The sequence below is a fragment of the Hyunsoonleella sp. 2307UL5-6 genome, from assembly GCF_047345485.1.
In the GTDB taxonomy this organism is placed as follows: domain Bacteria; phylum Bacteroidota; class Bacteroidia; order Flavobacteriales; family Flavobacteriaceae; genus Jejuia.
This window is the reverse complement of the sequence record NZ_JBLFEN010000002.1, coordinates 133,973-364,658: the sequence shown is the minus strand read 5'-3', so window position 1 is coordinate 364,658 and position 230,686 is coordinate 133,973. Positions and strand designations below refer to the sequence as shown.

The following is a 230,686-nucleotide window of genomic DNA, read 5'->3' as shown; positions in this document are numbered from 1 at the left end:
AAAAGTGACACCATTTTTGTTTAGAGGCTGCTTTATTACAAATCTCTGAAACTGTTGCTGTATCGTTTATACCAAAGATTTCGTAATTTATGATACTGTCATTATTAATAAGTGTATCTCTGTAAGCTTCACACCTTTTAAAAGCGGTAATATCTTCTTTACTAAAAGAGTTGTTTTTAGCCAATTTAAATGCTTTTAATACTAATTGAAGTGTATTGTTTTCTATTTTAGAAATAGATTGTAATGTATTTTTTTGCTGTAATCGCTTTTGAAAAATTAGTTTATGCTTCGCTACTTTTTTTATTATCATCAGTACGTATGTTCTTTTGTTACTTCATTATAATTTACTAAAAACATCCCAAATTACAATACCACAACTTACCGAAATATTTAAAGAATGTTTGGTGCCAAATTGCGGAATTTCAATTATCATATCACTCGCCGAAACTACGTTTTGCGAAACGCCTTTAACTTCATTACCAAAAATAAAAGCATATGTGGTTTCTGGTTCTGTAGAGAAATTGTTTAGCATTGTAGCATTTTCGGCTTGTTCAACAGCACAAATTTTTACACCATTAATTCTTAATTTTTGAATGATATTAATTGTATTTTCAGCATATTCCCAAGCTACTGTATCTGTACTACCTAAAGCAGTTTTATGAATATCTTTATGTGGCGGTGTTGCTGTAATACCGCAGAGGTATATTTTTTCAACTAAAAACGCATCACTCGTTCTAAATATTGAGCCAATGTTGTTTAAACTTCTAATGTTATCAAGAATAATGATGATAGGTGTTTTTTTAGCTTCTTTAAACCCATCAACACTTAATCTATTTAATTCGCTATTTTTAAGTTTACGCATTAAAAAATCTTTTTTTTATTTACACCAATGTGGAAATCTTATTAGCATTTATTTTTTCTTTTTCCGCGAAAGCGAACATCTTTATTGTTGAAATCTCGTTCTAATTGTAGATAACTTCTAAAAAATCAGCTTCATAACACATGAAATTAATGGTACATTGCATGCTACAACTTTGGTAAAAATAACACTAAAAAACGATTTTACGTTGAGATTTTCATCTTCATGGAAATGAAAAAAGATTAAATGAAAAAAGCAAAAAAAGTAACCCCATTAATGAAACAATACAATGCTATTAAAGTAAAGTATCCTGATGCTTTATTATTGTTTCGTGTGGGCGACTTTTATGAAACCTTTGGAAGCGATGCTGTAAAAGCCGCAGGCATTTTAGGTATTATTTTAACTAAACGCGGTGCAGGTAGTGAGAGTGAAACCGAATTGGCAGGCTTTCCTCATCATTCTTTAAACACTTATTTACCAAAACTGGTAAAAGCTGGTGAGCGTGTAGCTATTTGCGATCAGTTAGAAGACCCTAAACAAACCAAAACCATTGTAAAACGAGGCGTTACAGAATTGGTAACTCCTGGTGTAGCTTTAAATGATGAGGTGTTAGTATCTAAATCTAATAACTTCTTGTGCTCAGTATATTTTGATAAAAAATACATAGGCATTTCGTTTTTAGATATTTCAACTGGAGAGTTTTTAACGTCTCAAGGAAATGCTGAGTATATAGATAAATTACTTCAAAATTTTAGTCCTAGTGAAGTGCTAATCTCTAAACAAAAGCGAACAGCCTTTAAGGACGCATTTGGAGACGATTTTCATACCTATTATTTAGAAGATTGGGTGTATCAAACCGATTATGCTTATGAAACTTTAATAAAGCATTTTGATACTAAAACCTTAAAAGGTTTTGGTATTGAAGATTTATATGAAGGTATTATCGCTTCTGGATCTATTTTACATTATTTAAGTGAAACACAGCATCATAAATTAAAGCATATAACGTCTATATCCAGAATAGCTGAAGACGATTATGTGTGGATGGATAAATTTACTATCAGGAATTTAGAACTTTATAATTCTACCAATAATAATGCGGTTACACTTTTAAATGTGATTGATAAAACAATCTCACCTATGGGTGGAAGATTGTTAAAACGTTGGTTGGCATTGCCTCTTAAAAATGTTAAAAAAATTAAGCAACGTCATGAGGTGGTTAACTTTTTAGTTAAACAAGATGAGATACTTCAAAATACTCAAAATCACATAAAACATATTGGCGATTTAGAGCGGTTAATTTCAAAAACAGCTACAGGAAAAGTAAATCCGCGAGAGGTTATTCAACTTAAAAACTCGTTAGAGGCTATTGTGCCTATTAAGGCTTTAGCATCAAACTCTAAAAATGAATCTTTACGAATTATTGGTGATAACTTACAAAGTTGCGAAGTGCTTCGTGAAAAAATAAAAGAAACCTTAAATGAAGAAGCGCCAGTAAATGTTTTAAAAGGGCATACAATTGCTACGGGTTTTTCTTCAGAATTAGATGAACTTCGCGGGCTATCAAAATCTGGAAAAGACTATTTGGATAACATGTTGGAGCGTGAAAGTGAGCGTACGGGTATAACATCACTAAAAATAGCATCAAATAACGTATTTGGATACTATATTGAAGTACGAAATACTCATAAAGATAAGGTGCCTGAGGAATGGATAAGAAAGCAAACCTTAGTAAATGCCGAACGTTATATTACCGAAGAACTCAAAGAATACGAAGCTAAAATTTTAGGTGCCGAAGAACGTATTTTAAATATAGAGCAGCAGCTATTTTCTGAATTAGTTGGCTGGATGAATCAATACATTAAATCGGTACAACAAAATGCATATTTAATTGGGCAGTTAGATTGTTTATGCGGGTTTTCTCAATTGGCAAAAGATAACAATTATGTATACCCTAAAATTGATGATTCTTTTGATTTAGAGATTAAAGATGGGCGTCATCCGGTTATAGAGAAACAATTACCTCTTGGAGAAGCTTATATTGCAAATGATGTGTTTTTAGATAGAACAGAGCAACAAATTATCATGATTACTGGACCAAACATGTCTGGTAAATCTGCTATTTTACGTCAAACAGCATTAATTGTTTTGTTAGCTCAAATAGGAAGTTTTGTGCCTGCCAAAGCAGCAAAAATAGGTTTGGTTGATAAGATTTTTACTAGAGTAGGTGCTAGTGATAATATATCGATGGGAGAATCCACATTTATGGTAGAGATGAATGAGACAGCATCTATTTTAAATAATATATCAGATAGAAGTTTAGTGTTATTGGATGAAATTGGGCGTGGTACGAGTACATACGATGGTATCTCGATTGCGTGGGCTATTAGTGAATATTTGCACGAACATCCCTCAAAACCTAAAACTTTATTTGCCACACATTATCATGAGTTAAATGAAATGAGTGAAACCTTTGGGCGCATCAAAAACTTTAATGTTTCAGTTAAGGAATTAAAAAATAATGTACTATTCTTAAGAAAATTAGTTGAAGGTGGTAGTGCCCATAGTTTTGGTATTCACGTAGCTAAAATGGCGGGTATGCCGCAACAAGTATTGAGACGTGCTAATAAAATTTTAGAGAAATTAGAAAAATCACATTCTAGCGAAGAACTTACAGATAAAGTAAAAACCTTGAATGATGATTTGCAATTAAGTTTTTTTAATCTTGACGACCCTTTATTAGAAAACATTAAAGACGAAATACTACATATTGATATTGATACACTTACGCCTGTAGAAGCACTCATGAAACTAAATGAGATTAAGCGTATGTTAGTTAAGAAAAAACAAGCCTAAAATTATTTTTATTTATTTTAAGAAAAGGCTTTGCAATTCCTAGAAATATTTTAAATTTGCATCCGCAATCGAAAGGTTGTACGTTCATTAAAACTGCGAAAGTAGCTCAGGGGTAGAGCATCACCTTGCCAAGGTGGGGGTCGCGGGTTCAAATCCCGTCTTTCGCTCTGAAACTTTCTTAAAATATACCAATTAAGTTGCTGAAGTGGTGGAATTGGTAGACACGTTGGACTTAAAATCCAATGGACATTAGTCCGTACGGGTTCAAGTCCCGTCTTCAGTACAAATTTAAAGCCGAAATGAAAATTTCGGCTTTTTTGTTTTTAAAAAGTTTGTTCGTTCTCGTAGTAATGTTGTCTTTATTTAAATATGTTAGAACTATTACTGTAACTGTATATTTTTTTTGGGTATGAGAAAACTCTAATTTATTGAATATTTTTTAGAAAAAGTAAATGCTAAGTTTTAAGCACAAAAAAACCACCTTAGTTAAGGTGGTTTTAAATTATAAAAAAGTGGACTTTAATTAGTGTGCACCTTTTAATTTGTTTGCTTGTGCTTTTGCAGCTTCTGCAGCATCATTAGCTGCTTTTTTTGTTGCATCCACAGCTTTGTCAACTGTTTCGCCTGCTTTTTTAGCGGCACCATCTACAGCCTCACCAGCGCTATTTACAGCTTCACCAGCAGCATTAACAGCACCATCTACAGCATCTCCTGCTTTTTTAGCTGCGTTATCTACTGCATTACCGGCAGCGTCAACAGCATTATCTACAGCGTCACCTGCTTTTTCGGCAGCATTTCCAGCCGCATCAACTGCATCATTCGCAGCATCTTTAGTTGCTTCAGCAGCATTTTCAACAGCATCCTCAATTGAAGAGCCTGCTTTTTTTGCATCTCTACATGATGTAAAAGATACACTTAAGGCTAATAATAAAGCTGAACTTAAAATTAATTTTTTCATTGTTGTTGTTTTTAGTGTTAATTATTTAGAAGTGCAATATAATCTTATAAATTGTATCTGCACAAGTTTTTGTTTTTTCTTAAAAACATTTTATATACGTAGGTAATCTAGTATTTGGATGACGGCACCACTATGTTTCTTTACAAACTCTAAGTTTTTAGACCCAGAATCAAAGCGAAAGTCACTATTTTCTAGTACTTTTATAAGTATATCATTAAATTGTTTTTGATTTTGTATCGAAAACATTCCTCCATTATTAATTAATGCTTGTGCTTCTGGAAATTTTTTGTGGTAAGGCCCAATAATTATAGGCACTCCAAAAACTGCTGGTTCTAAAGTATTATGTAACCCCGTATGTCCCATAGCACCACCCACATATGCAACATCTGCATAATTATAGATTTTTGATAAAAGCCCGATGCTATCAATGACTAAAACATTATAATCTTTAATTTTCTTATTTTGTCTTTCAGAATATAGAATGGCTGAAGTATTTATTTTTGAAACAAAACTTTTAATTTGAGTAGGTTTTATATTATGAGGTGCTACGATGAATTTTACATTAGTAATATCTAGTTTATTAATAAAATTAATAAATAGCGATTCATCTTCTGGCCATGAGCTGCCTACTACTACACATAGATTATCTCCTTTAAAGCGTTCAATAAAATCTAGGGTATTGTTAGTCTTAAGTTGATTACTCACACGATCAAATCTTGTGTCTCCTGATATTGTAGTATTTTTATACCCTATAGATTCTAAAAGATCTTTAGATTTTTTATTTTGAGTAAAAATATGTGCAAAAGTAAATAGTGCATTCTTGAAAATGCTGCCATACGTTTTGAAGTATATTTGATTTTGTCTAAAAGCAGCAGAGATTAAAATAGATTTTAGTTTGTTAGTTTTAAGCGTATTTAGATAATTAGGCCAAATATCATACTTTACAAAAACAGAGAGTTCTGGGTTCACAAGTTTTATAAATTTAACTGCATTCTTTTTGGTATCTAGCGGGAGGTAAACAACAACATCAGCAATTGGAGAATTTTTGCGTATTTGAAACCCAGAAGGAGAAAAAAAAGTCAACACTATTTTATGTGTATTGTAATGCGCTCTCAATTTCTCGAAAACTGGTAAACCTTGTTCATATTCACCAAGGGATGCACAGTGAAACCATAACGTTTGGTCTTTAGGTTTTAAATTTTTTTCTAAAATTATAAAACTTTTTTTACGTCCTTCAACCCCAAATTTAATTTTTGTATTAAATAACGCAATGATTTTTAAAATAAAACCAGTAAATCTAATGCCTATATTGTATAATGCCTGCAAGGGTAAAATCTTTAATGCTAAAATACATTTCTTTAAAAGAATTCTAAGGATAGCTTTAATGATTTTTGTAGTTTTGTAAGTGGAGGTCTTAATTTAATCACGAATAAAATAGGGTATTATTCACTCTTAATAAACTGACTTTCAAATTTTAAACATGAAGAAAATTCAAATGGTTGACTTAAAAGGTCAATACAGTGAGATAAAAGAAGTGGTAAACGCTTCAATTGAAAACGTAATAGAAAATACTGCATTTATAAATGGACCGAAGGTTCATGAATTTCAAAAGAATTTAGAGGATTATTTAGGAGTAAAGCATGTTATTCCCTGCGCAAATGGTACAGATGCCTTACAAATAGCCATGATGGGATTAGGGTTAAAGCCAGGTGATGAGGTTATTACTGCAGATTTTACATTTGCTGCAACTGTAGAGGTTATTGCGCTTTTAAATTTAACACCAGTTTTAGTAGATGTTAATGAAGATGATTTTAATATAGATGTAGAAGCGGTAAAAAAAGCTATTACACCAAAAACTAAAGCTATTGTTCCTGTACATTTGTTTGGTCAATGTGCCAATATGGAGGCTATACTTAAGATAGCTAAACAACATAATCTATTTGTGATAGAAGATAATGCGCAAGCTATTGGCGCAAACTACAAATTTGGCGATGGTACAAAAGCTAAAGCAGGAACCATTGGTGATGTTGGTGCAACCTCATTTTTTCCATCTAAAAATTTAGGAGCTTACGGAGACGGAGGCGCAATTTTTACTAATAATGACGATCTAGCACATACTATTAGAGGTATAGTTAATCATGGTATGTACAAGCGCTATCATCACGATGTAGTGGGTGTAAATTCTAGGTTGGATAGTATACAAGCTGCTGTTTTAGATGCTAAATTACCTAAATTAGATGCTTATAATACATCACGTCAAAGTGCTGCGCGAAAGTATAATGAAGCATTTAAAAATTTTAAAAATATTATTACACCAAAGTTAACTAACGGATGTGGAGATACTATTTGTGACACATGCGACTGCCATGTATTTCATCAATATACACTTAGAATTAAAGATGCGAATAGAGACGCATTGGTAAAACATTTAAATGAAAATGGCATTCCATGTGGTGTTTACTATCCCATACCGCTTCATAAACAAAAAGCTTATTTGGATGAAAGGTATAATGAAACTGATTTTAAAGTAACAAATCAATTGGTGAAAGACGTTATTTCATTACCTATGCATACAGAATTAGAAGACGAACAAATAGAATGTATTACATCAACAATTATAAAATTTATAAATGGATAAAGTATTAGTTACAGGAGGCTTAGGTTTCATTGGGTCTCACACAGTAGTTGAGTTACAAAATGAAGGATATGAAGTTGTTATTATTGATGATTTATCAAATTCTTCTGCTGAAGTTTTAGAAGGTATTGAAGCTATTACAGGAATAAGGCCTTTGTTTGAACAGATAGATTTAAAAGAAAAGTTAGATGTAGAGAATTTTTTTGTAAGACACAGCGATATAAAAGGTGTTATACATTTTGCAGCAAGTAAAGCAGTTGGAGAGAGTGTAAAAGAGCCATTATTGTATTATGAAAATAATATATCAACTTTAGTTTATGTTCTAAAAGAATTAAAAAAATTACCATCAGCAGCATTTATTTTTAGTTCATCTTGTACAGTTTATGGACAAGCAGATGAATTACCAATTACAGAAAATGCACCAGTTAAAGCAGCTGAGTCTCCTTATGGTAATACCAAACAAATAGGAGAAGAAATTATTAAAGATACTTGTAAAATTGCCCCAAACTTAAAAGCTATTGCATTACGCTATTTTAACCCTATTGGGGCGCATAAATCTGTTAAAATTGGTGAGTTGCCAATAGGTGTTCCTCAAAACTTAGTTCCATTTATCACTCAAACTGCTATAGGATTGCGTGATGAGTTATCTATTTTTGGAGATGATTATCCTACACCTGATGGAACTTGCATTCGCGATTACATACATGTGGTAGATTTGGCAAAAGCACATGTTATTGCTTTAGGCAGATTATTACAAGGAAAAAATAAGTCAAACTATGAAACATTTAACTTAGGTACAGGCAAAGGAAGTTCTGTACTAGAAGTAGTGAAATCTTTTGAGAAGGTTTCTGGAAAAAAATTAAACTATAAAATTGTAGGGAGAAGAGAAGGCGATATTATTTCTGCTTATGCAGATACAAACAAAGCCAATGATGATCTTGGTTGGAAAACAGAGTTATCGCTTGATGAAGCAATGCGTTCTGCATGGGAATGGGAGCAGAAAGTGAGAGGTTAAAAATTTTAAATTTATTTATAACTAAAAAGGTGCTGATTTTTTCAGCACCTTTTTTGTTAGTGATGTAAGCAGAATTATTAAGCTTTCTTCTTGTTTTTAAAGATCATAGCTACTAAAATAATCATTCCAGTAGTTACAGATAAATCTGCTAAATTAAATATACCTGTTCTTAATACATCGGTTATACGTATGTATAAAAAGTCAGTTACGCTGCCATAAGCAAAACGATCATAAACATTAGCAATACCTCCACCAATGATACTTGCAAATGCAAATAACGACCAGTTGTCTAAACTTTTATCTTTGATCACATGGCGCAATACAAACCCCAAAACTACTACTGGAAGTATAAGTAATAATATAAGTTTTAGAGTATCATTAAGCTCGCTACCCATACCTAAAAAAGCACCTTCGTTTTCAACATTCATCAATTGAAAAAAATCGCCAATAATTGGTGATGATGAGCCTTTTTCAACATACAGTCTTACCAATACTTTCGAAATCTGGTCAGCAGCAATAGTTAAAATAATAGTAATAAAAATAAAAACGGTTCTTCGAGTAATTTTCATTTATACGTTAGCTTCAAAAGTTGCAGATTCAGTTTTGGCATCTCTATTAATTTTCTTTACTAAACCTTGCAATACTTTGCCAGGTCCCACTTCAGTAAATAGGGTAGCACCATCAGTAAGCATTTGTTGTACAGATTGTGTCCAGCGCACAGGAGCGGTTAATTGAGATATTAAATTCTTTTTAATTTCAGTCTCATTATTTACAGCATTTGCCGTTACGTTTTGATAAATTGAACAGTTAGGTTTCGTAAACGTTGTGCTTTCGATAGCAGCAGCCAATTCTTCGCGAGCAGGCTCCATCAATGGCGAGTGGAATGCACCACCAACAGGTAATACTAAAGCTCTACGTGCACCTTCAGCTTTTAAAGTTTCACATGCCTTATTTATTGCTTCTATCTCACCAGAAATTACTAATTGTCCAGGGCAATTATAATTAGCTGCAACTACAATACCTTCGGTTGTTGTACATATTTTTTCAACAATATTATCTTCTAAACCTAAAACAGCTGCCATAGTACTAGGCTGTAATTCACAAGCTTTTTGCATGGCGATGGCACGTTGAGATACTAACTTTAAACCATCTTCAAAACTTAGAGCGCCATTTGCTACTAATGCAGAAAATTCTCCAAGAGAGTGGCCTGCAACCATATCTGGCTTAAAACTATCGCCTAAGGTTTTAGCTAAAATAACAGAATGCAAAAATATAGCTGGTTGCGTTACTTTAGTTTCCTTTAAATCTTCGGCAGTACCTTCAAACATAGTATTAGTAATAGAAAATTCGAGGATTTCATTGGCTTGCTCAAATAGCTCTTGCGCTAAAGGCGATGCTTCGTAAAGGTCTAAACCCATTCCTGAGAATTGAGCACCTTGACCTGGAAATATGTATGCTTTCATTTTAGATTAAATTTTAGTGCTGCAAAAATAGGAATAAATTTTTGGAAGCAACCTGCTTGTTTTTTAAAGTTAAGGAGTAGGACTGAGGCTTGCAGCTTAAAGCCTAACCATTGTGATAAACTGATTTTGATACCATAAGCAAGTATATGCGAAAATAGAAAAAATTACAAATTCCCAGTTGCCGCCTCAGCACAACGTTCCCCGTCCATAGCGGCCGACACAATACCTCCTGCATAACCACCGCCTTCGCCGCAGGGATATAAATTTGATATTTGAGTGTGTTGTAATTGATTATTTCTAGGTATACTAACTGGCGATGAGGTTCTGGATTCTACACCAACAATATTAGCTTCTTTGGTGTAATAGCCTTTCATTTTTGTACCAAAAGACTCAAAACCTTTTCGGAGCCTACCACCAATAAATTTTGGTAATAGTGAGTGTAGAGGTGCAGATTTTAATCCAGGTTGATAAGATGTGGTATTTAGGGTTGGCGATAATTTACCTTCAACAAAATCTGTTAATCTTTGTGCTGGTGCTACTTGACTTCTTCCTCCAGATGTGAAAGCTAATCGTTCTAAATTTTTCTGATATTCTAACCCCTTTAATGCGCCAAATTTCTCGTATTTGGGTATATCTGTGTTCACATCAATTTCAACTACAATACCAGAATTGGCATATAAATTATTGCGTTTAGAAGGAGACATCCCGTTAACTACGACTTCTCCATTTGCAGTGGCTGCAGGAACAATAAAACCGCCAGGACACATACAAAAAGAGTAAACGCCTCTGTTTTTAACCTGTTGCACCAAACCATAAGATGCCGCAGGAAGTAGCTGGTGTCGATTGCCTGAGCAATGATATTGAATACTATCAATAATATGCTGCGGATGCTCTACACGAACACCCATAGCAAACGATTTTGCTTCTAAAGCTATATTTTTTTTATAAAGAAGAGAATAGATGTCTCTGGCTGAATGCCCTGTTGCTAGAATAACTTTTTTAACAAAGATTTCATTATCATTATTTAGCTGGATAGCTTTAATTTTTTCATCTCTTATAATGAAATCTGTAACTCTAGTTTCAAAATGAATTTCACCTCCAAATTCCAAAATAGTTTCTCGAATATTTTGTACTACTTTTGGGAGTTTGTTAGTGCCAATATGCGGGTGGGCATCAATTAAAATCTGATCTGTAGCACCATGATATACTAGGTTTTCAAAAATTTTACGAACATCACCACGTTTTAAGCTTCTTGTGTATAATTTACCATCACTGTATGTGCCAGCTCCACCTTCTCCAAAACAATAATTGGAATCCTCGTTTACAATATGGTTTTGGTTTATGGCTTTTAAATCACGACGCCTCTCTTTTACATTTTTACCACGCTCTAGCACAATGGGTTTAAAACCTAACTCTATACAACGAAGTGCAGCATACATTCCAGCTGGTCCGAAACCAATAATATGGATGGGTTTTGCTTCTGAAACATCTTTATAATCAAACTGATATCCGGACGTTTTTGGTAAGGCTTGTTTTATGTAAACCGCAACTTTATAATTGAAAATTATTTTGGGTTTTCTGGCGTCAATAGACTTTCGTAATACTTTTACTCCTATAATGGTTGCTTTATTTATATCTAGTTTTATTGCAGATTTTAAGACTAAAATATCATCAAGCTCTTCCTCCTTAAGTGTAATACGAAGTTGTATTTCTTTTACCATATGACAAAATTACTGAAATTTGAAATAGTAATTTTAAAAAATGAGTTTGTACTGTGTTGATTAATTTTTAACCCATGTAGCGTCATCCCAAGTATCTGTTCTGAAGGATGACACAGGTAATAAACTAGTACTGAATAATGTGCCTTGTATCCAATTTTTCCAAGCATAACGCACCGCTACAGGGTTTTGTACGTTACTATTTTTTACGAAGATATATTTGCGATTTGTAATAACAGCTTCAGCTGGATAAAATATTTTGTCTTCTCCTGCAATTTCAAATCCTTTTAAGGTATCATAGGTAAATAGCCCTTGTTTAGCATGCTTAAATTTTAAAAGTAATCCACCATCTTTTGCTTCTTGAGTGTCAAATATAGGTGTGGTGTACTCAATACTTTTATAGCCATAAGTTTGGTTTAAAGCATTAAAAAGCAATCGGTTTGCAACTTCTTTTTTATGTGGCGGATGGATAAAATGCTCTGATCCAACATCCATAGTAATAGCAATACCAGAATTGGGTATTAAATTAACACAGTTAAGTTGAGATTCTCTCATAAATGCTGTGTTTTTATAAGTGTTAAAGCTTGTGTTTCCAGTATAGATATAAGGTGCAATTTGTACAAAGTAAAATGGAAAATCGCCAATATTCCATTGGTTACGCCAATCTTCTACCATAGCAGGAAACACCTTTTCGTAGTGCTTAGGTTCATTTCTATTAGATTCACCTTGATACCACAACGCGCCTTTTATGGTGTAATTGGTAATTGGGTTAATCATGGCGTTATACAATACTGTAGAAATACCTTGTGCGCCTTTAGATATATCTCGGTTATTAATGTCCACAGTTTCGTATTTAGAAAGCATATCATTACTTATCCAAGCTTGTACTTTACTACCACCCCACGAGGTGTGAATTAAACCAACTGGTACATCTAAAATTTCTTGTAATTGTTGTCCAAAAAAATAGGCTACGGCACTAAAATCTAAAACGCATTTTGGAGTTGCTTGTTGCCAACCTTTATAGTCTTTAACATCGTTTAATGGTAGTTTTGATGCTGTTTTTTCAACAGTAAATAATCTTAAATTAGGATTATTAGCTTTTGCAGCAGCCATAGGGCCATCAAAGGTTGGCTGCCCGTTATAACCCTTCATAGGTTGATACATATTGGATTGCCCAGAACATAGCCAAACTTCTCCAAAAATAATATTGTGAAGTTTAATATTAGAATTCTTGCTTTTTATTGTTATAGTTTGTGTCGTTTTGCTGCCAGTAGTTTGTGCGTTTACAGACCAATCGCCGTTAGCATTTGCTACTACTTTTAAATCATCACTAAGCCAACTTGTAGTAATGGTAATATGTTCGTTAGCATCTGCCCATCCCCAAAGTTTTATGGTTGTATTTCTTTGCAGTACCATATTTGAGGATACAATGGCGGGAAGTTTAACTTCAGCATGAATAAAAACAGTGAAAATACAACATACAAGAGTTGCTAATCTTGAAACCCTTAAGGTTTTATAATACATTATTTAAGGTGTTAAATTAGAGTCTTTCATAAGTTATGAAAGAAAACTCATGATCGTGGTCAGTATTTTTTTTATTAAATACATTTTTAGTTTCATTCCATAATGCGGTATTTAACTCTGGAAAAAAGGCATCGGCCTCAAAATCTTCATGAACCCGAGTCAGTTCAATTTTATCCACCAAATTAGCAGATAAAGCCTGTTTGTAAATTTGTCCGCCACCAATAATAAAAGGTTGTTTATCACTTTTTGCAGCATCAATAGCGTCATCTAATGAATGTACAATGATAACGCCATTAGGTGCTTTGTAATCTTTTTGTCTCGTAATTACTATGTGGGTTCTATTTGGTAAGGGCTTGGGGAAACTTTCAAATGTTTTACGTCCCATAATAATATGGTGTCCACTGGTTAGAGACTTAAAGCGTTTTAAGTCATCACTTAAATGCCAAATTAGTTTATTACCTAATCCAATTGCATTGTTTTCAGCAGCAGCTACAATAATAGTAATTTCATTACTTTTTGAAGTTTTATTTTCTTCAGGAGTATTCAGTTCTTTAAACACTTCGCTTTTTGCTTTAATTTCTTCTTCTTTTCTAAACCCATCTTTTAATTCGTCAATTCGCATTTGTTGTTTAGCTACCAATTTTTGAAGTTGTTTTTGCTCCCAAGCTTTACCCATAAATTTGTGAGTAACAAACACATTAAATAGATGATATAAGAATAGAAATAGCCAGATTAAAATAGCATAAACAAACCAATCAATACCAGCTACAGTAAAGTTTTTACCTATACCCAATACAGTATTAGCAGCAATAATAAGTATACATCCAAGTAAAAATATTACAAAATGCACATACAAACGCTTCTTTTGTTTAATGCGGTTTTGAGCATTTTCAATAAGTTCTAGTTGCTCTTTATCTATTTGTGGTTGTTGTTTTTTCTTTCCGAACATATGATAATTTAAAAAAGTAAAGTTAAAGTTTTTTAATCACATTCAAATGTATAATTCAAATTGAAAGATGAAAACATATAAGTATGGAAATGACTGAAAATCAATGTTAAACCTAAAAATTATATTGTTAATACTTTAATTATGCTCTTAATTTTTTTTCATACTATAAATTAACTAGAATACAAATTAGCAAATTGATAATTCTTATAAGATAAGTTTCTTAAAGATATGCATTAACATATTGTTTTATAAATTTGTATCATAATTAAACACTAATGTTATGGCAATTAAGAAACAATATTTAAAGAGTAAACCTATATGTAAAGTTACATTTTCAATTGAAGCACCAGATGCTAAAAAAGTTGTAGTAGTTGGTAGCTTTAACGATTGGAACGCTAAAAAAGCGCCATTAAAAAAATTAAAAAACGGTACGTTTAAAGCTACTGTTGATTTAGACAAAGACAGTTCTTACGAGTTTAAATATGTTGTAGATGGCGAGTTTGTTAACGATACTGCAGCTGATGCTTATGCATGGAATGATTTTGCAGGTGCAGAAAATAGTATAGTAACAGTTTAAATCTTACATTAAAATTATTACTTACACCTTCCTTTTAGAAGGTGTTTTTTTTGATTTGTATTTAGCTACACAAGTACTTTTTCTTATTATAATTAATAACGTTTTTGAAGCGGCAGAGTAATATTGTAAGTCTTTTAATTAGTTAACTGTTGGTTCGTATAGTATTTCAAAACCATCTTTTTTATTACATTTGATATTATGCAATAATAACATATGGAAGTATTAGGAATAGATATTGGAGGCTCGGGTATGAAAGGCGCATTAGTTAATTTAGAAACTGGCGAACTCACAACAGAACGTTACAGAATCTCCACACCAGCATCGCGAAAGCCAGAAGATATGGCAAACGTGTTTAAACAAATTGTAGAACACTTTAATTACAGTGGGCCAATAGGTTGTGGATTTCCTACCATCATCAAACATGGTGTGTGCAAATCTGTAAGTAATCTCAATAAAGCATGGATTAATGTAAATGCAGAACAACTCTTTTCAAAAGCATCTGGAAACCCTGTAACTGTAATTAATGATGCTGATGCTGCTGGATATGCGGTAATGCATTACGGTATTGGTAAAGATGAGCAAGGTTTAGTTATCATGATAACCGTTGGTACAGGTATTGGTAGTGGTGCGTTTTTTAACGGTAAACTCATTCCTAATTTTGAGTTAGGACAAATTCCCTATAAAAAATATAAAAAGATAGAACATTATACCGCCGATTCTATTCGTAAAAAAGAAGATTTAAGCTTTAAAGTATGGGGTAAACGCTTAAATACTTTTTTAGAATTAGTAGATACTATTGTTTGTCCTGATTTAATAATTCTTGGTGGTGGTGTATCAAAATATTACGACCAATACGAAAAACACATAAATATTGAGACTTCTGTAAAACCTGCCAAATTGGGTAATCATGCAGGTATTATAGGTGCTGCTGCGGCTGTTTTAGATAAAAATTCTACTAAAAATTAGGTTTTTTTATAGGAAACTTTTCCTTGATTTTATCTAAACTTAAATTATGAATACTGCCTACATGCGTGTGTTGTTTTGAGGTATCAGGAACGTAAGTGCCATCTTGTACTTGTCCGCCAATTTTTTGGTAGGCCTCTCTAAAACTTTGCCCTTCAACCACGAGTGTATTGATATTATCTACAGTGAATAAATATTTATACTTATCATCATGAATATCCACATTCTTCACTATAATTTGCTGAATAGAATAATTAAATATATCTAAGATGTCTTTTAATTCTTCAAAAGCAGCAATCATATTTTCTTTTAACAATTGAAAATCTCTATGATACCCGCTTGGTAAGTTGTTGGTGATTAAAACCATTTCAGTTTGTAATGCTTGAATCTTATTACACTTCCCGCGAATCAATTCGAATACATCAGGGTTTTTTTTGTGTGGCATAATACTACTGCCTGTTGTTAATTCATCTGGGAATGAAATAAATCCAAAATTCTGACTCATATACAAACATACATCCATAGCAAAACGCGATAACGTGTTGCATAAACTGCCTAAAGCTGCTGCTATGGTACGTTCGTTTTTTCCGCGTCCCATTTGTGCTGCCACTACGTTGTATTTTAAGGTTGTAAAATCCATTTCTTTGGTAGTCAATTCTCTATCAATTGGGAATGAACTTCCATAACCAGCCGCAGAACCCAACGGGTTTTGGTCTACCGTTTTAATGGCTGCATCTAATAAAAACACATCATCAATCATTAACTCTGCATACGCTGAAAACCATAAACCGAATGAGGATGGCATCGCCACTTGTAAGTGTGTATATCCTGGTAAAACTTTATTTTTATAGGTGTCGGCTAAACTTAAAAGCGTATCAAAAAGAGTTCTAGTTTTAGCTCTAATTATTCCTAAATTTTCTTTGTAGTATAAATGGCAAGCCACTAAAACCTGATCGTTTCTAGAACGTGCAGTATGTATTTTTTTTCCAACTTCACCTAAAGACTTCGTCAATTCAAACTCAATTTTAGAATGTACATCTTCAAACTGTGCGTCTATTACAAATGTACCAGCATCTATTTGAGATTCTAAATTTTTTAGTCCTCCCAATAAATCTACCAATTCTTCAACTGTAATAATACCAATTTTTTGCAGCATTTTTGCATGTGCTTTTGATGCTATTACATCATATTTCGCTATATGAATATCAATTTCTCTATCGTTTCCAACGGTGAAATTTTCTATTTTTTTATCTATTGATATACCTTTATCCCAAAGTTTCATTGTTAAAAATTGTTTATTTGTTTAATGGTTGATTTGTTTAAACGATTACTCGATTCAACAATTCAACATAAATCTTAATACCTTCTTCAATTTCATTCACATAAATAAACTCATTTGCTGAATGTGAACGCGTGCTATCTCCTGGTCCTAATTTTAAACTAGGGCAAGATAATGCGGCTTGGTCAGATAATGTTGGCGACCCGTAAGTATTTCTACCCATCGCTATACCTGCTTTTACCAAATCGTGTTCCACAGGAATGGATGAAGAGTTTAATCGTAAACTACGTGGTGTAATTTTAGTTACTGGTGCTTCTTCTTGTAAAATTTCTGCAATTTCTGCGTTGTTGTAAGCATCATTCACTCGCACATCAATCACTAAATCTACATGTCCTGGTACTACATTATGTTGCGAACCTGCATTTATTTGTGTTACCGATAACTTTACATCGCCTAAGGCTTCAGAGCCTTTTTCAAAAGTAAAATCTTTAAACCATTGTAATGCTTTAATACTATTATAAATGGCATTATTATTATTTGGATGAGCCGCATGACTTGGTGTGCCATCAATAACAGCATCAAAAACAACTAAGCCCTTTTCGGCTACCGCAAGATGCATTAATGTTGGTTCGCCTACGATAGCTACATCTATTTTAGGAATTATAGAAAGCATACTATTAAGTCCGTTTGGACCACTGTTTTCTTCTTCTGCTGAAGCGACAATAACTAAATTATATTTTAAATTTTCGTGATTATAATAATACGTAAACGTTGCTATTAAAGACACCAAACAACCGCCTGCATCATTACTTCCTAAACCAAATAACTTTCCGTCTTCAACAAAAGCCTTAAACGGATCGTTGGTATATGCTGAATTTGGCTTCACTGTATCATGATGAGAATTTAATAAAAGAGTTGGTTTCCCTTCTACAAAATATTTATTTACTGCCCAAACATTGTTTTTAGTACGTTTAAAATCAATATTATAACGTTTAAACCACGCTTCAATAAGTGCTGCTGTTTGCTCTTCTTCTGATGAAAAAGACTGTGTTTCAATTAGCGATTTTAATAATGCAATAGCCTCTTGTGTAAGTTGCTCTATCATAAATACAAGGTAGTAAACTTTTGATTTTTATTACTAATTACTGTGGGATTTCCAATATATACTCTTGATACCCCAGCCTCAATGGCGTTAAAACTGTTTTCTAATTTAGGTAACATACCATCGTGGAATATGCCTTGATGTTTTAATTGTTCGTAAGTGCCATAATCCATATATTCAATCACAGAATTTTCGTCTTCTACAGATTTTAAAACGCCATTTTTTTCAAAACAATAATACAATTCTACATGATATAATTTAGATAATCCGACAGCCAATTCTGAAGCAATCGTATCTGCGTTTGTATTAAATAATTGTCCGCTACCATCATGTGTAATCGCACAAAATACGGGTGTAAAATTAGCTTCAATTAGTTTATTTATCGATTTTTGATTCACTTTTTTTACATCACCTACAAATCCATAGTCAATTTCTTTTACAGGTCGTTTTATAGAACGAATACTATTTATATCTGCACCTGTTAAGCCAATAGCATCAACATGTAATCCTTGAAGTTTTGCCACAATATTTTTGTTGACCAAACCGCCGTATACCATAGTAATAACCTCTAAAGTTTCTGCATCTGTGATACGACGACCGTTAATCATATTAGATGTGATACCTAATTTTGAAGCTACATGTGTTGCACGTTTACCACCACCATGCACTAAAATTTTTTTGCCCTCTAGTTTTGAGAAATGGGTTAAAAAAGAGTTGAGAGCCTCTGTGTCTTCAATAACATTTCCACCTATTTTTACTATGGATAATTTTTCCATTTTTTAGCTATTAGACGTTAACTTTTAATTATTAGCAAATGGCCAATAGTAAAAGCTAAACACCAATTATAAATCTTCTAATATTTTCTTTAGTACCAATTGTGCTGCGTAGGTTCTATTATTTGCTTGTTGTATCACGATGGAATTGTCACTATCCAAAACAGCATCTTCCACCACTACATTGCGTCTAACAGGTAAACAGTGCATAAATTTTGCGTCGCCAATTTTGTTTTTGGTAATCATCCATTTAGAATCTGTATTTATCACTTTACCATAATCGTTATAAGAACTCCAATTTTTGGTGTAGATAAAATCTGCATCTTTAAACGCTTCTTCTTGATTGTGGTAAATTTTTGTGTTTCCTGTAATTTTTGGATTTAAATCATAGCCTTCTGGGTTTGCAATTACAAACTCCACATCCATGTTTTGCATGGCTTGTGTAAAGCTATTTGCTACAGCATGAGGTAAGACTTTTATATGTGGAGCCCAACTTAAAACCACTTTTGGTCTAGGTTTGATTTTAAATTCTGAAATTGTCAACGCATCGGTTAATCCTTGCAATGGATGCCCTGTAGCACTCTCCATATTGACTATTGGTACCGAAGCATAATTTTTAAACGCTTGTAATACCTGCTCGCTTTCATCTTTGGCTTTGTCCGTTAAGGTAGGAAACGCTCGAACTGCAATAATATCACAATACTGAGATACTACAGCCGCAGCTTCTTTAATGTGTTCTGCAGTCGATCCGTTCATTACCGTGCCATCTTCAAACTCTAAACCCCAAGCATCACCAGATACGTTCATCACAATAGGATTCATTCCTAAGTTCAATGCCGCTTTTTGTGTGCTTAAGCGGGTACGCAAACTAGAATTGAAAAAAAGTAATCCCAAGGTTTTATTTTGTCCTAAGTGATTGTAATTTAAAGGGTTTCTCTTTAAAGACTGTGCTTCTTTAATCCAAATATCAATATTATCTATATCGTTTATGGAAGTGTAATGTTTCATATTTAATTACTTTTTAAACACCAACAAGGTTAAAACACCTGTGCAGGAGATCAATCTATTTTTAATTCCATCTGCTGATGAATAATACCTGTTTTCTTTGATGGGTATTTCTGCCCTATAACTATAAAACCAAATTTTTCGTAAAACGAAATAGCCGTTTCTCTAGCTCCAAGTTTTATTGCAGTTACTTTATGTTTATTACTCTTTTCAATTAAAGCCTTTAAAATTTCTCTCCCAATTCCTTTATTTTGAAAATTCTCTTTTATTGCCATTTGGGAAATAGTGCCGACTTTATTTTCAATATTTAATCGTCCCGTGCCAACAACTTCATCTAAATTCAAACATACTAGATGTATCCCTTTTGCTTCAAACTCATCATGTATTAGAGCTGAACTATTCTTTATTTTATCAAAAAAAAGTTTCGTTCTAATGGCTACTGCTTCTCGGTAAAACGAACTTTCAATATTGATAAATTCTAATTTCAAAATTATTAATTTAAGCTTACAAGATTAAAAAAACCTTTTATTTTATTTTATTTTAGTAAACGGCACCGTGTCTTCCATAGCATTTACTATAAAATTATCTTCTAAACCATTTACAATCCATGTTTCTACATCAGCATTTTTAGCTACTGAAGCAGCTTCAATCTTACTTTGCATGCCACCACTACCATGTGATGATTTGGAGTTTACTACTTCTTGTTTTAATTCCTGAAAATCACTAACCGTTTTAATGGTTTCTGGTGTGCCATTTTCTATTGAGGATTTGGTGTAAATGCCATTGGTATTTGTCGCTATTATAAACAAATCAACATCTAACAACGATGCCGTTAACGCACCTAATTTGTCATTATCACCAAATTTAATCTCATCGGTAGCCACCGTATCATTTTCATTAATAATCGGGATGTAATTGTTATTTACCAATACATTAATGGTATTTGTAATATTGACTCTACTTTCCTTTTTTTCAAAATCGGAATACGACAATAAGCATTGCGAACTCAACAAACCATATTCTCTAAAAATCTCTTGATAAATACGAATTAAATGCGGCTGACCGATAGACGCTAAGGCTTGTTTTACAAAAACCTCTCCTTGTTTGCTTTCTAATTTTACAAATTGCTTAGCCACTGCAATTGCACCCGAACTCACGATAATAAATTCGCAGGTATCTTGAAGTTTAGCAATTTGATTCGCTATATCTTCAATCTTTCCTCTGGAAATATTATCGGTTTCCTTAGTTAAGGTGTTCGATCCAACTTTTAATAATATGCGCTTTTTCTTCTGCATGCTTATCGTATTTGTCCATTGCCATGAACATACCATTTATTGGTTACTAAATGCTGCAAGCCAATTGGCCCGCGTTGGTGCAATTTATCTGTACTAATGGCTAATTCTCCACCTAAGCCTAATTGTCCACCATCTGTAAATCTAGTTGATGCATTATGGTATACTGCTGCGGTGTCTACATTTTCCATAAAGGTTTTGGCTTCGGCTTCGTTACATGTTATAATAGAAGAGGAATGTCCACCAGAAAATTTATTAATCATAGCAATCGTTTCTTGATTTGATGCTATTTCGCCAATTAAAATTTTGTAATCTAGAAACTCTTCATACCAAATATCATCAGAAGTAATACCATCAAGATGATGTGCTTTTGAAATAGTTTCATCCCCTAAAACTTCAATTTTTGAATCTTTTAATTTTGAAATCAAACGTTCTACAAATTCCGTTTTATTTGGAAGATTTTCATCAATCAAAACTTTGTCCACCGCATTACACGCCGAAATTTTAGACTTCCCATTCATAATCACATCTAACGCAATATCAACATCAGCCTCATTATGTACATACACAAAATTATTACCACGACCACTTATAATAACAGGGCACGTAGCATGTTGCTTTACAAAAGCGATTAAACGCTCACCTCCACGAGGCACAATTAAATCCACGCGCTGTGTGGGTTGTTCTAAAAAGGTTTGTGTTTCGGTTCTATTGAATTGCAAGTATTCCACCCAATCGGTTGATGCATCATCTTCTTGTAAAGCCTGATGCCATAATTCCACAATTTTTAAATTAGAACGCAACGACTCTTTTCCACCTTTCAATAAGATTTTATTTCCTGATTTAAATGCAATTCCAGCAGCTTCCACGGTTACATCTGGTCTAGATTCATAAATAATCAATACCGTTCCAAACGATGCTGTTTTGTTATACACTTGCATCCCATTATCGTGCTTAAAACTAAAACGCTCTACACCAACAGGATCCTCTTGAGATGCCAAGTGTGTTACCGATTTAATCATTTCATCAACTTTAGCATCGTCAACCTTCAAACGGTCAAACATCGAAATATCATCGCCAGTATAGCTGTCTAAATCTACTTTATTAATGTCGATTATCGCTTGTCGTTCCTGCTCTAAAAGCACTGCCATTTTTAGTAAAACAGCGTTTCTTTTTTTTATAGATAGTAATGTGTTCATTCTTTTCAGTATTCAAACTCAGTATTGGTTTACATTAAAAACTAATACTTATTTTTTTAATTTAAGCTGATACGTTCATTTCTTTCAAAGCCTTTTCCAAAGCTTCAAAAAACGTATCAATATGTTGTTTTTCAATATTTAACGGTGGCAAAATTCGTAATACTTTTTTATTAGCTGCGCCACCTGTAAATATGTGATGTTTATAGATTAAATCTTTGCGAAGATCACCCACTTCAAAATCGAATTCTAAACCAAGCATTAACCCTCGTCCTTTAATATGTTTTACAGCAGTAATAGTTTTCGCTTTAGCTATAAAATACTCTGATATAACATTTGCATTTTCGATTAAATTTTCTTCCTCAATCGTATTTAAAACTGCTAAACCAGCAGCACATGCTAGATGATTACCACCAAATGTTGTTCCCAACATTCCATATTTAGACTCAATATCTGGGTGAATTAAAACACCACCAATAGGAAAGCCATTACCCATACCTTTAGCTATTGAAATAATGTCTGGCGTGACATTATAATGTTGGAACGCAAAGAATTTACCAGAACGTCCGTAGCCAGATTGTACCTCATCTGCAATAAACATCGTGTTATTTAATTTACACAAGGCAAACACTTGCTCAAAGAAATCTTTAGACCCTTGATCTAATCCGCCAACCCCTTGTATAAACTCTACAATTACAGCACAGACATCACCTTTTTCTAATTCTGCTTTTACGCCAACAACATCATTTAATTCTAAAAATGTTACTTTTTGCTGTGCATTTATGGGTGCTATAACATTAGGATTATCGGTCGCAGCAACTGCTGCCGATGTACGTCCATGAAAGCCATTTTTAAAAGCCACCACACGAGATTTTCCTGTTTTAAAAGAGGCTAATTTTAAAGCATTTTCATTAGCTTCAGCACCAGAATTACATAAAAATAATTCGTAACCGTTACAGCTCGATAAGGCTTCAATTTTATCAGCTAATTGTTTTTGTAATGGGTTCTGTATCGCGTTGGAATAAAACCCAAGTTCTGCAACCTGCTTAGTTACCGCGTCCACATAATTAGGATGCGCGTGCCCAATAGAAATCACAGCATGCCCACCGTAAAGGTCTAAATATTCAGTACCTTTATCATCGTAAACATGAATGCCTTTTCCCGAAACTGGGGTTACATTGTATAATGGATAAACGTCAAATAATGGCATTGTTAACTCTTTTTAATTTGATTAATTTTTTCAAACGAAGCTGTAATTCCTTGAATTAATGCAGAACTCAATCCTTGATGCTCCATTTCATTTAAACCTTCAATAGTACAACCACTTGGTGTGGTTACCCTATCAATTTCTGCCTCTGGGTGTCTTCCAGATTCTTTTAATAAACTTGCCGCACCATAACAGGTTTGTAATGCTAGTTGATGCGCTTCTTCCGCCTCAAAGCCTAATTGAATCGCACCTTGGGTGGTAGCACGCACCAAGCGCATCCAAAACGCAATACCACTAGCACAAATTACCGTTGCCGCCTGTATTTGCTCCTCTGGAATCACCATGGTAGTTCCTAGCTGGTTAAAAATGCTTTTCGCCAATTCTAGCTTTAATTGCCCCACGGCATTTGCCGACAAACAAGTCATCGATTTACCAATCGAAATCGCGGTATTAGGCATTACACGAATAATATGCTTATCATCACCAATAATACTTTCAATTTTAGAAATTGAAAACCCAGCAGCGACAGACATGATGACGTGATCTTCTCTAATTAAAGATTTCACATCTTGCAAAACACCCTCTATATGACGTGGCTGTAACGCAAAAATTACAACATCACTTTGTTCTACAGCCGTTGTGTTGCTATTGGTAATCGTTACGTAAGCTTCATCCACAAATTCATTGACTTGCGATGTGTTTTTATCGCTCAAGTATAACGATGTAAACGACTTATTTTTGATTAGTCCCTTCGCAATCGAACTCCCTAAATTACCTGTTCCAATTATTGCTATTTTCATGTCTAAATACTTTTTTTATTCTTTATTATGGCGCCTGCCTACCTGCGGTATCGCAGGCAGGTTACCCACAAGGGGTCGGGCTTTACGTTCCAAGTCCTCGCACCTCCTGCGTCGGGCTGTGGGCTTTCCTCTGCAATCCCTAACGCGCCACTCAAACGAGGCCTCCTCTAACTCCTCCGAAGGAGGAGAACACCACTCTTACTTATATTTTATTCTCCAGACCTCACAGGTTTTTAAAACCTGTGAGGTCTTAAAATTCAAACAACTCTCCGCAATCCATTCCTCACCTTTGGGGAGGCTAGGTGGGGCTTCGGGAAGGTGGGGATTAAAAATACGTCCCCTTCAATCCTAATCCAGTCGTCTCTTCTAATCCAAACATTAAATTCATGTTCTGTACTGCTTGTCCAGAAGCCCCTTTTAGCAAATTATCAATCGTACTTGTAATTAATAATTTGCCATTATGCTTATGTAAATGTACCAAACACTTGTTGGTGTTTACCACTTGTTTCATGTGTAAAAAATCGTCTGATACAAACGTAAATTTTGCGTCTTTATAAAATGATTTATAAATGGCTTTAGCATCCTCAACAGAGCCTTCAAAATCGGTATAAATCGTCGCAAAAATACCTCTTGAAAAATTACCTCTATTTGGCATAAAAATAATTTCAGAAGAAAAATCATTTTGCAATTGATTCACCGACTGATTTATCTCTCCCAAATGCTGATGTGTAAACGGTTTATAATACGAAAAGTTATTATCGCGCCACGTATAATGTGTTGTTGCAGATAATGATGTTCCTGCGCCTGTGGCACCAGTAACCGCATTAACATGCACATCTTTATTAATCAAACCAGCATCCGCCAAAGGCAATAATCCCAATTGAATAGCCGTGGCAAAACAACCTGGATTAGCAATATATTTAGCATTTACAATAGCATTTTTATTCAATTCTGGCAGACCATAAACAAAAGTTTTACCTTCAAAAACCTTATCAGCCTCTAGTCTAAAATCATTTCCTAAATCAATAATTTTCGTGTTTTCAGAAAACGTGTTAGCTGACAAGAATTTTACAGAATTACCATGCCCTAAACATAAAAATAACACATCAATATTAGGATTCACTGTATCTGTAAACTTCAAATCTAAAGACCCAACTAAATCTTGGTGTACTTTACTAATTTTATTCCCAGCATTACTTGTACTAAACACAAAATCAATATCAACTTCAGGATGATTAATTAATAACCTAATTAATTCTCCTGCGGTATAGCCTGCACCTCCTATGATTCCTACTTTTAAACTCTTCATTTTTTTACGTTTAATTGTTGAATCGTTTAAACAACTCAACGAACTAGCAAATCAACCTTATTTATTAACTTGCTGATATATTTTATTCTGATTTCCTAAAATCTTAATAAAACCTTTAGCATCATCTGCTGTCCAAGCTTTATTTTCTTCACCATACGTACTAAACTCACTCGACATCAAATCGTGTTTAGATACAATTCCATCTAAAGAAAAATGATACGGCTTTAAAGTGACAGTAACATCACCCGATACCATCTTTTGCGAACTTTGTAAAAACGCTTCTATATCTCGCATTACAGGATCTAAATATTGCCCTTCATGTAAATGCATACCGTAAAAACTAGATAAATATTCTTTATGTTGTAATTGCCATTTTGTAAGCGTATGCTTTTCTAATAAATGATGTGCTTTTACGGTAATTAAAGCAGCCGCAGCCTCAAAACCAACGCGCCCTTTTGTGCCAACTATAGTATCACCTACGTGAATATCTCTACCAATGGCGTAAGCCGAAGCGATATCATTTAATGTCTCAATATTAATTTCAGGCGTATTTTTTGCGCCATTTAGTGCTACAAATTCACCATTTTCAAACGTCAACGTTACTTTTTTTTCATCGTCTTTTTCTAATTGAGACGGATACGCTTCACTTGGTAATGGTTTTTCAGATTTTAAAGTTTCAACACCGCCAACACTAGTACCCCAAAGGCCTTTGTTTACAGAGTATTTAGATTTTTCCCAAGGCATATCAATACCTTCAGATTTTAAATAATCAATTTCCTCCTGTCGTGTTAATTTTTGGTCTCTAATTGGTGTAATAATTTTGATACCAGGTGCTAAGGTTTGAAAAATCATATCAAAACGTACTTGGTCGTTACCAGCACCCGTGCTGCCATGTGCAATATATTCCGCATCAATACTTTTAGCATATTCTATAATTTCAATAGCTTGTATAATACGTTCTGCACTAACAGAAAGTGGGTATGTAGCATTTTTTAATACATTTCCAAAAATTAAATACTTCACTACTTTTTGGTAAAATGTAGCTACAGCATCAATATTTTTATAGGTAGTAACACCCATTTTATAGGCATTACTTTCAATATATTTAATCTCTTCAGCAGTAAAACCTCCTGTATTTACGCTTACAGCATGTACATCATATTCTTTAGATAAACTTACCGCACAATACGAAGTATCTAATCCGCCACTATATGCTATGACTAACTTTTTCATGAATCTATTTAAATTTTATTTTTAAGAATCTTATTAAATTGATTAATTTTTGACTCGAAATAAGGATTAACGTAATATTTATATTTGTATTCGTCTCTTAATTTTCCTAGTTTTTCTAGGGTTTCAATTAAAACGGGAGATAAATCTTTTAGCGTAATAAATCGCATACCTAATAATTCATTATTATGATGTACTGTAGCATCTTGGGCTATTGAAATTAAAAACTCTTTAGAGAATTTTTTGGTTAAGCAATCCATCAAAAGCAGGCCCAAATTATTATTTCTGTATTGCTTGTGCACCCATAAAGAAGAACGTTCATAAACCGAATGTTTTTCTATAGTATGCCTATGCGCAAAAATATGTCCGTAAATGACACCATCTTTAATAATGAGAAAACATCCGTTTTTAAGACGGTCCAGTAACATACCAACACTTGCATGATACATAGCTGGTAAGTTTTTGGTGCGTTCTGAGATCATCTGCAACTCTGTTTTAGGAATCTCATTGGTAAACACAACCTCTAATCCTTTAGTTTTACAAAAGGCCTTAGCGTTATCTACTACCGTATTTTTTTCAATGTCCAATATTGAATTCATTTTTCAATTATTGCTAAATCAAATTATAGCAAATAGGTTTAGAAAGCTTTTTAGCTTTTAAAATTTATACTCTAAAAAAAAACGAAACTTAGAAAGCGAACTGCTTTCATAAAAAGATACACCCCACTAGGGGCGATTTTGAGGAAAACGTACAACAACTGCATCAGTATTTACTACTAAAGCATAAGAGATAAAAGATATGTTGTTTCCTGTTTCCACTGAATAACCACCTTAACTATTAACTCTAAATCGTCGGCGTGAGCCCCTTTCGTTAATATAAGTGGCAAAATTACAACTTATTATGAATTACACAACTATAAAAACAAATATCTTATGCTTTATAGTTGTGATATTATCAACTATATGCCTAAGATACCTTTCAAAAAATCGGTGTCAATATCACCTCCAGCAAAATCATCAAAACTTCGTGTTGCCGCTTCAATAACATGTTTTTGAATAAATGGAGCGCCTTCTCTAGCGCCTTGTTCAGAAGATTTTATACAACATTCCCATTCCATCACAGCCCATAAATCTAATCCATATTTAGTGAGTTTTGAAAATATGCCGCTAAAATCTACCTGTCCGTCACCTAAACTTCTAAAACGTCCTGCGCGATCTTTCCAATCGGCATACCCGCCATAAACACCTTGTTTTCCCGTTGGATTAAACTCCGCATCCTTCACATGAAATGCCTTAATACGCTCATGATAAATATCTATAAATGACAAATAATCTAATTGCTGCAACACAAAATGACTAGGATCGTATAACAAATTAGCACGCGAATGATTTCCTGAAGCCTCTAAAAAACGCTCATAAGAAATGCCGTCGTGCAAATCCTCTCCTGGATGAATTTCATAACACACATCCACACCCTGCTCATCAAAATGATTTAAAATTGGCAACCAGCGTTTAGCCAATTCTTTAAAGCCCATTTCCACCAATCCAGCAGGACGTTGCGGCCAAGGATACACCGTATGCCACATCAAAGCTCCCGAAAATGTGGCGTGCGATTTTAAACCTAATCGTTTACTTACTGTTCCCGCTTTTTTTACAAAATCTATTGCCCATTCTGTTCTAGCTTTCGGGTTGTCTCTTACCGCTTCTGGTGCAAAACCGTCAAACATAGTATCATACGCTGGATTTACAGCTACTAATTGTCCTTGTAAATGCGTAGACAATTCAGTGATTTCTAAGCCATACGAGTTCACTTTTCCTTTAAGCTCATCACAATAGGTCTCGCTGTTAGCAGCGGTTTCAATATCAATTAACCCCGTTTCCCATGTGGGTATTTGTATCCCTTTATAGCCCAAGTCTGCTGCCCATTTACACATACCATCTAAACTATTAAATGGTGCTTCACTTCCTGCAAATTGTGCTAAAAACACTGCTGGTCCTTTTATTGTTTTCATAATCCCCTTCCGACCTCCCCAAAGGGAAGGCGTTTTTTAAATTAACATTTATGTTTTAGTAACCTTTTAGATTCTATTTTTCTATGACCTCACAGGTTTTTAAAACCTGTGAGGTCTACATCTAGATTTCAATTATATCTTTTTCCAAGCAGCATTGTTCTTATCACTCTCCACAGCTGCGTAAATAAATTTCATACCTCTAATACCATCATCAATTGTTGGGTAATCTGGTTTTTCAATAGATTTCCCTTCATTAACCGAATTTAAATGCGTTGCAAAATTCTTGTAAATCGTTGCAAAGGCCTCCAAATACCCTTCTGGGTGTCCTGCAGGAATTCTGGAAACTTCCAAAGCCTCATCATGCAAACCATTGCCGTTTGGTGTGTATACTTTTTTAGTTTCTTCCAACCAACGTGTAATCAGTTCATTCGGGTTTTCTTGATGCCACTCTAAACTTCCTTTGGTACCATAAACTTTAATTCCTAAATTATTTTCTTCACCTAAAGCAATTTGCGAAATAGAAATTGTGCCTTTCGCTCCGTTTTCCATTCTAATCAGCATATTACCATCATCATCCAAAATTCGTCCTTCGCCAAATCGTCCTAAATCCGCAGCAATCTCTTCAATCTTTAAACCAGTAATAAATTCAATTAAATTCTCTGCATGCGTTCCAATATCACCTAAAGCACCGCCAATTCCAGAACGTTTAGGATCAACTCTCCATGCGGCTTGTTTTTGTTCCGTCTTTTCTAAAGAGGTTGATAACCAACCTTGTAAATATTGCGCTTGAATTTTTCTAATCGTTCCTAATTCGCCTTTAGCCACCATCGCTTTGGCTTGCTTCACCATGGAATTTCCAGTGTAATTATGAGTAAGAGCAAATAACTTTCCACTCTTTTCAACAACATCTTGCAATGCCTCAGCTTCCTCTAAAGTTAAGGTTACAGGTTTATCACATACCACATGAAACCCATGCTCTAAAGCCATTTTAGCTGGTGGAAAATGCATGTGATTTGGCGTAACTATTGCCACAAAATCCATTCTCTCGTTTTCTGGCAATGTTGCTTCAGTCTTTATCATGTCTTCAAAAGTACCGTAACATCTGCTTTTATCTAAATGCAATGCCAATCCTGAGGCAATCGATTTTTCAGCAGTACTACTAAACGCACCACAAACCAATTCTATCATCCCATCAATAGCTGCGGCTTTCCTGTGTACATCTCCAATAAAAGAGCCAGCACCTCCGCCAACCATTCCCATTCTTAATTTTCTGCTCATATTCTATTTAAGCTTCTATTTTAGTATTTCGTTTTTTCATGTAAAGGTGCAATCCTAAAAATGCGACAATCAATATTGCTGGTAATATAGACATCGTTCTTAGTGCTTCTGAGGCACTAGCATTATCCATAAGATTTCCCATTATTGGCAGTACAAGAGATACCGAAAACATACCTGCACCTCCCATTATAGACAAGCCTAACGCACCAGTTTCTGGTAAATATTCGGCCACAAAACCAAGCATTGTTGGCCAAAAGAACGTAACACCTATGGCAAAAACTGCCGCTGCCACAAAGGTCATTCCTCCACTGGTAATGGTTAATAACCATAAGCCAATAAAGGTAAAAATTGCAGAATACAACAACATTCCCGACGGACTTAATTTATGCACCACTTGTCCTGCAAACAAACGTCCTAATGCCATAATACCGTTTATAAATGCCAATACCAACAATGGTGCAGCAACCGATTCTTTTAATAAAGACTCTATACGCTGCGTTGTTCCTAATTCCGAGGCGGCAGTTAAAAACATACACGCCACCATAAATAAAAACAAGGGTTTTAATACGCTAGAGAACATTTTTTTGTTACTGATACCCATTTGCACGCGTTCGGTTACTGGCATGTTTTGTCCTAAAAACAAAATGCCATAGATTACTAATGGAATAAATAATGTACCCACCATAACTTGCCAACTTAAATCCATAACATCCATAACTAACCAGCCTACAAGAGCGCCAATTACAATACCACCTGGAAACCACACGTGAAATCTATTCAGCATTTTTGTTTTTTCTTCTGGATACATAGATGCTACCATAGGGTTTAATGCCGCCTCTACAAAACCGTTACCAATACCAATAAATAAGGTTGCAATAAATAGAGAGGTCATGGAATCTGCCAAAAGCGTTAAAACTATACCAATGGCGTGCGTGATAAACGCCATCCACGTTATTTTTTTTATTCCTAATAAATCAACCAATGGACCACCAATAATCATAGCAATAGTAAAACCAAAAAAGGCAGGTGCAAAAGCGTAGCCTATTTGTTCTAATGTAAGCCCAACGCCTTCTGGCCCGAAAACAGTTTCTAAACGCGCACGAATAGCGAAGGTCATCGCTGTTGTTATTAAAGCTAAACAACTGGCGAGAAAAAGTCTATTTTTATTAATAGTTTCCATTTAAAATTATTTAGTTTGTTTAGTTGAAATGTTTTAACAATAACTCTTTTGCAGCTAAAATACCTTTTCTTTCAGCTAACACTTTACCTTCGTATTCAACACTGATATAACCTTTATAACCAGAGGCTTTTATAAGCGACATCATATGGGCAAAATCAATAGTGGTTTCATTTCCTGCATCATCAAAATCGTAACATTTAGCACTTATAGCTTTTGCAAGCGGTAACATGATTTTTATGCCTTCATATTTATCTGGGTATTCCTCTAAACAATCTCCCCAATTCTCTCCTTTTGCTCGTTTAATACACCAATTTCCAAAATCTGGCAACGTGCCACAATTGTCCATATTTACAGTTTTAATGGCGTCTACAAGTTTTGGTGCATCAGACGATAACCATCCGTGATTTTCGCATAATACATTGATATTTTTTGTAGCTGCATACGTTGCTAATTTTTTTAAGCCATCCACGACTGCTTCTTTCCAAAGTTCAGGATCATTAGTACCAAACGTATTTACACGTATGGCATGTGCTCCTAATTTTTGCGCTGCATCAACCCATTTTTTATGGTTTTCAACAGCTAAATTTCTTTTTTCTAAATCTGGATCTGCTAAATCACCTTCATGATCTACCATAATTAATACATTTTCAACGCCAACGGATTCACTCAAAATTTTCAATGAATCTATAACCCTATCAAAACCTAATTTTTCAACTTCTTTTGTGTATAATTGACTAACGTATTCTACACCTTCAAAACCCATGTCTTTAGCAGATTGCGCAAAAAGAAATGGACTTATTCCTTGTTCTCTTACTTCTCTATTTAATGACCATTGCGCTAATGACAACTTAAAGGCAGAGGTTTCTTTTTTTATCTCTACTACGCTATCCTGTTGTTCATCTAACTGCCGTTTTTTGTTTCCGCATGAAAACAGTATTAAAATAAAACTAACCGATAGTATACACTTTGGAAAACTATTTTTTGATATTTTTAAATCCATTTGTTGTTTTTTGTGAATGAAAGATATAAAATCTTAATCTTAAAACGAGTTAAACCTTCAAACTATGTAAATTAATTAATTTTTAAATAAACAAGAATTAAATTATTAATTTCTCTTATTTTAGTAAATTAGATTGTCAAATTACCACAAAATAATCAACTTTATCAATTTTAAATTTGTAAAAATATAAATGATTAAAGAAGAAATAACCGAATACCCAACTGTTTATGATGCCATTGTTATTGGTACTGGAATTAGTGGTGGTTGGGCCGCGAAAGAATTATGTGAAAACGGACTTAAAACACTTGTTTTAGATCGTGGACGAATGGTAAAACATATTGAAGATTACCCGACTATGTATGATGACCCATGGGATCAAAAACATCGCGGAGTTAAAAATCCTGAAGAGGTGAAAAAACAGCCCAAACAAAATAAATCTTATATACTCAGTCCTTTTAGTCAACATTGGTTTGTTGATGATTTTAAGCATCCTTACAATGAACCCAAACCGTTTGATTGGATTAGAGGGTATCATGTAGGTGGACGTTCACTTATGTGGGCGAGACAATCGTATCGTTTAAGTGATTTAGATTTTGAAGCCAATAAAAAAGACGGACACGGTGTAGATTGGCCTATTCGCTATAAAGATATTTCACCTTGGTATGATAAGGTAGAAGAATTCATCGGTGTATCTGGTCAAAATTTAGGACTATCGCAATTACCAGACGGTAAATTATCAAAACCTATGGAACTCAATTGTGTAGAACTGGAGCTTCAACAAAAAATAAAAGAAAATTTTGATGATCGGTTGTTAACGATAGGACGAACAGCACATAAAACAGGAAATGCTATGCATGAAGGGCGTTCTAATTGTCAATTTAGAAATAGATGCGTGCGTGGGTGTCCGTTTGGAGGTTATTTTAGTAGTAACTCTTCTACCTTACCAGCAGCAGAACGCACAGGTAACATGCACCTGAGACACAACTCTATTGCTTATGAGATTGTGTATGATGATGAAAAAGGCGTCGCTTCTGGTGTGCGCATTATTGATGCTGAAACCCGCGAAAAAATATTTTTTAAAGCTTCTATAATTTTTAGTTGTGCTTCTACGATTGGGAGCGCTAGTATTTTAATGCAATCTAAATCGAAGCGTTTCCCTAACGGATTAGGAAATGATAGCGGCGAACTAGGGCATAATATTATGGATCATACCTCTAAATCTGGTGCTTCGGCAAAAGTTGAAGGTTTTGAAGACATGTATTACAAAGGGCGAAGACCTAATGGTTTTTATATTCCGCGTTTTAGAAATATTGATAAAAAAACAAAACAAAAAGGATTTTTGCGAGGCTATGGCTATCAAGGTAGAGCAAGTAGAACAAATTGGAGAAGTGGCATGGGAGAACTTAGTTTTGGCGCAAACTTAAAAGATGAACTTATGAAACCTGGACACTGGCGTATAGGTATGACTGGTTTTGGTGAATGTTTGCCTTACCACGACAATAGAATAGAATTAAATTACGACAAACTTGACGATTGGGGTTTGCCAACTGTAGATTTTCATGTAACGTTTAGAGAAAACGAATTTAGAATAAAAGAAGATATAGAACAACAAGCCGTAGCAATGCTAAAAGCTGCTGGTTTTAAAGATGTTAAAGGGCATAACCACGAAAGTACTCCAGGAATCGCAATTCATGAAATGGGAGCTGCAAGAATGGGGCACGATCCAAAAACATCTGTACTTAACAAATACAATCAAATACATACTGTACCCAATGTATATGTTACAGATGGTGCTTGTATGACATCTTCTGCATGCCAAAACCCGTCTTTAACCTATATGGCTATAACCGCTAGAGCTGCAAATTATGCGGCATCAGAATTTAAAAAGCATAAAAAAGCGTAGTACTATGGATAGAAGAACAGCATTAAAAAATTTAAGTATTGGCTTAGGATATACGGTTGCAACACCAACTATTTTAAACATATTATCGTCTTGTACTGCGGAAGATAGTGGCTGGAAACCACTTTTTTTATCTTCTGAAGAAAAACATATAGTGACGCATTTAGTTGATATTATTTTACCAACTACAGATACACCTGGCGCTTTAGATGTGAATGTTCCGCAGTTTATCGATATGATGTATCATGATATTGAACAAAAAGGAAATCAAGATTTATTTAAAAAAGGTGCTTTAGTATTTTCTAAACTATTTAAAACTGAGTTTAATACAGAAGCTAAACATGGAGAAAAAACGCAGTTCGATACTCTTTTAACGTCTTTGTTTAACCTTTCTAAAAATGCTACTAAGAAGATTTTAAACCAACAAAAACTTTATTTAGAAGCTTTACCTAATACAGAAAAAGACAATTATATACTTTACAAATTTTTAATATCAGTTAGAAGATATACATTATTTGGGTATTTTACCTCTGAAAAGGTAGGTGAGGAGGTTTTGAATTATGATCCAATACCTGGACAGCAATTAGGCTGTATTCCTTTAGAAGATGTCCCAAATGGTAATGCTTGGTCTTTGTAATGATGAGAAGAAATTTAATCTTATTATTCGTTTTTAGCTTCATTTTAGCTAGTACAGTGTATTCTTGTAAGCAAAACGAACAATGGATCCCCTTATTTAATGGCAAAAATTTGGAGGGCTGGACGCCTAAAATAAAAGGCTATCCGTTTGGAGAGAATTACAATAACACGTTTATAGTGGAAGATGAGGTGTTAAAAGTATCTTACAAAGCGTATGATTCTTTTCATAATGCTTTCGGACATTTATTTTATAAAACACCGTATAGCAACTATAAATTTAGAATGGATTATCGTTTTACAGGCGAACAGATTGCAGGCGGAAGACCTTGGGCATTACGAAATAGCGGTATTATGATTCATTGTGAAAATCCAAAATATATGGATCTAGAACAGAACTTTCCCGTCTCCATTGAAGTTCAACTTTTAGGTGGTAATGGCGTTGATGAGCGATCTACTGGAAATCTTTGTACTCCTGGAACACATGTTTTTTACAAAGATTCTCTGGTTACAGAACACATTATAAAATCAAGCTCAAAAACATATCATGGCGAGCAATGGGTACATGTAGACATTGAAGTAAGAAACGATTCTGTAATCAAGCATTTTATAAATGGAGAAAAGGTATTAGAATATACTAAACCTCATATTGGTGGTGGCGCCGTTAATACAGGCGATAAATGGAAATCTAAAGAAAATCAACCTTTAATAGGTGGCTATATTTCATTGCAAAGTGAAAGCCATCCTGTAGAATTCAAGACTATAGAGCTTTTGATTTTAGAAGATTAAAAGTGACCTATTTTACTCCATATATCCACTTATTTTTTGATGAATAGCCTTGGCAGCTAACTCTCCTGAAAGCATTGCAGCATTTAAAGAACCATTGAGTAAAGTGTCTCCAGCAAGATAAATGGAATTGGTTAATTGTGTTTCCGAAGGAAAAACGCTGTAGCAAACATTTTCAATAGCTGGCAATGCATTTTTTATATGGTAAGTTTTTAAATGCTTTAGTGTTGTAATATTAAAATGAGTATTTAGCTCTTGTTTAATTTGTGCTAAAAGTGCTGTTTCATCTAAATTATGTTGTTTTACTACGCTAACGGATAGTAACCTATTGGCATTAGCTTCACTGTATGGAAATGAGATGGAATTAATAAGACTGTTTTCATTACCCGCAAGTAAACCAATCATATACTTTGGAAATACCATAGATGCATCTACTTCAAAATATAAAGTTTGTGTGCTTTTCCATGTAAGTGTGGTACTGCTTAAGTTTGAAATAATGTTTGAAGCTTCTGTAGCAACTATGCAATAATCGAGGGTGACTTCAGTATTATCCTCTAAAATAATTGTATTGTCTCTTACGCTTTTAACTTTATGCTTATATTTAATTTCGCTGTTTTTTAGTTGATTAAGTAATTGATTAGGTATCTCTTGAATACCTTTTTGTGGAATTACAGCATTACCTTCTCCAAACATTTTAAAAATAAACTCAAACATTCTAGAGGATGTGCTTAATTCTGTTTCCAGAAAAATCCCTGTAAAAAATGGTTTAAAAAAATCGTTTATAATTGCGTTTGAAAAACCAAAGCGTTGTAAGTATTGTAAGGTTGTTATAGATTCAGCTTCAAAAATAGCATCAATTGATTTTTTGTGAAGCATTCGTTTTAATTTGAAGACTTTAATCTTATCTGAAAATGATCCTACAGAAGAGAATAACGTAGTTCCTAATAAGGATACATCACGTAAAGGATCGCCAATACAAAGGCGTTTACCATCTTTAAATATATACGACCCTGATACAAACGATTTAAGACTGAGTTTTTCATAATCTAAATACTTTTGCGCCATCGGATACGCGCTTAGTAACACTTGAAAGCCTCTATCTAAAACATAACCATTTACTGTATCAGATTGCACGCGCCCGCCAACACGCGTATCGGCTTCATAAATTGTTGGTTTATAACCATACGCTTCTAATTGCAATGCTGCTATTAAACCACTAACTCCTGCACCTATAATTACGATGTTTTTATCCATTAACTTTGTTTTTAATCAAACTTCATTAAGTCTTAAACTAAAAAGTGCTTTATTAAAACAATAAAGCACTTTAGGTATAATTATTATTCTTTATTCACTTTGTGTTTATTCTACGATGAATTTACCTTTCATTAAGGCATAATGCCCTGGGAAACTACATAGAAAATCGTAAGTGCCAGCTGCCGGCGCATCAAACTCTATAGACGTTGTTTGTCCGCCACCAATTAGTTTTGTGTTTGCAATTATATCTCCTTCAGCACCTGCAGGAATATAGCCGTTATCTCTTGCAGTAGCTGCTTTATTTCCAAAAGCAGTAAGATTAACTCCTTGCTTTAAAATAACTAAATTATGCCCCATAACATTTACGTCCATTTTACCTGTATGGCGTAATGTTAGTATTACTTTTTGTCCTGCTTTAACGCGAAGCTCTTTTTTGTCAAATTGCATCGCATCATTTCCTGCAATTACTAAATTAGCTACATTGTCATCAACTTTTTTCTCCTCTTTTTTTGTGCCTAATTTAATTTTTTCTTTTGGCGCTTCTTTCTTTTTATCACCACCACAACTAAATAAAAATGTTGCCGCTAAAACTCCTGTAAATAGATATTTAATCGTTTTCATAACTTTATAAGTTTTGTTTTTGCAAAGATAATTATAAGCGTTTAATTGTGTTTTTTGTTTTGATGCATTATGAAAAAATTAACTAAATAAAACTTATAGTTTATACTATTATTATATTAAAGTATATAATCTGTACTAATAAAATTAGATGTTTTCTGATCTAATAGTTCATTTAAAATAGCATTGTTGTATGCGTTATCCTTAGAAGCGACAAATGTTCTAATAGAAAAAGAGCGTAGCGCATCAGTAACACTAAGGGTTGCTACTGCAGAATCTTTTCTACCAGTAAACGGGTAAACATCTGGCCCACGCTGGCATGAACTATTTAAATTTACACGGCACACTAAATTTACCAAAGTATCAATTAAAGGCGATAACGTGTTTACATTTTTACCAAACAAACTCACTTGTTGTCCGTAATCAGACTCTGCCATATCATCTAAAGGTTCGTCTATATCAGAAAATGGTACAATAGGTATTACAGGTCCAAATTGTTCTTCCTTAAATACATCCATTTCTTTATTTACAGGGAACAATACCGCTGGAAAAATAAAATTATCTGTAGTATCGCCTCCTTTTTTATTTAAAATTTTAGCGCCTTTTTTAGTGGCGTCATCAATTAGTCCTTGAATATATGCTGGTTTATCAGCTTCAGGAAGTGGTGTTAGTTTTGCACCATCTTCCCAAGGATTTGCAAATTTTAATTGATCTACTTTATAGGCAAATCGTCTGTTAAATTCTTCAACAATCGACTCATGAACGTATAGTACTTTTAGTGCTGTACAACGTTGCCCATTAAAGGATAGTGTTCCAGCAATACATTCTTCAACCGCTAAATCTAAATCAGCATCAGGTAATACTATAGCTGGGTTTTTGGCTTCTAAACCTAATACCATTCTCAACCTATTTCCCTTAGGGTGTTCTGCTTGTAAGGCATTTGCAGATTTAGAATTGCCAATTAAAGCCAATACATCTACTTTTCCCGATTGCATAATTGGTGTTGCTAATACACGACCACGCCCATAAACGATATTAACCACGCCTTTTGGGAAACTATTTTGAAACGCCTCTAACAGTGGAGAAATTAATAATACGCCTATTTTAGCAGGTTTAAAAATGGTGGTATTCCCCATAATTAAAGCAGGAATGAGTAAGCAAAACGTTTCGTTTAATGGATAATTATAAGGTCCTAAACACAAAACAACACCAATTGGCCCTCTACGTATATGTGCATGTACTCCTGCATGTTTTTCAAATCGAGCAGAATCTCTATCTAAATCTTTATAAGCTTCAATAGTATCGTATATATATTCAATAGTTCTATCAAATTCTTTTTCAGAGTCTGGTAGATTTTTACCAATTTCCCACATTAATAATTTTACAACCTCGTCCCGCTTTGTTTTCATTTGTGCTACAAACTTTTCCATGCAGGCAATTCTATCTTCAACCTTCATTGTTGGCCAAAGTCCTTTACCATTGTCGTATGCTGAGGTTGCTGAGTTAAGAGCTTCTAAAGCTTCACTTTCTCCTAATTGGGGAATGGTTCCTAGTAACGTAGGTTTATAGGTTTTAGTTGAAGAAATTGTAGAATAAATTTCTGCAGTGTCTCCATGCCACTGTTTTAAATCGCCATCAACTAAATATGTGGTTTGATGTAATATATCGTCTATTTGAAATTTCTTAGGAATTTTAGTTTCTGTAGTATTCATAAGTTTTTGTTTAGTTTAAGTATTGCTAAGGTATTCATTATTTAAATTTCAAATGCTGCAATACAAGTAATTTCAAAAGTAAAAATTAAACAAAAACCTCACATGTGTATACATGCGAGGTTTTGCAACATTTAGAATGTCTAGTTTAGTTTAGTTGGATTATTTTAAATGTTATACTATTGGCTTCATAGCCGTCATAGATGCTCTTAAAAATGTTCCTATTTTCTCAACAGGATGATTTCTTAAGGTAGCATTGATTTCAATTAACTTAGCATTATCAATACCTTCTCCATTATCAGTTGCAAATGGTTTACCAATAACATCTGTGTTTACAGTTTTCATAAAATCGGCTAGTAATGGTTTACAGGCGTGATCGAATAAATAACAACCATACTCAGCTGTATCAGAAATAACACGGTTCATTTCAAACAACTTTTTTCTTGCAATGGTGTTTGCAATTAGTGGTGTTTCGTGTAACGATTCGTAGTAAGCAGACTCATCAATAATTCCAGATTCTGTCATAGCTTCAAACGCTAATTCTACACCAGCTCTAACTAAAGCTACCATTAAAACACCGTTATCATAGTATTCTTGTTCGCTAATTTCCATGTCACCAGCAGGTGTTTTTTCAAAATTAGTTTCGCCAGTTGCAGCTCTCCATCCTAATAATTTTGCATCACCATCTGCCCAGTCTGCCATCATTCCGCTAGAAAAATGACCTTCCATAATATCATCCATATGTTTTTGGAATAACGGACGCATAATATCTTTTAATTCTTCTGACAACTCAAAAGCTTTAATTTTTGCAGGGTTAGATAAACGATCCATCATGTGTGTAATACCACCATATTTTAAACCTTCAGTAACAGTTTCCCAACCGTATTGAATTAATTTTGATGCATATCCTGGTTCTATACCATTCTCAACCATTTTATCAAAACAAAGGATAGAACCCGTTTGTAATAAACCACAAAGTATGGTTTGCTCTCCCATTAAATCACTTTTTACCTCTGCTACGAAAGATGATTCTAAAACACCAGCTCTATCGCCACCAGTTGCTGCAGCATAAGCTTTTGCTTGTGCCCAACCTTTCCCTTCTGGATCATTATTTGGGTGAACAGCTATTAAAGTTGGCACACCAAAACCTCTTTTATATTCTTCGCGAACCTCAGAGCCTGGGCATTTAGGTGCACACATAATTACAGTAATATCTTCACGCACTTGCATCCCTTCTTCTACGATATTAAAACCGTGAGAATACGATAAAGTTGCTCCTTTTTTCATTAAAGGCATTACAGCATTAACAACATTAGTGTGTTGTTTATCTGGAGTAAGATTTAACACTAAATCAGCTGTTGGTATTAGCTCTTCGTAAGTGCCTACTGTAAATCCGTTTTCGGTAGCATTTACAAAAGATGCACGCTTTTCTTTTATTGCTGCTTCGCGCAACGTATAAGAAATATCTAAACCAGAATCTCTCATATTTAAACCTTGGTTTAAGCCTTGAGCACCGCAACCTACAATTACAATTTTCTTGCCTTTTAATGCATTTACACCATCAGCAAATTCTGAAGGATCCATAAATCTACATTTAGACAATTGGTCTAGTTTACCAGCTAATGTAAGTGTGTTAAAATAATTTTCCATTTTTATGTATTGATTTAATAGTCTGTTTGCATCATTAAAAAAATGATGATTTATTTAATTTTAATTTATTATTGATTTTTAAATGCTTCTAGTAATTCTGAAACCTTCATTTCATCTTTAGTTACAGCAATACGGCCAGATCGTACAAATTGCATGATACCAAAAACCTCAAATTTTTCTCTTAATTCTTCTATTTCAAAGCGTCTTCCAGATTTTTCTAAAACAAAAAATTCTTTGTTTACAGTTACTATTCTAGAATCACTTTCCTTAATAATATTTTGAATTTGTGGTTCATCGAATAGCAATTCAGATTTAATTTTGAACATACAAGACTCTGTAAAAATTGTCTCCTCATTGGTGTGATAATAGGCACGAATAGCTTCTACTTGTTTTTCTATTTGCCCAACTAATTTAATTGCCTGCGCCTCTGTAATTTTTACCACTATCACAAAACGATTTACGTTTTTAATTTCTGATTGCGAAGTAGTTAAGCTTTCTATATTGATGTGTCTACGTTGAAAAATAGCTGAAATACGGTTAAGCAATCCGATATTATTTTCAGTATAAACTGATATGGTGAATGTTTTTATGTCTTCGTTCATTTTTAAAATGAATTAAATAGTAATCTTAATTTTTAATTGATGGCAAATTTAGCTTAATCTAACGTCTGAAACTGATGCTCCAGAAGGAATCATAGGAAATACATTACCCTCTTTTTCAACACATACTTCTAGAAAATAGGATGATTTTGATGCCATCATTTCTTTAACAGCATCTGCTAATTCTCCTCGTTTAGTCACACGCTTAGCTTCAATGTAATAGCCTTTAGCAATGGTTACAAAATCTGGGTTTGTCATTTCGGTAGAGGCATATCTTTTATCAAAAAATAATTGCTGCCATTGGCGTACCATACCTAAAAACTCATTATTTAGCACCACGATTTTAACAGCTGTTTTTTGCTGAAAAATAGTCCCTAATTCTTGAATATTCATTTGGTAACCGCCATCGCCAATAATAGCAACCACCTCTCTATGTGGTTCTGCCATTTTAGCACCGATTGCAGCAGGTAGTGCAAACCCCATTGTACCTAAACCACCCGAGGTAATATTACTTTTAGAATGATTAAATTCTGCGTAACGACAGGCAATCATTTGATGTTGACCAACATCTGAAACTATAGCAGCATCACCATTACTATGTGTGTTTATTTCTTTTAAAACCTCACCCATAGTTAAGCCTTCCTTTTCAGGTAAAATATCGCCTTTAATTACCGTATCATATTCTATAGCATATAAATCCTTAAATTCTTGATGCCAAGACTCATGAGAATTATCTTTTAATTCCTCTAATAATAATGCTAAACTTTCTTTAGAGTCTCCCAAAACAGCAACATCTGCGGTTACATTTTTGTTAATCTCGGCGGGGTCTATATCAAAATGAATAACTTTTGCTTGTTTAGCATAGGTATCTAAACTTCCGGTAACACGATCGTCAAAACGCATACCTATAGCAATGAGCACATCACATTCGTTAGTTAATTTATTAGGCCCGTAATTACCATGCATACCAACCATACCAACATTTAGTGGGTGAGAGGTAGGTAAGGCAGAGGCACCTAAAATAGTCCAAGCTGCTGGTACTCCAGATTTTTCTACAACAGCTTTTAATTCAGCTTCTGCTTTTCCTAAAATAACCCCTTGCCCCCAAACAATCATTGGTTTTTTTGCATTATTAATTAGGTTAGCAGCAGTTTTTACTTGTGCTATATCAGTTTTTGGAGCTGGTTTATAGCTACGTACTGCCGTACATTTTTCATATTTAAAATCAAATTCAGCAAATTGTGCGTCTTTTGTAATATCTATAAGCACAGGACCGGGTCTTCCGCTTTTAGCAATATAAAATGCTTTCGCTATAGCTTCTGGTATTTCTTCAGCTTTGGTAACTTGTACATTCCATTTTGTTACAGGCGTAGAAATACCAACAATATCTGTTTCTTGAAAAGCATCTGTACCTAATAAATGAGAAGGAACTTGTCCTGTGATACATACAATAGGTGTAGAGTCTATTTGTGCATCTGCAATACCGGTAATTAGGTTTGTAGCACCTGGGCCAGATGTTGCCATGGCAACACCTACACGACCTGAGATTCTTGCATAACCTTGGGCTGCGTGTGCAGCACCTTGTTCGTGTCGCGTTAATACATGATGTATCTTACCTTGATATTTATATAATTCGTCATATACTGGCATTATAGCACCTCCTGGGTATCCATAAAGTATATCAACACCTTCTGCAATTAAACAGCGAATTATTGCTTCAGCACCTGTTATACGCTCAGTTTTTGCTGTTTTATTTTCTTCTTTTTTTATCGTTTCTGTATTCATAATCTCAATCTTAAATTTATGAGATTTTCGCTTTACTCTATGATTCTTATTTTGGAATCTTAAATTTTGCGAAAACTAGAATGCATCTGTTACACAACCCTTAGAGGCTGAAGCTACAGATTTTGCAAACTTGTAAAGTATTCCTTTTTTATGTTTTAAAGGTGGAGCTACCCACGCTTCTTTTCGTTTTGCTATATCTTCATCAGATAATAGTACATTTATAGAGTTATCTTCTGCACTAATTCTAATTTTATCACCAGTTTTTATAATAGCGATGGTACCACCAGATTGCGCCTCAGGTGTAATATGCCCTACAACAAAACCGTGAGTTCCCCCAGAAAAACGACCGTCTGTTATTAACGCTACGGATTTTCCTAAGCCAGCACCCATAATCATAGATGTTGGTTTTAACATTTCTGGCATTCCAGGACCTCCTTTTGGACCCACGTAACGGATGACGACTACATCACCACGTTCTACCTCACCATTACTTATCCCTTCATTAGCTTCTTGCTCACTATTGTATACAACTGCTTTTCCTTCAAAAAACAAGCCTTCATTTCCTGATATTTTGGCAACGCCACCTTCAGTAGCTAAGTTTCCATAAAGTATTTGTATGTTTCCTGAAGATTTTAATGCTTTATCTTTTGGATAAATTACTGCTTGGTCGTCTTCTTCAAACTCAAGTGGTGCTACATCTGCTAAATTTTCAGCTAATGTTTTACCTGTTACGGTTAAACAATCACCATGCAAATAGCCGTTATCTAACAAATATTTCATTACTGCTGGCGTACCTCCAATACCATGAATATCTTCCATTAAGTATTTACCAGATGGTTTTAAATCACCAATTAAAGGTGTTTTGTCACTTATACGTTGAAAATCTTCAAGTGTAAAATCTATATCAGCTGCAAATGCAATAGCTAAAAAGTGCAATACAGCATTTGTAGAACCTCCTAATGCATTTACCATTGTAACTGCATTTTCTAGAGATTTTTTAGTAATAATATCTAATGGTTTTAAATCTAATTCTAGTAGGTTTTTTATTGCTCTCGCATGGCGTTCAGCTTCCGATAATTTATTAGGGTTTTCAGCAGGAATAGACGAGTTGTAAGGTAAAGCAAACCCCATAGCCTCAATAGAAGACGCCATTGTATTTGCGGTATACATACCACCACAAGCACCAGCACCTGGGATAGAACGTTTTATAATTTCTTTATACTCAGTTTCATCAATTTCACCAGCTACTTTTTGTCCTAATGCTTCAAAAGCCGAAACAATATTAAGCTTCTTTCCTTTATACATTCCAGATGCTGTAGCACCACCATACATCATTATAGATGGGCGATTTAAACGGCACATGGCAATAACTGCTCCTGGCATATTTTTATCACAACCTACAACAGCAACTAAGCCGTCATAACTTTGCGCTTGCATAACAGTTTCAATAGAATCTGCGATAATATCTCTTGAAGCCAAAGAATAGTTCATACCTGAGGTACCCATAGAAATACCATCACTTACACCTATAGTATTAAACCCTAAACCAACTAAACCGGCAATATTACATTCTAACTTAACTTCATCTTTCAATCTGTTTAAGTGCATATTACACGGGTTGCCATCAAAACCTGTACTCGCAATGCCTATTTGGGCTTTACTCATATCATCATCAGTAAACCCTGCTGCATACAACATAGCTTGAGACGCTGGTTGCGATTCGTCTTGTGTTAACCTTTTACTGTGTTTGTTGATTTCTTTCATTTTTATTGAAAATAATTTTATATTTTATTGGTTTAGTTGTAAAGTTCTCAATTACTTCAAGAGTTTTGGCAAAAATTCTTAATTTTAGAAAACGAAAATAATTCATTATCATTTTATCGTTTTTTCTATAAGAATTAAGGGGTTAAATCCATAGCAATAGAAATCATATTAAAACACTGTTTTTCAGTTGTTTAACTTTAAAATTTTATGATGTTCAAATTAAAAAAATTCTACAATTTGTTTTAGAGTACTGTTTATAAAAACTTCATGTGAGACAAAAGCTGCATTTTTGTAACAACATCTTAATGTATAAAAAAGGACAAAAATAAAACATATAACTGAAACAGCAATCTGTCTTTTTTAAAACTTAAGTATGCTGGTTGATGGTATTAAATACTATGCTGTAGTTGCTTTAAATTTATCTCGAATAATAGCGCCAATAGGACGATTTTCGATTTTAGATTCTAGCCAAGATATAATATCTAAATATAGGAATGCGCGACTTTGATAAGGATCATTTTCAAATTCTTTCAGCTTTTTATGCAGCTTAATAAATTCATTTTTAACTTCGTGTGGATAGATGTCTCCTAAGCCTCTCAAAAATTTGATAAATTCTCGTTGAACTTCGTACAAATCTTCCATTTTAATTAAAAACTTATAGGTGCTTCTAATGAGAACATCTAAATTGTAATCTAGTCCAGCTTCATAATGTGCCACTAAATTCAGAATTCTTGAAAAACACAATAAATCTTCACGCATTTGTAGTGATTTGTTACTTATTATTTTATCCAAATAATAGATGCATTTTCGGCTTTCTCCTGCACCAAAATACATACTTGCAATTTTATAATAAAACACCATAATATGATGTTCGTCTATTCTGTTATTATAATTTTTAAGCTCATTTAAAACATCGTCAATTAGTGGTAAGCCTTCAACAAAACTACCTTCAATAAAGTGTAGATTAAATTTATTATTGTAGAGATACAAAAATGCTAATGCTTCTATATTATCATCTAACGGAAATCGTTTTTCTTGCACAATGCCTTCAAACTTAGATAATGTGGCCTTAAATTTATCGTGTTTGCGTAAATAAAATAAAGATTCTAATAGATAGTGGTTACCACGCAAGAAAAATACAGGGTTTAACGCTATCATATCCTTGTTATCGTAAAATAGGTTAACCCATCTTGAGGCATATTTATAACACGCTAAAAAATCTACGGTTAAAAAGCTATACCATAATTTCGCCTTGTATAACCAGAGTTTTTCTCGAAAACCAAGGTTGTTAATATCGTATTTAGGTAACCTGTCGTGATAATATTTGTCTATAATTTGGTATTCTTCGTCATTTTTAACATAACCCGTTTTTAAAAATAAGCCATATAATTGTAGTGATAGATTAGATAGTTTACTGGCAATAACGTTTTGCAGGCTTAATTCTTTAGCTTGTATGGTTAATTCGTCTGCACGGTTACTTATACTTCGCGTTATGTATTGAGATTCTATTACTTTTTCAAGATCAACAATTTCATACGCTACATTTTTTTCTTCGTTTGTAATTGCTAAGGATTTTGCTTTATCTAAAATTTTTAGACTTTGTTTATAAAGTCCCTTGTGGTATAAAATAGTTGCGAAATCTAGCTGTTCGCGTATTTGTATTCTAATATCTTGATGCGACGGGTTTAAACGTAAGCTTATTAAAATTTGTTTGTATAAATGCGCTTTTAAGTTGGATAACTGTTGCTTTGTTACAATACCTTTTTTTAAAATAACGGCTTCGTCATAGGCTTTAAGTTTGTCAAGAACATTAAATAGCATTAAGAATTTCGAATCCTCATTTACTCCTAATCTTCCTACGTATAATTTGAATTGGCGCTTTTCTGATTTAGAAAGCGATTTTACCAATACAAATAAGTTATCTTTTTGTGCTCTTGTCATAGTCATAAAATCAGATTTATAAATCTGATTTTCAGTAATTTAAATCAATCATAAATAAGTTAAACATCGTAAAAAAAATGAGATGAATAGTAGCTTTTACGAAACCAAAATATAAATTCGTGTAACAATAAGAAAATATATTCTAATAAATGTCTGATAATCACGTTCAAATTTTTGATACTACCCTAAGAGATGGGGAGCAAGTTCCTGGTTGTAAGTTAAATACAGATCAGAAGTTAATTATTGCTGAACAGCTTGATAAATTAGGAGTAGATATTATTGAGGCTGGCTTCCCTGTTTCAAGTCCTGGAGATTTCAAATCAGTCGAGGAAATATCTAAAATAGTAAAAAATGCAACAGTTTGTGGTCTTACAAGATCTGTTGAAAACGATATTAAAGTTGCTGCTGAAGCATTAAAGTATGCAAAAACTCCAAGAATACATACGGGAATAGGTACTTCAGAGTCTCATATAAAACATAAATTTAAGTCTACCCAAGATGCTATAATTGAGCGTGCAGTTAAAGCAGTTAGTTATGCCAAGTCTTTTGTAGAAGACGTTGAGTTTTATGCTGAAGATGCTGGTAGAACGGATAATGAATATCTAGCTAGAGTTTGTGAAGCGGTTATTAAAGCGGGAGCTACTGTTTTAAATATTCCTGACACTACAGGCTATTGTTTACCTCATGAATACGGAGCAAAAATTAAATATTTAAAAGAAAATGTGAAGGGTATAGATAAAGCTATTTTATCGTGCCACTGCCATAATGATTTAGGTTTAGCCACTGCCAATTCTATAGAAGGTGTTATTAATGGTGCACGCCAAATAGAATGTACCATAAACGGGATAGGTGAACGAGCAGGAAACACAGCGCTTGAAGAAGTTGTAATGATATTAAAGCAACATCCTTATTTAAATTTAGATACAAATATTCAAACTGAAATGCTGTATGGTGTTAGCCAGTTAGTATCAGACAGTATGGGTATTTATACACAACCAAATAAGGCTATTGTTGGAGCTAATGCATTTGCACACAGTTCTGGAATTCATCAAGATGGTGTCATCAAAAACCGTGAAACTTACGAGATAATAGACCCTAAAGATGTTGGTGTTACAGAGTCTGCTATTGTATTAACCGCTAGAAGCGGACGAGCAGCCTTAGCTTATAGAGCAAAAAATATTGGTTACGAACTCACAAAATTACAATTAGACGAAATTTACAGTAGTTTTTTAGATTTTGCTGATAAGAAAAAGGAAGTTGATGATAGTGATATCCATCAAATTATAGAAGGAAGTAAGGTTTATAAAGAAATTGTATCTTCATAATCGCATAAATTTAGTGTAAAACCGCGCTATATTTAATAGATTATATATTAAAGTATTAAAATGGAATTAAACATAGCTATTTTACCAGGAGACGGTATAGGCCCAGAAGTAACTGCCGAAGCAGTGAAGGTGCTAAAAGCTATTGGGTTGGCTTTCGAGCATACTTTTAATTTTAAATACGGGTTAGTTGGTGCGGCTGCAATTGATAAAAAAAACGATCCGCTTCCGCAGGAAACCATAGCATTATGTAAAGATACCGATGCCGTATTATTTGGAGCCATTGGTGATACAGCCTATGATAGGGATCCGGATGCTAAAGTGCGCCCAGAACAAGGGCTTTTAGGTATTCGTAAAGCTTTAGAACTACACACTAATATAAGGCCTGTTATAGCATATGACGATTTGTTAACCAAATCTTCATTAAAAGTAAAGCAGATAAAAGACACCAATATTTTAATTTACAGAGAACTTACTGGTGGTATCTATTTTGGAGATCGTAACTTAAGTGAAGATGGTACTATTGCATCTGATGTGTGTGAATACCATCGTTACGAAATAGAGCGTATTGCCCATGCCGCATTTAAAGCAGCACAATCTAGGAAGCATAAAATTACTTTAGTAGATAAAGCCAATGTTTTAGAAACCTCGCGTTTGTGGCGTCGTGTTGTAAAAGATTTGGCAAAACAATATCCAGATGTAGATTTAAATTTCTTGTATATAGATAATGCCGCTGTAGAACTTATCATGAATCCAAAACAATTTGATGTTATACTTACTGAAAATATGTTTGGCGATATTCTATCAGAAGAAGCTAGTGTTATTGTTGGATCAATAGGCTTATTAGCCTCAGCATCTATAGGTGATACGTTTGCTATGTTCGAGCCTATCCACGGTGCTTGCTCTAATGTTAAAAATAAAGGAGTAGCTAATCCTATAGCTTCCATTTTGTCAGCAGCCATGTTACTCGATCATTTTAACTTATCAGATGAAGCGGCTTTAATACGAGAAGCAGTAGATAAATCCCTTAAGTTGCATATTACAACACCAGATTTAAATACAAAATACGACAATATCACTACAAGTAAAGTAGGTGATTTTATTGAAGATTTTATAAATAATCCAGAAGAAACAAATCTAAACTTTACTAATATTCACTTAGGACAATCCACAATTATTTAATTATTTGAATTAGTCACCAATACAATTAAATACCAAACTAAACATTAGGAGACGTCCTAGAATAAGAGCCCAGTTTTAGGGCTCTTATTTTATTTTGGGCGCAACCACAAGGGTCGGGCTTTCCGTTAATAGTTTTGGCTCGATGCGCGCCTCGCCAAAAGCTGCCACTGCAATCCCTTGCGCACTCATATACTAACTTCGGTTTATACCAAAAGTACATATATACTAGCAAGATTTATTTCTTAGAAAAACGATCAAACAAAATTTTGTCTTAAAAAATTTGCAGATTAACTTTTCTACACGATATTTGCAATCGCAACGTTCAAACACATAATTGAAAGGAAAAGTTTTAAATGTAAAATTTTGAAGTAACGCAAAAATTTATTTTAAAAAATTTCCGTAAATGTTATCAAGAAAGGTGGAGGGATAGACCCAATGAAACCTTAGCAACCCTTTAAACTTATTAAAGAAGGTGCTAAATTCTACTTGAATTATCGATTCATTTATCGATGTTTAGATAGATAACTCACAAATTACTTACCAAGTAATTTTAATACTTCTTTATAACATTTTTCTATTAAGTTGAAAAGTACGCTTTAAATGCTTTAGCGTTAAAGTTACTATTGAATTTGTTATTCTCGCAGATACGGGAATCTTTAAGTTTAACTAAGACTAAAATATTTAGAAAAATGAGCGATCAAAAATTAGCAACAAACGCATTACACGCAGGACACGATGTAGCATCAAACGGAGGAGCAAGAGCTGTACCTATTTACCAAACAACATCTTACGTTTTTAACGATTCAGACCATGCTGCAAATCTGTTTTCATTACAAGAATTAGGATTTATTTACACACGTTTAAACAACCCAACCAATCAAATTTTACAAGAGCGTTTAGCAGCTGTAGAAGGCGGTATTGGAGCAGTAGTTTTTGCATCAGGAACTGCTGCAATTGCTACAGGTTTGTTAACGCTTTTAAAAGCTGGAGACCATGTTGTAGCATCAAGTAGTTTATATGGTGGAACGTATAACTTATTAAGCGTTACACTTCCAAGATTAGGTATTACAACTACGTTTGTTGATGCTTCAAATCCTGATAATTTTAAAAACGCTGTACAAGATAATACAAGAGCATTTTTTGTAGAATCTTTAGGAAATCCAAAACTAGATGTATTGGATTTGGAAGCGATTTCAGAACATTCTAAAGCAGCAGGTGTGCCATTTATTGTAGATAATACTGTAGCAACTCCAGCTTTATTAAACCCAATTAAACATGGGGCAAACATAGTAATCCATTCATTAACAAAATATATTGGCGGACAAGGAACATCTTTAGGTGGTGCTATTATAGACGCAGGAACTTTTAATTGGGCCAACGGAAAATTTCCAGAATTTACTGAGCCTTCCGCTGGATACCACGGTTTAAAATATTACGAAACTTTAGGTGCTGCATCGTACACGTTTAAATTAATACTAGAAGGATTAAGAGATTTTGGTGGGGCTATGAGTCCAACTAATGCATTCAACATCATTCAAGGTTTAGAAACCTTGCCTGTTAGAATTAAACAACACAGTGAAAATGCTTTAGAATTAGCAACTTGGTTAGAAGCGCAAGATGAAGTGGCTTGGGTAAACTATCCTGGTTTAGAAAGTAGTACATACAATACTTTGGCTAAAAAGTACTTGCCAAAAGGGCAAAGTGGTATTGTAACGTTTGGCCATAAAGGAGGCTTTGATGCAGCAAAAACCATAGCTGATGAAACCCAACTATTTTCGTTATTAGCCAATATTGGTGATACAAAATCTTTAATTATTCACCCATCAAGTACTACGCATCAGCAATTAGACGAGGCGGAACAAGCATCGGCAGGTGTGTCTCCTGATTTAATTAGATTATCTGTAGGTATTGAGGATATTGAAGATTTAAAAGCGGATTTAAAACAGGCGTTTGCTAAGATATAACTTGAATTAACTAGCAAGAATAACACCTCACAGGTTTTTGAAATCTGTGAGGTTTATAAATAAAATAATTTGCAAGTGTATAAAAGCCTTGCGGTTTAAAAACGAATTTGGCAGATACGCCCGCGTTAGGGATAGTAGCGGCATCCTTTTTTTAGTGTTAGTTCGAGTGAATTTGTGAAGTATGAGCAAATTTGTATCGAGAACAAACTAAAAAAAGATATAGCGAATAGCCCGACCCGACTGGGTAACGCCCAAAGAATAAATAGACTTTGATAAACGAATTACAACATATTACAATTTCAAATTATACCACCGAAAGTGGCGTGATTAACCCTACAATTAAGCTGAGTTACCAAGTGTTTGGTAAGCCTTTAGGTGATGCGCCAATTGTATTGGTAAACCATGCGTTGACTGGGAATAGTGACGTAGCAGGTGAAAATGGTTGGTGGAAAGATTTAGTGGGTGATGGTAAAGTAATTGATACGAAACTATACTCGGTTTTGGCATTTAACATTCCAGGAAATAGCTTTGATGGTTTTGTGATTGATAACTATAAGGATTTTGTGGCGCGTGATGTAGCGAAATTATTTTTACAGGGATTGGATATTCTTAAAACAGGACAATTATTTGCTGTAATAGGCGGTTCTTTAGGTGGTGGTATTGCATGGGAAATGGCAGTTATAAAGCCTGATGTTACTGAGCATTTGATAGTAGTGGCTACCGATTGGAAATCTACAGATTGGTTGATTGCCAATTGCCAAATACAAGAGCAGTTTTTACTAAATTCTAAACACCCAGTGCATGATGCTAGAATGCATGCCATGTTGTGTTATCGTACACCAGAGTCGTTTAAAGAACGTTTTAAGCGTTCAAAAAACGACGATTTAGAGATTTTTAATGTGGAGAGTTGGTTGCTGCATCATGGTAAAAAATTACAGGAGCGGTTTCAATTATCGGCGTATAAATTAATGAATCAGTTGCTGAAAAGCATAGATGTTACTAAAGGTAGAGCCAGTAATTTTAATGTGTTAGAAAATATTGAAGCTAAAATTCATATTGTTGGTGTAGACTCTGATTTGTTTTTTACTGCCGAAGAAAACCGTGAAACACATCGTCAATTAGCATTAACACACCCAAATGTTACGTATAACGAAATTCATTCGGTACATGGGCACGATGCTTTTCTTATGGAGTACGATCAGCTTGAAAAAATTATAGAAGGCATTTTTGTGCCACATTCTAAAAGAAAACCAATGAAAATATTAAAGTTTGGCGGCAAATCCTTAGCCAATGGAAAAGGTTTGGAAACCGTACTTTCAATTATAAAAGCTAAAATTGAAGCTGGCGATCGTATTGCGATTGTGGTTTCGGCTCGTGGTTCTGCTACAGATGATTTAGAGGCTATTTTAAATAAAGCTCAGAAAGGCGAATCGTATCAAGAAGATTTAAAAGTGTTTAAGGCGTATCAATCTGAGCCCTCAAAAACTATTGATTTTTCTGAAGAATTTTTAGTTTTAGAAAAGTTGTTTGAAGGTGTTAGTTTATTACGCGATTGCAGTAAAAAAACTAAGGATACTATTTTAGCACAAGGTGAATTGTTATCAGTAAAGCTGATTTCAAATTTATTGAATAAAAACAGTATCTCTGCAAAAGCTACCGATGCTCGTGAGTTGATAAAAACCGATGATATTTTTGGTAATGCACAACCGTTATCTAAATTATCTAAGGAAAATACACAAGCATATTTTAGCACGCATAAAAATGTAGTACACGTGGTGACTGGTTTTATTGCTTCTAATTTAAAAGATGAAACTACTACGTTAGGGAGAAATGGTAGTAATTATACCGCGGCACTTTTAGCTAATTATCTAGATGCTGAAGAGTTGCAAAATTATACGCATGTTAGTGGTATTTATACTGCAAACCCTGATTTAGTGCCAGATGCAAAACAAATTAGAGAACTCTCGTTTAGTGAAGCTAATGAGTTGGCAAACTTCGGCACATCGGTATTACATGCCAAAACGATTATTCCATTAGTTGAAAAAAACATCAACCTTCGCATTTTAAATACTTTTAATGCAGATGATGAAGGCACGCTAATTACGGCAAAACCAAGCACTAAAGAGGTAACGAGTTTATCTGTTTTAGATAATGTAGCATTATTAAATTTTGAAGGTCGCGGATTGCTAGGAAAAATTGGCGTAGATGCTCGTATTTTTGGAGCGTTAAGTAATTATGGTATTAGCGTGAGCATTGTATCTCAAGGCTCTTCAGAGCGTGGTATCGGATTAATTATTGATGCAGACCAAGCCACACAAGCGGTAATTGCCTTGGAACGCGAGTTTGAAAGTGATTTTTATTCGCAAGATGTTAATAAAATTGATGTTGTGGATGATGTGGCGGTAATTTCTATTGTGGGGATTGCTTTGAGTTCTTTTAGCAAGCCATTTAATGCACTCATTAAAAATCAGATTACACCCTTGTTGTTCAATAACACGGTTACTGGAAAAAACGTTAGCTTGGTAGTTAAGAAATCACAACTGAATAAAGCAGTAAATGTAATTCATGGAGAGATTTTTGGTATATCGAAAAAGATAAATATTGCTATTTTTGGACATGGTGGCGTTGGTGGCGCATTAATCGATCAGATTTTAAAATCGAAAGACGAGATAGAAAAACGTAAAGGCATTAACTTAAACGTATTTGCTATTGCGAATTCGCGTAAGTTATTGCTCGATAAAAATGGTGCAAATGGCGATTGGAGAAAAGCTATTGCATCTAGTAATTTTGAAAGTTCGATTGAAGATATTATCACATTTGCTAAAAATCATCATTTAGAAAATTTAATCGCCGTAGATAATACAGCAAGCGAGGTGTTTTATAAAAACTATATGCCACTAGTTGAAGCTGGTTTTGATTTGGTGTCGTCCAACAAAATAGCCAACACCGTTTCTCATGAGTTCTATACCGAATTAAGAGAACACTTAGATGAAAATAATAAGGAATATTTGTATGAAACTACGGTTGGCGCAGGTTTGCCTTTAATTGATACCATTAAGTTATTACACGAATCTGGTGAAAATATCACAAGAATTCGCGGTGTGTTTTCGGGTACATTAAGTTATTTATTCAATAATTTTTCGGTTGAAGACAAGCCATTTAGTGAAATTATACAAGAAACGGTGGATAAAGGTTATACCGAACCAGATCCTCGTGAAGATTTCTCTGGAAATGATGTAGCGAGAAAGCTATTAATTTTAGCAAGAGAATTAGATTTGCAAAATGAGTTTGAAGATGTTGAAGTACTGAATTTAATTCCTGAGGCATACCGTGATATTTCGGTTGAAGAATTTTTAGGTCAATTAGATGTTTTAGATGCGCAATATCAAAAAATAAAAGACGGCCAAGAGGAAGGCCATGTATTGCGCTATGTTGGCGATTTGTCTGGAGATTTATCTCAAGACAAAGGGAATTTAGAAGTGAAATTGGTGTCTATTCCTGAGGATAGCACTTTAGGACATGTAAAAGGTAGCGATGCTATTTTTGAGATTTTTACAGAAAGTTATGGTGAACAGCCTATTGTGATACAAGGTGCTGGTGCTGGTGCGGAAGTTACGGCGCGTGGAGTTTTTGGGGATATTTTAAGGTTGAGTAAGCATATTAATTAGTTGGATAACTGAAGTGAAACCATTAAAACCCAATACCCATAACCAAATTTGATAATTTAGTATCTTTGATTAAAAAGGTGATAGTATGGATTTACAAACAAGAAAATTAGAACTTATTCAGGCATTTTTAAAAATTAAAAGTGAAGATGTTATTACTAGACTTGAAAAAATTCTGAAAAAAGAAAATTCAAATTCAGAAAAAGAAGAATTTAAACCAATGACGATTAAGGCGTTTAATTTAAGAATAGACCAATCTATGGAAGATTCAGCTAATGGAAAGTTAACAAGTGCTGAGGAATTAAAATCCAAAATGGATACATGGGATTAAAATTGTTTTGGACTTCTTTTTCGCAAACAGAACTTTTTAAAATTTATGAATACCATAAAGAAAAAGCTGGAATTAGGATAGCTAAAAAATTGGTTAATGGCATACACAGCGAAACATTAAAGTTAGAAAGTCAACCAGAAATTGGACAAATTGAAGAGCTCTTAAAAAGCAGACCACAAGAATTTAGGTACCTAGTTTACAAAAATTACAAAGTTATTTATTGGGTTAATAAAAAAGAAAGTAGAATTGAAGTGAATGATGTTTTTGATACCCGACAAAACCCCATAAAAATAGAACGAAAAAAATAGAAAAGCTCTTATTAATAATGGCTATATGAAATCATTAGTTTTCGCTTATTTCATCAGACTTGTATTGAATGTAGATGTTGTTTGTCAAGTTGCTAAATCTGGTGTAGTAGTTAGGGAGTGTGCAGTTTTTGAAGATGTTTTACGGTTGAGTGAGCATATTAATTGAAAACTTTATTATTTATGAAAATCCTAAATCAAGTAGTAATATCAATTATTCTAATAACCTTATATTGGGTTCTTATTGATATTTGTTTAAGCTATTTTTTCAAATGGTTAATCAATGATTTATTCTTTTCGTTGACTCATTTTTTCAAAAATCTGAATTTATTTTTTCTTTTAGTTTTGTTCGTTTTCTCAGTAGGAATAATGTACTTAATCTATAGGGTAACAATTATCCCATTTCGTTTATTAAAGACAACTTACGACAAATACTTGCAAATAAATTTTGCAACATCTTTTATTGTTTTCTTAATTGCCTTGTACAACTTGTTTAGATTAATTAAAGCTTTATTTGTTTCAATGGAAGGGAAGTGGAATCTTGTGTATTTCTTATTTGTACCTCTTTTACTGTTTTATGTGATTTTAGTCCATATTGCAATAGTGCCAACAAGAAGTAAAACAAAAGTAATGAATGATCTAAATAAATTAACTGAGAATTGAAGAGCTGACATAATAACATTTGAGCTTTTTATTTATATTTTGAGTTGAGTGTTTATATAAATTAGTTGTGACAATTTGAACGAAAGAAATGGATAATTATTTAATTGGGGTTTTAGGAGGATTAATAGGTTCAATCTTAACCGTAGTAATTGGTAAAAGTTTGGAAATATTTCAGAAAAGTAAGGAACATAAATACGAATTAGAAAAACAATTTTTTTTGAAAAAATTATCAGCAGCGGAAGCTGCTGTAATGCAATACAGTTTGTTTTCAGACGCTTTGTCCCAATTGATACTTCTGTACAGTAGATATGAGCAATATGAAAGTGATGTTGCAAAACAATTGAATGAAGACTTAATCAAACAAATTGATGAAAAGATTGCTATGGCAAATAATGCTTCGTTAAGTATAGCAAATGCAATAAGTCTATATTTTGATTTACAATCAGACTTTTCTAAGAATCAAATTATTTCAAATTTTTATGATACATTAAATTCATTAGGGCCTTATTCGGAAAATGTTGAAAAAACCTTTCAGCAATACTTAAATTATAAAGGAACTGAACAAGAAAAAGAAGCTCACAATATTTATTTAAATGCAGAAAAATTTATGGGCGCAGCAATGAAAAATATAGCAAATGGGTATCAAGTTTTTGATAATGAGTTACAAAAACAAATTATTCAAATTCGAACGGAAATGAAGAAATTTGAATATTAAAACCACTTGTAGCAAAAATTAAGATAATAAAAAGGTCTAAAAGTTTAGATTTGAAAGACGACTTTAGCAAACAAGTTCATTAGGGATTGAGCGGTATGTTTGAAATCCCCGACGCAGGAGGGATTGAGTAGTGAAAGCCCGACCCCTTGTGGGTAATGCCCAAATAATAAAAATTAAAAAGAATAAAAGTGAGCCATAAAAAATTTGAAACCGACGCGATACGAACGCAGAGTGTACGCACTCAATTTTCGGAGCATTCTGTACCCTTATATGTAACTTCGGGGTTTGTGTTTGATGATGCTGAGGATATGCGTGCATCGTTCGCAGAGGAGAAGCAGCGCGATTTATACAGCCGTTACAGCAACCCGAATACCAACGAATTTGTAAATAAGGTGTGCCAGATGGAAGGTGCGGAAGCGGGTTTTGCGTTTGCGAGCGGGATGGCTGCCGTATTTTCTACATTTGCAACCTTGTTGAATGCTGGTGACCATGTGGTGTCGTGTAGTTCGGTATTTGGGGCAACGCATGGATTGTTTACCAAATATTTCCCGAAATGGAATATTGAGTGCTCGTATTTTAGCATTAACGACGTTGAAACGGTTGAGAATTTAATACAGCCAAACACGAAATTTATTTATGCGGAAACACCTACCAACCCTGGTGTGGATGTGTTGGATATGGAAGCCTTGAGTGTCATTTGTAAAAAGCACAATTTACTGTTAGTGATTGATAACTGCTTTGCGACACCGTATTTGCAAAACCCGATAAAATTTGGTGCAGATTTGGTAATACATTCTGCAACAAAATTGATGGATGGTCAAGGGCGTGTGCTAGGTGGCGTTACCGTTGGGAAAGCTGAATTGATTAGAGAAATCTATTTATTTTCTAGATTAACGGGGCCTGCTATGAGTCCGTTTAACGCTTGGGTGTTATCTAAATCTCTAGAGACTTTAGCGGTAAGAGTAGATAAGCATTGCGATAATGCATTAAAATTAGCAACCTTTTTAGAGGCGCACCCGAAAGTAACATGGGTAAAATATCCGTTTTTAAAATCGCACCCTAAATATGACATTGCCAAAAAGCAAATGCGTTTAGGTGGCAATATTGTAGCGTTTGAGGTTGAAGGTGGTTTAGATGGTGGTCGTGGATTTTTAGATGCGATTAAAATGTGTTCGTTGTCTGCTAATTTAGGAGATACAAGAACTATTGTAACACATCCTGCGAGTACAACGCACGCTAAGGTGGAAGCTGAAGTTAAGATAGCTGCTGGAATTACAGATGGTATGGTACGGGTTTCGGTTGGATTAGAACATGTAGATGATATTATTTCAGATTTAGAGCAAGCTTTAGGATAATTTATGAAGATGAATAATAAAACGATATATCAAGTTGACGCATTCACAGATACTGCCTTTAAAGGGAATCCTGCGGGCGTGATGATTTTAGATAGCTTGCCTTCTGACATATGGATGCAACAGATGGCTATGGAAATGAATTTATCTGAAACTGCTTTTGTAGCACCTAATGCCAAGTCTAGTTTTGATATTCGATATTTTACACCTACAGTTGAAATACCGTTATGTGGGCATGCTACTTTGGCTTCGGCGCATGTAATGTATCAATTGGGTATAATAGCTTCTGATGAATTAATTCAGTTTAAAGCAAAAGGAGGAGATTTAACGATTTCTAAAGATGGTGATGATATTGTTATGACGTTTCCGCAGTATAGCTTATCAAAAATTAATATTCCAAATAATTTTAAAAATGTAGTTGGTTTTGAACCGATTGCTTTTTATAAAAGTGACGATAATTGGGTTGTTGCCATTGCTGAAAGTCAAAACGAGATTGAAAAATGCACTCCTGATTTTAATGCCTTAAAATCGAGTGGACTAGGACATCTTATGGTTACTTCCGAAGGAAAATATAAGGATGTTGATTTTGTAGTGCGTTGTTTTGTGCCAGAAGCTGGTATTAATGAAGATCCTGTTACGGGTTCTGCACATTGTGCGTTAACACCATTATGGGCCAATAGACTTGGAAAAACTGAAATGGTATCACATCAAATTTCTAAACGAGGTGGTATATTACATGTAGCTTTAAAGGATTATAATGTGGAAATTAAGGGGAAAGCTGTTACTATTTTTGAAGCCAGATTAGCAATTTAGATTTTTGTTTAAAACGAAATGGACATACATTGCTGTATGCCCACTTACATCTAATTATAAATCCCTCATTATTAGATTTTGTTATTTATTTAGTTCCAGAATGTAGATCCGAAGTTATCTGCGTCTCCGTTAAAAATATAAGGAGAAACTCCAGAAGCTGTATTGGTAGCATTGTCCCATCGTCCAGCAGTAACCGCTTGGTCTACTCTAGGTTGATTTCCTGAACCCCATTGTACATAATCAATTAATACATCAGGATTTGTTGAGCCAAATGTGTTTACAGAAAATATACTTAAGCCATCAGCAGCAGGGTCTACATCATAATTTAATATTACAGTTTGTTCTGGACCTAAGTTTGTAGACGCGCTAGTAGCATTAGATACACGCACATAAGTGCCAGGGCCTAAGCATAACCAGTAATCTGCAATGTCTAAGGTTGTGCCACCTAAATTAACTAAAGTAACTTCATCTGTAGTCGTATCTACTCTAGCTATTCTTATCACAGCATTAGCAGTTGCAACTTGTGTGCCATTCCAAAATGTAGAGCCAAATTCAGTAGCATTTCCAGTAAAGGTGTAAGGTGAGGTCATAGTTACAAAGTTAGCTGCGTTATCCCATCGTCCTGCAGTAATTGCTTGGTTAACTCTGGCTTGATTGCCTGCGCCCCATTGTACATAATCAATTAACACATCAGGATCTGTTGAGCCGAAAGTGTTTACAGAAAATAAGCTTAAACCGTCAGCAGTAGCGTCTACATCATAACTTAGTGTTACACTTTGGTTTGGATCTAAGTTTGTAGATTCACTTGCAGCATTAGATACCTGTACATAAGTCCCAGGCCCTAAGCATAACCAGTAGTTTCCAACCTCTGTTGCAGCGTCACCTAAATTTGTTAGGGTTACTTCATCAGTATCCGTATCTACTTCTGTAATACGTATTATACTGTTTTGAGTTTCTTCTCTTTCTTCAATAGTAATTGTATCGTCGTCATTACTACAACTTGCAATTAAAACCATTACTAGTATTGTAAAAATTCCTTTTTTCATTTTATATTTTTTTTAAATTTATTTACTCTGCAAATAGACGAATGAAAAGGAAATAACATACAGTCAATGTTGGTGAATAGGAAAAATAAGTTCTAAAAAGGAATAAAGGAGATTTTTAATATGATAAACAATATGGTAAAGCATATTACTAGTGCATAAATTTTGTTTTTGTTTGATGTGTTTAATTTTGAATGAGGCGTTTTAGATAAATAAGATAACCCTATGTAAACCTATAGTGTTATTTTAAATTATAATTATAGATTGATTCATTATCTGATAGGTGTTATATTTCTAGAGAAATACAAAACTAAACTTTGTGGATAACTAGGAATATTATGTGATACTACAGAGTGTTATCTATAATAGGTTTATAAAGGATTACGAAGTTGAAGTAACTAATGCGCCTTGTATAGCACAGAATGATACATATATGCGCTTTACGGTTTAGTGCCAATAATATTTTATTAAGGCTTATAATTGGTTGTTCTTTTAATAAAAAAAAGGACATACAGTATACCGTATGTCCTCAGCTATTAATCACTACTTAAGTGTTTGTGTTACTAATGTTTTACTTAAAACAAAGGAGTAGCTAAATTAATTTTTACTACCCCTTTTGCGAATTTGGGACAAAACATTATCTAACAACTTCTACACTTAATTCAACTAAATTATAACCACCTCTTGGGTCAAGATTTTGTGTTACACCAGCTGGAGAGCTAATTAAACCTTTACCAAATTGTACATCGTTAAGTTCTCTTACTCGTCTTACCTTAGTATCTGCATCATCAGCTACTGACGCGTTACCTCTCATTGGTTGACCGTTACCAAAACCTACTTCTTGGTCTAATTCTGTACCAGAATCGTATAAGTAATTTTTGTTTACATCAAAGTCAGTTTTCACACTACCATCTTCGTTAAATAATGTAATACCAGCTTGATTGTTTGAAATAAACCAGTCGTTTGATGATATTAACATAGTAGCAAAGTTTAAGCGTTGTCCTGGGGCAGCTTCAATTTCAAAAACAAGAGATTCGCCAGGTGAAGCAGGAGTTTCATTTCTTACCGCTGTTACATTTTCCATAGCATTTAAGTATTCAAAAGCTATACTAGGGTCTCCATCTTCTGCCAATTCCTCTAAACCACTAACTGTAGTTATAGGCGATCCGTTTGTAAAGAAAGGGGATTGCTCACCTTCATGCACATAAGCAACACCAGGAGATAATACAGACCATGATGATGATAATCTTAATGGTGCACCAGTAGTTCCTGTTTCAGTAAACCACTCATAAATTGCAGCAGGCGATCCGTCTTCAGCTAAGCCTTCAAAACCATTGGCTTTTAGTGGAGCTCCAACTTCATACAATGCATTGTCTTGTGTGTGTACTACTAATATTCCAGGTGTAACAAAACCAGGGTTATGTAAAGCTTCTCTGTTAGCTTTCACAATTTTTAATTTAAAGTACTTTGTAGCAGCATCGTAAGATAAATATGCAGACATATAGTTTAATATATTTCTACCTGTGTTTCTTACTAAGTTATTACTATCTGCAGGTCCAGAATTAGGTGCAGCTTGTCTTGGTGCTGTGTAAATTGTACCAGGAAAATTTGTTAAAAAAGCCTCGTCTTGTTCGCTACCAGCATCGTACACACCTATATAGCTAGAAATGTCTCCTGTTTTAGGTGTGTCACCATCCCATAGTTTTATACCTTCGCTATCAGTACCGAAAAACCAATCGTTACTTTGTGCAAACATATTTGCAAAACTTAAGTATGTACCTTTAGTGGCTTTAAAGTTAACCTCGTAAGATTGTCCGGTTTGCGTTAGAGGTGCATCTCCAATTTTTTTAACGGCTAAATAGTTCATTGCATTTTTAACGGTTATTCTAAATGTTGTTTTTTGAACTTCTGGAGCCATTTCTTCAATTACTTCACCTGAATCTGGTGTACAAGATGTAAGTCCTAATGTTGCAGCTAATACTGCTGATAAAATTGTCTTTTTCATTTTAAATGTATTTTTATTTTAATAATTATTTGTTGGTGCAAATAGACGTAATAACTTGTGTTTGTTAATAATGAACCTTCACGAAGAGGAAAAATGAGGTTTAAAAATGAATAAAAAAGCTTATATAAATATTGAATTTTGAGCGGGCATTAATTTAAGATTAAATACATCTCAATACAGAATGAAGGCGCATCAATAAGCAGTAGAACGCCCTAACATTTATAGAAAACTAAGTGTATATTATATTAAATAATGTGTTAATGATATTGTATAATGTAAAACATATTTAATTCTATATGCATAGTGCAATTACACATATTATATCTATAACAATACCGTTATTAATTTGGTAGTATAGTAATGGTATAAAAAAAGGCTACTTTATTTAGGTAGCCTATTTTCTTCTATATTTAAATATTTTTTAACTACAATTGTATGTGATAAGTGGCATGAAAACCGAAAAAGAAATTACCGTCCTTAGTATTAAAATTTCTTATGGTTTGTGTAATAAAACCATCTTCATTAAAAATTTGATTATTAGTCATTTTAAATTGTAGCAGTAAATCGCTTACTTCCCAATTTACACCAAGAACAAATGCGCCAAAAGTTGTTACTGATTTTAAAGGATTAGCTACATAATAGTATTCTGAAACTATAGATACATGGTTGCTTACTTTGTATCGCGGACTAAAGCCAACTGCAAAATGGTTGTGGTCGTCAATACTAGAGTTAGAAGATGTTCTATGTACAAATGATGGCGATATTTGAAACGAAAAATTTCTAGAAAACTTTCTGGCAATTAATAGCTGAGTTGTAAATGCTAGTTTATTAAAAAAATTATCTCTATTCTCAATACCAACGATACTTCTGGTTCTATATGTACCAGTTTGTAATAGGGTAATTCCAAAAGGTAATCCAGAATTATCAGTGCGCTGTTGTACTAGCCTATGTTTAAAATAGCCATCAAAAATACCATTTGGCGCACCTGCACCTATACCTATGGTTAAATTATCTGATATTCCATAATCTAAACCAAAACGTGAGCACATTAAATCTGCAACAAATGCATTACTTGTTTCTTCTGGTGTATTCCAATATCGGCTCATAAATGAAACCTCTAAAGTATTTTTTTTACGTGTCTCAATAGAATGTCCAATAGAAATACGTGTGCCTTTAAATGTAGACATAACGTATCGCACACTATCTAAAGGTTCTTTTTCAAGTTTATCAAGAAGGCCCTGACTAAAAGAACAAAAAGGAATTGAGGTTACAACTAAAAGTCCTAAGAGTTTATTTTTCATAGGTGTCATATTTAAAATTGAAAGCAATTTTTATTTTTTTTGAAATGTTTGGAGATAATAAAGCGGGTACTTTAATATCATAATCATCAATTAAAACTTCTAAATCTCCTTCTATATTATAACCAATATTAGTTTTAGATATATTTGCTTTAAACTCAAGTGGTTTTTCAATACCACGTAACTTAAAAGTACCTTTTATAATTTTGGTTTGGGTTGTAAGCGCTGTGTCAAAATCATCAATTAAACCCTCAAAAGTAGCCTCAGGGTATAAGTCTGATTCTATGTAGCTTTCATTAAAATGCTCATGCATTAAAGTTTTTTCAAACACAAAGGCTCGCATCAATATGCGAACTGCAATATTACCACTTTGTGGATTAAATATACTTAACGTTTTTGTGTTTTTAGCATTTATGTTTTCAACAGATGTATAAGAAAAAAACGTAACATCTCCTTCTCGTTCAATGTATTCCTGATTTTGAGAAAAACTCTTTATGCAAAAAAAGAGAAATAATACAATTATTCTGTTCATGAAAAGTTTTTTATATAATGATGCAATTTAATAATACTATATCTAATAATTTACCTTTTAAAATGCCTTTTACAGCTATTTTATCACCAACTTTAAGATGTGCTATTTTATCGTTTTGATCTTTTTGTAATTCACATAATACGTAGCTTTCACCATTTTCGTAACTAACGTATAATGTGTAAATGCTATTTTTGTATTGTATTTTTTTTATAATACCATCTATTTCAATAGCTTTCTCAATTAATTTAGCATAAGTTTCTTTATTATATTCGTCTAATAGGGTGTGAGAACTTAACTGTTTATAAGTTTTTAGATGATGGGTATTAGAATTCGAAGATGTATTTGTAGCATAGTATAATCCTATAATAAGAGATAATACACAAAAGAGCGCACAGATAAATAATATGTTATTTCGAATATAAGCTTTCATAATTACTACAGAACAATGAGTGATTATTGCTCTATTTTTTAATAAAGGTATATAATAAATTTGGATGTATATATGCGTAAAGTACTAGAAATTGGTAAAACTGAAATATGGGTTTTAAAGATGAATTTTTTACGGTTAAAATTTCAATAAAAATGATAGTTAAGCTTTAATTTTGAATCAAAGATAATAAGAATTTAAATCGATGAAGAATTATAAAATTTATGTTGTAACCTCTCTTATTTTTGTAGCCATATATTTAATTATGGCCTATATGGCAGTTATTTTTATTACTAAGCAAAGTACTATTTTATTATTGGATAATGAGATACAATCTGGCAAACAACGTGCAAAACAAATTTCATCAATAAGTGCAAACGCTCTAGCTGCAAACGTTAATAAAGATATTGTTGTAAATGGTATTCAAAAAAGTATTGAGGATATTAATAATGTAAATATGTTTTTGTCTGTAATAGACTGGTCTGGTAAAATAGTATGTTATCCAGATAGAACCAAAGTAGGTACAACAGACAGTGCTACAAATGCTATGGTTACTAACATAAAAAACGATATTTCTGCCGAAGATTTATATATGTACGTATCTAATTACAGTATAAAGGAAGATGCGCTTAAGGCTTCAGAGGTTGTGCGTTTAGATGCAATCCCTAGTTCAGATCTTGTAGTGGTAACACATATTAATATAAAAAATGTAATTTCAGAATTTGATAGATTTAAAAGTAAATTTATTTTCATTTTTGTCATTCTAGGTCTTACCATATTAATAATTTTATTTGGAATGATTAGATACGTAACAAATCATTATTATGATGTTTTAGAGCTTAAAACAACACGTTTAGAAGATGGGATGCTTAACTTATCTAAATTGAATAATTCTCTAGAAGCGTACCAAAAAAATATTGCTGTAGAAAAAGAAGAAGAAGCAAAAGCCAAAGAAAAAGCTATTGATGAGAACGGAGATGAAGCTATTAGTGATTTACCAAAAAAACGACTTTTAACCTATATAAGAAATGAGTTGATGCCAGTTGCAATAGAAGATATTTCATATATCTACTTAGAAAACACCATTACCTACATTATTAGAAAAGATGGTAAACGTTTTACTGCTAACGATAGTTTAGATCAAATTTATTCTTCACTTGATCATAAATTATTTTTTAGAGCCAACAGGCAAATTATTGTATCTATTTATGCCATAGATAAAATTATAAAATTTGGGAATAACTCTTTAAAGATAGAAACTAAGCCTTCATCAGAAATCGATATAATAATAGGTAAAAATAAAGCATCATCGTTTAAGCAGTGGTTAGATTTATAGTTTGGTGCAACTACTAATTTATCTATATTAGCATCATGCTATCTAAAAAAACAAAATACGGACTTAAAGCATTAACTTTTATTGCCAGAAGCGGTGACGATGTTCCTGTACAAGTAAGTGTTATCGCAAAAAGTGAACAAATACCGCAAAAGTTTCTAGAAAGTATTTTATTAACACTTCGTAAATCTGGAATTTTGGGTTCTAAAAAGGGTAAACATGGCGGGTACTACTTAAGAAGCACACCTTCTGAGATAAAAATGACAGACGTAATGCGCGTGCTTGAAGGCCCAATTGCAATGGTGCCGTGTGTAAGCTTAAACTACTACGAAAAATGCGATGATTGCCCAGACGAACACCAATGCAGCGTACATAAATTAATGATTCAGGTAAGAGATAATACGTTGAAAGTATTTAGAAATACCACCCTTGCTGATTTATCAGGTGTTTAAAAGATAATAATTTCACAGAATTCTTTAAAAAGTTGTAAGTTTTCTTCAGTTTACCGTCAAAATATTTCAATATTCGAAAAAAGAGGTTACAAAGTTTGTTGTATGGAAAAAAATGTTACTTTTGTAATCCCTACTAAATTGATAGGATTAATATAAAACAACAACAAATGATAGCGCAAATGTTATTAAAAGGTAAAGAAAAGTCCACTTATAAAGATGATAGTGTTGGAGAAAAACCAATACGAAGTGTTGCAAAGGCATTGAGTTGGAGGGTTATTGGGACTTTAGATACTTTAATAGTGTCTTACGTGTTAACCGGAGAAATTTCTATTGCGGCATCTATTGCTTCTATAGATTTTTTAACAAAAATGGTACTTTACTTTTTCCACGAACGTATTTGGAATGCCGTAAAATGGGGTAAATAAACTATAATTTAAGATGTTTACAGAAAATCAAATAAACCAATTAAATAAAAGCTTTGAAAAGGCAACACCTTCTGAAATTATTCAAAAGGCTTTTGAGCTTAATAATAACGCTGTAGTTACCACTAACTTTAGACCATATGAGGCAGCAATTCTTCATGCGGTAAGTAAAGTAGAATCTAAAATACCAGTAGTTTGGTGTGATACAGGTTATAATACATCACAAACCTATAAGCACGCAGAACAAGTGATTAAAGATTTAAGTTTAAATGTGCATTTATATGTACCAAAACAAACATCGTCACATAGAGATGTTGTTATGGGTATTCCTTCGGTAGATGATCCAAAACATGCTGAGTTTACTGAGCAAGTAAAGTTAGAACCTTTTAAAAGAGCTATGGATGAGCATAAACCAAATGTTTGGTTTACAAACCTACGTCAAGGGCAAACAGCATTTAGAAATAGCATTGGTATTTTTAGTTTAAGTAAAGATGGTGTTTTAAAAGTGAGTCCGTTTTATTATTGGACAGATAAAGATTTGGATAACTATTTAGAAGAACATAATTTACCAAACGAATTTAAATATTTCGATCCAACAAAAGCATTAGAAAATAGAGAGTGTGGTTTACACGCTTAAGCAGTTGGCAGTCGCAGTAAACAGTATTAAGAAATAAAATAAAACAATAAATATTCTTGCTCCGCCCGAGTAAGAATCCCTCCCTCACGGGGAGGTTAGGAGGGGCTTTTAATATGAATAAAGATACATCACATATCAATTCGCTAGAAAACGAAGCGATTTACATCATGAGAGAAGTAGCGGCACAGTTTGATAAGCCTGTGTTACTGTTTTCTGGAGGAAAAGATTCAATTACGTTGGTAAGATTAGCAGTTAAAGCATTTTACCCTGCAAAAATTCCGTTTCCATTAATGCACATTGATACAGGGCATAACTTCCCTGAAACGATTGAATTTAGAGATCGTTTATGTAAAGAATTAGGTTTAGAATTAATTGTTAGAAACGTACAAGATTCTATAGACCAAGGAAAAGTAAAAGAAGAATCTGGGCGTTACGCAAGTCGAAACATGCTACAAACTACAACCCTTTTAGATGCTTTAGAAGAATTTAAGTTTGATGCGGCTATTGGTGGAGCAAGACGTGATGAAGAAAAAGCAAGAGCAAAAGAACGTATTTTCTCTGTACGTGATGATTTTGGGCAATGGGATGAGAAAAACCAAAGGCCAGAGTTGTTTGATATGTTAAATGGTGAGATAGACCATGGACAAAATGTACGTGTATTTCCAATTTCTAACTGGACGGAGTTAGACGTATGGTCTTATATAGAAAGAGAAAATATTGAAATTCCATCAATTTACTTTGCGCATAAACGTAATGTCTTTTTAAGAGATGGGATGATTTGGTCTGCAGAAGATGATGTAGTTTACAGAGATGAAAACGAAGAGGTAATAGAAAAAATGGTGCGTTTTAGAACTGTTGGTGATATGAGCTGTACAGCAGCCGTATTATCAGATGCCGTTTCAATTGATAAAGTTGTAGAAGAAATTAGAGATTCTTCAATTTCTGAACGTGGTGCAAGAATCGATGATAAGCGCTCTGAAGCTGCCATGGAAAAACGTAAACAACAAGGGTATTTTTAATTCCCCTAACCCCCAAAGGGGGAATTAGCAAGTTTGCGGATAAAATAAAACTCCTGCAAGGTTTCAAAAACCTTGTAGGTATTATAAAATAAAATTATAGGAACAAAATTTAAAATATAACCCGTAAAGAACTCCCTCTCCTTTGGAGAGGGTTGGGGAGAGGAATGGAAGTATTAAAAATAGCAACAGCGGGAAGTGTAGATGATGGAAAAAGTACGTTAATAGGTCGTATTCTTTATGATACTAAATCTTTAACTACAGATAAGTTACAAGCCATTGAAGATAAAAGTGAACAACTTGGTTACGATTATTTAGATTTTTCACTAGCTACAGATGGTTTAATGGCCGAAAGAGAACAGGGAATTACTATAGATGTAGCACATATTTATTTTTCAACTAAAAAGAAAAGTTACATTATTGCAGATACTCCTGGTCATGTAGAGTATACACGTAATATGGTTACAGGTGCGTCAACATCTCAAGCATCTATTGTTCTAATTGATGCTAGAAAAGGTGTTATTGAGCAAACCAACCGTCATTTCTTTATCAATAATTTATTAAGAATTAAAGATGTGGTTGTTGCCATTAATAAAATGGATTTAGTAGATTATTCAGAAGAAGTTTATAATAAAATTAAAGCCGATTTTTCTGAATTGATGAGTAAAAGAGATTACCAAGATCAAAATATTTCCTTTATTCCAGTAAGTGCTTTGAAAGGAGATAATGTGGTGAACAAATCTGATGCAATGCCTTGGTATAAAGGTGAAGCACTGTTAGAGCACTTAGAGCAATTGGACAAAAAAGATATTTTTAATGTAGGTACACCACGTTTCCCAGTACAATATGTTATTCGCCCAAAAACCGAAGAGTTTCATGATTATAGAGGCTATGCTGGAAAAGTATACGGTGGCGATTTAAGTGTAGGTGATGATATTATTGTGTTACCATCAAAAACACGATCAAAAATAAAGGATATCTATTTTTATGATGAGAAGTATGAAACGGCATCAAGGCGTTCTTCGGTGACTATCACTTTAGAAAATGATATTAATGTAAGTCGCGGCGATATGATTGTTAAAGAAAATGATTTGCCAACAATTGACAAACAATTTACAGCTAATGTATGTTGGATGGATTCAAATAAATTAAATTCTGGTGGAAAATATATTGTTCAACATGGCGTAAATAAAGTGCTAGCAAAAGTAGATCGTATTAATCATAAAATCAATCCTGATTATTCTGGTATTGAGAAAGATGTAAAAGGCTTAGGAATAAATGATATAGCATCTGTAACATTCAAATTAAACAAACCTATTTTTTACGATCAGTTTAAAAATCACAGAACAAATGGATCTTTCATTATAATCGATCCACAATCTAATAATACAGTAGGTGCTGGATTTATCCAATAAAAGAAAAAGAAAATGAGAAGCTTCGAAACAGAAATAGAAAATCCGATAGTTCAAAAGGATATTATAGAATTAGCTAATAAAATTGAGCTTTTTCATAACGGTAAAATCGACGAAGAAAAATTTAGAAGTTTACGTTTAGCACGTGGTGTATACGGTCAGCGTCAAGAAGGCGTACAAATGATTCGTATCAAAGTGCCTTACGGAAAATTAAAAAGCAACCAATTACGTAGAATTGCTGCAGTTTCTGATGAGTATTCTCGTGGGCGTTTACATATTACAACGCGTCAGGATATTCAAATTCATTATGTAGATTTAAATAGAACACCAGAGCTTTGGGCAGAGTTAGAAAAAGATGATGTTACAGTTCGTGAAGCCTGCGGAAATGTGGTAAGAAACGTAACAGCATCTGAAACAGCAGGTATTGATATAGATGAGCCATTTGATGTGTCGCCTTATGCAGATGCTTTATATAAATTCTTTTTACGTAACGCTATTTGTCAAGAAATGGGACGTAAATTTAAAGTCTCTTTTTCTTCTACAGATGAGGATACAGGATTATCATACTTACACGATATCGGATACATCGCTAAAATGAAAGACGGCATTCGCGGATTTAAAGTGATGGTAGCTGGAGGATTAGGGTCTCAACCACGTCATGCAGATGTATTGTTTGATTTTGTAGAAACGGATAAAATTATTCCAATCATGGAAGGTGTTTTACGTGTTTTCGATCGTTATGGTGAGCGTAAAAGTCGTGCTAAAGCTAGAATGAAATTCTTATTAAAAGACATCGGCTTAGAAGCTTTTAGAGATTTAATTGAAGAGGAGCAAAAAGCGATTGAATTTAAAAGTGTTACTATTGATGTAGATAGTTATGTAGCGTCAACACCAGTTAAAATTACTGAAATTCCAGAAGTAGCAATAAAAGACCAACAAGCGTTTGAAACTTGGAAGTCTACTAATTTAATTCCTCAAAAACAGAATGGTTATGTAGGTATAGGTGTTAAAGTGTTGTTAGGGGATTTCTACACAGATAAAGCACGTTTGTTAGCTGATTTAGTTGATAAATACGCTGCTGGAGAGGTGCGTTTAACACTACGTCAAAATATAGTAATTCCTTTTGTAAAAACCGAATTAGTACCTTTTTTCTATTCTGAATTAGAGAAATTAGGTTTTGTAGAAGCTGGTTATAATAAAGCTGTGGATATTACTGCATGCCCAGGTACAGATACGTGTAATTTAGGTATTGCAAGCAGTACAGGTATCGCAGAGGAGTTGGAACGTATGATTAAAGCAGAGTACCCACAATATTTGAAAAACGAAGATTTAGTGATAAAAATTAGTGGTTGTATGAATGCTTGTGGACAACACAATATGGCAAATATTGGGTTTCAAGGAATGACGGTGCGAACACCAGACAAATTGGTAGCACCAGCGTTACAAGTATTGCTTGGTGGAGGAAATCAAGGTGATGGTAATGCAACGTTTGCCGATAAAGTGGTAAAAGTGCCAAGTAGAAGAGGACCAGAAGCATTACGTAGAATTTTAAATGATTTTGAAGCCAATGCTAACGGAAAACAATTTGTAGAGTACTACCAAGAAAAAGGTGAAAAGTACTTCTATGATTTCTTGAATGATTTACAAGATGCTACAAATTTAACGCAAGCCGATTTTATTGATTGGGGTGAAGAAGAAAAATACGTTAAAGAAATCGGGATAGGTGAATGTGCTGGTGTGGTTATCGATTTGATTGCAACCTTATTCTTTGAAAGCGAAGAAAAAATTGATAATGCCAAAACGTCTTTTGATGATGGTGTGTATTCAGGAGCTATTTACTTAGCATACCAATCTTTAGTAAATTCTGCAAAGGCTTTACTATTGGCCGAAAACAAGAAAACAAATACACATGCGGGTATTATCAAACAGTTTGATGAATTATTTATTGAGAGTGGTCGTATAGATTTAGGGACGTCTTTTTCTGAAATGATATATCAAATTAATAAATTTGCACCAACTGCTGATTTTGCAGCAAAATATATTGAAAATGCAAATCTGTTTTTATCAAAAGTAAGAGCATTTAGAGAAGCACAGCAAGAACTAGAACAAAAAGCAGTTTAAAAATAAAAATGAGTAACAAAACCCCAAAATTAACGGTTGTAGGTGCAGGACCAGGTGATGAAGATTTAATAACCTTAAAAGCAATTAAGGCAATTAAATCTGCAGATGTTATTTTGTACGATGCACTAATCAACGAATCTTTATTAAGTTATGCCTCAGAACACGCAGAGCTTATTTTTGTGGGTAAACGCAAAGGGTGTTATGCATTTCAGCAAGAGCAAATTAATGATTTAATCGTTTCTAAAGCTAAAGAAAAAGGGCATGTGGTGCGCTTAAAAGGAGGCGATCCATTTATTTTTGGACGTGGTGCTGAAGAGATTGATTATGTAAGACAATTTGGTTTAGAAACTTATATGGTGCCTGGTGTATCCTCATCTATGGCGGTTCCAGCATATCAAGGTATTCCATTAACAAAGCGCGGTGCGTCTGAGAGTTTTTGGGTAATTACAGGAACTACCAAAAAACATCAATTATCTGGTGATGTTGCTTTAGCAGCTAAATCTACAGCTACAGTTGTGATTTTAATGGGTATGAGTAAACTAGGAGAAATTGTTGAAATTTTTTCAAAGGAAAATAAGCAAGAGACAGCCATTGCTGTGATACAGAACGGTACACGAGATAATGAAAATGTGGGTATTGGTACAATAAATACTATTGAGGCTATTGTAGAAGCTAAACAATTAGCAAATCCTGCAATAATTATTATAGGTGATGTAGTTAAGGAAAGAGTAACACTAAGTTCAATTTATAGTGAAGTGAATAAGGGCTAAAATTATGGAAAGAAATAATTTATACCCTATTTTTTTGAAAGCTAAAAGCTTAAATGTGTTGATTGTTGGCGGAGGAAATGTTGCTGAAGAAAAGTTAACGTTCTTATTAAAATCGAGTCCGGATGCCCACGTTACTATGGTGTCGCCTATGTTTCGCGAAGGCACAATAGCACTAGCTAAAAAAGGTTGTGTAACATTGGTTGATGATGTTTATAAAAAAAGCTACTTAATTGGCAAGCACATGGTTGTGGCTACGACAGATATACCCGAAGTAAATGTTCAGGTTTGGAAAGATTGTAGAGCTGAAGCTAAATTGGTAAACGTTGCAGATAACCCACCGTATTGTGATTTTTATATGGGCGGTATTGTAACAAAGGGAAATGTAAAAGTAGCAATTAGTACCAATGGGAAGTCGCCAACAACGGCTAAACGTTTACGACAGTTTTTTGAGGATGTAATTCCTGAAAACGTAGATGATTTGGTAAAAAATTTAAATGAGTACAGAAAAACAATAAAAGGTGATTTTGAAGAAAAGGTGGAAACACTAAACGAATTTACCAAAGGATTAATTAATAAAAAATAAAATGGCTATTAGTCTTTAGCTTTTTGCGATTAGCAACTAGCGAATGGCTAAAAGCAAATAGCTAAAAGAAAATTTTAAAAATGATTAAAACAGATATAATTGTAATTGGAGCAGGACCTACAGGATTGTTTACTGTATTTGAAGCAGGATTATTAAAATTAAAATGTCATTTAATTGACGCATTGCCACAACCTGGTGGACAGTGTTCTGAATTGTATCCAAAAAAGCCTATTTATGATATTCCTGGATTTCCAGAAATTTTAGCTGGCGATTTAACAGATAACTTATTAGAGCAAGGGAAGCAATTTGAGCCAGGTTTTACCTTGGGAGAGCGTGCTGAAACTATTGATAAGCAAGAGGATGGTACTTTTATAGTAACTACTAATAAAGGGACGCAACACCAAGCGCCAGTAGTAGCTATTGCTAGTGGTTTAGGAAGTTTTGAACCTAGAAAACCGCAACTTGAAAACTTAGCTAAGTATGAGGATAAGGGCGTGGAATACATGATTAAAGAGCCAGAATTTTATCGTGATAAAAATGTGGTTATAGCTGGTGGTGGAGATTCTGCTTTAGATTGGAGTATCTTTTTAGCTGATGTTGCAAAAAGTGTAACATTAGTGCATAGACGTAATGAGTTTAGAGGACATTTAGATTCTGTTGAAAAAGTACAAGAATTAAAAAATGCAGGTAAAATTAAGTTAATTACGCCTGCTGAGGTTACCGATATTCTTGGTGATGGTAAGGTTGAAGCGATAGAAATAACTAAAAAGGACGAAGAACCAATGCGACTAGAAACGGATCACTTTATTCCGTTGTTTGGGTTATCTCCTAAGTTAGGGCCTATTGCGAACTGGGGATTAGATATCGAGAAGAATGCAATTAAGGTGAATAATGCTTTAGATTATCAAACTAATATTCCTGGTATTTTTGCTATTGGTGATGGTAACTACTATCCTGGAAAATTAAAGTTGATATTATGTGGTTTTCATGAAGCCACTATTATGTGTCAAGCAGCATATAAAATTATTAATCCAGGCAAGAAATTTGTATTGAAATACACTACAGTAAGTGGTGTAAACGGATTTGATGGTACTAGAAAAGAAGCGCCTAAAGCAGTTGTTCAGGCGATAAACTAGACAATGAAAAAAATTTTTAGACCTCACAGGTTTTTAAAACCTGTGAGGTCTGGAGAGAAAAAAAACTTGATGGTTAAAAGGTATTGGCGGATGCGAACGCGTTAGGGATTGCAGAGGAAAGCCCACAGCCCGACGCAGGAGGTGCGAGGACTTGTAACGGAAAGCCCGACCCCTTGTGGGTAACGCCCAAAAATAAAATATAAAAATATAATCCTGCAAGGTTTTAAAGCCTTGTGGGATTTAATGTTTCATAAAAGTGGGATTTACAGAGATAAGTTTTACTTTTATACATTGAAAATTTGAAGGGATGAAACAAACATGTTCAAAATAATTATTTGTTTTATTATTAATAATTGTTTTGAATGTTAAAGGTCACATGTGACCTGCAAAAGTCAATAGAAAATATCACATGAAAAGTTATAACGTTTGCTTAAAGGACACTGCACAGGAATTTACAAAAAAATTATTTTACTCTCTATTTAATTGTGAACTTGAGGAGTTGCACGAGGATTACCTTGAAAAAACTTTTCTTGAAATAACCTCTAAATTAGAGTTGGAAAATAGTAGTGAAATTTGGAGTGTTTTTAAAACCAAACTTCCTGAGATTAGAAGAAACCTTGATTTAGACGCGATTGCATTTGAGAAAAATGATCCTGCATCGCACTCTTTAGCCGAAATTTATCTGGCGTATCCAGGTTTTTATGCTATTTCTGTATACAGGTTGAGTCATGCGCTTTATAAACTAGGGGTTTATATTTTGCCTAGAATGATGAGTGAATTTATTCATGGGATAACGGGTATTGATATTCATCCGGGTGCTACAATTGGAGAGTCGTTTTATATAGATCATGGTACCGGAATAGTAATTGGAGAAACTTCGATAATAGGAAACGATGTTAAGATGTATCAAGGGGTAACATTAGGAGGTATTTCGGTATCTAAAAATTTTGCTAAAACTAAGCGACATCCCACTATAGAGGATGGTGTTTGTATTTATGCAAATGCCACAGTTTTAGGTGGAGATATTGTAATTGGTGCCAATAGTATTATTGGAGCCAATGTTTGGATTACAGAATCTGTACCTAAGAATTCATTAGTAACCTATCAAACAGAAATAAAAATAAGACCTAAGAAAAATGGCATACGAGAATAGCATTATTGGCCAAATTGGAAACACACCTTTGGTAGAAGTTACACATCTACTAAAAAAAGATGGTGTAAAATTGTTTTTAAAGTTAGAAGGTAATAACCCAGGTGGAAGTGTAAAAGATAGACCTGCTTATAATATGATTAATGAAGCTTTGAAACGAGGCGATATTAAAAAGGGAGGCACTTTGGTTGAGGCCACTAGTGGAAATACTGGCATTGCTTTGGCATTTATTTCTAAGCTTTTAGGGTTGAATATGGTATTGATTATGCCTGAAAATTCTACTGAAGAACGCGTAAAAACTATGCGCGCCTATGGTGCTGAGGTTATTTTAACACCTGCCGATATTGGGATTGAAGGCTCTCGAGATGTAGCGTTTAAATTGAGAGATGAAAAAGGATATGTCTTGCTAAATCAGTTTGAAAATGATGATAACTGGAAAGCACATTATAAAACAACAGGACCAGAAATTTGGAACGATACCGATGGAAAGATTACGCATTTTGTAGCTACTATGGGAACAACAGGAACTATAATGGGAACATCACGATTTTTAAAAGAGCAAAATCCAGATATTCAAATTGTAGGGGCACAACCCGCTGATGGTGCTAGAATTCCTGGGATTAGAAAATGGTCGCCAGATTATGTGCCTAAGTTTTTTGATCGCTCTAGAGTGGATACGGTAATCGATGTGTCTGAAGAGAATGCTAAAACAACCACCATTAATTTAGCAAAAGAGGAGGGTGTTTTCGCAGGTATGAGTAGTGGGGGTTCTATGTATTGTGCCTTAGAAACCGCTAAATCTATAGATAAAGGTGTTATTGTTGCTATAATTTGTGATAGAGGTGATAGATATTTGTCGTCAACTTTGTTTGAGTAAATAAAAATTCAGACCTGTAAGGTTTTAAAAACTTAATAAGTCTGTGAACTAGAGAAAATAAAATGTCAAAAATACACGACGCTTTAAAAGAGCGTATTTTAGTTTTAGATGGTGCCATGGGTACCATGTTACAAGCTTATAAATTTACAGAAGAGGACTTTAGAGGCGAACGCTTTAAAGATTATCCAACCCCATTGCAAGGGAATAATGATTTATTATCCATAACGCAACCTGAAGCTATTAAAACAATTCATGGAAAGTACTTTGAGGTTGGTGCGGATATTATAGAAACCAACACATTTTCAGGAACTACCATAGCTATGGCGGATTACCAGATGGAAGATTTGGTTTATGAGTTGAATTACCAATCTGCTAAAATAGCTAAAGAAGTTGCAGATGAATTTACAGCAAAAGAACCGCACAAACCACGTTTTGTAGCGGGTTCAATAGGGCCAACAAACCGAACAGCAAGTATGTCGCCAGACGTTAACGATCCAGGATATCGTGCCGTAACATTTGATGAATTACGAATTGCATACAAGCAACAAGTAGAAGCCTTAGTTGATGGAGGCGTAGATTTATTATTAGTAGAAACTGTATTTGATACTCTTAACGCCAAAGCTGCATTATTTGCCATTGAAGAAGTGAAAGCTGAGCGTGATATAGATATCCCCATTATGTTAAGCGGTACCATTACAGATGCCTCTGGAAGAACATTGTCAGGTCAAACAGCAGAAGCGTTTTTAATCTCAGTATCGCATGTGCCGTTATTATCTGTTGGTTTTAATTGTGCTTTGGGCGCTAATTTATTGCAACCGCATTTAGAAGCAATTGCTAATAAAACAGATTTTGCAATATCGGCACACCCTAATGCAGGTTTACCAAATGCTTTTGGCGAGTATGATGAGACTCCAGAAGAAATGGGCGAGCAAATTGAAGAATATTTAAAAAAGAATTTAATAAATATTATAGGTGGATGTTGTGGTACAAGTCCAGAGCATATTCGTGTTATTGCTAATATTGCTGCTAAATATGAACCAAGGAGTTTGACCAAAATATTATATTAATGAGTCTTAGAAAATTATACTATTTATTACATCCAAGGTTAAGATATTTATCTAGAAAAATAATTTTTTTTCCTGTAGATATATATCACTTTGTATTAAATAAAAGACATAAATACGAGCCTCCAAAAGGAGATATATTTATCGGTTCTGGAGATTTTATCGAGGCAGGTAACAAACACTTAAACCTATTAGTTAACCACTTGGAATTAAAGAAATCGGATAATGTTTTGGATATTGGGTGTGGCCTTGGAAGAACAGCAATTCCTTTAACAACGTATTTAAACAAAACTTCAAAATATGAAGGGTTTGACGTAGTTAAAAAAGGAATAACATGGTGTAATTCAAAAATAAAAAAAGATTTCCCAAACTTTAATTTCAAATATATTCCGTTACATAATGATTTATATAATACCTCTTCTCAAACGGCAAGTCAATACAAGTTTCCTTATGATAGTAATTCTTTTGAAGTAGTTTTTTTATTTTCAGTATTTACTCATATGAAAATTTCTGAGATAGATAATTATTTAAAAGAAATACATAGAGTTTTAAAACCTAAAGGAAAGTGTTTAGCTACATTTTTTTTGTATAATGACGATAATGAGGCTATAGTTTCATCAATAAAAGAATTTAGTTTTCCTGTAAAGAGAGATGGTTATCGATTAATGAATGAAAAAGTAGAATCTGCAAACATATTAATTAACGAAAGTAACTTGATAAACATTATTGATAATAGTGGTTTAAAATTAAAAAAAATATTTCATGGATTTTGGAAAGATCAAGTTTTAGGAGTCAAAAGTGTTTCTGGTGAATTTCAAGATTTTGTAATCTTAGAAAAAAAATATAGTTATTATGAAAATAGTAATAATTAATAGTAACTAATTTTTTAATGATATAAATTTATATACAAAGGTGGTTAAACAACACTTTTATGAGGCGTTTTTAACTATTTATTTTTATTAAAATGCGAATTTTTAAGTTTGCAAAACTTATAGATATGTTAGAATAAACAATGAAAGTAAAACAAACAAAATACATGAAACTTTCAGGATTAGAACCGCTAATCCTTAATGAAAACAGCAATTTTATCAACGTTGGTGAGCGAACTAATGTTGCAGGTTCAAGAAAGTTTTTGCGTTTAATAAAAGAAGAGAAATTTGATGAAGCGCTAGATGTTGCGCGTCATCAAGTAGATGGTGGTGCGCAAATTATCGACATTAATTTTGACGATGGTTTAATTGATGGTAAAGAAGCTATGGTTCGTTTTTTAAACCTTATAGCTGCTGAACCAGATATTTGTCGTGTGCCTATTATGATAGATTCTTCAAAATGGGAAATCATAGAAGCTGGTCTTCAGGTGGTGCAAGGTAAATGTGTGGTAAATTCTATTTCGCTTAAAGAAGGTGAAGAAAAATTTATTTGGGAAGCCACACAGATAAAGCGTTACGGTGCCGCAGTTATTGTAATGGCATTTGATGAAGTGGGGCAAGCTGATAATTACGAACGCAGAATTGAAATCGCAAAACGCTCTTATGACGTTTTGGTGAATAAAGTAGGATTTCCTTCAGAAGATATTATTTTCGATTTAAATATATTTCCTGTAGCTACAGGAATGGAAGAACACCGTAGAAATGCCATAGATTTTATTGAAGCCACAAAATGGGTTCGTGAAAATCTAGAAAATGTAAGTGTGAGTGGTGGTGTAAGTAATGTGTCCTTTTCATTTAGAGGTAATAATGGTGTTCGTGAGGCAATGCACTCGGTATTTTTATATTATGCTATCCAAAACGGCATGAATATAGGTATTGTAAACCCTGCAATGTTGGAGGTGTATGATGATATTCCAAAGGATTTATTAGAGCACGTAGAAGATGTAATTTTAGATAGACGTGATGATGCCACAGAGCGTTTATTAGATTTTGCTGAAACCGTAAAAGGTTCTAAAAAAGGAAAAACAGTTGATTTATCATGGCGAGAAAACCCGTTACAAGATAGAATTACACATGCCTTGGTTAAAGGTATTGATGCTTTTATTATTGAAGATGTAGAGCAAGCACGACAAGAAGCAGATAAACCTATTGAAGTTATTGAAGGTAACTTGATGATTGGTATGAATGTGGTAGGTGATTTGTTTGGTGCTGGAAAAATGTTTTTACCACAGGTGGTAAAATCTGCGCGTGTGATGAAGAAGGCTGTTGGTTATTTAAATCCGTTTATTGAAGCGGAGAAGTCAGATAAATCAGAACCTGTTGGTAAAATATTAATGGCTACTGTAAAAGGTGATGTACATGATATTGGTAAAAATATTGTAAGTGTGGTACTAGCTTGTAATAATTATGAGATTGTAGATTTAGGCGTGATGGTGCCACCAGAAAAAATAATACAAGCAGCTATTGATGAACGTGTAGATGCCATTGGATTATCTGGGTTAATTACACCATCACTTGATGAAATGGTGTATTTAGCAAAGGAAATGCAAAATAAAAACTTTGAGGTGCCACTTTTAATTGGTGGCGCAACTACATCTAAAGCTCATACCGCTGTTAAAATTGATACACAATACAAAAATGCTGTGGTGCATGTAAATGATGCATCTAGAGCAGTAACCGTTGTAGGCGATTTATTGAATAAAAAGAGTTCAAATGAATATGTTGCAAAACTTAAAGCAGATTATGATGAATTTCGTACTAAGTTTTTAAAACGTGGTAAAGAGAAATCATATATATCTATTGAAGAAGCTAGAAGTAAAAAATACAAGATTGATTGGGATACTTCTGAAATTGTAAAACCTAAGGAATTGGGTGTGCAAATTTTGAAGCAATTAAGTTTAAAAGAACTATTGCCCTTTATAGATTGGAGTCCGTTTTTTAGAAGTTGGGATTTACATGGGAAATATCCAGATATTTTAAAAGATGATGTGGTAGGTGAACAGGCTACTCAGTTGTTTGAAGATGCCGAAGAGATGATACAACAAATTGTTTCAAAACAACTCTTGAAACCAAAAGCCGTTTTTGGATTATTTGAAGCCAATAGTATTAATGAAGATGATATTTCTGTTCAGAAAAAAGGCGAAGAAATTGTGGTATTTAGAACCTTACGCCAACAATTAAAAAAGCGAGAAGGTATCCCTAACCATGCTTTGGCAGATTTTGTTGCTCCAAAAGCGTCTGGTAAAAAAGACCATATTGGTGCATTTTGTGTGGCTATTTTTGGTGTACAAGAATTAGCAGAAAGCTACAAAGCTAAAGACGATGATTATAATGCGATTATGGCGCAAGCTATAGCAGATAGATTTGCGGAAGCTTTTGCCGAATATCTACATAAACAAATAAGAACGAAACATTGGGGTTACGCTTCGGGAGAGGATTTAACGAATCAAGATTTAATTAAAGAAAGTTATAAGGGGATTCGTCCTGCACCAGGATATCCTGCTTGTCCTGACCATTTGGAAAAGGAAACGATTTGGGACTTATTGGAGGTAGAAAAATTAATTGGGGTAACGTTAACCGAAAGTTTAGCCATGTGGCCTGCAGCTGCGGTTTCGGGATATTATTTTGCAAATCCTGAGGCAAAGTATTTTGGTTTAGGTAAAATAACGGATGATCAATTAACAGATTATGCCGATAGAAAAGGCATTACCAAGGAGAAAGCTAGAAAGTGGTTGCACCCAAATTTGGCAGGGTAACCCCGCGTTAGGGATTGAAGCGGCATCCTTTTTTTAGTGTCGGTTTGAGTGAATTTGTGAAGGATGAACAAATTTGTATCGAGAACAAACTAAAAAAAGATATAGCAGAAAGCCCGACCCCTTGTGGGTAACGCAAAAAAAATAAATATTAACTAATTAAAAGTCCCCTTTGGGGATTTAGGGGAATGAAAGTAACAGACCATATTAAAAATGCAAACGGAAAAACATTGTTTTCGTTTGAGGTAATACCACCAAAAAAGGGGAAGAATATTCAGGATTTATATAATAATATAGATCCGTTAATGGAGTTTAAACCACCGTTTATTGATGTAACGACGTCGCGTGAGGAGTACGTGTATATTGAGAAAGGGAACGGACTTTTAGATAAGAGGATTACACGTATGCGCCCAGGAACAGTAGGTATTTGTGCGAGTATTATGCATAAGTATCAAGTGGATGCAATTCCTCATTTATTGTGTGGTGGTTTTACTAAAGAGGAGACGGAATATGTGTTAGTAGATTGTCATTATTTAGGGTTAGATAATGTAATGGCTTTACGAGGCGATTCTATGAAAGATGAGGCGTATTTTACGGCTTGTGAAGGTGGGCATGCTTATGCTAGTGGCTTGGTAGAACAAATTGCAAAATTAAACAGAGGTGAGTATTTGCATGACGATGTGCAGGTTGAGCATTATTCTGATTTTTGTATTGGTGTAGCAGGTTACCCAGAAAAACACATGGAAGCACCATCTTTAGCAACAGATTTAAAACGTTTAAAGGAAAAGGTTGATGCTGGAGCAGATTATGTGGTAACACAAATGTTTTTTGATAACCAGAAATATTTTGAGTTTGTTGAAAAGGCAAAAGAAATGGGTATTACGATACCAATAATTCCAGGAATTAAGCCTATTGCTGTTCAACGCCATTTACAATTATTACCGCAGGTTTTTAAAATTGATTTGCCGCAAGATTTGATTGATGCTGTTGAGGATTGTAAGGATAATAAAGCGGTAAGGCAAGTTGGTGTAGAGTTTGCCATTCAACAATCCAAAGAATTATTAGATTTTGGTGTACCCGTGTTGCACTATTATTCTATGGGAAAAAGTGATAATATTAAAGCTGTAGCAGAGGCATTGTTTTAAATAGTACATTTGCGGTGTTTGAAACCCAAATATGAAGTTATTTTATACCTACTTTTTAGCCTTATGTTGTTTTAGTGTTATTGCACAAGATAAAACGCATACCTCTTATGTTGATGCGAATTATTTTGGAGGCTATATTGGGCTGCATAATAATGAAATTCTACATTTAATACAGGAGCACCCCCAAGGTGTTATTTTGAGTTGGAATAAAAAAACGTATGGTTTTAAGGACTGGGAGCAACGTTTTAACTATCCAGATTATGGATTCTCGTTATCATACCAAAATTTTAATAATCCTGTTTTAGGAAACAATGTGTCTCTTTACGCACATTATAATTTCTACTTTTTTAATAGAAATTTAATGTTTCGTATAGGGCAAGGTTTGGCGCATAACTCAAACCCTTATGATAGAGAAACCAATTTTAAAAATGTAGCATTTGGTTCTACGTTAATGAGTAGTACTTACGCTATGATTAACTATAAAAAGGAACGGATTTTTGATAAGTTTGGTGTGCAGGCTGGGTTTTCGTTAATTCACTATTCTAACGGAAATGTAAAAGCACCTAATAACGGTACAAATACTATTGCTTTTAATTTAGGAATAACATATAGTTTAGATGAAGCTGAACTTGACTACCAAAAGACCTTAGATAAAAAGGCTGATAGAAAATTTACAGAACCCATTAAGTATAACGTAGTATTTAGAAGTGGTATAAACCAAAGTGATTTAATTGGAAGTGGGCAATATCCATTTTATATTTTTTCTGGATATGCTGATAAACGTATTAATAGAAAGAGTGCATTACAAGTGGGAACAGACGTGTTTTTTTCTAACTTTTTAAAAGAGTTAATTACTTTTCGAAGTATAGCGTTCCCTGAAGAGAACTTATCTGGAGATGAAGATTTTAAACGTGTTGGTGTATTTGTTGGTCATGAATTATTTATTAATAGAACCAGTTTGTTAACGCAGTTAGGATATTACGTGTATTATCCTTTTGATTTTGAGGGTAGAGTGTATATTAGAGCGGGTTTAAAGCGTTATTTTAGTAAAAAAATATTTGGAGCAATAACTCTAAAATCTCATGGTGCTAGAGCAGAAGCAGTAGAGATTGGTATTGGTATAAGATTGTAACTTATAATTATGGATCAAAGACTAAACATAATAACATTGGGAGTGAGCAACTTAAAGGATGCAACCCTATTTTATCAAGAAAAGTTTGGTTGGAAAATGGCATCATCCAGTACTGAAACTATTTCGTTTTTCCAATTAAACGGAATATTACTATCATTATATCCCAAAGAAAAGTTAGCAGAAGATGCTCAAGTATCGCACAAAGGAAATGGCTTTAATGGCTTCGCATTAGCTTATAATACTAGAACCAAAAACGAGGTAGATCATTTGTTTTCAGATTTAGAACAAAAAGGGGTGACGATTGTAAAACCACCAGAAGATGCTTTTTGGGGTGGATACAGTGGTTATGTATCAGATTTGGATGGTAATTTATGGGAAATTGCATTTAATCCATTTTTATCACTTGATGACAAAGGTAACGCAGTAGAAGATTAGTAAACAATGAAAACTATTAAATACATTTTATTATTCTTTTTGGTTTTTGCTTGTGATAGCGAAACTGCGAACGACTGTTTTCAAAAAGCAGGATCTATTATGCAAGAGGAAGTTGTTGTTGGTAGTTTTGATAAAATTTTAGTAAATCGGGAGATAGAGTTAATTTTAAAAGACGGTCCTGAACAAAACATAGTAATTGAAACTGGACAAAATTTATTAAATGATGTTGTGGTTTCTGTAGAAGATAATCGCCTTATTTTAACTGATAATAATACGTGTAATTACGTTCGCGATTTTGGAATAACTAAGGTGTATGTAACCGCTCCAAATATTACAGAAATTAGAAGTTCTACCCAATATGAAATTCGTTCAGATGGTGTGTTAACGTATCCGTCACTTACCATTTTGTCTGAAGATTTTAATGCGCCAGATACGTTTTCGGTTGGTGATTTTATTTTAGAAATTGATAACTCTAGCTTCAATGCAGTTTTCAACGGTATTTCTATAGCTTATATTTCTGGTAGTACTGATAATTTGAATGTAAACCTTGCTAGTGGTGATTCCCGTTTTGAAGCCAGAAATCTGATAGCGCAAAATGTGAGTGTATTTCATAGAAGCACTAATGATATTGTGGTGAACCCTCAACAATCAATTAGCGGTAGATTACTAAGTACAGGTAATTTAATTTCGGTAAATACACCGCCAACCATTGCTGTAGAAACGCTATTTAATGGGCGCTTAATTTTCGAATAAAGCCATAGCTTGTTTAGCTATTTCTAATTCTTCATTTGTTGGAATAATTAAGACTTTAACTTTTGAAGTTTCAGCACTTACATCAGTTAGTATATCCGGTCTTACATTATTTTTTGCTTTATCAATTGTAATACCTAGATACTCTAAATTTTTACAAACTTGTGCTCTTATTTGTGGTGCATTTTCCCCAATGCCAGCTGTAAAAACAATGGCATCAACCCCGTTCATAACGGCAGCATAACTACCAATATATTTTTTAATACGGTAAGCACTCATTTCAAGTGCTAAAATACAGTCCTTATTTCCATTTTTAGCTTCAGTTAAAATATCTCGTAAATCGCTAAATCCTGTTAGTCCCAACATACCACTCTTCTTTTGTAATATGGTATTTATAGCTTCAAACGTAAAATCGTATTTTTCAGCTAAGTGGAAAATAATAGATTGGTCTATATCGCCACATCGCGTGCCCATAATTAACCCATTTACAGGCGAAAATCCTAAAGAGTGATCGATGCTTTTACCATCTTTAATTGCCGTCATGCTACAGCCATTGCCTAAGTGTATGGTTATAATTTTAGAATTGGCTTTACCTAAATAATCAATAGCTTGTTCTGATACGTATTTGTGACTCGTACCATGAAAACCATATAGTCTTATGTTATCTTCATCAGAATATTGCTTCGGAATTGCATATTTATAAGCATATTCAGGAATACTTTGGTGAAATGCGGTATCAAAAACTGCTACTTGTTTCGCGTTGGTAAATGTATGTTCTGCAACCAAAATGCCTTCTAAATTTGCAGGATTATGCAAAGGCGCTAAAGATGATAGTGCTTTAATTTTAGCTTTAACATCTGCTGTGATTTCTGTAGTATTACCAAAATACTTGCCGCCATGTACCACTCGATGGCCAACGATACTAATAGCCTTAGTGGATGTTATTATGTCCGTTTCTTTATCTAAAAGTTGTTTTGATAATAATGCTAAAGCGTCTTTATGATTATGTATTGGTGCTACAACTTCTACAGTATCATTATGTGTATTAAACTTAAATTTAGCATCGTTAAAACCTATGCGTTCTATGAGTCCAGAACACAAAATAGTTTGCTCTGGCATTAAAAATAATTGAAATTTTAAAGAGGAACTTCCTGAATTTAAAACAAGTACTTGCATATTAAAAATCTTGTGCTTGTATAGCGGTTATAATTACAGTGCTGTATATATCATCTGCGGTACAGCCTCTACTTAAATCATTTACGGGTTTGTTTAAGCCTTGTAACATTGGGCCAATAGCCAATGCGCCAGTTTCGCGTTGTACCGCTTTATAGGTATTATTTCCAGTATTTAAATCTGGAAAAATTAAAACACTAGCTTGTCCCGCTACTTCAGAATTTGGCATTTTACTTTGGCCAATGCGCATATCTACAGCAGCATCATATTGAATAGGACCTTCAATTTTAAGCTCTGGTGCCATTGTTTTAACAATTTCAGTGGCTTTTCTAACACGTTCTACATCTTCACCTTTACCAGAAGCACCAGATGAGTAGGAGAGCATTGCCACTTTAGGTTCTATACCAAAGTTTTTTGCAGAAGCGGCAGAAGAAATAGCAATTTCTGCCAGTTGTTCTGCATTTGGGTTTGGGTTGATGGCACAATCGCCGAAAACAGATACGCGATCTTCTAAACACATAAAAAACACAGAGGATACAATTGATGTATCTGGTTTTGTTTTTATAAATTGTAGGGCAGGCCTTAAAGTGTGCGCTGTTGTGTGTACAGCACCAGAAACCACACCATCTGCATGCCCTTTATATATCATCATGGTGGCGAAATAAGACACGTCAGACATGGCATCTCTAGCCATATCTAAATTTACATTTTTATGTTTACGTAGTTCATAAAATGTAGTTACGTAATCTTCAAAATGCTCAGAATCTTGCGGAGAAATTATAGTAATGTTTTTTAGTTCTAAAGGAATATCTTTTTGTTTAACTAGCTCTTTTATCGTGTCATATTCGCCAATTAAGGTTAAATCTACTACATGAGCATCAATAAGTCGTGCCGCTGCTCTAAGCACTCTTTCATCATTACCTTCTGGTAAAACAATATGTTTCTTTTGCTTTAAAGCACGCTGTAGGAGGTTATATTGAAACATCCTGGGAGTGAAAATATCTGATTTAAACGTAATTAAATCATTAGCTAATTTATCGGTGTCTACATGTTTCTCAAAGGTTGCTATAGATGTTTCAATTTTCTCAATATTTTCAGCATAAATTCTAGATTTAATTTTACCTACAGCATTAGCTACTTTAAAAGTGCCCCCTTTTACACTGATAATGGGTATAATACTAGAAAGCCCTTCGATAAGTTTTAAAATAGAATCTTCTGGCAGCAATCCTCCAGTAAGCAATATTCCTGAAATTTTAGGATAATTTTTAGAGATATTAGCTTGTAGTGCGCCTAAAATAATATCGGCTCTATCTCCAGCAGTAATCACTAAACAATCTTCTTTTAATTGGTTGAGGTAATTACGGAGCTGCATGGTTGCCACATTATAGCTGTCTACCTGATTATTAATCATGTTAGCACCAAATAAAATATTACCGTTAAGTTTATTTACAATTTCCTTAATTGTAGGGCTTGCCAAACTTTTAATTTTTGGTATCACAGTAATATCGGTACCAGAAGGTATTCGTTTGTTTAGTAGCGATTTTAAATTAGTAATATCTTCAGGATTTACCTTATTAGTCATAATAGATAAAACGTCTACCTCTTCCTTAAACGTATCGTGGGCTAATTGAACATTATCAACAACTTCAGAAATATTTGTACTATTATCACCTCTAGATACTATAATAACAGGCAATCCAAGATTTTTAGAAATTAGCATATTTATATCTAATTCTAAACTAGAGTTTTCATGAGAAAAATCAGTGCCCTCAACGAGTACAATATCAAACCGTTCTTCTAAATATTTATATTTTTTTATAATATGATCGATAACATCGCCAGATTTACCCCTATTATATAACTCTAAAACTTCACTTCTTTTGTATGCATAAGCTTTCTTGTAATTAATATCTAGTTCAAAATAAGATACAACGGTGTTAATATGGTTATCAGGTTCGTTATTTTTTGTGTCTTCAATTATAGGTCTAAAATATCCTACTTTAGCGGTTTTGCCTAACAACATGCGCATTAAACCCAGTACAACAACAGATTTTCCACTATTAGCTTCAATAGTAGCAACATAAATTCCTTTGCTCATTTCAGTATGTTTTTTGAAGAATTACAAATATAGTTCATTACCCACTTTAACATCGGTAATACCAAAATTTTATCGTTAATAAACACAAAATTACTGAGGTAATTATGGTATAAATATGATATATGTTAGTTGTAGAATTAAAAAAAGTATTTTTATACAGGTCTTTTTAATGCGCAATTGCTAAGAGCAAGCGACATGGTTGTTTTTTTCTTAGTTTAAAAAAGCAACTTTGGGTCAACCACGTATTAAAAAGGAGGCCGGCACAATCCTTAATACGCCTGTTTGCCGAGTTTAGTTATAGTAACAGGTAATTATTATTCCGAAGTTAATTCTCTAAACAAACTTTCTAAACTCGCATTTTTCTGATTTAATTGAAGAATCTTCAACGTATTATCGTGTGCAAAATCAAATACATGCGCTCGCATATCTTCAGAAGTTTTAAAGGTAATTTCATAAACAAAATCATGTGTGTTTTTAATACGCTCAACCTTAGGTAGTTTTAAAAGAAATACATCTTCCACACGATAGTCAAACTCAACAATAACGGTTTGTTCTTTCTCGTCTCTAAGTTCGTTTAGTTTTTTATCGGCTACTATTTCACCTTTATTTATAATAATAACACGGTCGCACATGGCTTCAACCTCTTGCATAATGTGTGTAGAGAGAAAAACGGTTTTTGTTTTACCTATAGTTTTTATAAGATTGCGAATATCAATTAATTGGTTAGGGTCTAAACCTGTTGTGGGTTCATCTAAAATTAAAACTTCTGGATCATGTAATAGTGCCGTAGCTAAACCAACACGCTGGCGATACCCTTTAGAGAGTTGCCCTATTTTTTTGTTAATTTCGGGTGTAAGCCCTGTCATTTCAATAACTTCAGCAATTCTTAATTTATTTACATTATAAATATTAGCGTTAAATGCTAAATACTCTTTAATGTACATATCTAGATATAGTGGATTGTGTTCTGGAAGATATCCAACACTTTTTTGAATATTTTGTGTGGCTTCAGCACCATACCCGTTTACTTTCGTGCTTCCTGAAGACGGTTTTACATAAGTGGTTAAAATCTTCATCATTGTTGATTTTCCTGCACCATTAGGCCCAAGAAATCCAACAATTTCAGGGCGTTTCACACTAAAAGAAATGTTGTTTAACGCTTTTTGATTACCGTATAGTTTTGAGATGTTGCTGACTTCAATAGACATATTTCGAAATTATTTATCAAAAATAGTGATTATGTAATGTAATTTGAATTTTACTGTAAATTCTTTAAATTTTTTAGCAAAGCAAGAAAAAAGGTTTCATTGTATTTTGATTTCTTAAAATATTATTTACTTTAGCGGTCGTAATTATGAGAACAACAACGTATTATACATATTTTAACTTTTTTTATTTCTTTTTTAATAGAGAAATCGAGACGTTGTGTGTATAATTAAACAATAATATATAATACTGCAAGTCTCGATGAAAATCGAGACTTTTTTTTATGATTAAAACCGTAGCCATACAAGGAGTAAGAGGAAGTTTTCACGATATAGTATCAAAGGAGTTTTTTGATAAACCCGTTGCTATTATTGAGTGTATGACTTTTGATCGTGTGGTAGATGCACTTATTAATAAAGAGTGCGACGCAGCTATTATGGCGTTAGAGAATTCTATCGCGGGCTCTATAATACCTAATTATGCACTAATTGACGATAACCAGTTGCATATTGTTGGCGAACATTATTTAGATATTCAGCATAATTTAATGGCGTTACCAAATCAAAGTATTAATGATATTAAAGAGGTATACTCTCATCCTATGGCGTTATTGCAGTGTAAGGCCTTTTTTAAGCAATATCCTCATATTAAGTTGGTAGAGGATAAGGATACTGCTGAGGTTGCAGATAGAATACAAAAGCAACAATTAAAACATACTGGCGCTATTGCCAGTGTAATGGCTGCTGAAATTTTTGAATTAAATATTTTGGCACATAGTATACAAACAATTAAAAATAACGAAACTCGTTTTGTTATAGTAAAGCGTATAAACTCTGAAGTTACAGAAAGTGATATAAATAAAGCATCAATAAAGTTTGAAGCAGACCATAAGCGTGGTAGTTTAGCTACTATTTTAAATGTAATGAGTGATTGTAATTTGAATTTAACAAAAATACAATCTCTACCCATTGTTGAAACACCATGGAAATATGCCTTTTTTGTAGATGTTACATTTGATATATATTCAGATTTTTTAAAGGCAAAGTCATTAATTGAAATTATGAGTTCTAGTTTTAAAGTATTAGGAGCATATAAAAATGCTAAGTTATGATTGAGGTAGCAAAGCGCTTACATACCGTTGAAGAGTACTACTTCTCAAGGAAATTGAGAGAGGTAGGATTGCTGATTGCTAGCGGAAAGCCCATTATAAATTTAGGTATTGGTAGTCCTGATTTACAACCACCACAAAAGGTGATTGATGCTATTTCTGGAAGTTTAGGTGATGCCACAGCACACAAATACCAAGGGTATCAAGGTTTACCAGAATTAAGAGAGGCTATATCTAGTTTTTACAAAGCACAGTTTTCTGTAAATATGAATGCTACTAACGAAATATTGCCTTTAATGGGCAGTAAGGAAGGTATTATGCATATTTCTATGGCATACTTAAATGAAGGAGATGAGGTTTTGATACCAAACCCAGGATACCCAACATACCAAGCTGTTACAAAACTGGTAGGTGCAAAGATTATGACTTATGATTTGGATGAAAGTACTAACTGGGTGCCAAATATTAAGGAATTAGAGCAAACCGATTTAAGTAACGTGAAACTTATGTGGGTAAATTACCCGCATATGCCAACAGGTGCTACGCCTACTGAAACTGTTTTTGAAGAATTGGTAGCGTTTGGGAAACGTAATAACATACTCATTGTAAACGATAACCCATATAGTTTTGTATTAAACGATAATCCTAGAAGTATTTTAAGTGTTGAGGGCGCAAAGGATGTGTGTTTAGAATTAAATTCGTTAAGTAAAACCTTTAATATGGCCGGATGGCGTGTAGGAATGGTTTTAGGAAACAGTGAACACATTAGCAATATTTTAAAAGTAAAAAGCAATATGGATTCTGGGATGTTTTATGGCATTCAAAAAGGCGCTATTGAAGCTTTAAAATGTTCTAATATGTGGTTTGTAACGCTAAATAGTGTTTACAAAAGACGTCGTGATTTAGTTTGGGAATTAGCTGAAGCTTTAAATTGTACGTATGATAAAAATGCAACAGGATTATTTGTTTGGGCAAAATTGCCAGCCTATTTAAAGAGTGAAGAATTTATAGATTTAGTATTAAAAGAGAATCATATATTTATTACACCAGGTACTATTTTTGGTAGCCAAGGTGAAGGATATATTAGGTTTTCGTTATGTGCATCGACTGAAATACTAGAAGAAGCTATTGCTAGAGTTAAATAGAAATAAGTTTGCAGTCGCAGTCGTAGTGAACAGTAGTTTAGGAATAAAAATTAAAAAGAAGGAATAAATGTTAAAAATTAACATGCCCGAGTAAGAGTTTCCCCTTTGGGGGCTAGTGGGCTGTTTAGGGAGAGGCTTTATGAAAAATATATACGCCATAGGAGTAGGTTTAATAGGAGGTAGTCTTGCTTTAGATATCAAGCGGCATCGTCCAGATACTATAATTCATGGTATTAGTAGAAAAGATGCTACGCTAAATACTGCTTTAGAATTGGGTTTGATTGATAAAAAAGCAACTTTAGATGATATTGAGCATGCCGATTTGGTAATTATTTCTATCCCTGTAGATGCTACAGTAAAGTTGTTGCCTACTATTTTAGATAAGATTTCAGAGAATGGTTTGGTTGTAGATGCAGGTTCTACCAAAGAGGCTATATGCAAAGTGGTTGAGAATCACCCAAAACGAAGAAATTTTTTGGCGATGCACCCAATAGCAGGAACGGAACATTCTGGACCAACAGCTGCTATTGAAGGGTTATATAAAGGGAAAACAAATATTGTTTGCGAGGTTGAAAAAACTACATTTAAATTGCAGGAAAAGGCTTTGAAGTTATTTACTGATATTGGAATGCGTATTCGATATATGAATCCTGTGGATCATGATAAACATATTGCTTATGTGTCACATTTATCACATATTAGTTCGTTTATGTTAGGAAAAACGGTAATTGAAAAGGAGAAGAACGAACGCGATATTTTTGATATGGCGGGTAGCGGATTTGCATCTACAGTACGTTTGGCAAAAAGTTCGCCAGAAATGTGGACGCCAATTTTTAGACAGAATAAGGCTAACGTTATAGAAACCTTAGATGAATATATTAGCAACCTAACACGTTTTAAAGAGTTGATGGCAGCTGATAATTATGAAGCGATTTATGAAGAGATGAAAAACACAAATCGAATTAAAGATATTATAGGAAGTCCCACCTAACCTCCCCGAAGGGGAGGAACGCTTACTCTTATGAAAATTTTGAGTAGGTATTTCCCTCCTTGGAGGGTTAGGGGTGAGTTTAGAGTATGAGTGGCGCGTTAGGGATTGCAGAGGAAAGCCCACAGTGAGGTACGAGCGAGGACTTGTAACGTAAAGCCCGACCCGACGAAAGGAGGGTAACGCCAAAATAAATTGAATATAAAACAACAAAAATTAAATAGTAAACGTAAATAGCTTAAGCGGCTAAATATTAAATTAAAATGGAAAACAATAAAGAAATGAGAACCTGGTTAGATGATTTAGGATTAGATCATCCGTTGGTAATCGCAGGGCCTTGTAGCGCAGAAACAGAAGAACAAGTTTTAAAAATAGCTCATGAGCTTAAGGATACAGATGTAAGCTATTTTAGAGCTGGTATTTGGAAACCAAGAACACGCCCAGGAAATTTTGAGGGTGTTGGTGCTTTGGGCCTAAAATGGTTACAAAAGGTTAAGGCAGAAACTGGGATGAAGGTATGTACAGAGGTGGCTAACGCTGCGCATGTAAAATTGGCTTTAGAACATGATATTGATATGCTTTGGATTGGTGCACGATCTACCGTTTCTCCATTTATTATGCAAGAAATTGCAGATGCTTTACAGGGTACTGATAAGCCTGTTTTAATTAAAAACCCAGTAAACCCAGATTTGTCATTATGGTTAGGTGGTATAGAGCGTATTTACAGTTCTGGTGTTAAAAATATTGGTGCGATACATAGAGGATTTTCTACGTACCAAAAAACAAATTATAGAAATATACCTGAATGGCAATTGGCTATTGAGTTTCAAAATAGATTCCCAGATATTCCTTTAATTAATGATCCGTCGCATATTACTGGAAAGCGCGATATGGTTTTTGATGTATCGCAAACAGCATTAGATTTAAATTTTGATGGCTTGATGATTGAAACACATTATGACCCAGATAATGCTTGGAGTGATGCTGCGCAACAAGTAACACCTGCTACTTTGGTACAGATTATGAAGGATTTAAAAATTAGAAAAGAATCTAATCAAGAGGAAGAATACAACAGCGCGCTTAATAATTTAAGAGCACAGATTGATGTGGTGGATAATCAAATTCTTGGATTGTTAGGGCAACGTATGAAGGCTTCTGACGGTATTGGGGAACTGAAAAAGAATAAGAATGTAGCCGTATTACAATCTAAACGTTGGAATGAGATTTTAGGTAAAATGGTATTGGAAGGTGAGCAACATGGATTAAGTGAAGAGTTTATCTTAAGAATGTTTAAGGCGGTGCATCAAGAATCGATTAACCATCAAGAGAAAGTGATTAACGGATAGTTGATTGCTTTAGTATATAAAAAAAGCCTCGTATAACGAGGCTTTTTTTGTTTTATTGATAGTGCACTATACTAGTCGTTTTTAGTGTAAGCAAGTCGTCTTGATGCTTTTCGCATTAAAATATTTACTAAATCTTCAGGACTACTCCCTATGCTTCCTCGTACTTTTTTGTTGTAGTTCCAAAGTAAAGTGCCATTCTCTGCATCATGAACACTCATGTTTACAATAGCAGTATTGGTAGATCCCCAAAAACCAATGAGAAGTCCAAGTGCTATAGAGGCACCTTCAGACATTGGCTTGTTAGTTTCAAAGTCTCCAGAGATTACAGCATCTACACCTAAAATATTAGCTAATTCTTGAGGTGTGTAGTCGGTAATATTATTGTAGTTTATATCTTTTTTATTTAAAAGAGCGGTTGTTACTTTAGGATCTTGTACTTCCAAATTTTGTAATTTCCCTCTCTTTTTTCGTTTTAAAAACCAAGAGTACATAGCGGTTTGCATGCCTTCTCCTTCAGCTTTTTCAAGCCTATTAAGTTTTTCGTCATCCATATCCTTCATTTGTTTCGGTCTTAATTTAACTTGAGTTTTAAAAGGTACTATTGCTATTATTTTATGCGATTTAGCTATAGAATCAAACTTAGGGTTTTCATAAAGACTAGTTTGAGCTTGAATATTTGAAACAAAGCTTACAAATAGAAGTAAAAGAAAAAATTTTTTCATGTTGTTGATTTTAATTTGATTTATTAAAGATGCTAATATAGAAATATGCTTACATAAAATAGTTTGGGTTTTTAATTTTTTCTAGGCATTCACTAACCAAAATTTAATGTTTACTCATTCATGGTTTTTATTCGCATTGGTTTAATATAGATTTGATGTATAACTAAAACCAATATATTATGAAATTAATAACTACAATACTTATGCTGTTTGTGGGGCTTACATCATTTTCGCAACAAGAAGTAACAGGTCATATCTCTAATAAAACATCTCCTCTTATTGGTGCAAATATTAGTATTAAACACTCTGAGAGAGGAATAATTTCAGATATTAATGGTGATTTTAAAATTTCTGTTACACCAAAAGATACGCTAGTGCTATCTTATTTGGGTTACGATACAAAAGAAATAGTAGTTGGAAATCAAAAGTTTTTAAACGTGTTTTTAGATGGTGATATTACTTTAGATGAAGTAACTGTAATAGCTTATGGTAGTCATTTTTGCAGAATGATATCTTGTGGGATAAGTGTTAAACATTTAAATGAAAAACAATTTAAATCAAACGTCATCACAGAAAAACTCTATCCAAATCCATCAAAAACAGGACGTTTTCAACTAAAATTGATGGATGATTATAAAAATGTGAATATTGAAGCATTTAACATTTCTGGTAAATTAGTAAAAGCTATAACAGTAAAACCACAGCATAAAATATTAAACATAGATTTAAGTATATTCCCCTCTGGGCTATACATCATAAATGTAAGTGCAAATGGACAACAAATAGCTGCTAAAAAAGCAGTTATAGAGTAACGAATTAAATTTAAATAGTGTTATTTTGTAGCTCAATTTAATGCATGACAGGACGCGTTTATAAATCTACAGGAAGTTGGTATACCGTTAAAACTCAATTGGGAGAGGCTTACCAATGCAGAATTAAAGGAAAATTTAGGATACAAGGCATAAAAAGCACAAACCCTATTGCGGTTGGCGATATTGTAGATTTTGATTTAGAAACGACTAATGATGATGTTTCAGGCATTATACATCATATACACGACCGTACAAATTACATTGTTCGAAAATCTGTTAACCTCTCTAAGCAAACACATATTATTTCGGCCAATATCGATCAGGTGTTTTTAATGATTACTATTGACAATCCGCCTACACTTCCCAGTTTTATAGATCGGTTTTTAGTAACTGCTGAAGCGTATTCTATAAAAACTATATTATTGTTTAATAAGGTAGATACCTATAGTGATGATGTTTTGCTTGAAGTAAAATATTTAGCGCATGTTTATAGAAAAATAGGGTATGAGTGTATTGGTATTTCAGCTAAAACAGAAAAAAATATTGATAAGGTTAAGCAAATAATGAAAGAAAAAGTAAGCATGTTTGCAGGCCATTCTGGTGTGGGTAAATCTACATTAGTAAACGCTATAGAACCTAATTTAAATTTAAAAACTAAAGAGATTTCTAACCAACACATGCAAGGACAACATACCACAACCTTTGCAGAAATGTTTGATACCAGTTTTGGTGGTAAAATTATTGATACACCAGGTATTAAAGGGTTTGGCGTGGTAGATATGGATAAAGAAGAAGTGGGTGATTATTTTCCTGAGTTTTTTGAGTTGAAACAAGATTGTAAGTTTAATAATTGTTTGCATTTACATGAACCAAAATGTGCCGTAAAACAAGCGCTTGATGCAGATGAAATAGCACATTCTCGATACCGTAGTTATGTGCAAATTTTAGAAGGAGACGAAGAGCATTACAGAACTGATAATTGGGATGATTCATAACTAGTTTTAAATTTTAAAATACACAATGGATAAATTACATCTAATAAAAGTTAAAAGTCCTATTTAAAGATTTTAGGTAATGAAAGTAGTTATACAGCGCGTATTAAAAGCAAGCGTTACAATTGAGGATGAAAAAGTAGCTACAATAGATAAAGGCTTGTTGGTATTGCTCGGAATTGTAAATGAAGATACCCAAGAAGATATTGATTGGTTATGTCATAAAATTTCTAATCTTAGAATTTTTAGTGATGAAAATGGTATTATGAATTCATCATTATTAGATGGTAATGGAGATATAATTGTTGTAAGTCAGTTTACACTTCATGCAGCAACCAAAAAGGGCAATCGCCCAAGTTATATTAAAGCAGCAAAACCTGATGTGGCAATACCTTTATATGAATTGTTTATAAATACACTAGAAAATGTTATTGGTAAAACTGTACAAACAGGAAGGTTTGGAGCTAATATGCAGGTGGGGTTAATTAATGATGGACCTGTTACTATTATTATAGATTCAAAGCATAAAGAGTAATGTTTATCGATTTTTAAGTATTTAATTATTTAGTCTGTACGAATTTTAGTTAATTTGAATGTTAAGAAATGATATTTATCACTAATTAGCTATTAGCATTTCTTTACATTTACATCTTAAAAACACTTACATTATGTTAAAAAACATGGCGCTTTTAGTATGCTTTTTGTTTTCCTTTAAAGGTATTTCTCAAAATTTTTCTTACTCAAGTTTGTCGATACCTAATAATCTAAAAGAGCATGCAAATGCAGTGGTTAGGTTAAATAAAACTAATGTTGTTATTGACTCTAGAGATAATATGACTGTAAGTATTAGACGCATAGTAACAGTTTTAAATAAAGCAGGGAATAAGTTTGTGAAAGCAGGAACGGGATATGATAATTATCTAAAAGTTAAAGGAATAGAGGCTATTGTTTATGATGCTACAGGAAAACAAATAAAAAAATTTAAGAAAAAAGATTTTATAGACCACAGTGCAGTTGATGGTGGTACACTATACTCAGATTCTAGAGTGTTATTTATGGGGTATACGCCTATAAAATACCCTTATACAGTTGAATTTATTTGTGAAATTAAAACTCCTAATACAGCGGCAATACCTTCTTGGAGTCCAATAAATGGTTACTTTGTTAGCATAGAAAAGAATAACTATGAGATAACAGATAATGCAAATCTAGGTTTGAGATTTAAAGAAAAAACATTTGAAAATTATAAAACGATTAAAACTGAGTCCAGTGCCAATAATTTAAAATATAGTATAGAAAATGTTATGGCGCTAAGACCAGAAGATTTAAGTCCTTCTTTAGGTAACATAAGCCCAAATGTATTAGTTACAGTGGAAAAATTTCACTACAACGGTATAGATGGAAATGCAAGTAACTGGAAAGAAATGGGAGATTGGATAAAGCACGACTTACTTGAAGGAAGAGATAAAGTATCTGAAGAAACTAAAGCAGCTATTTTGCAATTGGTTGATAATGTGGAAGATCCGCTAGAAAAAGCAAAACTAGTATACAATTATGTACAAGGTAATACGAGATACATTAGTGTGCAGGTTGGTATAGGAGGTATTCAACCAATATCAGCTACGGAAGTAGATGAGCTTAAATACGGAGATTGTAAAGGACTAACCAACTATACACAAGCACTTCTAGGTATTGCAGGGGTAGAATCCTATTACACAATTGTTCAAGCAGGAAAGGAAATAGTTGATTTTGAAGATGATTTCCCTTCTTTAGCGCAAGGCAATCATATTATACTATGTATACCTAACGAAGAAGATATGATCTGGTTAGATTGTACAAGCCAAATACATCCTTTTGGTTTTATAGGAGATTTTACAGATGATAGAGCAGTATTGGTAGTAAAAGAAGATAAAAGTGAGGTCATTAAAACAGTAAACTATCCAGATACAAAAAATCACCAATCTATAAAGGCAACAATAGATTTAAAAGAAGATGCAAGTATCAACGCTTCCATAAATATAAAAACAAAAGGTATTCAATATGATAATAGGTTTTTTCTTGAAAATCAATCTAAAAAAGATATTTTGGAATATTATAAAGAATCATGGGGATATGTAAATGGTCTAGATGTAGAGGCATACAAATTTGAAAATAATAAAGATGATGTAGAATTTCTAGAAGATATAACTGCATACGCTAGGAATTATGCCTCCAAAGTGGGGGATAGAATTATTTTTAATGCCAATGTGTTTAACAGAAACAGTTTTGTTCCCGATAGATACAGGAATAGAACCTTACCTATTCAAATTCAAAGAGGATATCTTGATGAGGATGATTTTACAATAAAAATACCTAGTAATTATACTATTGAGGCGCTACCTGAAAATATAATTATAACTAACAAGTATGGAGAATACCAGTTGTATTTTGCTAATAATGATGATAAAAACATTACAGTTAGAAGAAAATTACTGATTAAAAAAGGCGAATATCCTAGCACTGAATATAAGGCATATAGAATGTTTAGAAAATCAGTATCAAATAATGATAATTTAAAGATAGTATTAAAGAAAAGTATTTAGAAATGAAAAGATTATACATCATAGTATTGTTAACGATTTGCGTTCATTTTTTGTCAGCTCAATCTGAAATGAAGTTTGGAGAAGTTACAAAAGAAGAACTATTAGAAAAAGAATATGTTAATGATAAATCTGCCAATGCAGTAGTATTATACAAAAATAGATTGACATATTATTCACAAAATTTTGACTTAGTTACCGAGGTTCATGAGCGTATAAAAATATATAATAAAGAGGGCTTTGATAATGCTACAAAGCGAATAAGCCTTTTCAAATCTCGTTCCTCTAAGGAATTATTAGGAAGATTAAAGGCATATACCTACAATCTAGAAAACGGGGAAGTTGTTAAAACAAAACTCGATAAAGAGCAAATATTTGAGGAAAATATAAGCTATAACTATAAAGGCGTTAGTTTTACCATGCCGAATATTAAAGAGGGTTCTATTATAGAGTTTAAATATAAAATTACATCACCTTTTATTTGGAATATTGATGAATTTAAGCTGCAATACGACATTCCTATGAAAAAAGTAGATGCAGAATTAAGAACACCAGATGGACTTAACTTTAGAGCTACCCAAAAAGGATTCTTTTTTATAAATTCACAAAAAGGATATTCTGGTTCTAATATGAATACCGTTAAATATACTATGGTAAATGTTCCTGCTTTAAAACAAGAGCTTTATGTTGATAATATGGACAATTACAGATCTGGGGTAATGTTTGAACTAGTTTCTATCGAAATACCAGGGCAAATACCTCATACCTACGCTACTAGTTGGGCTGATGTTGCTAAAACAATTGGTAATTCAGAGGATTATAAAGATAAACTTGATAAAACAAGATCATTCGATGATGATTTAGATTTGCTTCTAAATGGATTAAATAAACCAGAAGAGAAAATGAAACTTCTGTTTAAACACGTTAAAAATAAAATAACGTGGAATGGTATTGATGGTAAATATTTTTATAATGGAATAAAAAAAGCTTTAAAAGAAAAAAAAGGAAATGTGGCAGACATAAATTTAACACTTATAGCAATGTTAAGGTATGCAGGTATTGATGCAAACCCAGTTGTATTAAGTACCAAAGATAACATTATACCTTATTTTCCCACAGTAGATAGATTAAACTATGTTATCGCTTATGCTAAAATAGGAGAGGAACGATATTTTTTGGATGCCACGGATGAGTTTAGTGATATAAATGTGCTTCCAATTAAGGACTATAATTGGAAAGGTATATATGTTAATAATTTAAATAAAAGGTGGAATTTAATAAATATCAAACAACCAGAGCAGTCAAAAGAGCAATATATGGTTCAAACAGAAATTAATGAAGATGGTAGTATTCAAGGTCATTTAAGTTCTAGGTGTTCTAAACATAGTGCTCTAAAAATAAGAAAGAGATTTAAAGATAAGGAAATGGACGCTATTATTACTGATAGAGAATCTGCAATGGATAATATAGAAATTTCCGAGTACAAATTAGAAAATATAGACAGCTATGAAGGTTTTGTGAATGAATCTTTTGATTTTTACTACGAAAATGGGGTAGATGTTGTTGGCGATAAATTGTTTTTCAATCCTTTTATGTTTTTTGCAATTGAAGAGAACCCTTTTAAACAAGATAAAAGAGAATGTCCCATTGATTTTGGCGCACCTTTTAGTCAGAATTATATTATAAACATAAAACTTCCAGAAGGATATACTGTTGAGTCCCAACCAGAACAAGTTGCTATGAAAATGCCCAAAGATTTGGGTAAATTTGTTTACCGGTTGAAACCAGTTGGAAATAGTTTACAATTATTGATTAATTTTGATATAAATAAAGCAATGATAACTACGGTAGATTTCCCTTTTTTAAAACAATTATTCCATAAAATGATTATCAAAGAGGCAGAACAAATAGTATTAACAAAAGTATAATGGATATAAAAAACGCTCAAAAAGAGGTAGATGATTGGATTAAAGAGCACGGTGTAAGATACTTTAACGAGTTAACTAATATGGCGCAACTTACCGAAGAAGTAGGTGAGGTTGCCAGAATTATTGCCCGTCGCTATGGAGAACAAAGCGAAAAGGAAAGTGATAAGGATAAAGATTTAGGTGAAGAATTAGCCGATGTGCTTTTCGTAGTATTATGTCTCGCAAACCAAACAGGTGTTGATTTACAAGCCGCTTTTAATGAGCGTATGTACAAAAAAGGAAAACGAGACCATGATAGGCACCACAATAATCAAAAATTAAAATAATTGTAATTATATTTGACGCTTCTAATTTTAGAAGCGTTTTTTAATGGATATTACTCTACAAAAGTCAGCATTACACAAAAAATCATCAATAGAAATAACGGGTTCTAAAAGTGAATCTAACAGATTGTTGTTGTTACAGGCGCTTTTTCCTGAAATAACACTAAACAATGTGTCAAATTCTGATGATAGTAATTTGATGATTAAAGCACTAGCTTCAACAGAGAAAGTTGTAGATATTCATCATGCTGGCACCGCAATGCGATTTTTAACTGCATATTTCTCGGTACAAGAGGGTAGAGCAACTGTACTAACAGGTTCTAAACGCATGAAAGAACGTCCTATTAAAATTTTAGTAGATGCTTTAAGATCATTAGGAGCAGATATAAGTTACTTAGAAAACGACGGTTTTCCGCCAATAGCAATTCATGGAAAACAACTTACTAAAAATAAAGTAGCACTAAAAGCCAATGTAAGCAGTCAATATATTTCGGCGTTATTACTTATTGCTTCAAAATTGGAAAACGGTATAGTGTTGACTTTAGAAGGTGATATTACTTCTGTGCCATACATCAATATGACGCTTAGTTTATTGAATGAAATAGGTGTTAAAACTTCATTTATAAATAATGTTATCACAGTTTATCCTTCAGAAACAAAATCAAAACCATTAACAGTAGAGTCTGATTGGTCATCAGCATCCTACTATTTTAGTATAGCTGCTATAAGCGATGTAGGTACAGAAATTACATTGTCATCTTATAAAGAAAATTCTTTACAAGGCGACTCTTGTTTGGTAGATATATACAAGCATTTTGGAGTTACTTCAAAATTTAAAGAAAATACTATCGTCCTAACAAAAGAAACCTCATTACTACAACCATTAATTTTAGATTTAAAAAACGCGCCAGATATTGCACAAACCATTGCAGTTACTTGTTTTGTTTTGGGGATATCATGTGACTTAACAGGGCTTCATACTTTAAAAATAAAAGAAACAGATAGGCTAGTTGCTTTAAAAACAGAGATTGAAAAATTAGGAGGTAATGTTGAAATTACTGATAAATCACTACATTTAAAAGCATCAAATACTATTAAGCCAGAGGTCTCTATAGAAACCTATAACGACCATAGAATGGCAATGGCTTTTGCTCCAGTAGCCTTAAAACAACCAGTAATTATTAAAGAAAGTGCTGTGGTTTCAAAAAGTTATCCAACCTTTTGGGACGATTTAAAAACCTTAGGTTTTAAAATAACTAAATAAAAGTTGCTTGATTACTTGACAACCCCTATGTCCAAATTGTATATTTGCGACTTTCAGAATTTTTGTTAATCCCTAAAATTCTAAATATAAACTCTAAAAACCCTTACAAATGAAATTATCAAACTTTGGTTTTGATTTGCCGCCTGAACTATTAGCAGAATATCCTTCAGAAAATAGAGACGAATCTCGATTAATGGTTTTAAATAGAAAAGACCAAACAATAGAGCACAAGCAGTTTAAAGACCTTATAGATTATTTTAAGGAAGACGATGTTATGATTTTAAATAACACCAAAGTATTTCCTGCGCGTTTATACGGGAATAAAGAGAAAACAGGAGCAAGAATAGAGGTGTTTTTATTAAGAGAGCTTAATGAAGAACAACGTTTGTGGGATGTACTAGTAGACCCAGCTAGAAAAATTAGAATAGGCAATAAATTGTATTTTGGCGAAGACGAAAGTCTAGTAGCCGAGGTTATCGATAACACAACATCCAGAGGGCGTACATTGCGTTTTCTTTACGATGGTTCCTATAAAGAGTTTAGAATTAAACTTAATGAATTAGGGCAAACCCCTTTGCCTAAGTACATTAAAAGAGATGTAGAGCCAGAAGATGAAGAGCGCTACCAAACTATTTTTGCAAAAAATGAAGGTGCAGTAGCAGCACCAACAGCAGGCTTACATTTCTCAAAACATTTGCTAAAACGTTTAGAGATAAAAGGTATTAATTTTGCTGAAGTAACATTACACGTTGGTTTAGGTACGTTTAATCCAGTAGAGGTAGAGGATTTATCTAAACATAAAATGGATAGCGAGGAAATTAAAATAGAGCAACCCGCAGTAGATATTATTAATACAGGTATTAATGAAAGAAGGCGTATTTGTGCCGTTGGTACTACAGCTATGCGTACCATAGAAAGTGCGGTGTCTTCTAGTGGTATGTTAAATGAAAGAGAAGGATGGACTAATAAATTTATTTTTCCACCCTATGAATTTAGTATTGCAAATTGTATGGTTACAAACTTTCACACACCAAAATCTACACTGCTTATGATGATTTCAGCATTTGCAGGTCACGATTTCGTAATGGAAGCTTACCAAGAAGCCATTAAAGAAAAATACAAGTTTTATAGCTATGGTGATGCCATGTTAATCATATAAATAAAAAGTCCCGTTTTTAACGGGATTTTTTTGTTTTAGAGCTTAACTAAAATATAAATAAGTTGGGCGCCTGACTACCTGCGGTATCGCAGGCAGGTTACTATAAGGGTTGGGCTATCCACTATATCTTTTAATTTTTTCATTTAGTGGAAGCAACTTAGCAATTTTTTAAAGTATAGTTAAACGAACTAATTTCAAGTAAACTAAACTAAGTACTATAAAGGATGCGTATCTATTCCTAACGGGGTTTAAGACGTTATCATAACAATTCGTAATTCAAAAATCGTATTTCGCAAAACCATTCACTATTTTTGTAAGTGTAAATGAATACATCTAAAAAAGACATACGCGCATTAACGAAAGAACAACTCAGAGATTTTTTTGTAAGCCAAGGCGATAAAGCCTTTCGTGGTAATCAAGTGTACGAGTGGTTATGGCAAAAATCAGCACATAGTTTCGAGGCGATGACCAATATTTCGAAAGATACACGTCAAATGCTAGAAGATAACTTTGTAATAAACCATATTCGTGTAGATACTATGCAGCGCAGCAACGACGGTACTATAAAAAATGCTGTACAATTGCATGACGGGTTAATAGTAGAGTCTGTGTTAATACCAACAAAAAGTAGAACTACAGCCTGTGTATCAAGTCAAGTAGGTTGCAGTCTAGATTGTCGTTTTTGTGCTACTGCACGTTTAAAACGAATGCGAAACCTTAATCCAGATGAAATTTACGATCAAGTAGTTGCCATAGACAATGAAAGTAGGTTGTATCATAACCGGCCATTAAGTAATATTGTATTTATGGGTATGGGAGAGCCGCTTATGAATTACAATAACGTACTTAAAGCTATAGATAAAATAACATCCAAAGAAGGCTTAGGTATGTCGCCAAAGCGAATTGTGGTATCTACATCTGGTGTGCCAAAAATGATTAAAAAAATGGCAGACGATAAGGTGAAATTTAAACTTGCTGTATCATTACATTCTGCAATAGACGCCGTCAGAACCTCTATAATGCCCTTTAATGAAACGTTTCCATTAGCAGATTTAAGAGAGGCATTAGAGTACTGGTACGATAAAACAAAAAATAGAATTACTTACGAGTATGTAGTTTGGCGAGGGATAAATGATAAAAGAAAAGATGTAGATGCTTTAGTACAATTTTGCAAATTTGCACCAAGCAAAGTAAATATTATAGAATACAACCCTATAGACGATGGCGAGTTTCAGCAAGCCAATTCAAAAGCTATAGATATGTATCAAAACGTGCTAGAAACCAATAACATAACAGTAACTATTCGTAGAAGTAGAGGTAAAGATATTGACGCAGCATGCGGGCAGTTGGCTAATAAAACTTAAGAAACTTCTTATTTTATTGTTTTTGGTAGTTAAAAGCGTCAATTCAAAGATTTTTTTGTTTATTTCTTTCTAATTATTCTATCTTTTAGAGATTAATCCGTAAAATTTAGAATATGAAAAAAACATTACTTTTTAGCCTATTGGTAATAGTAGGTAATTCACTTTTCGCGCAAACTTTAGATTCTGTAGATTTTAATGCGCTAACCCTAGGCAATATAAATGAAGATATTACAGGTAATAGTCCTGGTCAAGCAAATCTTGGTGTTTTCGCTACTAATGGAGATGCACCCTCTACAACAACAAATGCGGCGGCTTCAAATTTTCAAGTTGTAGCTTCTGGTGATGATGGTACCCAAGGATGTCAATTTATTTCACCTGATGGAGATGCAGGTTTACGTTTTCTGTTTAAACCTTTTAGTACATTATGGGATGAAAGAACACCTGGAAATGATATTATTGAAATGGAGTTTTCTTTTTTTGTAGATAGCTCAATTAGTTCTACAGCCCCATTTGAAATGCGATTTTTTGGGAATGATGGTCCAGAAACTGCTTGGTTAGGTGGATTTAGTTATGATCCTCAAACTAGAGAATTAGTTGGTTTGGGTCGTTTAAATAATGGAGGAGATGTTGGCTTTTTTAATATAAATTTAGGAGACTTAATTTTACCAGCAGATACTTGGATAAATCTAGGTTACTCATTAGATACAGCTACTGGTGGAATGATATGGAAAACTGCACTGCCAGATGGGACTCTATTATCTAATGGTTCTCTTATAGATCCTGCACTAAATATCCCTAATATGGTGCCTACTGAATATGATTTTTTAAGTTTTGGAGTAGCTGGAAATACATCAGCTGCGAATTTTCTAATTGATAATTTTGGATTAAATGCTACATCATCAGATATGCTTTTACTAAGTATTGACGAAGTTGTTGATACTTCTATTAATTTTGTAAAGTTGTATCCTAATCCTGCTCAAAATAAAATTAAATTGGATACTAATTTATCTGTAAATTCTGTAACTATAGTAAACAACTTAGGTCAACAAGTATTAAATAAAGAGGGGCTTACTAATAACTTAGAGTTTGATATTAGTGAGTTAAAATCTGGTATTTATTTAATGAGTATTAAAACAATAACTGGTATTGAGGAAATAAAACGTTTTATAAAAAATTAAAAAAATAAATATAAATAAAGTTCAAGTAAAAAGGTATTTCAATTTTTAGAAATACCTTTTTTTTATAGGACTAATTCTTTAAATAGTAATTTATCGTAAATATTCAAGGATAAATAATATTAATGCCATTACATATCAATAAAAATAATAGTTTAAAAAACATTGTATCCTATGTAATTCTTCTTTTAAACAATTATTATTGTTTAATTTTGCTTTATTCTAAAACAGGCAAAAACATTGAAAGTAGTAGAGCAAATAAAACAACCTATAGCTTACGAGATGGAACTTTTTGAACAAAAGTTTCAACTTTCCATGTCTAGCAAAGTGGCGCTACTTAATAGGATTACACATTACATTGTAAATAGAAAAGGTAAGCAAATGCGACCTATGTTTGTGTTTCTAGTAGCTAAAATGGTGTCTGAGGGCGAAGTGAACGAGCGCACTTATCGCGGTGCGTCTGTAATAGAATTAATACATACAGCTACTTTAGTTCATGATGATGTTGTAGACGATAGTAACCGTCGTAGAGGTTTCTTTTCTGTAAATGCACTTTGGAAAAATAAAATTGCTGTTTTAATAGGTGATTTTTTACTCTCTAAAGGATTATTACTGTCTATAGATAATAGTGATTTTGACTTGCTTAAAATTATCTCTATTGCCGTTAGAGAGATGAGTGAAGGTGAGCTACTTCAAATTGAAAAAGCAAGAAAACTAGATATAACCGAGGATATATATTATGAAATTATTCGCCAAAAAACAGCAACATTAATAGCCGCATGCTGTAGCTTAGGTGCTGCATCAGTAAAGCCGCAATCTCAACATGTAGATACAATGCGTAAGTTTGGTGAACTAATAGGAATGGCGTTTCAAATAAAAGATGATTTGTTTGATTATGGCGATGAACAAATTGGTAAACCTACTGGTATTGATATAAAAGAGCAAAAAATGACGTTGCCTTTAATTTATGCATTAAATAATGCCACCAAAAAAGATAAAAAGTGGTTAATTAATTCTATTAAAAATCACAATAAAAACACTAAGCGTGTAAAAGAAGTCATAACTTATGTTAAAGATAATGGTGGTTTAGAGTATGCTATTAAAAAAATGAAAACCTTCCAAGAAGAAGCGTTATTACTACTTAAAGATTATCCTAATTCTGAGTTTAAAAATTCATTAGAATTAATGGTTAATTATGTGATTGATAGAAAGAAATAGTATACTTATTTCCATTTTTTTACGCGATATAGACGCTATTCATTTAGTGTTCTAAGTGTAGCCAGTAAAACTACAGGGTTTAAATATTTACAAAAATTAAACTTCATATTTATAGTTTATAAATAAACTACTGCTGTTGTTGCATTTGTTGTAGTAATTTTACATTTTGTTGGTAGCTATTATTATCAACTTGTAGTTCTTCTTTTTTTAAAGATAATACGAGCTCATCATTCTTTTTAATGGTACTTACTTTTACTTTTACAAACAAATCACCTTTAGCAGTGCCTTTAAAAACTCCTTTTACAGGAGCACAGTCACTATAACTCCTACCAACTGATAACCGCACGTGATATGCGTTGGCTATAGTGTTATTTGTTGGGTCTATACCCAACCAACCGTAAAATGGAATATACACTTCAACCCAAGCATGTGTTGCACCTTCACCCCGAGAACCTGAGTCATTAGGGCAAATATAACCACTAACGTATCGTGCAGGTATGCCTACCATTCTTACCATTTGCAATAGTATATTGGCAAAATCTTGACAAACACCTGCCTTTAAGCGCCAAACATCATCTAATTTAGAGTCTACATTGGTAACACCTTGGATATATTTAAAGTTTTTATAGATATATTCAGATAATTCAAGTGCAATTTTAAAAGGAGAAAATTGGTTTAAGTTTTTTGTTTTTAATAATTCTGAAATAGATGCAGTACCATCAAATTTTTTATAATTTATGTAATCAATAAACTCGGGTTTATTTTTTATCTGTTTTAACTCATCCCATTGTTCATTAATCGGTTTTGAATCGTTAGGGAAAAGTTTTTCTTTTGTTGTCACTTCAATTTCAGAAATAACCGATAAAAAATTATGGGGTTCTAAAATCATAAAGGAGCCTACAGTATTTCCAAAAAAATCAGAATAGGTTTCTATTTTTGGATTAGTATTTATGCTTAAAGTATGAGAATATACACTTTGAAATTCGTCCTGTATAGGATGTAGCATAATTTGGTTAGCACCGTCTATTATTAAATTACTATAGCTGTATTTAGTTAGGTGTTTAATGAAAAAGGTTGGCATAAGTTAGTGTTAGTTAACATTAGAAAAGTAAACGGTATTAATACTGTAAGAAATATTTTTAATATCCTCTTTTATTCCATTAATAAAATTATCAAGACCTTGATGGTTTATACTCTCTATCGTTGTATATTTTATGGTGCTTTCTAGTTTTCCGAGTAAAAATTCCATATTGTTTTTTTCGAGCTCACCTGTCTCTATCAAAAGGTTTACGTGCCTGTTTAACTTATTAATACAATAATATACAGAGCGAGGAAATAATGTGTCTTGAAAAATCATGGTTATAATATGATCTTCTCTAAAAGATGATTTATATTTTTTTAAGTATAATTGGTATCCACCAATAGAAAGTAACAAATTCTTCCAATAAAAGCTTTGCTCTAAACTATCTGATGTTTTGGAAATTTCAATGAGTTTCATAGCAGTAAAATCTGAAGTTTGTATTACACGTTCTAGATATTTACCTATATTCATAAAGTAGTACGCAGGACCTCGCTCTAGCGTAATATCAACATTACCATAAAATTTTAAATGAAATCCTAAAAGATTATCTAAAAAAACTATAGGATCTTCTTCGTTAAGTCTTTCTCGTAAGCCTTTTTTTGTTAGAAATAAATAGTAGCTATTTATACATAACCATAATTCTTTTGAGATGTGTTCTTGTACACTTCGCGCGTTTTCTCTAGCGTTTGTAACAATATTTAAAATAGAGTTAGAATGCGAGGTGTTAAATACCATAAAATCTATACATTCTATGGCATCTTCAGTGTAAAATGTATTATCAGTACTAGAATAATTTTTTATAATGGGAGACCATGAGAATAATTCTGGAGAATCTTGGTTGGCATAAAAGTTTACTTTAAGTAAACTTAAAATCCCATTACCACGCTCCATATACCTGTCTAACCAAATTAAATTATTTGCAACTCTACTTAACATTTTTAGTTTTTTTAATTTATTGAATTACCCATGTGTCTTTACTACCACCACCTTGAGAACTATTTACAACTAATGAGCCTTTTTTTAATGCCACTCTAGTAAGTCCGCCAGGGGTAATATCTATACCATCTTTACCAGAAAGTGCAAAAGGCCTTAGGTCTATACACCTTGGCGATAATTTACCATCTATACAACAAGGGGCTGTTGATAGTCTTAAAATAGGTTGGGCTATAAAATTATCAGGGTTTTTTCTAACATTTTTAAGATAATCTTTTATGTCTTCATCAGTAGCTTCATGCCCCATTAACATGCCATAACCACCACTACCATCGGTTTTTTTAATCACCATTTCTTTTATGTTTTTTTCAACATAATCATACTCTTCAGGTTTACCTAATTGGTAGGTTTCAATATTCTTTAATATAGGTTCTTCTTCTAGGTAATATTTTATCATATCTGGCACATAAATATAAATGGCTTTATCATCGGCAATCCCTGTGCCTGGTGCATTTACAATATTTACATTACCTTTTCTATAAGCGGCCATAATACCTGCAACTCCTAATACACTAGACTTGTTAAATTCTAGTGGATCTAGAAAATCATCATCAACGCGTCTATAAATAACATCAATACGCTTTAGGCCGTTTGTAGTTTTCATGTATACAAAATGGTCTTTAACTACTAAATCGCTACCCTCAACCAATTCAATACCCATTAGTCTCGCTAAAGTTGTATGCTCGTAATAAGCAGAGTTATAAATACCGGGTGTTAACAGTACAACATTAGGGTCGTTTTGGTCAGATAGTTCTTTTAATTTCTTATATAAAACATTAGGATAATTTGATACTGGTCTAACTTGGTTTTTAGGCAGTACACCAGGAAAAATACGTTTAGATATTTCTCTGTTTTCAAGCATATAACTAACACCAGATGGAGTTCTTAAATTATCTTCAAGTACATAAAATTCACCATCATTATTTCTTATTAAGTCTACTCCGGCTATGTGTACATATATATCATGAGGTACTTTAACGCCTTTCATTTCTCTTAAAAAATTAGGGCAAGAGTAAATTAATTCAGCAGGAATAATACCATCATTTATTATAAATTGATCGTTATAAATATCTTTAATAAACAGGTTTAATGCTTTTATGCGCTGTTTAATACCTTTGTCAATTTTATCCCATTCATTGGCAGTTATTATTCTCGGTACAATATCAAAAGGAAATATTTTTTCAATACCTTCATTATCATTATAAACTGTAAAGGTAACACCTTGACTCATAAATAGTTGTTTAGAAAGCTCCTCTTTTTTAAATAGAACTTCAGGAGAGGTACTTCTTAAATAATCATTTATGATTTTGTATTGTTTTCGGATGTCAGAGTCACTACTATACATTTCATCCCAAGTGTTTGAGAGTAAGTCATATGATGAGAATAAGTTGTTATTTGTCATAGGCTTCACTTTTTTTAAATATAAGTATCTTTAAAATAATATATGGTGAATTCAGTCTTTTAAAAGGAATAAATTACAAATTTTTCTTTTTTGATAAAATAATTCTTAAAAGCATTAAATTTTGAGCAAAAAAATATGTTTTTTACATTTTGGTAAGCATTTTACATCATTTAGTTTTAATGTTCATTAAAAAAATATAAAATTCAGGCAACCATTTTATAACTATTTGCGTCTTTATAAATAGTAAGCAACATGAAACCTTTTTTGAAAGTTATACAGCTACATAAAAACGAAAGTGCATTAATAAAAAAAGCGATTAAAAATAATCGTGAGGCGCAACACATATTATTTGAAATGCATGCGCCAAAAATGCTTAGTGTTTGTCGTTATTATATAAAAGATACGCAACATGCAGAGGAGGCTATGCTTAATGGTTTTTTTAAAGTATTTAAAAATTTAAAAACTTTTAAAAGTGAAGGTAGTTTTGAAGGATGGATACGACGCATTATGATAAGAGCATCAATTTCATACCTAAGGCAAAAAAAAAGTATTGATTTTTTATCAGATAACGATGTTAGTACTAATGCATACAGCAATACTATTCAAACTGATTTAGAGGTTAACGAAATTCAAAAACTAATAGACCAGCTACCAGAAGGTTACCGTATTGTATTTGTTATGTATGCTATTGAAGGTTACAAACATTATGAGATAGCACAACTTTTAAATATAAGTGAAGGTACCTCAAAATCGCAATTATTTAAAGCACGAAAAATGCTTCAAAAACAAATAAAAACATTAAATAAAACAAGTTATGGCACCAATTAAATTTGAAGATGACTTTAAGAAAAAACTGGATAATCGCAGTATAGCGCCATCAAATATGGTATGGGATAAATTATCCAAACGTTTGGATGCAGAACAAAAAACCACTAATACTAAAGGATTTTGGTGGATAGGTATTGCAGCTAGTGTTATAGGTGTTTTATTTACTGTAGTTCAATTTTATAACACACCAGCAGAAACTAATATTCCAGTTATAGCAGATACACCTGAAAACATTGAGCAGTTAGAGAACACCACAGCAACATCGCAGCAAAACTATAATGTGGTTGAAGATAAAACACTAGTAGCACCTGAAAATTTGGATAAAGCAAACGATACACATCTAACTAAAACTAATCCACAAAACAGTAGCTTAAATTTAGAAGAAACACCTACTAAAGTAGCAAGCCAACATAGCGTACCTCAAAAAAGAATAGAACAAGATGTATATCAACCAAAAAAAATTGATGCACTTGTATTCGAAAAAGAAAAAGCACAAGAAGTTGCCGATGCTATTTTTACATTAAGTGAAACCACATCTGGCGTTACCGATGCCGCAATAGATTCGCTCTTAAAAGCAGCGCAACACGATATTTTATTAAGCAGAATGCAGCATGAAAATAAGGCTATTGTTGATGCAGCTTTATTATTACAAGAAGTAGAGTTTGAGTTAGACGAATCTTTTAGAAATAAAGTATTTAAAGCACTAAAAGCTAGCTATGGCTCTGTTAAAACAGCAATTGCCCAACGCAACGATTAATTTATAATAAAAAATATATTTTCAAAATACAAAATAAAATCATCAATCAATCATCAATCATTAATCAAAAAACGAACAATTATGCAAACAGTTATTAAGTATTTGGTATTACTAATTTTAAGCTTAAATGTGCAGTGTGTTTTAGCTCAAGATACTATATCAAAAACAAAACATCAAGCAGAAATTAACACGCTTAAAAATGCTATAACTAAAGTAAAATACGAAGAAAAAGAAGCTCTAAAAGCAGAGGTGGAAGCTATAGATTTAAGACTTAAAAATGGGGAAATTACAAAAGAAGAAGCGCAAGGTCTTAGAATGGAAATGGCAAAAAAGCGTGCGTTAAATATTGAGAACCGTATAGCTATTATAAAAAACAAAAACAATCTTTTAAAGCGAAACGGTAGTAATTACGTTATTGATAAACCAGACAAAGTTTCTTTTAGAATAGGGGGAAGCGAAGGAGGAGATTCCAACTTTATTTTTTTAGGAAATCATAAAAACGATACAGTAGTACACCGAAAATACGACCGACGTACAGTAAGCGACTTTGTACTAGCATTTGGTCTTAATAACGCTCTAATAGAGGGACAAACTATAGATGATACACCATATAAAATTGGTGGTTCTCGATTCTTCGAAATGGGTTGGGCTTGGAAATATCGCGTGTTTAAAAACACAAATTTTATGAGGTTGAAATACGGAGTATCTCTACAAATTAATGGCTTAAAACCAAATGATAATCAGTTTTTTGTACAAAACGGTAACCAAACGTTTTTAGAAACCTTTCCTGAAACTCTTAAAAAATCTAAATTATCTGTAAGCAATTTGGTGTTTCCTGTTCATTTTGAATTTGGCCCCTCAAAACGTATTGATAGAGACAAGTATTTTAGATATTCTACAAAAAAACAGTTTAAAATTGGTATTGGTGGGTATGGTGGTTTTAATATTGGTACACGCCAAAAATTAAAGTATACCCAAGATGGCGACCGAAAAAAGGATAAGCTAAAACAAAGCTATAATACCAGTAATTTAGTATACGGTTTAAGCACGTACTTAGCGTTTGGCGATACCGCACTGTATGTTAAGTACGATTTGTCACCAATTTTTAAAGATCAAGCCATACAACAAAACAATATATCTGTAGGCGTCCGGTTTGATATGGATTAAGTATTACTTTGAGTTAGTCAATAAAACATCGTTTAATTTAAGTATTAGGCGGTGTTTTTATATTTTGGCGTTATTCCTCTAAAGGCTGGTTCGGGCTTTTTACAATCGTTATCTTCTGTTTCAAGTAGCTATAATAAGCGAAATAATACCAAACACGTGCATTTTTTTTAAATAGGTTTTCTTAATAAATATTTTGAATTTTTACTTAAGTATCGAATAGAGAATGTTTATGGAGGGTTTCGTTTAACGTTGATGTATAAGGAAAGTTGCGTGTTTGCGTGCGAGGATTTTCCGAAGGAAAATCAGAAGCTAGCAAACGAGCAACTAACTTTGGTTTAGGTAAAACTAGCAATTTTTTTTATACGGTGTTAGGCTTAGTTTTTTTTCAGTTTTATTTCCTTTTCGCAATCCATACATATTAAAGTGTCATTTAATATTCGATATTTTGTTCCGATATTTTCATATAAAGTTTTATATCTATTTTTGGTATGTTCAGATATTCCATTTTTTAAATGTAATTCAAGAACGTTATTTTTTAATTTGTATTCTCCGAATGTTTCTTCTGTCATTTCTCCTCCGTGAGAGGTTGAACATAAAAAGTCATTATTTTTGTATAGTTCAAGTTTTACCCAAATAAAATCAGGGTTTTTTATACTAGTGAATTCCAATTTCTTTCCACCAAAGAAAGTCCATTTGACTACATCTCTGGGTATAAAAACTAATAATCCAAATCCAATCACTAAAACTATAATTCCAGTTCTATATTTTTTCCAATGATTCTTCTGTTTAAAAATCAAGGAATTTAATAAAAGCCCAATTCCGATAATTAAAAATATTCCATAGACAAGTGCCAATGGTCCAGCATCATTGTCAGTAAAAGTATTGTTTCCTGGTATTCTAAAATGAACTAATAAACCACCAACTAATACGAAAATTGAAATAGAAATTAATTGTCCTACAATTCGAATTATATTTATCAATTTTTTGTTCATTCGGGATTTTTGTCAAATTAAGCCTAACGTACTGTCGGATATACGTCCGTTTTTAATGACTTATATCCGAAGTTAAACGAAGTTAGGTGATTTTTTTTATAAAGTCAAGCTTAATAAATTAAAAGGATATTTAATTAAAACTATAACTTTTTGGTGCTTTCCCGCTCAATCAAACTTGTTTTTACAACCTTAGTTATAAATGGTTTATTTTGGTCTTCATTTTCAATACGGTCTATCAATAAAGCTGCTGCAGTTTCACCAATATATTTACCGTGTTGGCTTATAGCCGAAATAGAAGGCGTAAGGTGCTGTAATAATTTACCGTTTGTAAAACAGGCTACAGACATTTCTTCGGGTATCTTATACTTCATGCGTTTTACTATACGCAATGCATTTACTGCTGCACTTTCTTCTAAACATAACAATCCATCAATAGTTTTATCTGCCAGAATTATTTTAAGTGCGGTATCAAAATCCTCATGCTTGCCTATGCGTACAATAAGTTTTTCTTCAACAGGTAATTTGTAAGTTTCTAATGCTTTTACATAACCTTCTACACGTAATTTACCAACACTTAAATTATCAATTACAGATATTAAAGCTACCTTTTTACAGCCTGTTTGTATTAAATGTTTGGTGGCATCAAATGCACCTTCTAAATCGTTTACAATAACTTTATCACAGTTTATAGCATCAGAAACACGATCGAACATTACCATTGGTAAGCCTTCGTTTATAGCATTATTTAAGTGTGTATATTGGTGTTGTGTTTGGGTTTCTTCAGCTAAGGAAATTAGAATGCCATCAAGTGTGTCGCTCTTTAAAAGCTCTAATGTTTTTACTTCTTTTTCTAATGATTCGTTAGAGATGCAAGAAATTAAGTGATACCCGTGTTGTGCTGCTTTAGCTTCTATACCAACAAATGCTTTTGCGAAAAAACTATTCATAATATTTGGTATAATTACACCAATTGTTTTCGTTTTTTTATGTAGTAAAGAAAGATCTATGCTTTTAGATTTGTAGTTGTGTTCTCTAGCGTAGGCTACAATTTTTTCTTTGGTTGTGGTGCTTATTTCATAACTATCGCTAAGTGCTTTTGATACCGTAGCAATTGAAACTCCAAAAGCGTTTGCTATCTGTTTTAATGTGATGCGTTTAGCCATTATTTAAAATAGTTATATAAGTGATGATTATACTAATCTAGTAAAAATAAAGAAAACAAAACTAAAGGCTAGATGAAAATAGAATATCTTAAAACAAAGTTTCTAAATTCTATAACCAGTTGTTCATTTTGAGTTAAAATAAATAGCTTAATGTCGGTTTTGTAAAGGTTCGAGTGGTTCTTTAATCAAAACATCGTATCGAGAACCAATTCATATATAAAAATTCGTAGTCTCTATATAAATTTCATTCATTTTAATCGTGGAATTTACTAGAATTGACAGAAAATTTTAAAAATGCACAACTGATTTTTTATAGTAAAACTATATTATTATAAAGTGTAAGGCTGTTTAATTTTAATTGCTTGTAGTCTCAATATCTGGAAATGCATCAGCTTGTAAAGCTATAGATGTAATAGCGGTTTTAGCTTTAGGAGCATGTATTGTTATTTCAGAATTTCCGTTACGCCACACTTCTGGTGTTTGGTGTATTGTTTTAGTTGATGCATCGGCATATGTTACTAATAAATATACCGGCACAGGTAAACCGCCTATGTTTTCTATAGTTACTTTAGTGTTTTCTGTTTTTTTGATAGCTACATCTGCATATCCATATTCAAAGACCCACTTTTGCCAAAACCAATCTAAATTTTTCCCACTTACATCATTAAAAGTAAACATAAAATCATAAGGTGTAGGGTGCTTACCGTTCCATCTTTTTAAATACGCTTGCAAGCAGGTTTTAAAAAGGGTTTCTCCCAACAAATCTTCCAAGGCTAAATACATAAACGCAGGTTTGTTGTATGATTGTTGAAAATGCATGCTTCTAACCACCATATAATTTGATGGGCTAAACAAAGGTGTTTCCCATTGTTTGCCTGCACTTCTATTGTAACTGCGTATGGTTCGTTTTAGTTGGTAATTCTCATAAGGCGTACCTTTGTATAACGCTTTACAAAATTTAAAGGTTAAAAACGTAGCCCAACCTTCTTCCATCCACGAATATTTAACTTCGTTAATACCTACCCAATGCGGTAAGTAGGTATGTGCTAATTCATGAAACGTCATAAGGTTATTACTAATTTCTTTATTAGAAAATCCATTATTTGCCATCATTGGAAACTCCATGCCATCAAATTCAGGAACACCAATAAAGGATGTAAAACTATCGTATGGGTAGGGCACACCAGGTAATTCATTCGATAAATACTGAATACTTTTCTCCTGAATTTCTAAAAGATTTCGAAGATTTTTTTCATCATTTTTACTGTAAACAATATTAGAAGAGATGGTTTTATCATCTACATTTGTGGCGTTAGCTATCCATTCAAAATTATTAGAAACACCAAAGCCAAAATCTCTAACATGTGTTGCTTTAAAATGCCATATGTTTTTTAAGTTATTAGTTTTATTATCAGTATTATGATTTAAAATAGTTGTTTTTTTTGAGTCGTTTTTAGATGCTTTATAAGCAGAGTGCTCTTTTGTGTTTAGTACATTTTTTGCATTTAGTAAAGCGCCAGTAGCATAAACGTAATTTCCTTTAGGTACTGTTATTTTTACATCAAAATCCCCAAAATCCGTATAACACTCTTGTGCGCCAGTGTACTCGTTTTTATCCCATCCATCTATATCATCATACACTGCTATTTGTGGAAACCAGTAGCCCATAAAAGCACTCTCTTTATCGTAAGCACCAATTTTATTTACATAAATTGGTGGCATTTCTGTTTCCCATTTCATGGAAAATGTTGTTGTGGAATTAGGTAGGATAGGAGTAGGCAATTCTAACGTTAAAAACGTAGAGCTATAATTAACAACAATTGTATGGGTATCACTTTTTTTCTTGCTAGCATGTGCTAAATCACTAATAGAGGTATCATTACTTAGGTTAACAGCTGTGTTGTTTATTGTTAAGTTAGATATTACCATACCGTCTGTTAAATTAACAAGCGGAATTTTATTGGCGCGAACACCGCCTTTTTTATAGTGATTAGGATACATTTTAATCACAATTTCAGATAAACTGTCAGGACTATTATTGGCGTATAAGATGGTTTGCGAACCTTTAATTTTCCAAATACCAGGTGTTACTTCTGCTTCAATTACATAATCACTAGAATTTTGCCAATAGTGTTTACTCGGTTTGCCATCTAACTCTCGTGTTTTATTTTTATAGGCTTTTTTAAATTCTCTGGGCATATATAATGCCTCTTGACTAGAAAGCGATAATGTATATAATATAAGTGCAATGCCGCTAAAAAGTAGTTTCATTTAAATAATAATATTTAATTAAGGAGTTAATAATTTACGAGTTTTGTTACTCTCTAGTAATTAAATAGTCTCTTTCGTTATCAAGTACAGATATCATTTTGTCTATTTGTCCTTGACTAAATTGTCTTCTACATAAGCTGCCATTTGGGTCGGTTCCTGCCCATTGAGTCATAAAGTTTAAAGTATCAGGGTTGTAGCGCATACCATTTACATCTGTTTCTGTACCAATATAGTTACAGGTAGGTTCATCAATATTACTATCATTAAGGTCTGGCGAAGCAGGTGTGTCACAAATTTTATCACCTGCCTCAGCACAATTAGACCCGTCGACTAACTCAAGTCTTCCTTGGGCATCTGTAAAATCATCATCAGTATGGTATAATCCTAAATAATGCCCTATTTCATGCGTTGCTGTTGCTGTATTTTCTATTTCTACAGAAGAAGCACTCAGTTTTAAATTATTGCCTTGATCTGGAAATAGTGCAGTTGCTCCCAATTCGCCAGTAATCTGACCGTTTCTTCTATTAAGTAGGGTGATAAAATAAAATATGTTTAAGGCATCTGGATCCTCAAAAGACGCCAATACCTTATTTTCAATAAAATCATCTTGTTTTATAAATTGTGTGTTCCATTGCGTATTATCAACAAATTTTATGTCTTTTGAAAAAAACTGAATTTTAGCCGATTTAAAATTACCGTTAATATCTCCCATAATTTTGTTAATTCTAGCTTCGGTAACAGCAGCATTACCACCATTATCACGTCTTGAAATATGATGTACAACAGGTACTCTTAACGTATCACCAGATATCATTGTATTTGGATTGTTATCATCTGGCATATCTTCTTCATCCAATAAATCTTGCCGTATTACAGGATCGTTACCATTTTCGCAATTTAGCGTTAGTAACAGCAAAAAAGCACTGAGTATAGTAAAGCCTATATTTCTAATAATTTTTATTTTTTTCATAGTATTTTCTTTTTTCATATGTTGTTAATTAAACGATAATCTAATTGATTTATTCCTTAGGGGTGAAAATTGCTTTTAAAAAGGCATAACGATGTGGAACATTTGTTTTTACCCACGTTTCGATATCTGAACTTAAACGACCTGGATATTTTTCCATGGTGTAAACAAAAATTGCTGTTTCTGCTAAATCTTCTTGTTTAGGTTTACTTTCTGCATAAGCTGTAATATATGTTTTGTCTTGGGTTTGAGCTGTTTTCCAACCCTTACTTTTAGCATATAATAAATCTAAGGCTACGTGAATAGATTCATGAAACACCGTTTCTTCTAAATCATTATTACTAATTCTGGTATCCATATTATCAGAATATAGCACAAAAAATTTACCCGCATCTTCTGCAAAAGCAGTGGAATCTCCTTTGTGTATTACAACATGATGTAGTGCCTCTCTCATAAAGTTAGGAAGCTTACCGAGTTTATCGGTAAGTTTATCAACATATATTTTTGCAGCAGCTTTACTTCCAAAATCACTATGTGCCCATATTTCAACCTTTTTATTATTCTTAAAAGTAGCTTTAAAAATATAGGTGTTTTCATCAAAAAGTTCATCATTCTCAGCTCCAGGCATTTCTTTTGTGTCTTGCCCTACATAAATAAGGTTTAAAAATGCATCAGGATCTGTAGATGTTATAAAATCTATATCGGTTGATACTATAGAATTCCTGAATAGAGGTGTAGTGTTTTCTGTTTTCTCAACGTATTTAGTTTCTGAACTACTAGAGTTTTTTTTGTTTTCTACTTTTTGCTTGCAACTAAAAGCTAGCACTACTATAAAAACACCGAGTATACTTTTTATTTTCATTCAAAATTTTTGTTTGATATGTACATCTAAAACTGTAAGGTTAGAATGTAATATTTAATTTTTTATAATGGCTCAAAAAATAGCGTACCAAATGTTTCTGCACCAGAACCATCAATTAAAATAAATTCAGAAAACTCAATAAATCCCTCGGCATTTGAGTATCCTCCAAAAGCGCTAAAGGTATATGTTTCAGTGCCGTTATCTGTTTCGCAGGTAAACATGGTTTCACCTATAATAACCTCAGAGCCACCTTCCTCTTCTCCAAAGAAAACATCAATTTCAAAATCATTTGTACAACCTAGGTTTAAAAAATCACCTGACAATGTATATTCATTACAATTTTCCATATTTTGAGTTAATATACCAATGCCAAAACTTTCACCGGCTTCTGTATTTACAATAGTATTGTATTCGCCTTCAAAACTACATCTGTCTCTTTCGTCTCCGCCACCGTCATCGGCAGACTGTTCTATAAATAGATTGCCAGTTATTGTTGCTCCGCCACCTGTAAGTTCGTAATCAAAAAACTCCATAAATCCATCATTCCCACTAAAAAATCCAACGGCATTAAAGGTGTAATCTGTAGCTTCTCCTGCTTCATTTATACAACTAAACATAGCGTTTTCAATAATAGCATTGCCTTCGTTTCCACCCTCTACAAAAGGATCTAAAAACAACAGGAATTCAATATCATCGTTAGTACATCCTAAATTTAAAAAGTCGCCGCTAATTGATATTTCATTACAACTATCTAATAAAGAAGCTACAACAATATTTTCGCCATTATTAGAATCGTTAGTTATTAGTTCGCCTTCAAAATTACTAAAGTCAAAATTCAAATTACAATCATCACCTCCTCCGTTATCATCTCCAGGGTCATCTAAACGTCTAATATTTAAAGTAGCTTCTAGAGTACCGTCTGGGGTTATCATGGTGTAGTTTAATTCTGCTCTAGTTAATTCGCCTTGATATATACCTGTACCTTCTATTGTAAATTCTGTGGTTTCAGTACCATCTTCTGATAGACAAGAGTAGGTTGTTGATGGTACAGTGATTGTGCCTTCTGAAGAGTTTGGTGCATTTGGGGTGAATATGAATAGAATTTCAACATCATCATTAAAGCACCCTTGATTAAAAATACCACCACCTGAGAAAATATACTCTCCACATTCTACGCCTAAACTACCTATAGTTACACCTTCTCCGTTATTAGAATCTACTGTTCTAAGTTCTCTAACGAAATTAGATAAGTCGAAATTTAAATTACATGGCCTGTATGGATCTGTTCCATATATAAATTCGTCTATATTAGTAATTAAATCACCATCACAATCTGCGCTTCCCCAAGTTGGGTTGTCTGAATTAAAACCTATATAACCTATTTCTTGTGCTGGTACACATGGATTTTCTGGTGCTTCATCTAAAAAGTCTGCCACACCATCACCATCAGTATCTACTGTGTTTTCGTCTAAATAAGGATTTCGTGCTTGGTCTTCAAACTCATCAGCATTAGATACACCATCACCATCACAATCAGAATTTTGCCAAATAGCACTAAACACATTAAAACCTGTATATGCCATTTGTTGAGCAGGCAGACAGGGATCGTCTGGAAATTCATCTAGACTATTAAGTACACCGTCACCATCATTATCTGCAGCTTCACTTATAAATTCTTCATTCTCAACACACGAATAGTTAAAAACTAATGTAAATATTGCTAATATTAGTGGCCATTTTATATGTGTTTTATTTTTCATAATTCTAGTTTTGTATTTTATGGTGGCTATTTATTTGTTACGACAAAGGTCTTATAATTAGAGTTCCTGTTGTAACACGTTCTTCCTCTGGAATATCGTCTCCTAATTCTGTTATGGTATACGTAAACTCTACAGTACTTGAAGCACCCGCATAACTACCAAAACCTTCTACGGTAAACAATCTACTTGAGACTCTATCTTCTGATAAACACGAATATTCGGTAAGATTTACAACTATAGTACCGTTTGATGACGTTGGATCGTTAGGTGTAAAAAAGAATGGTATACTTAAGTCTTCATTAAAACAGCCTTGGTTAAATAAACTACCGCCTGTAAAGAAAAAAGTACCACAATCTTCTCCAATAACGCCTATGGTTACGCCTTCACCGTTATTAGAGTCTACGGTTCTAAGTTCTCTTTCGTAATTACCTAAATCAAAATTTAATATTTCATTACAAGGTAAATCAGGAAGCGGATATGGCGACTCTCCATTTGCTAATTCATCAGCATTAGAAACGCCATCATCATCACAATCTCCCATTGCCCATACTTCATTTTCAGGATTAAAATCTTGGTAACCTGCAAATTGTTCTGGCAAACATGGATTATTAGGCTCTGGGTCTACATCATCGCGAACACCATCACCATCTGCATCTCCAATAGTAGATTCGTCTATATATGGATTTCTGCCACTATTCACTTCATCTGCATTAGTCATTCCATCATCATCACAATCGGCTGCTCCCCATATACTATTGAATGGGTTAAACCCTGTATACGTTAAATCTTGAAGTGGTACACATGGGTTGTTAGGATCGGTATCACTGTTGTTTTCTATACCATCTCCATCGGGATCATTTAAGTTTCTTAGTATAGTAACATTTGATATTCTTGTAACGTTACGTTTTTTTACTTCTACAGTTAAATTAATTTGATTGGTAATATCTGCATTAAAAACCTCTGGATTAGCAGCAATAATTTCTCCGTAACGTATCCCTAAAACCACACTATTTTCTGGGGTTTGAGATAATAGAGTATAGGTAACCTCGCCACTGTTAGAGCTTCCGCGAAGAAACCCCAATGTATCACGTTGCTGTACCACTACGGGTGCGGTAATTGTAAAATCCTCTGTATTAACAGTTATTCCTGAAATACTATCGTCAGACTCATTACATGAAACGTAAATTACTATAAGTAATACGCTAGCTATATATTTATATAATGTTTTCATAATCGTTTCTGTTTAATATTTACTGTCTAGGGTTTTGTTCTATTTCAGGATTTGCAACAATGTAGTTGTTTGCAATTGGGAGTGCCCAGTTTAAACTGTTAGGTTCTACAACTACGGTTTCTCCCTCAAAGGTGTGGGTTACCGTTATTTTTTGTTCGTCAAAACGGTTATAGCGTTTTATATCAAAAGTTCTTAGTACACTTGGTGCTTTTTCCCTGCGTATTTCATCTTTTACAAATGCTAATAAATCGTCTTCATCTGTAATATTTACAGGTGTGTACGTACCATTCTCAAATCTATTACTTCGTAACATGTTTAAATCCCTATTTGCTTCAGCCACATTACTTAACCTTGTATGACATTCCATTCTTATCAAATACAAATCTGCGGTAGTTAATGATACATTGGTATTATTGTTTGCACGATGTGCTACAAAAACAGGATTATCTATTGGTGCGAAGAAATATGTATTAGCATCTGCAAACCAGCGTTGTCTTAAATCGTTATCTGCATATAAACTATAGAATTCTGGTGTAGATACTATGGTAAATCCTCCGGAATCTTTAAACCAAATGAGTTGAGGATCTTCGAGAGCCAATGGAAAAGCTATCACATTGGCGTCTCTCGGATCGGTTGGATCGCTATTAATATTTCGGAGTGTATTTTTTAAGTTTAAGCCATTATTAGCTGCATTAAGTGCTTCTTGATATCTGCCTTGATATAATAAAACACGAGCTAAAAAAGTATATGCGCCCGCTTTGGATGGTCTAAATGTTAAATTAGCTGGTTGTAGATCTGGTAATGCGTTAATATTATTATTGATATCTGAAAGTATTATATCGTAAATATCCTGTACAGATGCTCTAGTAAAATCTGCACCTTCTAAATCTATACCTTCTCTTATTGGAACGCCTAAATCTGTGCTTGCAGTTTCAGGATTATAATGTACACTGTAGATGTTTACTAAATTAAAATATGCAAATGCGCGCTGTAAAGAGGCATCTGCTCGTAATGCTGCAATTTCTTCTGAGGTGCCGTTTTCAACTGTTTTTAAGCCTTCTAAAACTACGTTGGCAACGTATATTTGATTGTAATAGAGTATCCATGTATTATCATCACCATTATCAGTAGATATTTGATCTCTAAATAAATACATGTTGATTTGCTCTGGGCTTATCCCAAAATTAGCACGTACCTGTTCTGAAAGAAAATAATTGTCGCTTGCTAAAATTGTAAAATCATGGTGAGACCCGAAACCTTGTGTAAAATTAATATTTGGATCTGGCTCTACCTGATCTAATAAGGCTCTAAACTCTTCTACTTTTGTAGGTATTACTTGCCCTTTAGGTTCAAAGTCTAAAAAGTTATCTCTGGTGCATCCTGTTAATAAGCATGCCACTGCTAAAATTGTATATACTGAATATTTCATAAATGTCTATATGAATTAAAAGTTTGCTGTAACGTTTAAAGTGAATGTAGCTGGAATTGGAATAGTTCTGCTAATTGGGTCTACATTCCACTTATTAAAATTCCACACCTTTAGATTGTCGCCTTGTATACTCATAGATAAATTACGCATTGCTAATTTATTTGCTAATTGCTCTGGAAAACGATACGATAAGTTTACCTGTGATAATCTAATGGTTGTAGCATCATCTGTATTTCTATCAGATTCATCAAGGTATAAGTACAACGGTGTTCCTGTTTCGTTTGGTGATGTTGTTCTCGGTACATCGGTTAGTAACTCATCTCCTGGTTGTTGCCATCTGCTTACCCAATCGCTAAACACATTAGTTCTAAAAAATCTTGGATCGTAATTTCTTTCAAACCTAAAGCGGTTACCACCAGAATAATTGGTTAGTACACGCAGTGATACGTTTTTATAACTAATGGTATTTACGACAGATCCTGTTTTATTTGGAGATCTAGAGCCTTCTCTTTTTAATGCTTCTATAGCGCCAATATCTCCGCCAACTTCTATCACCTCATTATTTTCATTAAAGAATGAAGGGTTTCCATTGCTATCTAAACCTGCATACCTAAAGCTAAAAAAAGCATCAACAGGCTCGCCAACTACAAATGCATTTGCATCGTATTGTGTGAATAGAAAAATCTCACCAGGATTACTTTCATCGATACTAGTTACTTTATTTTCATTGACACTGAATAGGATACGCATATCATAATTAAAATCTTTAGATTGAATAATGCGTAAACCTAAATCTAAATCAAAGCCTCTATTAAAAAGTTCGGCTACATTTAAAAATGAAGAGGATAATCCGTAAGTAGGGCTTAAGTTTCGTCTTGCTAATAAATCTTCACTTCGTCTGTCATAAAATTCTAAGCTTCCATAAATTCTATTATTAGCCATAGAAAAATCTAAACCTAAATTTAAAATCTTAGTTTTTTCTAAACGTAATGTTGGATTTGGAGGATTTGAGATGGTGAGGTAATTATTTAAAAAACTACCCGCATCTCTACCTTGTCTAGCTACAAGAAAAGGCGATGTATTTCTGTCTACGTTTCCACCAGATCCAAAGGTTCCTCTTAAATTAAGATTATTAAAAAACTTAGATTTGAAAAAAGGTTCGTTAGTGATGTTCCATTTAAAACCAGCAGAGAATAGTGGTGTATTTCTAAATTCTTCAGATGCACCAAAAAGGTTAGTATCGTCTAAACGTACACTTGCAGAAACTGTATAGCGATTATCATAATTATAAGCTGCATTAGCATAATACGATAAAAATCTATTTTCGTTAAATAATGTGGTTTCACCATCATTTATGAGGCGTTGCCCACCAAAAATAGCATCTTCAAATAATGTGTTTAAATTAGGCTGAGTAAATATCAAGGATTGATCGTCATAACCATATTTTCTATCTCTATTAAATTCTGTTATTTGTTTACGTACCTCATATCCTGCAATTGCATCAATATTATGTAAGCGATCTTTAAAATTTATAGAGTAGTTAATTTGAGCTCTAAATGTGTTATCTGTGGAGCTTCTGGTTGATGTATTTAATATAGATCCCACTGGTACTGGTAAATCAGATACTTGTCCGTTATCATCTAATTGTGCAAACCTATTTACGGTATTCCTAGTTAAAAATCTATTTTCGTTAAAAAGCTCTCTTCCAAAAAAGGCATTGTATAAATATTGGTAGCTTAAATCTACAGTTAGGCCTTTAGCAATTTCATAATTTATACCCGTTTGTAAGCGTATATCGGTAGATGTGGATGTGTCGTCAACATTATCAGATTCTTGCTTTAGGTTAAAGGTCCATGGATAAGGATATCCGTTTTGTTGTGCCAATTGTGAACTCTCAATGTTAACACCATTAAACATTGGTAAATAGTTCCCATTATCATCAACTATTCTTTCAAATAGTGGAAAATTATTTAAATAATCAACCGCGCCCGTACCAATACCTTCTTCACTTTTTGTTTGCGTAATATTACTAATAAAGCGTAATTTTAACTTATCGGTTAAGTTGTAATTTGCATTAAGATTTAGGATGAATTGATCAGAACGATCATTAACTTTTGCGCCTTTATTTTGATTATATACAAAAGACGAATTAAAATTGTGTTTTTCTCCACCGCTAGAAATACTAAGATTATATTGATTCCAGAGTTGTTGTCTTAAAAATAATCTTGAATATTCTTCGCGTCCATCGTTATTTCTAAGCGCATTTAGTCTAGCGTCTGCCGTAGCAATATCAATGTCACCTCTATTAAGACGCAATAGTGTCTCTCTTACAGCGTTGTTTTGAAATAGGGAAAATTCATTTAAAGACCCATTAAACAAATCTCTTTGTTGAGAAAACTGTTCAAATCGAAACAAATCAATTTGATAATCTACTTGAGTACTAGGATCTCCAAAAGGCGAATCAAAAATATCTTGTTTTAAAGTAACAGCTGAATTTACAGAAACGCTAACATTTAGTTTTTTGTTTTTTGAACCAGTTTTGGTGGTAATAACTATTACACCATTTGCTGCTCTAATACCCCAAATTGATGAAGCCGCAGCATCTTTTAAAATAGATATGCTTTCCACATCATTTGGATTAATCGTACTAAAGCCTCCTGATATAGCAAAACCGTCAACCACAACCAAAGGTTCTGTGGTGGCGTTTATAGAACTTCTACCTCTAATAACTAAACCTATGTTATTTTTTTCCTGTATGAAAGGATCAAACTGTACACCTGGAGCTTCACCTGCTATTTTAGAAATTATATTCTGTTCAATTTTTCTATCTAAAATTTTGTCATCTATCACAGCAAATGACCCTGTAGCACGCTCTTTACTAATTTTTTGATACCCTGTAGATACAATTTCTACACCTTCTAGTTGTTCAGCAGATGGTGTCATATTTACGTTGTAATTAGTATCAGTTCCTAAAATAAGTTCTTTGTTTGCAAAACCTAAATAAGAGAATACTAAGGTGTCACCTTTATTTGCTGTTATGGAGAAATTTCCATCAAAATCGGTAGATGTTCCTTTTCTAGTCCCTTTAATAACTATGGTAACACCAATTAATGGATTTCCTTTATCGTCTATTACTGTACCAGTTATTTGTTGTTGTTCAAGTTTTAAGTTAAGGGTTTCTTTATAGTGGTGTTTTTCTGCTAAGATATCATAGCCATAAATTTGTAGTGATACCAGATGTAAACCTAATAGCATTACAAATTTTAGAGAGACGTATTTAAGTTTGTTTTTCATGAATGTTAGTTTTTTATTAAAACATATATAACAATGATATAGGTATTGATAATAATTTAATAAATTTTGATATTATGTAATTTTTATTTAATAAAATTCAATTTAAGGGTATTATAATTTACTATAAAATTAGTTTTATTGAGAATAATTTAAAAGTTGATTTTTTGGTATAACCTGTTTTTTTTAGTTGAAACAATTTTTTTTATCCATTTCAAAGAAGATTCAATGGTCTTGTTAAGGTTGTGTTAATTAAAGAGTAAATAGCCGTATTGATTAATCTACTTTACAAACTAAAGTTATTTCAATTGGAGCGTTTGATGGTAAAGAAGCTACCCCAATAGCAGCACGCGTACCGATACTTTTTATTCCTAAAAAACTAATAAGGATTTCTGAGGCAAAATCAGCTAATTTAGCATGTTTAGTAAAGTTTTCTTCAGCATTTAAAAATACACTCATTTGTAATACAACAGAAATTCTTTCTCCAGCTATTAAACAATTTTGCGCAGCACCAAGGGCATTTAATACAGCTAATTCTGCAGCGTCTCTGTGAGATTCTAGAGTATCTGTTGTTTTTATTTTTCCAGTATACATTAATTTCCCAGCCTTACGCGGTGTCATGCCAGAGGTGTAAACAATATTTGCATGTCTTACGGCAGCCAAATATTTTCCTTGTGGTACAGGTGTTTTATCAATATTTATCATATTTTGTATATTTCTACCATTTTAACAATACGTGTTGCTGCGGCTATTGCCTTATCGTGGTCTTGAGAAAAATTTAACCTAATACTATCATTAAGTTGTGGTGCAAATTCAGATGCAGGAGTTACAGTTACTTTAGCTTGATACCTCAATAAGCGAACAAATGTGTTTAAATCAATACGTAGTGGTGGTAATTTTGGAAATAAGTAACTGCCTGCTTGTGGTGTTGCTACCTGTAACTGTGCACTTTTAAAAATATCAAGTAATTTGTCTCTAATAATTTCGTGCTCGCAAATCCGATTTTTCATCCAACCTTTGGGTTCGTTAAACCATGTTTTTAAAACGGCTTGATTATAACCAGCTGCTCTTAAGGAAACAATAGCCTGCAGTCGTTCCATCCTATCAATAATTTTAGATGTACCAAATGCAGCGCCTAGTCTATAGCCGCTTAACGATTCTGTCTTAGATGGTCCCATTATGGTAATAAGGTTGTTTGGTCGTACTTTGCAAGCACGAATATGTGTGTAAGTTTCATTACTATATAACATTCTAGAGTAAAGCTGATCTACAATAACAGTAACATCATAAATATTTGCTAGTACAGCAATTTTATTAATCATATCATTAGAATATACTAATCCTGTAGGGTTATTAGGTGTAGAAAACACTAAAACCTCTGTGTTATTTTTAAATGCAGCTTCTAGTGCATTTAAATCTAAACCATTTTGAGAAGGCGTTTCTAGATAATTTAATGGTATAGGTACAACGTCTCCACCAAAAAATTTAACTAGTTTTCTGTTGGCAAAATAATCAGGTTCTACAACAGCAACCTTAGTACCATTGGTTACTGTAGCACCAAGAGCCAGAAACAGAGCGCCTTGCGTTCCTGGTGTTATTATCAATTCTGTATCTGCAGCAATTGGTTGTGCAGTAAATTCTTCAAGCTTTTTAGCAATCAAGTTTCTAATTTGTAATGCACCTCTATATTCTGTATATGCTTGTGCGCCACCGTCTTCAAATCCTTCTTTCCATATCTTGTCTGAGTTAGGTGTTGGAGGAAACGCATCTACGTCACCATGTGAAAAATCAACAGGTAATCCCTCAAGTTTATCACCAATCATAATGGTTTCAAGATCTTTTATACTTTGTCTTACTTCTTGCCCTGGTGCATTGTCTGCCGCAAGAGCTCTAAATTTATCATCTAATATTGTGTTTTCTTGATTTGTTATCATATATCTACTTTTATTTAGAAGTATGTCTATATTCTTTAAATTTGTTGTGTTTTATTAAGTATAATTAAATATTTAATGAGAAATCACAAATTTATAACCAATTTAAGAGTGATTGAAATTGAATAGGCGTTTTTTTGATATATTTACCGTTTAATACACAGTATTTGTTTTTCAAAAAATTGATTCAATGGTAGATGATACGGATAATAGGTTATTAAATGTTTTAAAAGAGAATTCGCGATTATCCTTTGCCGATTTAGGTAGAAAGATAAATTTATCACCATCTTCTGTGAGAGAGCGTGTTCAAAAAATGGAAGAAGAAGGAATTATTAAAAAGTATAGTATTCAAATTGATAATAAATCAATTGGTTATGATTTAGAGGCTTTTATTCTACTTAAAGTATTTCCTGGTAAATTAAAGTATGTTTTAAATAAGGTTGTTCAGTTTCCTGAAATTACAGCAGCACATCGTATTACTGGCAATCAAAATATTCATTTAAAAGTAGTTGTAAAAAATCAATTATGCTTGCAAAAATTATTAGATAAGCTAATGCAGTTTGGAGATACTAATACGTTTTTAATTCTTTCTGAAATTGAAGATTAAGTCCTAGTATTTTTTAATCTAATAAATAGCTGAGATAGGTAATGCACTGATTATGTTTGTGTAGCAATTTTTTAAAGTAAAATGTATCGTTAAAAAAATAATAATAATACAGTGATTGTTTTTTTACCTGTAGCCAATAATTTAAATATTATTGGTTACAATATTGAGAAAAAACAGTTCGCCAATATATTATGATACATATGCTTTACAGAGATTTTTGATAGTATCACTACTATATTTAACATTATCTTAATTTTTTTAAAATACGTGTTAAGATAATCTCTATCTTTAATATTTATATTTGTTAGTTATGGTTGAAAAATGCACTTGTAATGGAGAAACAGCTGAATTAATGCTGAAAAATTTAGCAGATTGTTTGAATGTAGATTATACTGCAGAAAACAATGAATACTGTTTTGATGTTGAAGATAATTTAGGTTCGGGCTATTTTAGAAGCATTCAATTTTCTCATGGCATATCAGTAATAGAATTTGATGTATTTTTAAAAAAACCACTACATATTACTTTTGAAAAAGGACATTTAAACCCACTTAGAATACTGTTTAATAATGATCAAAATATTATACACACTACCAGCCAAGAGCAGAGTGAAATAAAAAGTAAAGTAGGAAAACTACAAAGGCTTATATTTTCCTGCGGCGTTAAGTCTGAACATAAAGTTTTGATAAACAAAATGAAGCATACATCCGTGTTTATGATTAATGTGAATCGAAAAGATTTCGAAAAAAAAATAGATTCATTTTCAGATGAGGTTTCTGATGAATTGGCTTTAATTTTTAAGGATTTAAATGGTATTAATCACGTTTATAGTCAAGACTATTTTTCTTTAGAGATCTCTAAATTAATAGAAGAATTTAAAACTTCAGAATTAGACGAATTTATGAAACCAGTATATTTGGAAGGAAAAACTTATGAGATTCTTACCTCTCAAATTCAAAAATTTTCTGATAATTTGAAGGGTAAAAATATGGATAAGCTTTTAAGAAGATCTACTATTGAAAAAATAGAGAAGGCTGTAGTTATTATAAAAAACGAACTAGAATTACGAATTAACGTTCAAAAGTTAGCTAAAAGAGTAGGCCTAAACCCTAATACACTCCAATCTGGTTTTAAAGTACTTTTTGATACATCGGTTAACGAATATATAAAAAATCATAGACTAGAACTCGCTAAAACACTTCTTGAAAAATCGGAATTAAACGTTACCGAAATTACTTATAAAATAGGTATAAATAGTCGTAGTTATTTTTCAAAACTCTTTAAAGACCGCTATGGTATCTCTCCAAATGAGTATTTAACACAGATTAGAGAGCAAAAATCTGCTTAAATTTTATTTTCGTATAAAACATTGTTAATTAGTATTTTACGTTAATAAAAGAACTCCTAATAAAACGTTAAATAGACTAATTGTGTTAATCAAAGTTTCAATTTTGTTAAACACTATCAGATTGTTATGTTTTTTTTGTGTTACTAATTATTACTTATAAATGCCAGCCAAATATTTATAACTCAACACAAACTTAGAGTTTAGTATTAATTTATAGCAAGAAAATGACAATTATTGAAATTGCAAATAATAAAACGGTATCAATTATCGAGCAGTTAAAAGAACGCTTAGATGGTACTGTTAGAAATATTTATGGTGAAGAAATTTTAGAATTTAATAATAAAATTGGTTGTGGCACTATTAGAAATGTGGCTTTCGATTGGGGCATCACCTTATTGGATTATGATGTGTGTTTTAACGAAGATTTAAAAATAGTTTACAAACTTACCGAGAGCTCTCCAGTTGAGTTTTTGTTTATTTCTAAGGGTATGATGCAATATAGTGCAGATAATACTGATTATGTAGAGTTAGATAGATTTCAAAATGTTATAATATCTAATAAATTAAATTCTAAAAATGTTTTTGTATTCCCAAGTACTGTTGATGTGCAATTAAATGTCATACAGGTTACATCAAGTGAATATGAAAAGAAAAAAAATAATAATATAAATAGTTTGCCAGAAAAACTACTATCTGTTTTTAAAGGCAGTAATGAAAATTTACCATACAAGCATTTTGGGGGACATAATTTAAAAATTGCTAGTGTAATTAAAAACTTAAATAATACGCAGGGTTCAGGTATTATAAAATCTCTGTCTATAGAGGGGCAATTAAACTTAATATTAGCATTACAAATTGCAGAACATAAAAACTTCATCAATAAAAATGTACTCCCAGATTCGTTATCTCAAAACGATATGAAAAAGGTGCATGATGTTGCTAATTATATTGTTAATAATGTCTCAAAATATATGTCTATAAAATCATTGTCTTCCTTATTCGGATTAACGCCAAAAAAATTGCAATCCGGGTTTAAGCTCTTATATTCAAAGTCTGTTAATGAATACATTAGGCAAATAAAACTTGAGATTGCTAGAGATTTAATTAAAAATACAGATAATTCAATTTCAGAAATAGTATACAGTATAGGTTATAGAAGTAGGAGTTATTTTTCTAAAATATTCTATGATAAATACAGTATTTTACCTACAGACTATAGAGATTCTATTAAAAAAGGTCTAAAAGCTAAAGCGGAATAGCCAACGATTCATAATCTGATGGGTCTAAAAACGATTCAAAAAGTATACTGTTTTTATAAAATTCTCTGGCTATAGGGTGGCATTGAAAATTTAGTGCATCAAACTCCTGATTAGGGTTTTCTATAATATCATTATAATTTGAAGAAAGCCAATTGTTATAATTGTCTCCAGAAATTATTAGTGGTATTCTTTTGCTGATATTATGGTATTTAGATGCTTTTTTTGAAATGTTTGTTAAAATCAAACTTACAGTAATATAACCATCATACGTGGTGTTGTAAACTCCTGCAATAGCAAATGGTGTTTTTGATTTTGGGTAGGCATAAAAAGGATAAATTTCTCCTTTTGATAAATAGGTGAGAAAAAAACCTGTAACAATAATTACACAGCGTTTTTCTAATGAAAATTTATCTGAATATTCTAATTCATTAATGTTGAAATTTAGAGTATTTTGTGTTTTTTGATAAACGCTCCAATCTTCTTTATAACCTTGAGGTAAAATCCCCCAAATTCCAAATTGTATTTCTTGAGTATTATCGGCTGTTATAACAGGTAGTAACTCTTCCTTTAAACCATTTATCAAAGGGTTTTTTTGATATATGTGAGGGTATTTGAGTGGCATATCAAATACTAGTTCCATATCTTCAATAGTGGCAATATTTGATAGTTTATAATACATAAGATTATTTCTTACCGCAAGTACCGATTTTTTATTAGTAAAAGTTAATCTTAAACCTAAAATATTTAACTCAATACATTCATTTTGTGTTAAATAGCGTTAATGTTGAAATTCAGTTGATTAATCAAGTAAAACGTTACAGAAAGACCTGATACTGTTAACAGTAAGCTAATAGTATACCTAAATTTACAAAGTAAGAAAGTCCCTAATTTAAAATTCTTACTAGCTATAAATGAAAGAATTAACTAAAAGTAAAATAACTAAGCACATTGATGTATCTTCAGAATGGATGGATTTAACCGTGTTTCAAGACGTATCGGTTGATGTTGACTCTAACATACAAACCTTAAGATTACGAGGAAATAATGGAAAAGGCTATGTTAAAAATGTAGATTTTAATAATGGTATGGCAGTTACCCAATACGATTTAAAATTGTACGATGATTTTTCATTCACTTTGCAAAAAGAGGCTAAAGATTATCTGTATTTTTTATATTCAGTTGATGGTGATTTTTATCAAAATTTTGAAACAAATGAAAAGCAGGTTTTGGTTGAAGAGTTACGCACAACAATTGTAGGCTCTATTGGTGATACTAAGTGCGTTATTAATCTTCAAAAAAACAAGCATTATCGTTTTAGTTTAATAAGTATTGATAGGGTGTTGTATTTTGAAAAAATAAAAGAACGTTTTATTACAAACGATAAAGATTTGTATGAGCTTTTAGATGCATTGGATACTGTTAAAAATAAAGTTTACAAGTGTGCATTTAATTTAAAAATAGCTGACCAGTTGCGTTTATTAGAGAGCACTAAATTAGAATTTAAGATTAATAATTTACAACATTTTGAAGGTCATTTTCAAATTATACTTTCTAAGTATTTGGAACAGTTTTGTAGTGAAATTTATGGAGAACGTATTGAAACATCGCTAAATAAAACTGAGCTACAGAAAATAAGAAAAATTACAGACTATATTATTGATAAACCAATGTTGCAGCATACTATAAAAAACCTATGTGATCGTTCGCAACTCTCTCCAGCAAAATTACAAGAAGGATTTAAATGTGTACACAAAACAACAGTGTCTAATTATATTAAAAATATAAGAGTTGAGAAGTCTAGAGATTTACTTATATATACAGATTATAATGTATCTGAGATTGCCTATATGGTAGGTTTTACTAGTAGAAGTTATTTTTGTAAAATTTTTAAAGAAAAGTATAGCTATAATGCTACTGCATATCGCAGTAAATACAAGGAGAAAGGTGTTAATTTAAGTAAGTTATAGTTAATATTTTTTAGTTGTTTTTTTGTTTAGATAATATTTAAATTATAGTTTTTCTAAATCTATCACATATACGTTTAAAGCTAATTATATACATAACTTAAAAGCCATAAAAAAACCTCTTAATTAAAAGAGGTTTTTTTTGTGGCTTTTATATTGACAAATGCTTAATCAACTACGTCTTCAACGTCATCGGCGGCATCTTCAACTTCGTCTCCAGCATCGTCAATTACTTCTTCAATATTATTATCTTTCTTTTCTCTGCATCCTGTAAAAACAGTTGAAACAGTAAAAAGAAACAAAAGTGTATATAGTATTTTTTTCATTATTTTAGTTATTTAGTTAATAATAGATCGACTGGTTTTATTATTTTTTCACAAGACCCTTCAATAACGATAGTACAAATAGTACTATAAATATAAAGAATAAAATTTTTGCGATTCCAGCAGCTGATCCTGCTATTCCTCCAAAACCTAGAACTGCAGCTATAATTGCTATAACTATAAATGTAATTGTCCAACGTAACATAGTGTGTAATTTTAAATTAGTTAAAAGATTTGATTTTCAAATCCTATACTACAAAGATGTTGTTTTTTTATAGATTAAATTAACTCTTATACTGTAGATTTTAGCTCATATAAGTGCTGATTATCAAATATTTACAAGTAAAGGCCTCAGCTTTCTATAATAGAAATGCTAAGGCCTTTTTATAGTACTAACCAATATAATACAAAGTTAAATAGATATGTTTTTAACATTGTACTCAATGCCTTATATAATTAACTGTATTAGATGTATTGACAAAAGTTGGTAACTTTATATCTAATTAATTGCATCAATTAGTTTAAATTTTCTAAAGTTGAAATTCTAGACAGACCATTTTCTATTTGATTTTTTTGTGAAATCAACAGCGAACGAGTGCTTTCAGGTACGCTATTATCAGCTATAACATCTTCATATTCGTTAATTGCAGCTTTTTCGCCTCTTATGGCTTCTTCTAACATTGATTCTTCATTATCAATAGTAATAAATCCTTTAATATCCATCCAAGTTCTGTGAGCAGAACCAGTTAAACTCCCTCCTTTATCTACATTTTCTCCAAAAGATTTAATTTCAGTTTTTAAATCATGTCCAAAATTGTAACGTTCGTCAGCTTTTTTTGTAAAGTAATTTTTTAACGCTTGGTTATTTACATTTTCTGAAGCTTTTTTAAATCCCTTTTCTGCATCATAGGTTTTTTCTAATAAATCATTTAGCTTTCCGCTTATTTTTTCTGTGTAAGTGCTCATAATTATTTGTAGTTATATTAACAGTAATTTATTTTTAAGATGCCTACTGGTTTACATCTAAATCATTAATTATGATATAAATTTACAATGAAGTGCTAGGTTTTTTTATTTCAAATGATAGGATTATTAATCCATATAGTTAATAAGTTTGTATGTACTTAATAGTCTTAGTAATGCGTACTCGGTTTGGGTTAAAAACTTTGGAATAGTCACATTTTTTTCAGTTGCTAAGTTAAATGTATCTATTATGCTACCATCTTTGTATGAAGAAATTATTAAAGGATGGATATAATATGTTCTAGCTACATTTCTCGTGTTACCAAGCGCACTTGCGGCAGCATCTATAGCAATTATAATGTTTTTTTCAATTTGGTTATTTTTAGGAGCAATACCGCACTCTAGGAGGTTTTCTAAACAGATTAATGAAGCAGACCAAGTTCTAAAATCTTTAGCTGAAAAAAAATCTAAGCTAATATCTTGCAAATAGCTGTTTACCATAGAGCTACTAATATTGTGTTTTATGCCATTTTCGTCATAATATTTAAAAAGCTCCCATCCAGGTATTTCTTCACATTGATTTATCAATTTAATTAATCTTTTATTTCTTAAAGTAACAGAGTGCATTTTACCACGTTTGCCAATAAATTCAAATTTTATCTTATTTTTAAAAAGGTAAACATGTTTTGATCTAAGAGTTGATAGGCCATAAGTAGAATTTTTATTAGCATAATGCTTGTTGCCTATTCTAATATGAGTTTCTTCTAGTAATTTTATAACTATAGCTAAAACTTTAGTTTTGAAAAATTAGGTTGACTTAAATCCTTTTCTACTTGCGCTCTAATTTTAGGAAGTGCATTACCAAAATGTAACATTTTGTAAAACTTAGTCTGGTTGCGTATTTTAGACCATTTTTTATGATATCTGTATTGTTTTCTTAACTTACTGTCTCTCCCAATGGCTTGTAAATGACCGTTTTCTAAAGATGAAATTTTTACGTTTTTCCAAGCTGGAGGAATTACTAATTTGGTAATACGCTGTAGTGTTTTTTTACGCGTTAAGAGTTTGCCGTTTTTAATATAGTTAAATTTATTGTTATTACTACTGCGTGATATGTTTAAAATTTCATCGGTAACATATACCAGATCTAGATATTCCAGAGCGTTCTCTGGAGTGTTTATTAATTTTTTTAGTAATACATCTGATGCTTTTATAGTTTCCATTTTTAGCATTGTTTATATATAATTTATAGAAAGCGCGTAATTAATTGCACTGTACATTAAAAACTGTTTTTCTTAATACTTTTAATGTGTTCTCCATAATTATATGTATTAAATTAAATAATTAAGAGCCATAGTGCATTTTGAAAAAAAAACTCTATCAATTCGAGTGAATTTAACGATTGAAATGAGTGAAATTTGTATCGAGAATAAGAATTTTTAATATGAATTGGTTCTCGTTACGATTTTTTATCAAAAAAATCATTCGAACTGACATTACACTGTTTATTTCAACTCAAAATGCACAACGGGTATAATTAAGATGTGTTTGTATATTTTAGTTATACCAATTTATAAGATATTTATATTAATTATTTGTGTTATAACAATATATGTTGTCTCATTAGAAATAATATTGATTACACGTTATGTTTAACCTTATCCGATAAATTATTATCAATATAATAACTTATTTATAATTTCTGTAATAGGAAGATGTATTTTTATTTTATATCTTTTTAGTTTTTACATCTAAAAGGGTGTTATAGATATTAAAACTTAAATATTATGATGCAAGTTAACATTAGTGCAGATAGTACTATTGATATTTTAAATGAAATTAAAGCCAATATAGGAGGGAATATTCAGGATATTTGGGGAGAACATACCTTGATAGTTAATAATACAATAGCTAAAGGATCAATAAAATTTATTCCTTTTGATTGGGGTGTTAGCTTATTACAATACGATATTACATTTTTAGAGGATATTGAATTTCAAATTGAAATTGATACGTTTAATCCGGTAAGATTTATATATAATTTAGAAGCTCCATTTAAACATAAGTTTGGTGTAGAAAAAAGCGAAAAAACAATTAACCAGTTTGAGTCTGTAATTTTTACTAATAAAACTAATGGTGTTAACTGTGTGTCATTTGAAAAAGATGTTAAGATTCAAATTAACATCATTCAAATTGTTAGACAGAAATTTTTAAAGAAGCGCACAACAAATATTTCTTCTTTAAATGATAAACTATATGAGGTTTTTGTTGATACTGATCATGAACAACGTTTTTTTCATCACGGTACATTAAACCTAAGAATGGCCGATTATGTAACGGCTATTAAAAAAGTTAAATCTAAAGGTATGTTGAGGTTGTTAAAAATAGAATCTAAAATTTATGAAATTCTTACACTTCATATTCAAGAACACAATATGTCTTCTCAAGGCGTTTCGTTGCCAACTTCTTTAATTACAAAAGAGTTAAAATTAATAAGGAAAATAAGTAAGGGAATTTCTAAAAATCCTTCGTTTGATTATTCTTTAGAGCAATTATCTAGTGAGTATGGATTATCTCAAGTAAAACTTCAAGATGGTTTTAAGTTTTTGTTTAATAGAACTGTTACAGAATATATTAGACACGTTAGGTTAGAAACATCGCGAGAATTGATACGCACAACAGATTTAAATATTTCTCAAATTGTATATACTATTGGGTTTACAAGTAGAAGTTATTTTTCTAAAATTTTTAAAGAGAAATACGGACTAACACCTTTTGAATATAAGAAACAAGTTTTTGTTCCCATTGCCGTGTAATGACAGGTGTTTTAAAATAGAAAAGTCCCTCAGATTTAAATCTTGAGGGACTTTTTTTTGCTATTAATTATATCTTAACTATTAGAATAAATTGTTTTAGAATTGGTGGTAGCAGATACTGCTTCTTCCATCGTATTATAATATTTATATCTAGAATTAAATATTCTATCAGGTCTTTTTCCTACTATAAAATATTTAACTGTTAGTTCTGGTGCATTAATGCTAACTTGGTCTGAAACTCTAAGTTTTTGGTCTCCAATACTTTTTTCCATTTCTTCTAACTCAGAAATCACATATAATGTAGATCCAGAAGCCCTTATCTCTTTAATTTCAAGGTTGTGTTCTACATCGGTCACTTCGGCCTCAATCATAATATTTTGTTCTGTTTTCTCCATTTTATCACCATTATTTCCATTGGCATCCGGCATATCTATATCTATATATGGTATTTCTACTTCTTCCTCTTCCATAACAACTACTATTTTAGGTATTTCTACAATTTTGGTTTTTGTGCCAACATTTACATCGGCCCAATCTACGTCAAACGTAGGTAATTGTCCTTCTTCAACTTCAACGGCCATGTCTACGTCTGGTAACTCAGTTTCTTTTTTTTGTTTAATGTCACAGCTTACTAAAAAAATTACTATTAGAAATAAGATATTTAGTTTATATATTTTCATATTTTAAATTTTTAAGGTTATTTATTTAATTATTTTTTTCAATAGAACCATAGTTCCAAATTTGCTTGCTACTTTAACGGCGGTTTGTATCCAATTGTAAGGTCTAAAGTCTTCTTTATATTCTTCCTTTACTGCTTTTATTTCTTCCCATGCTATTTGGCGCTCTAAGTTTAAGACTTTTAAATCCTTATCAATACTCTCTAAATCTTTATATGTATTTGTCATAGTATTAGTTAAAAAATTTATCAGATAGTTTTTTTATTACTAATTTATTAATAACGTGTTTTAAAACGTAGGCTAAAACAGATAAGGCTAAAAAAATAAAACTTACAATTACAAAACCCAATGGGTAATTATCGGTTGATTCTCCAATATATAATGCCAAGGCAACAAAAGATGAAAACAAACACATAAGTATAAAGCCACCTATAATGAGGCTTTTAAAAACTAAGCTAACAGATATTGAAAGCTGTTGAAATAATTTTAGTTTATAATATTTGTAAGACGTTTTAATATATTTTTCGCTTACATCTGCCGCCTTAGAATTTGTATCGCTTATTGAATCAATCAGCCCCATAAAATTATGATGATTTTTGTAATTTTTTATTCTTAACTTTCAATTCTGCTAACTTTTTTTCTAATGTTGTTATAACATCATCAGCTTTATGACTTGTGTTTTGTACAAGTTCATCCACTTGATCGTTCAATGTTTGTTTTTTAGCCGTTGCAGTACCTACCACTTGGTCTTTTAAATCTATAGCTGTTTGTGCTAATTTATCTTTTGCTAATGTGGCTTCTGTTGATAGTTTATGTTTAGCCAATTCAGCTTCCGTAGCTATACGCTTTCTAGTCTCGCTTCCTTTGTCTGGAGCAAATAAAATTCCTAAAGCTGCCCCAATTGCAGTTCCTGTAATAACACCCAGTAATGTGTTTCCGTTATTTCCCATTTTTTTATGTTTTAATTATTAATTTAACTTCTACAAAAGTAAATACAAAGACCTTTATTGTTTAGTGCAATTACTGGTATTGTTAACTTGTATAAGATGTTTATTTAAGTTCAGAATAATATGATTTGAGTTAATAAAATACGCAGAACGATATTATATTATAAGGTTGTATTTTTTGTAAAAAATTATGAAGTATCATTTAAATACGTAATCATTAATACTTAATGTTAACTTCGCATAAGTAAATAGGTGAAGTTATAAATATCAATAACGGTAAGTGTTTTATGTATTATGGCTTTATAATAGAAAAATTAAATAATCAACTCATTATATTATAAAGTTTAAATGATAAGTGTTTTAATAATAATTTATATTATCATATCAGGCTTAGCTCTTTTAGGCGTGATTTTTTACGGTGCTAGACCCAGTAAATCTTTAAGTTGGCTGTTCGTAATTATTTTTATGCCATACTTAGGTGTAGTATTTTATGTGCTGTTTGGTTTAAATAGAAGAAAAATACGGCTTTTTAAATTAAAGCAAACCTTAAAACGTAAGCTGTATGACGAAAAATTTCATGATGATAATGCGAGAAAACCTTTCGAAAATTTTCAATCACAAAAAAGAGAAAAATTAGCAACACTAATTTCAAATAACAATAATTATTTACCATACAATGGTAACAGTGTAGAGTTACTAGAAGATGGAGATACCACATTTTCCTCAATATTTAAAGCCATAAAAAATGCAAAATGTTTTATCCATATACAATACTACATATTAGAGGAAGGTGAATTAATGGATAAGTTGTTTGCTTTATTTAAAGAAAAGATAAAGCAAGGAGTTGAAATTCGCGTGATGTATGATGCTATTGGGAGTTTTGATTGGAAAAGAAAATCCATCAGGCGTTTTAAAAGTATTGGTGTGGTAATTTGCTCATCAATGCCTTTGCGGTTTGGTAATTTTATATTTTCAATGAATTACAGAAATCATAGAAAAATTGTAATTGTAGATGGTATAATTGGTTTTACAGGAGGATTTAATTTAACTGATAAATACATAAAACCTGTATCTAATATGGGTATTTGGGAAGATATTCATCTTAAAATTAGTGGGCCTGCAGTTGAGAGTTTACATAAAGTGTTTATAAAAGATTACTTTTTTGCTAGTAAAGAAGATATATTACTTAATACTAAGTATTTGCCTAAGCAACAAATAACTGGCAACAGTATTGTACAGATAGTAGCTAGTGGTCCAGATTCAGATTATGCTGCTATAATGCAGCAATATATTATGCTTATTAATTTAGCCGAAAATTCTATATGTATCGCTAACCCATATTTTATACCTAGTGCTCAGGTGCTTACGGCTCTAAAGATAGCGGCTTTAAGTGGTGTACGCGTACAAATATTGTTACCATTTCAGTCTGATTCTGTTACAGCAAAATACAGCATGCGTTCTTATTTTGAAGAATTAATGCAAGCCGGAGTTGAGATATATTTAAAAAAGAACGTTTTTTTGCATAGTAAAATGGTGATAACAGATATTGAAATCCTATCAATAGGATCAGGGAATTTTGATAACAGAAGTTTTGATCATAATTTTGAAACCAATGCTCTTGTTTATAACAGAGAACTTGCTGCTTTAGCTTACAAAAGTTTTGTAGATGATTGTAAATTAAGTGTAAAATTAGAGTTTAAAAAATTTAAAACCCGTTCTACTCAAGAGAAATTTTACGAAGGTGTTGCTCGCTTTTTAAGTCCTCTTCTTTGATTTGTCAGGCTACATAACCGCAATTCCTTATCTATTTACCTCGTTTTTGTTGGATTGCGACAATCTTATAATTAATTGAATACACATTGCACTACTTTGTGTTTTAGTTTTACAAATAAAAACTAAAAACATATTATGAGTCCATTACATCATTTGTTTGAAAGTGAAATAAAAGATTTGTATTCAGCTGAAAAACAACTGTTAAATGTTGTGTTACCTACACTTATAGACGTATCAAAAACGCCATGTTTAAAAAAAGGTTTTAATGAATTAGTTGATAAAACAAATTATCAGTTTAAATGCATAAAGCATATATGTAAAAGACTAGAAATAAACTTTCCAGACGAAGTTTGTATCAAAATGTCGCCAATAGTTAAAGAGCTTAATAGAATAAAAGAAAGAGAAAATTGCGATAATGTTAAAGATATGAAGCTGATTGCCTCTGCGCAACGTATAGAGTATTTTAAGATTTCAGGTTATAGTACTGCGACCAGAGTAGCCAAACAATTAGGTTATACTGAAGTAGCAGAGTTATTGCAAAGCCTATTAAACCATGAGTTATATGCTGATAATAAATTAAATGAATTAGCAATTATGCGAATATCAAATAAGTAGTTGATTAATACGTTGTTTTTTAAGACGAAAGAAGACAGGATCCCTCTCCTGTCTTTTTTTATTTGAGTTCGTATTTTTCGTATTAGCATTACATCTCGCAATTAAAAACATGTAAACTGTAAAAGTTACTCTAAAGTATAACGTTACAAATAAAGTCTGTTATGAATAATAAAATAATTCCAGAATATATAAAGCATGAAGCAACTAAAGCTTTATCATTTTATCCCGAATTAAAAGATGTGCCAATAGAGTTTAAGCTTACTAAAAAAATGAGTGCATCAGTAATGAAGGCACAACCTAAGTTATTGAGTTTATTTAAAAATAAAAAAAACCGAAAATATGTTATTTTAATTAGCAGACATTTTGATATTAAAAAAATGGAACTACACACAAGTTATATACCCAAAGAAGTTTTAATTGGTTGGTTAGGGCACGAATTAGGGCATATTATGGATTATCACACAAGAAGTAGTTTAAATTTAATTGGTTTTGGTTTAGGTTATATATTCTCAAATTCTTATTTACGTAAGGCAGAACAAACTGCAGATAAATATGCTATTAGGCACAATATGAAGGATTATATTTTAGCAACTAAAAATTATATCCTTAATCATACAGAACTTTCAGATAGGTATAAAGAAAAAATAAAACGATTATATGTGTCACCAGAGCAAGTTTTAGAATTTGTTAATGAAGAGACCACTAAGTCTCAAAACGTTATTGTTTAACAAAAAACTTAAAATAAAATGTCAATAAAAGGAACTCTTATAAAAGGCGCAATTCATCTTAAGGATAATTTAACACCAGATGTAAATCATATTGATGCACAAGAAAAGGTTTTAAATGATTTACTAAATACAGCAAAAAATACTGCGTTTGGTAAAGCTTACGATTTTGCAAGTATACTTAATAGTAAAGATTGTAAAAAAGCATTTTCTAAGGCGATCCCTTATTTTGATTATAATAAACTTAAAGCTGAGTGGTGGCAAAGAGTTATAGAAGGTGAAGAAAACATAACATGGCCAGATAACCCAGATTATTTTGCGCTAAGTTCCGGAACTACTGGGAAAACAAGTAAACGTATTCCTGTAACTGATGCTATGATAGCTGCCATAAGAAGAGCAGGAATAAAACAGGTTGAAGCACTTTCTAATTTTGATTTACCAGCAACTTTTTTTGAAAAAGATATTATGATGTTAGGTAGCTCTACAGATCTTAATGAACGCAATGGGAACTTAGAAGGCGAAATTAGTGGTATAAGCGCTAGTAGAATACCATTTTGGTTTGAAGGATATTACAAACCAGGAAAAGAAATAGCTAAAATTGACGATTGGGACGAGCGTGTGCAAGAAATAGCGGAAAATGCTAAAAGTTATGATATTGGCGCTTTAAGTGGTATACCCTCTTGGATTGAATTAATGTTAGAAAAAGTTATAGCCTATAATAATGTAAATAACATTCATGAGATTTGGCCTAACTTGAAAGTGTATACCTCTGGCGGTGTAGCATTTGCACCTTATAAAAAAAGTTTTAATAAGCTTTTAGCACACCCTATTACTGTAATTGATACTTATTTAGCATCAGAGGGATTTATAGCATTTCAAGAACGTCCAGAAACAGACGCTATGCGCTTAGTAACTGATAATGGTATTTATTTTGAATTTGTACCGTTTAAGCCTCAATACATTAATACTGACGGTTCATTAAAGCAAAACGCGCCATCAATTCCGCTATCACAGGTAGAATTACATCAAGATTATGTACTTATTATAAGCACTGTTGCTGGTGCTTGGCGATATTTAATTGGTGATACGGTGGAGTTTACAAATGTAGAACGTGCTGAAATTAAAATTACAGGCAGAACTAAATTTTTTCTAAATGTAGTTGGATCTCAACTTTCAGTGAATAAAATGAATAAGGCATTGCTGGAAATGGAGCAGAAATTTGATCTTGAAATTCCAGAATTTACATTGTCTGCTGTTAAGATAGACGATAACTTTTATCACCATTGGTATTTGGGTACTAATACCAATATTGATGATAAAAAGTTGGCTAAAGAATTAGATAAACTACTGCAGGCTGCAAACAAAAATTACAAGGTTGCTAGAACTAAAGCCTTAAAAGGTGTTAAGGTCTCAACAGTTTTACCAGAAGTGTTTGCTCAATGGAGCGGTAGTCAAAAGAAAAAAGGCGGACAAGTTAAAATGGAACGAGTAATGAGTGAAGAGAAGTTTAAGGAATGGGAATCATTTGTTGCTACATCTTAATAAACAAGGTTTATAATTATTTAAATATATGAAGCAAAAACCAACTCCAACGTTAATTTGTATTCCTGATATTAGTGGTTTTACAGAATTTATGAGTGCAGTAGATATAGAGTTAAGTTCTAAAATAATTCCTGCTTTGTTAAATAAAGTTATTTATGCTAATAATATAGGCTTAAAAGTTTCTGAGATAGAAGGAGATGCCGTTTTATTCTACAAATCGGATGGTCTTCCTTCATTTAAAGATTTAATAGACCAGTGTAGATTATTTTATACAGAATTTTACAAACAACTACACTTATTAGATGAAATATACAAGTATAAAGCTAAGGGTATTGAAATTCCAGAAGTTTTAGGTTTAAAAGTTATTTTACATTTTGGCGAAAAAATTAGTGCAGTTCAAATTGGGAAAAATATAAAACTGATGGGAGAAGATCTCATTACTGCTCACCGTTTGTTAAAAAACAAAATACCTTTTGATGAATATATCTTACTTTCTCAAAACATTATAGAACAATATGAAAAAACATCCTTATCGGATAATTTCGATTGGGGACAATTGCATAAAAAAGACACATCGTTTCAACACATTGGCGATATTAGTTATAGTTATATAAATTTAAAACCGTTGGTTGATTAGTAATTATAAATGTTTTTTAAAGTATTATAGTTTGTTACTATATGTAGAACTCTTATTTTGTAATCAGAAGTTATTTTATTTAATATTCAATCCTCAACTTTAAAATTTATTTAATCTCTTAAAACACTCCTAGAAATAACAATTTTTTGTATTTCCGAAGTGCCCTCATATATCTGAGTAATTTTAGCATCACGCATCAGTCGTTCAACATGATATTCTTTAACAAAGCCGTTACCACCGTGAATTTGTACAGCCTCAACAGTTTGCTCCATAGCCACTTTAGAGGCGTATAATTTTGCCATAGCACTAGATTTGTCATAGTTTTTACCCTCATCTTTATCTGCGGCAGATTTTATAACTAGCAGTCTAGCAGCTTCAATTTCAGTATACATGTCTGCTAACTTAAATGCTATGGCTTGATGGTTACATATTTCTGTACCAAAGGCTTTACGTTGCTTAGAATATTTAAGGGCTAATTCATAAGCACCTTGCGCAATTCCTAGAGCTTGGGCAGCTATACCTATACGGCCACCAGAAAGCGTTTTCATTGCAAATCTAAAACCTGATCCATTAACACCAATTCTGTTTTCTTTTGGCACTTTTACATCGTTAAATTGTAGTGTGTGCGTATCACTACCACGAATTCCAAGTTTATCTTCTTTAGGCCCAACATGAAAACCTTCTGTACCTTTCTCTACAATAAATGCATTTATACCATGAGAGCCTTTATCACGGTCAGTTTGCGCAATTACAATATAGGTATCGGCTCTTCCGCCACTAGTTATCCAGTTTTTAGTACCATTTATAAGATAATGATCGCCTTTATCAATCGCCGTTGTTTTTTGTGATGTAGCATCACTTCCAGCTTCGGGCTCACTTAAACAAAATGCACCAACATGCTCTCCTGTAGCAAGTTTAGTTAAATATTTTTGCTTTTGTGCTTCTGTACCATAAGCTTCTAAGCCATAACAAACCAAAGAGTTGTTTACAGATACAATTACAGATGCAGATGCATCAATTTTAGAAAGCTCTTCCATAATAAGAACATACGAAATAGTATCCATACCACTACCACCGTATTTAGGATCTACCATAATACCCATAAAACCAAGTTCGCCCATTTTCTTTACCAATTCGTCGGGGAATTCTTGCGCATTGTCTCTTTCAATTACTCCAGGAAGTAGTTCGGTTTGAGCAAAATCGCGAGCGGCGTCACGTATCATTTTATATTCTTCTGAAAGGTTAAAATTCATAATTCGTAAATAAAATGTTGTTTTTTATAAAAAATGTTTACAAATATACGTTATTAGTGTGAATTTTTCAATACAGATTGTTAAATTTACGACCTATGGTAAAAGATGAGTATAATGTTATAGGTGTAATGTCTGGTACATCTCTCGATGGTATAGATTTAGTATATGCGCAATTTAAATTAGAAGATACGTGGAAGTTTAACATACTTTGCTCAGAAACAATTGCTTATAGTGATTTTTGGGTGAGTAACTTAAAAACTTTAGTTGATAAAACTTATGATGCACTAAGGCAATTAGATACTACTTATACAGAATATTTAGCGCAAACCATTAAAACGTTTATTAAGGTTAATGCTATTGATAGGCTAGATGCCGTATGTTCTCATGGTCATACCGCATTACATACACCTAAAAAGGGGTTGACTTATCAAATAGGCAATGCACCAATAATTTCAAAATTGCTAAAACATATTGTTGTTTGCGATTTTAGAGTTCAAGATGTAGCTTTAGGAGGGCAAGGAGCACCATTGGTACCAATAGGTGATAAATTGTTGTTTTCTGAATATGATTTTTGTCTTAATTTAGGCGGATTTGCCAATATTTCTTCAGAGTTTAAAGATGAGAGAATTGCATATGATATTTGTCCAGTCAATATCGTTTTAAATCATTATACAAATATGTTAGGGCTTCCTTTTGATAATAAAGGTGAAATAGCTTTATCTGGAACTATTAATGTTGATCTACTATCAAAGCTAAATCAATTAGATTTTTATAGAGAACCTTATCCAAAATCGTTAGGGCTAGAATGGGTTAAATCTAAAGTTATTCCTCTAATAAATAATTTTAAGATAGAAATAAAAGATATATTATGTACCTTTTCTGAGCACATAGCTATTCAAATTTCAAAAGAAATTAATAAAAAACGGGATGCTTTTGTTTTTATAACTGGTGGTGGCGCGTATAATATGTATTTAATCAAGCGTGTAAACTATCACAGTAACAATAAAATAATTATTCCAGATAGACAGGTTGTGGAGTTTAAAGAGGCTCTAATTTTTGCTTTTTTAGGAATTTTGAAACTTCGTGATGAAGTAAATTGTTTAAAAAGCGTTACCGGAGCAAAAAAAAATCATTCTTCTGGTGTGGTTTTTATGCCCTAAATTAATGTGTGAATGATGTATTTATTATTAATTTAATTTAAGGTAAATATGTTGTAATTCAGGTTTTTGTAATATTAGTTACTTTATTAGTAGGGTGCTAATCTTAAAAGAGGGTAAAAGTTATTGAGATTACTGATATTGTTGTTGGCTTAGTAAATACAAACGGTTTTATATTTGATGACATAAATCATTTGTTTCTTGCAAAAAAGGGTAATACTTTAGTGGCCTATAATTTTGTCTCTTTTGGAGAAATATATAAACGTATTTGGAGAATGTGAATAGAAATAATTTTAAATCTATTAATTGAACATACAGATTAAAAGTGAGTTTAATATCTTATTTTTTATCAAATTATACAACCTCTCATTTGTTTATTATTATAGCTTTTAAATATAATTAACTAAACTGTACTTGTAATACATTTCTTAGTCAAAGAAAAGAAATCGAAAAAAAATAAAATATAAACCAAAAACCAAAAACTAACATTAGTGCCATAGTATTTAAAAAAGCACTATATAAAATTATTTAAATATTAATTTATGGAAGCAGCAATTATTTTAGTATTTGTTATGGGGTATTTAGCCATAACCTTAGAGCACAGTATAAAAATAGATAAATTAATTCCCGCTCTAGTTATGATGGCTATATGTTGGGCGCTAATAGCTTTAGGTTTAGAAAGCTTTCCACAATGGTTTGATTCTGGTAAACATATGCTTCTAGAAAATTTTGGTGCATTAGCCAGTGAAGATAAAATGCATTTAATGGAAGAAACGTTATTGCATCACCTTGGTAAAACTGCTGAAATTTTAGTGTTTCTCTTAGGCGCCATGACTATAGTTGAGATTATAGATTATTTTGATGGGTTTGCTACTATTAAAGACTTTATTAAAACAAAAAAGAAATCTAAAATATTATGGATTTTTTCAATATTGGCGTTTATATTATCAGCAATTATTGATAATCTAACGGCAACTATTGTATTAATATCTATTTTACAAAAAATAGTTAAAGATAGGAGTGTTCGTATCTGGTATGCTGGCTTAATAATTATTGCTGCAAATGCTGGTGGCGCTTGGTCTCCAATAGGTGACGTTACAACAACAATGCTTTGGATTGGTAAAAAAGTAACTACAGGGCATTTAATTGGGTATTTACTTATACCATCTTTATTGTGTATGGTTGTGCCTTCTTTAATAGCATCTTTTTTACCGGCTTTTAAAGGCGATTTAGATATTGTTGAGGATGATAATAAAAACAAATCAAAATTTAGTGCTACAATGTTATACTTAGGTTTAGGCGCTATTATATTTGTACCAATTTTTAAAGTAATAACGCATTTGCCACCATATGTTGGTATGATGTTGTCCTTAGGGGTTGTAGCTACATTTGCTGAAATATATAGCAGCTCTAAATTTAGCATGTCTAGTCACGATTCTAAAGAACATGATGAACATGCACACCATAGTCCTGTTCATCAATCATTATCAAAAATAGAATTACCAAGTATCCTATTTTTTTTAGGTATTTTAATGGCTGTAGCAGCTTTAGAATCTCTGGGAATATTATTTGGTTTTGCTAGTTCTTTGCAAGAAAATGTACCGCAATTAGGAACTGAGATGCATCCAGGTGGTGTATCAGATTTGGTAGTGCTATTATTAGGAGTTGGTTCTGCTGTAATTGATAATGTGCCTTTAGTAGCTGCTAGTTTAGGAATGTTTACTGAACCTATAGATCATGAGTTATGGCACTTTATAGCATATTCTGCTGGTACCGGCGGAAGTATGTTAATTATCGGGTCTGCTGCTGGTGTGGTTGCTATGGGTATGGAAAAGATAGATTTCTTTTGGTATTTAAAAAAGATTTCTTGGTTAGCACTAGCTGGTTTTTTAGTTGGAGCTGCTGCTTTTATGGTAACAAGAACACTGTTTTAAATAAAATAATTTAAATTAGTATAAAATTTAAAAGATTAGTGTTAAGCTAATCTTTTTGCTTTTTAGATACGTAAATAGAATTGAAACCTATAAATATTATACTTTAGCAATAAAACATACGTTATACTGTTGCAATTAACCTAAAACTTATGCTTAATATATTACTACAAAACACCCAAGAAGGCACAGAATTAGTAGATAAAGAATCTGTTGAAAAAACACTTTCAATAATTGAATTAATTACCAGTGGCGGTTCTGCAGGACAAATTATTATTGCTATTTTATTTTTACTGCTTGTAGTTGCTACTTACATTTATTTTGAGCGTTTATTTGCTATTAAAGCAGCATCAAACGTAGATGCTAATTTTATGAATCAAATAAAAGATCATGTTAGTAATGGAAAAATTGACTCTGCACAAATGTTATGTGTACAGGTTAATTCTCCAGTGTCTCGTTTAATAGATAAAGGAATTACAAGAATTGGGAAACCCTTAGCAGATATAAATACAGCCATTGAAAATGCTGGTAGATTAGAAATTTATAAACTTGAGAAAAATGTGAGTGTTTTGGCTACTATATCAGGTGCAGCCCCAATGATTGGGTTTTTAGGAACTGTAATTGGAATGATACTAGCCATCTTCGAGCTAGCCAATGCGGGAGGAACAATACAAATGGATACTTTGGCTAGCGGACTTTATACTGCAATGACAACAACAGTAGCTGGTTTAATTGTTGGTATCGTTGGTTATATTGCATACAATCATTTAGTGGTGAGAACCAATAAAGTAGTATATCAAATGGAAGCTAATTCTTTAGAGTTTTTAGATCACTTAAACGAGCCGACTTAGTATGAATATTAGAGGAAGAAATAAGGTGACACCAGAATTCAATATGTCGTCAATGACAGATATTGTTTTTTTGTTATTAATCTTTTTTATGATAGCATCAACTTTAGTAACTACTAACGCAATAGATATATTGTTACCAAAAGCTAGTGGTAAAACTGAAAACAAAAAATCTGTTGCTGTGAGTATAAAAAAAGATTTAACCTATTATATCGATCAAAAACGGGTAGGTGTAAGTATTCTAGAAAACGAATTACTTGCGGTACTTTCTAAAAAAGATAAACCAACTATTGTTTTAAGGGCCGAAAAATCTGTGCCAGTAGAAAATGTGGTTAAGGTTATGGATATTGCTAATAGAAATAAGTTCAAAGTGATTTTAGCTGTAAAACCTAATAACTAAATTCTAAGTTTCATATAGCGTAATATTATGAAGTACCTTGAGACCAAACACGAACGAAACTCAGCAAAAATAACAGCATTACTTGCTATTATTGTACTTTTATTATTGTTTGTTGTTGGTCCTCCTTACATGGATCCACCTGAAGAATATGGTGTTGCAGTAAATTTTGGAAATTCAGATTTTGAAAAAGGAACTGTACAACCTAAAAAACCAGTAAAATCTGAACCTAAGGTTGTAGAAGAATTACCGCAACCTAAAGTTTCTAAAGCAGAACCTACAAAAACTTCTGAAGTGAAAGAGGACGTATTAACCCAAGATAATGCTGAAGAAATTGCTATAAAAAAACAAAAGGCGGCTGAGGTAAAAGCCAAAGCAATAGCAGATGCTAAAGCTAAAGCTGAGGCAGATAGAATAGCAAAAGAGAAAAGAGAACAGGAAGAAAAGAAGAAAAAACTAGATGCATTAATTGGTGGTGTTAGTAAGTCTGATGGCGCAGAAACAGGGAGTGAAGGTAATGATACACAGAGTGGAGATAAAGGGCAATTAGATGGTAATCCTTACGCGCCAAGTTATTTTGGAGGCAAAGGTAGCGGTAGTGGAGGCGTGGGTTATGGTTTAAATGGCCGTGGCAGTGCCTCATTTAATAGATTAAAGCAAGATTGTAACGAATCTGGTCTAGTTATAGTACGCATCGTAGTAAATAAAAGTGGTAACGTTGTTGAAGCAGTACCAGGAGTAAAAGGCACCACTAATACAGCGCAATGTTTGCTTGAGCCTGCCAAAAAAATTGCTTTATCTCATAAATGGCCATCAAATTCTAAAGCTCCGTCTCGCCAAATAGGTTTTGTTAGTGTTAACTTCAAATTGAGTCAATAGTTTATGACATATCAAGATACACTAAATTGGATGTTTTCTCAACTACCAATGTATCAACGCCAAGGTAAAACTGCCTTTAAGAAAGATTTATCTAATACATTAAAATTAGCAAAGCATTTAGATAATCCTCAACATACTTTTAAATCTGTACATGTTGCAGGAACTAATGGTAAAGGCTCTACAAGTCATATGATAGCTTCAATACTACAAGAAGCTGGTTATAAAGTAGGCTTGTATACATCACCTCACTTAAAAGATTTTAGAGAGCGTATTAGAGTTAATGGTAAACCTGTTAGCAAAGGGTTTGTAATTAATTTTATTAAAGAAAATAAATTGTTCTTTGAAGCGAATCAATTGTCTTTTTTTGAGATGACTGTTGGTATGGCATTCGATTATTTTTCGAAACAAAATGTGGATATCGCAGTAGTTGAAGTTGGTATGGGAGGACGTTTAGATTCTACAAATATTTTGTCTCCCGAAGTTTCTGTAATTACTAATATTGGTTTAGATCATACACAGTTTTTAGGGAATACATTAGAGTTAATAGCAAGTGAAAAAGGCGGTATCATAAAATCAAATACTCCTGTTGTTATTGGTGAAACTCAAAAACAAACTAAGCCTATATTTGATGGTTTAGCAAAAGAAAAATCATCTAAAATTATATACGCAGATAAAGTAGTAGCAAGAACTTACAAGTCTGATATGGTTGGTACATATCAAATTAAAAATATAAAAACAGCGTATCAAACTGTAGAAGAACTTAGGGAAATAGGATATAGTATTTCAAACGATAATATACGGCAAGGGTTTTTAAATGTTGTAAGTAATACTGGTTTGTTAGGACGTTGGCAAACTTTAAATAAAAACCCAAAAGTAGTTTGCGATACTGGGCATAATAGAGAAGGGTTGTTGTATGTGATGACGCAATTAAAACAAGAAAGTTTTAATAAGCTCCATATCGTTTTTGGTGTTGTAAAAGATAAAGATTTAAACTCAATAGCTGATTTATTACCAACGCAGGCTATATATTATTTTTGTAAGCCAGATATTCCTAGAGGAAAAGATGCTGAGGAGTTGCGAAATGAATTAGAGAAACATGGTATTCTTGGAGAGGTCTATAATTCTGTAGATGAGGCATATAAATCTGCCTTAAAAGCCGCTTCTAATAACGATTTTATTTTTGTTGGAGGAAGTACATTTGTTGTGGCAGAAATAATTTAAATTTTTCTCAAAAAAGTTTTTCCAGTATTAAAAACTAGATTATATTTGCACACCTATTAATTTGGGCGCGTAGCTCAGTTGGTTCAGAGCACTTGGTTTACACCCAAGGGGTCAGGGGTTCGAATCCCTTCGCGCCCACTAAAAGCTTCCAGATCTGGAAGCTTTTTTTGTTTTTTTACTTTTCTCAAGTGTTATTTTGGATATTTGTAATTGCGATATCATAAATGCTAAACTGGAAAACTTAGTATTTGTTTTTTAAAGCGTTTAGTATTAAAAATAACTTCAACATATATTTTGAATAATCATAATATTATATGTCATTTGAGATTAAATTATTTTCTGCTTAATTATAGCTCGCTTAATTAATAAAGTATCCAAAATTTAAGTCATATTTTAGAATACTGATATTTAGTATGACATCATTTACGAATAATTCACATTTTTATGGTGCTATTAATTAGTTTTTAAGGAGAGTTTGATGAGTGTTAATATTAGACTTATAATATAGATACTTTTTATTAATTATATAAGAGGAGTTTTAATTATCTAAAAAACGCTCTAAAGCCATTCCACGAGATCCTTTTATCAAAATTATAGAATTATGGGTGTCTTTGAGACTTATTGACTTGTTAAAACTATTAAATGTCTCAAATTGATTAACTTTACTGGAGTTTGTATTAGAATTAAAGAAGTTTTTGCCAACAAGATATATTTTATCAATATTTAAATAAACGGCTAAATCTGTTATAGTTTGATGCTCTAATTTTGCTGCTGTACCTAATTCAAACATATCCCCAAGAATAGCAATTTTATAACCATCTTGTTTTTCAAAATTAAGAAGTGCTGCTCGCATACTTGTTGGGTTAGCATTATATGCATCTAAGATTATTTTAAGGTTACCATCTTCTATAATTTGAGAGCGATTGTTAGATGGTACATAGCCTTCAATTGCATATTTAATATCCATATCACTAACTTCAAAGTAGTTACCTATAGCAACAGCTACAGCAATATTATTAAAGTTATAATTACCAATAAGCTGGCTATTTATAGTGGTATCATTGTACTTTAACTTTACAAAAGGTCGGGCGTTTATAAAATTTATAGCAACTTTTGGATTTTTTTCACTTTTACCAAATGTGAATACTTTGCCCTCTTTACTTTTTTTAATTTGAATGGGGTCATTAGTGTTAAGGAAGATAGTTTTGTTATTTTTTATTAGATGAACAAACATTTCACTTTTACCCTTTATGACACCTTCTAAACCACCAAAACCCTCTAAATGTGCTTTTCCATAGTTAGTTATTAATCCATAATCCGGTAAAGCTATATTGCATAAAAATTCAATCTCTTTTTGATGGTTGGCTCCCATTTCAATAATACCTATTTCGGTTTCTTCAGTCATTGAAAGGAGTGTAAGCGGTACGCCAATATGATTGTTTAAATTGCCTTTAGTAGCTGTAGTATTAAATTTTTTAGATAAAACTACATTAATAAGTTCTTTTGTAGTGGTTTTACCATTACTACCAGTTAAAGCTATAATTTTAGTTTTTAAATATTTTCTATGAGATGTTGCTAGATTTTGTAGTGTTTCTAGAGTGTCTTTAACCAAAATGGTGTTGTCGCTTTCAAAGGATTTTTCATCAATTACAGCATATTTTGCACCCTTTTCAATAGCTTGTTGCGCATAGGTATTACCATTAAAATTCTCTCCTTTAAGTGCGAAAAATAAATCTCCTTCTTTAATGTTTCTAGTATCAGTATTTACTGAGTTGCATTCTAAAAAAAGCTTGTGTAGTGTATCTAAATTCATAAAATAAATGTAAAAAAAAGTCCTGATTTAACATCAGGACTTTTTTAAAATTATTTAAAAGAATTAATAATTAACTCTTCTTTTTAGCTCCCATTTTAGATTTTGAACCTACACGAGACATTGCACATCTAAAGCCAATGTAGTCTGTAGCCATATCTTGCGGGAAGTATCTTCTTTGAGCAGGATCTAACCAATATTCTCTATCTTTCCATGACCCACCTTTATAAACTCTTACTTCATCATTTATTAAAGAGGTTCTATTATTAGATTTGTCATATTCTCTAACCATGTTACCTAAAGAATCTCTTGATATAGAATGCTTAGGAGAATTATACATTTTTCTTGTTACAGACTTTTCAGATTCTTCATCTTCGTCTTCACCAAAACTTTCGTAGTAACGTGAAGAGCGACGATCACCATCTCTAAAGTTTATATTGTCCGATCTGTCAAAGTTTGGTCTTAAATATGTTTCATTTTCATCCACTGCAACTTTAACAATTTCTCCAGGTAAATTTCTAGCAACAATTCTGCCGTTAGATAGTGTATCATAAACAATCTCATCAGAAGTTACTACTTTAACTGTACCTTCTTCTGTAATTGCATTTTTTGTATACACATTTCCTCTATAGTAATTAAAGTCGTTAAACTCATCATCAACAATAGGTCTATAAACATCAGCTACCCATTCAGCAACATTACCAGCCATATCATATAACCCATAATCATTAGGTTCGTATGATTTTACAGCGTTTGTAATATCAGCACCGTCATCACTCCATCCTGCAATACCACCGTAGTCTCCCTTGCCTTGTTTAAAGTTGGCTAATTGATCTCCTCGGAATTTTCGTTTTCCATTACGTGTGTATTGTCCATCCCAAGGATATTTTTTACGACCACGGTATAAATTATAGCTTCTTAATTCGCTTAAGCCTAGAGCTGCATATTCCCATTCTGTTTCAGTTGGTAATCTGTATTTTGGTCCAATTACCCCAGTCTCCATAGATGCATACACCCCAGTTTCATTTCCATCAGCATCAACTTTTACATTTCTATTTCTGCTATTGTCAGTTTCTCCAGTATCATAAGTACTTGGGTCTACTTTATATCGATCTGTACTAAAATAGTTATCAGGGTCTGTTTCAGAACTTATTTCTCTGTAACCATTTTTCTGTAAATTCAACTCATTTACACGATCGGTTCTCCAATTAGAATACTCAATCGCTTGAATCCAACTTACACCAACTACAGGGTATTCAGCGTAGGCCGGGTGTCTTAAATAGTTTTCAGTCATTACCTCGTTGTACCCAAGTCGGTTTCTCCAAACTAACGTATCTGGTAATATACCATTATAAATATTTCTGTAAAGCTCATCATCTGGTGGGTAAAGCTTTTTCATGTAGTCAAGATATTCAACATACATTAAATTTGTTACCTCAGTTTCATCCATATAAAATGATTGAACATGTTGTTGGGTGGGTGTATTGTTCCAATCGTGCATAACATCGTCTTGCACGCGGCCTTTAGTAAATGTACCACCTTCAATAAAAACCAAACCTGGAGCGGTTTCCTGCTCTTTAAAGTTGGTATTGTATTGAAAACCACCATCTCTTCCGTTTATTTGCCATCCTGTTGCTCTAGAACTATTTTTTGAACTAGATGATTTTTTACAACTAAATGCTGTAACAGAAAGAACTGCGATTAAGAACACTTTTAATATCGCTACATTTTTCATATCCATACGTTTAAGTAAGCTAAAATTTTGTTTTGGTGCTGCAATATAAGAATTTAACCTTACAGAACAAGCTATTTTTGCATTTTGACGAAAAAAATACGTATTTCATCTTGTTTTTGATGTATTACATCGATGATATTGGCACTTTTCTCTATACTAATGCATACAAATAACGTTACTTTTCATAAAATATTATTGTATTTTTGATGTAAATAAAAAAAATATTGTTTTACTTAATAATAACCATAAGTTACAGACGTTATTTTAGCTCATGAAAGAGAAAATTTTAGTTATATTATTACTAGTATCGAGTTTTGTTTACAGTCAAAAAAAGAACTTTTCAATAGATTGGAATGGAACTACAACTCTAACATTTGGTACTAATGCTTTAGAATTACCATATTTTAATCAAAAAAATTATAGTTATGATTTTGATGATGGTTTGCAATTTATAGCTCAATGGGAAATACAAAATACTATTGATGAGTCATCAGTTACCATAAGTAATACCAGATATCAATCAATTTCAAAACAAGATTTATTTGGGATGGATATCTCAAAAATAAATACAGCTATAAATATCAGTTTAAAAAATTCCAAATCAAGAAATAGGCAGTTTGGTTTTTTAGAACTATCTCCGATTGTAAAAGATGAAAATGGAGGGTACAAAAAATTACTTTCCTTTCAAGTTAACTATAACTACATTAATGGTGTTTCTAACAGGTCAAGGAGTTCCAAAAACTTCAGAAATTCTAAAATTATCAGTAATTCAGTTTTAAACTCAGGAGATTGGTATAAGTTTTATGTTGATACAACAGGTGTTTTTAGGTTAACAAAATCTTTTTTACAGAATTTGGGTGTGGATGTTAATAACGTAGATCCTAGAACTATAAAAATATTTGGTAATGGTGGTAGAATGATTCCTTTTAGTAATTCAGAACCATACCCATTTGATATTGCCGAAAATGCTATTAAAGTTATAGGCGAACAAGATGGCGAATTTGATAATGAGGATTTTGTAGTTTTTTATGCACAAGGTCCAAAAGAGTTTAATCTAGAAAGTAATACCAATATTAATTCTTACACTGATAAAACATATTATTACATAACATCTGGCGGTAATTTAGGTAAAAGGATACAGCCCATAATTCAACCTACTGGACCTGTCGATTTAGTTGTTGATTCCTACCAGCAATATAAATTTATTGAAAGAGATATTCATAATATAGGTACTGTTGGAAGGCGATGGTTTGGAGCAAGATTTAATATAGATAATAACCAAGATTTTAAGTTTAACTTTCCAGAGCTTATAACTACAGAACCTGTTGTTGTTAAAGTTTATGCAGCGGCTGTGTCATCTGCTTCCACCTCAATGGGTATAAGCGTAAATGGTAATTTAATTAGAAATTTAAATTTTGGAACCACAAGTAATACTGTAATTGGCTCTGATTCATTTTACTCAGGTACTGTAAACATAAACAGTGATGATGTTATTGTAAACTTAAATTACGACAATAAATCAAACCCTAGTTCGCAAGCCTACTTAGATTATATTTCGGTTGAGGCTACAAGACCGCTAAAATTTAATAGTACACAATTTCAGTTTAAAAATAATGCTGTAGTTAATTCTTCAGGAATTGCGCAATACACCATTTCTGAGGCATCCCGATTATCAGAAGTCTGGGATGTTACAGATATATATAACATTAAAACTATTGAGAATAATCAAGGAGAAACAGAGTTTGCTTTTACTGCAACAATGGGAGAAGAAAAGGTTTATGTTGCACTATCACCTTCCGATTATTTTCAACCAAAACAAGACAGGAGTACTTTGGTTAGAAATCAAAATATAAAAGGTACTATTTTTAATAATGCTGATGGAAGTTTTCAAGACATTGACTATTTGATAGTAACCCCAAACAACATGTTTAATGAAGCCGAAAGGTTAGCACAAATTAATAGAAATCGGTACGGACTTAATGTAAAAGTTGTTGGTTTAGATGAGATATATGCAGAGTTTAGCACAAGTAATCAGGATATTGGCGCTATTAGAAATTTGGTAAAGTACATATATGATAACGCTAGTAATCCAAACAATAGAATAAAATTTTTATGTTTATTTGGAGATGGCTCTTATGATTACAAAGATAGAATACCAAACAATACAAACATTGTTCCTTCTTGGCACTCTTACAATAGTTTAAATCTTACAAATTCATTTGTGTCAGATGATTTTTTTGGTATGATGGACGACAATGAAGGCACCATGGCTAATAGTGATCGTTTAGATATAGCCGTAGGACGTATTCTTGCAGATTCTCCACAAAGAGCTAAGGATTTAGTTGATAAAATTGAAACTTATTACGCCAAAGAATCCTTTGGTAGATGGAGAAATAATTATGTTGTTGTATCTGATGATGTTGATAAAGACTGGGAAGGTATTATACAAGAAACTACAGACAGTGTTGGAAATCAAGTTACTAGCAATAAGCCTTTTGTTAATGTAATAAAAATACATACTGATGCTTTTAATCAAGAATCGTCTGCTGGTGGAGAACGCTATCCTGACGTTGTAGAAGAGTTTTCAAATGCAATAGATAATGGCGCTTTAGTGGTTAATTATTTTGGACATGGAGGTGAAGACGGACTTGCAGAAGAACGTATTTTAGACATTCCGTCTATCAATAACTTTAAGAATTTTTGTAGATTAAATTGCTTTGTTACTGTAACCTGTGAATTTACAAAATTTGATAACCCTTTTAGAAAAACTGCAGGAGAATTTACCTATTGGAATAAAGAAGCGGGAGCTATAAGTTTAATAACAACAACACGTCAAGTATTTGTTAATTTTGGCACTACCTTTAATAATACTTTAGGTGAATATTTATTTTCATTTAGCGATAATGATACATTTGGTGAAGGCGAATATCCTTCAGCAGCAGAAGCATTAAGATTAACTAAGAATGATGCTACTATTGGTTTTGCTGCACAAAGACGTTTAGTGTTTTATATAGGAGACCCTGCAATGCAACTGGCATTTCCAAAGCCCAATATTAAATTAACAGCCCTAAACGATGTGCCTATTGCTCAGGCTACAGATACATTAAAGGCGCTTAGTAAGGTTAAGCTTGCAGGTGAAATTACAGATGTAAATGGTAATGTTTTAAGCAATTATAATGGAGTGGTTTCTACTACAATTTATGATAAATTTATTGAGAGACAAACCCTAGCCAACAATAATACTAGAAATGCAGGTGTTTTAGTAAAGCTGGATTTTGAGACACTTGGCGCAATTATTTTTAGAGGGCAAGCAACAGTTGCAAATGGACAATTTGAATTTGATTTTGTAGTACCTAAGGATATTGGAGTTCCTGTTGGTTTAGGTAGAGTAAGTCTGTATGCTAAAAACGAACAACTATCTGAAGACCAATCAGGTGCAGATATTACTAATATTAGAATTGGTGGGGTAAATGAAAATGCTGAAGTAGATAATGTAGGGCCAGTTATAAATCTTTTTATGAATGATGAAAACTTTGTATCTGGAGGTATAACTAATGAGTCTCCTACACTATTAGCTAAACTAGAAGACGCTAATGGCATTAATACAGCAAGTGGTATTGGTCATGATATTTCTGCTATTATTGATGGTGATGAAACCAATCCTTTTGTACTAAACGATTATTATGAAACCGAAGTTGATGCTTATCAAAAAGGAACAGTGAGTTTTCCGTTTAGAAATTTAGAACCTGGACTTCATACACTTACCCTAAAGGCTTGGGATGTTTACAATAATTCGTCAACATCAGAAATTCAATTCATTGTATTCGATCAAGATCAGGAATTAGTCATTAATAACGTTTTAAATTATCCTAATCCATTTGTAAATTATACAGAATTTTGGTTTAACCACAATAGTTCGGAACCTTTAGACGTTTCTATACAAATATTCACTGTATCAGGTAAATTAGTAAGAACACTTAATGGACAAACATCTGGAGGTATTAAAGCTACTAGTTCACTATCTAAAGATATTGTTTGGGATGGTAGAGATGATTTTGGAGAGAAAATAGGAAAAGGCGTTTACATTTATAAACTTACTGTAAAATCCAACTTACTCAACAAAACAGTGGAGAAAATAGAGAAACTTGTTATACTATAATAAAAAATTATATTTGCAATTATAAAACGAAACTATGAAAAATACATTAATAGCGTTATTTGTGTTTATTTTTACGCTTAATTTAACTGCTCAAACTGTTATTATTCCAAATGAAAATGACTCCAGAGTTATTACCACAGGTGTACCATTTGTTTTAATAGCTCCAGATGCTAGAGCCGCAGGTATGGGAGATATGGGTGTTGCTACATCTGTTGATGCTTACTCGCAACAATGGAATTCATCTAAATATGTTTTTTCAGAATCTAAATCAGGAATAGGTATTAGTTACACACCATATTTGAGTCAACTAGTAAATGATATTTTTCTAGGTAATGTAACGTACTTTAATAGAATAGACGAGCGTAGTTCTTTTGCAGCAAGTTTAAAATATTTTTCCTTAGGTGATATTGAATTTCGAGCAGATGAATTTTCTGAAGCTTTAATACAAAGACCTAATGAACTTACCATAGATGCATCATACGCTTTAAGATTATCAGATCAATTTGCGATGTCTGTGGCAATGCGCTATTTAAGATCAGATTTAAGATTAAACGTTGGTAATAATGATGCCTCGTCAGCAAATACATTTGGAGTAGATATATCAGGTTATTACCAAAGTGAAGAGCAGGCTTACAATGATTTTAATGGACGTTGGAGAGCAGGTTTCGCCATTCAAAACGTTGGACCTAAATTTAAGTATGATGATGGTGGTGTAGAAAACTTCCAGCCTACTACATTACGATTAGGTGCAGGTTTCGATTTTATATTCGACGATTATAATAAAGTAGCTGTTACTGCCGAAGTTGCAAAATTATTGGTGCCAACACCTCCAATTTTAGGTGATGAATTTGGTTTTACAGATAATAATGGTAACGGTACTTATGAGGAAGATGTAGATGATTTAGATGCAAACCCTACTAGAGAAAATGTGATTTTCCAAGGGCAATCTCAGGATGTTAGTTTTCTATCTGGTATATTTCAATCTTTTGGTGATGCACCAGGAGGTTTTAGTGAAGAGTTAAGAGAGTTTACCTGGTCTTTAGGAGCAGAATATACATACCAAGATTCTTTTGCATTTAGAGCGGGTTACTTTAACGAAGCAGAAGATAAAGGCGCTAGGAAGTTTTTGTCTATTGGTGCAGGATTTAAGTATAACGTAGTTAATATCGATTTATCATATTTATTTTCTGCATCTAGAGTACAAAGTCCATTAGAGAATACATTGAGATTTTCATTAACGTTTAATCTTGGTGCAGGAGAATATATAGAGTATTAAAAATACACATACATTTTAAAATTTAAGTAAAACTATTGTTCTATGAGCAATAGTTTTTTTGTTTAAGAGAGAATTGTATTTTAGGCTAAATTAATGTTGTCTGCTTATGCGAGAATTAAAAATAGAAACAAAATTATTTGTTTTTGAAAATGAAAATGAATTACCTCCAAACATAGGTAAATTATTAAAAGAGGCAAAAAAGGCAAGATTAAACGCCTACGCACCATATTCTAACTTTGCGGTAGGTGCAGCAATTTTGTTAGATAATAATGAGGTGATTACTGGAAGTAATCAAGAAAACGCATCATATCCTTCAGGTTTATGTGCAGAACGTACAGCTATTTATTATGCTGGCGCTAAATATCCAAAAGCTAAAATTTTAAAAATAGCAGTAGTAGCGGGCGCTTTACAAAACGAAACAAATCAACCTATTCCTCCCTGTGGAGCATGCAGACAAGCTATTGCAGAATATGAGGTTAATCAAAAGTCACCCATAGAAATATATTTTATGGGAACTGTTGGTAATGTTATAAAATCTAATTCATTAGAAAACTTACTACCCTTAATTTTTGATAAATCTCAATTATAGGATATTTTTTCTCTAAATACTAAGAGACGATAATCAAAGTATAGAAAGAATCATTTAAAAAAAGCCACGATTAATAGTTTTTTGATATTTTTTAAACTTTCAACCGCAAAGGGTTTTTTCAATACCAATCAAAGTATTACTTTTGTATTTCGCTTAATAAATATATAAAATTCGTCGATGCAAAAAATCACAAAAGAGGTTTACCTCAAATGGTACGAAGACATGTTTTTCTGGAGAAAGTTTGAAGACAAGCTAGCTGCGGTTTACATTCAACAAAAAGTAAGAGGATTTCTTCATTTATATAATGGTCAAGAAGCTGTGTTAGCAGGAGCATTACATGCAATGGACTTGACTAAAGATAAAATGATTACGGCATATCGTAATCATGTGCAGCCTATAGGAATGGGTGTAGACCCTAAACGTGTTATGGCAGAATTGTTCGGCAAAGTAACAGGAACTTCAAAAGGTATGGGCGGTTCTATGCACATATTCTCTAAAGAACACCGCTTTTATGGAGGTCACGGTATTGTAGGTGGTCAAATTCCTTTAGGAGCTGGTATTGCTTTTGGAGATAAATATCACGATAAAGATGCAGTAACGCTTTGTTGTTTTGGTGATGGGGCTGCAAGACAAGGATCTTTGCACGAAACATTTAACTTAGCAATGCTTTGGAATTTGCCGGTTGTTTTTGTTTGTGAAAACAATGGTTACGCCATGGGAACTTCTGTAGAGCGTACAGCAAATCATGATGATATTTGGAAACTAGGTTTAGGGTACGAGATGCCTTGTGGGCCAGTTGATGGTATGAATCCTGTAAAAGTTGCAGAAGCTTTTGATGAAGCTATACAACGAGCTAGAAAAGGCGGAGGTCCAACGTTTTTAGAATTAAAAACATACAGATATAGAGGCCACTCTATGAGTGATGCACAACATTACAGAACAAAAGATGAAGTGGCTGAGTACAAAAAAATAGATCCTATAACTCAGGTTAAAGAGGTTATTTTAGAAAAGAAGTATGCTACAGAAGAAGAATTAAAAGAAATAGACAAACGTGTAAAAGCTGGTGTTGCAGAATGCGAAAAATTCGCAGACGAATCTCCTTATCCTGAGACTCAGCAATTATACGATATGGTTTATGAGCAAAAAGATTATCCATTTATACCACACAAATTATAAGATATGGCAATAGTTGTAAATATGCCGCGATTAAGCGACACGATGGAAGAAGGTACAGTCGCTACTTGGTTAAAAAAAGTAGGAGATAAGATAGAAGAAGGTGATATTTTAGCTGAGATTGAAACCGATAAAGCTACTATGGAGTTTGAGTCTTTTAACGAAGGCACTTTACTTCATATTGGTGTGCAAGAAGGTGAAACTACAAAGGTTGATGAGCTTCTAGCTGTTATAGGTGATGAGGGTGAAGATATTTCAAGTATTTTGAGTGGTGGCGGTAATACCACTGAAACAGAAGAGAAAGAAGAGGTTGCAGCGTCAACTTCAGAATCATCTTCTGAAACTAAAACTGAAGATACTACTAAAGCATCTGCTGATTTACCAGAAGGTGTAATTGTTGTTACTATGCCACGCTTAAGTGATACCATGGAAGAAGGTACTGTTGCCACTTGGTTAAAACAAGTTGGTGATACTGTAGAAGAAGGTGATATTTTAGCAGAAATAGAAACTGATAAGGCAACCATGGAATTTGAATCATTCCAGTCGGGTACGTTATTAGAAATAGGTTTAAAAGAGGGTGAGTCTGCTAAGGTAGATGCGCTTTTAGCCATTATTGGTCCTGCAGGAACAGATGTTTCTGGTGTTGCAGCTAATTTTTCGGCAGAAACAAGTTCTACTAAAGAAGACACACCGAAGGTTGAAGCTAAAAAAGAAGCGCCAAAGGCAGTAGAAAACACTTCTAAAGCAGCGCCAAAAACAAATAAACCAACGCCAACGCCTGTTACAGAAAACGGACGTTTATATGTATCTCCATTGGCTAAAAAGCTAGCTGAAGAAAAAGGTATTAGCTTAACTAAGGTACAAGGTTCTGGAGAAAACGGCCGTATCATAAAACGCGATATAGAAAATTACGAACCTGCTGCTGGTGCAGCTGCAGTTGGTAAATTTGTACCATCTGGTCAAGAAGATTTTGATGAGGTTGATAACTCGCAAATGCGTAAAGCCATTGCAAAAGCATTAACAAATTCTAAGTTCTCTGCACCACACTATTACTTAAGTGTTGAGTTTGATATGGAAAATGCTATGGCATTCCGTGCGCAGTTCAACTCGATTCCTGATACTAAAATATCTTATAATGATATTGTTGTTAAAGCATGTGCTTTAGCTTTAAAACAACACCCTCAAGTAAATTCGCAGTGGTTTGCTGATAAAATGCGCTTAAATAACCACGTGCATGTAGGTGTTGCGGTTGCTGTTCCTGATGGTTTAGTTGTGCCTGTAGTGCGTTTTGCTAATGAGCAAACATTACCTCAAATAGGTGCTGCAGTTAAAGATCTAGCTGGAAAAGCAAGAAATAAAAAATTAACACCAGACGAGATGCAGGGTAGTACGTTTACCGTATCTAACTTAGGTATGTTTGGTATAGATACATTTACATCTATTATCAATCAACCTAATTCAGCTATCTTATCTGTTGGAAATATAGTTGAAAAACCAGTAGTTAAAAATGGACAAATTGTAGTTGGGCATACCATGAAGTTATCATTAGCATGTGATCATAGAACTGTTGATGGTGCTACAGGAGCACAATTCCTTCAAACATTAAAAGGGTATATTGAGAACCCTGTTACCATGTTGGTTTAATACAGTAATTCCTGAAAAGGAAAACTATTATACTATTAAAACCTGTTTCATCTTTAAAATTGAAACAGGTTTTTTTATCTTTAAAATCGAAAAAATAAACTTATGAAAACTGTAGTCTGCTTACTCGTACTTGCTTTTACTTTTAGCTGTGGTGGTCAAAAACAAATTATAGCAACCAATCCAGATACTATTGAAAAGGTTGCAACAGTAACTGAAGACGATAAAATTGCAAACGTAGTTAAAGAGGATTTTGAAATACAAAGTTTTGTTAAGCTTAAAGATGTAAAATCTAGTTTAGAATATTTAGCTTCAGATGCGCTTGAAGGAAGAAATACGGGTAGTAAAGGTATTGAGAAAGCTGCAGTTTATATTGAAAATGTATTTAAAGAGCATCATATTATACCTTATTTTAAAACCTACAGAGATAGTTTTAATGTAAAAAAGATAATTGGTTATAATATTGTTGGTTATTTAGAGGGTAATGATTCAAAATTAAAAAATGAATTTGTTATTCTTGGTGCACATTATGATCATATAGGTACTGCAAAAGCTGTAAACGGAGATGTTATTGCAAATGGTGCTAATGATGATGCTTCGGGCACTGTAGCAGTTTTAGAGTGGGCCAAATATTTTTCGAAAACCAAAAGTAATAAACGCAGTATATTATTCACATTATATTCAGCTGAGGAAATGGGATTAAAGGGTTCTGGGCATTTAGCGATGCGCCTTAAAGCAGAAAATATTGATTTATACACAATGATTAATTTTGAGATGATTGGTGTGCCAAGGGCTGAAAATGAAATTACAGCCTATGTTTCTGGTTATGAAAAATCTAATATGGCAAAAACTTTAAATAATTATATAGGTGCTGAAGTTATTGGCTTTTTTCCTAAAGCAAAATCATTCAATCTTTTTATGCGGTCAGATAATTACCCGTTTTATAAAGCATTTAAAGCACCTGCACATGCTATTTCTACATTCGATTTTACTAACTTTGAGTATTATCATCATGTGGATGATGAAGCCGATAAACTAGATTTTGAGCATATGACAAAATTTATCAATACAATGATTCCTGCTATAGAAGGTATGACGAATTCTATTTCTAAAGACATAAAAATGAACAATGAGTAAACATATTATAATTACAGGTACTAGCAGAGGTATAGGGTTCGAGTTGGTAAAGTTATTTGCTAAGGCAGGACATAAAGTTTTAGCATTGTCAAGAAACGAAACCCCAATTTCAAATTTAAAAATGAATAATGTAAGTTGTTTTTCATTTGATTTAAGTGATGCTAATTCTTATACAAAAGTTCAAGATTTTATTCAAAAACAGTGGAGCAGTAGTGTAGATGTATTAATCAATAACGCAGGTGCACTACTAAATAAGCCTTTTGCTGAAACATCTATTGAAGATTTTGAGAATGTTTATAAAACTAATGTATATGGCGTATCAGAACTTACAAGAATTGTTTTGCCGTTTATGAAACAAAACTGTCACGTTGTAACTATAAGTTCTATGGGTGGTGTACAAGGTAGTATGAAGTTTCCAGGTTTAGCAGCTTATAGTTCTAGTAAAGCAGCTGTGATAACCTTAACCGAATTGTTAGCAGAAGAATATAAAGATGCAGGAATAGCATTTAATGTTTTAGCATTAGGGGCAGTACAAACCGAAATGCTAGAAGAAGCTTTTCCTGGATACCAAGCGCCAACTACTGCTGTAGAAATGGCTGAATATATTTTAGAATTCTCTCTTAGTGGCCATAAATATTATAACGGTAAGTTATTGCAAGTTTCTAGTTCTACACCCTAATTTATGAGCAAATACAAATGCATAATTTTTGATTGTGATGGTGTTTTAATTGATAGTGAACCTATAGCTATTGGTACTTTAGTAGATATGGCAAATCATTTGGGCGCTAATATAAACCTTAAAGATGCACTAGTTAATTTTAAAGGAAAATCGCTTAATGTATGTTTGTCCTTTATTTCTAAAAGGATTGATGCACCTATACCTGTTAATTTTGAACAAGACTACCGTATTAATACATTTGAAGCATTTAGAAACAATATTAAACCGATAAGAGGGATAAATGAGGTTGTAAAAAATTTAACTATCCCTTTTTGTGTAGCCTCTAGTGGGCCAGAAAATAAAATACGTTTAAACTTAGATATAACCGGATTGTTGCCTTATTTTGAAGGCAATATATTTAGTTGTTACGCCTTACAAAAATGGAAGCCAGAGCCAGATGTTTTTTTGTGGGCAGCTAAAACTATGGGCTTTACACCCACTGAATGTTTAGTTATAGAAGATAGTGTTTCTGGAGTAAAAGCAGCTCTAGCTGGAGGTTTTGATGTGTTTGGGTATACAGCGCACGATTATAAAAACGAACTTGAAGGATTGGCAACAAAAACCTTTTCATCTATGGAGCAACTTAAAACTATTATTTAAATAATTATTTTGTAATGTGTCTGTAAAACTAAGTCTTATAATTCCTGTTTTTAATGCAGAACTATTTATTATAGATACTGTAAATCGTATTTTAAAATGGGTAAATACCATTGATTTTAATGCCGAAGTAATACTTGTAAACGATGGTAGTACAGACAAAACCTATGATATTTTAAAACCTGCTATTAAACATTTAAAAAGCTTTCAGTTATTATCCTATTCAAAAAATAGAGGTAAAGGTTACGCTGTAAAAAAAGGAATGTTATCGGCTAAAGGCGCATTTAGATTATTTACTGATGCTGATATTCCTTATGGTTTTAGCACTATAAATTCTATAATTTATTATTTAGATTTTAAAGAGTTTGATGTTTGTATTGGAAACAGAAAAGCATCTCAATCCACTTATGATGTTAAAAGTGGAGTATTACGAAAACTATCAAGTAAAATATTTACACATATCATATCAAATTATGTAGTAACAGGAATGGGAGATACACAGTGTGGTATAAAAGGGTTTAGCGCTAAAATTGCAGAACGTATTTTTTCTAATACAGAAATAAATGGTTTTGCTTTTGATGTTGAAGTTTTGTATTTATGCCATAAGTATGAATACGATATTAAGAAGATACCCGTTGAGTTTGAAGGCAATAATATTACTACAATAAATTTAATGCAATCTTCTTTACGAATGCTAAAAGATGTTTTAAGTTTACCTATTCGATATCATATATTAAAAAAATACAAGTAACATGATATTGTCTAGAAATTTTACAAATGTATTTAATTGGATTTTAGATCACATATTTCCTCCATTTATTAGAGATTCTAGAATACTTATGAGCCCCTTGTTTTTTTTACTCTTCGGAAAGAAATATAAACGTTTTATGGATTTTAAGAATAATGTTTTATCTCTTGATGAGGATGGTGTTATCGGGTATTATAAAGAATTATCATCTTATCACATTAAAAGAGAAACAGATTTAAATAAACAATCTATTTCTTATATTCTTAATAACATTCAAGGTAATTCTGTTTTAGATATCTCTTGCGGCACAGGGTATTTGGCCAAAAAAATCACAAAAAAACACCATGCAAAAGTTGTTGGTATAGATTTTATTATTTCAGACAATATTAAAAATGAAGCACACCCAAAATTTATAGAGGCTTCAATTGAAAACATCCCTTTTCCTGATAATTATTTTGATACGGTTATTAGCACGCATACTTTGGAGCACGTAGTAAATATAAAAAAAGCAATTTATGAGTTGCGGCGCGTGTGTAAAGGTAAATTAATAATTGTTTTGCCTAAACAACGAAATTATAGATATACATTTGATTTGCACATACATTTCTTTCCCTATAACTATTCTGTATTAAGCGTAATGGGAAATAAAGGCACATGTTTTTGTTTAAAAAATGATTGGATTTATGAGGAAGATATCATCAATCCTTAGAGAATTCTTCTTTTAAAATATCAATAATATTAACTACTATAGCATTGTTGTCTTCAATTTCTTCATTCTGCTTCACAACAGAAATTTTAAGTTGGTGGTTGTACGTTTGTTTTAGTTTTACTATATGCTCATCCCAAACTTGTTTAAATAAATTTGCTGGCCCCCAAGACCTAGGCGATGTAATACTGCCAAATTCGTCTGCAAATTTGTTACTATAAAAATTATTATTTTGAAGAAAATTATTATTTGGTTGAATTATAACAATAGAATTACGCTTTACTGGTGTTTTTAAAAATACACGTTTTAATGCAGTATATTCTTTAACCTGTATACCAGTAATATAATAATTGAGATTTACAACACTTAAAATTAGAACACTTAACGCTAATATTAGCGACAGTTTTTTAAATTTTTTATATGTTATGCTACTATCTCTAAAGAATAAAAATTGATAAAATAGTACCAAAATTGCTGTTGGAGCAATAGCACGACTGCAAAAATAGTTTTGACCAGATAGTAAATTAGGTAAGTAACTTAATGGTAAAACTAAAATAATATAGCATATAAAAATATAAGTGTTTTTGTTTTTACCATTTCGTATATAAAGATTGTATATAAAACCAAAAAAACCTATTGCACCTACTATAAAAAATAACGTAGATGCTACTAGCAAACCACTTCCTTGTATTAAAACTCTAATTTCTCTGAGATAAAAAATAATCAATTTTTTGGGCAGCTCTAATAAGTCTAATTCTGTTCTAGTACTGGGTTTTATTTCGTTTACATATAGTAAATACTTAAATATGATGAAGTACAAAACCATTGCTATTAGCATAAATAAAAGTATAATAACAATGTTTTTATGGGTGAAACGATTAGTTATTATAAAATAGAAAACTATAGGGATTAAAAAGGCAGTAATAGCAGACTGATATATACATAAGGAGAATACTGTTATAATTAATGGGAAAATATAATTTTGTAATTTATGTTGTTCTGTTTTTAAATTCTTTAACAGAATAACACCAGCAAAAAAGTTAATACTTAGAAGAAAAGGTATTTCTGATGTGGCGCTCCAACTAAAATAAACAGAAAAAGAAGGTAAGGTTAATATTAGTAATGCAAATATTGCAGATTCATAAATGTAAAGTTTGTGTTTTCTTAAAAAATAGAATACTTGTGTAGAAAATATTATGCTCCATAATAGTGAGAATAATCTTGCCCACTTTAAATCAGATATGGTATTACACAAAGTACCATAAATAAATTCGCAATAAATACCTAGAAGTGGTCGCCCTCCCTGAATAAATTCATCTTTAAAATTTGATATTTTATTTGCAGTCCAAATATACTCTGTAGCATCCAAAAAAATATAATCACTAAATATGCTATTATTTAATAAAAGCATAATAACCAAAGCGAAAATTGGGTATAACCAAAATTGATTTGCGGTAACTATATATTTTAGTTTTAAAAAAAATGTATCCGAATTCAAAATACAGCTTTTACTTTTGTGCTTTATAAAGTTTATTAAAGCAATTATAATGTAAAAGTATTGTTTTTTCAGTCAAGTTAAAGATTTAATAGCATAAGTAACTTAGTATATTGTATACTTTCTCTTATTTTTGTAATAATGCATAATCTGTTTTTAAATCATATTCCAGAAAATTCAAAATTGCTAATTCAAGATTTGATTGAAGAAACTAATGTGTTTATAAAAGTTAAAGCAGAACGAAAAACACGACATGGTGATTATAGGAGATTACCTAATGGAAAACATCAAATCACCATAAATTCAAACTTAAATAGTTACCGTTTTTTAATCACTTTAATTCATGAAATTGCACATTATAAAGCATTTCAAAAATATGGTAGATATATAAAACCTCATGGTATAGAATGGAAGCGAACATTTCAGCAGTTAATGTTACCGTTTTTAAATCCTGAAATTTTTCCAACAGCGCTATTACCGCTTTTAGCAAACCATTTTAAAAATCCAAAAGCATCTAGCGATACAGACGTGCCTTTAGCCTTTGCTTTAAAGCAATTTGACGAACCTAATGATAAAACCTTTATTTTTGAAGTACCTTTAGGGCAAACATTTAAACTGTACAATGGCAAACATTTTATAATGGGCAAAAAGCGCGTAAAACGTTACGAGTGTGCCGAGATTAAAACAGGACGATTATATTTATTTAACCCAAACGCAGAAGTAGAACTGATAAACCAAAACCAATGAATAAAAATTATTACGCCATATTAATGGCAGGAGGTGTAGGCTCAAGATTTTGGCCCGTAAGTACGCAAGATTTCCCTAAACAGTTTCATGACATGTTAGGAACTGGAGATACATTAATACAAAAAACCTTTCAACGACTATCACATTTAATTCCAAAAGAAAATATTTTAATTTTAACCAATGAGCGTTATAACGATTTGGTTTTAGAGCAGTTGCCAGAAGTAGAGCAAAGACAAGTAGTTTTAGAACCTGCTATGCGTAATACAGCACCTTGTATTTTGTATGCGTCTTTAAAAATTCAAAAAGAAAACCCAGATGCGGTAATGATTGTGGCGCCTAGTGACCACTGGATAGAGGATGAAACTACGTTTTCTAAAAATGTAAAAGATGCCTTTGATTTTTGCGAGAAAAATGATGCGTTAATGACGTTGGGTATTCAGCCTACTTTCCCAAACACGGGTTATGGTTATATAGAGTTTGATAAAACATCTAATAACACCATAAAATCTGTAAATCAATTTAGAGAAAAACCAGATTATGAAACAGCAAAAGAGTTTATAGCACAAGGTAATTTTCTTTGGAATGCTGGTATTTTTATGTGGAGTGTTAAAAGTGCAGTAAACGCATTTAAGAATAACCAACCTGTATTATTTGAATTGTTTGAAACAGGAATAGAAAGCTATAATACCGATGCTGAGCATAACTTTATAAAAGAGAATTACCCAAAAGCAGAAAATATTTCGGTAGATTATGCTATCATGGAAAAATCAAATAATGTATATGTAATTGCGGCAGAATTTGATTGGAACGATTTAGGGACTTGGGGAAGTTTGTACGATAAATTAGATAAAAACGACTCTAATAATGCTGTTGTAAAAGCCAGAACATTAACTGAGGATGCATCGGGCAACATGATAAAAACTGCAAATAATAAGATAGTAGTTGTAGATAGTTTAAACGATTATATTATTGTTGATAAAGAAGATGTATTACTCATTTACCCTAAATCTAAAGAACAAGATATAAAGAAAACACTACAAAAGGTGAAAGATAAATTTGGAGAGCAATACGGGTAATAGATAGATGCATCGTATTCTAAATTGTATTATATTGCATTTAAATGAAGCAATTTAAATACAATGGAAGAAAATAAGTTTAATTTTTCTGAGGAAGAGGCTGCGGTAAAAAGAGAACAAAATGTTGAGCAATCTAAACAAGAAGTAAAAAAAGATGCTCAAGGTTTATTTGCTAGTATTTCTAAATTTTTAAGTGAACTTTTAGATTTTAGAGATGATACCGATAGGGTTGCTACTATTGAAGCTATAAAAAACGATATACCTTTTAAAGGGGCTACAGCTTGGATTTTAATATGTTCTATTTTTGTAGCTTCTATAGGTTTAAATGCCGACTCTACTGCCGTAGTTATTGGTGCCATGTTAATTTCTCCATTAATGGGGCCAATACTTGGTGTTGGTCTTTCTATTGCTATAAATGATATAGATACGCTTAAGAAATCTATGATAAACTTAGCTACAATGATAGTTTTAAGTTTATTAGCTGCGTTTTTATTTTTTAAATTCTTTCCTACAGCAGATATTATGACCAATGAATTATTTGGTCGAACAAAACCTGATGTTAGAGATGTACTAATCGCCTTCTTTGGTGGTGCTGCATTAATAATAGCAAGAACAAAAAAGGGAACTATTGCATCTGTTATATTTGGTGTAGCTATAGCCACTGCTTTAATGCCACCATTGTGTACCGCTGGTTACGGTTTAGCTCATAACTTCGATATTTTTGTAGGTGCCATGTATTTATTCACCATAAATACTATTTTTATTGCGCTTGCAACGTTTTTAGTTTTAAAAATATTACGCTTTCCAATGCTTAGATATGCAAATTCTAAAAAGCGTAAACGTATTGCACAATTAGCTTCTTTTATTGCTATTTTGGTAATGGCGCCTGCAATTTGGACATTTGTAAAATTTATTAGACAAAGTGGTTTAGAAAGTGATTATAATAATTTTATGAAAATTGAAATTGAGCCTAACGATGAGTTGTGGTTACAAAAAGGTACACCAAATTGGAACGATAAAAGTATTACGCTTTATTTTAATGGTGAAGTGTCTGAAGCTACTGTAGCAGATTTATCAAACGAGATAAAGAACTACGAGAAAATAAAAGATTTTTCACTTAATATAAAAGGCAATAAAAATAGAAGTTTTGATAAAATTTCAGACGCTTACGATAGAGCAATACGAGATTTAGATAATAAAGACAATATTATAATAGGACTTCAAAGACAAATTGAGGAATTGCGAAGTAACATTACCAATCTTAATCAGCAAATAGAATCTAAAACTAACAATGTAGGTATATCTTTTTCAAACTTATCACGGGATGCTAAGGTGCGATTTAAAGATTTAGAATATTTTGGGTATTCAAAAATGCTTACTTCTAAAGATTTTATAAACATCGATACCATTTCAGTAGTACGATTACAATGGAATAAACGTCTTTTAGATACAATTAGAGATAAAAACGAAAGTGAATTGAAGGCTTGGTTAATTAAAGAACTTAAAGATGATAACGTGTTTATTTTAAATAAGTAATTACTATCATTTTAAGACGACAAAATTATTCATTTTCCTCCAAATACATTTTACGTACTTTTTTAAATAAGTTTGAAGAATACACAAAATCGGTAACCACTTCATTGTCTGTTTTGAAGATAGTTTTGTTAGAGCCTTCCCATGCTTTTAAACCATGTCTTAAAAAAACTATTTTCTCGCCTATTTCCATAACAGAATTCATATCGTGAGAATTTATTACTGTAGTTATTTGGTATTCATCTGTAATTTCTTGAATTAAATTATCAATTACAATTGCCGTTTTGGGGTCTAGTCCAGAGTTGGGTTCATCACAAAACAAATATTTTGGTTTGTTAACTATAGCGCGTGCTATGGCAACTCGTTTTTGCATACCACCTGATGCTTCACTTGGCATTTTATGATGCGCATCTGGTAAATTCACGCGTTTTAAAACAAAATCCACACGATCCATCATTTCACTTTTACTTTGTTTGGTAAACATTTTAAGTGGAAACATAACGTTTTCAGCAATAGTTAAAGAATCAAAAAGTGCACTTCCTTGAAATACCATACCAATTTCGGCACGCATGTTTCGTTTTTCATCTTCAGATAGTTGAGAAAATATCTTGCCATCATAAGCAATAGTGCCAGCTTCATAATTAAATAAACCTAATAGACATTTTAAAAACACTGTTTTTCCAGAGCCACTTTGCCCAATTATAAGGTTGGTTTTTCCTTTTTCAAAAGTTGTACTAATGCCTTTTAAAACTTCGGTATCACCAAACGACTTATGTAAATTATTAACTTCTATCATTAGCTTAACAACATTTGGGTGAGTAAATAATTTAAAATAATAATGGCCACACTAGTCCAAACAAACGATGTGGTACTAGCTTTACCAACTTCAAGCGCGCCACCTTTCATGTAAAATCCATGATACGATGGTATTGTAGCTAATAAAAATGCAAATACAAGTGTTTTTATAAAGGCATATGCCACATGGAAGGTTTCAAAATCTAGTTGAATTCCAGTTATATAATCTTCTAAAGAGCTAAAACCACCATACACACACGCCGCCATACCTCCTAAAATACCTAAAAACATAGCTATAGATATTACAAAAGGGTAGAGTAATAGCGCGATAAATTTTGGAAACACCAAGTAGTTCAAAGAGTTAATTCCCATAACCTCTAGTGCATCAATTTGTTCAGTTACACGCATGGTACCGATACTAGACGTTATAAAAGATCCAACCTTTCCTGCCATTATAATAGACATAAATGTAGGTGCAAACTCTAAAATGATAGATTGTCTTGTTGCAAAACCTACCAGAGATTTAGGAATAAATGGATTGTCTATATTTAAAGCCGTTTGTATGGTAACAACACCACCAACAAAAAAGGCAATAAATGCAACTATACCTAAAGAGCCGATAATTAAATCATCTATATCTTTTAATATCAATTGTTTCATTACGCTCCACTTTGTAGGCTTTCGAAACATCTCAATAATCATTAAAAAATAGGCTCCTATATTATGTAGGTAAGTCATATAAAAAGTTATGTATGCTAAATTAAAAAAAACTTAGGGGTATTTAACCTTAATTTTAAATAATGATGTTTTAATATGTGTATTTTTGAAAATCTTAAAATTTAATTGGAATGAAGTATCAAGCAGTTCTATTCTTTGTTTTAGTATTTAATCTTTTCGCCAGCGCCCAAGATGACAAACCTAAGTTAGTTGTGGGTATTGTGGTAGACCAAATGCGCTATGACTATTTAACCCGATTTTATGATAAATATGGTGAAGGTGGTTTTAAGCGTATAATTAAAGAAGGTTTTAATTGTAAAAACAATCATTTTAATTATGTGCCAACTTATACTGGGCCAGGTCATGCCTCAATATACACAGGAACAACGCCTAAGTATCATGGAATAATTGCTAATAATTGGTATGATAAACAAACTAAAAAAACAGTGTATTGTGCAGGCGATAGTACTGTAATAGCAGTGGGGACTAGTTCAAATAAAGAACGTATGTCGCCACACAGAATGAAAACTACCACTTTTGCTGATGAAAATAGATTGTTTACCCAAATGCAAGGGAAGAGTATTGGGATTTCTATAAAAGATAGAGGTGCCATTTTGCCCGCAGGTCATTCTGCTAATGCGGCATATTGGTTTAGAGGAAAAGATGAAGGTAGCTTTGTGTCTAGCTCTTATTTCATGAAAGAATTACCTAGGTGGGTAAAGGCATTTAATTTTTCAAGAAAAATTGAAAGTTACATGAAAATATGGGATACGTATTATGATATTTCAACCTACACGGAAAGCGGTAAAGATTTAAATGAGTTTGAAGGTGGTTTTAAAGGAAAAAAAACAGCAACATTTCCATATAATTTAAAAAAATTGGCCAAAGATAATATGGGTTTCGATATTTTGAAAGTTACTCCTTTTGGTAATAGTATTGTTGCAGATTTTGCTATTGAAGCTATAAAAAATGAAGCTTTAGGAAAAGATGATTTTACCGATGTGCTTACTGTTAGTTTTTCTAGTACAGATTATATAGGACACAATTTTGGTGTTAATTCAAAAGAAATAGAAGACACATATATTAGATTAGATAAAGATTTAGAACGTTTTTTAAAGGTTTTAGATACAGAAGTAGGAGAGGGAGAATATACCTTGTTTTTAACTGCCGATCATGGGGCAGTTAATGTGCCAGCATATTTAAAGTCTGCAAAAATACCAGCTGGTTATGTTGCCCGTGATGAACGAAAAGAAAAGTTTAATAAGTTTTTGATAGATAGTTATGGTACTGTTGATATTGTTGAAAATATTAGCAACAATCAAATTTTCTTAAATAGAGCGATGGTTAAAGCCTTGGATTTGGATTTAGAACAGGTTCAAAAAGATATTGCTAATGCGCAACTTACCTATGCACATATTTACAAAGTATACACCGCTACCACTATGAGTACGGTGTTCTTTGGAGATGGTATAGAACGCTTATTACAAAACGGCTATAATCAAAAACGCTCTGGAGATGTTTTATTAGTTGATGATCCATCATTTATAGCGTATTCTAGAACAGGTTCTACACACGGTAGCGGCTTAAATTATGATACCCATGTGCCATTATTGTTTTTTGGTAAAGGTATTACTAAGGGGCACACCTATAAAAAAACTGAAATTACCGATATTGCACCTACTATTTCAGCATTATTAGGTATTAGTTTCCCTAATTTTACTGTAGGACAACCTTTATATTTTATTATTGAGTAATGAGAAAACGCCCTTGGTTTACAGTTTTAGCCCTTGTAATTATTCTTGGAATTTATGCATATGAGTATTTTTTAGTTGAAGAGGACAAAGCAGACATAATTACAGAAGGAAAAAAAACAAAAACAGATACAAACGAATATTTTTTACCATCAAGCACAACACAACAAATTATTCATCATAATGGGTATTCATTGTCTTATAGTGAACCCCATGAACAAGCCGAATGGGTAGCTTACGAGCTTAAAAAATCACACCTTTCAACTACAAACCATAAACGTCCGTATTTTGAAATTGATAAGGCCGTAAAAACAGGAGCAGCAAGTTGGAGAAACTATAAAGGTTCTGGTTACGATCGCGGACATTTATGTCCGGCAGGTGATAAACGCTACTCTAAAGAAGCACACGACGAAACTTTTTTAACCAGTAATATTAGTCCGCAAGAACATCAATTCAATTCTGGTATTTGGAATAAGTTAGAACAAAAAGTACGGTATTGGGCAAGAAAATACGATGGTGTTTTTGTAGTAACGGGAGGTGTTTTAAAAGAACAAATGAAAACGATTGGTAAAGAAGATGTGTCTGTTCCAAATCAGTTTTATAAAGTTTTGATAGATAATAATTCTGGAAAAACTAAAATGATTGCGTTTTTAATGCCACATAAAGCTTCTAAAAAACCATTGTACAAGTTTGTTGTATCAGTTGATGAGATTGAAAAGTTAACAGGTATAGATTTTTTTCCAGAATTAGATGACGCTATAGAGAATAAATTAGAAGCTTCTAGTAGTTATAAGGGTTGGAGTTTCTAATAACTTGTTTGTAATCCCCTCGAATCTGGGAATCTCATAACATATAATTAATGGTTTTTATTTTTGGAATTTATTCAGCATCCCCTTCCAGCGTAAATTTCTAATAAATTCACCCTCTTTTTCAGAAACTAAAAAATCAATATTATCTTTTTTAGCTTTAAAATAACCAGTTACATAATCTTTAAAAAGTAAAAAGCTTTTCTTTTTATAGGCTAATTTTAAAGCAGAAATTAAAGTAATGATAAAACCATAACGCATTTTATACATAGCTTCACCTTGTAAATATTTTGAGGCTTTATTATAGCTTATCCCTGTAGGTTTTAAATGTTTTACATGAAGCGTTGTATCAGTTAAAATTTGCCAACCATAATATTTAGCCAAAAGTTCATCAACAGTATCCCAACCCATAGAAGATTTTAATTGCCCTATTTGATGAAAACAATCTTTTCTATAAGCTTTCAAAGCACCGCGAATATGGTCTTTTCTGGTTAAGTTTTCTAACACCCAATCTTTGTTTTTTTTAATATAGCAAAATCCAGATGTCATACCTAATCGGGTATTTGTTTTAAAATGAAAAGCTAGTTTTTCTAAATAGTTTTCAGGAAAAATTAAATCTGCATCAAACTTACAGATAATATCATAATCATCATCTAAAATGGAATAACCTTTATAAAACGCATTTATAATTTTAGATCCGGGTAGATGTTTATCAGACGATTGATTATTTATAAGAGAAATAAAATGATGCTTTTGTGCATAACCATCAACGACAGCTTCTGTGTTGTCAGTTGAATTGTCATTAACAACAATTACACGTTTTGGTTGTAAAGTTTGTTGAATCAATGAATGTAATGTTAAGCCGATTGATTTGGCTTCGTTATGTGCAGGTATTACGATGTAGAAGTTCAAATTCTAAATTCTTTCGGCATAAATAATATAATATCTCGGAGTAAACCTTCTCAAAAGAGGGCGGACACCTATTTTTTTTGTTGGGTTAGTCCATTTTTTACGATCTATAATCTTCCAACCAGATTTTTCGAGAAGCCAATCAAATTGCCAATCTTCAAATTCGTGATAATGTCTATCTAGCATATCTGTTTTACTTCTATATGCAGATGAAAACCATAATTTAAGCGGGATACTTGCGACTAATTTATCAGCTTTAATAGATTTTAAAACTGTAAAAGGAGATAATAGATGCTCAAAAATTTCGAATGCAGTAACCACTTCAGCGTTTGAAGATTTAATGTTTGATGTGTCTATATCTAAATCTTCTCCTTTTGTGTTTTTTACGGAATATCCATGCTGCTGCATTATTTCAGTAAATGGATTTACAACACCTAAATCTAAAATCGTTTCAGAATTGGTTATGTGTTTTTGTAAAAATTCTATGGTGTGTTTAAAGCGTTTGTTTGGAAATGTGTTTTCGTACATTATTACTGCTTATAAACTATAGCATTAATATTCATACCTGCACCAACACTTGCAAAAATAATAACATCACCATCATTAATGCTTTGATTTTCAATATCATCATTCAAAATTAAGTCATATAATGTAGGCACTGTGGCTACACTAGAATTACCTAGTTTCCCAATACTCATCGGCATAATACCTGCTGGCATTTCCATATCATGAAGCTCGTAAAAGCGTTTTACGATAGCTTCATCCATTTTTTCATTGGCTTGATGAATCAATATTTTTTTAACGTCATCTATAGTATAGCCACTTTTATCTAAACAAGATTTCATAGCTAGTGGCACGTTGGTTAAAGCAAATTCATAAATCTTTCTACCATACATTTTAATATAGCGTCTATTTTCTTTTATTTCAGGATTATTAGTTTCTCCAAAATAAATAAAATGAGCTTCGTCTAAGGCAAAAGTAGCAGTTTCGTGTGTAATGATGCCACCTTCAGCATCAGACGATTCAATAACTACTGCACCAGCGCCATCACTGTAAATCATAGAGTCTCTATCATAAGGATCTATAACTCTAGAAAGTGTTTCGGCTCCAATAATCAAACACTTTTTTGCTATTCCAGCTTTAATAAATGCATTGGCTTGTATCACACCTTCCACCCAGCCTGGGCAGCCAAAAAGTAAATCATACGCAACACATTTAGGGCTTTTTATACGCAATAAATGTTTAACACGAGAGGCTAAACTAGGTACGGTATCACTTTGTTGACTATCATGCCTCACATCTCCATAGTTATGAGCAACGATAATATAATCTAAATCTTCTCGATTAATATTTGCCTTTTCAATCGCTTTTTCGGCAGCAAAAGAAGCAATGTCTGAAGTGTTTAAATGATTTTTAGCATAACGGCGTTCATCAATACCCGTTATGGCTTTAAATTTTTTAACGATTACTTCACTTGGTGCTTTAATGGCAGACCCATCAGCATTTAAAAATTCATGATCATGAAAGTTCTCGTTTTTCTCGATGTTAGCGGGAATATAGCTTCCTGTACCAGTAATTTTGATAGTCATAGATAGAAAAATTGCGTTTAATTATTCAATCAATAGCAATATAAATTTGTTTTACATAAGGTGCAATACTATTTCAAATAAATTTACGATGTTCAAACTGTATTTTATACCTCGGCATAAGCTTCAATTGGTGCGCAAGTGCATATTAAATTTCTGTCGCCATAGGCATCATCTACACGTCTTACCGTTGGCCAAAATTTATTAGAGCGTACATATTCTAAAGGAAATGCTGCTTTTTCTCTTGAGTAAGGAAAATACCATTCATCTGATGTAATCATCTCTAAAGTGTGTGGTGCATTTTTTAAAACATTATTAGGTTCATCTATAGAAACAGTATCTATTTCGTGTTTTATAGCAATCATGGCGTCACAAAAACGATCCATTTCTGCTTTACTTTCGCTCTCAGTAGGTTCAATCATCATGGTGCCTGCAACTGGAAATGATACCGTTGGTGCATGAAAGCCGAAATCCATTAAACGTTTTGCAATATCTGTAACTTCAATACCATTATCTTTAAAAGGGCGACAATCTATAATCATCTCATGCGCTGCTCTTCCTTTTTCACCAGAATATAAAGTTTCGTAATATCCTTCTAAACGATGCTTAATATAATTCGCATTTAAAATGGCAATTTCGGTAGATTGGGTTAAACCTGATGCACCTAGCATTTTGATATAACCGTAAGATATTAAACATGCTAATGCAGACCCAAAAGGTGCAGCTGAAATTGCAGTGATAGCATCTTTTCCACCAGTTTTAATTAAAGGATTTCCAGGTAAAAAAGGCGCTAATTGTTTTGCAACACAAATAGGGCCAACACCAGGGCCACCACCACCATGCGGAATTGCAAACGTTTTGTGTAAGTTAAGATGACAAACATCTGCACCAATATTACCAGGGTTTGTTAAACCAACTTGTGCATTCATGTTTGCACCATCCATATACACTTGTCCGCCATTATCGTGTATAATTTGGGTGATTTCTTTAATTGCAGATTCGTAAACCCCATGCGTAGAGGGATACGTTACCATAAGCGCAGATAAATTAGCTTTATGGAGTTCTGCTTTTTCTCGTAAATCTTCAACATCGATATTGCCTTCTTCGGTAGCTTTAGTAACTACAACTTTCATACCTGCCATTACAGCACTTGCAGGATTTGTACCATGTGCAGATGAAGGTATTAAACATATATTTCTGTGAGTATCACCACGAGACTCATGATAAGCCTTTATCACCATTAATCCAGCAAACTCACCTTGCGCACCAGAGTTGGGTTGTAGTGATGTTGCAGCAAAACCAGTAATTTCAGTAAGTTGGTCTTCTAATACTTTTAAAACCTCAAGATAGCCTTTGGCTTGTTTTAAAGGTACAAACGGGTGTATGTTTGCCCATTTAAAAATACTTAATGGTAACATTTCTGAAGCCGCATTTAGCTTCATGGTACAAGATCCTAAAGATATCATAGAATGATTTAATGCTAAATCTTTACGTTCTAAAGATTTAATATAACGCATTAACTCTGTTTCAGAATGGTATTTATTAAAGACATCGATCGTTAAAAAAGGTGAAGTTCTAGCTATGTTTATATCAATATTATTTGCTGGTGAAACTTCAGAAATTTCAATACTATCTTTTCCTGCGGCTTCAGCAAATATGGAGATTAAATAATTTATATCTCTAATAGAAGTTGTTTCGTTGATTGAAATTGTAACTGTTTTTTTATCAGGATACCAAAGGTTAACTTTTTTGTCAGTAGCAATTTTCTTTATTTTTTTTGCTTTAGTCTTTATGTTAAGTGTGTCAAAAAATGAGGTATTAGTTTGCTCGTAACCCAAAGATTCTAAAACCTCTGCAAGTTTAGAAGCTTTGTTATGAACTTTGTTAGCAATAAACTTTAGTCCTTTTGGACCATGATACACCGCATACATACTAGCCATTACAGCTAGTAAAACTTGAGCAGTACAAATATTAGAGGTGGCTTTATCGCGTTTAATGTGTTGCTCGCGGGTTTGTAAAGCCATACGTAAGGCGCGTTTACCGTCAGTATCTTTTGTAACACCAATAATACGCCCAGGTATATCACGTTTGTAGGCTTCTTTGGTTGCAAAATAAGCAGCATGTGGGCCACCATAGCCCATGGGTATACCAAAACGTTGGGTTGTACCTACAACAACATCAGCTCCAAATTTTCCGGGTGCTTCTAATTTTATCAAGCTTAAAATATCAGCAGCAACGGCTACTTTTATTTCAGATGCATTGGCTTTTTCTATAAAAGATTTAATGTCTGTTATTTGTCCGTCTTTTCCTGGATACTGTAAAATTGCACCAAAAAATTCTGTAGAAAAATCAAAATCATTCTCTTTTCCAATTACTAATTCTATACCAATAGGTGTAGACCTTGTTTGTAGAAGAGATAAAGTTTGCGGTAAAATTTGTTCTGAAACAAAAAATTTATTGATACCAGCTTTCTTCTGCGGGCGACTTCTAACGGCAAATAACAAACTCATGGCTTCTGCAGCAGCTGTACTTTCGTCTAAAAGTGATGCGTTAGCAAGTTCCATACCAGTCAAATCTGTAACCATAGTCTGGAAGTTTAAAAGTGCTTCCAAACGTCCTTGAGCAATTTCAGCTTGGTAAGGCGTATAAGCGGTATACCAACCAGGGTTTTCTAAAATGTTTCTTTGGATAACTGCTGGCATTACAGTAGGGTGGTAGCCTAAACCTATATATGTTTTTCTAGCTTTATTTTTTTTAGATAATTCGTGAATATGCAATAAATACTCATATTCTGTCATTGGGTCTTCTAAATTCAAACCATTTTTTAAACGAATATCATTTGGTATCGTTTCGGTTATTAGTTCATCTATAGTATCTAAACCTATGGCGTTTAGCATCAATTTTTGGTCTTCTTCACGCGGACCAATATGTCGTAAAGCAAAAGCATTTGTGTTCATTCAAAGCAAAATTTATTACATAATTTGCAAAATTAGTGAATATCTGAAAGGTTTTATTCAAGAAAATCGAAAGTTTTTAACCATTACATGCATTTATTAACACATTGCTTATTTTTACAGTATGAAGGTGTTTCAACAACTTTTAAATTTTTATATCAATGCTAGTATACACGTAGCTTTATCTGTATATGCGTTTGCATATTTAACACTTATAATATTTGAAATTGATTATGATGAAACAGTGTTGTATTCAGTATTTTATGCCACTATAACAGGGTATAATTTTGTTAAGTATTTTGGGTTAGCTAAATTTCATCATAGAAGTTTAGCAGGTTGGTTAAAAGCTATTCAAATATTTTCACTTATTTGTTTTTTATTAATGTGCTATTATTTGTTGCAATTACCAACAAAAACACTCCTATATATTGCGGCTTTTGCTGTTGTAACTTTTTTTTACGCTATACCTTTTTTGCCAAAAAAGCTTTTTATAGACAATCATCAGAATTTAAGAAGTATTGGAGGTTTAAAAGTATATGTAATAGCTTTAGTGTGGGCGGGTGTAACTGTTTTTTTACCAATATTAAATAATAAACTACCTGTAAACACAGATGTTATACTTACAGGAATACAGCGCTTTCTTTTCGTTATACTATTAATGTTGCCTTTTGAAATTAGAGATTTAAAATTTGATAGTTTAAAACTTTCAACAATACCACAACGCATAGGAGTGATACCAACTAAGCTAAGCGGAGTGGTATTGGCTATTATAATTTTTTTATTAGAATTTTTTAAAGACGTGTTGTTAGAAAAACACATCTTAGCACTGTCTATTACACTGTTGGTAACGGTAGTCTTATTACTATTATCTAAAGTAAACCAAAACAAATATTACAGTGCATTTTGGGTAGAAGGTATACCTTTGTTTTGGCTTATATTACTTAACTTAATTAGTTAATTATTTTGCTCCTGTTTTAAAGCTTCTTCAAATTTATTTTTGAAGTTACTTTTTACTTCATTATTTAAACTAATAACCTTTTTATTATTAGTAGTAGCTTTCATCATTTTACTCAATTTCGTGTTGTTAGCAGTGTAGTTTCTACACGCTTTACAATAAATTAAATGGATATTTAATTTAATCATGTCCCATAATGATGCCTCTTTGTATTGATTCTTATCACACACATGGTTAGCCTCATCACACGGTATAAATATTTTATTTTTCTTACTCATAACTTTAAAACCAATTTGCTTTCAGGCAATCCGCCATAGCTGTTCTTGCTCTATGGATAATAACCCATAGGTTAGACGCTGTAATATTTAATTCATTACAAATAACTTCAGTTTCATAATTTAAAACTGTTTTCATTCTAAAAATTTCCGCTTGTTTAATAGGTAATTTACCAAGGCAATTTTGTATAGCATCACCAAGCTCGTTATTTTGCAAGTTGTCTTCTGCATTTTTATCAAATGGGTCAGCAACACGTTCCTCTAACCAATCACCCTCACTTTCAGAGTCATTATAATTAATTCTAACTTCTGCTTTTCCTTTGTTAGAATTTATTTTACGGTAATGGTCAATAATTTTACGTTTCAGAATAGAAATTAGCCAAGTACGTTCACTAGCCTCACCTTTAAAATTTTTCATGGATTTTAATCCAGCAAAAAAAGTTTCCTGTACCAAATCTTGAGCAATTTCACGATCGCTAACACGCGTAATGGTGTAATTAAAAAGGTAATCAGAATAAAGGTCTATCCATTTATTAGGGTCTATCGAGTGTTTGGGCATTAGCGCAGCTTTTTTTTAGAATTTCAAAAATAAGGTAAAAAATTGAATTTATATAAATGAAGCTTAATACATTATGTTTTTTTGGGCGTTACCCCAAAGGGGTCGGGCTTTCCGTTATATCTTTTGTTTTGTCTTGTTTTATAAAAAGCCGCTTTATAAAATCAGTTTTGTAAGTTAAACCAACATAAGTATTTATAAAAAATAAAAACAAAAGGATGCCACTGCAATCCCTAACGCACTATCTGCTAGCTTAGTTTTAATGCTATAATTTCGGTATTTTCTGCAAGTTAAACTGTATGCAAGTTTAAGCTCACTTTTTTAATTTATCTAGCACTAGTTAAATCTTGTAGCGCAGTCTTAATATTTTCAAAATTAAATTTAAAATTTTGTTTCAAAAGGCGCTCAGGCACTACATTTCTACTTTTTAAAACAAGCTCAGTTTCAGTACCTATTAGTTTAGCACCTAATTGTAGCATAAATATTGGATGAGAAACACCAAACGGTATATTCAATACATTTCTAAATGTTTTCATTAAAGTAAAATTATCAGTAGGCTTAGGAACGCACAAATTAAAAGCTCCTTTAAGAGTTGTGTTGTTTATTAAAAAAGCTATAGCTCTACAAAAATCTAACTCATGTATCCAACTTACTTTTTGTTGCCTAGACCCTTGTTTTCCACCTAATCCAAATTGTGTTAACTTTTTTAGCGGAATAAAAGCGCCTCCACTTTTGCCAAAAACTATCGATGTTCTTAAAATTATTTTTCTGGTTTTCGGCGTTATTATAGAATTAAAAGCAGCTTCCCAAGCTTTGGCGATATTCATAGAAAAATCATCACCAATGTCTCCATGGGCTTCTGTCATTTCTTTATCTAAAGATCCTTTATAAATGGTTGCTGTTGATGAATTCATCCAGATTTTAGGAGGGTTTTTACAGAGATTAATGGCTAAACCGAGCATATGAGTAGCATCTATTCTAGAATCATAAATTAGCTTTTTATTTTTATCGGTATATCTACAGTCTACTGATTTTCCAGTAAGATTAATAAGCACTTCAGTACCTTCAAGTGATTTTGTCCAAGCCCCTAAATCTTTAGCATTCCAAAGAATGTGGTTGACTTCCGTTGGGTTTCTAGTTAAAATTTTTATTACATATCCTTTTACTGTAAAATAACGTTCTAATATTTTTCCTAAAAACCCTGTTCCACCGGCTATAATTATTGTTTTCATCGTTTTATTATTTAGTACAGGTTATAACATAATATCCAAAGCTTTTCATGTGTAATCCAGAAAGCAATGCATAAAAAGAACCTTTCAGATTATGTAAACTTTCTCTTTTTAAGGTTTTAGTTTTTAAAAGTTTTTGTAGAGTAAACCCAATAATGGCAAATGGCACATGTAAAACGGAAGGCGCAACTTTAAATGAAGCATCTTCAATTTCAATTTTAGTAAAACCTTGTTGTTTCAATTTTTTAATCATATTCTCAATAGTTTCCAATTTTTCTAAACTCCAATGATTACAAAGTTTTTGGTAAGCGTAATGGCTTCCGTAGCACAATTTAGAAGGTTGTTTTTTAAGAAAAGCATCTGCAATTACAAGTTTTCCATTAGGCTTTAAAATTCTAAATGCTTCTGTTATAGACTTACTGCTATGTCCAGAATGACAAAAACTTTCAATAGCTAATGCCGCATCAAAACTGTTTGATGAAAATGAGGTGTTATTATAGTTTTCTTTAAATATAGTACCATTAAAACCGTCTAAGAGTTCATTTCCCTTTTTAGTTTGAAACTCAGATAAGGTTACACCAAAAGCAACAAGATTTTTATTCTTTTTTAATGCATAGCGCATAGTGCCACCCATACCACAGCCTAAATCAGCTAGTGTTTTTTGTTCTCTAGTAATTTCTAATCGCTTAATCACTTGATTATTCATTTCATTAAGCATGGTGTCTCTTTTAAAAACATTAGTTTTAAAAGTAATGAAGTAGCCAAAATGCATATTGAAATCGTTGCTCCAGAATTCGTAATCTTCTGTGGCTTCGTTGTAGAAATCAATCATTTCTATTTTGTTGACTTCTTTTTCTTCGGCGATTGTAATTGTTGCAGATTTCATAGTTTAGTTTTTAATAGTTGAATTGAAAACTTAAATTATATATAAACAGCCAAGTGTAAACCACAGCAAAAAGAGTAAACAATGTATTCATGAAATAACTCCCTATTTTGAAAATAGTTTGTTGAGGTATTTGATACATTGGGTAGTAGGCTATTTGTGTTATTACTTTACCAACCCAATACGCGGCAATTAAACCTGTTAATGCAAGCGCTAAGTTTGAGTGATTCTTTAAATCACTTGGAATTATAATGGCAATTAATCCGAAAGAAAAATTTAACCCTTGTATATATCTGCCATAAGTTTTAGCAATTTCTTGATTTAATGGTTTGAGTTGTTTTACATCATTATACCAGTCAAATACTTTATGACGTATGTAAGGGTAAATTAAAGCTGTGAATATTTGACCACATCCACCAAGGATGATTAACCAATTAGGAATTTGTGTTTTCATTATTTTTAAGTTGTTTTTGTTAGTTTTAAACTTTCAGAAAATATTGAAAGTATGATTTAAATTTTTTTATTTAAATAATTTTAATAAAGATTTATTTATCCAGTTTTGCTCTTGGTTTGCCACTTTATTTAGTAAAGCATCTGCAGTGTCAGCTAAATCATGTAATGCTTTAGTTTGTTTTATAAGCTCCTTTGTTTTTGCTGTACCATCGTTTTTAATAGAACTTACTTCTTTCAATACTTTTATAACGGGTTTAATTTCTCGTCTGCTACGTTCTTTGGCAATATGTCTTGCCAATTCTTGTACATCTTTTTCAGTTGTAAAATACTCTTTGCGCTCTCCAGGTATTAAAGCTTTGGTTACGATGCCCCAATCCATAAGCTGACGCAAATTCATACTTGTGTTCCCTCTTGATATTTTTAACTCTTCCATTATCTCTTCCATAGATAATGGTTTTGTTGCAATAAAAAGTAAAGCTTGTATTTGCGCCATAGCTTTATTAATACCCCAGAGCGTTCCTAAACTACCCCAAGTGCTTATAAATTTTTCTTTTGCGTCTTGATATTCCAAACCTTATTGCTTCATTAGAATACAAATATATAAATAATTTCTAAACTTTCAATAATTATTGAAAGTTTGTTTTATTTCTAAATGAATATGGTCATCATGTCTTACAGCTTTACACCCATGAAACCTAATTTTATTAACTTCTGAAAAACCTAAAGCAGTTTTTAAATAGGGTTCAATAAATATCTTGTTTACCGAGGAGTTAGATATCAATTGTGCAATGAGGATTTTAGTATTTTTTTTATCAAACTTTAAATTGTTTTTAGTACCAAAGGTTATATACTTCGAAAAATCGTAATGCCAGTAGCCTTGTGTTATGCATCTGTTGTATGTTTTGTTTTCGGTACTTACATAAACACCATAACCAGATCTTGAGGGTTTTTTTGAGGTAGGATTATTGTTTTTATCTAAATATAGTAATGAAATATCAATTTTTTTCCATCATTATGACTTAAATGGGGTAGTAAAGGAAAGCCATCAAAAAACGGAAAATTAGCATCAAGGTAAGTTATTGAAATCGCTTTAGAAATAAACAATACGTGGGCAGTATCTTGTAATACAACTTTAAGTTTTGGGTTTACATAATTTCTAAATAAAAGCGGGTAGCACCAATGTATTGGTTTAAGTGTTTTATCAAATACTGGAAGTTTTTCTCGCCCTAACAGTTTTGCAATGGGCGGTATTATAATAAGGTTACATAAAAGATATAATACAGGAAATATGTAACGTTTTTTCTTTTTAATACTTTGTGAAATCCATACACTAAATAACCAAATAAGGCCACCAACTTGAGTTATAAGAGTTAATACGATAAAAAATAAAAGGTGTTTAATCAGTTTTAATAACTTCATAAACACCTTAACGATTAAACTTATAAACTTATTTTAACAAACCTGCACGTCTCAACAACGCCTCAGGTTTTGGCTCTTGCCCTCTAAAACGCTTATATAGCGTCATTGGGTTTTCTGTACCACCTTTGCTTAATACATGATCTTTAAATTTTGTAGCTACAGTTTTATTAAAAACACCTTTAGTTTTAAAATATTCAAAAGCATCAGCATCTAAAACCTCTGCCCATTTATAACTGTAATATCCCGAGGAATACCCACCTTGAAAAATATGCGAAAATGCAGTACTCATACAATTTTCAACAACATCAGGATAGAGTTTTGTGCCTTTAAAAGCATTATTTTCATGTTGTTTTACATCAAAAATTTCAGTAGGGTCTTGTCCGTGCCAACTCATATCCAGCAAACCAAAACTTATTTGGCGTAAGGTTTGCATACCTTCGTGAAAGGTGGCAGATGCTTTAATTTTCTCTACTAAATCCATTGGGATAAGCTCACCAGTTTCATAATGTTTCGCAAACAATGCTAAAGCTTCTTTTTCGTAACACCAATTTTCCATAACTTGACTTGGTAATTCTACAAAATCCCAATATACATTTGTGCCCGATAAGCTAGGGTAGGTAGTGTTAGCTAAAATACCATGAAGTGCATGTCCAAATTCATGAAATAACGTGGTTACTTCATTAAATGTTAATAAAGAAGGTTTCGTTTTTGTGGGTTTGGTAAAATTGCAAACGTTGGATATGTGTGGTCTACTGTTTTCGTTATTTTTTATGTACTGTGATTTATACACCGTCATCCACGCGCCGTTACGTTTTCCGGCTCTTGGGAAAAAATCAGCATAAAAAATAGAAATAAAGTCGCCTTTAGAATTTGTGACTTTATACGTTAATACATCTTCATGGTAGGTATCAATCGTATCAATTTCTTCAAAGTGTAAATCAAATAATTTCTTGGCAATTTTGAATGCACCGTTAATAACGTTTTCTAATTTAAAGTAGGGTTTTAATAACTCATCATCTAAATTAAATAGTTTTTGTTTTAGTTTTTCAGAATAATAGGCACCATCCCATTTTTCAAGGGTATCGATACCATCTAAATCTTTAGCAAAATTTTCAAGCGCTGTAAATTCTCTATGTGCAGCAGGTTTTGCTTTTTCTAATAATTCATTTAAAAATTTAATTACGTTTTCTGGTGTTTCGGCCATACGTTCTTCCAATACAAAATGTGCATGTGTTTTATAGCCTAATAGTTTTGCGCGCTCGTAACGTAATTTTGCGATTTCTAAAACGTTTTTTTGATTGTCAAGGGTATCACCTTTAAACGCTTTTGCTCCAGCAGCGAGAGATAGTTTTTTACGTAATTCTCGGTTATCGGCATAAGTTACAAAAGGGATGTAGCTCGGGTAATCTAAGGTAAATAACCAGCCTTCTTTGTCTTTGCTTTCGGCCAATTGTTTTGCAGCTTCTTTGGTACCATCTGGTAATCCTGATAAATCTGCTTCATTTGTAATAAGCATTTCAAATTTGTTGGTTTCTGCTAGTACGTTTTCACCAAATTTTAATTTTAATTTACTTATTTTTTTATCAATAGCTCTAAGTTGTTCTTTTTTATCTTCAGGAAGATTAGCCCCGTTTCTTGAAAAGCCTTTGTACTTTTTACCAAGAAGTGTTTGTTGCTCCGTTGTTAAATCTAGCTTGTCCTTTAAATTGTAAACTGCTTTTACACGTTTAAATAAATCGTCGTTAAGTGTTATATCATTGCTAAATTCAGAAAGCATTGGAGACACTTCTTGTGCTATTTTTTGAATAGTCTCATTAGTTTCAGCAGAATTCAAATTAAAAAATATACTTGAAATTCTATCAAGTTTTTCTCCCGAAAACTCTAAGGCTTCAATTGTATTCTCAAATGTTGGTGCATTAGTATTGTTTACAATAGCATCAATTTCTGCTTTAGCATCGGCTATCGCATTTTTAAATGCTGGTAAATAATCTTCATTATTAATTTTAGAAAAAGGAGCAGTATTGTAAGGTGTGTTAAAACCGTTTATCGATGAATAATCAATCATTATATGTAAAAAAGTGTTAAATTTTCAATTTGTTATGCATGCATAGTAAATTAAGACTAATTAATTCATACTTTTGCACAGAATTTTTCAGAGGAGTTATCTTTAACTCTTAAGAATTATTGTTAATAGCTAATGAAACCTCGACTTTTGTCGGGGTTTCTCTATTTTAAGGCTCTAGTTTAAATCTTTAGCAGACTCGTTTACTTTTGTTTTAAGTCCTTCTTTGTAGGCCAATACTTTATCTAAAACCGATGTATCATGAGATCCTATGATTTGTGCTGCTAAAATACCAGCATTTTTAGCGCCATTTAAGGCAACAGTTGCTACAGGTACACCTCCTGGCATTTGTAAAATAGAAAGTACAGAATCCCAACCATCAATAGAATTTCTACTTTTTACAGGAACACCAATAACAGGTAAGGGTGATAAAGACGCCACCATTCCTGGTAAATGCGCAGCACCACCAGCGCCAGCAATAATAACAGTAAACCCTTTTGTGTGTGCGTGTTTGCTATAATCAAATAACTTTTCGGGTGTACGATGTGCTGATACAATATCAACCTCTACCTCTATGTCAAAATCTTTTAAGATGTCTATGGCATCTTGCATTACAGGTAAATCGCTTTTACTACCCATAATTACACCTACTTTACTCATAAATTCTAAATTTAATATTCCAAAATCCAAATCATACTAATGGCGTTTGGTATGTGTTTATTGTACTATGATAAACTAATTACTTTTATTGACTTTTTTACATTTTCTGCAACGCGTCTTGCTTCATTTAAATCTTCGTTTACTATCGTTACATGTCCCATTTTTCGAAATGGGCGAGTTTGCTTTTTACCATAAATATGTGGTGTAACACCATCCATAGTCATAATATTTTCTATGTTTTGGTAAACAACATTACCTGTATGTCCTTCTGCACCAACTAAATTTACCATAACACCACCTACTTTGCTATCCGTTCTTCCTAAAGGTAAGTCTAAAATGGCGCGTAAATGTTGTTCAAATTGCGAGGTATAACTTGCTTCAATAGTTTGGTGTCCAGAATTATGAGGTCTTGGTGCTACTTCATTTATTAAAATAGTATCGTCTTCTGTTTGAAACATTTCCACAGCTAATAAACCAACATGATTAAAGGCTTTTGAAACATTTAGAGCTACTTCTCGTGCTTTTTTCGCTATCTCCTCTGAAATTCTAGCAGGACAAATAACATATTCTACTTGGTTTGCCTCTGGGTGAAATTCCATTTCCACCACAGGAAATGTTTTAATAGTACCTGAGGGGTTTCGTGCCACAATTACAGCCAATTCATTTTTAAAAGGCACAAGTGTTTCTGCAATACATTCGCCTTTTGGTAAATTGTCTAAATCTGATAATTGTCGTACTACTTTAACACCATTGCCATCGTATCCAAATTGTGCTGCTTTCCAAACAAATGGTAATGTTAATACGCCATTTGCAAGTGCATCTTCAATTTCCGATAGGTAGGCAAACCTTGTAAAAGGTGCTGTAGGTAATGCATTATCAATATAAAATAATTTTTGAGTCGCTTTGTTTTGAATGGTACGCAAAGTGTCAGAAGATGGATATACCTTTATACCTTTTTCTTCAAGAGCCTCTAGCGCATCAACATTTACATTTTCTATTTCAATCGTTAAAACATCAACGTTTTTACCAAAGTTGTACACTATATCATAATCCATCAAATTGCCCATGGAAAATTCATTACATGCCGTTTTACATACGGCTTCTTTGTTGGCACCCAATACGCAAGTATATATATCAAACTTTCGCGTGTTATACAAAAGCATTTTGCCTAATTGCCCACCACCTATAATGCCTAATTTAAAATCTGAAGAAAAATAATTCATTACTAACTTTTATAAATACAAGTTAAAGATGCACAAAAATACATTTAAATATATAATTTGATTCTAAACCTGAATCAAAAAAATGGGTAATACTTAATCTATTGACTATCTTTGCGTTTTTCAAACTAAATTAAAGTGATAAAACTTCACGACAAATATTTTAAACCATTTATTTCGGCTCAAGAGATTGAGGCAGCACTTGATAGTATGGTTTCTAAAATAGCTAATGATTTAGGCGATGAAATACCTGTATTTGTGGGGATTTTAAATGGATCGTTTATGTTAACAAGCGATTTTGTAAAAAAATACCCAAAACCTTGTGAGGTTACCTTTATTAAATTAGCATCATACGAAGGAGTAAAATCTAGTGAAGATATTCAAAGACTGATAGGTTTAACTCAAGATTTAACCGGAAGAACTGTAGTAATTTTAGAAGATATAATTGATACAGGACAAACCTTAGCAGAAGTACATCGCATTTTTAAAAATGAAAAGGTTAAAACCTTAAAAATAGCCACGCTTTTTTACAAACCAGAAGCCTACAAAAAAGACTTTAAATTACATTATATAGGTATAGAAATTCCCAATAAATTTATTGTAGGCTATGGCTTAGACTATGATAATTTAGGAAGAGATTTACCAGAAGTATATCAACTAAAAGAAACGCAACACATGACCAATTTAGTACTATTTGGCCCTCCAGGAGCAGGAAAAGGCACGCAAGCCAATTTTTTAAAGGAAAAGTATAACCTTGTACATATTTCTACAGGAGATGTTTTTAGATACAATATTAAAAATGAAACTGCTTTAGGCATGCTAGCCAAATCTTATATAGATAAAGGAGCTTTAGTACCAGACCAAGTTACTATTGATATGCTTAATGCTGAGGTAGAAAAAAACGCCGATGCTAATGGTTTTATTTTTGATGGTTTTCCAAGAACAAATGCGCAAGCCGATGCTTTAGATCAATTAATGGATGAAAAAGATTCTCAAATAAATGCTATGATAGCTCTTGAGGTAGACGATGAAATTTTGGTACAGCGTTTGCTAGAAAGAGGCAAAACTAGTGGGCGAGCAGATGATGCTGATGAAGCCGTAATTAGAAACCGTATTAAAGTATATTACAGCGAAACAGCTATTTTAAAAGACTATTACACAGCACAAGATAAATACTTTGGTGTAGATGGTGTTGGCAGTATTGCTGATATTACTGAGCGTTTAAGTAAAGTAATTGATGCCCTTTAATTGCAACTTATAGGTGTTTAGAGCTATGTAAACACCACCCAATTTTGTAGTGCTACAACAACAAATACACAAAAACAATGACAGAAGGCAACTTCGTTGATTACGTAAAAATGTATGTTTCCTCTGGTAAAGGCGGTCAAGGTTCTGCACACCTACATCGCGAAAAATATATTACTAAAGGCGGACCAGATGGTGGTGATGGTGGCCGTGGTGGCCATGTAATTATTCGTGGTAATTCTAACCTTTGGACACTGTTGCACTTAAAATTTAAAAAACACATACGTGCAGGCCATGGTGGTAACGGTAGTAAAAGTAGAAGCACAGGAGCCGATGGTGAAGATTTTTATCTGGATGTACCTTTAGGCACCGTAGTGCGAGACACAGAAACCAATACTATTCTTTTTGAAATTACAAAAGAGGGCGAAGAAAAAATTGTAGCAGAAGGCGGTAAAGGTGGTTTAGGGAATTGGCATTTTAAATCGTCAACCAATCAAACCCCACGTTACGCTCAACCAGGTTTACCCATAGAAGAAAAGTACATTACTATGGAGCTTAAAGTACTGGCAGATGTTGGTTTGGTAGGTTTCCCAAATGCAGGAAAATCCACATTACTTTCAGTAATTACATCTGCGAAACCTAAAATTGCAGATTATGAATTTACCACACTAAAACCCAATTTAGGCATAGTAGAATATCGCGATTTTCAAACCTTTGTAATGGCAGATATTCCAGGTATTATAGAGGGTGCAGCCGAAGGTAAAGGCTTAGGGCATTACTTTTTACGCCATATAGAACGTAACTCTATTTTGCTATTTCTAATTCCAGCAGATGCCGATGATATTAAAAAGCAATACGATATTTTATTAGACGAGCTCCGTCGTTACAATCCAGAAATGTTGGATAAAGAGCGTTTAGTCGCCATTTCAAAAAGTGATATGCTAGATGAAGAGTTAAAGGCAGAACTAAATGCGGAACTCGATGGCGAATTACCTATTCCGTATTTGTTTATTTCTTCCGTTGCACAGCAAGGTATCACACAGCTTAAAGACAAGCTTTGGGGTATGTTGAATAGTTAGGGCGTTACCCTCCTAAGGTCGGGTCGGGCTTTCACTACTCAATCCCTCCTACGTCGGGGATTTCAAACATGCCGTTCAATCCCTAACGCGGGCTTTTTTGCTAAATTCAGTACTATTTTATAAAATTTCTGTTGTTTTTGAGAGGTTCGTTTAACGGTCTCGGCTATGATTAGTTGCGGTTTGAAATCTGTAGGATTTCTCGCCAGACACCTAAATTAATTAATTTGCGGAGATTTTCCTGTGGAAAATCCTTAGCAATTAATTATAGGCATTGTTAGCATTTTTGGTGAAGCATCTGAGTAAGCACAGGCTCTTTACGCAGATTACATAACGATTAGGAACAGATTCCATTTCGATTACGCGACGATTGCGCAGATCGGAAGGCACGTAGCACGCAAATCCATTAACACGAACAAGCTAAAAAGTCCATTTGCGCAACAGTTGCGTTGTGCAATGTCCATTTGTGAATAGAATCTATACTTTCTAAGCTGAATTTTAAGCGTTCTTAATGGGTTGAAAAATTTTCTTCTGAACCATTAATGCTAACGTGTTATCGGATATACGTCCGTTGTAATGACTTATATCCGAAGTTAAACGAAGGTAGTCGAAAATATTTACAAAGTCAAGTATCTGCAAAATCATAGTCATCTCAACTATACCTTCATTAAAACCGCAATTTCATCCAATCTACAATTTGCTTTAATACATCTTCAGAAAACGTTTCTTCAATAGTTTTATACTCACTAATTGCACCAGTAGTACAGGTTTGGAACAAATGATTTAAACCCTCCAACGTTTTGATAGTAACGTCTGTATTTCCAGAAACCATTAAAGCTTTTTCAATCTCAGGTAAATTAACTTCAGGTAATACTTGCACATCTTTGCTGCCATTCAATACTAAAATGGGGCATTTGGTTTTTTCTAAATAATCTTTCGGGTCAGTTCTTATAAAGGCTAATAGCCATTTAGATTCTAATATTTTAAATTGCTGTTCTATTAAAACAGGCGTAATAGCTGGCGATACTACCGACATTGGGTGATGCGCCTTAAAATCATTTAAACCATTTTTTATTTTAGTTTTTATAGTGTCTGTATGTTTATGGTTTTTAATAACATCATAAATAATAGTAGTTAGTTTTTCGTTCTCATCCAACATTATGTCTGGAGTACCACGTAATGCCATCATTTTTCGAGATTGTGTTTGTAAAACTTTACCACCGTCTACACCTGTTCCTGCTAACATTACTATAAAAGCTACATCAGTATTTGTTGCTGCAACTATAGGAGCAATTAATCCGCCTTCACTATGGCCAATTAATCCTATTTTGCTGGTATTAATATCCTGTCTCTGTTTTAAGAAGTTAATAGCGGCAGTTACATCACTTGCAAAATCAAACGAGGTTGCGGTTTTAAAATTACCTTCAGATTTAGCAACACCTCTATCATCATATCGTAATACCGCAATACCATGATTGGTTAAATAATCTGATATTACCAAAAATGGTTTATGATGAAACGGTTTAAGGTAAGCATTACGATTTTGAGGGCCAGAACCACTTATTAATATAGCTACAGGAGGATTTTTAACATGTTTTGGTAGGGTGAGCGTGCCTGATAATTTAATGCTATCGGCATCACTATTTATAAAACTTACAGTCTCCATACTGTATCTAAAAGGTGCTTTAGGTTCTTGATATCGAGTAGTTTGCGCTAAACTTATATTGTGATAAAAACAAAAAAATATAACGTAGTAATATGCTAGTTTATTCATTGTGTTATTTAATCTATGCGTAAAGGCATAATTTTTGATTAAATTTATTCAAAAAATAAATACTATGCAGCGATTTCTAGTAATACTATTATTATTTTCATTTATGTCATGCGCCCCAATTTACGTTAACTACGATTACGATAAGGCAGTAGACTTTTCAAAATATAAAACCTATCAATATTTTGGTGATATGGAAACAGGCTTGAGCGAATTGGATACAAAACGATTATTGGATGCGATGGATGCTAAATTAAAAGCTAACGGTTTTTTAATTTCAGAAAATGCAGATTTTTTAATAGATATTAAAAGTACTGATTTTCGCAATGCACAACGCGAAACTGTTGGCGTTGGCGTTGGCGGAGGTGGTGTAGGTGTTGGTGGCGGTATTTCTATAGGTTTACCTATTGGACAAGCAAAAATGACTAGAGAAATTATTTTTGATTTCGTTGATGCTAGTAACAAGCAGTTGTTTTGGCAAGCTAAGAGTGAGGCGGGTTTTAACCCAAATGCTAAGCCTTTAAAACGAGAGGAACGTTTTGTTGCTATTGTAGAAAAAGTGTTTAAAAAGTATCCAACACTTAACCCATAAATTTTATAATTAAACTAACAGTTTTAATACTAGTTTCTCTTTTGTGTTTTGTAGTTTTACTAAAATTGTAAAACTATGGAAGCAATAGAAAATAAAGTCGCATTAATTACGGGAGGCTCCAAAGGTATTGGTTACGGTGTCGCACAATCTTTACTAGAAAAAGGTGTACATGTAGCGGTAACGAGTAGGAGTAAGGCGGCTGCCACTGCAGCAGCAGATAACTTAAATTCTAATACCAATACACAAGCCAAAGCTATTGGTATAGTTGCAGATGTTAGAGATTTTGAAAGCCAAGAAAAAGCTGTAAAAACGGTAATAGACACTTATGGGCAATTAGATATAATTATTGCTAACGCAGGTTTAGGTAAGTTTGGGTCTATCGAAAACTTAGCAATAGAGGACTGGAATGCTGTGATTGATACTAATTTAACTGGTGTATTTTACTCTATAAAGGCAGGTGTAGCAGCACTTAAAAAATCTAAAGGGTATTTTATATCGATTTCTAGTTTGGCTGGTACTAATTTTTTTGCTGGTGGTGCAGCGTATAACGCTAGTAAATTTGGTGTTACGGGATTTACCCAAGCGGTGATGCTAGATTTAAGACAGCATGGTGTAAAAGTAAGTACTATAATGCCCGGATCTGTTTCAACGTATTTTAATGGTAATGAACCTGCTGAAAAAGACGCTTGGAAAATACAGATTGAAGATATTGGTAAACTGGTGGTGGATCTTTTAGAAATGCATCCAAGAACATTACCTAGTAAAATTGAGGTACGCCCAACAACACCGCCTTCAAAATAATGGGTTTAGTTTTTAATTATTTTTCTACTTGTTAAAAAAGTATTACTAGTATAGAAATTGGCAATATAAATTCCCGAACTAAAAGTACTGATATCAACTTCAGTAGCTTCTAAGTTAGAAATGTTTAGTGACTTTAATTGTTTTCCGTCTACGCTTGTAATTCTTACTTGTAAATTGGTTGTGGTATTACTTTCAAACTTAAAATTTAGCGTAGTTTGTGTAGGGTTTGGGTACAACGAAATGTTATAGGTGTTTGATTGCGCGTTGAGGTCTTTAATACTTAATGCATCAAAATTAATAGTCCAAGTCACCGTATTTACATGAATAGTATCATGGTTAACAACTCTAAGCATTGGACTATCGTCTGTAATAATACTTGTTAGCGTATTTGTACCATCAATTAAATCTGTCTCACTAAGAGAAACTACGTCAACATCAGTATTAATAATAGTCCCGTTTAAAGTCCAAGTACTTTTTAAGGTATTGGGATTGGGTTTTAGTAACGATAATTGAAAATCTAACGGATACGTTGGGTTTTCTACAGGTGCATCATTGTTTGGCGTATAGTTGTCTATTGGCGATACTAAATCGTGAATTTTTTCTATCATACCTTCTTTACAAACAGCACAAAAAGGGCGACCCAAATAGCGCATTTTACAATTTTGATGAGGTCTATTCCATGTAGCTGCTTCACCTGAAGTACCGTAAGGGTAGATGTTTATGCCATCATCACTAAGCCAGTTTTTCCATTTAATTGTATTTGGGTCAGATGTTTTAGTAGCATTAATATCTTCTCGTAATCGTCCGTCTCCCGGGTAGTATTCATCTAATAAATTAAAAAGAGAGTGTCCTAATTCGTGTATAGCAATTTCATTGGCACTTGTTGCCATAGATGATAATGGGAATTGACCACCACTGCCTCCATAAACCGTTGAATTTACTAAAATTAAAGCTTGGTCGTAAGCTGGAAAATTATCAGATAAAACAGAAATAATCTTTACCCGAGCTGCGTTTGAATCTGGCCAATCTATACCATAAAATAATAGTCTATGAAAACCAAAACCATCAAAAGTAGTATTAAAATAAGTATCTACATTTTTAATAGGTGTAAGAGGTTCAGTAACATCTGTGCCTGTTGCGGGATGGTCTGCTCCACTTTCGTTTGAAGGTACTTTTATGGCATATACATTAAAATAATCGCTGTATTCTAAAAATGGAGATTGACTAAATAATTCGGTGCTAAAACTGGTAGCATCTGTAACAAATTGATCCAATTCACTAGCTTGATACCCATCACCAAGTATCACAAGGTTTATACGTTTATCTTCAGCTCCAGCTAGTTTTATAGTTTCAACATCAAAAACTTGTGCAGTACTAATTTGACTAAAAATGAGCCATATTAAACATCTAAAGTACTGTTTCATAATTCACTTACTTTAGTTAGTATTAGCGGTTTTTTAGAACCTAAGCTATTGTTTATAGCAATAAATTTGGTTTCAGGATACAATTGTAATCTAACGAAAAACTCAGTACTGTCAAGAGCCATATTTACTACTTTAAAGTTTTTTGTTTCATCTACATACTCTACAGTTTTTAGTAGTGGGTTTTTAATTAATAGTTGAGATATTGTAGCTGAAGTCGCATCTAGTTGTAAACATAATAAATCTCCAGGATCACCTTTATCAACTAAAATTTTCTTTTGATTTTTTAATTTTCCGTTTACTTTTTTAGAGCTTATAAATTGGATGGTATTAGAGCCTGTATTGTTTTTTTTGATAGCGTAGTTTAAAAACACAATTTTAGGTGTCTGCTCAACTTTAGAAGTGTCTTTAGAGGTTGATACAGCTTTATTTGAGCCACAAGAATATGATATCAAGAAAATTAAGGCCATTACTAGTAGGTTATAAAAAATATTGATTTTAGGGTGTTTGTAATTCATGTCTTTTAGGGGTTAAAATACATTAATACATGTGTAAAGATAAGAAATAAAAAATGAGACTATATAAACCTCTTTATATTGACTATCTGAGTAATATTGAATTTTTACTCTTGTAACTATTTCGCATAGAAATATTTGAAGAATATAAATTAAGATGAAACGATATTGCATTTACAGAAACACTAATTAAGACGATTGCTAAAAGGGTTCTAAACTTATTTAGAAATATAATTGAACTAGTAACAATTCTATCATACCAACTAACATAAGTGTTTTAGAGTTAATTAATACGCCAAAGTATGCGCTAGCCTCACTAGATAATTCAAATGGATGTATACAACATAAAAACTTTTGAGTTCATAATCTTATTTATCACTGCTGTACTTTGAAAATATAGAGATTTAAATTTAAGTTCTAATTGTTATTTTGTAGTTAAGGTATTATTTAGATTAATGAATCAATTACCCTTTATACCGTTTAAGTAAAAGATTTTACCATTCATCATATTCTAGCTTTATGTAGTGTGTATATAAAATACATTTACGGCATCAATCATCAATCAAAAAACGAATATAGTTATGGTAAATTTAGTCAAAGTTTTAATTAATATTCTTGTTAACATAGTAGATATACTAATACATCTAATAAATTAAACTATTATGAGCGCAATAAAAAATGTAAGTCACAAAACAGCAATTTTGGTAATATTGTTAATAATAAGCTCTTGTAAGGAGCTTGTAAAACAAGATAAAACGAGAATAACTACAACTTCGAACGTATCATTAGATAGCATTACTAGTGAGATAGAACGTTTTTATAATAAAAATGTTTTTAATGGGTTTGCAGTATCTATAGTTGATACTACAGGAATATTATACAATAAAGGTTTTGGATACGCTGATGTATCAAAACAGAAAAAGTATACTGAAAATACAGTAATTAATATTGCATCGATTTCCAAAGTATTTATAGCTGCTGCACTTTTAAAAGCAGTGGAGCTAAACGTTATTAATTTAGATGATCCTATAAATACATATTTGCCATTTAAGGTCGTAAATCCCAACTATCCAAATGAATTAATAACTGTTAGGCAATTAGCTACTCATACCAGTTCTATAGTAGATACTGATATTTATATGCAAACATGTTATGTAAATAAAGATGATATTCCTATTAGTGATAGTCTAAAACGGTACGAACTATATTATCAAAATCCGTCAAAAAACTGGATGACGTTAGCTGAGTATCTAAGAAAAGTTTTAAAAAAAGATGACGCATTTTATAATGTATCTACATTTGCAAAAAGAAAACCTGGAGTGCTTAGAGAGTATAGTAATATAGGTGCAGCGTTATGTGCCTTAGTAATTGAGTATGCAACCAATACACCATTTTTCGAATTCACTAAAAAGCATATATTCAATCCTTTACGAATGACTTCAACCACTTGGTTTTTTGATGAAGCTGATAGTGCTAATTATTCAAAATTATATTACGATGATTACGAATTACCGTATTACCAAATTCTATCTTATCCTGATGGGGGACTTATAACATCAAGTACAGACTTAAGTAAATTTCTAATAGAATTAATCAAAGGTTATTCTGCAAATGGGAGTATTTTAAATGCTAATAGTTACAATGAGTTTTTTAAATCTCAACTAGACAATAATAGTTTAGGAGGTAAAGAAAACTTTAATGTAGGACTATTTATAGATAAAGAATTAGCTTATAACGTTATTGGACATACCGGTGGAGATCCAGGAACAAATACAATGATGTTTTTTAATACAGAAGAGGCAAAAGGAAGAATCTTTATTACAAATACAGATTCTAAAAAAGAAAACTCTATTGAAACTATGTGGAATATTTGGGATGCTCTAAAAAAATAAGAAATCATTATTAATAGTTGGTGGCAAAAAAATTAGGATTAGTATTTACGTATATTTAGCAACTATTAAACATCATACATATTTGTGTTGTAAAAGTTATACATGAAATTATCATTAAATAAATATTACATCGTATTTGGCGTCGTTGGTTGGGTTATTTTATTTACAACTACGCTAGCAATACCAAAAATTTTCATAAGGTCTGACGATTTAGAATATTCGTTAAAATTATATTTCTGGGCCGAAAGTGTTCTATGCGGTGTATTTGCTTTTTTTTGTAGTTATATTATATCATTATTTATTGATTACAAACTTCATATTTCAAATTTAAAGCAAAATATATGGAAGCTTGTCTTAGTATTTGTTGGAGTTCAATTATTATATACTTTAATAATATGGCCAATTTTAGATATCGCAGGCTTACAAATTAAAGGCACAAACACTACGGTTACATTTAAGGGTAAAATATATAATATGTTTTATTTTATGACTTTGTTTTTTGTATGGTTCTTTGTGTTTTTAACAATAAAAATTTATCATCAATTAAAAACAGTTAACTTAAAACAAATACAATTAGAAAATAATTTAAAAGAGTCTCAATTAAATACGCTTAAAGGTCAAATCAATCCACATTTCATGTTTAATAGCTTAAATAATATTCGAGGCCTAATTTTAGAGGATGTTGATAAGGCAAGAGTTATGCTCACTAGTTTATCTGAAACTCTTCGCTATTCATTAACCAAAAGCGATTCTAATTCTATAGCTTTAGAAGATGAATTAGAAATGATTGAAAACTATGTAGCGATCTCTAAAATTCAATTTGAAGATAGACTTACTTTTATAAAGAAGATTGACGATGTGTGTTTAAATATTAAAATTCCACCAATGATTATTCAGATGTTGGTAGAAAATGCCATAAAACATGGTATTTCAAATATAAAGGAAGGTGGTACGGTTTGTCTTAGCACTCATGTAAAAGATAATCAATTACAAATAATAGTCTCTAATTCAGGCCACCTAAGTCAAAATAAAAATGGAACGCAGTTAGGTGTTCAAAATATTAAAAGACGTCTTAATTTGCTTTATGGTGAAACTTCAACATTTAATTTAGAAGCACAGGATAACGCGGTAGTAGCCACTATAAAAATTCCATTGCAATGATACTATTAAAGTCCATTATAGTTGAAGATTCGCGTTTAGCTCGTAATGAGTTAAAAGAACTTATAAAAGTGCATAAAGAAATAGAATTAGTAGGCGAAGCAGCTAATGTAGATGATGGTTATACACTAATTATAGAAACAAAACCTGATCTATTATTTTTAGATATTAATATGCCTGAGAAAGATGGCTTTGAGCTTTTAGAAATGTTAGATGAAGTACCAATAGTTATATTTACTACAGCATTTGATGAATACGCTATTAAATCTTTTGAATACAATGCATTTGATTATTTATTAAAACCCATAAATCTAAAACGATTCTCTCAAAGTATTAAAAAGGTAATTGAAAATACTAGAGGTAATGAGTTATCTAAAGTTGAAAATGAAAATACTTTGGGTTTAGATAAACAAATTTTTATTAAAGATGGTGAGAAATGTTGGCTAGTAAAAATACAAGATATTTCTATGTTTGAAATAGTTGGAAATTATACTCGCGTGTTTTTTGAAAATAATAAACCTTTAATTTATAAATCTCTTGCACAAATAGAAGAAAAATTACCAAAAGATGTGTTTTTTAGAGCAAATAGACAGCAAATTATTAATATCAATCATGTAAAAAAAGTAGTATCATGGTTTAATGGAAAGTTTAAAATAGAAATGAATTCTGGAGAAGAAATTGAAATCTCCAGAAGGCAATCCTATATTTTTAAAGAGCAGTTAAGTTTTTAGTCTACCAGAATTCTATTACCCTCACTATGACTACTAAACTCTGGCGCATACATACTTTGTATCGTTGTAATACCATTACTCATATTTCCAGCATTATTTACACGTAAATCGTATTCAAAAACATAAACACCTTTAGGTAGATAATCAAAAAAGAAGTTGGTAGCCGCATCTTTAGTGCTTTCATAATAACCTAAACCATCTTGCCATTTGTAGTTGCTGATTATATTAACGGGTTCTAAACCAGAGGCGCGCATATCTTTCATGTGCAAGAATTCCATGTTTCTATCGCTACGTAATTCTATGCGAACCCTAAGTAAATCACCAACTTTTAAATGTGTTTTGTTAGTAATTTCTGAAATTTCTTCACCATGAGCTGTATTAGTTTTTAAAAAGATGTTTTTCTTCAAACTTAAAGGTGTTTCTGCTGAGGTAATTTTATCTAAATCTTCAAAGTATTGCCAATACAAGCTGCCCCAAGCAATACCTTTCCCTTTTTTAGTAATATTGACTTCTCCCATTTCTGGTGTAATTTCAGATGATGACCACGAAGTTTTATAATACCCAGTACCAGCTTCTACTTTTACATCTTCTAGTTTTGAAGGCGTAATTTGCTGTCCGCCTATACTCACATCAACCATATCAGTAACCGATAGCCAATCGCTACCTTGCAATAAAAGCGCATAAACCGCCTCGGTAGTTGCTTTGGTAGTTTTCCATTTATTGGTTTGTTTGTTTTTAAGTAACCAAATTTTTAGATTGTCAATAGTTTCAAGATTATTCGCTTCTTTCTGAATGACATTACCTGCCTCACTAAAAGCTTCAATCAAGAGCGCTTGAGTCTCAATAGGTGCCTGGTACCAATACCACGAATTCGTATTAGCTTTCCAATACATGCCCAATTCTTCAGTAGTAATACTTGTTTCCTGTAACGAATTCAGGATTTTAGCGGTTGTACCATTATCATTATTTCTGTATGAAATTAGTGCCATCATTCCTTTGGCATACAACGAACGTTTTAACCAATACTTCTGGATTTGAGATTGGTAATATGCCATAATTTCCTCTACTTTTTTTGAGGTTGAAATCTCAGGAAAAAAGCTTCGCATGTATAGATAATGCAATTGTATATGACTTAAATGATCTTTATTTAAATCTACTTTGGCATTGTATTTCCTAATGTCGTTGTAAGTTTTGATGAATTCAGCATCTAAATAATTGATGGCTTTTGAAATCATTTGAGATTCTTCACTATCGCTCTTAATGACATTTAACTGTTTTAAGTGTCCAAAACCAGCAATAATATGCTGTGTGATATATCGGTTTTCGCGCCCGCCATTAAACCAAGACCACGCGCCAGATGGCACTTGATTACTTCGTAATTTATTTATGGCAGACTGCAACTCGCTATTCATTTTATTCAAATCGAAAAGTAAGGAGATACGTTTTTTCTGTTCCGTTTCACTTTGAGCATCTCTCAGCCAAGGTGTTTCTTGTATTAAAATTGATTTAAGTGCTTTGTTTTTTTCTAAGTTAGAAAGCAATGCATCGGTACCTCGCCATTGCCTAAATACCTCTTGAATTCTAGGGTTTGAATTCGCAATATGGCGCGCTAAAGCATTGGCATAATACCTTGAAAATGTTTGCTCATTACACTCATACGGGTATTCCATTAAGTAGGGTAGTGCTTGTACTGCATACCATGCAGGGTTTGAGGTCATCTCTAAAGTCAACTTGTGCTGTTTTAGCGTCGTTGAGGTGTTGGTTTTTAGTTTATCTAAAGTAAAGCTTCTGGTCTGGTTACTTTTTACCCACATAGGTAAGGTTTCAGTCACTAACATTCTGTTTGAAAGTACGGGAAGTGCATTTTGCTCACCATCACTAAAATCTCCAGCTTTTGCGACAATTTTATATTGAACAGCCTGTACATCTTCAGGAATGGTTAAATTCCATGATACTTGGGTGTTGCCAGAAGCTGCAACAGTAAAAGAAGAAGCCTCCTCTAACTCTCCCGAAGAGGGAGAACTGAGCAACTTTGCGGAAATATCTTTTCCTGAAATGGCATCTGTTAAAATTAATTGTGCTTGTCCAGAAAGTGCTTTGTCGGTAAGGTTTGAAATTTTTGTACTTATTGTAATGGCATCACCTTCACGTAAAAATCGTGGTGCGTTTGGTGTCACCATCAATTCTTTTTGCGTTACTGTAGTTAACGTTTTTGTGGCACTTTCTAAAGTTTTAGTATGTGATACTAATTGTAATTTCCATTGGGTTAAGGCCTCTGGTGTGGTAAAACTGAAACTAATGTTGCCTTCGGTATCTGTTTTTAATTGTGGAAAGAAAAAGGCGGTTTCTTGAAGATTTTTACGGATTTTGATGTTGTTGAAGTTTGGTTTTTCTATTGCTACATTTTCAGAATTTGATAAAGGTGATGCGTTTAGCTTTTTGTCTTTGTTAAAGCCTTCAGTTTTTTTTCTGTATGCAGGTTCTAAAGATTCTTCTTCTCTTACATCAACATCATCAACTATTTGCTCAACTCCAGCTACTCGACTACTTAATTTGGAAATACTATAATATTCAGTAGATCTAACGTTATATTTATTCCCAAAATAAAGCCCAAACCAATTAAACCGGTCATAATTTTGGTGTTTATAATTTGCTCTAAATCTATCGTGATATACTGTAAAAGCGTTAGTTCCAAAACTTAAATTCGCAGTTGTTTGACTACTAATATTATAACTAGGATTGTATATAGGATTAAAATGCCATTGATGAGGTTTAAACTGATCTAAAGATGCATCATACATACTTGCCAATAGTTCAGCACTTACTTTTTCACCTTTTGGGCCTTTAATTTTAAATTGCCAAGTTTCGTCTGTTCCTGGTTGTAACTTATCTCTAAAGGTTAGTGTTTCAATCTCTAACTCTGTTTTTGTATACGGAACAGCTATAATTTCAGTACCATTTTGAAAACTATTAAAGGCCGCAAAACTGTAACGTACTGCAAAACCGCCCAAATCTTTTTCAGTAACAGGAACACTAATTACTCTTTTGTTATTGTTTAGTGTAATAATCTCCTTTTTGATGCTCTTTTTGTCTTTTTCAATAGCAATGGTGACTGCAATATTTTTTGCTGTAGAACCAATAGTAATTTGAGCAACATCACCAATAGCATACGTTGGTTTATCAGTTGTAATGCTGAATAACTGTTGGTCTGCTAAGGTGTCGTCGTTATCACTATAAAGTGTTGTTCTCACTTCGTCTTTTACCAATTGCCCAAATTTATCTTTACTCTCTAAAGTGATAACATACGTTCCAGAAGCCCATTTTTTTAGCTTTCCAAGTGGTATTAGTTTTGATATTTCTGTATTAAAAGAGGTTTCAAAAACTAAAGTGCCTTTTTTCCAATGTATCGCATCATATTCTTGTGTATACGCTTCAAACGGAAACCGATTTTTAAAATCAGTTTTAGACAATGCTTGATAATCTGGAGCTGCCCAAGGGCGAGGTCTTAACGTTGCTTTGGGTGCCACTAATTTATGTATTTTAATAGTGCCTTTTGCTGGCGTAAATTCCCCATTTAAGTTTTTCGTATCAATAGTTAAAACATGGTCTTTGTTGGTTTTATCTAATCGATCTGCAATATTTAAATGTGCCAGTAGTGCGTGATATCCAACGCTTATAAGTGTAGAAGTACTTCTGGTTTCACCATTTATATCGGTAACATCAGCAGTAACTTCATATTTAAACACTGGAAGATTGGTTTTATCTGTAGCTTCATCTGGTAAGGCTTTAAAGGTAATTTTAAAATTTCCAGAAGCGTCAGTTGTAGTTTCGCCATAAGTAATTTCTTGAGGAGCGCTTTTTGTGTAAGAACGGTACCAAGAATACCACCGCGGGTATTCTACCTTACGAAGAACACGGTACTCAACTTTGGCATCGGTAATAGTACTGCCAGCATACGCTAAAGCATTGCCTGTTATGGTAACAGAATCGTTAATTTTAAACGTTTCTTTTACTGGGTTAAATTTAGCTTCAAACTTGGGGCGTTTATATTCTTCTACAGAAAAATACTGTGTTTCAACTAATGTTTTGTTAGGGTCTTCCGATTTCATTTGGATGAAAAATTGACCATTTAATCCACCGCTTGGTAAAATAAATTCCCCTGAAATTGAACCAAATGCATTGGTAACACCTTGCAATGTTTTAAGTTTTTCTCCATTAACGTTATGTAAAGAAACATTTATGTTTTGTTGTTGTAAAACTTCAGATTTCCCTTCATCAGTTTTTATGGCAATACCTTTAAAATATAAAGTTTGACCAGGCCTATAAATACTTCTATCAGTAAATAAAAAACCGTTATATGTTGTTTTTTGAACTCTATCCTTATAGAGTCTATTAATATAAGATTCTCCAAAATAGGCAACTTCATTATGGTGTTCTACTTTTAATTGTACATCTCTATACCATAAAATATCTTTTTTAATTACCACTTCACCTAAAGCATTTGTAGTGTATGTTTTAGTTTCCCTTTTTCGGATACGTTCTGGAAAATAAGATACTTCAATATTAGCATTAGTAATAGCAGCACCATTATTTCTATCTATAATTTGAAATTTAGTGGCACTTGGTGTTTCAGTTTCTACCACCGCCATATTTGTAACCTGTACATGAGCAAAAGCAAAATTAGTTTCAGGATTTTTAGCTTTTGAAGCTACTATCAAATATCTGCCATTATCTAATTTTGGTAACACTAATTCTGTAGCATGTTGTTGATAATCGCCTTCATTTTTTAATGCACTCTCCCAAGTTTTAATCGCTTTTAATGTCTTAATAAAAGTCCACTGCTCATCTTGACGATATGTTTTGTTAAATGCCTTGTATTGGCGCTCAGATATGGCGTAGACATTAAAATTTAAGGCATTAAAGTTTTTGTAATTTACTAAAATAAGTGCTTCTTTTTTAACTGGTAAAAACGCCTCTATTCTTAAACGTAAAGCAGGTTGTTTGATTTGTGATTGTAGAATTTTACATTTTTCAGCAGCAATACTTTTTGGGTATTTAGTAATTACAGCATTACAAATATCTGCTGCATCTTTAGCTTTCCATTGTGGTGTTTCATTCTTTTTAGGAATATATTTTAAACTTTGATTATAATACGTCTGTGCAATTTCAAAATCATACAATCCAGAAACTTCATGTCCTTTTAATCTATCACTTTCAGATTTTAAAGCTGTTAATAATACATCATCCTTATCATCAAAGGTAGCATGTTTGTGTACAAATTTTAAGCGTTCAATATTTACATTTGCTAATGCAAAAGGGTTTTCATCTTTTAAATGAAATCGTATTAGGTTTTTATAAATTTCTAAAGTATTTAATTGAAGTGATGTCGTGTCCTTCGATTCAATATTTAAAATTGAAAACGGTTCAGCATCCCCTAAATATTTAGGGGTATCAATTTCAAACTTATAAGTAGGCTTGGTAATATTTGTTTCGCTAGTTTTATAAAAATCTAATGCATTATGCGCTAAAAAATCAAAAAGTGTAGGTCTAATTAATTTAGAATTTTTTTGTTCATTTAATAGTGCATTATAGTTTTCAAGTGGTTCCATTTGAAGTAATAAGCCACTTTCTAAAGAATTCTGAAAGTGTAAATGTACTTCATCAAACAGCGTTTGTAAATCCCAGGTTCTAAAATCTGCTACGTCTATTTTTTTAGATGTTTTAGTACGATTGTAAAACTTGTATCTATTCTGCTGAAAATATTGCCAGTACAAGTTTGCTAAAATACTTTCGAGTATATTTTTAGAAGGGAATTCGCTTTTAGCAATTTCAGTTTTAAAATTAGTTATAATCTTAAGTTGCGCATCTTCTTCCAAAACCAAGGCGTATTTACTTTTAAATAACATGGTTTTTATTATTTGCGCACTATTGTTATCTTTTTTAGCGTTTAGCGCAATACGTTCTACAACTTCTAAAGCAGATTTGGGTAATCCCTTTTTTTCAAAATCATCCACTGCTTTCCAAGAACTCTCATAACTATTGTTTTGAGCTTCGGTAAGATTAGAAAATAGGAGAATCATAAATAATAAAATCGTTTTTTTTGCTAACGCTAAATTCATTTCAATGTATTTTATGTCTCTAAACTATATTCAAAAGCTATTCCAAAAAACAATAAATGGGTAAGTGCCTTCGTTGGATGAGGGAAGTTAATCATTTTATGAGTAACATCACTTAGAAAAATAGCAGCGAAACGCTAAATCTTAAGATTTTCATAATCAGAAAAATATATGTTACGAAAAACTTATTTTTGCTTTTGTTACCCAAATATTATGAAACAATTATTATTCTTTTTAGTACTACTTCCGCTTACGTGTTTTTCGCAACAAGCCTTAGAGCGGGTAGAACATTTGTTAGAACAAAAAGAATTTAAAACAGCAGAAATAGCAGTAAAAAAATATCTAGATACACACCCAGAAGATTTAAAAGCTAAAGAACTTTTAGGTGATGCTTATGGCCACCAAAAACAGTGGGATAGGGCTATAGAAGTTTATGAAAACTTAGTAGAAACAAAACCTAATGTAGCCAATTATCATTACAAATATGGTGGTGTTTTAGGCATGAAAGCTCTAGAAAACAAATTTAAAGCTGTAGGTTTTATAGGTGATGTAAAAGATGCATTTTTAAAGGCAGCAGAACTAGATAAAACACACATTGAAGCACGTTGGGCTTTGGTAGAATTATATATGCAACTTCCTGGAATTTTTGGCGGTAGTAAAAGCAAATCTTTTCAATATGCTAAAGAATTAGAGGTGTTATCCACCGTAGATGGTTATCTCGCAAAGGGTTATATACACGAGTATGATGACGAGCCAGAACTTGCCGAAAAATATTATAAAATGGCAATAGCAGAAGGCGGTTCGCTTACCTGTTTTAACAAACTCACTACGTTTTACGAAACTAAAAAACAACCAGAAAAGGCTATAAAAACTATAGAGCAGGCCAACTCCAAGCACCAACGCAATGCGCTGCATTATCAAATCGGCAAAGTGTCTGCCGAATACAATGTACAGCTAGAAAAAGGAGAAAAGTGCCTAGAAATTTATTTAAATAATTATTCTGCAAATGATGGTGTTCCAAAAGCTTGGGCGCATTACCGTTTAGCACAAATACATACCCATAAAAATAACAAATTGCAAGCGCTTAAATTTATAGATTTGGCTATTGCCGAACTTCCTAAAATAAAACCATTTAAAGTACAAAAAGATAAAATTTTACAGCTGTAATAGTTGGGCGCTACCACAAGGGTCGGGCTTTCCACTATACTTGCCTGCGATACCGAAGGTAGGCAGGTCTTTTTTGTGCTCAATGTGTTTCAGTGTCTTATAAAGTATTAGGGTGTTTTTATAATTAAACAATAATCAGGGTTTTTTGAAAAAGCACAAAAAAGGATACCGTTGCAATCCCTAGCGCGGGTGTATTTGCTAGCTCATTGCTGTTAACATAAGTTTTTTCACTTCTATTCATTCAAAAAAAATCATTAGTTTTTCGCAACATAAAAACTTTGAACTTTAAACTTATAAGCAGATATTTGTTATATGAACGTACATTTTATAGCCATTGGTGGTGCTGCAATGCACAACTTAGCCTTAGCACTACATAATAAAGGATATAACGTCACCGGAAGCGACGATACTATTTTTGAGCCGTCAAAATCCCGACTTGATGCAAAAGGATTGTTGCCTGAGACTTTCGGTTGGTATCCCGAAAAAATCACAACAAGTTTAGATGCTATTGTATTGGGTATGCATGCTAAAGCAGATAATCCAGAGTTGTTAAAAGCCCAAGAATTAGGCGTAAAAATTTATAGCTATCCCGAGTTTTTGTACGAACAGTCTAAACACAAAACCCGTGTAGTAATTGGTGGAAGCCATGGTAAAACTACAATTACCTCAATGATTTTACACGTTATGCATTACCATGACAGAGATGTAGATTATATGGTGGGCGCACAGTTAGAAGGGTTTGATGTGATGGTGAAACTTACCGAGGATAATGATTTTATCGTTTTAGAAGGCGATGAGTATTTAAGTTCACCAATAGATAGACGTCCAAAATTTCATTTATACAAACCAAATATTGCCCTGTTAAGCGGTATTGCTTGGGACCATATTAACGTGTTTCCAACCTATAAAAACTATGTAGAGCAGTTTAGTATTTTTGTAGATGCTATTGTATCTGGTGGTAGTATAAATTATAACGAGGAAGATCCAGAAGTAAAGCGTGTGGTAGAAGCAAGCGAAAATACTATTAGAAAATTACCCTACCAAACACCAGCTTATATTGTTGATAACGGACAAACACTTTTAGAAACTCCAGAAGGCGATTTACCTATTGAAATTTTTGGTAAGCATAACCTTAATAATTTAGCAGGCGCCAAATGGATTTGCCAGCATATGGGTATTGATGAAGACGATTTTTATGAAGCTATTGCTACATTTAAAGGCGCCAGCAAGCGTTTAGAAAAAATAGCAAAACGTGCAAATAGTGTTGCCTATAAAGATTTTGCACATTCGCCAAGTAAAGTAGAAGCTACAACAAAAGCTGTAAAAGAACAGTACCAAAATAGAACTTTAGTAGCCTGTTTAGAATTACATACTTACAGCAGTTTAAATGCAGAGTTTTTAAAAGAATATAAAGGTGCGCTTAATGCGGCCGATGTTGCTGTAGTGTTCTACTCGCCACATGCCGTTGAAATAAAAAAGCTAGAAGCAGTCACCCATGAGCAAATTGCTAAAGCTTTTGAGCGCGACGATTTAATTATTTATACCAACCCAGACGATTTTAAAAGCTTTCTGTTTAAACAAAATTTTGATAATAAGGCGTTGTTATTAATGAGCTCTGGTAATTATGGTGGGCTTGATTTTGAGTTGGTTAAGGAGTTGATTGGGTAGTTTTGTTAGCGGTCTTTATATGGCTCGTAGCGTGTAAATTAGAAAATTATTTTCTGATTAAGCACAAGCCATATTTTTAAATTTTACTATTTATCTTTTTTATTGGAAATTATCAAATTTTAAAATTTGGCGACTTTTTAAGTATGTATTAAATTTTTTTAAGTAACTGGATATCTATAAGTTATACACGTTTTTATCAGTAGTGCTTTACGCTACTTTGAAGTCAAAATCATTCATTTCAACACTAAATTTGACGTTTGCTTTTAATGCTCTAAATACTTTCAAAATCGTTTCAATAGTCACGTTTTTTGTGTTCCTTTCCAATTTCGAGATTTGCGATTTTTGAACTCCGATTAATTCTCCGAGTTGCTCTTGCGTCAAATTTCGTTCTTTTCGGACAGACTTTATCATATCTCCAAGGACTTCCATTCGCAAGTCAAATTCGTATTTATCACGTTCAGGTGTTCCAACTTTTCCAATGTCCTTGTCCTTCATTTGGTCAAGTGTCATCATTTTTATTTTTTTATTTTTCGTTGCCATAATTTCAAGTTTATTCGTTAAAATATTCAGATCTAATCTTTAATGCTTTCTCAATTTGTGATTTCGGAACTTTACTTACTTTCTTAACCATTCCGTGTGTTGATAATACAAGTGCTTCAGTTTTGTCATTTTTGTCCCAAAAAGCAAAAAGTCTGTACTGAATTCCTTGATAAAGTGTTCTAAATTCCCAAATGTCGTCTGTCAGTTTTTTAAACAGTTTTGGGTCATTCTCGAGTTTTGCTTTATCCAAATTATAATAGATTTTCTTTTTAGCTTTCGCATCTATTTTACTCATAAAGTCTATAGCTTGTTCAAGAAAAACTACTTCAAATTTTGGTTTCATTCAGTTTATTTGTCGTTTTACTTTAGCAAAAATAACAAAAAAAGTTGAATTATATGGAAACATTTTATGGTTTGGTCGTATTACTGGCAACGTATTGTAAGATATACGTCTGTTTCATTGACTTATATTTTAAGTTAACGAAGTTAGCCGAAATTTTTCACAAAGTCAAGTTCTAATATGCGCTCTCAAAATGCTATAAAACCTAAAAAACTCTTTTAATTATATGTTTAATTCTTATAATTTAAAAGAGTCTTGTGTTTTATGCTTCTCATTTTTAAATTCTACTTGTCTTAATGCTCTCATTTTTTTTTATTAAAATTTGGAGGAGATATCTTTGTTGTAAAAGAGTTTCGGTATAATTTATAGGTGATTAGATTTTGATACGTTTAAGGATATAGTTGGGTAGTTTTATTAACGTTGTTTTATAAGGAAAGTAGCTTGTCTGTGTGAGAATATTTTATAAAGAAAAAATAAGGCGTCACAAATATTAAATGACTTTTGATTAAGCACTAAATCAAAATTATTTTTATAGGTGTTACAGACAGCACTTTTTATGTTATAGTTTCTAAAATTTCAACAATTTTTTCATTTTGCACAATATACATTCCTAATCGTTCGTGTGAAATCCCTTCTTTTAATTTATAATCGTAAGTAGGTTTATTATTAACTAGTTTAGAGTTAAAATATTTAAACTGAATATTGTTAGATTTTGATAATTCTGTTGCAACTTCAGTAATATGTGTTGAAACGAAAAAAGTACTTTTTTTAATTTTTGAAAAAGCTGCAATAATTAGCAAAGACGCATCTGATGCATCTTTAACATTAGTACCTCGAAATAGTTCGTCAAAAATTACAAGTAATTTTTTGCTTTCTTTTAATTTAAGTGCTGTTTCTTTTACTCGCTTTACTTCACTATAAAAATGGCTTAATCCTTTATTCAAATTATCGGATAAATTTATTGTTGATACAACTCCATTATAAATAGAGGTTGTCATTTTAGAAGCAGGTATAGGAAATCCTAAATGTGATATAAATACAGAAAGGCCTATTGATTTAAGAAAGGTTGATTTTCCCGCCATGTTTGGGCCTGTTAAAAAAAACATGTTTGATTTTTTGTCAATTTCAAAGTCGTATGATTTTGCTTTTTTTAGTAGTGGATGAAAAAGTCCAATTACATTTAATTGAGGCTTTTCAGATTCAACATATACTGGAAATGTAAGATTGTTTTTTTTTGCAGTAACTGCAACAGATATATAAGCATCTAGATTATAAACTGACTGTATAAGGTTTTCAAGCTCTTTTAAATAACTTTTTCTAAAAAAAGCGTCTAACTTATTAAGATCACTGAATTTTAAATCTTTATTTGAGTTTATATATTTAATTAAAAGGGGGTTTTTAGTTAATTTATCAATTGTTTGAATCTCTATTTTTAATAATTCGGGAATATTTTTAAGTTTTTCCTTAAGTTTTTTATTTAATTCTTTTAGAAGTATTACAATTTCCTCAATACCTTTACTAATTAAATAGTAATCGTTACTAGGTCTGATTTTATAAGATATATGATTTATTAATGAACTTAATATATTGTTATTTAAAGAATTTGTTCTTAATTTTAAGTAATGCTCAATATACTCTAATTGAGTATAATTTATGGCTAATTCGAAGTCTGAATTGTGAAAGTATTTTATTAATTCACTTCTGTTTTTAATTTCTGAAATATCAGTAAGTGGATTATTCATTATATCAGATAGACAATTTTTACCACCTTTAGTTTTTGTCATGTTATAATAACTAAAGATTGAACTATCCTCATTATTAAAGATTTTTAAATCATTTTTTGTTTGTTTGTCTAATTCAAATTTCATTTAGATAGTTGATTTCGTATTGTTTGTAACGTGTTACAAGATATACGTACATCTTAATAACTTATATACTAAGTTAACGAAGTTAGCCGTAATTTTTCACAAAGTCAAGTTCTGTATTTTGTTCTAAAATCGACTAAATTTTATAAGAGTAATAAATTGTTTTATCCTGCCTATATTTTAGAATGTTTTGAGCAATTATTTTTGCTTTTTTAGATACATTCAATTTATCAATTCTAATGATTTAGATGATACAAACTTATTATTTACGGTATAAAAAATACTGATCTACCAAGTCTATATATGCTTGTTTAGCTTCATCTTCAGAGACATTTTTTACTTGAAATAATGCGTTTGTTTTAAAGGCATTTATAATTTCTTTTTTACTTTTAGGTTTACCGTAGTCGTTGGTTGCTTTTTTGTAGTAGGCGTATAGTTTTAAAAGTATATCTGCAGGAAAAGGCTCAGTATGCGCATTTACACGCGTTACCGATTCTTTAAATATAATATCTAACGATTTGCTATTCATTAACTTTTGCTATAATGCTTTCTCCACCACGTACTTTTTGGTTTAGTTTAACTTTAATAGTAGTATCTAAAGGTAAAAACAAATCTACACGAGATCCAAATTTTATAAATCCAGAATCTGCACCTTGTTTTGCAGCATCATCTTTTTTAGCATAATTAACAATACGTTTTGCTAAAGCACCTGCAATTTGTCGGTAAAGTACTTTGCCATAGGTTGCGTTTTCTACAACTACGGTGGTGCGCTCGTTTTCTTCACTTGCTTTAGGATGCCATGCGACTAAGTATTTTCCAGGATGGTATTTACTAAAAAGCACCTTTCCGCTAATAGGATAACGCGTTACATGAACATTTAATGGCGACATAAATACACTTACTTGTAAACGTTTTTCATTAAAGTATTCTTTTTCAAAAACCTCTTCGATTACTACCACTTTACCATCAACAGGTGATATTACATGCGCATCATTACTTTGAGTATGGCGTTTAGGGTTTCTAAAAAATTGTAGAATTAGTATTAGAAACACTAATAGTGTTATTAATATTAGTGTTCTTAACCAAAAGACAGAAATAAAACTATCTACAAGCAAAAAGCAAGCTACTACAATGATTAAAGTAAATAATATTATTTTGTGTCCTTCTTTATGAAACATAGTATAAAATTCTTAAAAATAAGTAAATAAAAGGTGAAGCAAAAATTATGCTGTCTAAACGATCAAGTAATCCACCATGCCCAGGCATAATTGTACCACTATCTTTTACATTGGCTTGCCGTTTAAACTTAGATTCAATTAAATCTCCAAGTGTGCCAAAGACAGTAATTATTATGGCAAGCATAAGCCAGTTTGTAAAATTTAAAGTTGTTGTATAATTAAATATAAAATAACTAGCAATGCAAGAGAAAAATAAACCGCCTAAAAATCCTTCTACAGTCTTTTTAGGTGATATTTTTTCAAATAACTTTTGTTTGCCAAAGTTCTTTCCTACTAAATAAGCAAAGGAGTCATTAACCCAAACTAATATAAAAGATCCCAACAATATTTTAGGACTATAAACACTAGCTATAAGCATTAAAAATACAAAACCACTTGAGAGATAAAATGTAGTAATTATAAAGCGTTTAGTAACAAATAGCGGAATTGTTTTTCGGGAAAATAAATCCTTAATTAAAAATAAATCTACAAAAATAGTGAGAACGATAAGAATTTGAGATGCTTCGTTTAATCCTGTATTTGTTGTTAAAACCATTGGCCAATAGCCAAAAATGACATAGAGCCCAATAAATATAAAATAGGGTATGATACTTTTTAATTGAATTAATTTATTCAATTCAACTAAAGAAAGAACACCAAGAACAAAAAAAACAATAATAAAAGGGTGAGGCGTATTTAAACTTAGAACAACAATTAATAACGTTACGTATAGCAAACCAGATAGTGAGCGCAATAACATGTCTTTCATATTCTAAAGCTACTTAAATTATAAATCTTCTAATAGCAGCAAATATAAGTTTTTTGCACTACTACCATAGCTTAAAAAATCTTTTTCGTCTCCAGATTTAAAATGCTTAATTGTAGTAATATTTGTGGGAATGTGTTGCCTGTTTTTGGATTTTATACCTCTGAGGCCTTCGCCAATGTTATCAACAATTTGACTTGTAGTAGCAAATACAATAACATTAAAAGGTAATTCTGGTAACTTTTTTGTTGCGATTTGGTTAGAACTTATTAAAAGCGAACCATCTGTAGCAATTAAATTCTCGCAAGTTGTTAAAAAATAGGTGGCACTATCAGTTTTTTTTGTAGCTTTGATACTACAGGGTTTAAATTTTTCGATGAGATTGTCATCAATTAATAAAGCAGATGTGTCTTGCCAAGAATTTTCTTGGATGATATTATTTAAATTTGAGAATACTTCATTTAAATCATCGCAATACAAGAACTTGCCACCATTAGCCTTAAAGTTTATTGTAAACTTTTCGTCTATAGGCAACTTAAGTTCGGGCATATATTTACCGCGGTTATCAGATTTTATTTCTTTTTCAGATGGTTTTGATTTAAATCCGAAAATTTTCTTTAAAAGATTCATTCAGGTAATTGCTATTAACCTTTTGCGTTGAGAGTTTTTCAAATATAAAAAATCTTAAACTATTCCTAAGAGTAATTTAAGATTTTTACAAAAAAGCTTAACGCTAATATTTATTTATCAAGGGTTTCACGTTCTTTTTCAAAAGGACGTGTTCCAAATATTTTTTCTAGATTGTCTTTAAAAATAACTTCTTTGTCTAAAAGTACTTCAGCTAATTCTGTTAATTTATCTTTATTTTCTTCTAATAATTTGATAGCGCGTTGGTATTGCTTTTCAATAATATCAGATATTTCTTTATCTATTAATTCTGCTGTTTGTTCACTGTAAGGTTTTGTAAACCCGTATTCACTTTGTCCAGAATCATAATAGGTTAAATTCCCTATTTTATCACTTAAACCATAAATAGTTACCATGGCTCTAGCCTGCTTAGTTACTTTTTCTAAGTCACTTAAAGCACCTGTTGATATTTTATCAAATATCACTTTTTCAGCAGCACGACCACCTAAGGCAGCACACATTTCATCTAACATTTGTTCAGGGCGAACTATTAAACGTTCTTCTGGCAAATACCAAGCAGCACCTAAAGAGCGCCCACGAGGCACGATAGTAACTTTTACTAAAGGTGCAGCGTGTTCTAACATCCAACTTACAGTAGCATGACCAGCTTCATGGAATGCCACAGCTTTTTTCTCACTAGGTGTAATAATTTTATTTTTCTTTTCTAAACCACCAATAATTCTATCAACAGCATCAAGGAAATCTTGTTTGTCAACGGCCTTTTTCCCGTTTCTAGCAGCAATTAATGCAGCTTCATTACATACATTTGCAATATCGGCACCAGAAAAACCAGGTGTTTGTTTTGATAAGAAATCTGTATCTAAATCTTTAGTTTTCTTAAGAGGTCTAAGATGCACTTCAAATATTTCTTTACGCTCACGAACATCTGGTAAGTCTACAAAAATTTGTCTATCAAAACGACCGGCACGCATTAATGCTTTATCTAAAATATCAGCTCTGTTAGTAGCTGCCATAACGATAACATTAGTATTGGTGCCAAAACCGTCCATTTCAGTTAATAACTGATTTAGCGTATTTTCGCGTTCGTCATTACTTCCAGACATGGCATTTTTTCCACGAGCACGCCCAATAGCATCAATTTCATCAATAAAAATAATTGATGGTGATTTCTCTTTGGCTTGTTTAAATAAATCTCTAACACGAGATGCGCCCACACCAACAAACATCTCTACAAAATCAGAACCTGATAATGAGAAGAAAGGTACTTTAGCCTCACCAGCTACAGCTCTTGCTAATAATGTTTTACCTGTTCCTGGAGGACCTACAAGTAGTGCGCCTTTTGGAATTTTACCACCAAGGGTTGTATATTTTTCTGGGAATTTCAAGAAATCTACAATTTCTTGTACTTCTTCTTTTGCACCTTCTAATCCAGCTACATCTTTAAAAGTTGTTTTAACTTCTGTGTTTTGATCGAAGAGTTTAGCTTTAGACTTTCCGATGTTAAATATTTGTCCGCCAGCACCTCCTCCAGCTCCTCCAGACATACGGCGCATAATAAATATCCAAACACCTATTAAAAGTATAAAAGGTAGTATGCCTAATAAAAAATCTGCTACAAGGTTTTCTTCTGTTACGTATTCTGGCTCTAAATCTAAATTTTGGTTTTCAATAATGGTATTTAATTCATTTTGAAAAACTTCTAACTCTCCAAACTCAAATCTGTAATTTGGTGTTTGTGCAGTTGATAAACTAAAACCTGTTGACTTTGATTTTTTGTGTATCTCTTTTTGAGATGCTTCTTTGGTTAAGTAAACTTTTGCGAGTCTTCTATTTACTATTTCTACTTTAGCAACATCACCATCTTTAACAAAATTAAAAAACTGAGTGGGGTTGGTTTTATTACCAGTATCAACACCACTGTTGTTAAATAGTGTAAATACCAAAAACAGAGATAGTATTATTCCGTAAATCCAATACGGACTAAACTTTGGTTTCTTCTCTTTTATATTCTTATTATCTTTTGCCATGTTCTGTTTTTAGTAACTTGTTTCTATTACTGTTGTTTTTGCATCTCCCCAAAGACCTTCAATATCATAGTATTCTCTAATGTGTTTTTGGAACACATGTACTGCAATATTAACGTAGTCTAACAACACCCACTCTGCGTTATCGGCACCTTCTATATGCCACGGGTGGTCTTTAAGCTCTTTACTTACTTTTTTCTGAATTGAGTTAACGATAGCGTTAACTTGAGTGTTTGAAGTTCCTTCACAAATGATAAAATAGTCGCAAACTGTATTTTCAATCTCCCTAAGGTCTAAAATACTTATTTCTTTACCTTTTACATCTTCAATTCCACTAATGATAACTGATATTAACTGATCTGCGCTTATTTTTTCTTTCGCCATTAATTTTATTTAATTTGTGCAAAGTTATTATTTTTTTAGTTCTTTATGGTTTAAAATTATCACAACATTTTAAACAGCAAAAAATAACCTGTAAATGTCAATAATCAAACTTGATGCCATTGCTTCTACTAATACATTTTTAAAAGAAATGATAAGTACGCAAACCGTGGAGGATTTTACAGTGGTTACAGCTAAGTATCAAAGTAATGGTAAAGGGCAAATGGGAGCTAAGTGGACGTCAGAACCTTCAAAAAACCTTATGTTTAGTATGTTTGTTGATACTTCAAGTTTTTATTTAGAATATCCTTTTTACCTCAGTATGTTGGCAGCTTTAGCTGTACGGCAGAGTTTAAATTCGTTGTCTATACCACAACTATACATTAAATGGCCTAACGACATTTTGTCACAAAACAAAAAAGTTTGTGGTATTTTAATAGAAAATGTCATGAAACAAGGCAGAACTAATGCTTCTATTATTGGCGTTGGTTTAAATGTGAATCAAAATGAGTTTAACGCATTACCAAATGCCGCTTCATTAAAACATATTACAGGGTGTACTTATAATCTTGATGAACTTCTAGATAGTATTATTTTTAACCTTAAGTATTACATTTCAAAACTAAAAAGTGGACATCTAGATGCGTTAAAAAAAGAATATGAATTGTATTTATTTAGAAAAGATAAACCCTCAACATTTAAAGATGCTAAGGGTAATATGTTTTCTGGTTTCATCACATCTGTTGACGAAACAGGCAGTTTAAATGTTTTACTAGAGGATAATATAACTAAGTCTTTCATGTTAAAAGACATTACCTTAATGTACTAAACTACTTTAGGTAAGTTAGTAACTAGTGTTTCAATAAATTTTGAAATTGGGCTTTTAATCATCATTGCCATCATAGGGTTAAAGTCGCCACTAAATTGTAACTGCACATCGCTTTTTTCAGGGTCGCTTTCAGAAATAACTGCCGTTAACGAAAAGTCTATTTTTCCGCCTGCTGCACCAAATACAATTTTATTTGGAGGTATAGTTTCCTTCTTTTTTAATATAATTTCGGGCATGCCTTTTAAAGCAAATAAAAATTTATCTTCTCCTAACACTTCAAATTTACTAATATTTTCAGGCATTAAGGCTTCAAAATTTTTAATATCTGATATAAAATTGAATGTATCTTCTGGAGTTTTTGATACGCTTACTTTTGGAGATTCTAAATTCATAAATGTATTTGGTTATTATTTGTTTAGCTAATTGCTAATTTATCTGTTTTATCTTAAACTATACATTATCTTTAACTATCAAATAGCGTTCCATTCACTAGGGTTCGCATTCCATTTTGTAAGTAACTCCAGTTCATTATCTGCAATGTAGTTAGTTTGTAAAGCCTGTTCTAGAAGGTTTTCGTAATTTCCAAGCGTATGTAGTGTTACATCCTCTTTTTTAAAGTTTTCTTTTGAAACTTCAAATCCGTAGGTAAAAATAGCAACCATACCTTTTATAGTAATACCTCCATCTCTCAAAGCTTTTACAGCATTTAAACTGCTCTTTCCGGTGCTAATTAAATCTTCTACAACCACAACGTTTTGGCCTTTTTCAATAAAGCCTTCAATTTGGTTTTTTCTACCATGCCCTTTTGCGTCTGGTCTCACGTAAATAAAAGGTAAATTTAAGTAGTTAGCAACTAACATACCAATGCCTATTGCACCTGTGGCTACGCCAGCAATAGCATCTGGTTTGCCATACATATCCTCTATGTGTTTAGCCATTGTTTCGCACACATAATTACGAATTGTTGGAAATGAAAGGATAATTCGGTTATCACAATATATTGGTGATTTCCAGCCAGAAGCCCAAGTAAAGGGTTCTTTCGAATTTAATTTTATCGCATTTACTTGCAATAAAACTTCTGCTGTTTTTTTTGCGGTATCTTTATTAAAAATCATGATACAAAATTAAACATATATTTAGGATAACATCATCACTTTTAAATGAATAAATTATTTTTTTTAACAATGGTTAGTTTGTATTTTAAAATGATATTTTTACCACATAGAATTAGTACAAAAAAGCTATATGTATAAAATATTTGTTGGCGATAAGCCTATAATTTTAACTACCAAACCAAAGGATAAAAAGGGTGTTAAAAACTATAATTTAAAAACTGTTATTCTTAGAAACGTTATTCGAAAGCTAAATAATAGTTCTATTAAGGAAGCGCGTTTGGTTCATAAAAACGAAAAAAAGCTACTGAAAAAGTTTTTAAAAAAAGCTCCAAATGTAATTGCGGGCGGTGGTAAGGTATACAACGATAAAGGTAAAGTGTTGTTTATTTTTAGAAATGGAAAATGGGATTTGCCTAAAGGAAAGGCCGAAAAAAACGAAACTATTGAAGAAACAGCTATTAGAGAGGTAGAAGAGGAAACAGGTGTTAAAGGATTAAAAATTGTAAAGCCCATTGAAACTACATACCATATGTTTAAGCGTCGCGGACGTTATAGAATAAAAATAACCTATTGGTTTGAAATGAAAACATCTTTTGATGGGAAATTATACCCGCAAGAAAAAGAAGGTATTACTAAAGTGAAATGGCTAGGGAATAAGAAAATTAAAAAGGCTTTAGAAAATTCATATGCTAATATTAAAATTCTGATTGATTAGTTTGTATGATGTATCCTAAATACAGGATATTGTAAATGTGCAGTTTCGTAATGCTCACTCTGTTTATGTAACCAATCTAATTGCGCATAACTATCATTTTTAAACGTGGTTAGATCATCTTTTCTATGTTCGAACTCCTTCTTTAATTTTGGATTGTTTTTTAATAATTCTAAAGCTTTGTCTTCCCATACATAAGGTGAGAATCCTTCTTTTTGTTGTAATACAGTATCAAAAAAATTCCAATTGAAAAACGAATCTGGTGCTTGAGGTTCTAAAGTTGCCATTAAATACCTAAATGCGTACTGATTGGTTTTAATCAAGTAATCGCCTTTGCGGAATTGTTTTAAGCTTTTAGATGATGTAACGTCTACATTATAATGCTGATAATGTCCTTCGTAAGGCGCATTTCGTGTTTCGTATTTTTTTATATCATACGCTTCTACATTTAAAATAGTGTCTTTTTCAAAAGCCGTCATTTTTACTTGATTCAAGCGTAATATAGCAATAACGTTATGCCAGCCTTGTGGAATAATATAAGCGCTAGGTATTTCAACCTTCAGTTTTTGTTTAAAAAAGTTTTGGTAGTTCACTACTTTTGTAAATTGTCTCGACCTATCATATTTGAGGCGATTTAAACCCGTAATTTCACTTTTTAAAACATCTGCGTCATAGCCCTTAAAATTTAAATGTGATGTTTGGCTAGAATCTATGTCCCAATCTAAAGTATAATGCGTCTGTTTATCCATAGATGTTAACGTGTTTTCTCGCAAGGTTTTAATGTTTTTAGCATCCGTTTCTATAATTTCAATCATGCTTTTCATTAATTCATAAGTGCCTTCCACGCGCTGTTTATAAGGTTTTAGCATGTGAGTTTCTACCATCATACCTAAACAGTTAAAAAGCGTAGTATATCCTGTGGAATATCTGGGATAATCCATAAACTGAGAGAATCCGTTTTCTGGAACAGTATTAAAAACATTAACATAGGGCGTGATGTCCCAGTTTTTTTTAGCCAACTTATCTTCTAATTTTGGCATCATTTCAGTGTGTAAATATGCTCCTAGTGCGCCACCTAATTTATTATGCTGTGTAAATAAATGGGTAAGTGTGTATTGATAATCGGCACCATTACTCACATGGTTATCAATAAACACATCAGGTTTTACCAAATGAAAAATTTGCGTAAAAGTTTTAGCGTTTTTGGTATCACATTTAATAAAATCTCTATTTAAATCATAGTTACGTGCATTACCTCTAAAACCATACGATTTAGGTCCATTTTGATTAGTGCGAGTTGTCTTATTTCTATTTAAACTACCACCAATATTATAAATGGGTATTGTAGCTATTACAACATTTTTAGGCATTTTAATTTTACCGTTTGCTAAGTCTCTAAATAATAACATAGTAGCATCAATACCATCAGACTCTCCAGGATGTATACCGTTGTTAATCAGTAAAATGCGTTTATTCTTCCGAAGTGTATCAAAGTTAAAATCTTTATCAGGATTAAGCGTAACAAGATGTAAAGGTTTACCAGCATCAGTTTCTCCAATAGTATCTATCGCTATTGCAGTATACGTTTTGGCTAACTCAGAATAAAACGTAATAGTTTCTGTATAAGTTGCAGTTTCTAAACCTTTAGAAGTTTCAAAAGGGGTGTCAAAATTAAATGTAGTGGGTTTTTTTGAAGTTTCACACCCCAAAAATACGAGGAACAGCACTATGATTTTTTTCATAATTCTACTTTGATGTCTAAAATTACAACAATTTCAAATGATTACTTCCTAAGAAAGTTAACTAAATACTATTAATTTAGTAACACAAAGAATTTTAATTGTTTAAACTGTAAATAGTTAAAGCATTTCTTGCACATCCTTATTTAAAAGGTAAATTTGCACCTTCAAAAATACAAATGATGACTGCATTTTTTAAAAAAAGCGCTAAAAACGCCAAAAACGATATTTTAAGTGGATTAACTGTTGCATTAGCTTTAGTGCCAGAAGCAGTAGCTTTTGCATTTGTTGCAGGTGTAGATCCCTTAGTAGGTTTATATGCAGCATTTATGATTGGGTTAATCACTTCAATCTTTGGAGGGCGACCAGGAATGATTAGTGGTGCTACAGGTGCTCTAGCCGTAGTTATGGTAAGTTTAGTAGCAGAAGGTAATGCTATGGGCGAGCCATCAGAACAGCTGGGGTTATACTATTTATTTGCTACGGTAATATTAATGGGTATTATACAAATTTCGGCAGGTGTTTTTAAACTCGGTAAGTTTGTAAGGCTTATTCCGCATCCTGTAATGATGGGGTTTGTAAACGGATTAGCTATAGTTATTTTCTTATCGCAATTAAACCTATTTAAAGATGCAAATGGCAATTGGTTTGCAGGATCGCAACTATGGGTTATGTTAGGTTTAGTAGCCTTAACTATGGGTATTATGTTTGGTTTACCAAAACTCACAAAAAAATTACCAGAAGCTTTAGTCGCTATTTTGGTGGTATCAGGTATTGTAATTTTTGGAAATTTAGATGTTGCCACTGTAGGGAGTTTTATCCGTGATGGTGGTGGTGAAGGTTTAGAAGGTGGCTTACCACAATTTCAAACAGATATATTTAGTAAAGTACCATTTACACTAAAAACACTGTGGTTTATAGGGCCGTATGCTGTTATTCTTGCAGCCATCGGACTCATAGAATCGTTAATGACTCTTAATTTAGTAGACGAAATTACCGAAACCAGAGGAAATGCCAATCGCGAATGTATGGCTCAAGGCGGTGCAAATATAATTACAGGCTTTTTTGGTGGTATGGGCGGTTGCGCTATGATTGGGCAATCTTTAATTAATATTAAAGGTGGTGGTCGTGGTAGACTTTCAGGTATTGTTGCTGCCGTAGCTCTGCTAATCTTTATTTTATTTGCATCTGGTTTAATAGAGCAAGTACCAATTGCCGCATTAGTAGGTGTAATGTTTATGGTAGTTATCGGTACATTTGCTTGGAGTAGTTTCAGGATTTTACGTAAAATACCAATTACCGATGCTATCGTATTAATAGCCGTATCTTTAATTACCGTTTGGAAAGATCTAGCCATAGCCGTAATTGCAGGTGTTATTATTAGCGCCTTGGTGTTTTCTTGGGAAAACGCTAAACGGATTCGTGCCAGAAAACGCATGAAAGACGATGGCACTAAAGTTTACGAAATTTGGGGGCCGCTATTCTTTGGATCTATAAAAGCGTTTAACGATAAATTCGATATAAAAAACGATCCAGACCACGTAGAAATAGACTTTGTAGAATCTCGCATTAGCGATCATTCTGCCTTAGAAGCTATTTTTAATTTGGTCGAAAAATACGAAGCAGCAGGCAAGTCTATAAAACTAAAACACCTAAGCGAAGATTCTAAGGTATTGCTGCATAAATCCAGTCCTAAATTTAGAGAAGTTATTGTTGAGGATATAGACGATCCTCGCTACCATTTAGCCGAAAACCCCGAAGCATTTCCAAAGCCATTATCAGAATATAAGCTCTAATTTTTACTGAATACTGAGACTGTCACTTTTTTTTTGGAGGGCGTTACCCTCAAGGGGTCGGGCTTTCACTACTCAATCCCTCCTGCGTCGGGGATTTCAAACATGCCGTTCAATCCCTAACGCGGGCGTGTTTGCTAGCTTATTTTTAACCTTAAGTTATGTTTTTTTAGAGGCTCTGTAGGCTTCCCTAAAAAGGGTAAGCCAACATTTTTAGGGAAGCCTACATAGATTCTATATTTTTCTTGAATTTTGATTCCGTACTATAGATTAATAGTGCTGATGCAAAAATAATAAATGATGATGTAATTAAATTCCAATAATTTTTTGGTTCTGAAATACTAGAAAAATCAACATTCAAGATACCTACAATACTTGAAATTATTATTAAAATTGATGCTCCGTTTCTTTTAATCATTTTTTTGTTTTTAATTCAGGCTACAGTTTTTCATTCAAGTCCTGTCTTCCAATTATTGTCATTATTTCTACAATATCTTCATTTACTTTAAAATAAATGCTATCAACTCCACAAACACAGCGTCTGTAGTTATTTTTTATGTAGTCAACAGATTCAAATGAAAAAGGGTTTTGAGCAATAATATCGAAATATTCAAAAAATGATTCAAAATATCTATCCGCATGAGTCATACCAAATTTCACAACTCCGTATTGATGAATTCGTATTAAATCGTTTTTAGCTTCGTTACTTAATCTGTATTTAGCCATTCAACAAAGACTTTGATTGCGCTAAAATTTCGTTTTTAGTATTTTTCGTAAATCCACTTTTTTCAGCTTTATCCAGTTTGGCTCGAACCCAATCAATTTGGATTTGTTGTTTTCTGGCTTGTCTTATCAAATCGTTTACCAATTCGCTTTTACTTGAATATTCATTTTTACTCACTTGCGCTTTCAGCCATTCATCATTCGGTTCTGTAAAAGATATACTTTGTCTTGACATAATTTTGTATTTTGGTGTAAATATACATCAAAAACGTATCACATCCAAATTATCCCCAAGGGGAAGATATAGTTTTGTTTTAATGAATTGCATAGGATGTTAAACGGCTTTAGTTAATTTTTTTGACAAATTAAAAAATTCAGATTTAAAACATAATGAGAGCGTTAAGCCCTAGAAATTACAAATAATTTGATAAGAGGCGTACTACCGCATTGGCCGTTTCAATTGTTCTTTAACCCGATCAAACGATTTTTTACTCGCCCGTTCCCAACGGTAAATTGTATGCTTTTTATCTTTATTGGCATATTGTTTCGCTTCTTTATCTCTAAGTGTTTTTACCCAATTAAAGCGTTTTTTGGTAATAGAAATTACTAAATCGTCACCACAACCTAAAGCTTCTAAAGTATTTAATGCAGCAATGGATACATTTTGTACAGTATCATTTATAGCATGTAATAACACTGGTACTGATGAACATTGTCCTGCGTGCTCTAGTGCTTCAGCTGCTAATTTTCTAGTTGTATAATTTCCGTGTTTTAAAGCATATTCTAACTTACCCACATCTTTTGTATCCGTCCAAAAATTAATAGTATTTTCAGAAGGCTGTACAACACTTAATCTAAAGAGTATATATTTAATATTGTGTAACATGGTTGCTGTAATTAGTTATTTATTGGTAGCTTATTTTGATGAAATGTTACAGTTTTTAAAAAGTGAAATGCGGTAAGGTTTATGTGGAGCTGTACTAAAACGAAAAGACCATCTGAAAAAAATCAGACGGTCTTATCCTTTACATGGTTATGAATTTAATACATACCATTTATTTATATTAGGCGTTTTTTTATTGTAAAGCCTTATACAATTACTAAATTATAGCACCTAAAATTAGATTTTTACAATTTTAGACTGATATACTATTCCAGTAGCTGGATCTTTAATAGTAAGTATGTAAATACCATTAGGTAGGCTGTTCATAAACAATTTACCTGTTCCATTAGAGTTCATCATAACACGACTTCGATTCAAAACACTACGTTGTAAAACATTTGTTAACTGTATGATAGCATTTTCTGGGTTTGAAAAGCTAACTTTAAATGTTGTCTCTGAACGTACAGGATTAGGAAAAATAGAGATTGATCTCCCACCTTTCTTATTATTTTTAAACTGATTTAAACTAAGAGTTTTCTTTACAAATTTTACAGGGATTAGCAGTTTTTGATTGCTAGCATCACTCTCTATTGTTATAATATCCTCAAATATTTTGAGATTTCTTAATTTCTTTACAAACTTAATAATTACAGTGCCATTTGGCTCTACAGTATTGTTTTGTAACGATAAAACCTTACCATTAATAATAGTTTTAGTATCCAAAGGTTTTTGGGTTAAAATATCGGTAATAACAATAGGAGATTCTCCTACGTTCTTAATTTTTATTTTACCAAAAATATTATTTCCTTTTCTAAATATATTAACTAATGGCTCCCCAAAGATACCTGGTTCTAATGGCTCTTCTTCTGCTTCAAGAATTAACGGAATACGCAATTCTGGTGTTTCTGCATTACTTCTTACAATCAATATATCGTTAATTGCATTAGACGTATTTGTTTGTAACTGAATGGAAAGCGTAATTATTCCACCAGGTTGTACTGTAGCTTCTACAAAAGTATTTACTAAACTAAATTCTTGTTCAGAAACGACATCTGTAATTGTAATAGAAGATTCGCCAATGTTTTCTAATCGAATAACAGCGGTTGCCACAGTATCTTCAACAGTAAGATCTACAATTACGGGTTCTGCAAATATACCAGGACCAGCAGGCGCTTCTTCTACAAAGATTAACGGAATACGAAGTTCTGGATTTTGCGCATCGCTAGTTACAATGATATCTGTATTCACAAGATCCTCAGGGCTATCTACTTCTAATTCAAAAGAAATTGTTAGTATAGCCTGTGGTTGAACCACAGCAATATCTTGAGTAACGGCAACACCATCCACTTGTAAAAAGATATCGGTAAAGTCAAATTCTTGTTCAGAAACCACATCTGATACGTTTATAGGTGCATCACCAATGTTTTGA

The 230,686-nt window shown here is 32.5% G+C and carries 204 protein-coding genes, 3 tRNA genes and 1 riboswitch (1 of these 208 only partly in view); of the genes, 101 read left to right on the top strand and 106 right to left on the bottom strand.

Features of this window, described 5'->3' with window-relative positions; all coding sequences use genetic code 11:
* Both ACKGJY_RS05090 and ACKGJY_RS05085 read right to left on the bottom strand, forming a co-directional pair.
* Positions 1–310: the beginning of an O-methyltransferase gene (locus ACKGJY_RS05090; protein ID WP_413972774.1), read on the bottom strand. It extends 515 nt beyond the left edge of the window; 310 of the gene's 825 nt are visible here — the first part of the coding sequence; its start codon is at positions 308–310; its stop codon lies off the left edge, out of view.
* Positions 311–337: 27 nt separating this feature from the next.
* Entirely contained in the window at positions 338–862 is a 525-nt protein-coding gene (locus ACKGJY_RS05085; RefSeq protein ID WP_413972773.1) for an RNA methyltransferase, read from the bottom strand.
* A 243-nt stretch (positions 863–1,105) separates the two neighbouring features.
* Here ACKGJY_RS05085 and mutS point away from each other — a divergent pair, with 243 nt between their 5' ends.
* The 3 genes from mutS (at position 1,106) to ACKGJY_RS05070 (ending at position 3,998) form a co-directional block, all read left to right on the top strand.
* Positions 1,106–3,715: a DNA mismatch repair protein MutS gene (gene mutS, locus ACKGJY_RS05080; RefSeq protein WP_413972772.1), complete on the top strand. Its 2,610-nt coding sequence runs from the start codon at positions 1,106–1,108 to the stop codon at positions 3,713–3,715.
* A gap of 95 nt (positions 3,716–3,810) precedes the next feature.
* Positions 3,811–3,882: transfer RNA gene (locus ACKGJY_RS05075), tRNA-Gly, on the top strand.
* 32 nt (positions 3,883–3,914) lie between these two features.
* Positions 3,915–3,998, top strand: a tRNA-Leu gene (locus ACKGJY_RS05070).
* 240 nt (positions 3,999–4,238) lie between these two features.
* Here the strand turns inward: ACKGJY_RS05070 and ACKGJY_RS05065 are convergent.
* Positions 4,239–4,673 carry a hypothetical protein gene (locus ACKGJY_RS05065; RefSeq protein ID WP_413972771.1) on the bottom strand — a complete coding sequence of 145 codons (435 nt, stop codon included), beginning with the start codon at positions 4,671–4,673 and terminating at the stop codon, positions 4,239–4,241.
* A gap of 90 nt (positions 4,674–4,763) precedes the next feature.
* The gene (locus ACKGJY_RS05060; RefSeq protein WP_413972770.1) at positions 4,764–5,999 is read right to left on the bottom strand and encodes a 3-deoxy-D-manno-octulosonic acid transferase; all 1,236 of its coding nucleotides are present in this window, start codon (positions 5,997–5,999) and stop codon (positions 4,764–4,766) included.
* 154 nt (positions 6,000–6,153) lie between these two features.
* Here ACKGJY_RS05060 and ACKGJY_RS05055 point away from each other — a divergent pair, with 154 nt between their 5' ends.
* On the top strand, positions 6,154–7,311 hold the full coding sequence (locus ACKGJY_RS05055) for a DegT/DnrJ/EryC1/StrS family aminotransferase (protein ID WP_413972769.1): 1,158 nt from the start codon (positions 6,154–6,156) through the stop codon (positions 7,309–7,311).
* Complete coding sequence (gene galE / locus ACKGJY_RS05050; RefSeq protein ID WP_413972768.1) at positions 7,304–8,323, top strand: UDP-glucose 4-epimerase GalE; 1,020 nt, start codon at positions 7,304–7,306, stop codon at positions 8,321–8,323. The genes ACKGJY_RS05055 and galE overlap by 8 nt, the downstream gene beginning before the upstream one ends.
* A 77-nt stretch (positions 8,324–8,400) precedes the next feature.
* On the opposite strand, the gene lspA is transcribed toward galE, so the two are convergent.
* The 5 genes from lspA to ACKGJY_RS05025 form a co-directional block, all read right to left on the bottom strand.
* Positions 8,401–8,892, bottom strand: coding sequence for a signal peptidase II (lspA, locus tag ACKGJY_RS05045; RefSeq protein ID WP_413972767.1), 492 nt, complete (start codon positions 8,890–8,892; stop codon positions 8,401–8,403).
* On the bottom strand, positions 8,893–9,786 hold the full coding sequence (gene fabD, locus ACKGJY_RS05040; RefSeq protein ID WP_413972766.1) for an ACP S-malonyltransferase: 894 nt from the start codon (positions 9,784–9,786) through the stop codon (positions 8,893–8,895). It lies immediately after the preceding gene.
* A gap of 164 nt (positions 9,787–9,950) precedes the next feature.
* Positions 9,951–11,507, bottom strand: coding sequence for an NAD(P)/FAD-dependent oxidoreductase (locus ACKGJY_RS05035; RefSeq protein WP_413972765.1), 1,557 nt, complete (start codon positions 11,505–11,507; stop codon positions 9,951–9,953).
* A 60-nt stretch (positions 11,508–11,567) separates the two neighbouring features.
* Positions 11,568–13,028, bottom strand: coding sequence for a sialate O-acetylesterase (locus ACKGJY_RS05030; protein WP_413972764.1), 1,461 nt, complete (start codon positions 13,026–13,028; stop codon positions 11,568–11,570).
* A gap of 16 nt (positions 13,029–13,044) precedes the next feature.
* Positions 13,045–13,977: a dihydrofolate reductase gene (locus tag ACKGJY_RS05025; RefSeq protein WP_413972763.1), complete on the bottom strand. Its 933-nt coding sequence runs from the start codon at positions 13,975–13,977 to the stop codon at positions 13,045–13,047.
* Between the two features lie 280 nt (positions 13,978–14,257).
* On the opposite strand from ACKGJY_RS05025, the gene ACKGJY_RS05020 reads away from it, so the two are divergent.
* Complete coding sequence (locus tag ACKGJY_RS05020; RefSeq protein WP_413972762.1) at positions 14,258–14,554, top strand: isoamylase early set domain-containing protein; 297 nt, start codon at positions 14,258–14,260, stop codon at positions 14,552–14,554.
* Between the two features lie 213 nt (positions 14,555–14,767).
* Positions 14,768–15,520, top strand: coding sequence for a polyphosphate--glucose phosphotransferase (ppgK, locus tag ACKGJY_RS05015; protein WP_413972761.1), 753 nt, complete (start codon positions 14,768–14,770; stop codon positions 15,518–15,520).
* Here the strand turns inward: ppgK and argH are convergent.
* The 16 genes from argH to ACKGJY_RS04935 all read right to left on the bottom strand — a co-directional run bounded on the left by argH (position 15,510) and on the right by ACKGJY_RS04935 (position 32,179).
* Positions 15,510–16,799: an argininosuccinate lyase gene (gene argH / locus ACKGJY_RS05010; RefSeq protein ID WP_413972760.1), complete on the bottom strand. Its 1,290-nt coding sequence runs from the start codon at positions 16,797–16,799 to the stop codon at positions 15,510–15,512. The two genes, ppgK and argH, sit on opposite strands and share 11 nt — an antisense overlap.
* Before the next feature lie 37 nt (positions 16,800–16,836).
* On the bottom strand, positions 16,837–17,901 hold the full coding sequence (locus ACKGJY_RS05005; RefSeq protein WP_413972759.1) for a M20 family metallo-hydrolase: 1,065 nt from the start codon (positions 17,899–17,901) through the stop codon (positions 16,837–16,839).
* The gene (gene argB, locus ACKGJY_RS05000; protein WP_413972758.1) at positions 17,898–18,674 is read right to left on the bottom strand and encodes an acetylglutamate kinase; all 777 of its coding nucleotides are present in this window, start codon (positions 18,672–18,674) and stop codon (positions 17,898–17,900) included. Before argB ends, ACKGJY_RS05005 begins: the two co-directional genes overlap by 4 nt.
* A gap of 66 nt (positions 18,675–18,740) precedes the next feature.
* Positions 18,741–19,679: an N-acetylornithine carbamoyltransferase gene (locus ACKGJY_RS04995; RefSeq protein WP_413972757.1), complete on the bottom strand. Its 939-nt coding sequence runs from the start codon at positions 19,677–19,679 to the stop codon at positions 18,741–18,743.
* A 50-nt stretch (positions 19,680–19,729) separates the two neighbouring features.
* Positions 19,730–20,164, bottom strand: a complete 435-nt coding sequence (locus tag ACKGJY_RS04990) for a GNAT family N-acetyltransferase (RefSeq protein ID WP_413972756.1) — start codon at positions 20,162–20,164, stop codon at positions 19,730–19,732.
* Between the two features lie 42 nt (positions 20,165–20,206).
* On the bottom strand, positions 20,207–20,971 hold the full coding sequence (proB, locus tag ACKGJY_RS04985) for a glutamate 5-kinase (RefSeq protein WP_413972755.1): 765 nt from the start codon (positions 20,969–20,971) through the stop codon (positions 20,207–20,209).
* 2 nt (positions 20,972–20,973) lie between these two features.
* On the bottom strand, positions 20,974–22,167 hold the full coding sequence (locus ACKGJY_RS04980) for a glutamate-5-semialdehyde dehydrogenase (RefSeq protein WP_413972754.1): 1,194 nt from the start codon (positions 22,165–22,167) through the stop codon (positions 20,974–20,976).
* Between the two features lie 61 nt (positions 22,168–22,228).
* Positions 22,229–23,374, bottom strand: coding sequence for an aspartate aminotransferase family protein (locus tag ACKGJY_RS04975; RefSeq protein WP_413972753.1), 1,146 nt, complete (start codon positions 23,372–23,374; stop codon positions 22,229–22,231).
* Between the two features lie 2 nt (positions 23,375–23,376).
* Positions 23,377–24,171 (bottom strand): pyrroline-5-carboxylate reductase, encoded by a 795-nt coding sequence (proC, locus tag ACKGJY_RS04970; RefSeq protein WP_413972752.1) that lies wholly within the window; start codon positions 24,169–24,171, stop codon positions 23,377–23,379.
* Positions 24,172–24,496: 325 nt separating this feature from the next.
* On the bottom strand, positions 24,497–25,480 hold the full coding sequence (gene argC, locus ACKGJY_RS04965; protein ID WP_413972751.1) for an N-acetyl-gamma-glutamyl-phosphate reductase: 984 nt from the start codon (positions 25,478–25,480) through the stop codon (positions 24,497–24,499).
* A 57-nt stretch (positions 25,481–25,537) separates the two neighbouring features.
* A complete protein-coding gene (locus ACKGJY_RS04960; protein WP_413972750.1) occupies positions 25,538–26,713 on the bottom strand; it encodes an argininosuccinate synthase in 1,176 nt (391 codons plus the stop codon).
* 8 nt (positions 26,714–26,721) lie between these two features.
* Positions 26,722–27,309, bottom strand: a complete 588-nt coding sequence (locus tag ACKGJY_RS04955; protein WP_413972749.1) for a GNAT family N-acetyltransferase — start codon at positions 27,307–27,309, stop codon at positions 26,722–26,724.
* A gap of 359 nt (positions 27,310–27,668) precedes the next feature.
* A complete protein-coding gene (locus ACKGJY_RS04950) occupies positions 27,669–28,721 on the bottom strand; it encodes a sugar phosphate isomerase/epimerase family protein (protein ID WP_413972748.1) in 1,053 nt (350 codons plus the stop codon).
* Positions 28,722–28,853: 132 nt separating this feature from the next.
* The gene (locus ACKGJY_RS04945) at positions 28,854–29,999 is read right to left on the bottom strand and encodes a Gfo/Idh/MocA family protein (protein ID WP_413972747.1); all 1,146 of its coding nucleotides are present in this window, start codon (positions 29,997–29,999) and stop codon (positions 28,854–28,856) included.
* A gap of 7 nt (positions 30,000–30,006) precedes the next feature.
* Entirely contained in the window at positions 30,007–31,179 is a 1,173-nt protein-coding gene (locus tag ACKGJY_RS04940; RefSeq protein WP_413972746.1) for an MFS transporter, read from the bottom strand.
* A gap of 19 nt (positions 31,180–31,198) precedes the next feature.
* Positions 31,199–32,179: a sugar phosphate isomerase/epimerase family protein gene (locus tag ACKGJY_RS04935; RefSeq protein ID WP_413972745.1), complete on the bottom strand. Its 981-nt coding sequence runs from the start codon at positions 32,177–32,179 to the stop codon at positions 31,199–31,201.
* Positions 32,180–32,369: 190 nt separating this feature from the next.
* Here ACKGJY_RS04935 and ACKGJY_RS04930 point away from each other — a divergent pair, with 190 nt between their 5' ends.
* From ACKGJY_RS04930 to ACKGJY_RS04920, 3 genes are read left to right on the top strand one after another with little or no spacing between them, the layout of a single operon-like run.
* The gene (locus ACKGJY_RS04930) at positions 32,370–34,082 is read left to right on the top strand and encodes a GMC oxidoreductase (protein ID WP_413972744.1); all 1,713 of its coding nucleotides are present in this window, start codon (positions 32,370–32,372) and stop codon (positions 34,080–34,082) included.
* Between the two features lie 4 nt (positions 34,083–34,086).
* Positions 34,087–34,716: a gluconate 2-dehydrogenase subunit 3 family protein gene (locus tag ACKGJY_RS04925; protein WP_413972743.1), complete on the top strand. Its 630-nt coding sequence runs from the start codon at positions 34,087–34,089 to the stop codon at positions 34,714–34,716.
* Positions 34,716–35,501 (top strand): DUF1080 domain-containing protein, encoded by a 786-nt coding sequence (locus tag ACKGJY_RS04920; protein ID WP_413972742.1) that lies wholly within the window; start codon positions 34,716–34,718, stop codon positions 35,499–35,501. The genes ACKGJY_RS04925 and ACKGJY_RS04920 overlap by 1 nt, the downstream gene beginning before the upstream one ends.
* Before the next feature lie 12 nt (positions 35,502–35,513).
* Here the strand turns inward: ACKGJY_RS04920 and ACKGJY_RS04915 are convergent, their stop codons facing one another.
* From ACKGJY_RS04915 to ACKGJY_RS04880, 8 genes are all read right to left on the bottom strand, one after another.
* Positions 35,514–36,752 (bottom strand): NAD(P)/FAD-dependent oxidoreductase, encoded by a 1,239-nt coding sequence (locus tag ACKGJY_RS04915; RefSeq protein ID WP_413972741.1) that lies wholly within the window; start codon positions 36,750–36,752, stop codon positions 35,514–35,516.
* Positions 36,753–36,857: 105 nt separating this feature from the next.
* Entirely contained in the window at positions 36,858–37,373 is a 516-nt protein-coding gene (gene azu / locus ACKGJY_RS04910; RefSeq protein ID WP_413972740.1) for an azurin, read from the bottom strand.
* 116 nt (positions 37,374–37,489) lie between these two features.
* Positions 37,490–39,082 (bottom strand): NADP-dependent glyceraldehyde-3-phosphate dehydrogenase, encoded by a 1,593-nt coding sequence (locus ACKGJY_RS04905; protein ID WP_413972739.1) that lies wholly within the window; start codon positions 39,080–39,082, stop codon positions 37,490–37,492.
* Between the two features lie 171 nt (positions 39,083–39,253).
* Entirely contained in the window at positions 39,254–40,729 is a 1,476-nt protein-coding gene (ilvC, locus tag ACKGJY_RS04900) for a ketol-acid reductoisomerase (protein WP_413972738.1), read from the bottom strand.
* Positions 40,730–40,797: 68 nt separating this feature from the next.
* Positions 40,798–41,331, bottom strand: a complete 534-nt coding sequence (gene ilvN, locus ACKGJY_RS04895; protein ID WP_413972737.1) for an acetolactate synthase small subunit — start codon at positions 41,329–41,331, stop codon at positions 40,798–40,800.
* Between the two features lie 48 nt (positions 41,332–41,379).
* Complete coding sequence (ilvB, locus tag ACKGJY_RS04890) at positions 41,380–43,113, bottom strand: biosynthetic-type acetolactate synthase large subunit (protein WP_413972736.1); 1,734 nt, start codon at positions 43,111–43,113, stop codon at positions 41,380–41,382.
* A gap of 75 nt (positions 43,114–43,188) precedes the next feature.
* Positions 43,189–44,877 carry a dihydroxy-acid dehydratase gene (gene ilvD / locus ACKGJY_RS04885; protein ID WP_413972735.1) on the bottom strand — a complete coding sequence of 563 codons (1,689 nt, stop codon included), beginning with the start codon at positions 44,875–44,877 and terminating at the stop codon, positions 43,189–43,191.
* A 396-nt stretch (positions 44,878–45,273) separates the two neighbouring features.
* A complete protein-coding gene (locus ACKGJY_RS04880; RefSeq protein ID WP_413972998.1) occupies positions 45,274–46,818 on the bottom strand; it encodes a hypothetical protein in 1,545 nt (514 codons plus the stop codon).
* A gap of 149 nt (positions 46,819–46,967) precedes the next feature.
* On the opposite strand from ACKGJY_RS04880, the gene ACKGJY_RS04875 reads away from it, so the two are divergent.
* The 9 genes from ACKGJY_RS04875 (at position 46,968) to ACKGJY_RS04835 (ending at position 59,130) form a co-directional block, all read left to right on the top strand.
* Positions 46,968–48,143, top strand: coding sequence for a 2-isopropylmalate synthase (locus tag ACKGJY_RS04875; RefSeq protein ID WP_413972734.1), 1,176 nt, complete (start codon positions 46,968–46,970; stop codon positions 48,141–48,143).
* Between the two features lie 60 nt (positions 48,144–48,203).
* Positions 48,204–49,322 (top strand): 3-isopropylmalate dehydrogenase, encoded by a 1,119-nt coding sequence (gene leuB / locus ACKGJY_RS04870; protein WP_413972733.1) that lies wholly within the window; start codon positions 48,204–48,206, stop codon positions 49,320–49,322.
* 403 nt (positions 49,323–49,725) lie between these two features.
* Positions 49,726–49,850: riboswitch (SAM riboswitch) on the top strand.
* 161 nt (positions 49,851–50,011) lie between these two features.
* Positions 50,012–51,286: an O-acetylhomoserine aminocarboxypropyltransferase/cysteine synthase family protein gene (locus ACKGJY_RS04865; protein WP_413972732.1), complete on the top strand. Its 1,275-nt coding sequence runs from the start codon at positions 50,012–50,014 to the stop codon at positions 51,284–51,286.
* A gap of 269 nt (positions 51,287–51,555) precedes the next feature.
* Positions 51,556–54,954 carry a bifunctional aspartate kinase/homoserine dehydrogenase I gene (thrA, locus tag ACKGJY_RS04860; RefSeq protein ID WP_413972731.1) on the top strand — a complete coding sequence of 1,133 codons (3,399 nt, stop codon included), beginning with the start codon at positions 51,556–51,558 and terminating at the stop codon, positions 54,952–54,954.
* A gap of 85 nt (positions 54,955–55,039) precedes the next feature.
* Positions 55,040–55,282, top strand: coding sequence for a hypothetical protein (locus ACKGJY_RS04855; protein WP_413972730.1), 243 nt, complete (start codon positions 55,040–55,042; stop codon positions 55,280–55,282).
* Complete coding sequence (locus ACKGJY_RS04850; RefSeq protein ID WP_413972729.1) at positions 55,273–55,590, top strand: type II toxin-antitoxin system RelE/ParE family toxin; 318 nt, start codon at positions 55,273–55,275, stop codon at positions 55,588–55,590. The genes ACKGJY_RS04855 and ACKGJY_RS04850 overlap by 10 nt, the downstream gene beginning before the upstream one ends.
* Positions 55,591–56,338: 748 nt before the next feature.
* On the top strand, positions 56,339–56,965 hold the full coding sequence (locus ACKGJY_RS04845; RefSeq protein WP_413972728.1) for a hypothetical protein: 627 nt from the start codon (positions 56,339–56,341) through the stop codon (positions 56,963–56,965).
* Positions 56,966–57,153: 188 nt separating this feature from the next.
* Positions 57,154–58,320, top strand: coding sequence for a trans-sulfuration enzyme family protein (locus ACKGJY_RS04840; protein ID WP_413972727.1), 1,167 nt, complete (start codon positions 57,154–57,156; stop codon positions 58,318–58,320).
* A gap of 9 nt (positions 58,321–58,329) precedes the next feature.
* Positions 58,330–59,130, top strand: coding sequence for a PhzF family phenazine biosynthesis protein (locus ACKGJY_RS04835; RefSeq protein ID WP_413972726.1), 801 nt, complete (start codon positions 58,330–58,332; stop codon positions 59,128–59,130).
* An 89-nt stretch (positions 59,131–59,219) separates the two neighbouring features.
* On the opposite strand, the gene ACKGJY_RS04830 is transcribed toward ACKGJY_RS04835, so the two are convergent.
* The 5 genes from ACKGJY_RS04830 to ACKGJY_RS04810 form a co-directional block, all read right to left on the bottom strand.
* The gene (locus ACKGJY_RS04830; protein ID WP_413972725.1) at positions 59,220–60,176 is read right to left on the bottom strand and encodes a hypothetical protein; all 957 of its coding nucleotides are present in this window, start codon (positions 60,174–60,176) and stop codon (positions 59,220–59,222) included.
* A 634-nt stretch (positions 60,177–60,810) separates the two neighbouring features.
* Positions 60,811–62,178: a spondin domain-containing protein gene (locus tag ACKGJY_RS04825; protein WP_413972724.1), complete on the bottom strand. Its 1,368-nt coding sequence runs from the start codon at positions 62,176–62,178 to the stop codon at positions 60,811–60,813.
* Between the two features lie 425 nt (positions 62,179–62,603).
* Positions 62,604–63,479: a DUF5777 family beta-barrel protein gene (locus ACKGJY_RS04820; protein ID WP_413972723.1), complete on the bottom strand. Its 876-nt coding sequence runs from the start codon at positions 63,477–63,479 to the stop codon at positions 62,604–62,606.
* The gene (locus tag ACKGJY_RS04815; protein ID WP_413972722.1) at positions 63,469–64,008 is read right to left on the bottom strand and encodes a YceI family protein; all 540 of its coding nucleotides are present in this window, start codon (positions 64,006–64,008) and stop codon (positions 63,469–63,471) included. Before ACKGJY_RS04815 ends, ACKGJY_RS04820 begins: the two co-directional genes overlap by 11 nt.
* Positions 64,009–64,018: 10 nt before the next feature.
* A complete protein-coding gene (locus tag ACKGJY_RS04810; RefSeq protein ID WP_413972721.1) occupies positions 64,019–64,438 on the bottom strand; it encodes an OB-fold protein in 420 nt (139 codons plus the stop codon).
* A 202-nt stretch (positions 64,439–64,640) separates the two neighbouring features.
* Between ACKGJY_RS04810 and ACKGJY_RS04805 the strand changes: the two genes are divergently transcribed.
* The 19 genes from ACKGJY_RS04805 (at position 64,641) to ACKGJY_RS04715 (ending at position 84,555) form a co-directional block, all read left to right on the top strand.
* A complete protein-coding gene (locus ACKGJY_RS04805; protein ID WP_413972720.1) occupies positions 64,641–65,771 on the top strand; it encodes a LytR/AlgR family response regulator transcription factor in 1,131 nt (376 codons plus the stop codon).
* A 35-nt stretch (positions 65,772–65,806) separates the two neighbouring features.
* Positions 65,807–66,220 (top strand): RrF2 family transcriptional regulator, encoded by a 414-nt coding sequence (locus ACKGJY_RS04800; protein ID WP_413972719.1) that lies wholly within the window; start codon positions 65,807–65,809, stop codon positions 66,218–66,220.
* 167 nt (positions 66,221–66,387) lie between these two features.
* Entirely contained in the window at positions 66,388–66,645 is a 258-nt protein-coding gene (locus ACKGJY_RS04795) for a DUF2061 domain-containing protein (protein WP_413972718.1), read from the top strand.
* 13 nt (positions 66,646–66,658) lie between these two features.
* Positions 66,659–67,279, top strand: coding sequence for a phosphoadenosine phosphosulfate reductase family protein (locus ACKGJY_RS04790; RefSeq protein ID WP_413972717.1), 621 nt, complete (start codon positions 66,659–66,661; stop codon positions 67,277–67,279).
* A gap of 113 nt (positions 67,280–67,392) precedes the next feature.
* A complete protein-coding gene (gene cysD / locus ACKGJY_RS04785) occupies positions 67,393–68,298 on the top strand; it encodes a sulfate adenylyltransferase subunit CysD (RefSeq protein ID WP_413972716.1) in 906 nt (301 codons plus the stop codon).
* Positions 68,299–68,462: 164 nt separating this feature from the next.
* Complete coding sequence (locus ACKGJY_RS04780; RefSeq protein WP_413972715.1) at positions 68,463–69,710, top strand: sulfate adenylyltransferase subunit 1; 1,248 nt, start codon at positions 68,463–68,465, stop codon at positions 69,708–69,710.
* A gap of 12 nt (positions 69,711–69,722) precedes the next feature.
* Positions 69,723–71,828 carry a HEPN domain-containing protein gene (locus tag ACKGJY_RS04775; RefSeq protein WP_413972714.1) on the top strand — a complete coding sequence of 702 codons (2,106 nt, stop codon included), beginning with the start codon at positions 69,723–69,725 and terminating at the stop codon, positions 71,826–71,828.
* Between the two features lie 8 nt (positions 71,829–71,836).
* Complete coding sequence (gene cobA, locus ACKGJY_RS04770) at positions 71,837–72,598, top strand: uroporphyrinogen-III C-methyltransferase (RefSeq protein ID WP_413972713.1); 762 nt, start codon at positions 71,837–71,839, stop codon at positions 72,596–72,598.
* 4 nt (positions 72,599–72,602) lie between these two features.
* Complete coding sequence (locus ACKGJY_RS04765; protein WP_413972712.1) at positions 72,603–73,181, top strand: bifunctional precorrin-2 dehydrogenase/sirohydrochlorin ferrochelatase; 579 nt, start codon at positions 72,603–72,605, stop codon at positions 73,179–73,181.
* A gap of 80 nt (positions 73,182–73,261) precedes the next feature.
* Positions 73,262–74,317: an NAD(P)/FAD-dependent oxidoreductase gene (locus tag ACKGJY_RS04760; protein ID WP_413972711.1), complete on the top strand. Its 1,056-nt coding sequence runs from the start codon at positions 73,262–73,264 to the stop codon at positions 74,315–74,317.
* Between the two features lie 409 nt (positions 74,318–74,726).
* The gene (gene epsC, locus ACKGJY_RS04755; RefSeq protein ID WP_413972710.1) at positions 74,727–75,470 is read left to right on the top strand and encodes a serine O-acetyltransferase EpsC; all 744 of its coding nucleotides are present in this window, start codon (positions 74,727–74,729) and stop codon (positions 75,468–75,470) included.
* Positions 75,454–76,344, top strand: coding sequence for a cysteine synthase CysM (cysM, locus tag ACKGJY_RS04750; protein ID WP_413972709.1), 891 nt, complete (start codon positions 75,454–75,456; stop codon positions 76,342–76,344). The genes epsC and cysM overlap by 17 nt, the downstream gene beginning before the upstream one ends.
* A 62-nt stretch (positions 76,345–76,406) precedes the next feature.
* The gene (locus ACKGJY_RS04745; RefSeq protein ID WP_413972708.1) at positions 76,407–77,411 is read left to right on the top strand and encodes a homocysteine S-methyltransferase family protein; all 1,005 of its coding nucleotides are present in this window, start codon (positions 76,407–76,409) and stop codon (positions 77,409–77,411) included.
* Positions 77,411–78,280, top strand: coding sequence for a class I SAM-dependent methyltransferase (locus ACKGJY_RS04740; protein ID WP_413972707.1), 870 nt, complete (start codon positions 77,411–77,413; stop codon positions 78,278–78,280). Before ACKGJY_RS04745 ends, ACKGJY_RS04740 begins: the two co-directional genes overlap by 1 nt.
* 140 nt (positions 78,281–78,420) lie before the next feature.
* Positions 78,421–81,093 (top strand): methionine synthase, encoded by a 2,673-nt coding sequence (gene metH / locus ACKGJY_RS04735; protein WP_413972706.1) that lies wholly within the window; start codon positions 78,421–78,423, stop codon positions 81,091–81,093.
* A gap of 185 nt (positions 81,094–81,278) precedes the next feature.
* Positions 81,279–82,235 carry a methylenetetrahydrofolate reductase [NAD(P)H] gene (gene metF, locus ACKGJY_RS04730; protein WP_413972705.1) on the top strand — a complete coding sequence of 319 codons (957 nt, stop codon included), beginning with the start codon at positions 81,279–81,281 and terminating at the stop codon, positions 82,233–82,235.
* A 31-nt stretch (positions 82,236–82,266) separates the two neighbouring features.
* Positions 82,267–83,367: an acyloxyacyl hydrolase gene (locus ACKGJY_RS04725; protein ID WP_413972704.1), complete on the top strand. Its 1,101-nt coding sequence runs from the start codon at positions 82,267–82,269 to the stop codon at positions 83,365–83,367.
* A 9-nt stretch (positions 83,368–83,376) separates the two neighbouring features.
* On the top strand, positions 83,377–83,802 hold the full coding sequence (locus ACKGJY_RS04720) for a VOC family protein (RefSeq protein ID WP_413972703.1): 426 nt from the start codon (positions 83,377–83,379) through the stop codon (positions 83,800–83,802).
* Between the two features lie 6 nt (positions 83,803–83,808).
* On the top strand, positions 83,809–84,555 hold the full coding sequence (locus tag ACKGJY_RS04715) for a head GIN domain-containing protein (RefSeq protein ID WP_413972702.1): 747 nt from the start codon (positions 83,809–83,811) through the stop codon (positions 84,553–84,555).
* Here the strand turns inward: ACKGJY_RS04715 and ACKGJY_RS04710 are convergent.
* The 3 genes from ACKGJY_RS04710 to gldA all read right to left on the bottom strand — a co-directional run bounded on the left by ACKGJY_RS04710 (position 84,541) and on the right by gldA (position 89,031).
* Positions 84,541–85,728, bottom strand: a complete 1,188-nt coding sequence (locus ACKGJY_RS04710) for an acetate/propionate family kinase (protein ID WP_413972701.1) — start codon at positions 85,726–85,728, stop codon at positions 84,541–84,543. The genes ACKGJY_RS04715 and ACKGJY_RS04710 overlap by 15 nt on opposite strands.
* Position 85,729: 1 nt before the next feature.
* Entirely contained in the window at positions 85,730–87,823 is a 2,094-nt protein-coding gene (gene pta, locus ACKGJY_RS04705) for a phosphate acetyltransferase (RefSeq protein ID WP_413972700.1), read from the bottom strand.
* A gap of 314 nt (positions 87,824–88,137) precedes the next feature.
* Complete coding sequence (gldA, locus tag ACKGJY_RS04700) at positions 88,138–89,031, bottom strand: gliding motility-associated ABC transporter ATP-binding subunit GldA (RefSeq protein ID WP_413972699.1); 894 nt, start codon at positions 89,029–89,031, stop codon at positions 88,138–88,140.
* A gap of 281 nt (positions 89,032–89,312) precedes the next feature.
* On the opposite strand from gldA, the gene ACKGJY_RS04695 reads away from it, so the two are divergent.
* The 4 genes from ACKGJY_RS04695 to ACKGJY_RS04680 all read left to right on the top strand — a co-directional run bounded on the left by ACKGJY_RS04695 (position 89,313) and on the right by ACKGJY_RS04680 (position 93,616).
* Entirely contained in the window at positions 89,313–90,140 is an 828-nt protein-coding gene (locus tag ACKGJY_RS04695) for a prephenate dehydratase (RefSeq protein WP_413972698.1), read from the top strand.
* Positions 90,137–91,282 carry a pyridoxal phosphate-dependent aminotransferase gene (locus tag ACKGJY_RS04690; RefSeq protein WP_413972697.1) on the top strand — a complete coding sequence of 382 codons (1,146 nt, stop codon included), beginning with the start codon at positions 90,137–90,139 and terminating at the stop codon, positions 91,280–91,282. Before ACKGJY_RS04695 ends, ACKGJY_RS04690 begins: the two co-directional genes overlap by 4 nt.
* 139 nt (positions 91,283–91,421) lie before the next feature.
* The gene (locus ACKGJY_RS04685) at positions 91,422–92,273 is read left to right on the top strand and encodes a prephenate dehydrogenase (RefSeq protein WP_413972696.1); all 852 of its coding nucleotides are present in this window, start codon (positions 91,422–91,424) and stop codon (positions 92,271–92,273) included.
* A gap of 260 nt (positions 92,274–92,533) precedes the next feature.
* Positions 92,534–93,616 (top strand): chorismate mutase, encoded by a 1,083-nt coding sequence (locus tag ACKGJY_RS04680; protein ID WP_413972695.1) that lies wholly within the window; start codon positions 92,534–92,536, stop codon positions 93,614–93,616.
* Between the two features lie 71 nt (positions 93,617–93,687).
* Here ACKGJY_RS04680 and ACKGJY_RS04675 read toward each other — a convergent pair whose 3' ends face one another.
* Positions 93,688–94,338, bottom strand: coding sequence for a hypothetical protein (locus tag ACKGJY_RS04675; RefSeq protein ID WP_413972694.1), 651 nt, complete (start codon positions 94,336–94,338; stop codon positions 93,688–93,690).
* A 179-nt stretch (positions 94,339–94,517) separates the two neighbouring features.
* Between ACKGJY_RS04675 and ACKGJY_RS04670 the strand changes: the two genes are divergently transcribed.
* The 11 genes from ACKGJY_RS04670 to ACKGJY_RS04620 all read left to right on the top strand — a co-directional run bounded on the left by ACKGJY_RS04670 (position 94,518) and on the right by ACKGJY_RS04620 (position 107,152).
* Complete coding sequence (locus tag ACKGJY_RS04670) at positions 94,518–95,150, top strand: carboxypeptidase-like regulatory domain-containing protein (protein WP_413972693.1); 633 nt, start codon at positions 94,518–94,520, stop codon at positions 95,148–95,150.
* 44 nt (positions 95,151–95,194) lie between these two features.
* Entirely contained in the window at positions 95,195–96,145 is a 951-nt protein-coding gene (gene rsgA / locus ACKGJY_RS04665) for a ribosome small subunit-dependent GTPase A (RefSeq protein WP_413972692.1), read from the top strand.
* 79 nt (positions 96,146–96,224) lie between these two features.
* Entirely contained in the window at positions 96,225–96,677 is a 453-nt protein-coding gene (gene dtd / locus ACKGJY_RS04660; protein ID WP_413972691.1) for a D-aminoacyl-tRNA deacylase, read from the top strand.
* 133 nt (positions 96,678–96,810) lie between these two features.
* Positions 96,811–98,724, top strand: coding sequence for a DUF3857 domain-containing protein (locus ACKGJY_RS04655; protein WP_413972690.1), 1,914 nt, complete (start codon positions 96,811–96,813; stop codon positions 98,722–98,724).
* A gap of 2 nt (positions 98,725–98,726) precedes the next feature.
* Positions 98,727–100,649, top strand: coding sequence for a DUF3857 domain-containing protein (locus ACKGJY_RS04650; RefSeq protein ID WP_413972689.1), 1,923 nt, complete (start codon positions 98,727–98,729; stop codon positions 100,647–100,649).
* Positions 100,649–100,975: a nucleotide pyrophosphohydrolase gene (locus tag ACKGJY_RS04645; protein ID WP_413972688.1), complete on the top strand. Its 327-nt coding sequence runs from the start codon at positions 100,649–100,651 to the stop codon at positions 100,973–100,975. The genes ACKGJY_RS04650 and ACKGJY_RS04645 overlap by 1 nt, the downstream gene beginning before the upstream one ends.
* A 43-nt stretch (positions 100,976–101,018) precedes the next feature.
* Entirely contained in the window at positions 101,019–102,236 is a 1,218-nt protein-coding gene (locus tag ACKGJY_RS04640) for a 3-phosphoshikimate 1-carboxyvinyltransferase (RefSeq protein WP_413972687.1), read from the top strand.
* Positions 102,237–102,345: 109 nt separating this feature from the next.
* Positions 102,346–103,395, top strand: a complete 1,050-nt coding sequence (queA, locus tag ACKGJY_RS04635) for a tRNA preQ1(34) S-adenosylmethionine ribosyltransferase-isomerase QueA (protein ID WP_413972686.1) — start codon at positions 102,346–102,348, stop codon at positions 103,393–103,395.
* Between the two features lie 323 nt (positions 103,396–103,718).
* Entirely contained in the window at positions 103,719–104,759 is a 1,041-nt protein-coding gene (gene rlmN, locus ACKGJY_RS04630) for a 23S rRNA (adenine(2503)-C(2))-methyltransferase RlmN (protein ID WP_413972685.1), read from the top strand.
* 113 nt (positions 104,760–104,872) lie between these two features.
* On the top strand, positions 104,873–105,937 hold the full coding sequence (locus tag ACKGJY_RS04625) for a T9SS type A sorting domain-containing protein (protein ID WP_413972684.1): 1,065 nt from the start codon (positions 104,873–104,875) through the stop codon (positions 105,935–105,937).
* Positions 105,938–106,174: 237 nt separating this feature from the next.
* Complete coding sequence (locus ACKGJY_RS04620) at positions 106,175–107,152, top strand: polyprenyl synthetase family protein (protein WP_413972683.1); 978 nt, start codon at positions 106,175–106,177, stop codon at positions 107,150–107,152.
* Positions 107,153–107,279: 127 nt separating this feature from the next.
* Here the strand turns inward: ACKGJY_RS04620 and ACKGJY_RS04615 are convergent, their stop codons facing one another.
* From ACKGJY_RS04615 to ACKGJY_RS04605, 3 genes are read right to left on the bottom strand one after another with little or no spacing between them, the layout of a single operon-like run.
* On the bottom strand, positions 107,280–108,233 hold the full coding sequence (locus ACKGJY_RS04615) for a transglutaminase family protein (protein WP_413972682.1): 954 nt from the start codon (positions 108,231–108,233) through the stop codon (positions 107,280–107,282).
* Between the two features lie 9 nt (positions 108,234–108,242).
* On the bottom strand, positions 108,243–109,169 hold the full coding sequence (locus ACKGJY_RS04610; RefSeq protein WP_413972681.1) for an alpha-E domain-containing protein: 927 nt from the start codon (positions 109,167–109,169) through the stop codon (positions 108,243–108,245).
* Between the two features lie 16 nt (positions 109,170–109,185).
* Positions 109,186–110,628: a circularly permuted type 2 ATP-grasp protein gene (locus tag ACKGJY_RS04605; protein WP_413972680.1), complete on the bottom strand. Its 1,443-nt coding sequence runs from the start codon at positions 110,626–110,628 to the stop codon at positions 109,186–109,188.
* 252 nt (positions 110,629–110,880) lie between these two features.
* On the opposite strand from ACKGJY_RS04605, the gene ACKGJY_RS04600 reads away from it, so the two are divergent.
* From ACKGJY_RS04600 to ACKGJY_RS04590, 3 genes are all read left to right on the top strand, one after another.
* Positions 110,881–111,456 carry an RNA polymerase sigma factor gene (locus ACKGJY_RS04600; protein ID WP_413972679.1) on the top strand — a complete coding sequence of 192 codons (576 nt, stop codon included), beginning with the start codon at positions 110,881–110,883 and terminating at the stop codon, positions 111,454–111,456.
* Complete coding sequence (locus ACKGJY_RS04595) at positions 111,443–112,213, top strand: hypothetical protein (protein WP_413972678.1); 771 nt, start codon at positions 111,443–111,445, stop codon at positions 112,211–112,213. The genes ACKGJY_RS04600 and ACKGJY_RS04595 overlap by 14 nt, the downstream gene beginning before the upstream one ends.
* Before the next feature lie 81 nt (positions 112,214–112,294).
* Entirely contained in the window at positions 112,295–113,380 is a 1,086-nt protein-coding gene (locus ACKGJY_RS04590) for a hypothetical protein (RefSeq protein ID WP_413972677.1), read from the top strand.
* A 374-nt stretch (positions 113,381–113,754) separates the two neighbouring features.
* Here the strand turns inward: ACKGJY_RS04590 and ACKGJY_RS04585 are convergent, their stop codons facing one another.
* The 11 genes from ACKGJY_RS04585 to ACKGJY_RS04535 form a co-directional block, all read right to left on the bottom strand.
* Positions 113,755–114,372, bottom strand: a complete 618-nt coding sequence (locus ACKGJY_RS04585; RefSeq protein WP_413972676.1) for a hypothetical protein — start codon at positions 114,370–114,372, stop codon at positions 113,755–113,757.
* A 140-nt stretch (positions 114,373–114,512) separates the two neighbouring features.
* On the bottom strand, positions 114,513–115,535 hold the full coding sequence (locus ACKGJY_RS04580) for a LacI family DNA-binding transcriptional regulator (protein ID WP_413972675.1): 1,023 nt from the start codon (positions 115,533–115,535) through the stop codon (positions 114,513–114,515).
* Positions 115,536–115,889: 354 nt separating this feature from the next.
* The gene (locus tag ACKGJY_RS04575; protein WP_413972674.1) at positions 115,890–117,806 is read right to left on the bottom strand and encodes a M1 family metallopeptidase; all 1,917 of its coding nucleotides are present in this window, start codon (positions 117,804–117,806) and stop codon (positions 115,890–115,892) included.
* 46 nt (positions 117,807–117,852) lie between these two features.
* Entirely contained in the window at positions 117,853–118,776 is a 924-nt protein-coding gene (locus ACKGJY_RS04570) for a M43 family zinc metalloprotease (RefSeq protein ID WP_413972673.1), read from the bottom strand.
* A 49-nt stretch (positions 118,777–118,825) separates the two neighbouring features.
* Entirely contained in the window at positions 118,826–119,635 is an 810-nt protein-coding gene (locus tag ACKGJY_RS04565) for a hypothetical protein (RefSeq protein WP_413972672.1), read from the bottom strand.
* Positions 119,636–119,697: 62 nt separating this feature from the next.
* Positions 119,698–121,395 (bottom strand): hypothetical protein, encoded by a 1,698-nt coding sequence (locus ACKGJY_RS04560; protein WP_413972671.1) that lies wholly within the window; start codon positions 121,393–121,395, stop codon positions 119,698–119,700.
* Between the two features lie 37 nt (positions 121,396–121,432).
* Positions 121,433–122,626, bottom strand: coding sequence for a hypothetical protein (locus ACKGJY_RS04555; protein ID WP_413972670.1), 1,194 nt, complete (start codon positions 122,624–122,626; stop codon positions 121,433–121,435).
* A 19-nt stretch (positions 122,627–122,645) separates the two neighbouring features.
* Positions 122,646–124,055, bottom strand: coding sequence for a RagB/SusD family nutrient uptake outer membrane protein (locus tag ACKGJY_RS04550; protein WP_413972669.1), 1,410 nt, complete (start codon positions 124,053–124,055; stop codon positions 122,646–122,648).
* Positions 124,056–124,070: 15 nt separating this feature from the next.
* The gene (locus tag ACKGJY_RS04545; protein ID WP_413972668.1) at positions 124,071–127,349 is read right to left on the bottom strand and encodes a SusC/RagA family TonB-linked outer membrane protein; all 3,279 of its coding nucleotides are present in this window, start codon (positions 127,347–127,349) and stop codon (positions 124,071–124,073) included.
* Positions 127,350–127,622: 273 nt separating this feature from the next.
* The gene (locus ACKGJY_RS04540; RefSeq protein WP_413972667.1) at positions 127,623–128,051 is read right to left on the bottom strand and encodes a RidA family protein; all 429 of its coding nucleotides are present in this window, start codon (positions 128,049–128,051) and stop codon (positions 127,623–127,625) included.
* Entirely contained in the window at positions 128,048–129,280 is a 1,233-nt protein-coding gene (locus tag ACKGJY_RS04535) for a pyridoxal phosphate-dependent aminotransferase (protein WP_413972666.1), read from the bottom strand. The genes ACKGJY_RS04540 and ACKGJY_RS04535 overlap by 4 nt, the downstream gene beginning before the upstream one ends.
* 187 nt (positions 129,281–129,467) lie before the next feature.
* Between ACKGJY_RS04535 and ACKGJY_RS04530 the strand changes: the two genes are divergently transcribed.
* The 3 genes from ACKGJY_RS04530 to ACKGJY_RS04520 all read left to right on the top strand — a co-directional run bounded on the left by ACKGJY_RS04530 (position 129,468) and on the right by ACKGJY_RS04520 (position 132,491).
* Positions 129,468–129,884, top strand: coding sequence for an Lrp/AsnC family transcriptional regulator (locus tag ACKGJY_RS04530; RefSeq protein ID WP_413972665.1), 417 nt, complete (start codon positions 129,468–129,470; stop codon positions 129,882–129,884).
* Positions 129,885–130,236: 352 nt separating this feature from the next.
* Positions 130,237–131,232: a helix-turn-helix domain-containing protein gene (locus tag ACKGJY_RS04525; RefSeq protein WP_413972664.1), complete on the top strand. Its 996-nt coding sequence runs from the start codon at positions 130,237–130,239 to the stop codon at positions 131,230–131,232.
* Between the two features lie 224 nt (positions 131,233–131,456).
* Complete coding sequence (locus tag ACKGJY_RS04520) at positions 131,457–132,491, top strand: helix-turn-helix domain-containing protein (RefSeq protein WP_413972663.1); 1,035 nt, start codon at positions 131,457–131,459, stop codon at positions 132,489–132,491.
* On the opposite strand, the gene ACKGJY_RS04515 is transcribed toward ACKGJY_RS04520, so the two are convergent.
* Positions 132,478–133,170 (bottom strand): SOS response-associated peptidase family protein, encoded by a 693-nt coding sequence (locus tag ACKGJY_RS04515; protein WP_413972662.1) that lies wholly within the window; start codon positions 133,168–133,170, stop codon positions 132,478–132,480. The genes ACKGJY_RS04520 and ACKGJY_RS04515 overlap by 14 nt on opposite strands.
* Positions 133,171–133,402: 232 nt before the next feature.
* On the opposite strand from ACKGJY_RS04515, the gene ACKGJY_RS04510 reads away from it, so the two are divergent.
* Positions 133,403–134,458, top strand: coding sequence for a helix-turn-helix domain-containing protein (locus tag ACKGJY_RS04510; RefSeq protein WP_413972661.1), 1,056 nt, complete (start codon positions 133,403–133,405; stop codon positions 134,456–134,458).
* A 164-nt stretch (positions 134,459–134,622) separates the two neighbouring features.
* On the opposite strand, the gene ACKGJY_RS04505 is transcribed toward ACKGJY_RS04510, so the two are convergent.
* The 5 genes from ACKGJY_RS04505 to ACKGJY_RS04485 all read right to left on the bottom strand — a co-directional run bounded on the left by ACKGJY_RS04505 (position 134,623) and on the right by ACKGJY_RS04485 (position 136,964).
* Positions 134,623–134,781 (bottom strand): hypothetical protein, encoded by a 159-nt coding sequence (locus tag ACKGJY_RS04505; RefSeq protein WP_413972660.1) that lies wholly within the window; start codon positions 134,779–134,781, stop codon positions 134,623–134,625.
* Positions 134,782–134,821: 40 nt separating this feature from the next.
* Positions 134,822–134,983, bottom strand: coding sequence for a DUF1328 domain-containing protein (locus ACKGJY_RS04500; protein WP_413972659.1), 162 nt, complete (start codon positions 134,981–134,983; stop codon positions 134,822–134,824).
* A gap of 311 nt (positions 134,984–135,294) precedes the next feature.
* Positions 135,295–135,744 carry a ferritin-like domain-containing protein gene (locus tag ACKGJY_RS04495; RefSeq protein ID WP_413972658.1) on the bottom strand — a complete coding sequence of 150 codons (450 nt, stop codon included), beginning with the start codon at positions 135,742–135,744 and terminating at the stop codon, positions 135,295–135,297.
* A 126-nt stretch (positions 135,745–135,870) separates the two neighbouring features.
* The gene (locus tag ACKGJY_RS04490; RefSeq protein ID WP_413972997.1) at positions 135,871–136,488 is read right to left on the bottom strand and encodes a hypothetical protein; all 618 of its coding nucleotides are present in this window, start codon (positions 136,486–136,488) and stop codon (positions 135,871–135,873) included.
* A 38-nt stretch (positions 136,489–136,526) separates the two neighbouring features.
* A complete protein-coding gene (locus ACKGJY_RS04485) occupies positions 136,527–136,964 on the bottom strand; it encodes a hypothetical protein (RefSeq protein ID WP_413972657.1) in 438 nt (145 codons plus the stop codon).
* Positions 136,965–137,528: 564 nt separating this feature from the next.
* Here ACKGJY_RS04485 and ACKGJY_RS04480 point away from each other — a divergent pair.
* Entirely contained in the window at positions 137,529–138,557 is a 1,029-nt protein-coding gene (locus ACKGJY_RS04480; protein ID WP_413972656.1) for a helix-turn-helix transcriptional regulator, read from the top strand.
* Positions 138,558–138,631: 74 nt separating this feature from the next.
* Here ACKGJY_RS04480 and ACKGJY_RS04475 read toward each other — a convergent pair whose 3' ends face one another.
* From ACKGJY_RS04475 to ACKGJY_RS04460, 4 genes are read right to left on the bottom strand one after another with little or no spacing between them, the layout of a single operon-like run.
* Positions 138,632–139,237, bottom strand: a complete 606-nt coding sequence (locus ACKGJY_RS04475) for a hypothetical protein (protein WP_413972655.1) — start codon at positions 139,235–139,237, stop codon at positions 138,632–138,634.
* A 21-nt stretch (positions 139,238–139,258) separates the two neighbouring features.
* A complete protein-coding gene (locus ACKGJY_RS04470) occupies positions 139,259–139,462 on the bottom strand; it encodes a hypothetical protein (RefSeq protein WP_413972654.1) in 204 nt (67 codons plus the stop codon).
* A gap of 4 nt (positions 139,463–139,466) precedes the next feature.
* The gene (locus tag ACKGJY_RS04465) at positions 139,467–139,814 is read right to left on the bottom strand and encodes a hypothetical protein (protein ID WP_413972653.1); all 348 of its coding nucleotides are present in this window, start codon (positions 139,812–139,814) and stop codon (positions 139,467–139,469) included.
* 4 nt (positions 139,815–139,818) lie between these two features.
* Positions 139,819–140,184, bottom strand: coding sequence for a YtxH domain-containing protein (locus ACKGJY_RS04460; protein ID WP_413972652.1), 366 nt, complete (start codon positions 140,182–140,184; stop codon positions 139,819–139,821).
* A gap of 345 nt (positions 140,185–140,529) precedes the next feature.
* Between ACKGJY_RS04460 and cls the strand changes: the two genes are divergently transcribed.
* The 5 genes from cls to ACKGJY_RS04435 all read left to right on the top strand — a co-directional run bounded on the left by cls (position 140,530) and on the right by ACKGJY_RS04435 (position 145,473).
* Entirely contained in the window at positions 140,530–141,954 is a 1,425-nt protein-coding gene (cls, locus tag ACKGJY_RS04455; RefSeq protein WP_413972651.1) for a cardiolipin synthase, read from the top strand.
* Positions 141,955–142,089: 135 nt separating this feature from the next.
* Positions 142,090–142,569 carry a DUF892 family protein gene (locus ACKGJY_RS04450; protein ID WP_413972650.1) on the top strand — a complete coding sequence of 160 codons (480 nt, stop codon included), beginning with the start codon at positions 142,090–142,092 and terminating at the stop codon, positions 142,567–142,569.
* Between the two features lie 161 nt (positions 142,570–142,730).
* On the top strand, positions 142,731–143,297 hold the full coding sequence (locus ACKGJY_RS04445; protein WP_413972649.1) for a hypothetical protein: 567 nt from the start codon (positions 142,731–142,733) through the stop codon (positions 143,295–143,297).
* Between the two features lie 18 nt (positions 143,298–143,315).
* A complete protein-coding gene (locus ACKGJY_RS04440; protein WP_413972648.1) occupies positions 143,316–144,836 on the top strand; it encodes a GH3 auxin-responsive promoter family protein in 1,521 nt (506 codons plus the stop codon).
* 28 nt (positions 144,837–144,864) lie between these two features.
* On the top strand, positions 144,865–145,473 hold the full coding sequence (locus tag ACKGJY_RS04435) for a DUF2652 domain-containing protein (RefSeq protein WP_413972647.1): 609 nt from the start codon (positions 144,865–144,867) through the stop codon (positions 145,471–145,473).
* 110 nt (positions 145,474–145,583) lie between these two features.
* On the opposite strand, the gene ACKGJY_RS04430 is transcribed toward ACKGJY_RS04435, so the two are convergent.
* On the bottom strand, positions 145,584–146,726 hold the full coding sequence (locus ACKGJY_RS04430) for an acyl-CoA dehydrogenase (protein WP_413972646.1): 1,143 nt from the start codon (positions 146,724–146,726) through the stop codon (positions 145,584–145,586).
* A 95-nt stretch (positions 146,727–146,821) separates the two neighbouring features.
* Between ACKGJY_RS04430 and ACKGJY_RS04425 the strand changes: the two genes are divergently transcribed.
* The 7 genes from ACKGJY_RS04425 (at position 146,822) to ACKGJY_RS04395 (ending at position 153,297) form a co-directional block, all read left to right on the top strand.
* Complete coding sequence (locus ACKGJY_RS04425; protein WP_413972645.1) at positions 146,822–147,886, top strand: anhydro-N-acetylmuramic acid kinase; 1,065 nt, start codon at positions 146,822–146,824, stop codon at positions 147,884–147,886.
* Positions 147,887–148,425: 539 nt separating this feature from the next.
* Entirely contained in the window at positions 148,426–149,817 is a 1,392-nt protein-coding gene (nhaD, locus tag ACKGJY_RS04420) for a sodium:proton antiporter NhaD (protein WP_413972644.1), read from the top strand.
* A gap of 149 nt (positions 149,818–149,966) precedes the next feature.
* Positions 149,967–150,665 (top strand): MotA/TolQ/ExbB proton channel family protein, encoded by a 699-nt coding sequence (locus ACKGJY_RS04415; RefSeq protein WP_413972643.1) that lies wholly within the window; start codon positions 149,967–149,969, stop codon positions 150,663–150,665.
* A 1-nt stretch (position 150,666) separates the two neighbouring features.
* Complete coding sequence (locus ACKGJY_RS04410) at positions 150,667–151,062, top strand: ExbD/TolR family protein (protein WP_413972642.1); 396 nt, start codon at positions 150,667–150,669, stop codon at positions 151,060–151,062.
* A gap of 27 nt (positions 151,063–151,089) precedes the next feature.
* A complete protein-coding gene (locus ACKGJY_RS04405; protein WP_413972641.1) occupies positions 151,090–151,938 on the top strand; it encodes an energy transducer TonB in 849 nt (282 codons plus the stop codon).
* Positions 151,939–151,941: 3 nt separating this feature from the next.
* Positions 151,942–153,159: a bifunctional folylpolyglutamate synthase/dihydrofolate synthase gene (locus tag ACKGJY_RS04400; protein WP_413972640.1), complete on the top strand. Its 1,218-nt coding sequence runs from the start codon at positions 151,942–151,944 to the stop codon at positions 153,157–153,159.
* Between the two features lie 63 nt (positions 153,160–153,222).
* A tRNA-Val gene (locus ACKGJY_RS04395) sits at positions 153,223–153,297 on the top strand.
* A gap of 400 nt (positions 153,298–153,697) precedes the next feature.
* Here ACKGJY_RS04395 and ACKGJY_RS04390 read toward each other — a convergent pair.
* On the bottom strand, positions 153,698–154,972 hold the full coding sequence (locus ACKGJY_RS04390; protein ID WP_413972639.1) for a UDP-N-acetylmuramoyl-tripeptide--D-alanyl-D-alanine ligase: 1,275 nt from the start codon (positions 154,970–154,972) through the stop codon (positions 153,698–153,700).
* Positions 154,973–155,042: 70 nt separating this feature from the next.
* Complete coding sequence (gene gldJ, locus ACKGJY_RS04385) at positions 155,043–156,710, bottom strand: gliding motility lipoprotein GldJ (protein ID WP_413972638.1); 1,668 nt, start codon at positions 156,708–156,710, stop codon at positions 155,043–155,045.
* Positions 156,711–156,975: 265 nt separating this feature from the next.
* Between gldJ and porU the strand changes: the two genes are divergently transcribed.
* The 10 genes from porU to ACKGJY_RS04335 all read left to right on the top strand — a co-directional run bounded on the left by porU (position 156,976) and on the right by ACKGJY_RS04335 (position 169,451).
* Entirely contained in the window at positions 156,976–160,863 is a 3,888-nt protein-coding gene (gene porU, locus ACKGJY_RS04380; protein ID WP_413972637.1) for a type IX secretion system sortase PorU, read from the top strand.
* A gap of 34 nt (positions 160,864–160,897) precedes the next feature.
* Positions 160,898–162,139: a type IX secretion system outer membrane channel protein PorV gene (porV, locus tag ACKGJY_RS04375; RefSeq protein WP_413972636.1), complete on the top strand. Its 1,242-nt coding sequence runs from the start codon at positions 160,898–160,900 to the stop codon at positions 162,137–162,139.
* 106 nt (positions 162,140–162,245) lie between these two features.
* Positions 162,246–162,728 (top strand): cytidine deaminase, encoded by a 483-nt coding sequence (gene cdd, locus ACKGJY_RS04370; protein WP_413972635.1) that lies wholly within the window; start codon positions 162,246–162,248, stop codon positions 162,726–162,728.
* A 177-nt stretch (positions 162,729–162,905) separates the two neighbouring features.
* On the top strand, positions 162,906–163,904 hold the full coding sequence (pdhA, locus tag ACKGJY_RS04365) for a pyruvate dehydrogenase (acetyl-transferring) E1 component subunit alpha (RefSeq protein WP_413972634.1): 999 nt from the start codon (positions 162,906–162,908) through the stop codon (positions 163,902–163,904).
* Between the two features lie 3 nt (positions 163,905–163,907).
* The gene (locus ACKGJY_RS04360; RefSeq protein WP_413972633.1) at positions 163,908–165,545 is read left to right on the top strand and encodes a pyruvate dehydrogenase complex dihydrolipoamide acetyltransferase; all 1,638 of its coding nucleotides are present in this window, start codon (positions 163,908–163,910) and stop codon (positions 165,543–165,545) included.
* Between the two features lie 102 nt (positions 165,546–165,647).
* Entirely contained in the window at positions 165,648–166,679 is a 1,032-nt protein-coding gene (locus ACKGJY_RS04355) for a M28 family metallopeptidase (protein ID WP_413972632.1), read from the top strand.
* Entirely contained in the window at positions 166,672–167,358 is a 687-nt protein-coding gene (locus ACKGJY_RS04350) for an SDR family NAD(P)-dependent oxidoreductase (RefSeq protein WP_413972631.1), read from the top strand. Before ACKGJY_RS04355 ends, ACKGJY_RS04350 begins: the two co-directional genes overlap by 8 nt.
* A 3-nt stretch (positions 167,359–167,361) precedes the next feature.
* Positions 167,362–167,997, top strand: a complete 636-nt coding sequence (locus ACKGJY_RS04345; RefSeq protein ID WP_413972630.1) for an HAD family hydrolase — start codon at positions 167,362–167,364, stop codon at positions 167,995–167,997.
* 16 nt (positions 167,998–168,013) lie between these two features.
* Positions 168,014–168,745 (top strand): glycosyltransferase, encoded by a 732-nt coding sequence (locus ACKGJY_RS04340; RefSeq protein ID WP_413972629.1) that lies wholly within the window; start codon positions 168,014–168,016, stop codon positions 168,743–168,745.
* Between the two features lies 1 nt (position 168,746).
* Entirely contained in the window at positions 168,747–169,451 is a 705-nt protein-coding gene (locus tag ACKGJY_RS04335; RefSeq protein ID WP_413972628.1) for a class I SAM-dependent methyltransferase, read from the top strand.
* On the opposite strand, the gene ACKGJY_RS04330 is transcribed toward ACKGJY_RS04335, so the two are convergent.
* The gene (locus ACKGJY_RS04330; RefSeq protein WP_413972627.1) at positions 169,441–170,946 is read right to left on the bottom strand and encodes a hypothetical protein; all 1,506 of its coding nucleotides are present in this window, start codon (positions 170,944–170,946) and stop codon (positions 169,441–169,443) included. The two genes, ACKGJY_RS04335 and ACKGJY_RS04330, sit on opposite strands and share 11 nt — an antisense overlap.
* A gap of 138 nt (positions 170,947–171,084) precedes the next feature.
* On the opposite strand from ACKGJY_RS04330, the gene ACKGJY_RS04325 reads away from it, so the two are divergent.
* From ACKGJY_RS04325 to ACKGJY_RS04315, 3 genes are all read left to right on the top strand, one after another.
* Complete coding sequence (locus tag ACKGJY_RS04325; protein ID WP_413972626.1) at positions 171,085–171,690, top strand: SprT-like domain-containing protein; 606 nt, start codon at positions 171,085–171,087, stop codon at positions 171,688–171,690.
* Positions 171,687–172,766 carry a mannose-1-phosphate guanylyltransferase gene (locus ACKGJY_RS04320; protein ID WP_413972625.1) on the top strand — a complete coding sequence of 360 codons (1,080 nt, stop codon included), beginning with the start codon at positions 171,687–171,689 and terminating at the stop codon, positions 172,764–172,766. The genes ACKGJY_RS04325 and ACKGJY_RS04320 overlap by 4 nt, the downstream gene beginning before the upstream one ends.
* Before the next feature lie 63 nt (positions 172,767–172,829).
* The gene (locus ACKGJY_RS04315; protein ID WP_413972624.1) at positions 172,830–174,302 is read left to right on the top strand and encodes a DUF389 domain-containing protein; all 1,473 of its coding nucleotides are present in this window, start codon (positions 172,830–172,832) and stop codon (positions 174,300–174,302) included.
* A 25-nt stretch (positions 174,303–174,327) separates the two neighbouring features.
* On the opposite strand, the gene ACKGJY_RS04310 is transcribed toward ACKGJY_RS04315, so the two are convergent.
* The gene (locus tag ACKGJY_RS04310) at positions 174,328–175,095 is read right to left on the bottom strand and encodes an ABC transporter ATP-binding protein (protein ID WP_413972623.1); all 768 of its coding nucleotides are present in this window, start codon (positions 175,093–175,095) and stop codon (positions 174,328–174,330) included.
* Positions 175,095–175,832 (bottom strand): MlaE family ABC transporter permease, encoded by a 738-nt coding sequence (locus ACKGJY_RS04305; RefSeq protein ID WP_413972622.1) that lies wholly within the window; start codon positions 175,830–175,832, stop codon positions 175,095–175,097. The genes ACKGJY_RS04310 and ACKGJY_RS04305 overlap by 1 nt, the downstream gene beginning before the upstream one ends.
* Before the next feature lie 110 nt (positions 175,833–175,942).
* Here ACKGJY_RS04305 and pafA point away from each other — a divergent pair, with 110 nt between their 5' ends.
* Together pafA and ACKGJY_RS04295 are read left to right on the top strand one after the other, a co-directional pair.
* Positions 175,943–177,565 (top strand): alkaline phosphatase PafA, encoded by a 1,623-nt coding sequence (gene pafA, locus ACKGJY_RS04300; RefSeq protein ID WP_413972621.1) that lies wholly within the window; start codon positions 175,943–175,945, stop codon positions 177,563–177,565.
* Positions 177,565–178,371, top strand: a complete 807-nt coding sequence (locus ACKGJY_RS04295; protein ID WP_413972620.1) for a DNA/RNA non-specific endonuclease — start codon at positions 177,565–177,567, stop codon at positions 178,369–178,371. The genes pafA and ACKGJY_RS04295 overlap by 1 nt, the downstream gene beginning before the upstream one ends.
* A gap of 57 nt (positions 178,372–178,428) precedes the next feature.
* Here ACKGJY_RS04295 and ACKGJY_RS04290 read toward each other — a convergent pair whose 3' ends face one another.
* The 4 genes from ACKGJY_RS04290 to gcvP form a co-directional block, all read right to left on the bottom strand.
* The gene (locus tag ACKGJY_RS04290) at positions 178,429–179,280 is read right to left on the bottom strand and encodes a glycosyltransferase (protein ID WP_413972619.1); all 852 of its coding nucleotides are present in this window, start codon (positions 179,278–179,280) and stop codon (positions 178,429–178,431) included.
* 3 nt (positions 179,281–179,283) lie between these two features.
* Positions 179,284–179,805 (bottom strand): methyltransferase, encoded by a 522-nt coding sequence (locus ACKGJY_RS04285; protein ID WP_413972618.1) that lies wholly within the window; start codon positions 179,803–179,805, stop codon positions 179,284–179,286.
* A 2-nt stretch (positions 179,806–179,807) separates the two neighbouring features.
* Positions 179,808–180,866 carry a 3-oxoacyl-ACP synthase III family protein gene (locus tag ACKGJY_RS04280; protein WP_413972617.1) on the bottom strand — a complete coding sequence of 353 codons (1,059 nt, stop codon included), beginning with the start codon at positions 180,864–180,866 and terminating at the stop codon, positions 179,808–179,810.
* Between the two features lie 104 nt (positions 180,867–180,970).
* Complete coding sequence (gcvP, locus tag ACKGJY_RS04275) at positions 180,971–183,820, bottom strand: aminomethyl-transferring glycine dehydrogenase (RefSeq protein ID WP_413972616.1); 2,850 nt, start codon at positions 183,818–183,820, stop codon at positions 180,971–180,973.
* 121 nt (positions 183,821–183,941) lie between these two features.
* On the opposite strand from gcvP, the gene ACKGJY_RS04270 reads away from it, so the two are divergent.
* Complete coding sequence (locus tag ACKGJY_RS04270) at positions 183,942–184,775, top strand: hypothetical protein (RefSeq protein WP_413972615.1); 834 nt, start codon at positions 183,942–183,944, stop codon at positions 184,773–184,775.
* Here the strand turns inward: ACKGJY_RS04270 and ACKGJY_RS04265 are convergent.
* The 10 genes from ACKGJY_RS04265 to ACKGJY_RS04220 all read right to left on the bottom strand — a co-directional run bounded on the left by ACKGJY_RS04265 (position 184,772) and on the right by ACKGJY_RS04220 (position 193,532).
* Positions 184,772–185,050: a glycine dehydrogenase gene (locus ACKGJY_RS04265; protein ID WP_413972614.1), complete on the bottom strand. Its 279-nt coding sequence runs from the start codon at positions 185,048–185,050 to the stop codon at positions 184,772–184,774. The two genes, ACKGJY_RS04270 and ACKGJY_RS04265, sit on opposite strands and share 4 nt — an antisense overlap.
* A gap of 4 nt (positions 185,051–185,054) precedes the next feature.
* The gene (locus tag ACKGJY_RS04260; RefSeq protein ID WP_413972613.1) at positions 185,055–185,606 is read right to left on the bottom strand and encodes a sigma-70 family RNA polymerase sigma factor; all 552 of its coding nucleotides are present in this window, start codon (positions 185,604–185,606) and stop codon (positions 185,055–185,057) included.
* 323 nt (positions 185,607–185,929) lie between these two features.
* Complete coding sequence (locus ACKGJY_RS04255) at positions 185,930–186,835, bottom strand: TIGR01777 family oxidoreductase (RefSeq protein WP_413972612.1); 906 nt, start codon at positions 186,833–186,835, stop codon at positions 185,930–185,932.
* Positions 186,836–186,842: 7 nt separating this feature from the next.
* Entirely contained in the window at positions 186,843–187,718 is an 876-nt protein-coding gene (locus ACKGJY_RS04250; RefSeq protein ID WP_413972611.1) for a class I SAM-dependent methyltransferase, read from the bottom strand.
* 10 nt (positions 187,719–187,728) lie between these two features.
* A complete protein-coding gene (locus ACKGJY_RS04245) occupies positions 187,729–188,169 on the bottom strand; it encodes a hypothetical protein (RefSeq protein ID WP_413972610.1) in 441 nt (146 codons plus the stop codon).
* A gap of 66 nt (positions 188,170–188,235) precedes the next feature.
* A complete protein-coding gene (locus ACKGJY_RS04240; RefSeq protein ID WP_413972609.1) occupies positions 188,236–188,739 on the bottom strand; it encodes a GbsR/MarR family transcriptional regulator in 504 nt (167 codons plus the stop codon).
* Positions 188,740–189,143: 404 nt separating this feature from the next.
* A complete protein-coding gene (locus ACKGJY_RS04235) occupies positions 189,144–189,587 on the bottom strand; it encodes a hypothetical protein (protein ID WP_413972608.1) in 444 nt (147 codons plus the stop codon).
* A 28-nt stretch (positions 189,588–189,615) separates the two neighbouring features.
* Positions 189,616–191,652: a M3 family metallopeptidase gene (locus ACKGJY_RS04230; protein ID WP_413972607.1), complete on the bottom strand. Its 2,037-nt coding sequence runs from the start codon at positions 191,650–191,652 to the stop codon at positions 189,616–189,618.
* Positions 191,653–191,826: 174 nt separating this feature from the next.
* Positions 191,827–192,309, bottom strand: coding sequence for a 5-(carboxyamino)imidazole ribonucleotide mutase (gene purE, locus ACKGJY_RS04225; RefSeq protein WP_413972606.1), 483 nt, complete (start codon positions 192,307–192,309; stop codon positions 191,827–191,829).
* Between the two features lie 65 nt (positions 192,310–192,374).
* Entirely contained in the window at positions 192,375–193,532 is a 1,158-nt protein-coding gene (locus tag ACKGJY_RS04220; protein WP_413972605.1) for a 5-(carboxyamino)imidazole ribonucleotide synthase, read from the bottom strand.
* Positions 193,533–193,667: 135 nt separating this feature from the next.
* Here ACKGJY_RS04220 and ACKGJY_RS04215 point away from each other — a divergent pair, with 135 nt between their 5' ends.
* On the top strand, positions 193,668–194,777 hold the full coding sequence (locus ACKGJY_RS04215; protein ID WP_413972604.1) for an adenylate kinase: 1,110 nt from the start codon (positions 193,668–193,670) through the stop codon (positions 194,775–194,777).
* A gap of 77 nt (positions 194,778–194,854) precedes the next feature.
* Entirely contained in the window at positions 194,855–195,853 is a 999-nt protein-coding gene (obgE, locus tag ACKGJY_RS04210; protein ID WP_413972603.1) for a GTPase ObgE, read from the top strand.
* A 664-nt stretch (positions 195,854–196,517) separates the two neighbouring features.
* On the opposite strand, the gene ACKGJY_RS04205 is transcribed toward obgE, so the two are convergent.
* Positions 196,518–197,624 (bottom strand): alpha/beta hydrolase family protein, encoded by a 1,107-nt coding sequence (locus ACKGJY_RS04205; RefSeq protein WP_413972602.1) that lies wholly within the window; start codon positions 197,622–197,624, stop codon positions 196,518–196,520.
* A gap of 64 nt (positions 197,625–197,688) precedes the next feature.
* On the opposite strand from ACKGJY_RS04205, the gene ACKGJY_RS04200 reads away from it, so the two are divergent.
* Together ACKGJY_RS04200 and ACKGJY_RS04195 are read left to right on the top strand one after the other, a co-directional pair.
* A complete protein-coding gene (locus tag ACKGJY_RS04200; protein WP_413972601.1) occupies positions 197,689–198,213 on the top strand; it encodes a DUF4136 domain-containing protein in 525 nt (174 codons plus the stop codon).
* A 75-nt stretch (positions 198,214–198,288) separates the two neighbouring features.
* Positions 198,289–199,014, top strand: coding sequence for an SDR family oxidoreductase (locus ACKGJY_RS04195; protein ID WP_413972600.1), 726 nt, complete (start codon positions 198,289–198,291; stop codon positions 199,012–199,014).
* A 5-nt stretch (positions 199,015–199,019) separates the two neighbouring features.
* On the opposite strand, the gene ACKGJY_RS04190 is transcribed toward ACKGJY_RS04195, so the two are convergent.
* Together ACKGJY_RS04190 and ACKGJY_RS04185 are read right to left on the bottom strand one after the other, a co-directional pair.
* On the bottom strand, positions 199,020–200,438 hold the full coding sequence (locus ACKGJY_RS04190; RefSeq protein WP_413972599.1) for a M64 family metallopeptidase: 1,419 nt from the start codon (positions 200,436–200,438) through the stop codon (positions 199,020–199,022).
* Positions 200,435–200,953: a hypothetical protein gene (locus ACKGJY_RS04185; protein ID WP_413972598.1), complete on the bottom strand. Its 519-nt coding sequence runs from the start codon at positions 200,951–200,953 to the stop codon at positions 200,435–200,437. Before ACKGJY_RS04185 ends, ACKGJY_RS04190 begins: the two co-directional genes overlap by 4 nt.
* Before the next feature lie 659 nt (positions 200,954–201,612).
* Here ACKGJY_RS04185 and ACKGJY_RS04180 point away from each other — a divergent pair.
* From ACKGJY_RS04180 to ACKGJY_RS04170, 3 genes are all read left to right on the top strand, one after another.
* Complete coding sequence (locus ACKGJY_RS04180) at positions 201,613–202,842, top strand: serine hydrolase domain-containing protein (protein WP_413972597.1); 1,230 nt, start codon at positions 201,613–201,615, stop codon at positions 202,840–202,842.
* A 102-nt stretch (positions 202,843–202,944) separates the two neighbouring features.
* Entirely contained in the window at positions 202,945–204,003 is a 1,059-nt protein-coding gene (locus ACKGJY_RS04175) for a sensor histidine kinase (RefSeq protein ID WP_413972596.1), read from the top strand.
* Positions 204,000–204,731: a LytR/AlgR family response regulator transcription factor gene (locus ACKGJY_RS04170; protein WP_413972595.1), complete on the top strand. Its 732-nt coding sequence runs from the start codon at positions 204,000–204,002 to the stop codon at positions 204,729–204,731. The genes ACKGJY_RS04175 and ACKGJY_RS04170 overlap by 4 nt, the downstream gene beginning before the upstream one ends.
* Here ACKGJY_RS04170 and ACKGJY_RS04165 read toward each other — a convergent pair.
* Positions 204,728–210,850: an alpha-2-macroglobulin family protein gene (locus ACKGJY_RS04165; protein WP_413972594.1), complete on the bottom strand. Its 6,123-nt coding sequence runs from the start codon at positions 210,848–210,850 to the stop codon at positions 204,728–204,730. The genes ACKGJY_RS04170 and ACKGJY_RS04165 overlap by 4 nt on opposite strands.
* Positions 210,851–211,060: 210 nt before the next feature.
* Between ACKGJY_RS04165 and ACKGJY_RS04160 the strand changes: the two genes are divergently transcribed.
* On the top strand, positions 211,061–212,014 hold the full coding sequence (locus ACKGJY_RS04160; RefSeq protein ID WP_413972593.1) for a tetratricopeptide repeat protein: 954 nt from the start codon (positions 211,061–211,063) through the stop codon (positions 212,012–212,014).
* A gap of 312 nt (positions 212,015–212,326) precedes the next feature.
* On the top strand, positions 212,327–213,682 hold the full coding sequence (locus ACKGJY_RS04155) for a UDP-N-acetylmuramate--L-alanine ligase (protein WP_413972592.1): 1,356 nt from the start codon (positions 212,327–212,329) through the stop codon (positions 213,680–213,682).
* A 207-nt stretch (positions 213,683–213,889) separates the two neighbouring features.
* On the opposite strand, the gene ACKGJY_RS04150 is transcribed toward ACKGJY_RS04155, so the two are convergent.
* The 9 genes from ACKGJY_RS04150 to rsfS form a co-directional block, all read right to left on the bottom strand.
* The gene (locus tag ACKGJY_RS04150; RefSeq protein WP_413972591.1) at positions 213,890–214,222 is read right to left on the bottom strand and encodes a helix-turn-helix domain-containing protein; all 333 of its coding nucleotides are present in this window, start codon (positions 214,220–214,222) and stop codon (positions 213,890–213,892) included.
* Between the two features lie 10 nt (positions 214,223–214,232).
* Positions 214,233–214,565, bottom strand: a complete 333-nt coding sequence (locus ACKGJY_RS04145; protein WP_413972590.1) for a type II toxin-antitoxin system RelE/ParE family toxin — start codon at positions 214,563–214,565, stop codon at positions 214,233–214,235.
* Positions 214,566–215,116: 551 nt separating this feature from the next.
* Positions 215,117–216,430: a MutS-related protein gene (locus ACKGJY_RS04140; RefSeq protein WP_413972589.1), complete on the bottom strand. Its 1,314-nt coding sequence runs from the start codon at positions 216,428–216,430 to the stop codon at positions 215,117–215,119.
* A gap of 259 nt (positions 216,431–216,689) precedes the next feature.
* The gene (locus tag ACKGJY_RS04135; protein ID WP_413972588.1) at positions 216,690–216,956 is read right to left on the bottom strand and encodes an acyl-CoA-binding protein; all 267 of its coding nucleotides are present in this window, start codon (positions 216,954–216,956) and stop codon (positions 216,690–216,692) included.
* On the bottom strand, positions 216,949–217,605 hold the full coding sequence (locus ACKGJY_RS04130; protein WP_413972587.1) for a phosphatidylserine decarboxylase family protein: 657 nt from the start codon (positions 217,603–217,605) through the stop codon (positions 216,949–216,951). Before ACKGJY_RS04130 ends, ACKGJY_RS04135 begins: the two co-directional genes overlap by 8 nt.
* Positions 217,595–218,413, bottom strand: coding sequence for a phosphatidate cytidylyltransferase (locus ACKGJY_RS04125; protein ID WP_413972586.1), 819 nt, complete (start codon positions 218,411–218,413; stop codon positions 217,595–217,597). The genes ACKGJY_RS04130 and ACKGJY_RS04125 overlap by 11 nt, the downstream gene beginning before the upstream one ends.
* Positions 218,414–218,431: 18 nt before the next feature.
* A complete protein-coding gene (locus ACKGJY_RS04120) occupies positions 218,432–219,040 on the bottom strand; it encodes an LUD domain-containing protein (RefSeq protein ID WP_413972585.1) in 609 nt (202 codons plus the stop codon).
* A 110-nt stretch (positions 219,041–219,150) separates the two neighbouring features.
* Positions 219,151–221,085, bottom strand: a complete 1,935-nt coding sequence (gene ftsH, locus ACKGJY_RS04115) for an ATP-dependent zinc metalloprotease FtsH (RefSeq protein WP_413972584.1) — start codon at positions 221,083–221,085, stop codon at positions 219,151–219,153.
* A 9-nt stretch (positions 221,086–221,094) separates the two neighbouring features.
* Complete coding sequence (rsfS, locus tag ACKGJY_RS04110) at positions 221,095–221,466, bottom strand: ribosome silencing factor (protein WP_413972583.1); 372 nt, start codon at positions 221,464–221,466, stop codon at positions 221,095–221,097.
* 94 nt (positions 221,467–221,560) lie between these two features.
* Here rsfS and ACKGJY_RS04105 point away from each other — a divergent pair, with 94 nt between their 5' ends.
* A complete protein-coding gene (locus ACKGJY_RS04105) occupies positions 221,561–222,292 on the top strand; it encodes a biotin--[acetyl-CoA-carboxylase] ligase (protein ID WP_413972582.1) in 732 nt (243 codons plus the stop codon).
* Here the strand turns inward: ACKGJY_RS04105 and ACKGJY_RS04100 are convergent.
* Entirely contained in the window at positions 222,289–222,684 is a 396-nt protein-coding gene (locus ACKGJY_RS04100; protein WP_413972581.1) for an SRPBCC family protein, read from the bottom strand. The genes ACKGJY_RS04105 and ACKGJY_RS04100 overlap by 4 nt on opposite strands.
* A 78-nt stretch (positions 222,685–222,762) precedes the next feature.
* Entirely contained in the window at positions 222,763–223,407 is a 645-nt protein-coding gene (pyrE, locus tag ACKGJY_RS04095; RefSeq protein ID WP_413972580.1) for an orotate phosphoribosyltransferase, read from the bottom strand.
* Positions 223,408–223,537: 130 nt separating this feature from the next.
* Here pyrE and ACKGJY_RS04090 point away from each other — a divergent pair, with 130 nt between their 5' ends.
* Positions 223,538–224,122 carry an NUDIX hydrolase gene (locus ACKGJY_RS04090; RefSeq protein WP_413972579.1) on the top strand — a complete coding sequence of 195 codons (585 nt, stop codon included), beginning with the start codon at positions 223,538–223,540 and terminating at the stop codon, positions 224,120–224,122.
* Here ACKGJY_RS04090 and ACKGJY_RS04085 read toward each other — a convergent pair.
* Positions 224,119–225,861, bottom strand: a complete 1,743-nt coding sequence (locus ACKGJY_RS04085; protein ID WP_413972578.1) for a M14 family metallopeptidase — start codon at positions 225,859–225,861, stop codon at positions 224,119–224,121. The genes ACKGJY_RS04090 and ACKGJY_RS04085 overlap by 4 nt on opposite strands.
* Positions 225,862–226,040: 179 nt before the next feature.
* Here ACKGJY_RS04085 and ACKGJY_RS04080 point away from each other — a divergent pair, with 179 nt between their 5' ends.
* The gene (locus ACKGJY_RS04080; RefSeq protein ID WP_413972996.1) at positions 226,041–227,654 is read left to right on the top strand and encodes a SulP family inorganic anion transporter; all 1,614 of its coding nucleotides are present in this window, start codon (positions 226,041–226,043) and stop codon (positions 227,652–227,654) included.
* Positions 227,655–228,089: 435 nt separating this feature from the next.
* On the opposite strand, the gene ACKGJY_RS04075 is transcribed toward ACKGJY_RS04080, so the two are convergent.
* The 4 genes from ACKGJY_RS04075 to ACKGJY_RS04060 form a co-directional block, all read right to left on the bottom strand.
* A complete protein-coding gene (locus tag ACKGJY_RS04075; protein ID WP_413972577.1) occupies positions 228,090–228,377 on the bottom strand; it encodes a type II toxin-antitoxin system RelE/ParE family toxin in 288 nt (95 codons plus the stop codon).
* Complete coding sequence (locus tag ACKGJY_RS04070; RefSeq protein WP_413972576.1) at positions 228,370–228,609, bottom strand: ribbon-helix-helix domain-containing protein; 240 nt, start codon at positions 228,607–228,609, stop codon at positions 228,370–228,372. Before ACKGJY_RS04070 ends, ACKGJY_RS04075 begins: the two co-directional genes overlap by 8 nt.
* Positions 228,610–228,813: 204 nt before the next feature.
* Complete coding sequence (locus ACKGJY_RS04065) at positions 228,814–229,260, bottom strand: HEAT repeat domain-containing protein (RefSeq protein WP_413972575.1); 447 nt, start codon at positions 229,258–229,260, stop codon at positions 228,814–228,816.
* Positions 229,261–229,494: 234 nt separating this feature from the next.
* The coding region (locus ACKGJY_RS04060; protein WP_413972574.1) for a T9SS type A sorting domain-containing protein at positions 229,495–230,686 on the bottom strand (1,192 nt) is incomplete at its 5' end.

Bases quoted from the DNA above. Each gene is read 5' to 3' on its own strand.
- ACKGJY_RS04795 (WP_413972718.1), top strand. From the start codon at position 66,388: ATGATAGCGCAAATGTTATTAAAAGGTAAAGAAAAGTCCACTTATAAA.
- ACKGJY_RS04815 (WP_413972722.1), bottom strand. From the start codon at position 64,008: ATGAACAGAATAATTGTATTATTTCTCTTTTTTTGCATAAAGAGTTTT.
- ACKGJY_RS04520 (WP_413972663.1), top strand. From the start codon at position 131,457: ATGACAATTATTGAAATTGCAAATAATAAAACGGTATCAATTATCGAG.
- ACKGJY_RS04440 (WP_413972648.1), top strand. From the start codon at position 143,316: ATGTCAATAAAAGGAACTCTTATAAAAGGCGCAATTCATCTTAAGGAT.
- ACKGJY_RS04625 (WP_413972684.1), top strand. From the start codon at position 104,873: ATGAAAAAAACATTACTTTTTAGCCTATTGGTAATAGTAGGTAATTCA.
- ACKGJY_RS04485 (WP_413972657.1), bottom strand. From the start codon at position 136,964: ATGGAAACTATAAAAGCATCAGATGTATTACTAAAAAAATTAATAAAC.
- ACKGJY_RS04230 (WP_413972607.1), bottom strand. From the start codon at position 191,652: ATGATTGATTATTCATCGATAAACGGTTTTAACACACCTTACAATACT.
- ACKGJY_RS04400 (WP_413972640.1), top strand. From the start codon at position 151,942: ATGACATATCAAGATACACTAAATTGGATGTTTTCTCAACTACCAATG.
- ACKGJY_RS04535 (WP_413972666.1), bottom strand. From the start codon at position 129,280: ATGATAACAAATCAAGAAAACACAATATTAGATGATAAATTTAGAGCT.
- ACKGJY_RS04915 (WP_413972741.1), bottom strand. From the start codon at position 36,752: ATGGATAAAAACATCGTAATTATAGGTGCAGGAGTTAGTGGTTTAATA.
- ACKGJY_RS04530 (WP_413972665.1), top strand. From the start codon at position 129,468: ATGGTAGATGATACGGATAATAGGTTATTAAATGTTTTAAAAGAGAAT.
- ACKGJY_RS04590 (WP_413972677.1), top strand. From the start codon at position 112,295: ATGCAAACAGTTATTAAGTATTTGGTATTACTAATTTTAAGCTTAAAT.
- ACKGJY_RS04150 (WP_413972591.1), bottom strand. From the start codon at position 214,222: ATGGCAACGAAAAATAAAAAAATAAAAATGATGACACTTGACCAAATG.
- ACKGJY_RS04610 (WP_413972681.1), bottom strand. From the start codon at position 109,169: ATGTTAAGTAGAGTTGCAAATAATTTAATTTGGTTAGACAGGTATATG.
- ACKGJY_RS04445 (WP_413972649.1), top strand. From the start codon at position 142,731: ATGAATAATAAAATAATTCCAGAATATATAAAGCATGAAGCAACTAAA.
- mutS (WP_413972772.1), top strand. From the start codon at position 1,106: ATGAAAAAAGCAAAAAAAGTAACCCCATTAATGAAACAATACAATGCT.
- ACKGJY_RS05065 (WP_413972771.1), bottom strand. From the start codon at position 4,673: ATGAAAAAATTAATTTTAAGTTCAGCTTTATTATTAGCCTTAAGTGTA.
- ppgK (WP_413972761.1), top strand. From the start codon at position 14,768: ATGGAAGTATTAGGAATAGATATTGGAGGCTCGGGTATGAAAGGCGCA.
- ACKGJY_RS04835 (WP_413972726.1), top strand. From the start codon at position 58,330: ATGAATAATAAAACGATATATCAAGTTGACGCATTCACAGATACTGCC.
- ACKGJY_RS05085 (WP_413972773.1), bottom strand. From the start codon at position 862: ATGCGTAAACTTAAAAATAGCGAATTAAATAGATTAAGTGTTGATGGG.
- rsgA (WP_413972692.1), top strand. From the start codon at position 95,195: ATGACAGGACGCGTTTATAAATCTACAGGAAGTTGGTATACCGTTAAA.
- metF (WP_413972705.1), top strand. From the start codon at position 81,279: ATGAAAGTAACAGACCATATTAAAAATGCAAACGGAAAAACATTGTTT.
- ACKGJY_RS04955 (WP_413972749.1), bottom strand. From the start codon at position 27,309: ATGAATTCAATATTGGACATTGAAAAAAATACGGTAGTAGATAACGCT.
- ACKGJY_RS04200 (WP_413972601.1), top strand. From the start codon at position 197,689: ATGCAGCGATTTCTAGTAATACTATTATTATTTTCATTTATGTCATGC.
- pafA (WP_413972621.1), top strand. From the start codon at position 175,943: ATGAAGTATCAAGCAGTTCTATTCTTTGTTTTAGTATTTAATCTTTTC.
- ACKGJY_RS04360 (WP_413972633.1), top strand. From the start codon at position 163,908: ATGGCAATAGTTGTAAATATGCCGCGATTAAGCGACACGATGGAAGAA.
- ACKGJY_RS04570 (WP_413972673.1), bottom strand. From the start codon at position 118,776: ATGAAAAAAATAAAAATTATTAGAAATATAGGCTTTACTATACTCAGT.
- ACKGJY_RS04745 (WP_413972708.1), top strand. From the start codon at position 76,407: ATGTCAAAAATACACGACGCTTTAAAAGAGCGTATTTTAGTTTTAGAT.
- ACKGJY_RS04685 (WP_413972696.1), top strand. From the start codon at position 91,422: ATGAAAAATATATACGCCATAGGAGTAGGTTTAATAGGAGGTAGTCTT.
- ACKGJY_RS04935 (WP_413972745.1), bottom strand. From the start codon at position 32,179: ATGGATTTAAAAATATCAAAAAATAGTTTTCCAAAGTGTATACTATCG.
- ACKGJY_RS04790 (WP_413972717.1), top strand. From the start codon at position 66,659: ATGTTTACAGAAAATCAAATAAACCAATTAAATAAAAGCTTTGAAAAG.
- ACKGJY_RS04805 (WP_413972720.1), top strand. From the start codon at position 64,641: ATGAAGAATTATAAAATTTATGTTGTAACCTCTCTTATTTTTGTAGCC.
- ACKGJY_RS04405 (WP_413972641.1), top strand. From the start codon at position 151,090: ATGAAGTACCTTGAGACCAAACACGAACGAAACTCAGCAAAAATAACA.
- ACKGJY_RS05005 (WP_413972759.1), bottom strand. From the start codon at position 17,901: ATGATAGAGCAACTTACACAAGAGGCTATTGCATTATTAAAATCGCTA.
- ACKGJY_RS04880 (WP_413972998.1), bottom strand. From the start codon at position 46,818: ATGACAAGAGCACAAAAAGATAACTTATTTGTATTGGTAAAATCGCTT.
- ACKGJY_RS04305 (WP_413972622.1), bottom strand. From the start codon at position 175,832: ATGACTTACCTACATAATATAGGAGCCTATTTTTTAATGATTATTGAG.
- ACKGJY_RS04470 (WP_413972654.1), bottom strand. From the start codon at position 139,462: ATGACAAATACATATAAAGATTTAGAGAGTATTGATAAGGATTTAAAA.
- ilvC (WP_413972738.1), bottom strand. From the start codon at position 40,729: ATGGAAAATTATTTTAACACACTTACATTAGCTGGTAAACTAGACCAA.
- ACKGJY_RS04830 (WP_413972725.1), bottom strand. From the start codon at position 60,176: ATGAAAAAAGGAATTTTTACAATACTAGTAATGGTTTTAATTGCAAGT.
- ACKGJY_RS04280 (WP_413972617.1), bottom strand. From the start codon at position 180,866: ATGACTATCAAAATTACTGGTACAGGAAGCTATATTCCCGCTAACATC.
- gldA (WP_413972699.1), bottom strand. From the start codon at position 89,031: ATGTCTATTGAAGTCAGCAACATCTCAAAACTATACGGTAATCAAAAA.
- ACKGJY_RS04650 (WP_413972689.1), top strand. From the start codon at position 98,727: ATGAAAAGATTATACATCATAGTATTGTTAACGATTTGCGTTCATTTT.
- ACKGJY_RS04085 (WP_413972578.1), bottom strand. From the start codon at position 225,861: ATGAAAAAAATCATAGTGCTGTTCCTCGTATTTTTGGGGTGTGAAACT.
- pdhA (WP_413972634.1), top strand. From the start codon at position 162,906: ATGCAAAAAATCACAAAAGAGGTTTACCTCAAATGGTACGAAGACATG.
- ACKGJY_RS04580 (WP_413972675.1), bottom strand. From the start codon at position 115,535: ATGGCTAAACGCATCACATTAAAACAGATAGCAAACGCTTTTGGAGTT.
- proB (WP_413972755.1), bottom strand. From the start codon at position 20,971: ATGCAGAAGAAAAAGCGCATATTATTAAAAGTTGGATCGAACACCTTA.
- ACKGJY_RS04810 (WP_413972721.1), bottom strand. From the start codon at position 64,438: ATGAAAGCTTATATTCGAAATAACATATTATTTATCTGTGCGCTCTTT.
- ACKGJY_RS04415 (WP_413972643.1), top strand. From the start codon at position 149,967: ATGCTTAATATATTACTACAAAACACCCAAGAAGGCACAGAATTAGTA.
- ACKGJY_RS04425 (WP_413972645.1), top strand. From the start codon at position 146,822: ATGGTAAAAGATGAGTATAATGTTATAGGTGTAATGTCTGGTACATCT.
- ACKGJY_RS04255 (WP_413972612.1), bottom strand. From the start codon at position 186,835: ATGAAAACAATAATTATAGCCGGTGGAACAGGGTTTTTAGGAAAAATA.
- ACKGJY_RS04950 (WP_413972748.1), bottom strand. From the start codon at position 28,721: ATGAAAACAATAAAAGGACCAGCAGTGTTTTTAGCACAATTTGCAGGA.
- ACKGJY_RS04995 (WP_413972757.1), bottom strand. From the start codon at position 19,679: ATGAAACATTACACTTCCATAAACGATATAGATAATATTGATATTTGG.
- ACKGJY_RS04315 (WP_413972624.1), top strand. From the start codon at position 172,830: ATGGAAGAAAATAAGTTTAATTTTTCTGAGGAAGAGGCTGCGGTAAAA.
- ACKGJY_RS04220 (WP_413972605.1), bottom strand. From the start codon at position 193,532: ATGAATTATTTTTCTTCAGATTTTAAATTAGGCATTATAGGTGGTGGG.
- ACKGJY_RS05030 (WP_413972764.1), bottom strand. From the start codon at position 13,028: ATGTATTATAAAACCTTAAGGGTTTCAAGATTAGCAACTCTTGTATGT.
- ACKGJY_RS04925 (WP_413972743.1), top strand. From the start codon at position 34,087: ATGGATAGAAGAACAGCATTAAAAAATTTAAGTATTGGCTTAGGATAT.
- ACKGJY_RS04105 (WP_413972582.1), top strand. From the start codon at position 221,561: ATGTCAATAATCAAACTTGATGCCATTGCTTCTACTAATACATTTTTA.
- ACKGJY_RS04765 (WP_413972712.1), top strand. From the start codon at position 72,603: ATGGAAAGAAATAATTTATACCCTATTTTTTTGAAAGCTAAAAGCTTA.
- ACKGJY_RS04600 (WP_413972679.1), top strand. From the start codon at position 110,881: ATGAAACCTTTTTTGAAAGTTATACAGCTACATAAAAACGAAAGTGCA.
- ACKGJY_RS04475 (WP_413972655.1), bottom strand. From the start codon at position 139,237: ATGAAAATATATAAACTAAATATCTTATTTCTAATAGTAATTTTTTTA.
- ACKGJY_RS04155 (WP_413972592.1), top strand. From the start codon at position 212,327: ATGAACGTACATTTTATAGCCATTGGTGGTGCTGCAATGCACAACTTA.
- ACKGJY_RS04510 (WP_413972661.1), top strand. From the start codon at position 133,403: ATGAAAGAATTAACTAAAAGTAAAATAACTAAGCACATTGATGTATCT.
- ACKGJY_RS04160 (WP_413972593.1), top strand. From the start codon at position 211,061: ATGAAACAATTATTATTCTTTTTAGTACTACTTCCGCTTACGTGTTTT.
- ACKGJY_RS04780 (WP_413972715.1), top strand. From the start codon at position 68,463: ATGGAAGTATTAAAAATAGCAACAGCGGGAAGTGTAGATGATGGAAAA.
- ACKGJY_RS04320 (WP_413972625.1), top strand. From the start codon at position 171,687: ATGAATAAAAATTATTACGCCATATTAATGGCAGGAGGTGTAGGCTCA.
- ACKGJY_RS04480 (WP_413972656.1), top strand. From the start codon at position 137,529: ATGATGCAAGTTAACATTAGTGCAGATAGTACTATTGATATTTTAAAT.
- ACKGJY_RS04865 (WP_413972732.1), top strand. From the start codon at position 50,012: ATGAGCGATCAAAAATTAGCAACAAACGCATTACACGCAGGACACGAT.
- ACKGJY_RS04145 (WP_413972590.1), bottom strand. From the start codon at position 214,565: ATGAAACCAAAATTTGAAGTAGTTTTTCTTGAACAAGCTATAGACTTT.
- ACKGJY_RS04740 (WP_413972707.1), top strand. From the start codon at position 77,411: ATGAGTCTTAGAAAATTATACTATTTATTACATCCAAGGTTAAGATAT.
- ACKGJY_RS04690 (WP_413972697.1), top strand. From the start codon at position 90,137: ATGATTGAGGTAGCAAAGCGCTTACATACCGTTGAAGAGTACTACTTC.
- gcvP (WP_413972616.1), bottom strand. From the start codon at position 183,820: ATGAACACAAATGCTTTTGCTTTACGACATATTGGTCCGCGTGAAGAA.
- leuB (WP_413972733.1), top strand. From the start codon at position 48,204: ATGGAATTAAACATAGCTATTTTACCAGGAGACGGTATAGGCCCAGAA.
- metH (WP_413972706.1), top strand. From the start codon at position 78,421: ATGAAAGTAAAACAAACAAAATACATGAAACTTTCAGGATTAGAACCG.
- ACKGJY_RS04465 (WP_413972653.1), bottom strand. From the start codon at position 139,814: ATGGGGCTGATTGATTCAATAAGCGATACAAATTCTAAGGCGGCAGAT.
- pta (WP_413972700.1), bottom strand. From the start codon at position 87,823: ATGAGCAAAGGAATTTATGTTGCTACTATTGAAGCTAATAGTGGAAAA.
- ACKGJY_RS04170 (WP_413972595.1), top strand. From the start codon at position 204,000: ATGATACTATTAAAGTCCATTATAGTTGAAGATTCGCGTTTAGCTCGT.
- gldJ (WP_413972638.1), bottom strand. From the start codon at position 156,710: ATGGATATGAAAAATGTAGCGATATTAAAAGTGTTCTTAATCGCAGTT.
- ACKGJY_RS04695 (WP_413972698.1), top strand. From the start codon at position 89,313: ATGATTAAAACCGTAGCCATACAAGGAGTAAGAGGAAGTTTTCACGAT.
- ACKGJY_RS04725 (WP_413972704.1), top strand. From the start codon at position 82,267: ATGAAGTTATTTTATACCTACTTTTTAGCCTTATGTTGTTTTAGTGTT.
- ACKGJY_RS04250 (WP_413972611.1), bottom strand. From the start codon at position 187,718: ATGAAATCTGCAACAATTACAATCGCCGAAGAAAAAGAAGTCAACAAA.
- ACKGJY_RS04175 (WP_413972596.1), top strand. From the start codon at position 202,945: ATGAAATTATCATTAAATAAATATTACATCGTATTTGGCGTCGTTGGT.
- ACKGJY_RS04295 (WP_413972620.1), top strand. From the start codon at position 177,565: ATGAGAAAACGCCCTTGGTTTACAGTTTTAGCCCTTGTAATTATTCTT.
- ACKGJY_RS04140 (WP_413972589.1), bottom strand. From the start codon at position 216,430: ATGAAATTTGAATTAGACAAACAAACAAAAAATGATTTAAAAATCTTT.
- argH (WP_413972760.1), bottom strand. From the start codon at position 16,799: ATGAAACTTTGGGATAAAGGTATATCAATAGATAAAAAAATAGAAAAT.
- ftsH (WP_413972584.1), bottom strand. From the start codon at position 221,085: ATGGCAAAAGATAATAAGAATATAAAAGAGAAGAAACCAAAGTTTAGT.
- ACKGJY_RS04645 (WP_413972688.1), top strand. From the start codon at position 100,649: ATGGATATAAAAAACGCTCAAAAAGAGGTAGATGATTGGATTAAAGAG.
- ACKGJY_RS04775 (WP_413972714.1), top strand. From the start codon at position 69,723: ATGAGAAGCTTCGAAACAGAAATAGAAAATCCGATAGTTCAAAAGGAT.
- ACKGJY_RS04575 (WP_413972674.1), bottom strand. From the start codon at position 117,806: ATGAAACTACTTTTTAGCGGCATTGCACTTATATTATATACATTATCG.
- ACKGJY_RS04460 (WP_413972652.1), bottom strand. From the start codon at position 140,184: ATGGGAAATAACGGAAACACATTACTGGGTGTTATTACAGGAACTGCA.
- rsfS (WP_413972583.1), bottom strand. From the start codon at position 221,466: ATGGCGAAAGAAAAAATAAGCGCAGATCAGTTAATATCAGTTATCATT.
- ACKGJY_RS04820 (WP_413972723.1), bottom strand. From the start codon at position 63,479: ATGAAAAATAAACTCTTAGGACTTTTAGTTGTAACCTCAATTCCTTTT.
- ACKGJY_RS04850 (WP_413972729.1), top strand. From the start codon at position 55,273: ATGGGATTAAAATTGTTTTGGACTTCTTTTTCGCAAACAGAACTTTTT.
- ACKGJY_RS04905 (WP_413972739.1), bottom strand. From the start codon at position 39,082: ATGAATACTACAGAAACTAAAATTCCTAAGAAATTTCAAATAGACGAT.
- ACKGJY_RS04980 (WP_413972754.1), bottom strand. From the start codon at position 22,167: ATGAACACATTACTATCTATAAAAAAAAGAAACGCTGTTTTACTAAAA.
- ACKGJY_RS04260 (WP_413972613.1), bottom strand. From the start codon at position 185,606: ATGCCCAAACACTCGATAGACCCTAATAAATGGATAGACCTTTATTCT.
- ACKGJY_RS04640 (WP_413972687.1), top strand. From the start codon at position 101,019: ATGGATATTACTCTACAAAAGTCAGCATTACACAAAAAATCATCAATA.
- ACKGJY_RS04945 (WP_413972747.1), bottom strand. From the start codon at position 29,999: ATGAGCAGAAAATTAAGAATGGGAATGGTTGGCGGAGGTGCTGGCTCT.
- ACKGJY_RS04245 (WP_413972610.1), bottom strand. From the start codon at position 188,169: ATGAAAACACAAATTCCTAATTGGTTAATCATCCTTGGTGGATGTGGT.
- ACKGJY_RS05020 (WP_413972762.1), top strand. From the start codon at position 14,258: ATGGCAATTAAGAAACAATATTTAAAGAGTAAACCTATATGTAAAGTT.
- ACKGJY_RS04205 (WP_413972602.1), bottom strand. From the start codon at position 197,624: ATGAATAAACTAGCATATTACTACGTTATATTTTTTTGTTTTTATCAC.
- ACKGJY_RS04855 (WP_413972730.1), top strand. From the start codon at position 55,040: ATGGATTTACAAACAAGAAAATTAGAACTTATTCAGGCATTTTTAAAA.
- ilvN (WP_413972737.1), bottom strand. From the start codon at position 41,331: ATGAACGAAGACATAAAAACATTCACCATATCAGTTTATACTGAAAAT.
- ACKGJY_RS04680 (WP_413972695.1), top strand. From the start codon at position 92,534: ATGGAAAACAATAAAGAAATGAGAACCTGGTTAGATGATTTAGGATTA.
- epsC (WP_413972710.1), top strand. From the start codon at position 74,727: ATGAAAAGTTATAACGTTTGCTTAAAGGACACTGCACAGGAATTTACA.
- cls (WP_413972651.1), top strand. From the start codon at position 140,530: ATGATAAGTGTTTTAATAATAATTTATATTATCATATCAGGCTTAGCT.
- ACKGJY_RS04270 (WP_413972615.1), top strand. From the start codon at position 183,942: ATGAAGGTGTTTCAACAACTTTTAAATTTTTATATCAATGCTAGTATA.
- ACKGJY_RS04670 (WP_413972693.1), top strand. From the start codon at position 94,518: ATGAAATTAATAACTACAATACTTATGCTGTTTGTGGGGCTTACATCA.
- cysM (WP_413972709.1), top strand. From the start codon at position 75,454: ATGGCATACGAGAATAGCATTATTGGCCAAATTGGAAACACACCTTTG.
- ACKGJY_RS04185 (WP_413972598.1), bottom strand. From the start codon at position 200,953: ATGAATTACAAACACCCTAAAATCAATATTTTTTATAACCTACTAGTA.
- ACKGJY_RS04100 (WP_413972581.1), bottom strand. From the start codon at position 222,684: ATGAATTTAGAATCTCCAAAAGTAAGCGTATCAAAAACTCCAGAAGAT.
- ACKGJY_RS04435 (WP_413972647.1), top strand. From the start codon at position 144,865: ATGAAGCAAAAACCAACTCCAACGTTAATTTGTATTCCTGATATTAGT.
- pyrE (WP_413972580.1), bottom strand. From the start codon at position 223,407: ATGATTTTTAATAAAGATACCGCAAAAAAAACAGCAGAAGTTTTATTG.
- ACKGJY_RS04800 (WP_413972719.1), top strand. From the start codon at position 65,807: ATGCTATCTAAAAAAACAAAATACGGACTTAAAGCATTAACTTTTATT.
- ACKGJY_RS04495 (WP_413972658.1), bottom strand. From the start codon at position 135,744: ATGAGCACTTACACAGAAAAAATAAGCGGAAAGCTAAATGATTTATTA.
- ACKGJY_RS04710 (WP_413972701.1), bottom strand. From the start codon at position 85,728: ATGCAAGTACTTGTTTTAAATTCAGGAAGTTCCTCTTTAAAATTTCAA.
- ilvD (WP_413972735.1), bottom strand. From the start codon at position 44,877: ATGAAAGAAATCAACAAACACAGTAAAAGGTTAACACAAGACGAATCG.
- ACKGJY_RS04505 (WP_413972660.1), bottom strand. From the start codon at position 134,781: ATGAAAAAAATACTATATACACTTTTGTTTCTTTTTACTGTTTCAACT.
- porV (WP_413972636.1), top strand. From the start codon at position 160,898: ATGAAAAATACATTAATAGCGTTATTTGTGTTTATTTTTACGCTTAAT.
- ACKGJY_RS04165 (WP_413972594.1), bottom strand. From the start codon at position 210,850: ATGAATTTAGCGTTAGCAAAAAAAACGATTTTATTATTTATGATTCTC.
- ACKGJY_RS04920 (WP_413972742.1), top strand. From the start codon at position 34,716: ATGATGAGAAGAAATTTAATCTTATTATTCGTTTTTAGCTTCATTTTA.
- ACKGJY_RS04545 (WP_413972668.1), bottom strand. From the start codon at position 127,349: ATGAAAAACAAACTTAAATACGTCTCTCTAAAATTTGTAATGCTATTA.
- ACKGJY_RS04555 (WP_413972670.1), bottom strand. From the start codon at position 122,626: ATGAAAACATTATATAAATATATAGCTAGCGTATTACTTATAGTAATT.
- ACKGJY_RS04350 (WP_413972631.1), top strand. From the start codon at position 166,672: ATGAGTAAACATATTATAATTACAGGTACTAGCAGAGGTATAGGGTTC.
- ACKGJY_RS04090 (WP_413972579.1), top strand. From the start codon at position 223,538: ATGTATAAAATATTTGTTGGCGATAAGCCTATAATTTTAACTACCAAA.
- ACKGJY_RS04310 (WP_413972623.1), bottom strand. From the start codon at position 175,095: ATGATAGAAGTTAATAATTTACATAAGTCGTTTGGTGATACCGAAGTT.
- ACKGJY_RS04845 (WP_413972728.1), top strand. From the start codon at position 56,339: ATGGATAATTATTTAATTGGGGTTTTAGGAGGATTAATAGGTTCAATC.
- ACKGJY_RS04390 (WP_413972639.1), bottom strand. From the start codon at position 154,972: ATGAATTTAGATACACTACACAAGCTTTTTTTAGAATGCAACTCAGTA.
- ACKGJY_RS04500 (WP_413972659.1), bottom strand. From the start codon at position 134,983: ATGTTACGTTGGACAATTACATTTATAGTTATAGCAATTATAGCTGCA.
- ACKGJY_RS04285 (WP_413972618.1), bottom strand. From the start codon at position 179,805: ATGTACGAAAACACATTTCCAAACAAACGCTTTAAACACACCATAGAA.
- ACKGJY_RS04450 (WP_413972650.1), top strand. From the start codon at position 142,090: ATGAGTCCATTACATCATTTGTTTGAAAGTGAAATAAAAGATTTGTAT.
- ACKGJY_RS04065 (WP_413972575.1), bottom strand. From the start codon at position 229,260: ATGTTACACAATATTAAATATATACTCTTTAGATTAAGTGTTGTACAG.
- rlmN (WP_413972685.1), top strand. From the start codon at position 103,719: ATGAATACATCTAAAAAAGACATACGCGCATTAACGAAAGAACAACTC.
- queA (WP_413972686.1), top strand. From the start codon at position 102,346: ATGAAATTATCAAACTTTGGTTTTGATTTGCCGCCTGAACTATTAGCA.
- ACKGJY_RS04825 (WP_413972724.1), bottom strand. From the start codon at position 62,178: ATGAAAAAGACAATTTTATCAGCAGTATTAGCTGCAACATTAGGACTT.
- ACKGJY_RS05035 (WP_413972765.1), bottom strand. From the start codon at position 11,507: ATGGTAAAAGAAATACAACTTCGTATTACACTTAAGGAGGAAGAGCTT.
- ACKGJY_RS04595 (WP_413972678.1), top strand. From the start codon at position 111,443: ATGGCACCAATTAAATTTGAAGATGACTTTAAGAAAAAACTGGATAAT.
- ACKGJY_RS04975 (WP_413972753.1), bottom strand. From the start codon at position 23,374: ATGCCATTATTTGACGTTTATCCATTATACAATGTAACCCCAGTTTCG.
- ACKGJY_RS04325 (WP_413972626.1), top strand. From the start codon at position 171,085: ATGCATAATCTGTTTTTAAATCATATTCCAGAAAATTCAAAATTGCTA.
- cdd (WP_413972635.1), top strand. From the start codon at position 162,246: ATGCGAGAATTAAAAATAGAAACAAAATTATTTGTTTTTGAAAATGAA.
- nhaD (WP_413972644.1), top strand. From the start codon at position 148,426: ATGGAAGCAGCAATTATTTTAGTATTTGTTATGGGGTATTTAGCCATA.
- ACKGJY_RS04540 (WP_413972667.1), bottom strand. From the start codon at position 128,051: ATGATAAATATTGATAAAACACCTGTACCACAAGGAAAATATTTGGCT.
- ACKGJY_RS04515 (WP_413972662.1), bottom strand. From the start codon at position 133,170: ATGTATTATAAACTATCAAATATTGCCACTATTGAAGATATGGAACTA.
- proC (WP_413972752.1), bottom strand. From the start codon at position 24,171: ATGAAAATAGCAATAATTGGAACAGGTAATTTAGGGAGTTCGATTGCG.
- purE (WP_413972606.1), bottom strand. From the start codon at position 192,309: ATGAGTAAAGTAGGTGTAATTATGGGTAGTAAAAGCGATTTACCTGTA.
- porU (WP_413972637.1), top strand. From the start codon at position 156,976: ATGAAAGAGAAAATTTTAGTTATATTATTACTAGTATCGAGTTTTGTT.
- ACKGJY_RS04760 (WP_413972711.1), top strand. From the start codon at position 73,262: ATGATTAAAACAGATATAATTGTAATTGGAGCAGGACCTACAGGATTG.
- ACKGJY_RS04550 (WP_413972669.1), bottom strand. From the start codon at position 124,055: ATGAAATATTCAGTATATACAATTTTAGCAGTGGCATGCTTATTAACA.
- ACKGJY_RS04410 (WP_413972642.1), top strand. From the start codon at position 150,667: ATGAATATTAGAGGAAGAAATAAGGTGACACCAGAATTCAATATGTCG.
- ACKGJY_RS04190 (WP_413972599.1), bottom strand. From the start codon at position 200,438: ATGAAACAGTACTTTAGATGTTTAATATGGCTCATTTTTAGTCAAATT.
- ACKGJY_RS04135 (WP_413972588.1), bottom strand. From the start codon at position 216,956: ATGAATAGCAAATCGTTAGATATTATATTTAAAGAATCGGTAACGCGT.
- ilvB (WP_413972736.1), bottom strand. From the start codon at position 43,113: ATGAATACAGAAACGATAAAAAAAGAAGAAAATAAAACAGCAAAAACT.
- argB (WP_413972758.1), bottom strand. From the start codon at position 18,674: ATGGAAAAATTATCCATAGTAAAAATAGGTGGAAATGTTATTGAAGAC.
- ACKGJY_RS04080 (WP_413972996.1), top strand. From the start codon at position 226,041: ATGACTGCATTTTTTAAAAAAAGCGCTAAAAACGCCAAAAACGATATT.
- ACKGJY_RS04235 (WP_413972608.1), bottom strand. From the start codon at position 189,587: ATGAAGTTATTAAAACTGATTAAACACCTTTTATTTTTTATCGTATTA.
- argC (WP_413972751.1), bottom strand. From the start codon at position 25,480: ATGAAGAGTTTAAAAGTAGGAATCATAGGAGGTGCAGGCTATACCGCA.
- ACKGJY_RS04585 (WP_413972676.1), bottom strand. From the start codon at position 114,372: ATGAACAAAAAATTGATAAATATAATTCGAATTGTAGGACAATTAATT.
- ACKGJY_RS04960 (WP_413972750.1), bottom strand. From the start codon at position 26,713: ATGAAAAAGTTAGTCATAGCATATAGTGGCGGATTAGATACTTCGTAT.
- ACKGJY_RS04120 (WP_413972585.1), bottom strand. From the start codon at position 219,040: ATGAATCTTTTAAAGAAAATTTTCGGATTTAAATCAAAACCATCTGAA.
- ACKGJY_RS04125 (WP_413972586.1), bottom strand. From the start codon at position 218,413: ATGAAAGACATGTTATTGCGCTCACTATCTGGTTTGCTATACGTAACG.
- ACKGJY_RS04180 (WP_413972597.1), top strand. From the start codon at position 201,613: ATGAGCGCAATAAAAAATGTAAGTCACAAAACAGCAATTTTGGTAATA.
- ACKGJY_RS04355 (WP_413972632.1), top strand. From the start codon at position 165,648: ATGAAAACTGTAGTCTGCTTACTCGTACTTGCTTTTACTTTTAGCTGT.
- ACKGJY_RS04675 (WP_413972694.1), bottom strand. From the start codon at position 94,338: ATGAAAAAATTTTTTCTTTTACTTCTATTTGTAAGCTTTGTTTCAAAT.
- ACKGJY_RS04195 (WP_413972600.1), top strand. From the start codon at position 198,289: ATGGAAGCAATAGAAAATAAAGTCGCATTAATTACGGGAGGCTCCAAA.
- fabD (WP_413972766.1), bottom strand. From the start codon at position 9,786: ATGAAAGCATACATATTTCCAGGTCAAGGTGCTCAATTCTCAGGAATG.
- ACKGJY_RS04720 (WP_413972703.1), top strand. From the start codon at position 83,377: ATGGATCAAAGACTAAACATAATAACATTGGGAGTGAGCAACTTAAAG.
- ACKGJY_RS04130 (WP_413972587.1), bottom strand. From the start codon at position 217,605: ATGTTTCATAAAGAAGGACACAAAATAATATTATTTACTTTAATCATT.
- obgE (WP_413972603.1), top strand. From the start codon at position 194,855: ATGACAGAAGGCAACTTCGTTGATTACGTAAAAATGTATGTTTCCTCT.
- ACKGJY_RS04075 (WP_413972577.1), bottom strand. From the start codon at position 228,377: ATGGCTAAATACAGATTAAGTAACGAAGCTAAAAACGATTTAATACGA.
- ACKGJY_RS04335 (WP_413972628.1), top strand. From the start codon at position 168,747: ATGATATTGTCTAGAAATTTTACAAATGTATTTAATTGGATTTTAGAT.
- ACKGJY_RS04875 (WP_413972734.1), top strand. From the start codon at position 46,968: ATGTCTGATAATCACGTTCAAATTTTTGATACTACCCTAAGAGATGGG.
- azu (WP_413972740.1), bottom strand. From the start codon at position 37,373: ATGAAAACGATTAAATATCTATTTACAGGAGTTTTAGCGGCAACATTT.
- ACKGJY_RS04940 (WP_413972746.1), bottom strand. From the start codon at position 31,179: ATGGAAACTATTAATAAAAATAGACTTTTTCTCGCCAGTTGTTTAGCT.
- cobA (WP_413972713.1), top strand. From the start codon at position 71,837: ATGAGTAACAAAACCCCAAAATTAACGGTTGTAGGTGCAGGACCAGGT.
- ACKGJY_RS04655 (WP_413972690.1), top strand. From the start codon at position 96,811: ATGTTAAAAAACATGGCGCTTTTAGTATGCTTTTTGTTTTCCTTTAAA.
- ACKGJY_RS04430 (WP_413972646.1), bottom strand. From the start codon at position 146,726: ATGAATTTTAACCTTTCAGAAGAATATAAAATGATACGTGACGCCGCT.
- ACKGJY_RS04565 (WP_413972672.1), bottom strand. From the start codon at position 119,635: ATGAAAATAAAAAGTATACTCGGTGTTTTTATAGTAGTGCTAGCTTTT.
- cysD (WP_413972716.1), top strand. From the start codon at position 67,393: ATGAATAAAGATACATCACATATCAATTCGCTAGAAAACGAAGCGATT.
- ACKGJY_RS04525 (WP_413972664.1), top strand. From the start codon at position 130,237: ATGCTGAAAAATTTAGCAGATTGTTTGAATGTAGATTATACTGCAGAA.
- ACKGJY_RS04265 (WP_413972614.1), bottom strand. From the start codon at position 185,050: ATGAGTAAGAAAAATAAAATATTTATACCGTGTGATGAGGCTAACCAT.
- lspA (WP_413972767.1), bottom strand. From the start codon at position 8,892: ATGAAAATTACTCGAAGAACCGTTTTTATTTTTATTACTATTATTTTA.
- dtd (WP_413972691.1), top strand. From the start codon at position 96,225: ATGAAAGTAGTTATACAGCGCGTATTAAAAGCAAGCGTTACAATTGAG.
- ACKGJY_RS04070 (WP_413972576.1), bottom strand. From the start codon at position 228,609: ATGTCAAGACAAAGTATATCTTTTACAGAACCGAATGATGAATGGCTG.
- galE (WP_413972768.1), top strand. From the start codon at position 7,304: ATGGATAAAGTATTAGTTACAGGAGGCTTAGGTTTCATTGGGTCTCAC.
- ACKGJY_RS04345 (WP_413972630.1), top strand. From the start codon at position 167,362: ATGAGCAAATACAAATGCATAATTTTTGATTGTGATGGTGTTTTAATT.
- ACKGJY_RS04715 (WP_413972702.1), top strand. From the start codon at position 83,809: ATGAAAACTATTAAATACATTTTATTATTCTTTTTGGTTTTTGCTTGT.
- ACKGJY_RS04560 (WP_413972671.1), bottom strand. From the start codon at position 121,395: ATGAAAAATAAAACACATATAAAATGGCCACTAATATTAGCAATATTT.
- ACKGJY_RS05025 (WP_413972763.1), bottom strand. From the start codon at position 13,977: ATGTTCGGAAAGAAAAAACAACAACCACAAATAGATAAAGAGCAACTA.
- ACKGJY_RS04930 (WP_413972744.1), top strand. From the start codon at position 32,370: ATGATTAAAGAAGAAATAACCGAATACCCAACTGTTTATGATGCCATT.
- ACKGJY_RS05055 (WP_413972769.1), top strand. From the start codon at position 6,154: ATGAAGAAAATTCAAATGGTTGACTTAAAAGGTCAATACAGTGAGATA.
- ACKGJY_RS04615 (WP_413972682.1), bottom strand. From the start codon at position 108,233: ATGCCAACCTTTTTCATTAAACACCTAACTAAATACAGCTATAGTAAT.
- ACKGJY_RS04605 (WP_413972680.1), bottom strand. From the start codon at position 110,628: ATGACAAATAACAACTTATTCTCATCATATGACTTACTCTCAAACACT.